General features: G+C 50.5%; 205 protein-coding genes, 3 tRNA genes, 2 pseudogenes and 1 riboswitch (1 of these 211 cut by a window edge). Of the genes and pseudogenes, 137 read left to right on the forward strand and 73 right to left on the reverse strand.

Features of this window, described 5'->3' with window-relative positions; genetic code table 11:
* Positions 1–439: 439 nt before the first annotated feature.
* The gene (locus ACEN2G_RS00005) at positions 440–1,819 is read left to right on the forward strand and encodes a PhoH family protein (RefSeq protein ID WP_442019408.1); all 1,380 of its coding nucleotides are present in this window, start codon (positions 440–442) and stop codon (positions 1,817–1,819) included.
* 32 nt (positions 1,820–1,851) lie between these two features.
* On the opposite strand, the gene thiQ is transcribed toward ACEN2G_RS00005, so the two are convergent.
* From thiQ to thiB, 3 genes are read right to left on the reverse strand one after another with little or no spacing between them, the layout of a single operon-like run.
* Entirely contained in the window at positions 1,852–2,562 is a 711-nt protein-coding gene (thiQ, locus tag ACEN2G_RS00010; RefSeq protein ID WP_442019409.1) for a thiamine ABC transporter ATP-binding protein, read from the reverse strand.
* A complete protein-coding gene (gene thiP / locus ACEN2G_RS00015) occupies positions 2,546–4,147 on the reverse strand; it encodes a thiamine/thiamine pyrophosphate ABC transporter permease (protein ID WP_442019410.1) in 1,602 nt (533 codons plus the stop codon). Before thiP ends, thiQ begins: the two co-directional genes overlap by 17 nt.
* The gene (gene thiB / locus ACEN2G_RS00020; protein WP_442019411.1) at positions 4,147–5,130 is read right to left on the reverse strand and encodes a thiamine ABC transporter substrate binding subunit; all 984 of its coding nucleotides are present in this window, start codon (positions 5,128–5,130) and stop codon (positions 4,147–4,149) included. The genes thiP and thiB overlap by 1 nt, the downstream gene beginning before the upstream one ends.
* 180 nt (positions 5,131–5,310) lie before the next feature.
* Here thiB and ACEN2G_RS00025 point away from each other — a divergent pair, with 180 nt between their 5' ends.
* From ACEN2G_RS00025 to ACEN2G_RS00035, 3 genes and pseudogenes are all read left to right on the forward strand, one after another.
* Entirely contained in the window at positions 5,311–5,601 is a 291-nt protein-coding gene (locus tag ACEN2G_RS00025) for a PilZ domain-containing protein (protein WP_442019412.1), read from the forward strand.
* 74 nt (positions 5,602–5,675) lie between these two features.
* A complete protein-coding gene (locus ACEN2G_RS00030) occupies positions 5,676–5,891 on the forward strand; it encodes an acyl-CoA thioesterase (RefSeq protein ID WP_442019413.1) in 216 nt (71 codons plus the stop codon).
* Between the two features lie 258 nt (positions 5,892–6,149).
* A pseudogene (locus tag ACEN2G_RS00035) lies at positions 6,150–6,425 on the forward strand (acyl-CoA thioesterase); the annotation flags it as partial.
* Between the two features lie 51 nt (positions 6,426–6,476).
* Here ACEN2G_RS00035 and leuD read toward each other — a convergent pair.
* The 4 genes from leuD to leuA are packed head-to-tail and all read right to left on the reverse strand — an operon-like array spanning position 6,477 to position 11,157.
* Positions 6,477–7,076, reverse strand: coding sequence for a 3-isopropylmalate dehydratase small subunit (gene leuD / locus ACEN2G_RS00040; RefSeq protein WP_442019414.1), 600 nt, complete (start codon positions 7,074–7,076; stop codon positions 6,477–6,479).
* A 12-nt stretch (positions 7,077–7,088) separates the two neighbouring features.
* The gene (gene leuC / locus ACEN2G_RS00045) at positions 7,089–8,486 is read right to left on the reverse strand and encodes a 3-isopropylmalate dehydratase large subunit (RefSeq protein WP_442019415.1); all 1,398 of its coding nucleotides are present in this window, start codon (positions 8,484–8,486) and stop codon (positions 7,089–7,091) included.
* Positions 8,486–9,586 (reverse strand): 3-isopropylmalate dehydrogenase, encoded by a 1,101-nt coding sequence (leuB, locus tag ACEN2G_RS00050; RefSeq protein WP_442019416.1) that lies wholly within the window; start codon positions 9,584–9,586, stop codon positions 8,486–8,488. Before leuB ends, leuC begins: the two co-directional genes overlap by 1 nt.
* Positions 9,587–9,588: 2 nt before the next feature.
* Positions 9,589–11,157, reverse strand: coding sequence for a 2-isopropylmalate synthase (leuA, locus tag ACEN2G_RS00055; protein WP_442019417.1), 1,569 nt, complete (start codon positions 11,155–11,157; stop codon positions 9,589–9,591).
* Positions 11,158–12,075: 918 nt separating this feature from the next.
* On the opposite strand from leuA, the gene ACEN2G_RS00060 reads away from it, so the two are divergent.
* From ACEN2G_RS00060 to ACEN2G_RS00125, 14 genes are all read left to right on the forward strand, one after another.
* Entirely contained in the window at positions 12,076–13,794 is a 1,719-nt protein-coding gene (locus tag ACEN2G_RS00060) for an acetolactate synthase 3 large subunit (protein WP_442019418.1), read from the forward strand.
* Positions 13,794–14,288, forward strand: coding sequence for an acetolactate synthase small subunit (gene ilvN / locus ACEN2G_RS00065; RefSeq protein ID WP_442019419.1), 495 nt, complete (start codon positions 13,794–13,796; stop codon positions 14,286–14,288). Before ACEN2G_RS00060 ends, ilvN begins: the two co-directional genes overlap by 1 nt.
* Before the next feature lie 213 nt (positions 14,289–14,501).
* A complete protein-coding gene (locus ACEN2G_RS00070; RefSeq protein ID WP_442019420.1) occupies positions 14,502–15,248 on the forward strand; it encodes a helix-turn-helix transcriptional regulator in 747 nt (248 codons plus the stop codon).
* Entirely contained in the window at positions 15,245–15,628 is a 384-nt protein-coding gene (locus tag ACEN2G_RS00075) for a RidA family protein (protein ID WP_442019421.1), read from the forward strand. Before ACEN2G_RS00070 ends, ACEN2G_RS00075 begins: the two co-directional genes overlap by 4 nt.
* Positions 15,629–15,695: 67 nt before the next feature.
* Complete coding sequence (gene tusD / locus ACEN2G_RS00080; protein ID WP_442019657.1) at positions 15,696–16,082, forward strand: sulfurtransferase complex subunit TusD; 387 nt, start codon at positions 15,696–15,698, stop codon at positions 16,080–16,082.
* Positions 16,083–16,119: 37 nt separating this feature from the next.
* On the forward strand, positions 16,120–16,476 hold the full coding sequence (gene tusC, locus ACEN2G_RS00085; protein WP_442019658.1) for a sulfurtransferase complex subunit TusC: 357 nt from the start codon (positions 16,120–16,122) through the stop codon (positions 16,474–16,476).
* Between the two features lie 42 nt (positions 16,477–16,518).
* On the forward strand, positions 16,519–16,833 hold the full coding sequence (tusB, locus tag ACEN2G_RS00090; protein WP_442019422.1) for a sulfurtransferase complex subunit TusB: 315 nt from the start codon (positions 16,519–16,521) through the stop codon (positions 16,831–16,833).
* A 150-nt stretch (positions 16,834–16,983) separates the two neighbouring features.
* Positions 16,984–17,358: a 30S ribosomal protein S12 gene (rpsL, locus tag ACEN2G_RS00095; protein WP_319783172.1), complete on the forward strand. Its 375-nt coding sequence runs from the start codon at positions 16,984–16,986 to the stop codon at positions 17,356–17,358.
* 85 nt (positions 17,359–17,443) lie between these two features.
* On the forward strand, positions 17,444–17,914 hold the full coding sequence (gene rpsG / locus ACEN2G_RS00100) for a 30S ribosomal protein S7 (protein ID WP_319783173.1): 471 nt from the start codon (positions 17,444–17,446) through the stop codon (positions 17,912–17,914).
* 74 nt (positions 17,915–17,988) lie between these two features.
* Entirely contained in the window at positions 17,989–20,091 is a 2,103-nt protein-coding gene (gene fusA / locus ACEN2G_RS00105) for an elongation factor G (RefSeq protein WP_442019423.1), read from the forward strand.
* A gap of 63 nt (positions 20,092–20,154) precedes the next feature.
* On the forward strand, positions 20,155–21,339 hold the full coding sequence (gene tuf, locus ACEN2G_RS00110; RefSeq protein ID WP_442019424.1) for an elongation factor Tu: 1,185 nt from the start codon (positions 20,155–20,157) through the stop codon (positions 21,337–21,339).
* Positions 21,340–21,619: 280 nt separating this feature from the next.
* Positions 21,620–22,054: a TIGR01244 family sulfur transferase gene (locus ACEN2G_RS00115; protein ID WP_442019425.1), complete on the forward strand. Its 435-nt coding sequence runs from the start codon at positions 21,620–21,622 to the stop codon at positions 22,052–22,054.
* 200 nt (positions 22,055–22,254) lie between these two features.
* Complete coding sequence (locus ACEN2G_RS00120; protein ID WP_442019426.1) at positions 22,255–22,446, forward strand: bacterioferritin-associated ferredoxin; 192 nt, start codon at positions 22,255–22,257, stop codon at positions 22,444–22,446.
* A gap of 258 nt (positions 22,447–22,704) precedes the next feature.
* Positions 22,705–23,166: a methylglyoxal synthase gene (locus tag ACEN2G_RS00125; protein ID WP_442019427.1), complete on the forward strand. Its 462-nt coding sequence runs from the start codon at positions 22,705–22,707 to the stop codon at positions 23,164–23,166.
* A gap of 209 nt (positions 23,167–23,375) precedes the next feature.
* Here ACEN2G_RS00125 and ACEN2G_RS00130 read toward each other — a convergent pair whose 3' ends face one another.
* On the reverse strand, positions 23,376–23,948 hold the full coding sequence (locus ACEN2G_RS00130) for a superinfection exclusion B family protein (protein ID WP_442019428.1): 573 nt from the start codon (positions 23,946–23,948) through the stop codon (positions 23,376–23,378).
* Between the two features lie 298 nt (positions 23,949–24,246).
* Between ACEN2G_RS00130 and ACEN2G_RS00135 the strand changes: the two genes are divergently transcribed.
* The 7 genes from ACEN2G_RS00135 (at position 24,247) to ACEN2G_RS00165 (ending at position 33,297) form a co-directional block, all read left to right on the forward strand.
* On the forward strand, positions 24,247–24,678 hold the full coding sequence (locus ACEN2G_RS00135; RefSeq protein ID WP_442019429.1) for a GlcG/HbpS family heme-binding protein: 432 nt from the start codon (positions 24,247–24,249) through the stop codon (positions 24,676–24,678).
* A gap of 228 nt (positions 24,679–24,906) precedes the next feature.
* Entirely contained in the window at positions 24,907–25,530 is a 624-nt protein-coding gene (locus ACEN2G_RS00140) for a TetR/AcrR family transcriptional regulator (protein WP_442019430.1), read from the forward strand.
* Positions 25,531–25,926: 396 nt separating this feature from the next.
* On the forward strand, positions 25,927–27,378 hold the full coding sequence (xdhA, locus tag ACEN2G_RS00145) for a xanthine dehydrogenase small subunit (protein WP_442019659.1): 1,452 nt from the start codon (positions 25,927–25,929) through the stop codon (positions 27,376–27,378).
* On the forward strand, positions 27,371–29,755 hold the full coding sequence (gene xdhB / locus ACEN2G_RS00150) for a xanthine dehydrogenase molybdopterin binding subunit (RefSeq protein ID WP_442019431.1): 2,385 nt from the start codon (positions 27,371–27,373) through the stop codon (positions 29,753–29,755). Before xdhA ends, xdhB begins: the two co-directional genes overlap by 8 nt.
* A gap of 169 nt (positions 29,756–29,924) precedes the next feature.
* Positions 29,925–30,764, forward strand: a complete 840-nt coding sequence (gene xdhC, locus ACEN2G_RS00155; RefSeq protein WP_442019432.1) for a xanthine dehydrogenase accessory protein XdhC — start codon at positions 29,925–29,927, stop codon at positions 30,762–30,764.
* Positions 30,765–31,036: 272 nt separating this feature from the next.
* Positions 31,037–32,338, forward strand: a complete 1,302-nt coding sequence (gene guaD, locus ACEN2G_RS00160) for a guanine deaminase (RefSeq protein WP_442019433.1) — start codon at positions 31,037–31,039, stop codon at positions 32,336–32,338.
* A 215-nt stretch (positions 32,339–32,553) separates the two neighbouring features.
* Positions 32,554–33,297, forward strand: a complete 744-nt coding sequence (locus ACEN2G_RS00165; RefSeq protein ID WP_442019434.1) for a GntR family transcriptional regulator — start codon at positions 32,554–32,556, stop codon at positions 33,295–33,297.
* An 84-nt stretch (positions 33,298–33,381) separates the two neighbouring features.
* Here ACEN2G_RS00165 and ACEN2G_RS00170 read toward each other — a convergent pair whose 3' ends face one another.
* The 4 genes from ACEN2G_RS00170 to uraH (ACEN2G_RS00185) form a co-directional block, all read right to left on the reverse strand.
* Entirely contained in the window at positions 33,382–33,873 is a 492-nt protein-coding gene (locus ACEN2G_RS00170; protein ID WP_442019435.1) for a universal stress protein, read from the reverse strand.
* 118 nt (positions 33,874–33,991) lie between these two features.
* Complete coding sequence (locus ACEN2G_RS00175; RefSeq protein WP_442019436.1) at positions 33,992–35,866, reverse strand: SulP family inorganic anion transporter; 1,875 nt, start codon at positions 35,864–35,866, stop codon at positions 33,992–33,994.
* 591 nt (positions 35,867–36,457) lie between these two features.
* Complete coding sequence (locus tag ACEN2G_RS00180; RefSeq protein ID WP_442019437.1) at positions 36,458–37,813, reverse strand: NCS2 family permease; 1,356 nt, start codon at positions 37,811–37,813, stop codon at positions 36,458–36,460.
* 93 nt (positions 37,814–37,906) lie between these two features.
* Positions 37,907–38,263, reverse strand: a complete 357-nt coding sequence (gene uraH, locus ACEN2G_RS00185; protein ID WP_442019438.1) for a hydroxyisourate hydrolase — start codon at positions 38,261–38,263, stop codon at positions 37,907–37,909.
* 360 nt (positions 38,264–38,623) lie between these two features.
* Here uraH (ACEN2G_RS00185) and puuE point away from each other — a divergent pair, with 360 nt between their 5' ends.
* From puuE to ACEN2G_RS00200, 3 genes are all read left to right on the forward strand, one after another.
* The gene (puuE, locus tag ACEN2G_RS00190) at positions 38,624–39,544 is read left to right on the forward strand and encodes an allantoinase PuuE (RefSeq protein WP_442019439.1); all 921 of its coding nucleotides are present in this window, start codon (positions 38,624–38,626) and stop codon (positions 39,542–39,544) included.
* Positions 39,544–40,059 (forward strand): 2-oxo-4-hydroxy-4-carboxy-5-ureidoimidazoline decarboxylase, encoded by a 516-nt coding sequence (uraD, locus tag ACEN2G_RS00195; RefSeq protein ID WP_442019440.1) that lies wholly within the window; start codon positions 39,544–39,546, stop codon positions 40,057–40,059. The genes puuE and uraD overlap by 1 nt, the downstream gene beginning before the upstream one ends.
* Positions 40,060–40,133: 74 nt before the next feature.
* Entirely contained in the window at positions 40,134–40,643 is a 510-nt protein-coding gene (locus ACEN2G_RS00200) for an ureidoglycolate lyase (RefSeq protein WP_442019441.1), read from the forward strand.
* Between the two features lie 153 nt (positions 40,644–40,796).
* Here ACEN2G_RS00200 and ACEN2G_RS00205 read toward each other — a convergent pair whose 3' ends face one another.
* Together ACEN2G_RS00205 and ACEN2G_RS00210 are read right to left on the reverse strand one after the other, a co-directional pair.
* Positions 40,797–41,927, reverse strand: a complete 1,131-nt coding sequence (locus ACEN2G_RS00205; protein ID WP_442019442.1) for an AI-2E family transporter — start codon at positions 41,925–41,927, stop codon at positions 40,797–40,799.
* A 320-nt stretch (positions 41,928–42,247) separates the two neighbouring features.
* The gene (locus ACEN2G_RS00210; protein WP_442019443.1) at positions 42,248–43,918 is read right to left on the reverse strand and encodes a methyl-accepting chemotaxis protein; all 1,671 of its coding nucleotides are present in this window, start codon (positions 43,916–43,918) and stop codon (positions 42,248–42,250) included.
* Positions 43,919–44,153: 235 nt separating this feature from the next.
* Between ACEN2G_RS00210 and ACEN2G_RS00215 the strand changes: the two genes are divergently transcribed.
* Together ACEN2G_RS00215 and ACEN2G_RS00220 are read left to right on the forward strand one after the other, a co-directional pair.
* Positions 44,154–46,040 (forward strand): alkaline phosphatase D family protein, encoded by a 1,887-nt coding sequence (locus ACEN2G_RS00215; RefSeq protein ID WP_442019444.1) that lies wholly within the window; start codon positions 44,154–44,156, stop codon positions 46,038–46,040.
* Positions 46,041–46,143: 103 nt separating this feature from the next.
* The gene (locus ACEN2G_RS00220) at positions 46,144–46,977 is read left to right on the forward strand and encodes a DUF2797 domain-containing protein (protein WP_442019445.1); all 834 of its coding nucleotides are present in this window, start codon (positions 46,144–46,146) and stop codon (positions 46,975–46,977) included.
* A gap of 42 nt (positions 46,978–47,019) precedes the next feature.
* Here ACEN2G_RS00220 and ACEN2G_RS00225 read toward each other — a convergent pair whose 3' ends face one another.
* Positions 47,020–48,342 carry an ABC1 kinase family protein gene (locus ACEN2G_RS00225; protein ID WP_442019446.1) on the reverse strand — a complete coding sequence of 441 codons (1,323 nt, stop codon included), beginning with the start codon at positions 48,340–48,342 and terminating at the stop codon, positions 47,020–47,022.
* Between the two features lie 238 nt (positions 48,343–48,580).
* Between ACEN2G_RS00225 and ACEN2G_RS00230 the strand changes: the two genes are divergently transcribed.
* From ACEN2G_RS00230 to ACEN2G_RS00240, 3 genes are all read left to right on the forward strand, one after another.
* Complete coding sequence (locus tag ACEN2G_RS00230) at positions 48,581–49,201, forward strand: CDP-alcohol phosphatidyltransferase family protein (RefSeq protein ID WP_442019447.1); 621 nt, start codon at positions 48,581–48,583, stop codon at positions 49,199–49,201.
* A gap of 98 nt (positions 49,202–49,299) precedes the next feature.
* Positions 49,300–50,232 carry a phosphatidate cytidylyltransferase gene (locus ACEN2G_RS00235; protein WP_442019448.1) on the forward strand — a complete coding sequence of 311 codons (933 nt, stop codon included), beginning with the start codon at positions 49,300–49,302 and terminating at the stop codon, positions 50,230–50,232.
* Between the two features lie 8 nt (positions 50,233–50,240).
* Positions 50,241–50,951 (forward strand): lysophospholipid acyltransferase family protein, encoded by a 711-nt coding sequence (locus ACEN2G_RS00240; protein ID WP_442019449.1) that lies wholly within the window; start codon positions 50,241–50,243, stop codon positions 50,949–50,951.
* On the opposite strand, the gene ACEN2G_RS00245 is transcribed toward ACEN2G_RS00240, so the two are convergent.
* Positions 50,948–51,625 carry an NADPH-dependent FMN reductase gene (locus tag ACEN2G_RS00245; RefSeq protein WP_442019450.1) on the reverse strand — a complete coding sequence of 226 codons (678 nt, stop codon included), beginning with the start codon at positions 51,623–51,625 and terminating at the stop codon, positions 50,948–50,950. The two genes, ACEN2G_RS00240 and ACEN2G_RS00245, sit on opposite strands and share 4 nt — an antisense overlap.
* Before the next feature lie 163 nt (positions 51,626–51,788).
* Between ACEN2G_RS00245 and ACEN2G_RS00250 the strand changes: the two genes are divergently transcribed.
* Entirely contained in the window at positions 51,789–52,175 is a 387-nt protein-coding gene (locus ACEN2G_RS00250; protein ID WP_442019451.1) for a hypothetical protein, read from the forward strand.
* Positions 52,176–52,862: 687 nt separating this feature from the next.
* Here ACEN2G_RS00250 and ACEN2G_RS00255 read toward each other — a convergent pair.
* The gene (locus ACEN2G_RS00255) at positions 52,863–54,257 is read right to left on the reverse strand and encodes a DEAD/DEAH box helicase (RefSeq protein ID WP_442019452.1); all 1,395 of its coding nucleotides are present in this window, start codon (positions 54,255–54,257) and stop codon (positions 52,863–52,865) included.
* A 235-nt stretch (positions 54,258–54,492) separates the two neighbouring features.
* On the opposite strand from ACEN2G_RS00255, the gene rlmA reads away from it, so the two are divergent.
* The 7 genes from rlmA (at position 54,493) to phnE (ACEN2G_RS00290) (ending at position 63,684) form a co-directional block, all read left to right on the forward strand.
* Entirely contained in the window at positions 54,493–55,323 is an 831-nt protein-coding gene (gene rlmA / locus ACEN2G_RS00260; RefSeq protein ID WP_442019453.1) for a 23S rRNA (guanine(745)-N(1))-methyltransferase, read from the forward strand.
* A gap of 159 nt (positions 55,324–55,482) precedes the next feature.
* Positions 55,483–58,050, forward strand: coding sequence for an EAL domain-containing protein (locus ACEN2G_RS00265; protein WP_442019454.1), 2,568 nt, complete (start codon positions 55,483–55,485; stop codon positions 58,048–58,050).
* Positions 58,051–58,505: 455 nt separating this feature from the next.
* Positions 58,506–59,966 (forward strand): helicase HerA-like domain-containing protein, encoded by a 1,461-nt coding sequence (locus ACEN2G_RS00270; protein WP_442019455.1) that lies wholly within the window; start codon positions 58,506–58,508, stop codon positions 59,964–59,966.
* Between the two features lie 212 nt (positions 59,967–60,178).
* Positions 60,179–61,144 (forward strand): phosphate/phosphite/phosphonate ABC transporter substrate-binding protein, encoded by a 966-nt coding sequence (gene phnD, locus ACEN2G_RS00275; protein WP_442019456.1) that lies wholly within the window; start codon positions 60,179–60,181, stop codon positions 61,142–61,144.
* A 71-nt stretch (positions 61,145–61,215) separates the two neighbouring features.
* A complete protein-coding gene (phnC, locus tag ACEN2G_RS00280) occupies positions 61,216–62,049 on the forward strand; it encodes a phosphonate ABC transporter ATP-binding protein (protein ID WP_442019457.1) in 834 nt (277 codons plus the stop codon).
* Positions 62,046–62,855 carry a phosphonate ABC transporter, permease protein PhnE gene (gene phnE / locus ACEN2G_RS00285; RefSeq protein ID WP_442019458.1) on the forward strand — a complete coding sequence of 270 codons (810 nt, stop codon included), beginning with the start codon at positions 62,046–62,048 and terminating at the stop codon, positions 62,853–62,855. The genes phnC and phnE (ACEN2G_RS00285) overlap by 4 nt, the downstream gene beginning before the upstream one ends.
* 13 nt (positions 62,856–62,868) lie before the next feature.
* Entirely contained in the window at positions 62,869–63,684 is an 816-nt protein-coding gene (gene phnE / locus ACEN2G_RS00290) for a phosphonate ABC transporter, permease protein PhnE (RefSeq protein ID WP_442019459.1), read from the forward strand.
* A gap of 443 nt (positions 63,685–64,127) precedes the next feature.
* Here phnE (ACEN2G_RS00290) and ACEN2G_RS00295 read toward each other — a convergent pair.
* The 5 genes from ACEN2G_RS00295 to rpsU form a co-directional block, all read right to left on the reverse strand.
* Positions 64,128–64,204: transfer RNA gene (locus tag ACEN2G_RS00295), tRNA-Ile, on the reverse strand.
* A 184-nt stretch (positions 64,205–64,388) separates the two neighbouring features.
* Positions 64,389–66,230 (reverse strand): RNA polymerase sigma factor RpoD, encoded by a 1,842-nt coding sequence (gene rpoD / locus ACEN2G_RS00300; RefSeq protein ID WP_442019460.1) that lies wholly within the window; start codon positions 66,228–66,230, stop codon positions 64,389–64,391.
* Positions 66,231–66,504: 274 nt separating this feature from the next.
* On the reverse strand, positions 66,505–68,289 hold the full coding sequence (gene dnaG, locus ACEN2G_RS00305) for a DNA primase (RefSeq protein ID WP_442019461.1): 1,785 nt from the start codon (positions 68,287–68,289) through the stop codon (positions 66,505–66,507).
* 79 nt (positions 68,290–68,368) lie between these two features.
* Positions 68,369–68,812 (reverse strand): GatB/YqeY domain-containing protein, encoded by a 444-nt coding sequence (locus ACEN2G_RS00310; protein WP_442019462.1) that lies wholly within the window; start codon positions 68,810–68,812, stop codon positions 68,369–68,371.
* A 14-nt stretch (positions 68,813–68,826) separates the two neighbouring features.
* A complete protein-coding gene (gene rpsU, locus ACEN2G_RS00315) occupies positions 68,827–69,042 on the reverse strand; it encodes a 30S ribosomal protein S21 (RefSeq protein ID WP_087035180.1) in 216 nt (71 codons plus the stop codon).
* A gap of 174 nt (positions 69,043–69,216) precedes the next feature.
* Between rpsU and tsaD the strand changes: the two genes are divergently transcribed.
* Positions 69,217–70,245: a tRNA (adenosine(37)-N6)-threonylcarbamoyltransferase complex transferase subunit TsaD gene (gene tsaD, locus ACEN2G_RS00320; RefSeq protein ID WP_442019463.1), complete on the forward strand. Its 1,029-nt coding sequence runs from the start codon at positions 69,217–69,219 to the stop codon at positions 70,243–70,245.
* Between the two features lie 82 nt (positions 70,246–70,327).
* Here the strand turns inward: tsaD and plsY are convergent, their stop codons facing one another.
* Entirely contained in the window at positions 70,328–70,945 is a 618-nt protein-coding gene (gene plsY / locus ACEN2G_RS00325; RefSeq protein ID WP_442019464.1) for a glycerol-3-phosphate 1-O-acyltransferase PlsY, read from the reverse strand.
* Positions 70,946–71,081: 136 nt separating this feature from the next.
* On the opposite strand from plsY, the gene folB reads away from it, so the two are divergent.
* A complete protein-coding gene (gene folB, locus ACEN2G_RS00330; RefSeq protein WP_442019465.1) occupies positions 71,082–71,438 on the forward strand; it encodes a dihydroneopterin aldolase in 357 nt (118 codons plus the stop codon).
* A gap of 87 nt (positions 71,439–71,525) precedes the next feature.
* Positions 71,526–72,326, forward strand: a complete 801-nt coding sequence (locus ACEN2G_RS00335; RefSeq protein WP_442019466.1) for an undecaprenyl-diphosphate phosphatase — start codon at positions 71,526–71,528, stop codon at positions 72,324–72,326.
* A gap of 267 nt (positions 72,327–72,593) precedes the next feature.
* Here ACEN2G_RS00335 and cca read toward each other — a convergent pair whose 3' ends face one another.
* The 10 genes from cca to putA all read right to left on the reverse strand — a co-directional run bounded on the left by cca (position 72,594) and on the right by putA (position 87,331).
* Positions 72,594–73,757, reverse strand: a complete 1,164-nt coding sequence (gene cca / locus ACEN2G_RS00340; RefSeq protein ID WP_442019660.1) for a multifunctional CCA addition/repair protein — start codon at positions 73,755–73,757, stop codon at positions 72,594–72,596.
* A 42-nt stretch (positions 73,758–73,799) separates the two neighbouring features.
* On the reverse strand, positions 73,800–74,600 hold the full coding sequence (gene fdhD / locus ACEN2G_RS00345) for a formate dehydrogenase accessory sulfurtransferase FdhD (protein WP_442019467.1): 801 nt from the start codon (positions 74,598–74,600) through the stop codon (positions 73,800–73,802).
* A gap of 35 nt (positions 74,601–74,635) precedes the next feature.
* Positions 74,636–74,731, reverse strand: a tRNA-Sec gene (locus ACEN2G_RS00350).
* Between the two features lie 70 nt (positions 74,732–74,801).
* Positions 74,802–76,715 (reverse strand): selenocysteine-specific translation elongation factor, encoded by a 1,914-nt coding sequence (gene selB / locus ACEN2G_RS00355; protein ID WP_442019468.1) that lies wholly within the window; start codon positions 76,713–76,715, stop codon positions 74,802–74,804.
* Positions 76,712–78,169: an L-seryl-tRNA(Sec) selenium transferase gene (gene selA / locus ACEN2G_RS00360; RefSeq protein WP_442019469.1), complete on the reverse strand. Its 1,458-nt coding sequence runs from the start codon at positions 78,167–78,169 to the stop codon at positions 76,712–76,714. Before selA ends, selB begins: the two co-directional genes overlap by 4 nt.
* A 2-nt stretch (positions 78,170–78,171) precedes the next feature.
* On the reverse strand, positions 78,172–79,098 hold the full coding sequence (gene fdhE / locus ACEN2G_RS00365; RefSeq protein ID WP_442019470.1) for a formate dehydrogenase accessory protein FdhE: 927 nt from the start codon (positions 79,096–79,098) through the stop codon (positions 78,172–78,174).
* Between the two features lie 113 nt (positions 79,099–79,211).
* Positions 79,212–79,844: a formate dehydrogenase subunit gamma gene (locus tag ACEN2G_RS00370; RefSeq protein ID WP_442019471.1), complete on the reverse strand. Its 633-nt coding sequence runs from the start codon at positions 79,842–79,844 to the stop codon at positions 79,212–79,214.
* Positions 79,837–80,787 (reverse strand): formate dehydrogenase subunit beta, encoded by a 951-nt coding sequence (fdxH, locus tag ACEN2G_RS00375; RefSeq protein WP_442019472.1) that lies wholly within the window; start codon positions 80,785–80,787, stop codon positions 79,837–79,839. Before fdxH ends, ACEN2G_RS00370 begins: the two co-directional genes overlap by 8 nt.
* 9 nt (positions 80,788–80,796) lie before the next feature.
* Entirely contained in the window at positions 80,797–83,859 is a 3,063-nt protein-coding gene (gene fdnG / locus ACEN2G_RS00380) for a formate dehydrogenase-N subunit alpha (RefSeq protein ID WP_442019473.1), read from the reverse strand.
* Positions 83,860–84,124: 265 nt separating this feature from the next.
* Positions 84,125–87,331 (reverse strand): bifunctional proline dehydrogenase/L-glutamate gamma-semialdehyde dehydrogenase PutA, encoded by a 3,207-nt coding sequence (putA, locus tag ACEN2G_RS00385; protein ID WP_442019474.1) that lies wholly within the window; start codon positions 87,329–87,331, stop codon positions 84,125–84,127.
* Between the two features lie 370 nt (positions 87,332–87,701).
* On the opposite strand from putA, the gene ACEN2G_RS00390 reads away from it, so the two are divergent.
* A complete protein-coding gene (locus ACEN2G_RS00390) occupies positions 87,702–88,655 on the forward strand; it encodes a hypothetical protein (protein ID WP_442019475.1) in 954 nt (317 codons plus the stop codon).
* 363 nt (positions 88,656–89,018) lie between these two features.
* On the opposite strand, the gene ACEN2G_RS00395 is transcribed toward ACEN2G_RS00390, so the two are convergent.
* The 3 genes from ACEN2G_RS00395 to ACEN2G_RS00405 all read right to left on the reverse strand — a co-directional run bounded on the left by ACEN2G_RS00395 (position 89,019) and on the right by ACEN2G_RS00405 (position 91,710).
* Positions 89,019–89,636, reverse strand: coding sequence for a TIGR04211 family SH3 domain-containing protein (locus ACEN2G_RS00395; RefSeq protein WP_442019476.1), 618 nt, complete (start codon positions 89,634–89,636; stop codon positions 89,019–89,021).
* A 106-nt stretch (positions 89,637–89,742) separates the two neighbouring features.
* Positions 89,743–91,008: an inorganic phosphate transporter gene (locus ACEN2G_RS00400; RefSeq protein ID WP_442019477.1), complete on the reverse strand. Its 1,266-nt coding sequence runs from the start codon at positions 91,006–91,008 to the stop codon at positions 89,743–89,745.
* A gap of 21 nt (positions 91,009–91,029) precedes the next feature.
* The gene (locus tag ACEN2G_RS00405; protein ID WP_442019478.1) at positions 91,030–91,710 is read right to left on the reverse strand and encodes a TIGR00153 family protein; all 681 of its coding nucleotides are present in this window, start codon (positions 91,708–91,710) and stop codon (positions 91,030–91,032) included.
* 167 nt (positions 91,711–91,877) lie between these two features.
* Here ACEN2G_RS00405 and ACEN2G_RS00410 point away from each other — a divergent pair, with 167 nt between their 5' ends.
* Together ACEN2G_RS00410 and glnE are read left to right on the forward strand one after the other, a co-directional pair.
* Positions 91,878–92,870 carry a CYTH domain-containing protein gene (locus ACEN2G_RS00410; protein ID WP_442019479.1) on the forward strand — a complete coding sequence of 331 codons (993 nt, stop codon included), beginning with the start codon at positions 91,878–91,880 and terminating at the stop codon, positions 92,868–92,870.
* A gap of 101 nt (positions 92,871–92,971) precedes the next feature.
* Positions 92,972–95,848 (forward strand): bifunctional [glutamate--ammonia ligase]-adenylyl-L-tyrosine phosphorylase/[glutamate--ammonia-ligase] adenylyltransferase, encoded by a 2,877-nt coding sequence (gene glnE / locus ACEN2G_RS00415; protein ID WP_442019480.1) that lies wholly within the window; start codon positions 92,972–92,974, stop codon positions 95,846–95,848.
* A gap of 64 nt (positions 95,849–95,912) precedes the next feature.
* Here the strand turns inward: glnE and lpxL are convergent, their stop codons facing one another.
* The gene (lpxL, locus tag ACEN2G_RS00420) at positions 95,913–96,848 is read right to left on the reverse strand and encodes an LpxL/LpxP family Kdo(2)-lipid IV(A) lauroyl/palmitoleoyl acyltransferase (RefSeq protein WP_442019481.1); all 936 of its coding nucleotides are present in this window, start codon (positions 96,846–96,848) and stop codon (positions 95,913–95,915) included.
* 318 nt (positions 96,849–97,166) lie between these two features.
* On the opposite strand from lpxL, the gene hldE reads away from it, so the two are divergent.
* Positions 97,167–98,594, forward strand: a complete 1,428-nt coding sequence (hldE, locus tag ACEN2G_RS00425) for a bifunctional D-glycero-beta-D-manno-heptose-7-phosphate kinase/D-glycero-beta-D-manno-heptose 1-phosphate adenylyltransferase HldE (RefSeq protein WP_442019482.1) — start codon at positions 97,167–97,169, stop codon at positions 98,592–98,594.
* Positions 98,595–98,737: 143 nt separating this feature from the next.
* Here hldE and tolC read toward each other — a convergent pair whose 3' ends face one another.
* Positions 98,738–100,042 (reverse strand): outer membrane channel protein TolC, encoded by a 1,305-nt coding sequence (gene tolC / locus ACEN2G_RS00430; protein WP_442019483.1) that lies wholly within the window; start codon positions 100,040–100,042, stop codon positions 98,738–98,740.
* Positions 100,043–100,313: 271 nt separating this feature from the next.
* On the opposite strand from tolC, the gene nudF reads away from it, so the two are divergent.
* The 6 genes from nudF (at position 100,314) to parC (ending at position 107,478) form a co-directional block, all read left to right on the forward strand.
* Positions 100,314–100,955 carry an ADP-ribose diphosphatase gene (gene nudF, locus ACEN2G_RS00435; protein ID WP_442019484.1) on the forward strand — a complete coding sequence of 214 codons (642 nt, stop codon included), beginning with the start codon at positions 100,314–100,316 and terminating at the stop codon, positions 100,953–100,955.
* Between the two features lie 273 nt (positions 100,956–101,228).
* Positions 101,229–101,597, forward strand: coding sequence for a DUF1249 domain-containing protein (locus ACEN2G_RS00440; protein WP_442019661.1), 369 nt, complete (start codon positions 101,229–101,231; stop codon positions 101,595–101,597).
* A 26-nt stretch (positions 101,598–101,623) separates the two neighbouring features.
* The gene (gene cpdA / locus ACEN2G_RS00445) at positions 101,624–102,454 is read left to right on the forward strand and encodes a 3',5'-cyclic-AMP phosphodiesterase (RefSeq protein ID WP_442019662.1); all 831 of its coding nucleotides are present in this window, start codon (positions 101,624–101,626) and stop codon (positions 102,452–102,454) included.
* A 1-nt stretch (position 102,455) separates the two neighbouring features.
* A complete protein-coding gene (locus ACEN2G_RS00450) occupies positions 102,456–103,037 on the forward strand; it encodes a YqiA/YcfP family alpha/beta fold hydrolase (protein WP_442019485.1) in 582 nt (193 codons plus the stop codon).
* Between the two features lie 240 nt (positions 103,038–103,277).
* A complete protein-coding gene (gene parE / locus ACEN2G_RS00455; protein ID WP_442019486.1) occupies positions 103,278–105,173 on the forward strand; it encodes a DNA topoisomerase IV subunit B in 1,896 nt (631 codons plus the stop codon).
* 13 nt (positions 105,174–105,186) lie between these two features.
* Positions 105,187–107,478, forward strand: a complete 2,292-nt coding sequence (gene parC, locus ACEN2G_RS00460; RefSeq protein ID WP_442019487.1) for a DNA topoisomerase IV subunit A — start codon at positions 105,187–105,189, stop codon at positions 107,476–107,478.
* Between the two features lie 285 nt (positions 107,479–107,763).
* Here parC and mutT read toward each other — a convergent pair whose 3' ends face one another.
* The 10 genes and pseudogenes from mutT to ACEN2G_RS00510 all read right to left on the reverse strand — a co-directional run bounded on the left by mutT (position 107,764) and on the right by ACEN2G_RS00510 (position 114,026).
* Positions 107,764–108,174, reverse strand: coding sequence for an 8-oxo-dGTP diphosphatase MutT (mutT, locus tag ACEN2G_RS00465; RefSeq protein ID WP_442019488.1), 411 nt, complete (start codon positions 108,172–108,174; stop codon positions 107,764–107,766).
* Positions 108,164–108,355, reverse strand: coding sequence for a DNA gyrase inhibitor YacG (gene yacG, locus ACEN2G_RS00470; protein WP_442019489.1), 192 nt, complete (start codon positions 108,353–108,355; stop codon positions 108,164–108,166). Before yacG ends, mutT begins: the two co-directional genes overlap by 11 nt.
* Complete coding sequence (zapD, locus tag ACEN2G_RS00475; protein ID WP_442019490.1) at positions 108,352–109,086, reverse strand: cell division protein ZapD; 735 nt, start codon at positions 109,084–109,086, stop codon at positions 108,352–108,354. Before zapD ends, yacG begins: the two co-directional genes overlap by 4 nt.
* A 51-nt stretch (positions 109,087–109,137) precedes the next feature.
* Complete coding sequence (hemW, locus tag ACEN2G_RS00480; protein ID WP_442019491.1) at positions 109,138–110,283, reverse strand: radical SAM family heme chaperone HemW; 1,146 nt, start codon at positions 110,281–110,283, stop codon at positions 109,138–109,140.
* 107 nt (positions 110,284–110,390) lie between these two features.
* Positions 110,391–110,975, reverse strand: a pseudogene (gene rdgB, locus ACEN2G_RS00485) (RdgB/HAM1 family non-canonical purine NTP pyrophosphatase); the annotation flags it as partial.
* A 175-nt stretch (positions 110,976–111,150) separates the two neighbouring features.
* A complete protein-coding gene (locus ACEN2G_RS00490) occupies positions 111,151–111,576 on the reverse strand; it encodes a DUF4426 domain-containing protein (RefSeq protein ID WP_442019492.1) in 426 nt (141 codons plus the stop codon).
* Between the two features lie 41 nt (positions 111,577–111,617).
* Positions 111,618–111,926 (reverse strand): DUF167 family protein, encoded by a 309-nt coding sequence (locus tag ACEN2G_RS00495; protein ID WP_442019663.1) that lies wholly within the window; start codon positions 111,924–111,926, stop codon positions 111,618–111,620.
* Positions 111,927–111,928: 2 nt separating this feature from the next.
* A complete protein-coding gene (locus ACEN2G_RS00500; RefSeq protein WP_442019493.1) occupies positions 111,929–112,480 on the reverse strand; it encodes a YggT family protein in 552 nt (183 codons plus the stop codon).
* 9 nt (positions 112,481–112,489) lie between these two features.
* Complete coding sequence (gene proC / locus ACEN2G_RS00505) at positions 112,490–113,305, reverse strand: pyrroline-5-carboxylate reductase (RefSeq protein ID WP_442019664.1); 816 nt, start codon at positions 113,303–113,305, stop codon at positions 112,490–112,492.
* Between the two features lie 28 nt (positions 113,306–113,333).
* Positions 113,334–114,026: a YggS family pyridoxal phosphate-dependent enzyme gene (locus ACEN2G_RS00510; protein ID WP_442019494.1), complete on the reverse strand. Its 693-nt coding sequence runs from the start codon at positions 114,024–114,026 to the stop codon at positions 113,334–113,336.
* Positions 114,027–114,061: 35 nt separating this feature from the next.
* On the opposite strand from ACEN2G_RS00510, the gene ACEN2G_RS00515 reads away from it, so the two are divergent.
* The 3 genes from ACEN2G_RS00515 (at position 114,062) to yaaA (ending at position 117,097) form a co-directional block, all read left to right on the forward strand.
* Entirely contained in the window at positions 114,062–115,099 is a 1,038-nt protein-coding gene (locus ACEN2G_RS00515) for a type IV pilus twitching motility protein PilT (protein WP_442019495.1), read from the forward strand.
* 12 nt (positions 115,100–115,111) lie between these two features.
* Entirely contained in the window at positions 115,112–116,224 is a 1,113-nt protein-coding gene (locus ACEN2G_RS00520) for a PilT/PilU family type 4a pilus ATPase (protein WP_442019496.1), read from the forward strand.
* Positions 116,225–116,323: 99 nt separating this feature from the next.
* Positions 116,324–117,097, forward strand: a complete 774-nt coding sequence (gene yaaA, locus ACEN2G_RS00525) for a peroxide stress protein YaaA (RefSeq protein ID WP_442019497.1) — start codon at positions 116,324–116,326, stop codon at positions 117,095–117,097.
* A 450-nt stretch (positions 117,098–117,547) separates the two neighbouring features.
* On the opposite strand, the gene ACEN2G_RS00530 is transcribed toward yaaA, so the two are convergent.
* On the reverse strand, positions 117,548–117,685 hold the full coding sequence (locus ACEN2G_RS00530; protein WP_442019498.1) for a hypothetical protein: 138 nt from the start codon (positions 117,683–117,685) through the stop codon (positions 117,548–117,550).
* A 186-nt stretch (positions 117,686–117,871) separates the two neighbouring features.
* On the reverse strand, positions 117,872–119,233 hold the full coding sequence (gene srmB, locus ACEN2G_RS00535) for an ATP-dependent RNA helicase SrmB (RefSeq protein ID WP_442019499.1): 1,362 nt from the start codon (positions 119,231–119,233) through the stop codon (positions 117,872–117,874).
* A 72-nt stretch (positions 119,234–119,305) separates the two neighbouring features.
* Between srmB and ACEN2G_RS00540 the strand changes: the two genes are divergently transcribed.
* Positions 119,306–120,028: a tRNA1(Val) (adenine(37)-N6)-methyltransferase gene (locus ACEN2G_RS00540; RefSeq protein WP_442019500.1), complete on the forward strand. Its 723-nt coding sequence runs from the start codon at positions 119,306–119,308 to the stop codon at positions 120,026–120,028.
* 178 nt (positions 120,029–120,206) lie between these two features.
* The gene (brnQ, locus tag ACEN2G_RS00545) at positions 120,207–121,517 is read left to right on the forward strand and encodes a branched-chain amino acid transport system II carrier protein (protein ID WP_442019501.1); all 1,311 of its coding nucleotides are present in this window, start codon (positions 120,207–120,209) and stop codon (positions 121,515–121,517) included.
* Positions 121,518–121,634: 117 nt separating this feature from the next.
* Here brnQ and fldB read toward each other — a convergent pair whose 3' ends face one another.
* Positions 121,635–122,150, reverse strand: a complete 516-nt coding sequence (fldB, locus tag ACEN2G_RS00550; protein WP_442019502.1) for a flavodoxin FldB — start codon at positions 122,148–122,150, stop codon at positions 121,635–121,637.
* A gap of 65 nt (positions 122,151–122,215) precedes the next feature.
* On the opposite strand from fldB, the gene xerD reads away from it, so the two are divergent.
* Both xerD and recJ read left to right on the forward strand, forming a co-directional pair.
* Positions 122,216–123,103 carry a site-specific tyrosine recombinase XerD gene (gene xerD, locus ACEN2G_RS00555; RefSeq protein ID WP_442019503.1) on the forward strand — a complete coding sequence of 296 codons (888 nt, stop codon included), beginning with the start codon at positions 122,216–122,218 and terminating at the stop codon, positions 123,101–123,103.
* A 655-nt stretch (positions 123,104–123,758) separates the two neighbouring features.
* The gene (gene recJ / locus ACEN2G_RS00560) at positions 123,759–125,492 is read left to right on the forward strand and encodes a single-stranded-DNA-specific exonuclease RecJ (RefSeq protein ID WP_442019504.1); all 1,734 of its coding nucleotides are present in this window, start codon (positions 123,759–123,761) and stop codon (positions 125,490–125,492) included.
* Positions 125,493–125,719: 227 nt separating this feature from the next.
* Here the strand turns inward: recJ and ACEN2G_RS00565 are convergent, their stop codons facing one another.
* Positions 125,720–126,046, reverse strand: coding sequence for a c-type cytochrome (locus ACEN2G_RS00565; protein WP_442019505.1), 327 nt, complete (start codon positions 126,044–126,046; stop codon positions 125,720–125,722).
* Positions 126,047–126,317: 271 nt separating this feature from the next.
* Between ACEN2G_RS00565 and ACEN2G_RS00570 the strand changes: the two genes are divergently transcribed.
* On the forward strand, positions 126,318–126,506 hold the full coding sequence (locus ACEN2G_RS00570) for a YgaP family membrane protein (RefSeq protein WP_442019506.1): 189 nt from the start codon (positions 126,318–126,320) through the stop codon (positions 126,504–126,506).
* A 120-nt stretch (positions 126,507–126,626) separates the two neighbouring features.
* On the opposite strand, the gene ACEN2G_RS00575 is transcribed toward ACEN2G_RS00570, so the two are convergent.
* Positions 126,627–128,510, reverse strand: coding sequence for a methyl-accepting chemotaxis protein (locus tag ACEN2G_RS00575; protein WP_442019507.1), 1,884 nt, complete (start codon positions 128,508–128,510; stop codon positions 126,627–126,629).
* A gap of 233 nt (positions 128,511–128,743) precedes the next feature.
* On the opposite strand from ACEN2G_RS00575, the gene prfB reads away from it, so the two are divergent.
* The 3 genes from prfB (at position 128,744) to ACEN2G_RS00590 (ending at position 133,320) form a co-directional block, all read left to right on the forward strand.
* Positions 128,744–129,842, forward strand: a protein-coding gene (prfB, locus tag ACEN2G_RS00580; RefSeq protein WP_442019508.1) for a peptide chain release factor 2 whose coding sequence is annotated in 2 segments (ribosomal slippage) — positions 128,744–128,818 and positions 128,820–129,842 — 1,098 coding nt in all. Because the reading frame shifts where the segments join, the coding sequence is not laid out codon by codon here.
* A gap of 22 nt (positions 129,843–129,864) precedes the next feature.
* Complete coding sequence (gene lysS, locus ACEN2G_RS00585) at positions 129,865–131,352, forward strand: lysine--tRNA ligase (protein WP_442019509.1); 1,488 nt, start codon at positions 129,865–129,867, stop codon at positions 131,350–131,352.
* A 441-nt stretch (positions 131,353–131,793) separates the two neighbouring features.
* On the forward strand, positions 131,794–133,320 hold the full coding sequence (locus tag ACEN2G_RS00590) for an FMN-binding glutamate synthase family protein (RefSeq protein ID WP_442019510.1): 1,527 nt from the start codon (positions 131,794–131,796) through the stop codon (positions 133,318–133,320).
* Between the two features lie 150 nt (positions 133,321–133,470).
* On the opposite strand, the gene ACEN2G_RS00595 is transcribed toward ACEN2G_RS00590, so the two are convergent.
* Complete coding sequence (locus ACEN2G_RS00595) at positions 133,471–133,881, reverse strand: DUF3597 domain-containing protein (protein WP_442019511.1); 411 nt, start codon at positions 133,879–133,881, stop codon at positions 133,471–133,473.
* 251 nt (positions 133,882–134,132) lie between these two features.
* On the opposite strand from ACEN2G_RS00595, the gene ACEN2G_RS00600 reads away from it, so the two are divergent.
* The gene (locus ACEN2G_RS00600; protein WP_442019665.1) at positions 134,133–134,402 is read left to right on the forward strand and encodes a YkgJ family cysteine cluster protein; all 270 of its coding nucleotides are present in this window, start codon (positions 134,133–134,135) and stop codon (positions 134,400–134,402) included.
* A 158-nt stretch (positions 134,403–134,560) separates the two neighbouring features.
* Here ACEN2G_RS00600 and ACEN2G_RS00605 read toward each other — a convergent pair whose 3' ends face one another.
* From ACEN2G_RS00605 to ACEN2G_RS00615, 3 genes are read right to left on the reverse strand one after another with little or no spacing between them, the layout of a single operon-like run.
* Positions 134,561–135,409 carry an ABC transporter ATP-binding protein gene (locus ACEN2G_RS00605; protein WP_442019512.1) on the reverse strand — a complete coding sequence of 283 codons (849 nt, stop codon included), beginning with the start codon at positions 135,407–135,409 and terminating at the stop codon, positions 134,561–134,563.
* Positions 135,402–136,655, reverse strand: coding sequence for an ABC transporter permease (locus tag ACEN2G_RS00610; RefSeq protein WP_442019513.1), 1,254 nt, complete (start codon positions 136,653–136,655; stop codon positions 135,402–135,404). Before ACEN2G_RS00610 ends, ACEN2G_RS00605 begins: the two co-directional genes overlap by 8 nt.
* Positions 136,642–137,892, reverse strand: coding sequence for an efflux RND transporter periplasmic adaptor subunit (locus ACEN2G_RS00615; protein ID WP_442019514.1), 1,251 nt, complete (start codon positions 137,890–137,892; stop codon positions 136,642–136,644). The genes ACEN2G_RS00610 and ACEN2G_RS00615 overlap by 14 nt, the downstream gene beginning before the upstream one ends.
* A gap of 598 nt (positions 137,893–138,490) precedes the next feature.
* Between ACEN2G_RS00615 and ACEN2G_RS00620 the strand changes: the two genes are divergently transcribed.
* Both ACEN2G_RS00620 and ACEN2G_RS00625 read left to right on the forward strand, forming a co-directional pair.
* A complete protein-coding gene (locus ACEN2G_RS00620; protein ID WP_442019515.1) occupies positions 138,491–139,132 on the forward strand; it encodes a hypothetical protein in 642 nt (213 codons plus the stop codon).
* Positions 139,133–139,643: 511 nt separating this feature from the next.
* Complete coding sequence (locus ACEN2G_RS00625; RefSeq protein WP_442019516.1) at positions 139,644–140,930, forward strand: dicarboxylate/amino acid:cation symporter; 1,287 nt, start codon at positions 139,644–139,646, stop codon at positions 140,928–140,930.
* Between the two features lie 168 nt (positions 140,931–141,098).
* On the opposite strand, the gene ACEN2G_RS00630 is transcribed toward ACEN2G_RS00625, so the two are convergent.
* The gene (locus tag ACEN2G_RS00630; protein WP_442019517.1) at positions 141,099–141,536 is read right to left on the reverse strand and encodes a PACE efflux transporter; all 438 of its coding nucleotides are present in this window, start codon (positions 141,534–141,536) and stop codon (positions 141,099–141,101) included.
* 90 nt (positions 141,537–141,626) lie between these two features.
* Between ACEN2G_RS00630 and ACEN2G_RS00635 the strand changes: the two genes are divergently transcribed.
* Positions 141,627–142,517 carry a LysR family transcriptional regulator gene (locus ACEN2G_RS00635; protein ID WP_442019518.1) on the forward strand — a complete coding sequence of 297 codons (891 nt, stop codon included), beginning with the start codon at positions 141,627–141,629 and terminating at the stop codon, positions 142,515–142,517.
* Here the strand turns inward: ACEN2G_RS00635 and ygfZ are convergent.
* On the reverse strand, positions 142,499–143,404 hold the full coding sequence (gene ygfZ, locus ACEN2G_RS00640; RefSeq protein ID WP_442019519.1) for a tRNA-modifying protein YgfZ: 906 nt from the start codon (positions 143,402–143,404) through the stop codon (positions 142,499–142,501). The genes ACEN2G_RS00635 and ygfZ overlap by 19 nt on opposite strands.
* Positions 143,405–143,528: 124 nt before the next feature.
* On the opposite strand from ygfZ, the gene ACEN2G_RS00645 reads away from it, so the two are divergent.
* Positions 143,529–143,804, forward strand: a complete 276-nt coding sequence (locus ACEN2G_RS00645) for an FAD assembly factor SdhE (RefSeq protein WP_442019520.1) — start codon at positions 143,529–143,531, stop codon at positions 143,802–143,804.
* Complete coding sequence (locus ACEN2G_RS00650; protein ID WP_442019521.1) at positions 143,773–144,186, forward strand: protein YgfX; 414 nt, start codon at positions 143,773–143,775, stop codon at positions 144,184–144,186. Before ACEN2G_RS00645 ends, ACEN2G_RS00650 begins: the two co-directional genes overlap by 32 nt.
* A 59-nt stretch (positions 144,187–144,245) precedes the next feature.
* Here ACEN2G_RS00650 and nadB read toward each other — a convergent pair whose 3' ends face one another.
* Complete coding sequence (gene nadB / locus ACEN2G_RS00655) at positions 144,246–145,844, reverse strand: L-aspartate oxidase (protein WP_442019522.1); 1,599 nt, start codon at positions 145,842–145,844, stop codon at positions 144,246–144,248.
* Between the two features lie 182 nt (positions 145,845–146,026).
* Between nadB and rpoE the strand changes: the two genes are divergently transcribed.
* The 10 genes from rpoE (at position 146,027) to pdxJ (ending at position 154,759) form a co-directional block, all read left to right on the forward strand.
* Positions 146,027–146,605 carry an RNA polymerase sigma factor RpoE gene (gene rpoE / locus ACEN2G_RS00660; protein WP_442019523.1) on the forward strand — a complete coding sequence of 193 codons (579 nt, stop codon included), beginning with the start codon at positions 146,027–146,029 and terminating at the stop codon, positions 146,603–146,605.
* Between the two features lie 16 nt (positions 146,606–146,621).
* On the forward strand, positions 146,622–147,278 hold the full coding sequence (locus ACEN2G_RS00665; RefSeq protein WP_442019524.1) for a sigma-E factor negative regulatory protein: 657 nt from the start codon (positions 146,622–146,624) through the stop codon (positions 147,276–147,278).
* 84 nt (positions 147,279–147,362) lie between these two features.
* A complete protein-coding gene (locus ACEN2G_RS00670) occupies positions 147,363–148,376 on the forward strand; it encodes a MucB/RseB C-terminal domain-containing protein (protein WP_442019525.1) in 1,014 nt (337 codons plus the stop codon).
* A gap of 64 nt (positions 148,377–148,440) precedes the next feature.
* The gene (locus ACEN2G_RS00675) at positions 148,441–148,908 is read left to right on the forward strand and encodes a SoxR reducing system RseC family protein (protein ID WP_442019526.1); all 468 of its coding nucleotides are present in this window, start codon (positions 148,441–148,443) and stop codon (positions 148,906–148,908) included.
* A gap of 126 nt (positions 148,909–149,034) precedes the next feature.
* The gene (lepA, locus tag ACEN2G_RS00680) at positions 149,035–150,831 is read left to right on the forward strand and encodes a translation elongation factor 4 (protein WP_442019527.1); all 1,797 of its coding nucleotides are present in this window, start codon (positions 149,035–149,037) and stop codon (positions 150,829–150,831) included.
* A 3-nt stretch (positions 150,832–150,834) separates the two neighbouring features.
* The gene (gene lepB / locus ACEN2G_RS00685; protein WP_442019528.1) at positions 150,835–151,749 is read left to right on the forward strand and encodes a signal peptidase I; all 915 of its coding nucleotides are present in this window, start codon (positions 150,835–150,837) and stop codon (positions 151,747–151,749) included.
* Complete coding sequence (rnc, locus tag ACEN2G_RS00690; protein ID WP_442019529.1) at positions 151,749–152,417, forward strand: ribonuclease III; 669 nt, start codon at positions 151,749–151,751, stop codon at positions 152,415–152,417. Before lepB ends, rnc begins: the two co-directional genes overlap by 1 nt.
* Complete coding sequence (gene era / locus ACEN2G_RS00695) at positions 152,414–153,319, forward strand: GTPase Era (RefSeq protein ID WP_442019530.1); 906 nt, start codon at positions 152,414–152,416, stop codon at positions 153,317–153,319. The genes rnc and era overlap by 4 nt, the downstream gene beginning before the upstream one ends.
* The gene (gene recO / locus ACEN2G_RS00700) at positions 153,319–154,029 is read left to right on the forward strand and encodes a DNA repair protein RecO (protein ID WP_442019531.1); all 711 of its coding nucleotides are present in this window, start codon (positions 153,319–153,321) and stop codon (positions 154,027–154,029) included. Before era ends, recO begins: the two co-directional genes overlap by 1 nt.
* On the forward strand, positions 154,022–154,759 hold the full coding sequence (gene pdxJ, locus ACEN2G_RS00705; RefSeq protein WP_442019532.1) for a pyridoxine 5'-phosphate synthase: 738 nt from the start codon (positions 154,022–154,024) through the stop codon (positions 154,757–154,759). The genes recO and pdxJ overlap by 8 nt, the downstream gene beginning before the upstream one ends.
* A gap of 147 nt (positions 154,760–154,906) precedes the next feature.
* On the opposite strand, the gene barA is transcribed toward pdxJ, so the two are convergent.
* Positions 154,907–157,645 carry a two-component sensor histidine kinase BarA gene (barA, locus tag ACEN2G_RS00710; protein WP_442019533.1) on the reverse strand — a complete coding sequence of 913 codons (2,739 nt, stop codon included), beginning with the start codon at positions 157,643–157,645 and terminating at the stop codon, positions 154,907–154,909.
* Between the two features lie 80 nt (positions 157,646–157,725).
* Here barA and rlmD point away from each other — a divergent pair, with 80 nt between their 5' ends.
* The 5 genes from rlmD (at position 157,726) to ACEN2G_RS00735 (ending at position 164,186) form a co-directional block, all read left to right on the forward strand.
* Positions 157,726–159,042 (forward strand): 23S rRNA (uracil(1939)-C(5))-methyltransferase RlmD, encoded by a 1,317-nt coding sequence (gene rlmD, locus ACEN2G_RS00715; RefSeq protein WP_442019534.1) that lies wholly within the window; start codon positions 157,726–157,728, stop codon positions 159,040–159,042.
* A 14-nt stretch (positions 159,043–159,056) separates the two neighbouring features.
* The gene (relA, locus tag ACEN2G_RS00720; RefSeq protein WP_442019535.1) at positions 159,057–161,270 is read left to right on the forward strand and encodes a GTP diphosphokinase; all 2,214 of its coding nucleotides are present in this window, start codon (positions 159,057–159,059) and stop codon (positions 161,268–161,270) included.
* 314 nt (positions 161,271–161,584) lie between these two features.
* A complete protein-coding gene (gene mazG, locus ACEN2G_RS00725) occupies positions 161,585–162,409 on the forward strand; it encodes a nucleoside triphosphate pyrophosphohydrolase (RefSeq protein ID WP_442019536.1) in 825 nt (274 codons plus the stop codon).
* A 136-nt stretch (positions 162,410–162,545) separates the two neighbouring features.
* Positions 162,546–163,430 carry a tetratricopeptide repeat protein gene (locus tag ACEN2G_RS00730; protein WP_442019537.1) on the forward strand — a complete coding sequence of 295 codons (885 nt, stop codon included), beginning with the start codon at positions 162,546–162,548 and terminating at the stop codon, positions 163,428–163,430.
* Positions 163,431–163,715: 285 nt separating this feature from the next.
* Positions 163,716–164,186, forward strand: a complete 471-nt coding sequence (locus tag ACEN2G_RS00735; RefSeq protein ID WP_442019538.1) for an Rrf2 family transcriptional regulator — start codon at positions 163,716–163,718, stop codon at positions 164,184–164,186.
* Positions 164,187–164,611: 425 nt separating this feature from the next.
* Here the strand turns inward: ACEN2G_RS00735 and ACEN2G_RS00740 are convergent, their stop codons facing one another.
* Together ACEN2G_RS00740 and ACEN2G_RS00745 are read right to left on the reverse strand one after the other, a co-directional pair.
* Complete coding sequence (locus ACEN2G_RS00740) at positions 164,612–165,877, reverse strand: HlyC/CorC family transporter (RefSeq protein WP_442019539.1); 1,266 nt, start codon at positions 165,875–165,877, stop codon at positions 164,612–164,614.
* Between the two features lie 82 nt (positions 165,878–165,959).
* Positions 165,960–166,748 (reverse strand): cytochrome C assembly family protein, encoded by a 789-nt coding sequence (locus tag ACEN2G_RS00745; RefSeq protein ID WP_442019540.1) that lies wholly within the window; start codon positions 166,746–166,748, stop codon positions 165,960–165,962.
* Between the two features lie 143 nt (positions 166,749–166,891).
* Here ACEN2G_RS00745 and ffh point away from each other — a divergent pair, with 143 nt between their 5' ends.
* From ffh to ACEN2G_RS00775, 6 genes are all read left to right on the forward strand, one after another.
* Positions 166,892–168,280 (forward strand): signal recognition particle protein, encoded by a 1,389-nt coding sequence (gene ffh, locus ACEN2G_RS00750; RefSeq protein ID WP_442019541.1) that lies wholly within the window; start codon positions 166,892–166,894, stop codon positions 168,278–168,280.
* Between the two features lie 184 nt (positions 168,281–168,464).
* On the forward strand, positions 168,465–168,716 hold the full coding sequence (rpsP, locus tag ACEN2G_RS00755; RefSeq protein ID WP_442019542.1) for a 30S ribosomal protein S16: 252 nt from the start codon (positions 168,465–168,467) through the stop codon (positions 168,714–168,716).
* Positions 168,717–168,741: 25 nt separating this feature from the next.
* Positions 168,742–169,263: a ribosome maturation factor RimM gene (gene rimM / locus ACEN2G_RS00760; RefSeq protein ID WP_442019543.1), complete on the forward strand. Its 522-nt coding sequence runs from the start codon at positions 168,742–168,744 to the stop codon at positions 169,261–169,263.
* Between the two features lie 30 nt (positions 169,264–169,293).
* Entirely contained in the window at positions 169,294–170,043 is a 750-nt protein-coding gene (gene trmD / locus ACEN2G_RS00765; RefSeq protein ID WP_442019544.1) for a tRNA (guanosine(37)-N1)-methyltransferase TrmD, read from the forward strand.
* 33 nt (positions 170,044–170,076) lie between these two features.
* Complete coding sequence (rplS, locus tag ACEN2G_RS00770; RefSeq protein ID WP_442019545.1) at positions 170,077–170,454, forward strand: 50S ribosomal protein L19; 378 nt, start codon at positions 170,077–170,079, stop codon at positions 170,452–170,454.
* A 140-nt stretch (positions 170,455–170,594) separates the two neighbouring features.
* The gene (locus tag ACEN2G_RS00775) at positions 170,595–171,770 is read left to right on the forward strand and encodes an MFS transporter (RefSeq protein WP_442019546.1); all 1,176 of its coding nucleotides are present in this window, start codon (positions 170,595–170,597) and stop codon (positions 171,768–171,770) included.
* 163 nt (positions 171,771–171,933) lie between these two features.
* Here the strand turns inward: ACEN2G_RS00775 and mutH are convergent, their stop codons facing one another.
* Positions 171,934–172,611, reverse strand: a complete 678-nt coding sequence (mutH, locus tag ACEN2G_RS00780; RefSeq protein WP_442019547.1) for a DNA mismatch repair endonuclease MutH — start codon at positions 172,609–172,611, stop codon at positions 171,934–171,936.
* Between the two features lie 674 nt (positions 172,612–173,285).
* Between mutH and rppH the strand changes: the two genes are divergently transcribed.
* From rppH to ACEN2G_RS00815, 7 genes are all read left to right on the forward strand, one after another.
* On the forward strand, positions 173,286–173,804 hold the full coding sequence (gene rppH, locus ACEN2G_RS00785; RefSeq protein WP_442019548.1) for an RNA pyrophosphohydrolase: 519 nt from the start codon (positions 173,286–173,288) through the stop codon (positions 173,802–173,804).
* A gap of 262 nt (positions 173,805–174,066) precedes the next feature.
* Positions 174,067–176,343: a phosphoenolpyruvate--protein phosphotransferase gene (gene ptsP / locus ACEN2G_RS00790; RefSeq protein ID WP_442019549.1), complete on the forward strand. Its 2,277-nt coding sequence runs from the start codon at positions 174,067–174,069 to the stop codon at positions 176,341–176,343.
* A gap of 218 nt (positions 176,344–176,561) precedes the next feature.
* A complete protein-coding gene (lgt, locus tag ACEN2G_RS00795; protein ID WP_442019550.1) occupies positions 176,562–177,389 on the forward strand; it encodes a prolipoprotein diacylglyceryl transferase in 828 nt (275 codons plus the stop codon).
* Between the two features lies 1 nt (position 177,390).
* On the forward strand, positions 177,391–178,185 hold the full coding sequence (gene thyA / locus ACEN2G_RS00800) for a thymidylate synthase (protein WP_442019551.1): 795 nt from the start codon (positions 177,391–177,393) through the stop codon (positions 178,183–178,185).
* 177 nt (positions 178,186–178,362) lie between these two features.
* Positions 178,363–179,577, forward strand: coding sequence for a Na+/H+ antiporter NhaA (gene nhaA, locus ACEN2G_RS00805; protein ID WP_442019552.1), 1,215 nt, complete (start codon positions 178,363–178,365; stop codon positions 179,575–179,577).
* A 142-nt stretch (positions 179,578–179,719) separates the two neighbouring features.
* On the forward strand, positions 179,720–180,664 hold the full coding sequence (gene nhaR, locus ACEN2G_RS00810; RefSeq protein WP_442019553.1) for a transcriptional activator NhaR: 945 nt from the start codon (positions 179,720–179,722) through the stop codon (positions 180,662–180,664).
* 35 nt (positions 180,665–180,699) lie between these two features.
* The gene (locus tag ACEN2G_RS00815) at positions 180,700–180,999 is read left to right on the forward strand and encodes an ArsR/SmtB family transcription factor (protein ID WP_442019554.1); all 300 of its coding nucleotides are present in this window, start codon (positions 180,700–180,702) and stop codon (positions 180,997–180,999) included.
* A gap of 138 nt (positions 181,000–181,137) precedes the next feature.
* On the opposite strand, the gene rpsT is transcribed toward ACEN2G_RS00815, so the two are convergent.
* Positions 181,138–181,398 (reverse strand): 30S ribosomal protein S20, encoded by a 261-nt coding sequence (gene rpsT / locus ACEN2G_RS00820; protein WP_087037002.1) that lies wholly within the window; start codon positions 181,396–181,398, stop codon positions 181,138–181,140.
* Between the two features lie 197 nt (positions 181,399–181,595).
* Here rpsT and murJ point away from each other — a divergent pair, with 197 nt between their 5' ends.
* The 6 genes from murJ to ispH all read left to right on the forward strand — a co-directional run bounded on the left by murJ (position 181,596) and on the right by ispH (position 188,900).
* Positions 181,596–183,152: a murein biosynthesis integral membrane protein MurJ gene (gene murJ, locus ACEN2G_RS00825; protein WP_442019555.1), complete on the forward strand. Its 1,557-nt coding sequence runs from the start codon at positions 181,596–181,598 to the stop codon at positions 183,150–183,152.
* 67 nt (positions 183,153–183,219) lie between these two features.
* Positions 183,220–184,167 (forward strand): bifunctional riboflavin kinase/FAD synthetase, encoded by a 948-nt coding sequence (gene ribF, locus ACEN2G_RS00830; protein ID WP_442019556.1) that lies wholly within the window; start codon positions 183,220–183,222, stop codon positions 184,165–184,167.
* 5 nt (positions 184,168–184,172) lie between these two features.
* A complete protein-coding gene (gene ileS / locus ACEN2G_RS00835) occupies positions 184,173–186,992 on the forward strand; it encodes an isoleucine--tRNA ligase (protein WP_442019557.1) in 2,820 nt (939 codons plus the stop codon).
* Positions 186,992–187,498: a signal peptidase II gene (gene lspA, locus ACEN2G_RS00840; protein WP_442019558.1), complete on the forward strand. Its 507-nt coding sequence runs from the start codon at positions 186,992–186,994 to the stop codon at positions 187,496–187,498. The genes ileS and lspA overlap by 1 nt, the downstream gene beginning before the upstream one ends.
* A complete protein-coding gene (fkpB, locus tag ACEN2G_RS00845; protein ID WP_442019559.1) occupies positions 187,491–187,925 on the forward strand; it encodes an FKBP-type peptidyl-prolyl cis-trans isomerase in 435 nt (144 codons plus the stop codon). The genes lspA and fkpB overlap by 8 nt, the downstream gene beginning before the upstream one ends.
* A gap of 30 nt (positions 187,926–187,955) precedes the next feature.
* Positions 187,956–188,900, forward strand: coding sequence for a 4-hydroxy-3-methylbut-2-enyl diphosphate reductase (ispH, locus tag ACEN2G_RS00850; RefSeq protein WP_442019560.1), 945 nt, complete (start codon positions 187,956–187,958; stop codon positions 188,898–188,900).
* Positions 188,901–189,021: 121 nt separating this feature from the next.
* On the opposite strand, the gene ACEN2G_RS00855 is transcribed toward ispH, so the two are convergent.
* A complete protein-coding gene (locus ACEN2G_RS00855; RefSeq protein ID WP_442019561.1) occupies positions 189,022–189,456 on the reverse strand; it encodes a type IV pilin protein in 435 nt (144 codons plus the stop codon).
* A 124-nt stretch (positions 189,457–189,580) separates the two neighbouring features.
* Between ACEN2G_RS00855 and ACEN2G_RS00860 the strand changes: the two genes are divergently transcribed.
* The 14 genes from ACEN2G_RS00860 to ACEN2G_RS00925 all read left to right on the forward strand — a co-directional run bounded on the left by ACEN2G_RS00860 (position 189,581) and on the right by ACEN2G_RS00925 (position 201,916).
* On the forward strand, positions 189,581–190,084 hold the full coding sequence (locus ACEN2G_RS00860) for a GspH/FimT family pseudopilin (protein ID WP_442019562.1): 504 nt from the start codon (positions 189,581–189,583) through the stop codon (positions 190,082–190,084).
* Positions 190,078–190,752: a prepilin-type N-terminal cleavage/methylation domain-containing protein gene (locus tag ACEN2G_RS00865; RefSeq protein ID WP_442019563.1), complete on the forward strand. Its 675-nt coding sequence runs from the start codon at positions 190,078–190,080 to the stop codon at positions 190,750–190,752. The genes ACEN2G_RS00860 and ACEN2G_RS00865 overlap by 7 nt, the downstream gene beginning before the upstream one ends.
* A complete protein-coding gene (locus ACEN2G_RS00870) occupies positions 190,752–191,855 on the forward strand; it encodes a hypothetical protein (RefSeq protein WP_442019564.1) in 1,104 nt (367 codons plus the stop codon). The genes ACEN2G_RS00865 and ACEN2G_RS00870 overlap by 1 nt, the downstream gene beginning before the upstream one ends.
* A gap of 29 nt (positions 191,856–191,884) precedes the next feature.
* On the forward strand, positions 191,885–192,361 hold the full coding sequence (locus ACEN2G_RS00875; protein WP_442019565.1) for a type IV pilus modification PilV family protein: 477 nt from the start codon (positions 191,885–191,887) through the stop codon (positions 192,359–192,361).
* Positions 192,362–192,780: 419 nt separating this feature from the next.
* Entirely contained in the window at positions 192,781–194,409 is a 1,629-nt protein-coding gene (locus tag ACEN2G_RS00880; RefSeq protein ID WP_442019566.1) for an NAD+ synthase, read from the forward strand.
* Between the two features lie 100 nt (positions 194,410–194,509).
* The gene (gene glnB, locus ACEN2G_RS00885) at positions 194,510–194,848 is read left to right on the forward strand and encodes a nitrogen regulatory protein P-II (RefSeq protein ID WP_442019567.1); all 339 of its coding nucleotides are present in this window, start codon (positions 194,510–194,512) and stop codon (positions 194,846–194,848) included.
* A gap of 122 nt (positions 194,849–194,970) precedes the next feature.
* Positions 194,971–195,480, forward strand: coding sequence for an S-ribosylhomocysteine lyase (luxS, locus tag ACEN2G_RS00890; protein WP_442019568.1), 510 nt, complete (start codon positions 194,971–194,973; stop codon positions 195,478–195,480).
* Between the two features lie 126 nt (positions 195,481–195,606).
* Positions 195,607–197,943, forward strand: coding sequence for a ribonuclease R (gene rnr / locus ACEN2G_RS00895; RefSeq protein ID WP_442019569.1), 2,337 nt, complete (start codon positions 195,607–195,609; stop codon positions 197,941–197,943).
* Positions 197,944–198,031: 88 nt separating this feature from the next.
* Positions 198,032–198,766 carry a 23S rRNA (guanosine(2251)-2'-O)-methyltransferase RlmB gene (gene rlmB, locus ACEN2G_RS00900; protein ID WP_442019570.1) on the forward strand — a complete coding sequence of 245 codons (735 nt, stop codon included), beginning with the start codon at positions 198,032–198,034 and terminating at the stop codon, positions 198,764–198,766.
* A 126-nt stretch (positions 198,767–198,892) separates the two neighbouring features.
* Complete coding sequence (locus tag ACEN2G_RS00905; RefSeq protein WP_442019571.1) at positions 198,893–199,756, forward strand: DMT family transporter; 864 nt, start codon at positions 198,893–198,895, stop codon at positions 199,754–199,756.
* Positions 199,757–199,971: 215 nt separating this feature from the next.
* On the forward strand, positions 199,972–200,340 hold the full coding sequence (gene rpsF / locus ACEN2G_RS00910) for a 30S ribosomal protein S6 (protein ID WP_442019572.1): 369 nt from the start codon (positions 199,972–199,974) through the stop codon (positions 200,338–200,340).
* Between the two features lie 28 nt (positions 200,341–200,368).
* Positions 200,369–200,596 (forward strand): 30S ribosomal protein S18, encoded by a 228-nt coding sequence (gene rpsR / locus ACEN2G_RS00915; RefSeq protein WP_442019573.1) that lies wholly within the window; start codon positions 200,369–200,371, stop codon positions 200,594–200,596.
* 38 nt (positions 200,597–200,634) lie between these two features.
* The gene (gene rplI / locus ACEN2G_RS00920; protein WP_442019574.1) at positions 200,635–201,084 is read left to right on the forward strand and encodes a 50S ribosomal protein L9; all 450 of its coding nucleotides are present in this window, start codon (positions 200,635–200,637) and stop codon (positions 201,082–201,084) included.
* A gap of 94 nt (positions 201,085–201,178) precedes the next feature.
* Positions 201,179–201,916, forward strand: a complete 738-nt coding sequence (locus tag ACEN2G_RS00925; protein WP_442019575.1) for a ferredoxin--NADP reductase — start codon at positions 201,179–201,181, stop codon at positions 201,914–201,916.
* Between the two features lie 87 nt (positions 201,917–202,003).
* Here the strand turns inward: ACEN2G_RS00925 and ACEN2G_RS00930 are convergent, their stop codons facing one another.
* Positions 202,004–202,171, reverse strand: coding sequence for a hypothetical protein (locus ACEN2G_RS00930; RefSeq protein ID WP_442019576.1), 168 nt, complete (start codon positions 202,169–202,171; stop codon positions 202,004–202,006).
* A 263-nt stretch (positions 202,172–202,434) separates the two neighbouring features.
* Here ACEN2G_RS00930 and ACEN2G_RS00935 point away from each other — a divergent pair, with 263 nt between their 5' ends.
* The 5 genes from ACEN2G_RS00935 to ACEN2G_RS00955 all read left to right on the forward strand — a co-directional run bounded on the left by ACEN2G_RS00935 (position 202,435) and on the right by ACEN2G_RS00955 (position 209,590).
* Positions 202,435–203,367, forward strand: a complete 933-nt coding sequence (locus ACEN2G_RS00935) for an NADP-dependent oxidoreductase (protein ID WP_442019577.1) — start codon at positions 202,435–202,437, stop codon at positions 203,365–203,367.
* A 79-nt stretch (positions 203,368–203,446) separates the two neighbouring features.
* Complete coding sequence (locus ACEN2G_RS00940; protein ID WP_442019578.1) at positions 203,447–206,302, forward strand: M16 family metallopeptidase; 2,856 nt, start codon at positions 203,447–203,449, stop codon at positions 206,300–206,302.
* Between the two features lie 70 nt (positions 206,303–206,372).
* Positions 206,373–207,974 (forward strand): glutamate--cysteine ligase, encoded by a 1,602-nt coding sequence (gene gshA / locus ACEN2G_RS00945; protein WP_442019579.1) that lies wholly within the window; start codon positions 206,373–206,375, stop codon positions 207,972–207,974.
* Between the two features lie 536 nt (positions 207,975–208,510).
* Positions 208,511–208,690: a DUF5522 domain-containing protein gene (locus ACEN2G_RS00950; protein ID WP_442019580.1), complete on the forward strand. Its 180-nt coding sequence runs from the start codon at positions 208,511–208,513 to the stop codon at positions 208,688–208,690.
* Between the two features lie 153 nt (positions 208,691–208,843).
* Positions 208,844–209,590: a helical backbone metal receptor gene (locus ACEN2G_RS00955; RefSeq protein ID WP_442019581.1), complete on the forward strand. Its 747-nt coding sequence runs from the start codon at positions 208,844–208,846 to the stop codon at positions 209,588–209,590.
* 77 nt (positions 209,591–209,667) lie between these two features.
* Here ACEN2G_RS00955 and ACEN2G_RS00960 read toward each other — a convergent pair whose 3' ends face one another.
* Positions 209,668–210,417 (reverse strand): outer membrane protein assembly factor BamD, encoded by a 750-nt coding sequence (locus tag ACEN2G_RS00960; RefSeq protein ID WP_442019582.1) that lies wholly within the window; start codon positions 210,415–210,417, stop codon positions 209,668–209,670.
* A gap of 112 nt (positions 210,418–210,529) precedes the next feature.
* Between ACEN2G_RS00960 and rluD the strand changes: the two genes are divergently transcribed.
* The 3 genes from rluD to clpB all read left to right on the forward strand — a co-directional run bounded on the left by rluD (position 210,530) and on the right by clpB (position 215,369).
* Positions 210,530–211,510 (forward strand): 23S rRNA pseudouridine(1911/1915/1917) synthase RluD, encoded by a 981-nt coding sequence (gene rluD, locus ACEN2G_RS00965; protein WP_442019583.1) that lies wholly within the window; start codon positions 210,530–210,532, stop codon positions 211,508–211,510.
* A 182-nt stretch (positions 211,511–211,692) separates the two neighbouring features.
* Positions 211,693–212,439 (forward strand): peptidoglycan editing factor PgeF, encoded by a 747-nt coding sequence (pgeF, locus tag ACEN2G_RS00970; RefSeq protein ID WP_442019584.1) that lies wholly within the window; start codon positions 211,693–211,695, stop codon positions 212,437–212,439.
* Between the two features lie 356 nt (positions 212,440–212,795).
* The gene (clpB, locus tag ACEN2G_RS00975; protein WP_442019585.1) at positions 212,796–215,369 is read left to right on the forward strand and encodes an ATP-dependent chaperone ClpB; all 2,574 of its coding nucleotides are present in this window, start codon (positions 212,796–212,798) and stop codon (positions 215,367–215,369) included.
* Between the two features lie 150 nt (positions 215,370–215,519).
* Here the strand turns inward: clpB and ACEN2G_RS00980 are convergent, their stop codons facing one another.
* The 4 genes from ACEN2G_RS00980 to pyrB form a co-directional block, all read right to left on the reverse strand.
* On the reverse strand, positions 215,520–216,008 hold the full coding sequence (locus ACEN2G_RS00980) for a 6,7-dimethyl-8-ribityllumazine synthase (RefSeq protein ID WP_442019586.1): 489 nt from the start codon (positions 216,006–216,008) through the stop codon (positions 215,520–215,522).
* 147 nt (positions 216,009–216,155) lie between these two features.
* A riboswitch (FMN riboswitch) is annotated at positions 216,156–216,326 on the reverse strand.
* Between the two features lie 228 nt (positions 216,327–216,554).
* Complete coding sequence (locus tag ACEN2G_RS00985; RefSeq protein WP_442019587.1) at positions 216,555–218,477, reverse strand: RecQ family ATP-dependent DNA helicase; 1,923 nt, start codon at positions 218,475–218,477, stop codon at positions 216,555–216,557.
* 277 nt (positions 218,478–218,754) lie between these two features.
* On the reverse strand, positions 218,755–219,213 hold the full coding sequence (gene pyrI / locus ACEN2G_RS00990; RefSeq protein WP_442019588.1) for an aspartate carbamoyltransferase regulatory subunit: 459 nt from the start codon (positions 219,211–219,213) through the stop codon (positions 218,755–218,757).
* Between the two features lie 5 nt (positions 219,214–219,218).
* Positions 219,219–220,142 (reverse strand): aspartate carbamoyltransferase, encoded by a 924-nt coding sequence (pyrB, locus tag ACEN2G_RS00995; protein ID WP_442019589.1) that lies wholly within the window; start codon positions 220,140–220,142, stop codon positions 219,219–219,221.
* Positions 220,143–220,456: 314 nt separating this feature from the next.
* On the opposite strand from pyrB, the gene ACEN2G_RS01000 reads away from it, so the two are divergent.
* From ACEN2G_RS01000 to htpX, 9 genes are all read left to right on the forward strand, one after another.
* Positions 220,457–220,533 (forward strand) — tRNA-Trp (locus tag ACEN2G_RS01000).
* Positions 220,534–220,594: 61 nt separating this feature from the next.
* Complete coding sequence (locus tag ACEN2G_RS01005; protein ID WP_442019590.1) at positions 220,595–220,972, forward strand: DNA polymerase III subunit psi; 378 nt, start codon at positions 220,595–220,597, stop codon at positions 220,970–220,972.
* The gene (gene rimI, locus ACEN2G_RS01010; RefSeq protein WP_442019591.1) at positions 220,948–221,466 is read left to right on the forward strand and encodes a ribosomal protein S18-alanine N-acetyltransferase; all 519 of its coding nucleotides are present in this window, start codon (positions 220,948–220,950) and stop codon (positions 221,464–221,466) included. The genes ACEN2G_RS01005 and rimI overlap by 25 nt, the downstream gene beginning before the upstream one ends.
* Positions 221,467–221,513: 47 nt before the next feature.
* On the forward strand, positions 221,514–222,668 hold the full coding sequence (locus tag ACEN2G_RS01015) for a peptidoglycan DD-metalloendopeptidase family protein (RefSeq protein ID WP_442019592.1): 1,155 nt from the start codon (positions 221,514–221,516) through the stop codon (positions 222,666–222,668).
* Between the two features lie 199 nt (positions 222,669–222,867).
* Positions 222,868–224,160 carry an Nramp family divalent metal transporter gene (locus tag ACEN2G_RS01020; protein ID WP_442019593.1) on the forward strand — a complete coding sequence of 431 codons (1,293 nt, stop codon included), beginning with the start codon at positions 222,868–222,870 and terminating at the stop codon, positions 224,158–224,160.
* A gap of 403 nt (positions 224,161–224,563) precedes the next feature.
* Positions 224,564–226,090, forward strand: a complete 1,527-nt coding sequence (locus tag ACEN2G_RS01025) for a Re/Si-specific NAD(P)(+) transhydrogenase subunit alpha (RefSeq protein WP_442019594.1) — start codon at positions 224,564–224,566, stop codon at positions 226,088–226,090.
* A 4-nt stretch (positions 226,091–226,094) separates the two neighbouring features.
* Positions 226,095–227,471 carry a Re/Si-specific NAD(P)(+) transhydrogenase subunit beta gene (pntB, locus tag ACEN2G_RS01030; RefSeq protein WP_442019595.1) on the forward strand — a complete coding sequence of 459 codons (1,377 nt, stop codon included), beginning with the start codon at positions 226,095–226,097 and terminating at the stop codon, positions 227,469–227,471.
* Between the two features lie 253 nt (positions 227,472–227,724).
* Positions 227,725–228,294 carry a LemA family protein gene (locus ACEN2G_RS01035; RefSeq protein ID WP_442019596.1) on the forward strand — a complete coding sequence of 190 codons (570 nt, stop codon included), beginning with the start codon at positions 227,725–227,727 and terminating at the stop codon, positions 228,292–228,294.
* 107 nt (positions 228,295–228,401) lie between these two features.
* Complete coding sequence (gene htpX / locus ACEN2G_RS01040; RefSeq protein WP_442019597.1) at positions 228,402–229,352, forward strand: zinc metalloprotease HtpX; 951 nt, start codon at positions 228,402–228,404, stop codon at positions 229,350–229,352.
* A gap of 203 nt (positions 229,353–229,555) precedes the next feature.
* Here htpX and uraH (ACEN2G_RS01045) read toward each other — a convergent pair whose 3' ends face one another.
* Positions 229,556–229,966: a hydroxyisourate hydrolase gene (gene uraH, locus ACEN2G_RS01045; RefSeq protein WP_442019598.1), complete on the reverse strand. Its 411-nt coding sequence runs from the start codon at positions 229,964–229,966 to the stop codon at positions 229,556–229,558.
* Between the two features lie 247 nt (positions 229,967–230,213).
* On the opposite strand from uraH (ACEN2G_RS01045), the gene ACEN2G_RS01050 reads away from it, so the two are divergent.
* Positions 230,214–230,686: the 5' portion of a heavy metal response regulator transcription factor gene (locus ACEN2G_RS01050; protein ID WP_442019599.1), read on the forward strand. It continues 199 nt past the right edge of the window; only the first 473 of its 672 coding nucleotides appear in the window; the start codon lies at positions 230,214–230,216; its stop codon lies beyond the right edge, outside the window.

A 230,686-nucleotide genomic window follows, 5' to 3' on the forward strand; every position in this document is an offset into this window, starting at 1 on the left:
GTGCTTAAGGAGAGGCAACAGAGTTCGGCTCCCACGACCGTGAAATGCCAAGGAAGGCATTTCCCGAGCCCCCATGGGTTTATGGCGTGTCGCGGTAGGTGATTCTGTTGCCTTTCGTTCCGAGCTTTAAAATCGATCATATTTTTACTTAGATTGGTATAACGATTGAGATTGAAAGTGAAGACGGCATTCTAGATACCTATTCGGTCACTCGCTTGAAGGCTGGTTGCTCGCTGCTTGTTTTTACTAGGTTCAATAACTCCAGCGACTGTGAGTATTTCAGTTTAGTGAAGTTGTACTCATTCATAGCTATCAATTAGCGGCAACCCTTGCCGAAAACTCAGAAACGTCATAGCGTTAAGTTGTCATTAGATAATTACATTGAGATGCTAAATTAGGTGATGACTAAGATAGGGCTTAAGCCAAAGGGAGCAGATCTATGGATGATAACGGCCGTAAGCGTTTTATTTTGGATACCAACGTGCTATTGCACGAGCCGCTTTCTATTTATTCATTTAATGAACATAACGTATTGATCCCCATGACGGTACTTGAAGAGCTGGATCGCATTAAAGACCGGCAAAAGGATGTGAGTCGAGATGCTAGGGTGGTTATTCGCACCTTAGAAGGTATTTTCCATGATGCGACGCCAGAGCAAATTACCGCCGGCGTACCCTTAGGTACACAAGGTGATGAGGCTTCTGGCACCCTTGCCATTATTACCGATAAGCATTTGCCGGAAGGCTATGCCATGTTTACCGACGATGAAGCGGATAACCGCATCATTAATACTGCGCTTTATTTGCAGCATCAATTTCCTGATAGCAAAACGGTATTGGTGACTAAAGACATTAATATGCGCTTGAAGGCTAAAGGGGCTGGGCTGCAGCACGTAGAAGATTATAGATCCGATCAATTAGTGGACGATATTCGTTTATTGGCTAAAGGTTTTTACCATCAGCAAAACAGTTTTTGGGAGCGAGTAGGCGAGTGTGATAGTGAAACTCATGGTCGAGAAGTCATTCATACGGTGGCAGATGAGCTGCTGCCAGGTGCCCATATTAATCAATACTTGATTGATGATACCGATGACTTTGCGGGCCGCGTAATAGAGAAGCAGGGGCACAAAATTCGCTTCGTAGATCTAGGCCGCGAGCGCATGATGGGCCGCAAGGCGTGGGGCATACAGCCGAAGAATATCTATCAAGCCATGGCATTGGATGCCTTACTGGATCCCAATATTGAATTAGTGATTTTAACCGGCCCTGCTGGCAGTGGTAAGACGTTATTGGCCATGGCGGCGGCACTGGAGATGACCATTGAAAAAGGCATTTACGAGAAGGTGATAGTCACGCGTAATACACCAGAAATAGCCGAGAGTATTGGCTTTTTACCCGGTACCGAAGAAGAGAAAATGGCGCCTTGGCTGGCGGCAGTTACCGATACTTTGGAAGTGCTACATAAGCAAGACGAGTGTATGGACGGCTCGCTAAAATACATTATGGACAAAGCCAATCTGCAGTTTAAGTCGGTTAACTTTATGCGCGGCCGCAGTATTCAAAATACTTTTGTATTGCTGGATGAGTGCCAAAATTTAACCGCTTCACAATTAAAAACGATTATTACGCGCTGCGGTGAGGGCACTAAATTAGTGTGCTCCGGTAACTTGGCGCAAATTGACTCCAGTTATCTCACCCCTGTCACGTCAGGTTTAACCTATATAGTGGAACGCTTTAAAGACTTTGAAGGCAGTGCCAACGTTTATCTTAATGGCGTAATGCGCAGTCGCTTGGCCGCCTTTGCAGAAGAAAATCTCTGACGGGTAAGAGCGAGATTTATACGAGCTCACTCTTATTCTTGTATCGCACCTTGCCCTAGGTAAGCCGCTAACTCTGCAGTTTGGGGGGCTGATAACAGCTCCCTACCTCCGCGCTCTAAGATGCAGCCATTATGAATAAAGACTAATTTATCGGCGACTCTCGCCGCTTCTTCCGGATGGTGTGTCACCAATAAAGTGGTGAGCTGTAATTGATCAGTTTGGCGGCGCAGTAATGCCAGCAGCTCATAGCGTAATGCGGGATCGAGCGCAGAAAAGGGTTCATCTAATAGTAAGATAGGGCGACGACGCACTAAGCAGCGTGCTAAGCCAACTCTTTGTTGTTGGCCACCAGATAAGCTGGCCGGCTTTCGCGTTAATAAGTCTGCAATACCCACTTGCTGAGCTACTTCTTTGATGCTGTGTTGCTGCTGGGCATCGAGCTTGAGTGAGGGCGCTAAGCCGATAGCGATATTTTGATAAACGCTCAAATGCCAAAACAAATTATGGTCTTGAAATAAGGTGGTGATGGGCCTTGCTGCCGGTGGCAGGGAATTTAAGCTTTGATCATTAAATAATAACTGGCCTGAGTCTATGGCGGCAAAGCCACCTATCATGGCTAATAGCGTGGATTTACCCGCACCGCTGGGGCCAATGAGTGCCGTTATCTCGCCAGCCTTGGCCGTTAAGCTGAAGTTGAGCTCAAGCTCAGGGTAACGAGCGCTTAGTTTATCCAGTTGTAGCATCTTTGCCCCCCAGCACACCTTCAATCAAGGTAAATAATCCCAAACTTAGGCCTAACAAGATCAGCGCCGTGGCACTGGCTTCTGTCATCTGATAATTGCCCAGTTGTTGATAGAGCAACCAAGGCAGAGTTTGTAACGATTGGCTACCGAATAGGGCGATGGCACTGAGATCGCCCAGCGACAGCATGATGGCTAAGGCAAAGGTGAGCGCCAAGGGCTTGCGCAGTAATGGCCATTCTATGTGCCTGACTCGTGGCCAACCCTTAATGTCTAAACTGATACACAGCTTATGGTACTGCTGACTCACCTGCTCCATCGGAGGCTGCAAGGTGCGCAGGCCATAAGGTAAGGCCATCAATGAGTTAACTAGCAGCACCAATAAGGGGCCGAGCGTAAACACATCCGCCACGTCGCGCAGTAAAATAAATAACCCGGTAGAGAGCACCACTGCGGGTAACACTAAGATCACCGAGCCGAGGGCTTCCATTAGGTTGGCGCTACGACGGTACCTTAGTTGTAAGCGCAGATGGCGGCTCGTGATCAGCAAGCTGACGGTAAAGAGCACAGACAAGAGTGCTGCACCGGTAGCAATGAGCAAAGAGGTGAGTGTGGCATGCCAGAGCTGCGTCGAACCCAATACGCCGAGCAGTTTAGGATTTAACCCGCTGCTGATAATGGCCAGTAATGGCGGTAAAAATAGTGCTAAGCATAGGGTTAACACCAGCGCATCCCACAGCCGTATACTTAAAACGTGCCGGTCCGGACGAGCACTGTATTCAAGACCTGCGTGTTGAGCGCTGGCGTGGGGAGTGAAGCGATATTGCAGCAATAAAAAACTGGCGCAAAACAGCAACTGTAATAAGGCCAGCATGCCGGCATAGGGCAAGTCGAAATCAAAGCGGATCGCTTGGTAGATAGCCACTTCTAAGGTAGTGGACTTAGGCCCACCGCCGAGCGCCATGACGGTGGCGAAGCTGGTGAAGCAGAGCATGAAAATCATACTGGCTAAGGAGGGCAGTGCATTTTTCATGACCGGCCATTCTAAGCGCAGAAACAACTGCCAACCGTTAAAGTTAAGTTGGCTCGCTATTCGCCACTGACTGGCGGGAATCGACTCTATGGCGTGCAGTAAAATCCGCGCCGCCAGCGGCATATTAAAGAATACATGGGCCAATAAGATGCCGGTTAAACCGTAAAGATAACTGGTCGTTTCTAAACCCAGCGCTTGCAGTAGTTGATTCACCCAGCCTTGACGGCCATGTACCGTTACTAAGCCAAATACTACCAAGATCACCGGTAATACCAGTGATAAGCCAAATAGCCTGAGCAGCAGAGTGCGGCCGATAAAGCGCCGCCGCGATAGCGCTTGGGCGAGTGGTATGGCTAATAACAAGCTCAGTAGCGTGGAGAGCAGCGCCTGATAAAAGCTAAACCAAATAATGTGCCGTAGATAACTGTCGCTAAATAAGCTGCTTAAGTCTTGGCCTTGGCTTTGCACTAACAGCGCCGTGATCGGCGCTAAGGTGAGCAATAAGATCCCTAACAGACTTACCCCGCCGGGCAGCCACCAAGTTCGCCGGCTCATTAACGGATCACGGCGTTGCGCCACTCTCTAAGCCACTGAGCTCTGTGCTTGGCGATTTGCTCTGGGCTAAAACTGAGACTTTTTGTAGGCACAGTGAGCTCAGCAAAGCTCTCGGGCAAGGGGGTGTCTATCACCGGATACATCCAGTTGCCGCTGGCCACATGCTGTTGAAAAGCAGGCGTTAGCATAAAAGCCATAAACTGGCGGGCCAACTCAGGCTGGCTGCTGGTCTTTAACATGGCGGCCACTTCCACTTGCAGGTAATGGCCTTCGCTAAAGTGTGCCGCTTGGTAGTTATGCTGTTGCTCGGCGCTAATGTGATAGGCGGGCGAGCTGGTATAGGAAAGCACTAAGTCGGCTTCGCCTTTAAGAAACATACCGTAAGACTCGCTCCAGCCCTTAGTGACAGCTACCGTACGCTTGGCTAGATTTTGCCACACGCTGGGCGCCTGCTTGCCGTAAAGCTTTTCTACCCACAGCATTAAGCCCTGGCCGGGGGTACTGGTGCGAGGGTCTTGATACAAAATGGTCAGCTCGGGGCGTTTGAGCAATTCGGCAAAGCTCAGTGGCGGATTGTTAAGTAATTCGGCGTTATAGATAAAAGCGAAGTAGCCATAGTCGTAGGGCAAGAAAGTATTGTCGCTCCAACCGTTAGGCAACGTGAGTTCGGGTAGGCTTTGCTGATGTTCAATCAGTAACCCGGTGGCTTTGGCCGCGTCTAATAAGCTGTCGTCTAGTCCTAAAATGATATCAGCTTTGCTGTGTTTACCTTCGAGTCGCAAGCGGTTCAAAATTGAGACACCGTCATCTAAGGCTACAAACTCAAGTTGGCAATCACATTCGGCTTCAAAAGCCTGCTTAATTGCCGGGCCCGGCCCCCAATCAGATGCAAATGAGCTATATGTATAAATGGTCAGCGTTGAAGGTTGCGCAAGTGCAGAGCCAGCCACAAACAAAATAAGCAAGGTTAGGAATTTATGCACAGGGCACTCCATATCAAGGGAAGAGGCCAGCCCGTTAAGGCTTACGGGCGCTGGCTAAAATACCGTAAACAGCAGTTGATGATGATTTTTTACTTAATCTATATTAGCTAACTATTGTAGGGCTATTTTTCTAGCTAAACCAGAGCCTTAGGGATGACAGACTGACAAGGAAGACAAATCATGTTACTAGCCAATGAAGAACAGCGGGTATTTAATCGGATGCAGTTAAATACCAAGATAATTTTAGCGACCACACAAGCGCGAATTGAAGGTGTGTGCCGTAATTTAAGCGCTCAAGGGGTGCTGATGGAAACTGCCAATGGCCAATGTCAGGTCGGTGAGGAATGGCAGTTGGTGGTGCCCTCCGCTGACAGCCAAGTGCAGCCATTAAAAGCCATGGCGACTGTGCTGCGCGTTGATACTGGAGAAAGGACCGACTTGGTGGCATTAACGCTGCTGGATGTACGGTAAAGGCGGGCTAAAGTGTAGGAAGAGGGGCGGTAACGTTATGAGCGAGCAGATTTACTATCCAGTAAGCTTAAGAGGTGCCGGTTGTTTGGGGAGATATGGACGCGCTGCAACACGTGAATAACACGGTATACTTTCGCTACTTTGAAACTGTGCGTATCGAATACCTGCAACGTATTGGCATCATGGCATCATGGCATCATGGCATCATGGCATCATGGCATCATGGCATCATGGCATCATGGCATCATGGCATCATGGCGTTATTAGGGTTTGCTGACTTTTCGAGATGATTTTTACAGCAGTTTGTGGGAGTTTTATACAAGGCAGAGCCTATGACATGTAGTCACTCTCCACTCTTTCCATAAATACGAGCGATAACAACCTAGAAAGGCGCCACAAATGCTGCCCTTCGGGTTCGGCTAAACGCGTTTTTCTCTTTGTTGAGAGGGTTTTGCTTAGAATGCTAGGCTACACCCCTCTCGTCGCGATAAAAACGCGTTTAACTCGAACGAAATTTAACCGCTAAAGGTCAACAGACCCTAGCCAGTGGGAAAATGATGCCGGTGTTGGCCGAGACCCGCGTCCGCTATCGGCGACCTGTGATGTTTCCTGATACCTTACTGGTTGAGGCAAAAGTGAGTGATATTGGTGAGTACGGGGTTAGCATGCGGTATCAAGTCACCAGTCGACAACAGGGTGTGGTAATCACCTTGGGTGAAGCACGCATAGCGCTACTAGATAAAACGACCGGTAAAAAGATGCTAATCACTGCTGCGCTAAAACAGCAGATTTTACAGCTAGCGCATTCATCGTTAGAAAAATAAAAACGCCGACTAAAGTCGGCGTTTTTACTGATCATGCTTACTTTAACAAACTTACAGCCAGCTAGGTTGCTTAGCTTCAAAGTCGTCGATTTGTGCTTGATGCTGCAAGGTCAGGCCTATGCTATCCAGACCGTTTAGCAGGCAGTAACGACGGAACTCATCAATTTCAAAGATGAAATTAAGCTCGCCGGCACGCACTTGCTGCGCTTCCAGATCCACAGTCACTTCTGCATTAGGATTGGCTTTTACGTAAGCAAACAGCGCGTCCATCTCAATGTCGGTTAATTTAACCGGTACCATGCCGTTGTTGATAGCGTTGCCATAAAAAATATCGGCAAAGCTAGGTGCGATGACAGCTTGCAGGCCAAAATCAGCCAGCGCCCAAGGCGCATGCTCACGGCTAGAGCCACAACCAAAGTTTTCCCGCGCCAACAAGATCACCGCCTTATCGAACGGTGCTTGGTTCAGCACAAACTCCGGATTAGGCTTAAGACCTGCTTCATCTAAAAAGCGAGAGTCATGAAACAAATGCTTGCCAAAGCCTGAGCGCGTTACTTTTTGTAAAAACTGCTTAGGAATAATTTGGTCGGTATCGACGTTCGCCTCATCTAAAGGGGCGGCAATACCGGTTAATTGCTTAAATCCGCTCATCTCAAAAATCCCTTATAAATCACGAATGTCGACGAAGTGTCCAAACACGGCGGCGGCGGCAGCCATGGCTGGGCTTACTAAATGCGTACGACCACCGCGGCCTTGGCGGCCTTCGAAGTTACGGTTACTGGTGGCGGCACAACGCTCGCCGGGCAGTAAGCGGTCGTTGTTCATGGCAAGACACATAGAACAACCTGGCAAGCGCCACTCAAAGCCTGCTTCGATAAAGATCTTATCTAAGCCCTCGGCTTCGGCTTGGGCTTTCACCTGCTGTGAACCTGGCACTACTAATGCCTGCACACCCGCTGCCACTTTACGGCCTTTGGCAATCTCGGCGGCAGCACGCAAGTCTTCGATACGGCTGTTGGTACAAGAGCCGATGAACACCTTGTCGATGCTAACGTCGGTCAGCTTGGTGCCGCCTTCTAAAGCCATGTACTTCAGTGATCGCTCGGCGGTATGACGTTCGATGGCATCAGCCATCTCTGCGGGTACCGGAATAGTGGCGTTAATGGCCATGACCTGACCGGGATTTGTGCCCCAAGTAACTTGCGGTGCGATATCGCTACCGTCCAGCTCAACCACTGCATCAAACTGAGCGTCCGCATCTGATTTCAGCGTCTGCCAGTAAGCCACGCCTTTATCCCAGTCTTCGCCCTTAGGTGCAAATGGCTTGCCCTTAAGGTAATCGAAGGTGGTTTGGTCGGGCGCGATTAAGCCGGCTTTGGCGCCCAGCTCAATGGCCATGTTACAAATGGTCATGCGCGCTTCCATGGACAGCGCTTCAATCACGCTACCGCAGAATTCCACCACATAACCGGTGCCGCCGGCGTGAGTCACCTTGCCAATAATGGCCAGCACCACGTCTTTGGCGCTAATGCCGGGCTTAAGCGCACCATTCACTTGGATTTTCATGGTTTTAGCGCGACCCTGTTTCAGGGTCTGCGTGGCCATGACGTGCTCTACTTCTGAGGTGCCGATACCAAAGGCCAAGGCGCCAAAGGCACCGTGAGTGGCGGTATGAGAGTCGCCACACACAATAGTGGTGCCGGGCAGGGTTAAGCCTAATTCTGGGCCAATCACATGCACTATGCCTTGATACTTGTGGTGCAAGTCATACAAGGGTACGCCAAATTCGGCACAGTTAGTGGCCAGCGTTTCCATTTGGATGCGGGCCATTTCACCGGAGGCGGCGATGTCGTTGGTCTCGGTGGAGACGTTGTGATCCATGGTCGCCCAAGTGCGGTCTGGACGGCGCAGCTTGCGGCCTTTCTCGCGCAAACCATCGAAGGCTTGGGGAGAGGTCACTTCATGCACTAAATGGCGGTCGATATAGAGCAAAGGCGTTTCGCCCGCTTCGTTACGCACCAAATGGGCATCAAATACTTTTTGATACAGAGTCTTAGACATTAGCTTGCTCTCCGAATGCGATTTGCAATGTGCTCGCCCATTTGTACTGTGGTCTGTACTGGATGCTTGGCATCCGCACTGAACAGGTCGCCACTGAAGAAACCTTCGGCTAAGGTTTCGCTCACCGCGCGCTCAATGGCCTGTGCGGCTTCTTCCAACTTAAAGCTGTAACGCAGCATTAAGGCGGCGGATAAAATTTGCGCAATTGGGTTGGCAATACCTTTACCCGCTATATCCGGCGCCGAGCCGCCAGCGGGCTCATACAAACCAAAGCCTTGGTCGTTTAAGCTTACTGAAGGCAGCAATCCCATGGAGCCGGTCAGCATGGCCATTTCATCGGAGATAATGTCACCAAATAAGTTAGAGCACAGCATAACGTCGAACTGCGACGGATCCTTGATCAGCTGCATAGTCGCGTTATCGATGTAGATATGGTTCAAGGTGACGTCTGGGTAGTCTTTTGCTACTTCGATCACCACTTCACGCCACAAGATAGAGGCTTGCAACACATTGGCTTTATCGACAGATGTGACGATTCCACGACGGCCTTGCGCCGCTTCGAAGGCTAAGCGTGCGATACGCTCAATTTCAAAACGGTGGTAGACCTCGGTATCAAAGGCTTTTTCTTGCTCGCCTGAACCTTCGCGGCCTTTGGGTTGACCGAAGTAAATACCGCCGGTCAGCTCACGCATGCAGACGATATCAAAGCCACGAGCACTGATATCGGCACGCAACGGAGAAAAGCCTTCTAAGCCTTTATAAATACGCGCCGGGCGCATATTACAGAACAGCTTAAAATGACCACGCAAGGGCAGCAGGGCGCCGCGCTCAGGTTGATCGTTCGGGGCTAAATGTTCCCACTTAGGGCCGCCTACCGAACCGAACAACACTGCATCTGCCTCTTCACAGCCAGCCAAGGTCGAGGCCGGCAGCGGAGTGCCGTGATTGTCGATGGCGATACCGCCCACATCATGGTGACTGTATTGCAGACTGAAACCGAATTCTGCCTGTACCTTGTCTAATACCTTTAGGGCTTCTGCCATCACTTCTGGGCCTATGCCGTCTCCGGGCAATACCGCGACCTGGTAATTTGCACTCATGCTTACACCGTCTCCATGCGAATTTTCTTTTGAATAGCTTCTTTTTTCTTCTCTGCGACCTGTTCGGCACGCCAAATGCTGTTAATCACATGCACCAAAGCTTGGGCCGATGATTCTACTATATCCGTCGCCAAGCCCATACCGTGGAACTTACGCTCTTGGTATTCGGCGACTATGTCTACTTGACCCAAGGCGTCTTTGCCTTCGCCCTTGCTCTTTAATTCATACTTATCGACGCGTATGTCATAACCGGTGACGCGGTTAATGCACTGATAAACCGCATCGACTGGGCCATTCCCCACGGCGGCTTCGTTCACCACTTCGCCACCAACTATCATGCGCACGCTGGCGGTAGACATCACATTGCTGCCGGACTGTACGCTCAAATACTTGAGCTTAAACTGCTCTGGCTCTTCATGAATTTGGCTAAAGAATACTAAGGCTTCTAAGTCGTAATCAAACACTTGGCCTTTACGGTCGGCTAATTCGACGAAGCTTGCGTACAAGGCATCCAGTTCATAGTCTTGCTCGCCGTAGCCCATCTCGCTCATGCGATGCTTGATCACGTGGCGGCCGGAGCGAGAGGTTAAGTTCAACTCGTTTTTCTGCAAACCTATGCTTTCTGGGGTAATAATTTCGTAGGTATTTTTGCTCTTCAACACGCCATCTTGATGAATACCCGAAGAATGCGAGAAGGCGTTAGCGCCGACTATGGCCTTGTTCGGCTGCACCGGCATATTACACAGATTGCGTACTAACTGACTGGTACGATAGATTTCTTGATGCTTGATATGGGTATGCAAGCCTAAAAACTCGGCGCGCGTCTTCAAGATCATGGCAATTTCTTCTAACGAACAGTTGCCTGCTCGCTCGCCAATGCCATTGACGGTGCATTCAATCTGGCGGGCACCATTTTGTACGGCAGCAATGGAGTTGGCTACCGACATCCCCAAGTCATCATGGCAATGCACAGAAATTACCGCTTTATCGATATTAGGGACGCGGTTAAACAAGGTCTGGATAATGCCACCAAACTCGCTCGGCACAGTGTAACCCACGGTATCAGGAATATTCACCGTAGTAGCACCGGCGTTAATCGCGGCTTCTACCATGCGGCACAAATTATCGATTGGCGTGCGGCCCGCATCTTCACAAGAAAATTCTACGTCATCGGTATAACGGCGCGCGTGCTTTACCGCATGCACACCCATCTCTAATACAGAATCGAAGTCTTTGCGTAACTTGCTCTGTACGTGAATGTCGGAAGTAGAGATAAAGGTGTGAATGCGAAACTGCTCGGCAGGCTTTAATGCTGCTGCCGCTGCATCTATGTCGGCTTCCAAGGCGCGGGCCAGTGCACAAACGCGGCTGTTCTTGATGTGGCGCGCTATGGTTTGTACTGATTCAAAGTCGCCTGGGGATGAAATAGGAAAGCCCACTTCCATTACGTCTACGCCTAAACGCTCTAATGCGTAAGCGATTTGTAATTTTTCTTTAACTGTTAGGCTGGCGGAAAGCGCCTGTTCGCCGTCTCGCAAAGTGGTATCGAATATAATGACTTGGTCCGACATGTCGCTTTCCTCTTATTTATGTACCGAGAGTTGTGTACCGAGTGTGCTGTACTGTGCTGCCGCGACAGACATAAAAAACCCGTGCGGATGGCACGGGTTTTTGTTGGTATATATGTGGATGATGAATTCCAGCTACGACCGACCCATGCGCATAAGCACCTGTGAGGTTAGTAGTAATAGTAGTAACTGAATGTGTTTGAACATAGCGCTCATCCATCATCGAAGAATTAGGAAGAATATTTTCGTGAACAACAGTATAGCAATAACTTTAAACGCTGACTATGTCAACATTCTTATTGCTTTTAAGGTGCCAGTGGCTGGCGATATAAACTGCTGTTTTGTGTTAACTTAAGTCGTTATTCTGCTTTTTGGTATGTTTTTGAATTCTTATACTGCCAGCTCTTCACGGGTAGCGAAAATGACTGCTTGGTAGATTGCTCTGTTTGCTCGCTTAATCGTCAATTTTTGCCTCCGGCATTGCTAAGACTCATATCCGCATAAATTCAAGTTGCCGGTGCAGTCTGCTGCTAAAGTGCGCACTGCTATGCAAAGGCCACTATTAGCATGTGACGCTAGGGCCATGAGCTGCTAGCCTTGTGGCAGATTGAAGATGTTCAGGTTCAAACTAGGCTCTGTTTTTTGAGATATAAAAGGCGGGACTGCGGCGCTAGAGCCTGCAATAAGGCTTTTAATAAAGCGCGTAGACAAGCGATTTAAAGCAGGTTAAGGTGATTTTTCTTCCTTTTTCTGCCTAACTTTATCTCATCAGGCAGAAGTGTTTGTTTTTATAAAGATAAAAGCTATTTGCTTTGCACTATCGTTATGCCTAAAAAGTGTTATGCCATAAAAAATGGCTCGCATCTAAAGGCATAAACGTAGCGCCGCACAGCAAATAGAGTAAAGCCTGGAGGGCTTATCATGGAGATGTTATCAGGCGCACAAATGGTAGTAAGAGCGCTGGAAGATCAGGGAGTCGAGCATTTATTCGGCTACCCCGGCGGTTCAGTGCTTGATATCTATGACGCCTTATTTGAAAACAGTAAAATACAGCATGTGTTAGTGCGCCACGAACAAGCGGCCGTGCACATGGCCGATGGCTATACCCGTGCTACCGGCAAGGTCGGTACTGTGCTGGTAACCTCGGGTCCGGGCGCGACTAACTGTATTACCGGTATCGCCACCGCCTATATGGACTCGATCCCCATGGTGGTGTTGTCCGGTCAGGTGCCAACCTATTACATTGGTGATGACGCCTTCCAAGAAACCGATATGCTGGGTATTTCCCGACCTATCGTGAAACACAGCTTTATTTGCAAGAAAGCCTCGGATATTCCGTTGGCCATTAAAAAAGCTTTCTATATCGCCGCCAGTGGTCGCCCGGGTCCTGTGGTTATCGATCTGCCGAAAGACGTGCAAAACCCGCTGGAAAAGCATCCCTATGTGTATCCAGACTCTGTCTCCATGCGCTCGTATAGCCCCACCAGCACAGGTCATAAAGGCCAAATCAAGAAGGCGATGCAAGGCTTGGCCGCGGCTAAACGCCCGGTGATGTATGTGGGTGGTGGTGCGGTAACGGCTGAAGCCAGTGCTTTGGTGATTCAACTGGCCGAGAAGTTTAACTTGCCGGTGACCAATACCCTGATGGGCCTTGGCGTTATGCCCGGCACCCATAAGCAGTTTGTGGGTATGCTCGGCATGCACGGGACTTATGAAGCCAATAAGACCATGCATAACTCAGACTTTATTCTCGCTATTGGTGCGCGTTTCGATGACCGTGTCACCAACAACGTGGCTAAGTTCTGCCCCGATGCCACCATAGCGCACGTGGATATTGACCCGACTTCGGTCTCAAAAAACATCAAGGCACACATTCCGATTGTGGGTTCTGCGGATGCGGTGTTAGAGCAGATGCTGGAAGCTATTCGTGAGCTGGGTTTGAAAACCGATCCTGCAGCCATGAAAGCCTGGTGGACACAAATCGACGAGTGGCGTGCAACAAACTGCTTAGATTATGCCAAGAGCGAACAATACATTAAGCCGCAACAAGTTATTGAGTCTGTGTATCGCATCACCGAAGGCAAGGCCATCGTCAGCTCAGACGTGGGTCAGCATCAGATGTTTGCCGCACTCTATTATCCGTTCGACAAGCCACGCCAATGGATTAACTCCGGCGGCTTGGGCACCATGGGCTTTGGCTTGCCTGCTGCCATGGGCGCTAAAATGGCCTGTCCTGATGCGGTGTCGATCTGCGTGACCGGTGATGGATCTATTCAAATGAATATTCAAGAGCTGTCTACCTGTATGCAATACAACATACCGGTGAAGATTATCTCTTTGAACAACCATTCTTTAGGCATGGTGAAGCAGTGGCAGAAGATGTTCTACGAAGGTCGCGAAAGCCATTCTTACATGGACTCACTGCCGGACTTCGTGAAACTGGCGGAAGCTTATGGCCATGTGGGTATTCGGGTCTCGGATCCGAAAGAACTGGATGCGGCATTAGAGAAATGCTTCGCCATGACCGACAAGCTGGTGTTTATGGACATCATTATCGATCCGGACGAGCACGTTTATCCGATGCAGATCAAAACCGGCGCCATGGATGACATGTATTTAAGTAAAACGGAGAGAACCTAATGCGACGTATTATATCCCTGTTACTGGAAAACGAATCCGGTGCCTTGAGTCGTGTGGTGGGTTTGTTTTCGCAGCGCGCTTATAACATCGAAACGCTGACCGTAGCACCAACCGAAGATCCTACGCTGTCGCGCATGACCATAGTGACCTCGGGTAATGAGCGCCAAATTGAGCAGATCATCAAGCAGCTGAATAAGCTGGTGGATGTGCTTAAGGTGACCGATCTCAGTGACGGCGACCACATAGAGCGTGAAATAGTGCTGGTAAAAGTACGCGCCGATGGTGTGAATCGCGATGAAGTAAAACGCACTGCCGATATCTTTCGCGGTCAAATCGTCGATGTGTCACCGCACCTGTACACGGTACAGTTGGTCGGTACCAGCGATAAGCTTGATGCCTTTATTCGTAATATGAGTGAAAGCACCGAAGTGGTGGAAGTGGTACGCAGCGGCGTGTGCGGAATTTCGCGCGGTGAGAAATCCCTGCGTCCGTGATCACGTTTTGTGTTTGCTAATTCAAAACCGCCTTCGGGCGGTTTTTTATTGGCCAATGGCGAAGTAACAACTAGATACTGATCACTCTTGGCTGCGTCTGGCCACACAAACGGGCAAAAATAGTTGACATCTCACCTCAGCAGTTGAAAATCAGCAGCAGATGTTTGGGCTAGAGAGCCAGCAATGCCGACGGAAAGAATGCCAGCGGAAAGAATGAAAACGCAAAATGGTGCCTCAGAGTCTGTTATTTATCTAACAGCCCCATATGATGCGACTCAGCTTGAGTTGCTCCGTCGCTATGGCGCAGTAATAGACGGACTGGCGGACATGTATGGCCAGCATTGCGAGCTGGCATTGTATTCGTTGGCTGAGCCTCAGCGGCCGTTACTGAAAAGACTCAATGGTGAGCAGGGTGCCCCGCTCGTGGGTGCCTCTTTGCCTGAAGCGCTGGCGCTGCAGGCTTTTGAGCTGCTAGCGGGCTCTGCGCGTCATATTACCTATTTTACGCACAGCCGTTTGGGCAGCCCTATTAAGTCGAGTGTGCAGCTGCTAATGGACGACCAGAACCAAGCCGTGGGCTTACTCTGTATCCATCTGCACTTGGGCGCGCCGTTTCATGAACTGCTGGGTGAGCTGCTACCCAAGCCGCAGACTCCCAGTCCAGAGCCTAATCCCGTCGAAGTGTCACCGGAAAACTTCAATAATAACGTCGAACAACTGGTGACCTTGACCGTAGAGCGCACCATAGAAGGCATTAATGCCAATGGGTTAGTGGCTAATCATCTTAAAAATAAACACATAGTTACGACCTTGTACGAGAAGGGCATTTTCGATATCAAGGATGCCATTGCCATGGTATCGAACAAGCTCAATATCTCTAAACACACGGTTTATCTTTATATTCGACAAAAAAAACGCGATGACGAAGAGCTGTCGCCCCAAAACCCGGAGATCTCATGACTAAAAGCATCATAGCCACAGAACACGCCCCTGCCGCCATCGGCCCTTATGTGCAAGCGACGCGCGTAGGCAACATGCTCTTTACCTCTGGCCAAATTCCGCTTGATCCTGTGTCTATGGACATAGTCGCCGGCGGTATTACCGAGCAAACTCAGCAAGTCATGGATAATTTGCTGGCAGTATTAAAGGCCGCCGGTGGCGATGCGTCTCATATCGTTAAAACCACCTGCTACTTAAAAGACATGAATGATTTCGTGGCCTTTAACGCCGTGTACGCCAGCTACTTCACCCAAGGCGCGCCTTCGCGTTCTTGCGTAGAAGTGGCGCGTCTGCCAAAAGACGTATTAGTTGAAGTAGAAGTCATTGCCTACCTCGATTAAGCCAGTAGATAAGTCAGCGTCGACGGTGGTCGCGAACGTAGCGCCTGCGGCTCTATCAAACCAAAAGCTGCGCTTTGCCTTGTTGGTGACCGGCCCTTGTTACGGCACTCAAGCCGCTAGTGATGCTTATCGCTTCGCTTGTGCCGTGTTGGCGCAGGGGCATATCTTAAGCCATGTTTTTTTCTACCAAGAAGGCGTGCATAACGCTAATCACTTGGTGACACCGGCCTCTGATGAAACCAACTTACAACAAGCTTGGACTGAGCTTGCGCTGGCGCAGGGCTTGCGCTTAGACGTTTGTGTGGCGGCGGCACTGCGCCGCGGTGTGTGCGATGAAGCGAGTGCCGAGCAAGCAGGCTTAAGCCAGTGGAACTTAGCCGAGCCCTTTTACTTGAGTGGCTTAGGCCAGCTTGCCGAAGCGGCACTGACCGCCGATCGCATGGTGCAGTTTTAATGGCGCTCTTATGGAAGCATCAAGCATGAGCGGTATTATGAACAAGGTCGCTTTTATGTTTCGGACCGCGCCTCATGGCTCGGCGTCTGGCCGCGAAGGGCTAGATGCTGTGTTGGCCACCTCGGCCTTAAGCGAAGATCTAGGCGTGTTCTTTGAGGGCGATGGTGTGTATCAGTTATTGGCTGAACAAGATCCCAGCGCCATCTTAGGCCGCCACTATGCACCTACTTTTGGTTTGCTCGACTTATACGATGTAGAGCAGGTGTATGTGTGCCAGCAATCTTTGAGCGAGCGAGGTCTAGTATCTGAGCAACTCAGCATTGCGGTACAAGTGCTGGCGCAAGAGGAGTGGCAACAAACACTGGCTTGCTTTAACGTGCGGCTGAGTTTTTAAACTGCCTTTAAGCCGCCATATAAGAGGCGTTAAGGAAATAGCATGCTGCATACGGTAAAACACTCACCCTTTAGCCATCAAGCCTTAGCGCAAGCACTGGCGGCCTTGCAGCCTGACGACCAGCTATTATTATGGCAAGATGGCGTGATTGCGGCTACGGTAGCCCAGTCGCAAGTATCCTTGGGGCAAGCTTCCTTGTGGCAAGTACCCTTACAGGCGTTGGCCAATGGTCAGCGTTTGTATGTGATGGCAGAAGACTTACAAGCACGCGGTTTAACTCACACCATAGGGCAGGCAATTAGCATGCGCGATTGGGTGGATTTAGTGGCAAGATGGGGTAGCCCCCACGCTTGGTAGTTTGACGTGCGTAGTACTATGCACATAATTTGTACCGCTAAAACTGTATACATCTTGACTCAGGGCGGTAGCAAGCATAGAATTTTGCGTCCTCGCTTTTTGAGGACCGTTTTTCACAACTGTAGAACGATACATTTTCAGGAGCTGTTAATGACTACTATTAACCAGCTGGTTCGTAAACCGCGTAAGGTTGCTGCTGCAAAGAGCAACGTACCTGCGCTGGAATCGTGCCCGCAAAAACGCGGCGTATGTACTCGCGTATATACCACTACCCCTAAGAAGCCTAACTCTGCATTACGTAAAGTATGTCGTGTACGCTTGACCAATGGCTTTGAGGTTAACTCATACATTGGTGGTGAAGGCCATAACCTGCAAGAGCACTCCGTTGTGCTGATCCGCGGCGGTCGTGTTAAAGATTTACCAGGTGTGCGTTATCACACCATTCGTGGCGCGCTGGATACTTCTGGTGTTACTGCACGTCGCCAGGGCCGTTCTAAGTACGGTGCCAAGAAGCCAAAGTCTTAATAGTTCTCTGTTAAGTAAGGCCAAACATTTTATTCAATAACACTATTGTGTTTTGGGTTATCCCTGAAGTTACGGAGAATTTTCAATGCCAAGACGTCGCGTTATCGGCCAGCGTAAAATATTACCAGATCCAAAATTCGGATCCGATTTGCTGGCAAAATTTGTAAACATCCTGATGGTAGACGGCAAGAAGTCTACTGCTGAGACTATCGTTTACACAGCCCTTGAAGCTGCTGCTGCAAAAAGCGGCAAAGAGCATTTAGCGCTGTTTGAAGAAGCCTTAGAAAACATTCGTCCTACAGTTGAAGTTAAATCACGCCGCGTAGGTGGTTCTACCTACCAGGTGCCAGTTGAAGTACGTCCAGTACGTCGTAATGCCTTAGGCATGCGCTGGTTAGTAGACTCTGCACGTAAGCGTGGCGAGAAGTCTATGGCTCAGCGTTTGGCTGGCGAGTTGCTTGATGCAGCTGACAACAAAGGTTCTGCGGTTAAGAAGCGTGAAGACGTGCACCGTATGGCTGAAGCAAACAAAGCGTTTGCACATTACCGCTGGTAATTGGATGGGTGCGCTTTGGCGCGCCCCTTTTAATTACTTACTAAGGGCATTGACCTTAGAAAGAGGATCTTATTGTGGCTCGTACAACTCCAATTGAGTACTATCGCAACATCGGCATTAGTGCTCACATTGACGCCGGCAAAACCACCACCACAGAGCGGGTGCTGTTTTATACCGGTGTAAATCATAAAATTGGTGAGACTCACGAAGGTTCCGCTACCATGGACTGGATGGAGCAGGAACAAGAGCGTGGTATTACTATCACCTCTGCTGCGACCACCTGTTTTTGGGATGGCATGGCTCACCAATATCCACGGCATCGCATCAACATCATAGATACCCCAGGGCACGTTGACTTCACCATTGAAGTTGAACGTTCCATGCGCATACTCGATGGTGCTGTTATGGTGTACTGTGCGGTAGGTGGCGTTCAGCCGCAGTCTGAGACCGTATGGCGTCAGGCGAACAAATATAAAGTTCCGCGTATCGCGTTCGTTAATAAAATGGACCGTACCGGTGCTGACTTCTTACGTGTAGTTGGCCAGATCAAGACTCGCCTTAGAGGCGAAGCTGTTCCGGTACAATTACCGATCGGCTCCGAAGAGAACTTCAAAGGGGTGATCGACCTAGTTACAATGCAAGCCATTGACTGGGACGAAGAAAACCATGGCACGACTTTTGTTACTCATGCCATTCCAGCTGAGATGCAAGAGTTAGCCGAAAAATGGCGTCAGAACATGGTGGAAGCAGCTGCTGAAGCCAGTGAAGAACTGATGGACAAATACTTGGAAGGCGAAGAGCTAAGCGAAGCCGAAATTAAGGCCGCTTTGCGTCAACGCGTGTTAAATAGCGAAATCATTATCGTGACCTGTGGTACTGCCTTTAAAAACAAGGGTGTACAGGCCATGTTGGACGCGGTGATCGACTATTTACCTTCTCCAGTAGAAGTTCATGCCATTACCGGTCTTAAAATCGACGGTGAGACGCCAGATTCGCGTCCTGCTGACGATAAGGCCCCTTTTTCCGCCTTGGCGTTTAAAGTGGCAACCGACCCGTTTGTGGGTAACCTGACTTTTTTCCGCGTGTATTCTGGAATAATAAATTCTGGTGATGCGGTGCTGAACTCAGTCAAGGGTAAACGTGAACGTCTGGGTCGTATCGTGCAGATGCACGCCAACAAACGCGAAGAAATTAAATCCGTTTGTGCGGGCGACATCGCCGCGGCTATCGGTTTAAAAGACGTGACTACCGGTGATACCCTGTGTGATCCAAGTGCGCCTATTATTTTAGAGCGCATGGATTTCCCAGAGCCGGTTATTTCTGTGGCTGTAGAGCCCAGAACCCAAGCCGACCAAGACAAAATGGGCACGGCTTTGGCACGTTTGGCGCAGGAAGATCCGTCTTTCCGCGTTTATACCGATGAAGAATCTGGTCAGACAATTATCGCCGGTATGGGTGAGCTGCACCTTGATATCCTTGTCGAGCGCATGAAGCGTGAGTTTGGTGTGGAAGCTAACGTGGGTAAACCCATGGTGGCTTACCGCGAAACTATCCGCACCAGCGTGGAGCAAGAAGGTAAGTTCATCCGTCAATCGGGTGGTCGTGGTCAATTTGGTCATGTATGGATCAAAATTGAACCTCGCGAGCCAGGTGCGGGTTATCTGTTTGAGAATGCGATCATCGGTGGCACTGTTCCTAAAGAATATTGCCCAGCGGTAGATAAAGGCATTCAAGAACAGATGAAACAAGGCGTATTGGCCGGATATCCGATTGAAGATATCAAGGTCACATTATACGATGGCTCTTATCACGATGTTGACTCTTCAGAAATGGCCTTTAAAATCGCAGGTTCCATGGCGTTTAAAGAAGGCTTCATGAATTGCGACCCCGTGCTGCTTGAACCTATGATGAAGGTTGAAGTTGAGACGCCAGAAGACTATATGGGTGATGTAATCGGTGACGTAAACCGTCGTCGTGGTATCATCGAAGGCATGGAAGATGGCCCGTCAGGCAAAGTTATCAACGCCGTGATCCCGCTGTCGGAAATGTTTGGCTACGCTACAGATCTGCGTTCACAGTCGCAAGGTCGTGCTTCTTACTCCATGGAGTTTGATAAGTACGGCGAAGTACCTGCAAGCATGGCTGCAGCGTTGGTTGCTGCTCGTAAAGGTTATTAATCTTTTTGTTTAAATTACCCGCTTACAAACGTTAAGTGGGAACAAATTAGGAAGGACTAGTCCGTGTCTAAAGAAAAATTCGAACGCGTAAAAACACACGTAAACGTTGGTACTATCGGCCACGTTGACCACGGTAAAACCACTCTGACTGCTGCTATTACTACTGTATTAGCTAAGAAAATGGGCGGTACCGCTCGCGGTTACGCACAGATCGATAACGCTCCTGAAGAAAAAGCACGTGGTATCACCATCGCCGCTTCTCACGTTGAGTACGACACTGCTGCACGTCACTACGCACACGTAGACTGCCCAGGTCACGCTGACTATGTTAAAAACATGATCACCGGTGCTGCTCAAATGGACGGCGCTATCTTGGTTGTTGCTTCTACTGATGGCCCTATGCCACAGACTCGTGAGCACATCCTGTTGGCTCGTCAGGTTGGCGTTCCTTACATCATCGTGTTCATGAACAAGTGTGACATGGTTGATGACGAAGAATTGCTTGAACTGGTTGAGATGGAAATCCGTGAGTTGTTGTCTGAGTACGACTTCCCAGGCGATGACACTCCAGTAATCCAAGGTTCTGCACTGAAAGGTCTGGAAGGCGAGCCTGAGTGGGAAGCTAAGATCATTGAACTGGCTGACGCACTTGACTCTTACATCCCTGATCCAGAGCGCGCGGTTGACGGTGCATTCTTGCTGCCAATCGAAGACGTTTTCTCAATCCAAGGCCGTGGTACTGTTGTAACTGGTCGTATTGAGCGCGGTATCGTTAAAGTTGGTGAAGAAATCGAAATCATCGGCCTGAAAGACACCGTTAAGAGCACCTGTACTGGTGTTGAAATGTTCCGTAAATTGCTTGACGAAGGTCGTGCTGGTGAGAACGTTGGTGTTCTGCTGCGCGGTACTAAGCGTGAAGACGTTGAACGTGGTCAGGTTCTTGCTAAGCCAGGTTCAATCAAGCCACACACTACTTTTGAATCAGAAATCTACGTTCTGTCAAAAGAAGAAGGCGGTCGTCACACTCCGTTCTTCAAAGGCTACCGTCCACAGTTCTACTTCCGTACAACTGACGTGACCGGTACTATCGAATTGCCAGAAGGCGTTGAGATGGTTATGCCTGGTGATAACGTAAACATGGTTGTTACTTTGATCGCGCCTATCGCGATGGAAGACGGCCTACGTTTCGCTATCCGTGAAGGTGGTCGTACTGTTGGTGCTGGTGTTGTTGCCAAAATCATTGCTTAATAACACTTAAGTGTTATCAAAAAGGAGGCCTAGGCCTCCTTTTTTTATGCTTGAAATTCAGTAAAGAGCGATGGATGAGGCGTAAAGGGTGAAGAGGAGGGGCTAAAATGGCGCTGAGCGCTGTTAATACTTGTCGTCTGTGCTCCCCGTTTCACGTCTTATCCTTATAGCTCTTGCAATTATTGTATACGGGAATACGCTTTAGACCTTAGGGTGGTATTTTCTCTGTTCACGTTTCACGCCTTCCCCCTCACTATTAACTTAACAATCGAGGTGCTTGATGGACATTAAAGTCGTAACTGATTCAATATCTGTGGCGGACCAAGTTACCAGTGATGACTTATTAACGCTTAAAAACGCAGGCTACGGCACTATTATCTGTAATCGCCCTGATGCAGAAGGCGTTGAACAGCCAACGGCTGAGAGCCTAGCAGAGCGCGCTACAGAGCTGGGTTTACACTGGCATTGGTTGCCGATCACCCCAGGTCAGTTTACTGATGCAGAAGTTGCGAAGTTTGCTGGGCTACTAGAGCTGGCGGAGCGCCAGCAAGAGTCAGTATTGGCTTTCTGTCGTACTGGCACTCGCTCCATTACGCTGTGGGCCTTATCTCAGGCTGCCAAGGTACCCAGTGCACGACTGGTGCAACAAGCCAGCGCTGCCGGCTACGATCTCTCCGGTCTTGCCCCTCGCTTAGACGGCCTCTTTCAGGGCTAATGTCGGTTTCTCTACCTTGGACTTTCAATCTGAGACAAAAATGCTTATACCGGTCGCTAACGCGCTTTAACAGCTGCGTTAGCGATCGATTTTAATTCGCGTGATGTAAATTTGCGGGCTGTGTCTATATTCGGCAATAATGACTTGCATTGATAATTAATATCATTTAGATTCATTGCATTGATGCGGAGGATCAAACTATGTATGTATGTTTATGCAAGGGCATTACCGATAGTCAACTGCGTGAAGCGATTGCCAACGGTGGCAGTGAATTTAAACGACTAAAGCAGGAGCTGGCCGTCGGCACTCAGTGTGGTAAATGTGTGCCGGTCGCTATGGCGATTTTAGCGGAAGAGACGGCTAAGACTGCGCTGTATTACGAAGTGGCTTAACTACTCCATCAAGCCTGCTGCCCATAAACATGATTGCCTGTAAACCACATACCTAGCATTGCTTCCCACTCAGCCCCGTCACGGGGCTGAGTTGTTTCAACCTTGCTGTCTTTTCTTTTGCACGCCAAGCAGTGCGTCTGCCACTAGACTCCTATCATTCCTCTATTCTGTTCATCACTATATTTCTGTAGATGCCTATTCTTTGTCACAGATTGTTCGCTAGTATGGGGCTCGCTCTTTATTGGGACTCAATTACAGATGAACGAAACGTTTCGCATTCTGCCAGCGCATAAAAATGTCGCCTTAGTGGCCCACGACCATAAAAAAGTCCAATTACTTGAATGGGTAGGGCGCCGCGCCGAAGCGCTCAAATTGCATCACCTTTACGCGACCGGCACTACGGGGAGCATGCTGAGCCGACAAATTGGCTTGCCGGTGCGTTGCCTGATGTCGGGGCCCATGGGCGGCGACCAACAGCTGGGCGCACTGATTGCCGAGGGTAAGATTGATGTATTAATTTTCTTCTGGGATCCGCTGAATGCGGTGCCCCACGATCCCGATGTGAAGGCCTTGCTGCGCTTAGCCACGGTATGGAATATTCCGGTGGCTACCAATGTGTCGACCGCCGACATGCTGATGGATAGCATGCAAATGAGCACGGATTTCAGCATTAGCGTACCGGATTACGAAGGTTACTTGGCAGAAAGAACCAAGGAATAGTAGCCGTAAGGCGTGAGGTGTAAAGAGTGAAGGGGACGAGATTAGCACCAAGACACTCCCCTTCGTTTACCGCGACTGGCTGCTAAAAAATCCGGAAGAATACGAAAGAAAGCTAAAAGACGGCGCAGTGTGTTCTTCCAGCAAAAATCCTTAACCTTTAATGTTAGTGGTTAACCCCTTCACGCTTCACATCTTACACTTCACGTGCCCTAGTGCCTATCTAACTGCTTATAGGCATATTTTGGTCTGTTGTTCATGATTAAGCTTTTTTGCTCTTCGGTCATATTGGCCGGATTTAGGCCTAATACCTTAAAGGTGAGCAAGGGGCGGGCGGCGATGGCGATCATCAAGGGTTTAATGGCATTTAACCCCGCTTCGCCTGGTTCGCCGAAGGCATAAGTGAGTATGCCTTGTTCTAACAGATTTTTGACGGCAGGCTCAGTTACTGGCAACTTAATGACGCTTTTGCGTTGGATCACAAACTCTCGCAGCACGGCTCTTTCATTGGCGTCTAAATAATCCAGTAACTCTTTTAATAGTCGCTCCTGCATTAATCGCTGCTTACGATAGAACACATATTGAAAACCCATTACCGCCACATGAGACAAAAAGTAAGAACCCGCGCCCACCATGCCTAAAATAAACACTAATCGATAATCGTGTAGCCAGAGGCCAAAAGCACCGGAAAACAAGGTGCGCGGTAGCAAACTGACTAAGGTGCTGCTCAATAACAGCCAGCACATAAAGCGATTAAAAGACGAAATTTGTCGTAAATCCCACATGGTTTTCTCCGTAATAGGGCGGGCATGAGCGGCAACGTAAAATTTAAGCCGACGGCCGAGCCCCACAGCATAAAGCAATATATGTGCCATTAGCGCGATGTTAGCGTCTTTTACCGTATAAACAAGGAAGCGCCGAAAGCCGTGAAGTCGAAAACAGGGCGACCAAATGAGCGAAGCTTATACTTACCTTAACGTAAAGGGCGAACAAAAGTTCTTAACATTGTACGTGTTTTATGTTTTATTAGTGCTCGTTAAATTTCTACCACTACATTCGACTATTCGACAGGGAGTCCCAGAAATGAGTACAGTTACACTAGAACAAGCTTTGACTATCACTCGTGGTGCCTTACAGCGCGCAGCAGAAATCTCTGCCGCACCCTTGACCGTTGCCGTATTAGACAGCGCCGGTTACTTGATTTCTTTGCAGCGCCAAGACGGTGCAAGCTTATTGCGCCCAGATATTGCCAAAGGCAAAGCTTGGGGTGCAGTGGCTTTAGGCCGTAGCTCTCGTGGTTTGGCTGAAGTGGCCGACGCTAGACCTGCTTTTGTGGCCGCGGTTAATGTGATGGCTCAAGGTCATATCATTCCGGCTCCAGGTGGTGTTTTGATCCGTGATGCACAGAATAAGATTATTGGTGCCGTGGGCATCAGTGGCGATACGCCCGACGTGGATGAAATATGTGCTGTAGCCGGTGTTGAACTGGCTGAACTGATTGCCGATTGCAAGTAAGGCTACATGAAATTTTCGACGATAAGCATGGTGGCAAGGTAGCTTAAATGTTTGTCTTCGTAGTCAGTTAATTTGATGTATTGGTCGAAAGTAATTTAAGATAAAGAGTAACCAAGGTTACTCTTAATGAGCGCCCATTTTGAGGGCGCTTTTTTTTGACCAAATCAGCCCGCACTGGGTAGGATTAGCTAAGATAGCGTCGAATAATGATAGGGAGTTCAAAAGTACATGTCTCGGATCAGAGCGAAGAACGAAGAAGTGATTATACGGGCTGCGAGCCGCGTATTTGCTGAGCACGGTTATGCCGCCACTAAAACTGCCGACATTGCACAATTGGCAGACTTGCCCAAGCCTAATATTTATTATTACTTTGGCAGTAAAGAGAAGCTCTATCGCGCCGTGCTAGAAAGCGTGGTGGAACCCTTATTAGCCGCTTCCGCTCCCTTTATCGAATATCAAGATCCCGTAGAGGCGCTCACCGCCTACATTAAATATAAGCTAATGATTTCTAAGAATTATCCTTATGCATCTAAGGTGTTCGCCAATGAAATCATGCACGGCGCTCCGCATTTACCCGCAGATATCGTCGAGCAACTGGCAGAACAAACTCGCACCTTGAGCGCCAAGCTCAATGACTGGATCGCCAATGATTTAATGGCGGCTATTGATGCCCATCATTTGTTGTTTGCTATTTGGTCATCCACCCAAACCTATGCGGATTTTAATTGGCAAATCACCATGGCGCTGGGTAAAGAAGAATTGGACGACCAAGACTTCGAGCGAGCTGCCGAGCTTATCACCCGCATGGTGATTGACGGTTGTGCCGTTAAGTCGCTGCCAGCCGCTCCCTAATACTGGCCGTCAGTCTGCCTTTACTGTCAGCTAAGCAAGATACTAGTGTCTTACTTAGCTGACTAAAAACCTGCCTTTTTCTGACTCTGCTCGTCTTTCCCCTCTGGCTATCCCGTTTTGCTCCTCGTTCATTTGTTGCTCACACTATTTGGTTGATGCGGACTAAAATGAAGTTAGTTATTTCTGTTACATAAAATACACATTTGTCTTGGTGTAACACATGGCACTTAAGATATTGATAATAAAAAACTAATTATTATTCCCTCCACATAATTTTTATTTAGGTTACTAAAAAGTAAAAATTTTATTGACTAAATGGTCAAGTTTCATTTTAATTACACGTGAAGATATTATTGCTTTGCGATCTGCAAGGTGGCCAGTGTTTAGATGAAGGAGGTGAGCTTGATTAAGTTCCTACTTAACCAAGAGTTGCGAGAGGAAAGTGACCTGTCGCCCAATATGACGGTGCTTAACTACCTGCGCACCCGCGTCGGTAAAACCGGCACCAAGGAAGGCTGTGGCTCTGGCGACTGCGGTGCATGCACTGTGGTGCTGGGCGAGCGAGAAGGGGACACACTTCGCTATCAAACCGTAAACTCTTGCCTCACCTTCATTTCAACCTTGCACGGCAAACAATTGCTGACCGTAGAGGACTTAAAAGCTCAAGACGGCAGTCTGCATCCGGTACAGCAAGCGCTGGTCGATTTTCATGGCTCTCAGTGTGGCTTTTGTACGCCAGGCTTTATTATGTCGATGTTTTCCTTAAGCAAAAACAAGCCGAAAGCCAAGCAGCATGACATCTTAGAAGCCTTGGCTGGCAACCTCTGCCGTTGCACCGGTTATCGCCCTATTGTGGATGCGGCCAAACATATCGCCGAGCAACCGGCGCTTGTTGATCAATTTTCCCGCTATCAAACCGAGACTCTGGCGAGGCTAGATCTGATTGAAGCCGACACTCTAGTTACCCTTAACGGAAACGATAAGGTGTGCTTCTCGCCGACCTCCAGCGACCAGCTGGCGGCGCTGTTAGTTGAGCATCCCGATGCCCAGTTACTCGCCGGTGGCACCGACTTGGCGCTGCAAGTGACGCAGTTTTACCGCGAATTACCGAAGATGATTTATGTGGGCAACGTAGCCGAGCTCAAGCAATTGAGCGAGGACGACGAGCAACTGGTGATAGGTGCGGCGCGCAGCTTAACCGACAGCTTCGAGGCCTTGAGTCGGGTATTCCCCGACATGGGCGAATTATTAGAACGCTTTGCGTCTTTGCAAATACGTAACCAAGGCACGCTGGGCGGTAACATAGGTAACGCCTCGCCGATTGGTGATGCGCCGCCTGTGCTGATGGCGCTGGATGCTCGGTTAGTGTTGCGCAAAGGCGATACTCGTCGCGAGCTCGCTATCGAAGACTACTTCTTGGATTACAAGAAAACCGCCCAACAGGCCAGCGAGTTTATCGAGCACATCATAGTGCCCAAGCCTAAAGCCGGTCAGTATTTCAAAGTTTATAAACTCTCTAAACGACTGGACGATGATATCTCTGCGGTGTGTGGTGCCTTTAATCTCACCATTACCGATGGAAAAGTAACGGATGCGCGCATCGCCTTCGGCGGCATGGCCGGCGTGCCTAAGCGGGCTGCTACCTGTGAGCAAGCCTTGCTTAATCAGCCGTGGAATCTAGCCACGGTTAAAACCGCTATGCTCGCCTTAACCGGTGATTTTGAACCGCTGTCTGACTTTAGAGCCAGCAAAGAATACCGCAGCAAAACCGCCACTAACTTGCTCTATAAGTACTTTTTGGAGCAACAAAGTCTGCAACTGGAAACTAGGGTGACGTCTTATGTCTAAAACACCACAACCGACACTGACCATTGATGAAATGATGGCGCAGGTTAAACAAAACCTGCAAACCGGCGTAGGTAAAGCCATACCCCATGACAGTGCCGCTATGCATGTGGCGGGTGAAGCCCAATATATAGACGACCGCTTGGAGTTTCCTAATCAGTTGCATCTGTATGCCCGCATGTCTGAGCGGGCACACGCCCGAATTACTAAATTAGACATCAGCCCTTGTTATGCAGTGGACGGCGTGACGCTTGTGGTAACAGCCCAAGACGTGCCCGGCCAACTCGATATTGGGGCGATTTTGCCCGGTGATCCGCTGTTCGCCGATGGCGTGGTGGAGTATGTCGGCCAGCCGATGTTTGCGGTGGCGGCGAAAGACTTAACCACGGCGCGCAAGGCGGCCATGTTAGCCGTGGTGGAATACGAAGACTTGCCTGCCGTATTATGTGTGGAAGACGCCTTGTCGAAAAAGCACTTTGTGACCGAAAGCCATAAGCAGCAAAGAGGCGACTCGGCGGCTGGCCTCGCCAAGGCGCAACACGTGATTGAGGGCAGCCTGCACATTGGCGGCCAAGAGCACTTCTACCTAGAAACGCAAGTGAGCTCGGTAGTGCCTACCGAAGATGGCGGCATGTTAGTGTTTACTTCCAGCCAGCATCCGACCGAAATCCAAAAGCTGGTGGCCAGCGTGCTAGGCATCAATATGCATAAAGTGGTGGTCGACATGCGGCGCATGGGCGGTGGCTTTGGTGGTAAAGAAACCCAAGCTGCGGGCCCTGCCTGCATGGCGGCTGTGGTGGCGCACCTGACCGGTAGGCCGACTAAGATACGCTTGCCGCGCATGGAAGACATGAATATGACCGGCAAGCGGCATCCGTTTTATAACCAATATAAAATTGGCTTCGATGATACCGGGCGCATTCAAGCTTCCGATATTGTCGTAACCGGTAACTGTGGTTATTCGCCCGATCTGTCGTCCTCGATCGTGGACCGCGCCATGTTCCACTCCGACAACGCCTACTATCTTGGCGATGCCACCGTAGTCGGCCACAGATGTAAAACCAACACTGCCTCTAACACCGCTTATCGTGGTTTTGGTGGGCCGCAAGGCATGATGACGATCGAGCATGTGATGGACGAGATCGCCTCTTACTTGGGCAAGGATCCGTTAGAGATCCGAAAAATTAATTTCTACGGTGTTGATGATCGTAACGTCACTCACTACCACCAACCGGTGGAGCACAACATCATTCACGAGATGGTGGCGAGTCTCGAAGTCTCCAGTGAATATGCTAAGCGCCGCGCGGAGATCCGTGCCTTTAATGGCCAAAGCCCCATCTTAAAGAAAGGCTTGGCGCTGACGCCGGTGAAGTTTGGCATCTCCTTTACTGCCAGCTTCTTAAACCAAGGCGGCGCTCTGGTGCACGTGTACACGGATGGCAGTATTCATCTTAACCACGGCGGCACTGAGATGGGCCAAGGACTGAATATTAAGGTGGCGCAAATCGTCGCCGAAGAGTTTCAAGTGGATATTGATAAGATCCAGATCACCGCCACCAATACCGATAAGGTGCCCAACACTTCACCGACCGCGGCTTCGAGTGGCACGGATCTCAACGGTAAGGCGGCGCAAAATGCCGCGCAAACCATTAAGCAGCGGCTGATCGATTGGGCGGCTGGGCATTTTCAGGTGACGCCAGAAGAAGTGGTGTTCAAGAATAATATGGTGAAGATCCGCGACCAGATCTTGCGCTTCCCTGAATTTATTGAGCTGGCTTATTTCAACCAGATCTCGCTGTCGAGCACCGGCTTTTATCGCACGCCTAAGATCTTTTACGATCATGTCACCGGCTCCGGCTCGCCTTTCTATTACTTCGCCTATGGCGCCGCCTGCTCGGAAGTGATCATAGATACGCTGACCGGCGAATATAAGATCCTGCGCGCCGACATTCTGCATGACGTGGGCGACTCGTTGAATCCGGCCATCGATATTGGCCAAGTGGAAGGCGCCTTCGTGCAAGGCGTGGGTTGGCTTACCACCGAAGAGTTGGTGTGGAACGATAAAGGCAAGCTGATGACCCAAGGGCCAGCGGGCTACAAAATCCCTGCTGTCAGCGATATGCCAATCGACTTTCGCACTACCTTGGTCGAGAACCGCAAGAACCCAGAAGATACGGTATTTCACTCCAAAGCCGTGGGCGAGCCGCCCTTTATGTTGAGCATTTCTGTGTGGTGCGCGCTAAAAGATGCGGTGGCCAGTGTGTCCAACTATCAAAAATACCCGCACATAGATGCGCCCGCCACGCCCGAGCGAGTGCTGTGGGCGGTGGAGCAAATGCAGACTTGGCTGGAGCAAAATGAAGCTGGGCAGGGCGCTTAGTGCTTGGGCGTCACCGAGGGAGCAGGATTGCCTACGCCAACGCGCTAAACTGCATCCATGCGACGCTCGTCAAATACCCTCCCTGGTATTTGACGGTTGGCTCCGACAATTTCCTGCTCCCTCTTTCGATAGTCTGAAGCCGTCTGTTGGTGATAGTTGAGGTAAGGGTATGTTTAAAGATAACTGGATCCAAATACTGGCGGAGCTAGAGCGTAAAGGTGAACCTTGCGTGCTGGTGACGGTTGTTGAGCACAAGGGCTCAACGCCTCGTGACAGCGGTACCAAGATGCTGGTCACCGAGCAGGGCTGTTACGCCACCATAGGTGGCGGTCATCTGGAATACAAAGCGCTGAAGCTGGCGCGTGACATGCTGCTAAATGGTGAACAACAAATGAAGGTAGAGCGCTTTAATTTAGGTGCAAGCCTTGGTCAGTGTTGCGGCGGCATGGCCAGCATTATGCTGGAGCCTGTGGTGCGCGCTCGCCATCATCTGGTGTTGTTTGGCGCGGGGCACGTAGCCAAAGCCTTGGTGCATATTCTGGCCACACTGCCGTTTCGTATTACTTGGATTGATGAGCGCGCGGCGGAGTTTCCGCTTGAGCAGCTTAGTGGCGTGACTCAGGTGATCAGTGACGATCCAGTGGGTGAGATTAACCACCAACCGCCGGGCAGTTTTTATTTGGTCATGACCCATAACCATCAGTTAGATCTTGAGCTGTGTGCAAAAATACTTAAACGCCAAGATGCCCGCTACTTTGGCGTGATTGGCTCGCAAACTAAGCGCAAGCGCTTCGATTACAAGCTCAAAGAACGCGGCTTTAGCGAGGCGGATTTAGCACAGATGATTTGTCCCATCGGCTTGAGCCAAGTGGTCGGTAAACATCCTGCTGAGATTGCGGTGTCGGTGGCCGGTGAGCTGATCAGCGTTTATCAGCAAACGTTGGTACTAAGAACTGGGGCTAGCGAAGCCACAGAGCGAGAGAAACTAACAGTAACTAGTTCGGCATAACCGATATTAAAACCTAAAATATTTTTTGCCACGGAATCCACAGAACCCACGGAAAAATAGAGATAAGCGCGAAAAATGATTTTTAAGTATTAAGACCAAGCCTTCGCAAGCTATCAACGTAAAGCCGTTAGCGGTCAACTTAAAAATATCCTTATCTAATCCTCGCCCTTACCAGTTAAAGCTTTGCTTACTGGTCGCTTGTGAACTCTTCTGTGGATTCCGTGTTCTTCCGTGGCAAAAGGGCTGTATTACTGAATTTTGGAGAGTTTTTTATGACGCAAATCACCGCGTATCGCGCCGCCATTTTGCACAGTCTGGGTGATCCCGACCAAGTAGGGCTGGAAAACAGTTACGACTATTACCAAGATGGCATGTTAGTGGTCACTGATGGCTTAATTACCGATATCGGGCCTGCCGACCAAGTGCTGGGGCTTTTGCCTGCTGGGACGCCCATAGTTGTTTTTGAAAATAAATTAATTAGCGCCGGCTTCGTGGATACCCATATTCATTTTCCGCAAACCGAGATGATTGCCTCCTACGGCGAGCAATTATTGGATTGGTTAAATAACTATACCTTTCCCGAAGAGGGGAAGTTTGCCGATCCCGCACACGCTCAGCGCGTGGCTAGCTTCTTCTTAGATGAGCTGCTGCGTAACGGCACCACCACTGCCATGGTGTTTGGTACCGTGCACAAGGCCTCAGTAGAAGCCTTCTTTAGCGAGTCGGAGAAGCGCAATACGCGCATGATTGCCGGCAAGGTGATGATGGATCGCAACGGGCCCGACTATTTGCTCGATACACCCGAGTCGAGTTACACGGACAGTAAGGCATTGATCGAGCGCTGGCATAAGCGCGGCCGCCAGTTATATGCGGTAACGCCACGCTTTGCGCCGACCAGTACCGCAGCGCAACTGACCATGGCGGGGCGCCTGTTGGCCGAATATGACGATATCTATTTGCAGACCCATTTGTCGGAAAATAAACAAGAAATCGAATGGGTGAAATCGTTATTCCCCGAGCGCGCCGGTTATCTTGATGTGTATGACCATTTTAATTTGCTCGGTGAGCGCTCGGTATTTGCCCATGCGGTGCACTTAGAGCAAGCAGAGTGTGAGCGTATGGGCGAGACCGATTCGGTGATTTCTTTCTGCCCGACTTCCAATCTATTCTTAGGCTCAGGCTTACTGGATTTGCCCAAAGTAGAAAGCCACGGCATTCGTGTCGGCTTGGGCACGGACGTGGGTGGTGGCACCAGCTTCTCTATGCTACGCACTATTGCTGAGGCCTATAAAATTCAACAACTGCAAGCGCACAAATTACACCCCATGAAAGCCTTGTATCTGGCCACCTTAGGCGGGGCTCGTTCCTTAAGTTTGGACGATAAGATAGGTAACTTAAGCGTAGGTAAAGAGGCAGATTTCTTGGTGTTGGACTTACATGCCACGCCCTTGATGGATGCGCGCATTAACAACAGCCTGCACCTGTTTGAGCGCTTGTTTGTGTTAATGATGCTGGGTGACGACAGGGCGATAAGCGAGACCTATATCTTTGGCAAGCGACAATATCAAAAATAATTCTGTACCATACGAGTCCTCTACTATCAGCGAGATCACATAAAAACGCCCAATAATGGGCGTTTTTTGTCTTCAGTCACAGTCTGAACAGTTGGGCCTACAGAAAAATACAAAAAACAGTAATATTGTATACGTAGTTACAAAAATTTAACTAACCGGCAAACATTCAGATAGGCTTATCAGCCATCAGGCCGGTCTAACTGGAAACCTAGATTATGAGTTTACTCAGTCATCCGGAGCCAAGAGCCGTCAAGTCGGGCTCAAAAACTCAAGACGATATCGTCTATGAGTATATCTTCGATGCCATTCTCGAGCAGCGCTTAGCGCCCGGCACCAAACTCAGTGAAGAAGCGCTGGGCGACATCTTTGGCGTCAGTCGTACTATCATCCGGCGTGCCTTGTTGCGCTTATCCCACGAGCAGGTGGTCAGTATTCGCCCTAACCGAGGAGCTGTGGTCGCCGCCCCCAGCGTGGAAGAAGCTAAACAAATCTTCGCTGCTCGCCGAGTGGTGGAGTTGGCTGTGATAGAGTTGGCGGTTAAACATGCGACAGCTCAAAGTATGACGCGCATTCGTGCCATGGTGCATGCGGAGCAAGAAGCCTTTGACCGCGGTGATATCGGCAGTGCTATTCGCTTATCCGGTGAGTTTCACTTGGAGTTAGCGAAAATGGCTCATAACACGCCGCTGCTCAATTTTCAGCGCAGCGTGGTCTCGCAAACGTCTTTGATCATAGCGCAATACGAAGTGGCGCATCAGGCCCAGTGTTCTGTCAATGAGCACGAGGGTTTGTTGCTGGCCATTGAATCTGGCGATCCTGCCCGCGCCGTGGCCATGATGAAAGACCACCTGGCTCATATCGAAGGTAAGTTGAATTTAGAGGCTGAGTCCGCGTCTACTGACTTGCACGTGGTATTTTCTGATGTAATAAAAAAGCAGCCACCCGCGCGATCTAGTTAATAGTGGCGCACATAGAACAAAAAGTACCGACCCAAAAAAGCGGAGCCACTTAGACTCCGTTTTTTCATTCTTCTCGCTTTCAGCTTATTCCTTCGGTTGAGGCACGATCAGCGTCGGAACACGTGAGTCTTTCAATACTTCCCGCGCCACGCTGCCTAACAGCGCTTGTAACCAGCCTTTTTCATGGCCGCCCATCACGATTAAGTCACAGCTGAGCGTATCTGCTTGCTCGAGGATAGCTTGCGTAGGATTGCCTTCTAGTACATTACAGCTGATGATTTTTTGCGCCAAGCTTTGTTCCTCAACGGGTAGGCTTAGCCAAAAGTCTGCTAAGCGTTGCTGCAAATCGGCTTGGGCTTGGCTCAAGCGTTGCTGTAAAAATTCAGCGCTGCCGCTTTGGTTATAAATATAGGATTGTAAAGTAAGGCGATCGTCGCTGGGCAGTTGCTCAAGCACACTTAAAATATGAATGCTGGCGCCAGTTTGCTGTGCGAGATACACCGCATAGCGAAAGGCAAATGCCGCATTTTTTGAGAGATCGGTACAATATAAAATATTATTAATTTTCGGCAACATAGACGTATCCTTAATGAAGAGACCACACATTACACTGATTACATCGGTTTGATTCACTATACCAAAAGCCCTCGTACGCGAAACGATAAGAAACGCGGTTATACCTATTTATGTGTACTTAAACAGATTTAGTGGGTATTTGGTTGATGACCTTGATATCTGCGGTGCTGGGCGCATTCTCTAATACCTTGACCACATCTTCGTTTAACACTGCTGGTGACGCTGTATCCATGGTAGACGCTCCGGGAGGCGCCACATGGCATTCTTGGAATATTTTAGCGGTACAGGTTTGGCAAACATTCGGATCTAATTGGTCATAAATACGATGAATAGCTTGGCCTTTATTGTGAAAAATATGATCACGACCCAACTGTTTTAGGATGTTATTGCGATTAATAATACGCAGTACGCCTCCTTTTACATTGCACAGATACAGATCTCCGCCCTCGGCGCGTCTGCGCTTGGCTTCTTGCAGCAGCATTTCTGCGCCCACCATATCCACAAAGTTCATACCGTTACCCACTATCAGCACCCGCGGTTCGCGCACACTTTGTAGGTATTCTTGCACATGGTTCACAGCACCAAAAAACAGCGAGCCTTCGATACGAATAATGCGCAGCTGCGGGCAATAGGGCAGGCGTTTTTTTTCTGCATTAGTAAATTGTGGATGTTTAGACTCAGGAACCGGCAAAATAGTGACAATGCGTGGATGTGAGGTGCGTTTCAGGTAAAACACCAATGACAGTATGACGCCTGCATAAATGGCGAATTCTAACGCCACTAATAAGGTGGCGGCAAAGGTGACAATTAAAACCGTCGTTTCCGATTTGGCGGCGCGCATGATTAATTTTATATGATGAAGGTCGATTAAATTCCAAGCCACCACTAACAGTAAACCGGCCATGGCGGGGATCGGCAGCCAAGCTGTGAGGCCAGAGAATAATTGCAGTATTACTAATAAAAATAATGATGCAAAAATCGCGGCCAGTGGCGTGCGAGCCCCTGAGGTGAAGTTGACGCCGGTGCGGGTAAAAGATCCAGAAGAGGCGTAACAAGAGAAGAAGGCGCCCACCACATTCGATAAGCCTTGGCCAATAAACTCTTGATTATCATCGAGGCGTTGATGGGAGCGAGTGGCAATGGCCCGTGAAATAGAGGAGGCCTCAACTAAACCCAATAAACTAATAGCCAGAGCTCCCGATGATAAGGCGCTGATATTACTGAAGCTTAAATCTGGCATGCTAAAGGGGGGCAAGCTGGCAGGAATGGCGCCCACCATGGCGATGTGTTCTTGTTTTGGGTCCAAGATAAACGCCAAGCCACTGGCGATGGTCAGTCCTAACAGCATATTGGGCCAGCGCGGCAGCAGTTTCTTTATTAGCACGCAGACCACAATAGTGGTCAGGCCCACCGCCAAGCTATATAGATTGGCGTCCTCTACATGGCGCAGCACCTGCCAGCCGTTATCGGTAAAGGTGCCTTCGGTGTGTAGTGATAAGCCCAACAGATTTTGCAGCTGGCTGACCGCTATCACCACAGCCGCACCGGCGGTAAAACCTATCACTACCGAATGAGAGACGAAGTTCACCAGCACGCCTAGTCTGGCCGAGGCCAGCACCAACTGAAACACCCCTTTCATTAAAGTAAGCGTTAAGGCCAAGGCGATAAATTCCGCCGTGCCGGGCGTGGCCAGCGGGCTCACCGAGGTAAACACCACAATCGACATGGCGGCCGTGGGACCCGAGATCAGATGCCAAGATGAGCCAAAGAGTGCGGCAATAATGGCGGGCACTATGGCTGCATACAGGCCGTATTCTGGTGGTAAGCCGGCAATCAGTGCGTAGGCTACCCCTTGCGGCAATACGATAATGGCATTGGTGAGACCTGCCTGAGCATCGGCACGCAGGCTTACGCCATTGACCATGGGAGCCCACTTTAAAAAGGGCAGTAAGCGAGTCCAGTTAGCTGCTTTAGGCGGCGCTTGGTGTGACATAAAGGCTGCTCCTTGGCCATGGCGAGTGTCTGCTGAGTCTTAGGCTTAAGTATACATTATTGCTCTAGGGTTAAGAGCAAAGGGTGAACTGATTACCAACAAAGCTCAGCCATGTTTCAGTAAACTAATCACCAATAAATTCAAAAAGTTACATGGAACGACTCGTATTTTCGGTAAGAATATGGGACTCAGTTTGGTGTTTTGACCTTGTAGGGGCCAATTTATTCGGCTCAGTTTAGTGTTTTGGTCTAAATCTAAACCTCAATAACAGCCAGCAAAGCTGGCCAGCCGAAGTCCTCTTTATTAAAGAGACGGGCTGCTACAAAAGACAAATCAAGACAACGCGCATCATGGCTGAAGTTCATACGTAATCAGGAAGGGTGAAGAGTACACGGAGAAGGTAAAAGCGGGCGCGCTAATATTATTGAGAGAAAACGCTTCGTCATTCGTTTTGCAGCTTAGGGTTGCTGTTGGTCGCTCTTTTCATCCTTATACACTTAAGCCTTCATCGCTCACTCACCAATCACCACTCTCCACTAACAAAAAACCACCGCGCGAGCGGTGGCTTTTTAAGTTCGGCTTAGTTGCGGGTTAAGGCATAAAGAAAAATTTTAGGATGAAAATAATCGCCAGTGCATATACGCCAACCGATACCTGACGCGCTTGGCCAGTCGCCAGTTTGAGTACCGCATAGCTGACGAAGCCCATGCCGATGCCGTTGGCGATGGAGAAGGTCAGCGGCATCATAAGTGCGGTGATCATGGCGGGCGCCATTTCCGTGTAATCTTCCCAGTTGATCTTAGCCAAGCTGCTGGTCATGGCGAAAGCCACATACAATAGGGCACCTGCGGTGGCGTAGCTGGGGATCATGGCGGCCAGTGGCTCTAAGAACATGGCCAGCATAAACAGTACGGCGATAGTCACGGCGGTTAAACCGGTGCGGCCCCCGGCGGCTACACCGGCGGAGCTTTCTACGTAACTGGTGACCGGTGGGCAACCGACGAAGGTACCGATTACCGACGAGGCACTGTCAGCTTTTAAAGATTTCTTTAGCCCTTGGATAGTGCCATCTTCGTTACGCAGATTAGCGCGTTCGGCTACGCCCATTAGGGTGCCGGCGGTATCAAACATGTTCACAAACAAGAAGGCCAATATGACTGTGATCATGCCCACGTTGAGCGCGCCCATGATGTCGAGCTTCATAAAGGTCGGCGCTAAGCTGGGTGGCATGGCGAAAATGCCGCCGTAAGTGATAGTGCCCATGAAAAAACCAATCAAGGTCACGGTCAACATGCCGATTAACACGGCGCCAAATACGCGCAAGTGGGCCAGAATCGCAATGCCTAAGAAGCAGACGATAGATAAGAAAGCATTTTGCGTGGTTAAGTCACCCATGGTTAGGATGGTGGCGGGGTTGGCCACCACTATACCGGCGCTTTGCAGGCCCACTATGCCTAAAAACAGACCCACACCTGCGGTCATGGCGTAGCGTAAGGACTCAGGAATGGCATCTAATACCCATTCGCGAATTTTCCAAAAGCTCATGGCGGTAAAGATAACACCAGACCAGAACACAGCCCCCAGCGCTACTTCCCAGCTGTAGCCCATTTGGCCGACCACTGTGTAGGCAAACAAGGCGTTCAAACCCATGCCGGGTGCTAGGCCCACGGGCCAGTTGGCGTATAAACCCATTAATAGGGTTGCGATGGCGGCACCGATACAGGTGGCGACGAAGGCGGCACCCGGATCCATGCCGGTGGAAGACATAATTTGTGGATTCACAAAAATAATGTAAGCCATGGTCAGGAAGGTGGTTAAGCCGGCCACCAATTCGGTTTTGACTGAAGTGCCATGGGCTTTTAATTTGAAGAGCTTTTCTAACAGACCAGTTGGAGGGGAGTGAACTGTCGATGTTTGCTGGGTGCTTTGCTTGTTGGCGTTTTCCATAACTGGACATCCTCAATAGGGTAGAAGCAAACTGTCAATGCCAACCCCCATATTTGAAGGTCGGCATTGACAGATGCGACTGCTGATTAGCCCTTAGCTGCCTCGGTAAGTAGAGTAGCTATAAGGTGAAATCAACAAAGGTACGTGGTAGTGCTCTTGGCCTGCAGCCAAACCAAAACGGATCACAACGTCATCCAAGAAGGCAGGCTCTAGCAGTTCAACACCTTGTTTGCGCAGGTAAGTACCAGTATGGAATACCAACTGATATTTGCCTGGTACATAGGCGTCGCCTTCCAATACTGGGGCATCGGTACGGCCATCGGCATTGGTGTATACGGTGTTGATTAAAGTGGTTTTTTCACCTTCTTCAACGCGGTACAGTTCGATTTTAATATCTGAACCTGGCTGACCTTTAGAAGCGTCAAGGATATGTGTCGTCAATCTTCCCATTTTCAGTTACCTTTCGCGATTTACGCGTCTCCAAGAATTCAAGGCACTGTCGTCAGCGATGACGACAGAACTAATTTTACATCAAGATAATATTAAATGTCTACATCCCGTTAACAAAAACATGACTTTGCGGTCACATTTTAAGTGCATTAACTAAGAATGCTTTATCTTGATGAGTTAGGATTGTCTTTGCTTTAGGGCACCAAAGCAAGATAAGCTGCAAGATCTGATACAAAAATCAAACCTGTTATTTACATATATCGATTTTATTGTATACAATAAAATCGATATTCTACCGACCAGCCTCCTACAAATTCTTGTCTCGGCTGGTTTCTAACCCGCGTTTCAAGGAGTTTCCTGATGAGCCAACAAAACGACTATCCCCGCGACCTCGCTGGGTACGGCGCTAATCCGCCTCATCCCGAGTGGCCAAATAAGGCACGCATCGCGATTAACTTTGTACTGAACTACGAAGAAGGTGGTGAACGCAACGTTTTGCACGGTGATGGTGAGTCTGAGGCCTTCTTGTCGGAGATGCCGACTGCCGTGGCATTTCCTAATGCTCGTCATATGAGCATGGAATCTATCTACGAATACGGCAGCCGCGCCGGTGTGTGGCGTTTGATGCGTTTGTTCAAACGCTACAACATTCCCATGACTATCTTTGCCGTGGCGACTGCTCTTGAGCGTTATCCTGATCTGGCCAAGGCCTTTCAGGCTGAAGGTCATGAAATTTGCTCCCACGCCTATAAGTGGATCTCATATCAGTTTATGAGCGAAGAAGAAGAGCGCGAGCATTATCACAAAGCGATGGAAATTTTTGAGCGCGTGTGTGGTCAGCGTCCACAAGGCTGGTATACCGGCCGCGACAGCCCTAATACCCGTAAAATAGTAATGGAAGATGAAGGTATCCTTTACGATTCTGATTCTTACGCCGATGACCTGCCTTACTGGGTAGACAATAAAGGCAAAGGCCACTTGGTTATTCCATACGTGATGGACACCAACGACATGCGCTTTGGTCTGAATGGTTATAACAACGGCGAAGAGTTCTATCAGTATCTGAAAGACTCCTTTGATGTGTTATACGAAGAGGGTGCAGAAGCACCCAAGATGCTTTCCATTGGTATGCACTGTCGTATTCTGGGTCGCCCGGGTCGTATGGCCGGTCTTGAGCGCTTTATTAAATATGCGCGCAGCCACGACCACGTGTGGTTTACCCGTCGTATCGACATTGCTAACCATTGGCACGAGAATCACCCTTATAAAGGAAGCAAGTAATGAGCCGTTTTACTACCTGTACGCCTAGCACCATGAGCCGTGATGAGTTTGTGGCTGCATTCGCCGATATCTACGAGCACTCCCCTTGGGTTGCTGAGCAGACGTTCGACCAAGGTCTGAGCAGCGAAGATGACACCATTGCTAAGCTGCATGCCCGTATGGCAGCCGTGATGAGTAATGCAGATAAGCAAGCTCAGCTTGATCTTATCAATGCTCACCCGGACTTAGCCGGTAAAGCTGCCCAGCGTGGCGAGCTGACTGAAGCTTCTACCAATGAGCAAGCCGGTGCTGGTATCAGCGAGTGCAACGCGGAAGAATTTGCCCGTTTCACCTACCTGAACAACGCCTATAAGGAAAAATTCCAATTTCCTTTTATCATGGCAGTTAGAGGTTCAGACCGTCACCAGATCCTGGCCGCATTTGAAGAGCGTATTCACAACGACTACGACACTGAATTTGCGCGTGCGGTAAAAGAGATCAATAGAATTGCTGAGTTCCGTTTAAGCGCCATGTAATCTTGATGGTAAAACAACTTAGCTAAAATACGGGGGACCAGTTCCCCCGTTTTAATGAATTATCGGAGGCAGTAATGATCAAGACTCTTAAAATAGAGCCGTTGACCAAAGAAGCATTCGCCGATTTTGGCGACGTTATCGAGTCTGTTGGCCGTGAGCACTTCATGATCAACAGCGGTTCTACTGAGCGCTACCACAAAGTGGGTGAAGTGCAGTTAGACGAAGAAGGTCAAGGCATCATCAGCATCTTCCGCGCTAAAATGCTGGAATATCCGCTGCAAGTGAAAATGCTGGAACGTCATCCGTTTGGCTCTCAGTCTTTCATCCCTTTGTTTGGTCATGAGTTCTTGTTGGTGGTTGCCCCTGTAGGCGACGGCACCATGAATATTGACCCAGCTACCGTGCGTTGCTTCCGTGCTAACGCTCGTCAAGGTGTGAACTACCACAGAAATGTGTGGCATCACCCTATCATGGCGCTGCGCGATGACGACGAGTTCTTGGTGGTTGACCGCACAGGTCCCGGCAACAACTGTGATGAGTTCTTCTTCGACGAATCCATCAAGATGACAGTTGAACTGGACTAAAAGCCACTCGACTAACATCGGCTTACTTGAGCGGTGAATTAAAAAACCTCTTGCCCTGCGGCAAGAGGTTTTTTTTACTTTCAGGCTTCCCGGTTTGGCTCGGCGCTGTATTTTCGCCTCACGCCTCACGCCTCACGCCTCACGCCTCACGCCTCACGCTTTATCGATACGGTCTGCGCGAGACGCTACTTTTTCGTACTTGTGTTTTGACTCTGTGCTGCGTTCGGCAATGACATGAGGATTTTCGCCGTTAAATTCGCGCATAAAAATATCCCATACCACTAAGAACAATGCCGCCACTAAAGGTCCGATCACGAAGCCATTAATGCCCATTAAACTAATGCCGCCGAGCGTTGAAAATAGTACTAAATAGTCAGGTAACTTAGTGTCGCGGCCCACCAATAACGGGCGCAATACGTTGTCTGACATGCCGATCACTACGGCACCAAAGGCCGCTAAAATCGAGGCTTTACCCCAATCCCCAGTGGCATATAAGTAGATGGCCACTGGCAACCAGACTAAGCCCGCGCCTATGGCCGGAATAAGTGACAAGAAGGCCATCACCACGCCCCATAACAGCGGGCTTGGTAGTGAGAGCGCCCAAAAAATCAAGCCGCCTAAGGTGCCTTGTACTATGGCCACCACTATGTTGCCTTTTAGGGTGGCGCGCGTCACTTCGGCAAATTTAGTAAACAGCTTACGCTCGCGAGCGTCACCTAGCGGTAGCGCTTTTATCATCAGCGCCGTCAATTTACGGCCATCGCGTAATAAGAAGAAGGTGAGATACAGCATTAAAGCGGTATTAATAATAAAGCTAAAGGTAATTTGGCCCGCCCCCAGTGCTTTTTCTGCCATCACTTTACCGGCGGATGCAGCACCTTTAGCCACACTTTCGCGCACGCTACCTAAGTCAATCCCGAGCCTATCAAACCATTGCGGTAGGGCAGGGAAAGCGTTGCGCATTTGCTCCAGCCACTCGGAGGGGTTTATTTCCCCTTTATCAATGCGTTGATACAGGGCCAAGCCTTCTTGAACGAAGGTGGTGGCAATCAGAAAAATAGGCAGCACCACTATCACCACACAAATAAACAAGGTCAGCAGTGCCACTCGGTTCGGCTTATCGCCTAGGTGCTTGCGCAGTCGCTCTTGCAGCGGATTAAAAATGATACTGATGGCGCAGGCCCAAAAAATGGCGCCCCAAAAAGATTTAAGCAACAGCACGAATAGCAGACTGACTAAGAGTAAAAGAAAAAGAAAAGAACGCCGTTCCAGTGCATCGTGCATAAAAGCTTCCCTAACTGTATGTTTCAGATGAAGTGAGTATCAAAAAATAGCCATGAGCACTAATAACATATGTGGCTAAAAACCTGACTTAGGCCGATAGAAGCCAGTGCATCAAGCGAGTATAAATGGCCGTAAGCGAGTCATCTAACGATACTTTGGTTTTTATAGCAAAGGCTTACGTAATGGAGGCGAAGAAGAAAGGGCGAAGCGTAAAGCGTGGGAGCAGAGAGTGACAGCAAAGAGTGAAAACAAAGAGTGAAAACAAAGAGTGAGGAGTAAAAATATTTTTCACAGCTCACTCTCTCTGGGTGGATTAAAAATTACTGAGTACGGTAGCGGCTGACCAACAATTGCAGTTGCGCGGCCAATTCGCCGACCTGTTGGCTTACCTCATTAGCCGCTTCTGAGCCGGCATTGGTTTGCTCGGCTATGTTCACAATTTGATGCACGTTGACGTTAATGCTTTCCGACACTTGAGTTTGCTCTTCGGCGGCGCTGGCAATTTGCTCGTTCATGCTGTTAATGGTGTTAACCGCACCGTCTATATCTTGTAAGGCTCCATCAATGCGCCGCGCTTCACTCACCGTTTGGCTGCTGCCATCACGGATCTGTTCTATGGCGAGCACTGCCTGCTGTGCACCTTGTTGTAAGCGGTTGATCATAGTGTGGATTTCTTCGGTGCTGGCTTGGGTACGCCCAGCCAAGGTACGCACTTCGTCCGCCACCACCGCGAAGCCTCGACCTTGTTCACCGGCGCGAGCCGCTTCAATGGCGGCATTCAGTGCTAACAAGTTAGTTTGCTCGGCAATGCCACGGATCACATCTAATACAGAGCCAATTTGCTGTGAGTCTTGGCCGAGGCGTTGAATAATATCCACACCATTTACAATTTGTGTTTCTAACCCGTCAATGACGGCTATGGTGGCTTGTACCAGCTGTTGCGCCGCGACAACTTGCTGTTGTGCCACCTGAGCGGCTTGAGCCGCTTGTGCGGCACTGGCGGCCACATCTTGGGCGGTGGCCGACATTTGATTCATGGCGGTGGCGAGCTGATCGCTTTCATGGTGTTGCTGAGTGATGCCGGTTTTAGTGTCGGTCATAAAATGCTGCAGCTGATCGCTGGCTGTTTGCAACGACTCGGCTGAGTGGCGAGTGTTTTGCACCAAAGAACTGATTTGGTTAGCAAATAAGTTAAAGGCGCTGGCCAAGGTGCCCAGCTCATGACCTTGATGGCTATTTAAGCGTTGGGTTAGATCACCATCGCCCTGAGCTATGTCTTGCATGGTGGACACGGCTTGGCGCAGCGGTGCGTGAATACTGCGCACTAATACCAGCGCCATGGCGGCGATAAAGGCTAACAATAAGCTGGCGGACAGCGCCGAGTTAATCAGTCCTTGGCGTACGGAGGCAGACAGCTCTTGTTTTAATTTAGCGACCGTGACTTGTAAGTCATCGATATAAAAGCCGGCGCCTAGCATCCAATCGGTACCGGGTATGGGCGTAATATTAGCTAACTTAGGGGCATTGACTTGCGTGTCCGGTTTAGGCCAGTTGTATTCGATATAGCCGCCGCCCTTGGCCGCTAAGGCCACATACTCTTGGACCAAATGGCGACCTTCTGGGCTGGTGGAGTCGAGATAGTTATGATTTTCTCGGGCCGGATTATCGGCGCTAACAATTTGCTCGCCTTGGCTGTTATAGACGAAGAAATAGCCGGTGCCACCGTCAAAACGTAGGCTGCGTAATTGGGCCTTAGTGGCCACCACTTCATTACGCTGCAATAACGGGCTTATGCCGGTGATGGCGAGCTCAGCATAGTTGGCCAATTGCTGCTTGCGTGCATCAAATAAGGATTGATAGAGGCTATCGCTGCTTAGCTTATTGAGGCGAATGGATTGATTGACGTTGATCCAAGTGCTAACCGCGGCCAGTAACAACAAAGGCAGTAGCGCCAGTAGCAGTATTTTTTGCTTGATCGAAAATATATTCATCCCTGAACTCACTAAGTTAACGACTGTTCACAATCTTTTATCATCTTGTAACCTATAAGTCATTGATTCAGATCTACGAATAGGGCATTAATCCGGAAATAGATAGCTTCCGCACATCAAAACTGATGAAACGACCAGCATAGACGCAGCTTCGAGTGAACCTTGGTGATAGCTCTTTTCAAGTCCGTCGCTCGACCGTTATGATGGCCTTATTATTTTGTTTATTTGGCATCGTATGAGTTCGACCATTTTAGCCGGCCCCATCTTGCGTCGCGCGAGCGCAGAGCGTCTGGTTTTTTGGCTGGCTAGCCGAACCTCGCTGCAGTTTCGCTTACGCTTTCCTCTGCATGGCCCGCTGGCGGCTGATAACCAAATGCATCAAGAGCAACTGCAAGTGGGGGATCATTGTTTTATTCAGCTGCTTGATATTCAGCTGGCAGAGGCTTTGCCCAACGACACCTTAATTGACTACGACTTACAGTGGCGCCAAACGGATCAAGATCCTTGGTGCAGCATAGCCGACTGGGCGCCTGAGCTGTGTTACGGCGAAGCCGTCTTCCCCCAATTGGTGATCCGCAGCCGCATCGATGCCATCTTGCACGGCTCTTGTCGTAAACCTCATCATGGTGCCAGTGATGGCTTAGTGGTGGCGGATGCTTGGCTGGCGCAGCGGCACACAGATCCCCTAGAGCGGCCTGCATTATTGATGCTCAGCGGTGACCAAATTTATGCCGATGATGTAGCCGGGCCCATGTTAACGGCCATTCATCAGCTGATTACCGATTTAGGCCTGTATCCAGAAACGTTGGAAGGAGCGCTGGTGGCGAACAGCGAAGAGCTGTTCGCCAGTCCGTTAAACTACTATCGCCGCAGTGAGCTATTGCCTCGTTTTGAAGGCAACCGGACGCTGAGAAAGCGCTTCTTTGAGGGCGCTCGCAAACCCATTTTTACCACCAGTAGCGCCGATAACCATTTAATTACCTTGGCCGAAGTGCTGGCCATGTATTTGCTGGTGTGGTCGCCCATACCTTGGCAGCCGCTCACCGAAGAACAGCCCAGGCTGAGCCCTGAACGCCAAGAACAATATCAGCTAGAGCGCGAGCGGCTAGTGGCCTTTGTCGGGGGATTGTCAGCGGTACGACGCCTGTTGGCTCAGGTGCCTACCTTAATGATATTTGACGATCATGATGTGACCGATGATTGGAATCTAACGGCGGCATGGGAGGCCAGTGCTTACGGCCATCCTTTTTCGCGGCGTATTATCGGCAATGCGCTGGCAGGATATTTCATTTGCCAAGGCTGGGGTAATAATCCCGATGCCTTCACTGACCCCATGGCGCTGTTACAGGCTTGGAGTCAGCAGCCGACAGCGGCGCAGCAAGACGCATTGATCGAGCATCTATTTAACTTTACGCAGTGGCATTACAGCCTGCCCACTAGCCCTAAATTGTTGGTGCTGGATACCCGTACGCGGCGCTGGCGAGCCGACACCAATCTTGAGCAACCCTCGGGCTTGATGAATTGGGAAGCCTTGACCGAACTACAAAGTGAGCTGCTCAACCACGATTCGGTGATTATAGTGTCGCCAACGCCGGTATTTGGCGTAAAGCTGATTGAGGTGATCCAAAAGGTCTTTACTTGGTGTGGCAAACCCTTGCTGGTGGATGCAGAAAACTGGATGACCCATAAAGGCACGGCCAATGTAATTTTGAATATCTTTCGCCATACCCGTACGCCAGGTAACTATGTGCTGCTCTCAGGAGACGTGCATTACTCCTTTATGTACGACATTAAATTGCGCTACCGAGACGCAGAGCCACATATTTGGCAGATCACCAGCAGCGGTATTAAAAACGAATTCCCTACACGCTTATTAGATATATTGGACCGACTCAATCGCTGGCTGTATGCCCCACGCTCGCCCTTAAACTGGTTTACGCGCCGTCGTCGCTTGGAAATTACCCCGCATCCGCCGAGCTCGGCCGCTAAGGGCGAGCGCTTGCTCAATGGCGCAGGCGTAGGCTATGTAAAATTTAACGAGCAAGGGGAGCCGGTACTGGTACAACAGATCACCGCCGACGGCGCGATCGCCTTTGCTTCAAAGGACTCCCCAAGGGCTTAATAGCGCTAACTCTAGGTCGTAAACAAGCGCTTACGGCAGCAAAGATGCGTTATCTCGCCGTGACTGTTACAGTTGCGGCTAAATTCCTTATCACAACTACAGCATGACACCTCACAGCACCCAAGCAGTCACTGGCACCTTAGTGAAGATGCCCGCCCGCCTCGATAACACCATTCATTATCAACTGGCCTTAGGCGAGCATAGCGTTAGCCTTAATGAACATCTTGGTCAACCGATTACCCTGACTTACACGGGCCGTATTTTTTGTACCGCCTGCGGGCGAAAAAGCAGCAAGAGCTATGCTCAGGGCCACTGTTTTCCGTGCATGAAGAAACTGGCCAGCTGCGATATGTGCATTATGAAGCCCGAAACCTGCCACTACTTTGCCGGCACCTGCCGCGAGCCAGAGTGGGGCGAACAGCACTGCATGGTGGGGCACATCGTTTATTTAGCTAACACTTCAGGCTTAAAAGTGGGCATTACTCGCCAAACCCAAGTGCCAACCCGCTGGATTGACCAAGGCGCCACCCAAGCGCTGCCGATTTTGCGCGTTGCGACGCGCCAACTATCCGGCTTAGTAGAAGTGGCCTTAGCCGCATTGGTGGCCGACAAAACCAACTGGCGTACCATGCTCAAGGGCTGCGCAGCAGATATCGACCTTAAAGCCGAAGCCGCGCGCTTATTGCCTGCCATTCAGCAAAAAATCGACGAGCTGCAGCTTAATTACGGCGAGCAAGCGGTGACGGTATTGGATGAGCCGATAGTGAACTTGAGCTATCCGGTGCTGGAATACCCGACCAAGATTGCCAGCCATAACTTCGATAAAAACCCCGAGGTATCCGGCACCTTGCTCGGCATCAAAGGCCAGTATTTAATCTTGGACAGCGGGGTGATTAACCTGCGTAAATTCACCGGTTATGAAGTGAGTTTTGGCTGAGCGTGCGGCCGTGCTGAGGCTATTACGCCAGACTCGTCTTACTTACAGCCGTACATACGGCAGTAACAACTGCTGCACATTCACTTGAGCCTTGAGCTTGGCCGCCAATAAATACAAGCCGCCTATTTTACGGTGCAAAAATAGCGCATCTGCCGGCGGGCTATGCCAATAGCCTTGCTCAAGACTGAGTTGGGTGCCGGCGTCCCTTAATTGGCTGGCCAGTGGGCTATTGGCAAAATCATAAGCAAGATTTTCACGCACCGGCTCGCAGGCTAACTGCACCATGTCGACTACCGCTTGGCGCTGGCTGGGCACTATATCTTGGCTAAAAAAGCCAATCTGACTCAGTGCTTGCTCAATGGCGGGGGTGTCTTCACGCAGGCCGGCGCTAAATAATTGCCGGTAGCCTTCGCTAATCGTCTCGGGATAAGCCCGCGTGGCGCCAAAGTCTAACAGCACTAAGCGTTGAGATTCAGGCTGATATAAGTAGTTGGCAAAGTTGGGATCCGTTTGTACTAAACGAAATTCAAATAACTCTCTAAACAATAAACTAAACAACTGGCTGACCGCTTGATTACGAATTTCTTGCGGCTGCTCTTGTAATGCGGTGAGCGCCAAGCCCTCCATGTAATTCATGGTCAGCAAACGCGAGGTGGTTAATTGGCTATCAACTAGGGGTAAGGCAAACTGCGGCGCATCTGCCAGCAAATCGGCAAAGGTGGTGAGTTGTTTTGCCTCTAATAAATAGTCGGCTTCCGCATGTAATTGGCGTTTAGCCTCGGTTAATAGCTGTTGATAGTCCACTTTGTCTGGCAGCAAACGGCTCAGCCTTAGTAAGGTCATTACATTATCTACATCGCTGTCTATGCTGGCGCTCACGCCCGGATACTGCACCTTAATCGCGAGCTTACGGCCATCGTCGGCGTGGGCTAGATGTACTTGACCAATAGAGGCGGCGGCCATGGGTTTAAAACTAAACTGAGCAAAATGTTGCTGCCAGTCTTCACCTAACTCTTGCACTAATACTTGGCCAAGCTGCTTGGCGGGCATGGGCGTGCCATTAGACTGCAGCCGCGATAAAATCAGCGTGAGCTCAGGGGGCAGTAAGTCGCCGGCATCCATAGATAACAGCTGACCCACCTTCATGGCGGCACCGCGCAATTGCGCTAATTGGTCGGCGATACGACTGGCGTTAGCCGGCGTTAATAATAAATCTTTGGCACTAGGGCGCTTGCCTTGGGCTAATTGACGTGCGCCTTCACCTAGCATACCACCGGCCACGCGAGAGGCTAAAGACGCCAAGCTGGCCATGCGCGTGATGCGCCCTTGGGGAATGCGCGAGCCTTTATTGTCTGCTGAACTCATGAAGACTCCTTTATTATTTTTTAACTCTTTTTTACGCCAAGGCGGTGTGGCAAGCTAAAAGAGCAAGATTAAGTAACGATTTCAATCGCTGCCAAGTAGACCCCACAAGCCGCTTTTTGTATTCAAATCAAATTCAGCCATGGTTACCGCAAGTCTTAACTAGACTCTTATGTATCTGTGGTATTGAATAACCCTTGGTTACCTCTGTGCTTAGCGACTTAACAGACTAAGGAAGGTCATGATTTCTATCTATTCACTTAAACCACGCTTTCAGAATTTACTGCGCCCCTCTGTGGTGCGTCTAGCGGAGCGCGGAGTGACCGCCAATCAGGTGACGCTGGTCGCTGCGGGCATCTCGTTATTAGTGGCCTTGTTGGTGGCTTGGCAAGCAGATCATAAATGGATGTTTATCTTGATCCCGATTTGGATGTTGCTGCGCATGGCGCTGAACGCCATAGATGGCATGTTGGCGCGTGAATTTGGTCAGCAGTCTAAACTGGGCGCGTATCTCAATGAGTTATGTGACGTGGCGGCCGACAGCGCCTTATATCTGCCGTTTGCTTTGATCGCCGGCGTGCCACCGTTATTGGTGATTGGCGTGGTGTTAATGGCGGCGCTGGTGGAATACGCGGGTGTGTTGGGTTTGATGGTGGGAGCATCAAGGCGTTACGACGGGCCCATGGGTAAGAGTGATCGCGCTTTTGTATTTGGTTTGCTCGGTATTTTAGTCGCCATTAATGTCTTCGACATCCGTTGGATAGCGGTCGCACTGTGGCTGGTGCTGGTCTTATTGATCTACACCCTTTATAACCGCGTGCGCCGTGGCTTGATGGAGGCCGCTGAGCTAAATCAATCTTAAGCTCAGCTACACAGCCAGAAAAGCCGACTGTGTGACAAATGGTAGTCGCCATAACGGCTTATGTGACTAAGGATAAAACTAACAATGCGAGACCAAGGATGCAGCATTCTACTTACATGACGCTATTTTTAATTTTGGCTCTATCCATCGCTACTGGGATTGCCTTATTCAAAAAACAAAAATATCCAGACCGAGACTATGAAGAGCTCATACTGCGTACTAAATCCTGGTGGTGGATCATAGGGCTGGTGCTGGCAGCGCTCTATATGGGGCAAATGGCTACCACTGTCTTCTTCGCCTTTATCAGTTTTTTAGCCTTAAAAGAGTTTTACTCAATTGCACCCTTGCGCGCCGTGGACCGGCGGTTGGTGTTTTGGGCATATCTGGCCATTCCGGTGCAGTACTACTTTGCCTATATCCAATGGTATGGCATGTTTATCATTTTTATTCCCGTGTATATGTTCTTGTTTTTGCCGATGCGTGCCACCTTGATTGGCGAAACTAAGGGTTATATCAAGGCCAACGCCACTATTCAGTGGAGCCTAATGCTGGCGGTATTTACTTTGAGTCACATTGCTTACTTGGTGAACTTAGGCCGCTTTCATGAACAGTCAGGCTTTATTGGCCTAGTATTGTTTTTACTCTTTATTACCCAGAGTAACGACGTCAGCCAATATGTATTTGGTAAACAGTTTGGCAAGCATAAGATAATTCCTAAAGTCAGCCCCAATAAGACGTGGGAAGGTTTTATTGGCGGCGTGGTAACCACTACCTTACTCGCGACTGTGCTGGCGCCTTGGCTCACCATTTTAAGTTGGCAACAAGGCTTAGTAGCGGGTTTCTTAATTGCCTGTGTGGGCTTTATTGGCGATGTGGTGTTGTCTTCTATCAAGCGTGATATTGGCATTAAAGACACAGGTACCTTGATCCCGGGTCATGGCGGTTTGCTCGATAGAATGGACAGCTTGATGTACAGCACGCCAATATTCTTCCATTACTTTTATTACATCACCAAAGACTTCGTCGGCTAAGAGTGACCATGATGAGCCAGATATTTATAAACAAGACGTCGATAAAGAAAGTGCAACAGAAAATAGCCGAGCTGAAATGGCTAAAAATGGCGTTTTTTTTACTGGTCGTTAAGCCGGTGGTGCTGATTGCGCTGGGCCTGAATGTGATGAATCGACAAGCGCTGCCAAAAACTGGCCCGGCAATCTTGGCCGCCAATCACACCAGTCATCTCGATACGCTGGTGTTAATGAGCCTGTATCCGCTTTCTCAGTTGCATCGCATACGACCGGTGGCGGCGGCGGATTACTTTATGAAAAACAAATGGATTGCTTGGTTCTCCATGCATTGCCTCGATATTATTCCTATCGAGCGCGACGGCAGCATTCCCCGCGAGCAATTGCTGGCAGGCTGTTATCAAGCCTTGGCCGATCAGCAAATTATTGTGTTCTTCCCTGAGGGCACCCGATCCTTGACTGAAGAGCGCGAGTTTAAATTAAAGCGCGGTATTCACTATCTCACTCAGCAATATCCCGACACCCAAGTGATCCCCATTATTTTGCATGGTTTAGGTAAGGCACTACCAAAGGGTGAAGCATTATTGGTGCCGTTTAACTGCGATGTGATTGTGGGCGAGGCGCTGGCTTTTGATGATGACGTGAATGACTACCTTGCCAAACTGACCGCTCGCTATGAAGCCATGCTTAGTCAATGCATTACTGCTAAGGGTGATAAATTTTAATTTTTTGAGCGAGAGTCTGGTGCATTACGTTGAGCTGGGCTAAGTGTAAAAGCACTCGGCCTTAGCTGGTGGCCTGCGCCTTGGGCATATTGCTTGGCGGCATTGGCCCACCAAATTAACTGACTAAATGTACGCTCAAAATAGCCGTGCCACTCACCGGCATTGACGTCCGCTAAGTACTCTCCTTTGTCGTCTAAAACGGCTTGCGCCTTCGGCAAGTGGATCATGGCCGATACCGGCAAACACCCTAATTCCGATAAGAAGCTGCGCATATTCACCGCTGCGCGTATGCCACCCCATTGCCCCGCCGAATAGGTGACGATGGCCGAGGGCTTATAGGAAAACAGCGAGCTGCCAAAGTGATTTAAAAGATTAGCTAAAGCTGGGCTCATGCTGTGATTATATTCCGGACTCACCATCACATAAGCGTCTGCCGTTTTGATCAGCTCACTTAACTGCTGCAACCGCTCAGGGGCACTGCCTGCTTTATAAGAGAAGTAGGGTTTAAAGCTAGCGCCTAAGTTGTAATCCAGCGGGTCTATAACGGTGACATTGTGTTCAGCAGCCGTTAACTGCTGGGCGCAACATAAGGCGACGCGCTCACCGAGCCGCGCTGGAGCGGGTGGGCCGCTAATGCGTGTTGAGCCCAAGAAAACTAAGATGTTTAATGCCATTGCTGCCTCTCTTTATCAATCTAGCCAGACGATGATTATTTACTCGCATGACAGCCATTTACCCTGATGACAAGAATGTCATTTAGCCGTCAGCTTCTCGTCAGTGTGACCAAGGTATGCTGTGTCTATCAACCGGATAGGCCGGTCATACAGGACACGCATCATGTTAAAAACTACCTCACTGCTTATTCTTGCCGCCACCAGCTTACTGTCTACTCAAGCCGCATTTGCCAGCACAGAACAGGCTAGCGCCAAGATTTGTTTTAGCGCGACCAGCAATGGTACCGATGGCGTAGACCGTTTTCAGGCAAAAATGGCCAAGCTGCAAGCTGAGCGCACCGGTATTACCACGACTGATTGTACTCCTGCCGAAATCTACCTGAACGTGGGCAGCAATGGCACAGATGGCGTAGACCGTTTTCAAGAAAATTTTGTAGCAGAGACTGCGGCGAAAAGAGCGGCCGCCACTGTGAGCTTAAATATGGCTAGCAATGGCACCGATGGTGTAGACCACTTCGACAGCCGCATGCGCCAGTTGGCCACTCAGTAATCAGCCACAAGCTTAAAGATACCTGATTACGTATGAACTTCAGCCATGATGCGCGTTGTTTTGGTTTGTCTTTTGTAGCAGCCAATTTATTCGGCTGGCCAGCTTTGCTGGCTGTTATTGAGGTTTAGATTTAGACCAAAACACTAAACCGGGCCGAATAAATTGGCCCCTACAAGGTCAAAACACCAAACTGAGTCCCATATTCTTACCGAAAATACGAGTCGTTCCATGTAACTTTTTGAATTTATTGGTGATTAGTTTACTGAAACATGGCTGAGCTTTGTTGGTAATCAGTTAAAGATATTTTTGCAGCGAAATTTACAAAATCCGCAGAATAATAGAGATCAGAAAGGAGTTAGTTAATAGAGCCTACCTCTTCTGGGAGCATAAGCTGTAAGTTAAAACCATGGGCTAGCTCAATCCATCAGAGACACGGCCCTTGAACTTACCATGAAAGCTCTTTGGCTCTTTGGCTCTTTGGCTCTTTGGCTCTTGTCACTTGCTGCTCTTATCTCATATTAATTTTTTCGTGGATTCTGTGGATTTCGTTGCAGATAAGCCCTAGCTCTAAAAATGTAAGTGCCTATTAAAATGCCGCCAGTGAATCACTTCACCGGCGGCATTTTTGTGTGTCGTTAATACTAATTAAAGCAATAACAGCTTAACGCTATTTTATTCTTACTGAACTTAGCGAGAGTGCTGTTGAGCACGCTTACCGCGCAACTTCTTCTTCTTGGGGCCGGTTTCTTGCGGTTTTTGATTCTTTTTATAATGCACCGGCTTAGCTGCCACTTTGTGCTCAGACTCACCACTGGCGCGCGCGCGGCGTGGCTTGCCTTTCGGCTGGCTATCGCCGGTATTCACTAATTCTATTACCGTTTCACTGGCGCGATTAGAGCGACCAGAGATCACCTTGCGCGACAGGCTCTTTAACAAAGAGGCGCGGCTGGTCACTTCAAAACCAGGCTTGATGATGCGCTTGATTTCATAACCAATCAGCTTTTGAATGCGCTCTAACGATTGCTCTTCTTCACGGCTGATAAAGGAAATGGCGGTGCCAGTAGCGCCGGCACGACCGGTACGACCAATGCGGTGTACGTAGTCTTCGGCTAAATAAGGCAGGTTAAAGTTCACCACATAATCCAAGCCTTGAATATCCAAGCCGCGGGCGGCGACTTCGGTGGCAATCAGCACTTGAATTTTGGCGGCTTTAAAGTCGGCGATGGCACGACGGCGTGAACCTTGGCTCTTGTCGCCATGACACACGGCGGCTTCTACTTTGCTCTTTTTCAGGCCATCTAATAAGCGATCCGCTTGTTCTTTGGTGCTGGTAAACACTAATACCTGAAACCAGTTGTGCTCGGCCAACAGCTCTTCAAACAGCTCAATCTTGCGGCTTTCTTCTACCGGATACAAAGTGTGCGTCACAGTTTCCGCTGTGCTGTTGATTCTGGTCACGCGAATTTGCTGATGATCATGCAAAATCTTATGGGACAGCTCATTTACCGCAGGTGACGTGGTGGCCGAAAATAACAAAGTTTGGCGATTCTTAGCCGTCAGTTGCATCAATTTCAGCACGTCATTGATAAAGCCCATATCCAACATACGGTCGGCTTCATCCAGCACCACAAATTCCACATCACTTAAGGCCAAGTTGCCGAGCGTCATATGCTCTAACAAACGCCCTGGAGTGCTGATGACGATATCGACGCCGGCTTTTAATTTATTGGCCTGGCCACCCATTTTTACGCCACCGTAGAGTGCGGTAACGCTAATTGGCAAAAATTGGGCATAAGCGCTAATGGAGTCGCCAAGCTGCTCGGCCAATTCACGAGTCGGCGTTAAAATCAGCGTGCGCGGGCGGTAGGCTACCGTTTCTTTGGGCTTATCTAGCATGCGTTGCAGCACAGGAATCGCAAAGGCGGCGGTTTTACCGGTACCGGTTTGTGCCGTTACTTGTAAGTCTTTACCGCGGCGCGCCGGCACTATGGCCTGCTCTTGTACGGGTGTCATAGCACTGTAGCCACAGGCAACCAGAGCGCGTTGCAGATCGGGGGCTAAATCTAAAGATGAAAATTGCATAAAGAGATCCTCTGTAGAGTAGCTACAGTCAAAAAACGAGGCCAGAATATACAGTATTTTGCCGTGATATGAGAGGTTTGATTACACTTTTGGCTGAATTTTGTGCAGTTTAACCGCTAAGTGATCCAAAACCGCGTATTTAATTACTCATCACCGTTCTAATCGCATGTCTTCATAAAAACAATTACACTGCGCTACGCCTGTTTTTCGTTTTTTTCTTCAGTTGTAGGTCCACATGTCTTATCAATGCCCGCTTTGTCACCATGCCCTCGCTCCTAGCGCGGGTGGTCTTGCATGTGAAAATAACCATCAATTTGACCGCGCTAAAGAAGGCTACGTTAATCTGATGCCTGTGCAGCATAAGCGCTCCAAGGAGCCGGGTGATAATGTCGACATGATGCAAGCGCGACGCCGCTTTTTAGCGACCGATCACTACCATAAATTGCGTGAGGCAGTAACCGAACTGTGTGTGAAGTACACGCTTGATACACCGCGACAAATTTTAGATATTGGCTGTGGTGAAGGCTATTACACCTCCTATCTGGCAGATAAACTGGCCGCGCTTTCCAGCTGCAGCACTTGCTACGGGTTAGACATTTCCAAGGTGGCCATTCGCTACGCAGCCAAGCGTTATACCTCCCAACACATGCAGTTTTGTGTGGCCTCTAGCCAACGCTTGCCTTTTGCCGATAGCAGCCTAGACGCGGTCGTGCGTATTTATGCTCCCTGCGAAGCCACTGAATTAGCGCGGGTATTAAGCAGCCAAGGCATCATTATTACCGTCACCCCCGCCGCTCGTCACCTCTATCAACTTAAAGAGCTGATTTACGATAATGTGCATTTGCATGATGAGGCAGCAGAAAGCGTAGAGGGTTTTGAATTGATAGAAGAAACCACCCTCAACTACGATATGGTGTTAACGGGTGAGCAAGCCGACGACTTGCTGCAAATGACCCCGCTCGCCTGGAAAGCCAATGCTGAGCTGCGCACCAGACTTCAAGCCACCTCGCAGCTGGTTTTTGAGGCTGACTTTATGATGCGTGTATATAGAAGAATCATCATTTAAAAAATACGTTATTATTTTTTGCTAAAATTTAACTCTCGTCTCAATAATTTTTATTATTAACATTATAATCACACCGAGCAGGCGTTAATTCTCTTCATTTTTTAAAACTGACGCTATCTTTATCTAGGTATTTATTTTTTATAATGGAGTTATCCAGTCATGGATCTGGAACGTCATGCGCTCGCGGCTCAACAGGATATTCAAAATCAAATAGCCCAACATGCTCCCTTTGATGAGATCTTGTCAGCCATCATTGATATGGTGGCTCGAGAATTGCCCGATGCACTCGTGTCGCTCATGCTGCTGGACTCCGAAGATAATACCCTCAGTTTAGTGGCCTGCAATGGCTTGTCTGAAACCTACTGCCAGGCCGCACAAAAAATTCCCGTAGGGCAGAACATTGGAGCCTGCGGCGCAAGTGCCTTTTGCAGAGAGATAGTGATCACAGGTGACATAGAGCAAGACGCTAATTGGCAGCACTTTCTTGAACATACCCGCCGTGAAGGCCTAGCGTCATGCTGGTCTGCTCCTGTGCTGACCCGAGATGAAGAACTACTCGGCACCTTTGCCACTTATTACAGTTACCCTAGGGTGCCGCAGCAAGCTGAACAAATCAGGCTGATTCAAGCCGCCGATTTATTAGCGTTAGCCATAGCTCGCCAGCGCGATCGACGAGCACTGGCCACTCAGGAACAACGTTTTCGTTCACTGTTTACCCACCATCCCCATGCGGTGTACGAGATGGATCTGGCGGGACGCTTCCTCAATAGCAATCAGGCTGTGACCGATATCACCGGCCTGTCGGCGGAGCAGCTCTGCGGTATGCATTATGAAGCCTTCGTGGCCAAAGCTGAGCGGGCGCGCACTCGATTGGCTTTCCAACAAGCCTGCCAAGGTATCACGCAACACTACGAGCTTAGCGGCCATAACGTGCGCGAAGAAACTTTCCAACTTGAAATTACCAATCTGCCAATTATGGTAGACGGTGAAATAGTGGGCGTTTATGGCATTGCCCGAGATGTGAGCGTCGAGCGTCGCCAGCAAGCCGAGTTGCGCTTATTACAATTAGGCATAGATGCCACACGTAACGGGGTCGTGATGGCCGATGCTTCACACCCAGGCTTGCCGCTGGTGTACGCCAATGCCATGTTTCAAGAGATCACCGGTTATCAAAAAGACGAAGTAATGGGGCGTAATTGTCGCTTTCTGCAGGGAAAAGATACAGATCTTAATGCCATCGCGCAGATCCGCAGCGCCATCCTTGAGCATCGCGAGCAGCAGGTGACCTTGCTCAATTACCGCAAAGACGGCACTCCTTTTTGGAATTTATTTAGCATAGCGCCTGTGTTTGGGCTCGATGGCAGTTGCACCCATTATGTGGGTATTCAGCAAGACGTGACCCGACAGCGCGAAAATGAAGAAAAGCTGCGCTTTCAACGCACCCATGACCTACTAACCGGACTGTTAAATCGCACCGCCTTTGAAGGTCAGTTGCAATACCATTACCAACATCGTCAGCCGTCGCGACCTATGGCATTGCTGGTGATTAACCTAGACGGATTTAAGAGTATCAATGAGGGCCTCAGTCATCTGATAGGCGATCACTTGTTGCATGCTGTCGGGCAACGATTACGTGATTGGCTGAATATGGGGGATGTGCTTGCGCGTTTAGGTGGCGATGATTTTGGCCTACTGTTGTTAGACCGTGATCAAGAAATGATTATCCAAGCGGCGGAGAGCTTACTCACCTTGCTCTCTCGGCCCTTTGTCATCGATGAGCACCCGCTACATATCAGCGTCAGTATTGGTATTTCGAGCATAGATGGCGCAGTCCATGACAGTGGTGATTTTATCCAGCACGCCAACCTAGCGCTGCGTGAAGCCAAGCTCCAAGGGCGCAATACTTGGCAGTGGTATAGCGGTGATATTTGCTCTCAAGTTGGTGGTCATATTGCGCTGCGCCGAGAGATTCTGGACGCCATAGAAGAGCAACAGTTTGTGGTTTATTACCAGCCTTTGGTTGATGCACGCACCGGCGAGGTGCGTAGCCTAGAAGCACTGGTGCGCTGGCAGCACCCACAACGGGGCTTGGTGTCGCCTAATGATTTTATTCCTCTCGCGGAGCAAACAGGGCAAATAGTCAACATCGATCAGTGGGTATTAGGCCAAGCTTGTGTTGATGCAGTCACTATCAACAATCATAGGTCGGCGTCTCAGGCGGTAGCCGTAGCGGTAAATATCTCGCCGGTGCACTTTCGCCGTGGTGGTTTTTTCTTGGAAGTACAGCGGGCGCTAGAAGAAAGCGGTTTAGCACCGCACCTATTGGAGTTGGAAGTAACAGAAGGGGTACTGATGTCTGGTGCCCACAAGGCCATCGAGCAATTAACCGCGTTACGCCATCTTGGCGTTCAAGTGGCGATTGATGATTTTGGGACGGGTTTTTCTAGCCTCAGTTACCTTCGTCAACTACCGATCAGCAAGGTAAAGCTGGATCGCTGCTTTATCCAAAACATTGATCACAATCGAGAGAATGCAGCTATCGTAGAGGGCGTGATCACCATGGGGCATCATTTGGGCTTGCAAGTGGTTGCGGAAGGGGTGGAAACGCGCGCCGAACAGGAATACTTAATCGGGCGCGGCTGTGATTTGCTACAAGGTTTTCGTTTCTCAAGGCCAGTGCCGTTAGCCCAATTTATGACTCTCCCTGCCATATTGCCCGCTGGCTAGTCTTCACCATTATATTTGGTGCCCAGCCATGACGCCTTCATCCCTAATAAACATTCAACCGAGGATGAAGAGCAAGGTTCAATGCTATCGAGTTTCTCTATAGCATTTTTAACCAAGAATCCAATGTTAATTAATAATATAAAAAATAAATTAAGTGAATTTTAAATGGCGACTGATTTATACGTCGTACACTAAGTTAATTTGATGCTATTTTTTAGTGTTCTTCTCTGTTGTTCCTCTTTAATTAGACATGAAGCCAATCCTGATCCTAAATCAGGCAATGAGTCGTCTTCTAGTATTCAATCGTTCGGTAAAAGTTGCTCTATAATAAAAAAGTGAAAAAGTTACTCATCATGTGTGCATATCTGCTTTAGCAGATTAAATATTTTAGAACAGCGTGTTGGGTCGCACTTTAATCTCATTATTGAGTTGTTTTATTCATATTGGAGTTCTAGATGAGTGATACGCCTAGTTTGTTAATCGGTGGTAATGCTGCGGGGCATTTTTTGATGGATGCGAGCATGGCTAATCGCCATGGCTTGATCGCCGGCGCAACCGGAACGGGTAAAACCGTGACCTTACAAAATCTCACCGAGAGCTTCTCTCGTCTAGGGGTGCCGGTTTTTATTGCGGATGTAAAAGGTGATCTTTCCGGTTTAGCGGCGCTCGGCAGTCACCACCCTAAAATTGACGCGCGCGTGAAACAACTGAACATTGAAAATTATCAGTTTCGCTCAGTGCCAACGGTATTCTGGGATGTGTTTGGTACTAACGGCCATCATATCCGCGCTACCATATCTGCTATGGGGCCTTTACTGCTCGGTAGTTTGTTAGAGCTAAATGATACACAGAGTGGCGTTTTGTATGCGTGTTTTAAGGTAGCCGATGATAATGGCTGGCTACTGCTCGACCTGAAAGATCTGCGCGCTATGTTAACTTGGCTATCGGATAACGCCAATGAATTGAAAGGTGAATACGGCAATATATCGTCATCCAGCATAGGCGCGATTCAACGTAAATTATTAGTATTAGACGAGCAGGGAGCAGAGCATTTTTTTAATGAACCCGCCATTGAATTAGATGATTTAATAAAAACTGATTTTTCGGGTAATGGTGTGGTGAACGTGCTTGATGCCACGAAACTGATACATGACTCACCTAAATTATATGCCTGCTTTTTGATCTGGTTATTGGCTGAGCTGTTTGAAAAACTACCCGAGGTGGGTGATGCGGATAGACCAAAATTTGTATTGTTTTTCGATGAGGCGCATCTGATTTTTGATGGTGCTGCCAATGTCTTAGTCAACAAAATCGAACAAGTAGTGAGGCTCATCCGCTCAAAAGGGGTGGGTGTGTATTTCGTCAGCCAGAGTCCGGCCGATATACCGGAAGATATTCTCGGCCAATTGGGAATGAAAATTCAACATGCACTGCGCGCCTTTACCCCGAAAGATAAAAAAGCAGTGCAGGCAGCGGCAGCCACCTTCAGGCAAAATCCTAACATTAATACGGAGCAGCTTATTACCGAGTTAGGAGTAGGAGAGGCATTGGTCTCGGTATTAGATGCCGACGGCAAGCCGACACCGGTTGAACTCGTTTACATTAAACCCCCTGAGTCGCGTCTTGGGCCGTTAACCGAGGCGGAGCGCGCCGAGCACATCGCTCGTTCACCTTATAAAGGTCGCTACGATAAGGTGATTGACCGTGAGTCTGCCTACGAATTATTAAAACAAAAAACCGAAAAGTTAGCCGAATCAAATGCGCAGGCGGCAGCCCAAAAACCAGCAGCAAAAGCACAGAGTACCAGGCAAACTCCCATAGAAGCTATGGTAAAAAGTGCCGCCAGAAGCATAGGCAGTCAGCTTGGCCGGCAGATAATGCGCGGCGTGTTAGGTTCATTATTCGGTAAACGATAACCGGGGAGATTGGGGTAGAAAACTGGGAATAATAAGCTTGGTGAGCCGCTGCTGAATCCGTTTGCTATAAAAAAGGAAGGAAAGAAGGAAGGAAGTTTAGGGCTGGTCAATGATGACCTTAACAGACCTGTCACTCTACAGACTCTGTATCGTCATAAGTAAGCATCATGGTTGCTGCAGTTGTGTACTTGTTATCAAACTTCGGAGCTATCATGATTAATTCCCCCTTATCTCGTCGCTTGCTGGCTATCACCATCACAGGCATTCTTGCCACTACCAGTATGATGGCCAGCGCCAATCTATCTTCGCGTTTCACTGATGCCAATGGCGATTTGGTGGCGGATGTACCCACGGATGAGTCGCAGTGGATCAACCCTAGCACCTTGGTCTTTTCCTATACCCCAGTAGAAGACCCTGCCGTATATGGCGAGGTATGGTCTGACTTCCTCAAGCATATGGAGGCGGTCACCGGTAAGAAAGTGCAGTTTTTCCCTGTGCAGTCTAATGCCGCCCAGCTGGAGGCAATGCGTGCTGGGCGTCTCCATGTGGCCGGCTTCAACACCGGCTCTAACCCTATTGCAGTGAACTGCGCCGGTTTTGTTCCGTTCACTATGATGGCAGCTGAAGACGGTAGTTTTGGCTACGAGATGGAAATAATAACTTACCCAGACAGTGGCATTAAGACGATGCCTGACTTAGCAGGCCGTAGCATGGCTTTCACGTCGCCAACGTCTAACTCTGGTTTTAAAGCTCCCTCCGCCCTGCTAAATAGTGAGTTTGGTTTGGTAGCAGAACAGGACTTTGAAACTGCTTTTTCAGGCTCCCATGACAACTCTATTTTGGGCGTTATCAATAAAGACTATGAAACGGCTGCTATCGCCAACTCAGTATCCAATCGCATGCTCGCACGCAACGTGATCGATACCGATGACTACGACATCCTCTATACCTCCCAAACATTTCCCACAACCGGCTACGGGCACGTCTACAACCTGCACCCTGATCTTGCTCAAAAAGTTCAAGAGGCCTTTTTTAGCTATAACTGGGAAGGCAGCGCCTTAAAAGAGGAATTCGCTAACTCTGGTGAATCTCAATTTATCCCCATTACTTTTAAGGATCACTGGGCGGTGATCCGCACCATAGATGAGGCGAACGACGTGACTTACCAATGTGGCTAAGCCTGATCACGCTGATGAGACTCTTTGATCGAGTCCCACACGTCTCACATTTAAATAAAGGAAGTAACGCTGTGCTGACTCTATCTCAGGTTAATAAGCGCTATTCCACGGGTGATCATGCCTTGGTAGGAATAGATCTCAATTTACCTCGGGGCCAAGTGATGGCGCTGATTGGTCCTTCTGGAGCGGGTAAGAGTACTTTGATCCGCTGCGTTAATCGTTTGGTAGAAGCCTCCAGTGGCAGCATTCGTCTAGAGGGGACCGAACTAACCCAGCTTTCGGGTGGACAGCTGCGTAAAGCACGTCGCGCCATGGGCATGATTTTTCAGGAATATGCTTTAGTAGAGCGTCTAACGGTAATGGAAAATGTACTCTCGGGGCGGCTTGGTTATGTGGGTTTTTGGCGCAGTTTTTTACGCCGTTATACTCAAAAGGACATCGCCGAAGCCTTTCGGTTGTTGGAGCGAGTTGGTTTATCCCATGCCTTAGACAAACGTGCCGACGCCCTTTCTGGTGGTCAGCGCCAACGAGTCGGTATTGCTCGGGCACTGATCCAGCAACCTAACTTATTACTGGTAGATGAACCGACCGCAAGTCTTGATCCTAAAACATCACGGCTGATTATGCGCCTGATCCGTGAGCTCTGTAACGAGCGTCAGCTGGCGGCCATTATTAATATCCACGACGTCGCTTTAGCTCAGCAATTTGCGGATCGAATTGTTGGGCTGCGCGCCGGTAAAATTGTGTTCGATGGCACGCCTCAAGAGCTCGATGCACAGGCGCTCACCACTATTTATGGAGAGGAGGAATGGGATAGTCGATTAAATGCAGAGGCAGGGGAGAAGCCACCTACAGATTTGCAGGTCTTGCGGCCATTATATTTAACGACAGGCGAAGCTTTATGAATCGTCAGCAGCTGGCAGCGAGGGGGCACTGGCGGCGGTTGCCGATAATCCAAAGTGCTAAATTACGCTGGGGATTAACCTTAGGCCTAGCGGCTTATTTGGTACTTGCCCTGTCAACGGTCGATGTAAATTGGGCCCGGGTTATTGAAGGTGCGAGTCGCGGCCTTCACTTTTTGGCGGCATTTACTCAACCGGACTTCGTCAGCCGCTCCAGCGACATTTACGAAGGTATTCTCGAGAGCTTGTCCATGACCTTCACCGCCACTGTGATTGGCGTGGCACTGGCCGTGCCCATTGGGCTGGGCGCTGCGCGTAATATCTCACCTTGGCCGATTTACTATCTCTGCCGCAGTATTATTACGGTGTCACGCACCTTTCAAGAGATCATTATCGCGATTCTATTTGTGGTGATGTTCGGCTTTGGCCCTTTGGCGGGGATGTTAACGCTCGCCTTTGCCACCATTGGCTTTATAGCAAAACTGCTGGCTGAGGATATTGAAGATCTCGATTGGCACCAAGTGGAAGCGATACGCGCCACTGGGGCCAGCTGGTGGCAAACCATCAATCACGCAGTGCAGCCGCAAGTGATGCCGCGCTTAATTGGGCTCTCTATGTATCGCTTGGATATTAACTTTCGCGAATCTGCCATCATCGGCATTGTGGGGGCGGGGGGCATTGGCGCTACCCTCAATACCTCCATCAGTCGTTATGAATACGATACCTCGGCCGCTATCTTACTGATCATCATTGCGTTTGTGCTGCTGTCTGAGTACGGCTCTAGCTATGTGCGTCGCTGGACCCAATGAATAGGATATCGTTATGTTTGTAGATAACTCAAAGCAAAGTATACCGATTTGGCGCCTGCGCACTACTCGTGCTCAATGGCTGAATTATTTAGCTTGGCTGGCAGGAGCCTGTCTTTTTTTGCTGTGCTGGAAACAAATTTCTGACAACACCATGTGGGTGTTTGTAGAGGATGCGGGTAAGCAAGGTGTTGATCTAGTTGGCCGTATGCTGCCACTCGAGTGGAGCTATGCACAGCATCTCTGGCAGCCTATGTGGGACACGCTTAATATCGCCACTCTAGGGACTGCGCTGGGGGTGGCGATGGCTTTTCCTGTGGCGTTTTTAGCCGCCCGCAATACCAGCCCCCATCCTTTAATTCGCAGTGTCGCCTTGGTTATTATTGTGGCCTCACGTTCTATCAACTCATTAATTTGGGCTATGCTGCTGGTGACCATTCTTGGGCCGGGTGTGTTGGCGGGCATTATTGCCATCGCCCTGCGCTCTATTGGTTTTGTTGGCAAACTGCTTTATGAAGCCATCGAAGAAATAAACCCAGCCCAGGTAGAGGCGATTAGTGCCACCGGAGCCAGCCGCGCGCAGGTCATGAGCTATGGTGTATTACCCCAAGTGATGCCAGCCTTTGCTGGGATCAGTGTTTATCGTTGGGACATCAACATCCGTGAATCTACCGTGCTGGGATTAGTGGGCGCTGGTGGCATTGGCCTACAACTTAATTCAGCTATCAATAGCCTAGCGTGGAATCAGGTTAGTGTGATTTTTGTGATAATACTGGCAACAGTACTGCTTTCAGAATGGCTCTCTGCTCGAATACGCCACGCCACTATTTAAGCTTCAAAGTAGCAATCAACTAAATAATACCCCATGGCGACTATGGACTGATGGCAACTTTATCCTAAGGTTAAAGACTTCTTGGCCACTACAGGTTTGCGGGCACTATGGGGCGCACTAAGTGCGAGTTTTTTGAAGTGCCAGACGTGCCGGCGTTTGAATGCTGATTCTTTCTGTTAGCCAGCTACAAACCCTAGTGAGACTAGGAACTAAGCCCACAGTATCTATTAAATAAGAGTAAAAATACTGCCGCCTAAACGTCAATTCACTGCAATTAGAGCGAGTTAGATAAGTTCTGCGGAGGAGGGTGATCTGTTCGATAGAGCGGCATTATGCTTAGAGGTGTCTGTTGGGGAAGGGCAGAGTACCCAGCAAAAGTATCCCCTAGGTATCCCCAACAAAAAAGGGTTAGCAGATATTAACCTGCTAACCCTTGCTATATATGGTGGCCCCTCCCAGACTTGAACTGGGGACCTAACGATTATGAGTCGTGTGCTCTAACCAACTGAGCTAAGGGGCCAAAAGTGGTGAGATTATAGGTAAAGCGGCTCTTGCTGTCTAGTCGGGCGGGGTGATATCAGTTTGATTTTTAAGCAATTGGTACAATATTTTACAAAGAGATTGGGCGAACGAAAATCAGGTAAAGAAAAAGGGCGCCGTTGCGCCCTTTTGGGTGTGCTATGCACGTCTTTATACTGAGTTGCTTACTCGTCGAGGAAGCTGCGCAGTACTTCTGAACGGCTAGGGTGGCGCAATTTGCGCAGTGCCTTAGCTTCAATTTGGCGAATACGCTCACGCGTTACGTCGAACTGCTTGCCCACTTCTTCCAGCGTGTGATCGGTATTCATATCGATACCAAAACGCATACGTAACACCTTAGCTTCACGGGCGGTAAGGCCAGAGAGCACGTCTTTAGTGGCATTACGCAGGCTTTCGCTGGTGGCTTGGTCTGCAGGCAACGACAGCGTGGTGTCTTCGATAAAATCACCCAAGTGGGAGTCTTCATCATCACCAATCGGTGTTTCCATGGAGATAGGCTCTTTGGCGATTTTCAGCACCTTGAGCACCTTGTCCTCAGGCATCATCATGCGGTGCGCCAGTTCTTCAGGCGTTGCTTCACGGCCCATCTCTTGCAGCATTTGACGCGATACACGGTTGAGCTTGTTGATGGTCTCAATCATGTGCACCGGAATACGAATGGTGCGCGCTTGGTCAGCAATAGAGCGGGTGATGGCTTGGCGGATCCACCAAGTGGCGTAAGTTGAGAACTTATAACCACGACGATATTCAAACTTATCTACCGCCTTCATCAAGCCGATATTGCCTTCCTGGATCAAGTCGAGGAACTGTAAGCCACGGTTGGTGTATTTTTTGGCAATAGAAATAACCAGACGCAAGTTGGCTTCAACCATCTCTTTTTTGGCTCGGCGCGCCTTGGCTTCACCTATGCTCATGCGACGGTTGATATCTTTAATCTGCGATATGGTTAAGTCTGCTTCTTCTTCTACGATTCTGAGCTTACCAATTGAGCGCAGCACATCTTCGGCTACCTCTGCGAGGCGTACTGCCCAAGCAGTTTTGCCGGTGGCCAGCTGAGTGTTGAACCACTCTGCATCGGTTTCGTTTTTAGAGAACGCCTGTACAAAGGTTTTCTTCGGCATCTTGCACTGTTCAACACACAGCTTGAGGATCAAGCGCTCTTGAACGCGTACCCGCACCATAGTGTCGCGCATGGCGTTCACTAAGCGGTCAAACTGCTTAGGGATCAGGCGAAACTCGCGGAAGATGTAGGCCAGTTCGACAATTTCTTTCGCGGCTTCCGGTGAAGTACGGCCTTTGCTGGCGATCACGGCGTGCATAATGTCGTACTGTTCACGCAGCACAGCAAATTTTTCGCGAGCTAATTCAGGATCGGGACCGGTATCAACTTCTTCCTCGTCCTCGTCATCTTCTTTGTCTTCGTCGTCGTCTTCGTCTTTCTCTTTATCGCTTAACTCAGAGCCGATGTGCGTCGCCATCGGGGCTGCAGTCTCGACAGCATCTGGATCGAGAAAGCCAGTGATGATGTCGGTAAGCTTGATCTCACCGGCTTCAAAACGGTCGAATTGGTCTAACAAGGTAGTAATAGTGGCTGGGTATTCTGATACCGAGCTTTGTACCTGGTTAATGCCTTCTTCGATGCGCTTGGCGATTTCAATTTCGCCTTCACGGGTTAACAGCTCTACCGTACCCATTTCACGCATATACATACGCACCGGATCGGTAGTACGACCAATTTCAGACTCTACAGAAGCCAGCGCTTGGGCTGCGGCTTCGGCTGCGTCTTCATCGGCCGAGGTTTCAGACATCATTAAGTCATCGGCATCGGGGGCGGTTTCTACCACCTGAATGCCCATGTCATTGATCATTTGAATAATATCTTCAATTTGATCTGAGTCGACAATGTCTTGAGGAAGATGATCGTTAACATCGGCATAAGTCAGGTAACCCTGTTCTTTACCTTTGGCAACGAGAAGTTTAAGCTGCGACTGAGGGGTTGGCTCCATAGAACTCGTCCGATTTAGATAGTGCAAGAGGGTGTAAGCAATGAGGCACACCAGTACTTAAAAAGTATTCATAGTGGCGCACAAATAGCCGATTATAACAAAACTTGACCAATGCATTCTGCGTTGGTGTGCTTGCTAACACGCCAGCCTTGATGTCGGTGAGTGTGTTGCAGCGTTAATTGGGTCTAATTACCCATAAAAGGCCGTGTTTCAGGCTTAGGTTTTTATATTGGGGCGCAAATGCCCGTTTTCAATGTTCAGTTTTTTCTGTTTTTTAGTTCCTACTGGCTTTGCTTTCGCTGAGCAGTAGCATCAATTCTTGTTTTTCTGCCGTAGTTAGACCGCCTTGGCTGCTTTTTTGTTGCAGCGCTTCGATGCGTGTCGCAAAGTAGTCCTCGATAAGTACCGCAAAGGTATCTTTCAATTCTTGCTCTATGCGATCCCCTGCAAACAACTGATCCGCCATGGCTAAGCGCGCTAATGCGGGCGCTGAGCTGTGGCCACGCCAATGTTCGAGTAATTGCGCCGTGGTCATCAAAGGTTGGCTCTGTACTTGGGCCAACAGCGTTTGCAACAAATCTATACCCGGTAAAGGTAGCATAGCGACGCCTTCGGTGTCAGCGGTTGATAAACTGGCAGCGGCAGCCGGATATTGTAGCACAAGGGCAATGGCGCGGCGAATAGGGGTCAGCTTAATCTTTTTGCTCTTAGTGTGTGCCTGTGCGCTGGCGGGCTTTGCGTCTTGTTGCAAGCGACTGAATAGCTCGCGCACGCGGCGCTCATTTTCCCCCCAATTCAGTTGGCGAGAGAGTTGGGTGATCAAGCCTTCGCGAGTAAAGCCTTCGGGCACCTTGATGATGGCCTCGGCGGCTTGATTGGCTAACTCATGCTGGCCCGCATCGCCACTCATGGCGTCTTGAGCTAAGCGTTCAAATAAGAAGTCGCCAAAATTTTGCGCATTATCTAATAGCTTGCCAAAGTCTTCGGCGCCTAATTGGCGCACTAGGCTGTCGGGGTCTTCGCCATCCGGTAAAAATACAAATTTTAAACTGCGGCCATCTTGTAACAGCGGCAGGGCATTTTCCAGTGCGCGCCAAGCGGCTTCTCGGCCGGCGCGGTCGCCGTCGTAGCAACAAATCACTTCGCGGGTAGTGCGAAATAATAGCTGTAAGTGCTCGGGCGTGGTGGCGGTGCCAAGGCTTGCCACCGCGTAGTCGATGCCAAATTGTGCCAGCGCCACTACGTCCATGTAGCCTTCCACAATCAAGACGCGCTCTGGATTGCGATGGGCTTGGCGCACTTCATAGAGGCCATATAGCTCGCGGCCTTTATGGAACACGGGTGTTTCTGGTGAGTTTAAATATTTGGGCGTGCCATCACCCAATACTCGACCACCAAAGCCGATCACCCGACCACGACGGTCGTGGATGGGGAACATGATACGGTCGCGAAAACGGTCGTAAACCCGACCATTTTCGCTTTTGATCAGCATGCCGCCTTCAATTAGTTGTGTTTCTGCCTCATTATTTTTAGCAAATTGGCGCTTTACCGCGTCCCACTGTTCGGGCACGTAACCAATATTAAAGCGTTTTACCACTTCGCCATTCAGGCCGCGATTTTTTAGATATTGAATGGCGGTTTGTGATTGGCGCAGCTGAGTTTGGTAAAAGCGACTGATGTCGTTCAGTTGCTCATATAAGTCTTGGCGGATCGCCTTGGCGGCGGCTTGCTGTTGCGGCGATTGGGATGAATGAGCGTTTTCGCGTGGTACCGTAAGGCCATGCATACCGGCCAGTTCGTCTATGGCATCCAGAAATTCTAGGCCATCGTATTCCATGATAAAACCCAGCACAGTGCCGTGGGCGCCACAGCCAAAGCAGTGATAAAACTGTTTTTCGTGACTCACGGTAAAGGAGGGGGATTTTTCATTATGGAAAGGGCAACAGGCTTGATAGTTTTTGCCTGCTTTTTTCAGCTTAACCCGCTGATCGATAAGATCGACTATGTCGGTTCTGGCCAACAAGTCGTCGATAAAAGATTGGGGGATTCTGCCTGACATTATTCACCGGGGTAGCGAAAAAAACAAAGCCGTGCATCAAAAAGAGGCACGGCCCGTTGGTAAGATAAAACGTAAACCCTTAAGCCAGTTTAGCTTTAATGCTCGCGCTTACCTTGCCCATATCTGCACGCCCCTGGATTTGCGGTTTTAGCACCGCCATTACCTTGCCCATATCTTGCATGCCAGTAGCGCCGCTAGCGGCGATGGCATTGGTGAGCAAAGTTTCCAGTTCGTCTGCGCTGAGAGGTTGCGGCAGGAATTCCTGCAGCACCACGATTTCTTGAAGTTCACCATCAGCTAACTCTTGACGACCGGCCTGCTCATAGAGAGCTGCGGCGTCTTTGCGCTGTTTTACCATTTTGGTAACTATGGTGATGACATCGTCATCATTCAAGGTTTCGCGGCTGTCTATCTCTTTTAGATTGATCTCTGCCAGCAGCATTCTTAACGTACTAAGGCGCGCCTTGTTTTTGGCACGCATAGCGATTTTCTGCTGTTCAGACAGTTGGTCTTTTAAGGACATGAGATCAATAACTGTTAGTACAGACGAATGCGACGTGCGTTTTCACGAGACAGCTTCTTAGCGTGACGCTTAACAGCGGCAGCTTTAGCGCGCTTGCGCACTGTAGTTGGCTTCTCGTACTGCTCACGACGACGCACTTCAGACAGGATACCTGCCTTTTCGCAAGAGCGTTTGAAGCGTCGCAGGGCTACGTCGAAGGGCTCGTTTTCACGTACTTTAATTACTGGCATGTGCCTCACCTCGGTTTACTGGCTTTTTATTAAACCAGTCTGACTATAAAATGGTGCGAAATTCTACTCCGAAGCCTTACCTAAAGTAAAGTCCGAAGGCGCTCCGCTGGTTAAAAAACCGCTAGAAGTGTAACATAAGCTCCTCTCATTCAATAGTCCAGTGATAAGACCGACATGCGTGTATTGGGTATAGAAACCTCCTGTGATGAAACCGGCATTGCCATTTATGACGACCAGCTCGGCATTATGGCCCATCAACTCTACAGTCAGGTGGCGTTGCATGCGGACTATGGCGGCGTGGTGCCTGAGCTGGCCAGCCGCGACCACATTCGTAAAACCATTCCTTTGATTGAAGCAGCCCTTGCAGACGCAGGCTGCACCAAAGATGACATAGACGGCGTGGCCTTTACCGCAGGCCCTGGCTTAATGGGCGCCTTATTAGTGGGTGCCACCATAGGCCGCAGTTTAGCCTTTGCTTGGGGCAAGCCTGCGGTGGCCGTGCATCATATGGAAGGTCACTTGTTGGCCCCTATGCTAGAAGAGCGCGCGCCTGAGTTTCCGTTTGTGGCCTTATTAGTGTCCGGCGGCCACACCTTATTGGTGCGCGTAGACGGCATTGGCCGTTACGAGATATTAGGCGAGTCGGTGGACGATGCGGCCGGTGAAGCCTTCGATAAAACGGCCAAGCTGATGGATTTAGATTATCCGGGCGGACCGCGTTTAGCTAAGTTGGCAGAGCAGGGCGCGCCGAATCGCTTTGTCTTTCCGCGCCCCATGACCGCTAGGCCTGGGTTAGATTTTAGCTTTTCAGGCCTAAAAACTGCCACTGCGACCACTATTGCCGCCGAAATTGCCGCAGATAATTACGATCAGCAAACCCGAGCCGACATCGCTCATGCGTTTCAGCAGGCGGTGGTGGATACGCTGGCGATTAAGTGTAAACGTGCACTGTTGCAGACGGGGCTGAATCGTTTAGTAGTGGCCGGAGGCGTGAGTGCTAATGTGTCCTTGCGTGAGCAGCTCAGCGAGCTGATGGCAAGCCTAAAGGGCGAAGCCTTTTATCCGCGTAATGAATATTGCACCGATAATGGCGCCATGATCGCCTTTGCGGGGCTACAGCGCTTAAAAGCCGGTGACATTGAGCCGTTAGCAGTGCGTGCCAGACCCCGTTGGCCGCTGGATGAGTTAACGGCTGTTGATTAATCGTGAGGAGTGAGGTGTAAGGAGGGAGGCGAATAAGAAATCGAGTCTGCAAGTTCGGTGTTTACGCCTCACCCTTCACCATTTACTCCTCACTGGTTTTATCTTCTCGTTTAAATCTATCTAGCATCGGCTTTTCTTGGCGGTGATAGAGGCGGCTGATGTTGCCGTGATGGCGCAAGATGATCAGACAGGACAGTAACGACACCGAGAGCGTGTATTCGGGCTTAATGAAATAGACGTAGAGCGGCGCCACTAAGGCGGTGAGCAAAGACGCCAGCGACGAATAACCGAACAGGCCTAAGCAGATCAGCCAAGTCAGCATCATCAGGCCGGCCATGTCCATGCCAAGCGGCAATAGCGTGCCTAAGGCCGTGGCCACCGCTTTACCGCCCCGAAAATGAAAGAACAGCGGAAACATATGGCCCAAGCAGGCGGCCATGCCAATAAAGGCCAAGTACAGCGGTCCTATCTCTAAATACCAACCTAAATAAACGGGCAGCGTGCCCTTCATAATATCAATCAACAGCACCCACACGGCGGCGCTGCGATTACCGGTGCGCAACACATTGGTCGCACCCGGATTGCCGGAGCCATGCTGACGAGGGTCGGGGAGGCGGTAGAGGCGCGAGATCAGCACGGCGCTGGAGATGGATCCCCCCAGGTAGGCGAGCACTATCATAAAGAAGATGAGGGCCGTCATGGCGGTTTATACCTCGGGACCAATCCGTTACTATGATCCCTTACTATGCGAGCCTAAACCGAGTTAAGGGCAGGCAGAAAGTGTGCTGCGCTTGGCTCGATTCCGAATTAGTTCAGCTTAACAGAAGATAGAGACGATGGATAAAGTGTTTGTAGAAGGCTTAGAAGTACTCACCACCATAGGCGTTTATGAGTGGGAAAAGAGCATTAAACAGAAGCTGCGCTTCGACTTGGAAATGGGCTTTAATAATGCGCCAGCCGCCAAAGACGATGACATTAATAAGGCACTCGACTACGCGACTTTATCAGCCGCTGTCACTGAGTTTGCCGAGCTTAATCAGTTTGAATTAATCGAAACTATGGCCGAGCGGGTAGCCGAGCTGATATTCCGTCGCTTTGACGTGCAGTTTGTAAAGGTACGCCTGACTAAGCTGAATGCGGTAGTCAATGCGGCAGGCGTTGGTGTGGAAATTCTCAGAACCCGTAAAGTGTAAACTGAGGCAAACACAGTAATAAACGGTCATCCAATTGTCATCTGCGCTCATTAATATGCAGCCGTTAACGGTGAAAAGGATGCTCAGATGGAAGTGCACGTAATATTACTGGCGTTAATCCAAGGCTTTACCGAATTTTTACCTATCTCAAGCTCGGCACATTTGATTTTGCCCTCTGTGCTATTGGGCTGGCCTGATCAAGGCATAGCCTTTGACGTGGCTGTGCACTTGGGCAGCTTGTTGGCGGTGTTATATTATTTTCGCCAAGAAGTGGTCAGCCTCACTCATGCTTGGGCTGGTTCCTTGCAAGGGCGTGATGCCACAAGTGAATCGCGCTTGGCTTGGTGCATTATTTTGGCCACCATTCCGGCTTGTATTATCGGGGCCTTGTTTGGCAGTTTTATTAAAGATTTTTTACGCTCAGGCTGGGTGATTGCCATCGCCACCATCGTATTTGGTTTGTTGTTATGGTGGGCAGATAAGCGCGCCCAACACCTTAAAAGTGAATATCAAACCGGTTGGCGCGGCGCATTGTTATTAGGCTGTGCGCAAGCCGTGGCGCTGATCCCCGGCACCTCGCGTAGCGGCATTACCTTAACCGCCGGCTTGATGCTCGGGCTAACGCGCAGCGCCGCCGCCCGTTTTTCCTTTTTGATGTCGATCCCGATTATCTTGTTAGCCGGTAGCCATCAGGCGGTGGGCTTACTAAGCAACCCCGTCGCTATCTCTTGGTCGGCGATGAGCCTTGGTATACTGGTTTCGTTTCTCAGTGCACTGGCCTGTATTCATCTGTTCTTGGCGTTGCTGGAGCGCATCGGTGTGTTGCCGTTTGTGTTGTATCGATTAGGCTTAGGCGCGGTGCTGATTTGGATGATGGCAGGCCAATAACTTAAGCCAATCTGATTACCCACAAAGTTCAGCTATGTTTCAGTGACTTCAGCGTCAATATATTCGATGGGTTACAACGTAGGTGGCCGTCTCTTCGGCGAAGAGGACTTCGCCACGGCTTTATGTTTTTATTTAAAATTGCCAGCAAAGCTGGCGTGCCGAAACTTTCTGTTTATAAACAAGTGGCAGCTACCAAAACCTAAATAAGGCAGCATAATGGCTGAGGTTCATAAGTAATCAGGTAAGCCGAAAATCTAACCGCACAGCTTAAGCAAGCCATGCTTGCAACTGCGCTAACCGCGCCTGTTTAATGGCCTCGCCAATGGCGGGGCCTTTTAGCCCTTGGGCCACAAAGGGGCCGGCGGTAATGGATTGTAGCGCTTGAAACCAATGCCATAATTGCGGGCGCTGGGGGTAGGGTTCGGCACTTGCATCTAAAGCTGTACTGGCTTGCCAATCAGCTTGAGCGCAGATCAATAACTGTGCGAAACGCTCGGGCCTGCGCCAGCTATCGGTTTCTTGAAATAACGCCAATATATCTTCTGCATTATCTCGGTTTGGCTCTCGCAGAGCATGAATGCGCTGATGCCAACGGCTGGCCAATAGCGCCAGTTCTTTATGCTCGGTAGGCACCTTGCTGCGTTCGCACAAGTCGGTGAGTGCTGCCACATCTAACTGCAAGGTGAGCGCAGCAAAACGACAAACCAAATCGGCTGTTAGCTGTGTGCAATGCCATAAGGCTTGCAGCGCATGAGGCTTTTGATTAGCGGTTGGCTGTAGCTGTCTACTAAACAGCTTATCGAGTTCTGGATATAAGGCTTTAAGCGCACCACAGCTCTGCAATACCTCAAAAAACACCTGCGGTTGCTCGCAGGCCAAGGCCTTTTCGGTTTCTTTCCACACTCGCTCCGGCGTAAGCGCACTCAGCTCGCCACTAGCCGCAATTTGCTGCATTAGTGCCTGCGTTTCATCGGCCACGGTAAAACCTAAATCATGAAAACGGGCGGCAAAGCGCGCCACGCGCAATACGCGTAACGGATCTTCATTAAAAGCATCAGACACATGGCGCAAGCTGCGGGCTGCTATGTCGGCTTGGCCGCCGTAGGGATCATAAAGAGCGCCATTTTCATCTTGAGCGATGGCATTAATGGTCAGATCGCGGCGGCTTAAGTCTTCTTCCAACGTGATGTCTGGGCCAAAGTCGCAGATAAAGCCGGTGTAGCCGGAGCCGGCCTTGCGCTCGGTGCGCGCTAGCGCGTATTCGTTTTTACTTTTGGGATGCAAAAATACCGGAAAGTCTTTGCCGACCTGCTGATAGCCGAGTGTGAGCAGCTGTTCTGGCAAGGCGCCCACCACCACATAATCGCGGTCAACAACGGGTAAGCCTAATAAGGCATCACGCACAGCGCCGCCGACTAAATAAATTTCCATTTTCTGTTCTGCACACAGGTTATCCTTCAAACAAGTTTTCCTTTATTCGACGTAATGAGAATGGGCGGACGCCGCATACACTCTAGGCTCTTGCTGATAGGGCAAGTGTATCAAGTTGAGCTTATGCAGGCGCGCCTGCTCGACCGCCAGCACGGTCGGCGCGCTTAAGGTGATAAGGGTCGGATTGTGGGTGCGCACCATTTTTAGAATAAGCTCTATGCTGCAGCGGCTGGTCACTAAGATCATGCCCGCAGGAGTATTGGGCTGACGGTGGTGCCAACCCAACAGCTTATCGAGCGCATTATGGCGGCCTACGTCTTCACTGGCATGCTGTATTTGGCCCTGCATATCGGCAAAAAAAGCGGCATGCAGGGCGCCACAGTCTCGATTTAACTTTTGCCAGTTTGGCAACTGATCGCGCAATCCCATCAGCGCTGATATGCTGGGTAATTCGCTAACTGGCAGCGGCGCTAACTTAGGCAAGGCCGCTTCTAGAGATTCAATCCCACATAAACCACAACCGGTGCGACCCGCTAGGCTGCGCCTTTGCTCCTGCCATGGCTGATGGCAGCGATTGGCTAAGGTTACGTTGGCAATAATGGCGTTTTGCTGGGTAATAAACTCGAGATCGTGAATGTCTCTGTGGTGCTGGATTATGCCTTCGGTCAGTAGAAAGCCGATGATAAAGGCGTCTAACTGGTAGGGGCTGACCATCATCACCGCATGATTGACGCCATTGAGCGTAATAGCGAGCGGGACTTCATTGGCGAGAATATGCGCCGAGTCTGCTAGGGTGCAGACGGCTTGGCTGGGGGCCAAATTATCTAGGGTCGCATCGTCCATATAGCGTCCTGTGCGAAAAGATAAGAGCAGATAAATGGCGGAAAGTAGTAGGAGTCGAACCTACCCGGGAACGTCTAACGCCCCCAACTGGGTTTGAAGCCCAGCCGCACCACCGGATACGATTACTTTCCATTTTTCATGTACATACACATACACATTTACATACACACCAGAACAGGCTATCACAATGGCCACATCAAGCTAGCTTGTAAATAGCAGATTGTCGGGCCGGATCACATGTCTGTCTTGCAGCCGCCGACTATAGCCAATTCGTTGAAAAAATTCGAGTATTTGTAACGTTCGCTTACGCCCTAATGCCAATTGATCCCGCAGCTCGGCGGCCTTTATGCCCTGATTTTGCGGTTGCTGGCGCATCAGTTGTGCCAGCTGTTCGATATGCTGATGATGATAAAGCAAGTCGGGTTGCACCTGATACAGTTTGCCCTGTTGCACTAACTTACGGCCCAGCTGGCGGATCTCTGGTTCTGGTATCTCCAAGAAGCTTGCTATGTCGCGCACCCAAGGTGGATCGTATTGGCCTTGATGGGCTAAGTGCAGAATTTGCTCCGCCAATTGCTGTTCTTGTTCACTCAAGCTGACCGTATGCTCCGGCAGATGATACCAAGCGCCTTGCCGCTTAAGTCGCTGAGTTTGTACTAAGGCCTGCAAAGCACTCTGCCATAAGGATAGGGGTAAGGCGTGGTTGGTCATGCGCCTTAGTCGATCGGCACCCATGCCGGGTTCATCCGGATAGCGTTGATGGGCTTGCTCCAGCGTACTTTCAATCTGAATTAGTAGGTTTTCCCACCGGACTTTATCCATCAGTACGGCCACTTGCTTATTAGTGGCAGGCTTTATCCAAATAGCCGTATCGGGAATAACCAGCTGCTCGACTTCTCCATCAATCAGGCGGCGCAAGTCGGGCTCGCTAATGCCGTGCGGCGCTTGGGCCAGTAAAGGCGAGAGCTGTTGATCTTTCAAATAACTGGCGACTGTCGAAAGCCACGCCAAACGTGCCGGCGTACGGCGTTTTCGATCAGGCCCGTTGGCATCCAGCACGTGACCGCCGCCTAAGGTCTGCTTGGCCTGAGCGTTGCGAATAATAAAGCGGTCGCCGGGCATGGCACACTGGGGGCCATCGAACACCAGCTGCGCAAAACCCTGCTCGCCTGATGGCAATGACTCAGCGCTGAGCGGCACCACATGGGCCATCAGGTGTGCCGCACCAAGATGCACATGTACCGGCATCCAAGTGGTGAGCGGCTGCGCTAAATTACTCAGCAGTTGCAGCTGCACATCGATGCGGGTGGAAGGCGTAAAGCAGCGCTCATCGGCCAGCCAATCGCCGTTGTTGATGGCGTCTTTGGCGATGTTGGCAATATTTAGGGCGCAGCGCTGGCCGGCATGGGCGCTGAGGCTTGGCTGGTTTTGCGCATGAATGCTACGCACGCGGATAGGCGTGTTGGCGGGCATTAGACGCAGCTTACTGTTCGGATTTTTTAACTCAAAGGCGCCGCCGTGCACTGTGCCTGTGACTACCGTGCCTTGGCCGCTTAAGGTAAAGGCGCGGTCGATAGCCAAGCGAAACAGGCCGCTGCGACTGATGGCTTCTTGCTGCTGGGCCTGAAGTTGTAAAAAATCACTTAACGCCGCTATGCCAGAGCCAGATAAGCTATCGACGATAAATTGCGGCGAGTCGGCCAAAAAGGTATGAGCCAGCGTTTGGCTAAGCTGCGCCAACGTTTGCGCCAATTGCTCGGGTTGCGCCTTATCTTGCTTAGTAATCACTACACAACCTTGAGTGAGGCCGAGTAGCGATAAAATAGCAATATGCTCAAGAGTTTGCGGCATTACACCGTCGTCGGCCGCCACCACCAACATGGCAAAATCGATGCCGGTAGCACCCGCCACCATGGTATGGATTAAGCCTTCGTGGCCGGGCACATCGACGAAGCCCAGCGTGATATCTTGGGCCAAATGCCGATAGGCATACCCCAAGCTAATGGTGATACCTCGTGTTTGCTCGTCTTTTAAGCGGTCGGTATTGATGCCGGTGAGTGCGCGCACCAAGGCCGTTTTACCATGATCGATGTGACCCGCAGTGCCGATAATCATAACTGAGTACTGCTCCATGTGGTTTGTAACAGTTGTGCTTGTTGCTCGCTCAGGCAACGACAATCCAGATAGAGGGCATTTTTATGGATGCGGCCAATAATCGGCTGCTCTTGGGTGCGCAGCCAACGCTCAAGCCTCATGATCTGGCGATTAGCTTTGTCTGAGCCTTGATAATTAACCACCAAGCCGAAGCTCGGTAGAGAGTCAATCGGCATGGCACCGCTGCCAATTTGGCTGAGCATGGGCTCGCAGCTCACCGCATAATCTTGACCTACAGCCTGCTGCAAGCTGGGTTGCAGTCGCTCGCTTTGCTGTTGTATGTCTGCTTGATCACGAGTTAGCAGCCGCAAGGTAGTGAGTCGTTCGGGTAAATGTTCTGGGCTGCGATACAAAGACAATACAGATTCCAGTGCCGCCATGGTTAGTTTGCCGACTCTAAGGGCCCGTTTTAAAGGATGTTTTTTAATCACATCGATCAATGCTTTGCGGCCCACAATAAAGCCCGCTTGCGGTCCGCCCAGTAGTTTATCGCCGCTAAAGGTCACCAGATCCGCACCTGCTTGTATGGTTTCTTTTACGGTGGGCTCGTGAGGCAAGCCCCACTGTGACAGATCCACCAAAGTACCGCTGCCTAAGTCTACCGTCACTGGGATCTGGTGCTGTTGACCGAGTTTTACTAGCTCACTGAGAGCGGTTTCTTTGGTAAACCCCACCACCGCATAATTGCTGCAATGTACCTTCATCAGCATGGCTGTGTGCTCACCTATGGCGCGCTCATAGTCCGCATAATGGGTGCGGTTAGTGGTGCCAACTTCTACCAGCGTGCTGCCGGCGCTGCTCATAATATCGGGGATGCGAAACGAGCCGCCAATTTCCACCAGCTCGCCGCGCGAGACGATTACTTCTGCTTTTGATGCCACGGCGTTTTGTGAAGCCAAGGCGTTAAGCATTAACAGCACGGCGGCGGCGTTGTTATTGACTACGGTCGCGGCTTCGGCACCGGTTAGCTCGCAGATCAAGTCTTCAATTAAGCTGTCTCGGTCGCCACGCTTGCCCGTTTCTAAATCAAATTCCAGATTAGTAGGCTGAGTGAGCACCTGAGTCACCGCCGCTATGGCGCAGTCCGGCAATAAGGCGCGGCCCAAGTTGGTGTGCAGCACTGTGCCGGTGAGGTTAATCACGGTTTTTAGCTTAGAGGCGGTTAAGACGCCTAGCCTTTCTATTAGCTGCGCGATTAGATTTGCGGGCTCCACTTCACTCTTAGCCAGCTGCTGCTCAAGAGCTTGAGTGCGCCGGTCACTCAGCAGCAAACGCAGCTGTTGGGTGACCAGCGCCAATCCATGCTGCGTGATAGCCGACGTTAACTCAGATTTGTGCAACACCTTATCCAGTGCCGGCAAATCAGCGGGCTGGGCAAGGGCATGCGATGTTATAAGAGGAGTGGGTAGGTTCATTATTATTCAGCCAGTTGCCAGAGATAAGGATTGTTATTGGCGCGGTAAAACTGCGCTTCGCCCATTAAAATATCCAGCGGCAGGCTGGCCAGATCATCGGCAAAGGCTTCGGCGAACTGCTCTTTATCGAGATAAAAAATCTTGCGATATTGCTGACAAGCATCGCAAGACTCGGCCTTAATGCCGACTTTGCCTGCCTCTAGCGTGTGATAGGCCACTTGTTTGGTGTCTTCACAATGGGTGCAAACCACGCGCACTATATGCCATTGGCTCGAGCATAACGAACAAGTGGCATAGCGGATCTGCTCTTTCGGCCCACCGAGCAGTACTGTGCAGGACACCGGTTGGCTGCCACAGCAAGGGCAAAGGCCAAAGGGCGTGTGCGCAGGGATTTTTTTACTATCTAGCCCTGCCACTAATTGGCTCCAGTAAACCTGCAAGGCGGCCATGATAAAGGGCGCTCGGGCCGCATCGATTTTTTCGAGGTCTTGATTGAGTAAGGCATCGGCTGCTTGCTCTAGCAGCTCAGGGCTATTTTTGGTGTCATCCAGCAGCTTACTTAAGTTCTTGCGCACGGCATCGGGCAGGCTGGCGTTGAACAGTCGCTCGAGAATGGCACTGAGCATGGCTCGCCAAGCGGCATCTCGTTTAACGCCGCTGGCGCTAAAAGGCGGCATGCCGTGGGCTTGCGCTTGGGCAAGCTGAGTGTCATCGAGCGCGGGCAGGAACCAATCTTGCTCGAATACTTGTTGCTGGGCGTCTGCAAGTTCGCCAATCAATAACAGGTAATCCTCAATCGGATTATCTGTACTTAAGTCGCGCAGCCGTTGGGCGCGAACGCTAAAGGTATTGGGGGCGGCAAGTATCAGGCGCACTATGCTGGTGCGATCCAGGGTTTCTATTTCGCCACGGGTAAGAATTCGCTGCATGGGCACTCCTTGAGTGAAATCGGCGCTTATCTGTATAAAAACTAAATAAAAGCCGTCAAACGAAGGGTATCATTTGACGGCGTGTTAGGCGCCCCAATTAAGGACTCATATGTTTACTTTAGTGACGAGTCACGCAGTTTTTTGCGATACCACTTACGGTGATGCTTCCACGCCCAGCCTGGCGTAACCGTACCGCGAGTCATGGCACGCACCGAGCCTTTCACCCAAAAACCCGCATAAGCGTGCACTATAATGGCGCACACCAGTATTAAGGCAAACAGCGCATGCAGCATGGACGCCCAGCGGATGGCTTCCACCGGAAATCCGAAATAGGCCCGCCACATCACAACGCCAGATACCAGCAAGCCCAGCATCAGCACTATTAATACCCAATACAACACTTTTTGGCCGCCGTTATAATGACCGGCTTCCGGTACGCCTTCCTCTTGATGGGAGATAACCTTAGGCACGGCTTTTAACCACTTCACATCATCTGCCGTTATGCAGTTTTCTCGCCACAGTCGCAGCGAAAAACTGAAGAAGCTGACCAACATCACTACGCCAATAAAGGGGTGCAATATTCGCGTCCAAGTGCCACCCCCTAATAGGTTGCTCAGCCAAAACAGGCTGGGGTGAAATAATGCCAAGCCAGAAATAGCCAACAGTATGAAGCTCAGCGCAATCAGCCAGTGATTAAGTCGCTGATTAGCCGTGTAGCGTACAATCTCCTGCTCTTCGTTAGTCATGTTTTTCCTCCTTGGCCGCCTGTTCTTGTGTCTGCAGCGCCACTAATTCCGCCGCATGCTTGGCCGCCAGCTCGTCGGCTTTGCTCACCTCTGACGGGCGGTTGCGGATATAGTGCGCCGCACCCACCAGCGCGGTAAGTACCATGGCCGCCACGCCAATCGGTTTGGCCGGCCCCTTCCACAGCGAGACAATGGCGCTGATCTTGGGCGCCTTTGGCAAGCCGCTGTAGAGTTGGGGTTTGTCCGCATGATGCAGTACATACATCACATGGGTGCCGCCCACGCCTTCGGGATCGTACAAGCCCGCGTTGTCATAACCGCGAGATTTTAGATCGCTAATGCGCTCAGCGGCGTGCTGGTGCATTTCATCTTTGGAGCCAAAAGAGATGGCGCCGGTGGGGCAGGTTTTCACGCAGGCCGGTTCTTGGCCCACGGAAACACGGTCCACACATAAGTTGCACTTGTAGGCTTTTTTGTCGGTTTTAGAAATACGTGGCACATCAAACGGGCAGCCGGTGACGCAATAACCACAGCCGATACAATTTTCTTGATTGAAGTCCACTATGCCGTTGGCGTGCTGCACTATGGCGCCGGGAGACGGGCAGGCTTTTAAGCAGCCCGGATCCTCACAGTGCATGCAGCCGTCTTTGCGGATCAACCATTCCAGATCGCCGTCGTCTTTTTCGTATTCGGAAAAGCGCATCACGGTCCAGCTGTTTTCGGTCATGTCGGCTGGGTTGTCGTAAACGCCCACGTTATTGCCAACTTCGTCTCGCAGGTCGTTCCACTCCATGCAGGCCACTTGGCAAGCCTTGCAGCCTATGCATTGCGACACATCAATCAGCTTAGCCACGCCCCCGCCTTGCACGGGGGATTGACGCACGCTGGGTGAAGGTGTGGTGGTCGCCGAGCGACGTTTAATATCCATTCCTTGTGAAGCCATGACTTCCTCCTACACCTTTTCCACGTTGACTAAGAAGGACTTAAACTCAGGTGTTTGTGAGTTAGCGTCCCCCACCGAAGGCGTGAGCGTGTTGGCCAAAAAGCCGGGTTTGGTTAAGCCCACAAAGCCCCAGTGAATGGGAATGCCAATGTGATGCACCCGCTTGCCGTCTATGTCTAGCCCGCGGATCCGCTTGGTAACTACCGCCTTGGCTTTAATGTAGCCTCGGTTAGACGACACCTTAACTACGTCGCCTTCGTTAATGCCTAACTCACCGGCTAACTCGGCACCGATTTCCACAAACTGTTGCGGCTGAATAATGGCGTTCAGCTGCACGTTCTTACTCCAGTAGTGGAAGTGCTCGGTTAAGCGATACGTAGTGCCCACGTAGGGGAACTGCTCTGCTTTACCCATCTCAGCTCGGTCGGCCTCAAACACGCGGGCGGCCGGGTTATTGGTCGCTTTCGCATTGTCCTTAAACAAGGGGTTATAACCGAGCGGCGTTTCAAAGGGCTCGTAATGGGTTGGAAACGGACCTTCTGCCATCTTATCGCGCGCAAAGAAACGTGCCACGCCCTCTGGGTTCATGATGAAGGGTCCCATGCCATTTTCTGGCGGCTCATTGCCTTTAAAGTCCGGCACGTCCGCCCCCGTCCATTTGCCGCCATCCCAGTGCACCAGTGATCGACTGGGATCAAACGGCTTGCCTTGTAGATCACAAGAAGCACGGTTATAGAGCACGCGGCGGTTAGCCGGCCATGCCCACGCCCAGTTAAGGGTTTGACCAATGCCGGTAGGATCGCTGCTGTCACGGCGCGCCATCATGTTGCCTGCTTCGGTCCAAGAGCCCGCATAAATCCAACAACCACCTAAGGTGGAACCGTCATCACGCATTTCGCCAAAGCTGGCTAATTGCTCGCCGGCCTTGCGAATCACCTTGCCTTCACCGTCGAGCAGATCACTCAAGGCGCGGCCATTCAGCTCTTTTGCCAACTCTTCAGACGTAGGCTGGTAAGGGTTAGCATAAGGCCAAGACAACTGAGTAATCGGCTCGGCAAATACGCCGCCTTCTTGCTCGTAAAGACCACGAATATGCTGATAAAGCGTGGCCATGATCTCGATGTCGGTCTTGGCTTCTCCTGGTGGCTCTGCGGCTTTCCAGTGCCATTGCAGCCAGCGCCCCGAGTTAACTAGGGTGCCGTCTTCTTCGGCAAAGCAGGAGGTCGGCAGGCGGAATACTTCGGTTTGAATGTCTGCCGAGTTCACATCGTTCGACTCACCCATGTTGCGCCAAAACTCTGAAGTTTCGGTGGCCAGTGGATCCATGATCACCATAAACTTCAGCTGCGAGAGCGATTTGATCATCTTAGTTTTGTTTGGTGCCGCCGCCAGCGGGTTAAAGCCCTGACAGATGTAACCGTTCATCTTGCCTTGGTTCATCAACTCATAAACCTGCAGCATGTCGTAGGGTTTATCGAGCTTGGGAAAGAAGTCGTAGGCAAAGTTGTTTTCGGCCCGAGCCTTATCTCCCCACCATGCCTTGGCGAGGCTAACGTGGAACTTTTTATAGTTTTGCCAATAGCTCAGCTGGTTTTCGCGCAGCGGTTTTTGGGTGCGCTTATTGATGTAGCCATCAAAATCCTGCTCCGCTTCATTGGGTAGCGTCATGTAGCCCGGTAGCAGATTGGTCATCAAGCCTAAATCCGTTAAACCTTGGATATTAGAGTGACCGCGCAGGGCGTTCATGCCGCCACCGGCGATGCCGATGTTACCCAGCAGCAGTTGCATCATGGCGCCGGTGCGAATGATCTGCGAGCCGATGGAGTGCTGAGTCCAACCCAAGGCATAGAGAATGGTGCCCGCTCTATCTGGGGTATGGGTGGAAGCCAGCAGTTCACAGATCTGGTTAAATTTAGCGATAGGTGTGCCGCACACCCGATTCACCATCTCGGGCGTATAACGCTGGTAATGTTGCTTTAACAGCTGATACACGCAACGCGGATGCTGCAAGCTAGCATCGGCCACCACTTCGCCTTGCTCGTCCAGTTGGTAATCCCAAGAGGACTTGTCGTATTTGCTGCTGTCTTCGTCGTAGCCGGAAAAAATTCCGTTTTCGAAGTCGAAGTCTTCATCCACTAAAAACGACATATCTGTGTAGTTTTTAACGTATTCATGCTGGATCTGGTTGGTATCGAGCAGGTACTTGATCACCCCGCCTAAAAACACGATATCGGTACCGGTACGGATCGGCGCATATACGTCCGCCACCGAAGCGGAACGGTTAAAGCGCGGATCTACTACGATCAGCGTGGCATTGTTATGTGCCTTAGCTTCGGTTACCCATTTAAAGCCACAAGGATGGGCTTCGGCGGCATTGCCGCCCATGATCAGAATAACGTCGGCATTTTTAATATCGACCCAATGATTCGTCATAGCGCCACGGCCAAATGTTGGGGCAAGACCTGCCACCGTAGGACCGTGTCAAACGCGTGCTTGGTTGTCGAATGCCAATATGCCCATAGGGCGTATTACTTTATGGGTGATGTAACCCACTTCGTTACTACTGGCAGAGGCGGCCAGCATGCCGGTGGTCACCCAGCGGTTAACGGTTTTGCCATCATCAGTTTGTTGAATGATGTTCGCATCGCGATCGTCTTTCATTAATTTTGAGATACGACTAAATGCCTGATCCCAAGAAATGCGCTGCCAAGTATCGGAGCCGGGAGCGCGATATTCAGGAAAGGTCAGACGGTTAGGGCTGTGAATAAAGTCCACCAGACCGGCGCCTTTCGGGCACAAGGTGCCGCGATTCACCGGGTGGTCGTGGTCGCCTTCGATGTGCATCACGCTTGGCTTGGCGTTTTTGGCGCCATCGCCCATGCTGTACACCAAAATGCCGCAGGCCACGGAGCAATAGGGGCAGGTGCTGCGAGTTTCGGTGGCGCGCAGCAATTTATATTGCCGCGCCGCCGCCAAGGCGGGGGTGGGTGTCATGCCTAGCAACGCCATACTGGACGTGGCTAGGGTGGCACCTGTTATCTTAAAAAAGTCGCGTCTACTGACATTGCTCATGACGCTCTCCTTGTGACACAGAGTTTAGGGGGGTGTTTTTTGGTGCTGTGCTGTTCGCACTTTATTAAAGTCACCAGTGGATTACATGAAGGGCTACATGGAACCCGTGGCTAACTGTCAGCCTAGTTGAGTCCACTCCACTTATCTATTAGACCATAGTAATGGTGTGGTAATAGTCACACTCACAGCCACATTCATGCTCTCAGCATAGAAATGCTTAACCCATCTTATGACCATGCTCCTTATGGTTGCTCTTACCTTCTCCTCATCTTTCTCTTAGCGAGAGCAAGCTGGCATTGCCGCCGATGGCGGTGGTGTTGTTGGTAATGGTTTTCTCGGTAATAAAGCGCGTTAAATAATGGGGCCCACCCGCCTTGGGACCTGTGCCAGACAAGCCTTGCCCACCGAAGGGTTGCACGCCGACCATGGCGCCAATTTGGTCACGATTGATGTAGATATTGCCCACGTTGGCGCGGCTAACAATATGCTGGGCAAAGGTCTCATTGCGACTGTGAATACCGAGCGTAAGGCCATAACCGCTATGGTTGATATCAGCAATGACGTGTTCAATTTGCTCAGCGTTAAAACGCACCACATGCAGAATGGGGCCAAAGTGCTCTTGGCTGAGTTCACTGATGGCTTCGATAGCGATTAACGTGGGCGCGATATAATGGCCATGATCACAGGCGGTGCCGAGCGGCGTTTGGGCGATCAGGGTTTTGCCTGCGGCCTGCATTTGCGCGAGGTGTGCGACGAGCTTGGCTTGTGCCAGCTCGTCTATTAGCGGCCCCACGTCTGAGCTCCAAAATGCGGGGTCGCCGACGCTAAGCTCAGCCATGGCGCCATTTAGTAAGGTAAGCACCTGGTCATAGATATCGCTTTGTAAGTAGAGCACCCGCAGTGCGGAGCAGCGCTGGCCGGCACTTTGAAAGGCGGCACGTATCACGTCCATCACTACTTGCTCGGGCAGGGCGCTGGAGTCCACTATCATGGCGTTTTGGCCGCCGGTTTCGGCGATAAACGGAATAATCGCGCCGTGGCGATCGGCCAAGGTGCGATTAATTTGCTGCGCGGTGGCGGTAGATCCGGTAAAGCAAACACCACTGATACGCGGGTCGGCAATCAAGGCTTGGCCAATGGTGGCGCCGTCTCCCGTCACTAGCTGCAGCACATCCTGTGGAATGCCGGCCAGGTGCGCCAGTTGTGTGGCCAGATGAGCAATTAAACAGGTTTGCGCAGCAGGTTTGGCAATAACCGTATTGCCGGTGACTAAGGCGGCCGTGACTTGACCGATGAAGATGGCCAGCGGAAAGTTCCAAGGGCTAATACAGACGAACACACCTCGACCTTGAGCAAGCAGCGTATTGCGCTCGCCTGTGTAGCCGGGCAGCAAGGTCGGCTGCATTAAACTGCGGGCAAGGTTTGCGTAATAACGGCAAAAATCCACCGCCTCGCGCACTTCATCTATGCCATCTTGCAATAACTTGCCCGCCTCTCGGGTGCACAATGAAATAAACTCAGCTTGATGCTCCTCAAGTAAATCCGCCAAGCGTTCTAACAGCTGCGCACGCTCGCTTACTGGCCTATCGCGCCAGGCAATAAAAGCCGTTTGGGCATAAGTGACGGCTTGTGTTGCCTGATTCGGAGTGGCCATGACTACCTTGCCCACCACTTGGCGATTATCTTGTGGGCTGAATACCGGCAGCACGGTTAATGATTCAAAATTTGCTTCTGCCAGCAAAGGCGCGGCTTGCCATTGCTTATTGGCGAGGCGTTCTAGCTCTTGAAACAAAGGTGCGCGCTGGCTGGCGATATTAAGATTAATGCCACTGGAGTTGATGCGGTCGGTAAAAATGGCCGAGGGTAGTGGGATCTGCTCGTTGGCCAAGCGTTCGCATGCAGCCAAACTAGCGAGCGGGTGCTCGATCAGTGAGTCGACGGGCGTTTTAGGATCCAACAGCTGATGCACAAAGGAAGAGTTGGCGCCGTTTTCTAATAAGCGGCGCACCAGATAGGGCAAGAGATCTTGATGGGCACCCACAGGCGCGTAAATGCGGCAGTGAAGTTCGGGCTGCTCTGTGAGTAAGACGTTATATAAGTCTTCACCCATGCCATGCAAACGCTGGAATTCAAAGTGATGGCCGGTTTGGTTATCTGGAACGGCTGCAGCCATCGTCTGAATAGCGGCTACCGTATGCGCGTTATGGGTAGCAAACTGGGGGTAAAGCGCACCTTGGCAGGCCTCACTCAGCAAGTAGCGAGCGCACACTAAATAACTTACATCTGTGCTCGCCTTGCGAGTAAAGACCGGATAATCGGCGAGTCCCGCTTGTTGGCTGTGTTTAATCTCGCTGTCCCAATAGGCACCTTTTACTAAGCGCAGCGCAATTTCATCCCCTTGCTCACGGGCTAGCGCCGCCAGCCACACGAGTACGGGCAAGGCTCGCTTAGAGTACGCCTGCACCACGAGTCCTAACCCGCCCCAGCCTTGGTTAACGGGGTGGCGATAAAGCAGCTCGAACAAGTCCAGTGACAATTCTAAGCGATCCATTTCTTCCGCATCTAGGGTCACGAATACGTTTAAGGCGCGCGCCTGCTCTAACAGTCGGATCACAGTTGCAAAAAGCTCGCTGAGTACCCGTGCCCGTTGCGCCTCTTCGTAACGCGGGTGCAGCGCCGATAATTTGATGGAGATAGACGGGCGAGGCACTTGTTTATTATTTAATGCGCCGTTATTCAGCTTGGTCTCACCCAAGGCGCTAATGGCGTTGGCGTAAGCTTGATAATATTGCTCGGCATCGAGCGCCGTAATGGCGGCCTCGCCCAGCATGTCGTAAGAATGAGAGTAGCCGAGCGTACGGGCCTTGCGGCTGGCCTTAAGTGCCTCTTTGATATCGCGGCCTAACACAAATTGCTTACCCATGATCTTCATGGCCGCCAGTATTGCCCTGCGTACCACAGGCTCGCCTAAGCGGTTAATCAGGCGGCTTATTACACTGGCCGGATGTGCGGCTAGCTCCGAGTCTAGGCCTGTTTGGTCTAGCGATAGCACCTTGCCGGTTAACATTAGGCTCCACGTGGCTGCATTTACCCATGTCGAATCGCTGTGCCGAACATGTTGTGCCCAATCGCCTGCCGTGAGTTTGTCTTTAATTAAGGCATCTTGGGTCGCGCGGTCGGGAATGCGCAGCAGGGCTTCTGCCAAGCACATTAAGATAATGCCCTCTTGGGTGCTTAAGCTGTATTGCTGCAAAAAGGCGGTAATGCCCTCTGAGCGACTGGCGTTACGTACTTGGCTGACCAGTCGCTCTGCCTTGGCCTGCAGCTGGGCACTATCAAGGGGGGCTTGTTCGATAAGCGCGGCTACGTAAGCATCTTCAGCCACGTCATATTGCTGACTAATCTGCTGGCGCAAATGGCTCAGCTCTTGAGACTGAGTGATGGGGGAAAAGACAGCGGCAACCGAAAACATAAGGCACTCCTAACAACGTTATGGCTGTTAATAACCTATCTGATTTAAAAACCAATCACAGCAAAGCTCATGAGCTTTGCGATCTCGCTAGCGTAATTTACTTACTGCATTCACTTAGGCCTTGGCGTTAGGGGCGTGTGTTGCTAAAGAGAAGTTTCGCCATGTCCCATTGAGCGCTAGTTCTAAGACGGGGCCGTAGAGCTTCTAATGAATAGGGTTTCCAATGAATAGAGCTTCTAATGAATATCAGTTTCGACAATCGCGCCGCTATGGGTGAAATAAGCCAGAAAGTACGGCGAGCGTGCATTGTTTGCCGGCTTTACAGCTCTTATAATGCGCGCTCTTTTATTTGAGTAAGTGAGCACTGACTGTGCACTATCAACGCCTTCCTAAAGGGTATTTAGCCCTCACAGTGGTTTATTTAGTTACCGGCGCCTCCATTGCTGCCTCCATGGTGTTTTCTTTGTTGCTGTTTTTGTCTCTTGAGCAAGGCCTGCTGATGAAGCTGATGTTTGGCGGCTTGGCCTTGGTGTTTGAGGTGGGCAAGTTTTATATCTGGTATGAGATTGGCGAGCGTATTAGCCGCCGTGATGCGACGGGAGCGTTCAAGGCACTGTGCTTTTACGTGGTGTTGGCGGCGCTCTCGATTGCGGGCAGCGTAGGTGGTATTAATGCCGCGACCAACACCTTGCTCGAAGGCGATGCGGCCAAGGTGAGTGAAGTGCAAAGCTACAACGACAAGATTGCCGGTTTAGAGCGAGAGATAGAAATTAACGAACAGGCGGCGCAGGCCTATATCGATATGAAACGCATCGCCAATGGCATGAAAGATATGCTGGATCGTAATATCGAGCTGCGCCAGCGCCAAGATGCATTGCGTCATGAACGCGACCAAGTGGCCATGACCAGCCAAAGCTCCTTAATGGGATTGATGTCGAGCCTAGCCGAGGGCTTGGGTTGGCCGCTGTCTAGGGTGCAATTTGGCATAGTGGCTATGCTGTCCATGTTGTTGGATTTTTTTGCGGCCTTTTTTATTGCCTTATTAGGCGAAGAGCTGCGTTTTCGGCGTAACCTTAAACAAGCACCGCCATCGGCGACACCCATCAATGCCAGTGCAGAAGACGCGCCTGTGGTGCCGACTCGGCCCGATTATTATCATGACGTGGTGAGCAAGCTGCGCACTGGCGATGTGCGCTGTGCCAAAGGCGCGGTGGCCCGGCTGCTAGCAAAGCCGATGGCTGAAGTGGAAGATGTGTTTCACTGGCTGCAACAAGATGACATTGTGTATCGCAAACCCAACCAACACTTTGCGCTAAAGGGGTAAGCCCTTTCGGGGAGCTGTAAGCTTTAAGCCGTAAGTTAGAGAAAGAACAAGGGTAGCGCCGAGCGCCAAGCTAAACAAAAGACATCGGCATAAATATCAGTATGGTGCAGCAAAGCGGTTGCTTTGCGGTGTCTGCTGTAATTGTGATGCGTAGTTCTGATGCACAAGCTCTATCCAGAGCGGTGTTTATCTTTAACGTAAAGCGTATGGCGTACCGCGTAAGGCGTTTTCTTCTGCGCCATAAATAAAAACACCGTCAATAGACGGTGTTTTTTTGTTTGCGTTAGCTAAGCGTTGTCTTTGGATAATCTCACGCCTCACGCCTCACGCCTCACGCCTCACGCCTCACGCCTCACGCCAAAATCAATTCATCCAACGGCCTTGGTTACGCCTTCTACGGCGCAGCGGAATCAAAGGCAGCAAGAAACCCACCAGTGCACCAATGCCGGCCACTATGCCGCCATTGATTAACCAGTCGAGGCGTATGCGATGCTCTTTATCGTCCATTAAGCTGGTGAGGCGTAGATTCTCGCTCTCCAACTTATCGTGCTGGGCGCGCAGCTGGTCGAGCTCAATTTGTTGTTCGGCCAGTGCCTGATCTTGCAGTTGCAGACGATTAGTTTTATCCACTATGTCTTGTTCGTGGCGTTCATCCACCGAGCTTAATTGTTCTTTGGTGGTTTTTAGCGAGTCTGCTAGCTTAGCCGCCTTGGAGCGAAAGCTTTCTGTGTTTTGCACAAACTCGCCCTCTACCCAGCCGGTGCGACCCTCTGCGTCACGAATGTGCACGTATTTGGTTTGTGGGTCGCGAGCCAGTTCGGTGACAGTTTCACCGGCCTTAATCGAGCCTAAAATGCGGAATTTATTGCTGGGGCCCGCATGCAGGTATGCGTACACGTCATCAGATATATAGCGGGCGGCGTGCGCCGTATTCAGCCAAGTGAGGCTGCACAGCAAGGCCATAAGAAGTTTCAATTTCACTTAATGTTCCTTCACTCTCTTTAATACATCATGGTAATGGCTGCGAGGGGGCAGGACAAGAAGAAGGGGGCACTCAGGCCCCCTCAAAACATCCGTTAATGTGCGTTTAGTTAAAGCACCATTGGATAATATAGAAGAAAACAATGGCCAAGATAGCACCGGCAGGTAGGGTGACCACCCAAGAAATCACTATATTACGCAGTACATTAAGGTTTAGTGCCGCTATGCCACGCGCCAAACCCACACCCATTACCGCACCCACTAACGTCTGGGTCGTAGAAATGGGTAAGCCAGTACCGGATGCGATCACCACTGTCGCAGCCGTGGCTAATTGGGCTGCAAAACCGCGACTCGGTGTTAAGTGGGTGATGCCAGTACCCACGGTCGCCATCACTTTATGACCCATGGATGCCAGACCGATAACTATACCCACGCCACCCAAAGGCAAAATCCACCAAGCAATACTGGATTTAGCGGCAATTTCACCAGAGCTTTGCACTATGCTCACCACGGCAGACAGTGGGCCTATGGCGTTGGCTACGTCGTTTGAACCGTGAGCAAAGGCCATGGCGCAGGCGGTGACTATCATCAAGATGCCAAACACCTTTTCCACGTTGGTGTATTGCATGGATTTGTCGTCTTCGCTGTCGTATTGCTTGCGCTTGATATAAAAGCCGCACAATAGCGCCGAAGCCAAAGATAACCCGGTAGACAGCACTAAGCTTTCTGTGTTGCTCATATCCAAGCCGACGTGCTTAAGTCCCTTCTGTAAGGTGACTAAACAAATCACCATCACCGTCATGAAGATATAAGCGGGGACGTATCTCTTAGCGGCCGCCAGCGGTTTGTCGGCGTTAAAAATAAGCCGTTGCACACTGATAAAGATAAAGTAAGCCAATAGCCCAGAAAGAGCCGGTGTGACCACCCAAGAGCCCACTATGCCACCCACCTTGCTCCAGTGCACCGCACTCGAACCCAAAGACACCAGTGCAAAGCCGATAATGGCGCCAATGATGGTGTGGGTAGTGGAAACAGGCCAGCCAAAGTAAGAGGCCACTAATAGCCAAGTGCCTGAGGCTAATAGCGAGGCTATCATGCCGAACACTAACAGATCTGGATGGCCCGCATAGGCCGCAGAATCTATGATGCCGTCTTTGATGGTGGCGGTGACTTCACCACCGGCCAAGTAAGCCCCGGCGAATTCAAAAACCATGGCGATAATAATCGCCTGCTTGATAGTCAGCGAGCGGGTGCCCACTGATGTGCCCATGGCGTTTGCCACATCGTTAGCACCTATACCCCAAGCCATAAAAAAGCCAAAGGCCGCAGCTATCAAAATCAGCAGGGTGCCGTAGTTAGCAATGATATCCATTTTTGTACCTTGTTATGTCGCTCAGGAACGAGTCAGCATTAGCTCTAAACGGGCACCCACCCGTTCGGCTTGATCTGCAAGCTCACCGACCCACTCAATGATTTTATATAAAAACATGATATCGATAGGGTTATAACCATCCTCAATGAGATGCAGCTGTTTGCGCAGCTTAGCTTGCATCACATCGGTATCATCTTCTATGCGATCAAGTTGGTTGATCATATCGGAGACCAAGTCCATTTCGCGGCCCTTAAAGCCGGTTTCTAACAGCTCGTCGAGTTCGTCAATGGCTTTAGCTGCCTGTGCGGTCGCATCAATACACCGGCTGAGGTAAAGCATAAAGGCAGATTGGAGTGGCAGCGGAATGGCCATCTGGCGACCAATAATACGGCCTGAGATGTCTTTCGCTTTATTAGCAATCTTATCTTGTTGGGTAAGCAGCTCTAACATGTCGGTACGTGCGACCGGCATGAACAGACCGCGAGGCAGTTTGAGACGGATTTCCCGTTTCAAGGCATCGGCTTCCCGTTCGAGCTGAGAAATATGACGCTGAATAAGCTCCGCCTGTTCCCAGTCTCGAACCCACATGGCATCGAAGAAAGGAATTAATTGCTGTGCAGCTTCATGGACTTTCGCCACATGCTTTTGCAGCGGCTTAATAGGAGACTTAGCAAAAAGCCCTAAAATAGTATTTACTGACATGGTTAGCCCTGTGTCGGTGAAAAAACACTCGATACATCAATGTGGCGCGAATGGTAACTTAACTATAAAGGCAAGAAAACAGCATTTTTTGTAATACTCTTACTTCTGTCTCTTGTTATTTATTTTTCACATTAAAAATCAACTAGTTGAGAATTTAGAACGCGCCTATGAATACTGAAATAGAGCTAAAATTTCTGGTTTCACCTGAGTTTGTTAGCAATTTACCGACGTTGTTAACTGGCTATGAAATCCGCCAATATGACCAAAAAAACCTAAAAAACACCTACTTTGATACGCCAGATTTAGCGCTGGGTAAGTTAAAAGCTGGGCTGCGCGTGCGCGATAAAAACGGCAAATTAGAGCAAACGGTAAAGCTGGCAGGCAGCCAAGTGGCAGGCTTGCATCAGCGGCCAGAATACAATCTTGACCTCACCGTCCCTGAGCCCGATCTAAGCCAGTTTCCATCAGATATTTGGCCTGCCGACTTTTCGGTCAGCCAAGTGCAAGCCGACTTACGGCCGTTATTCAGTACCGACTTTGTGCGTGAGCGCTGGTTAGTAGTTGTTAACCATACGGAGATTGAGCTGGCGCTAGATCGAGGTCAGGTAAGAGCAGGGCTACAGCAAGCCGCCATTCAAGAGTTAGAGTTGGAGCTAGTGAGCGGTGAGGTAGCCGGATTATTTGCTCTAGCCGAGCAACTGCTGAGCCAAGGCGGTTTGCGTCTATCCGATGTGTCAAAGGCGCAGCGCGGTTATCAACTGGCTGGCTTGGCGGCGGGGCCACAGCTGCAACAGCTTAGTTTTTCAGGCCATAGGCCCGCCCAAGATAAGCGGGCCTTGCTGGCATTGTTAGAACAAGGCGTTGAGCACTGGCAACACCATGAACAAGGCGTGCTGATGCAGAGTGTAGCAAGCAACGAAGGCGAGAAAGCGCTTTGGCTCGCCCAAGTGCGTGCCGGTGTTGAGCTTGTGACACAGACACTGGTGTCGTTAAAAGCCACGAGTCGTATCCCTCAGCTTAACCTTTGGCTTGACGATTTAGCTTGGTTACAAGCGCAATTACTAACGGATACTGGGGTTGAGGCGTTATTCTACAGCGCCCGCTATGGCCGTTTATTGTTGCAGCTAGCTCACTATCTATATACCCAAAGCGGTCATTAAGTGCGGCATAAACCAGTAGTCTGAACTAACAATCAGTACCAATAACGTGATTTATGTAAGTACTTGCTTACCTTAATCAGGACATATATTAAGGATACTCCATGGTTGCCATGCCAGCCTTACTGCAAATTCAGGCTGATAAATACTGGTCGCGCTTCAAAGAGCGCGCGCCTGAGGTGGTTGAGCAATTATCAATTGGGCGAGCCGCTCAGCTGAAAATGTTGTTTGCTTGCAGTGACTTTGCCGCCCAGAGCCTGTGCCAGCAACCCGAACTGGCGTTGGAGTTTGATGATGCCACCGAGCTTTATCACGCGGATCGCGCCGCGACTTATGGCCCTTTACTTGCCGCCAAGCTCAATGACGTGACCGATGAAGCCAGAGTGCTGCGCACCTTGCGCCAGTTTCGCCGTAAGCAATTATTGCTCATTGCTTGGCGAGAAATGCTGCTCGGTGGTGAGGTGGAAGAAAGCTTTGTGCATATCTCTGCCTTGGCGGATACCTTGATCTTGGCGGCCTATCGTTGGTTTTACCAAAGGCTATGTAGTGAGCTGGGCACGCCAACCGATGCTAATGGCAAAGCGGTGCCGCTGTTGATTATTGGCATGGGCAAGTTGGGCGGACGGGAGCTGAACTTTTCCTCAGATATCGACCTGATCTTTACCTTTCCTCATAACGGCGTGACTCAAGGTGGCCGGCGGGAGCTGGCTAATCAGCAATTTTTTATCCGCCTCGGCCAAAAGCTGGTGAATGCGCTGCATCAAACTACGGCGGATGGTCAGGTATACAGAGTCGATATGCGATTGCGGCCCTTTGGTGAGTCGGGCCCGCTGGCGGTGAGCTTTAACGCCATGGAAGAATATTACCAAAACCATGGTCGCACTTGGGAGCGCTATGCCATGGTGAAGGCGCGGATTATTAACGGCGAAGGCCGATACAGCGACCAACTGCGCGCCATGCTCAGGCCTTTTGTTTTTCGCCGCTACATCGATTTTGGTGTGATTGACTCATTGCGCCAGATGAAAGCCATGATCGCCGCCGAAGTCCGCCGTAAAGGCCTACACGACAACATCAAGCTGGGTGCGGGTGGCATTCGGGAAATCGAATTTATTACTCAAGTGTTTCAGCTGATCCGCGGCGGGCGCGAACCCTCATTGCAAGTGCGCCACTTGCCCGTCGCTTTGGCGGCCATTGCCGCGCTGGGCGATTTAACGAGCGAAGATGCCGAACAATTGCACCACAGCTATCGCTTACTGCGCCGCGTTGAGAATTTCTTGCAGGCTTTTGACGATCAGCAAACCCAAACGCTACCTTTTGATGAATTGAACCAAGCGCGTTTGGCTTGGCTGACCGGTCATGACGATTGGTCTGCCTGCTATCAAGCGATACAAGCCACCATGAGCCGCGTGCATCGCCAGTTCGAGGGCTTAATTGGTGATAATACTGAAGCTGAAGAAGAAGGTGCGCCGCAAATTTGGTTTGATATTTGGCAAACCGAGCTGAATGAAGCCGAGCTGTTGCCCTTGCTGCAAGAGCAAGGTTTAAACGAGCTTAACGCTCGTGGGCTGGCGACCGGGCTGCTGAGCTTTAAAAGCGAATATTCTCGTCGCGCCATGGGACCGCAAGGGCGCCAAGCGCTCGATAAACTAATGCCGGTGTTGCTTGATAAAATTCACGGCACAGAAACCCCCAATCGGCTATTTGCCCGTGTACAGCATATCTTGCTGCATATCGTCACACGAACCGCCTATTTGCAGCTGTTGGTCGAAAATACCAATGCGCTAAAGCAACTACTGCGCTTGTGTGAGGCGAGCTCTTTGGTGGCCGAGCAATTGGCGCGCTTTCCGATTTTGCTCGACGAGCTGTTACTGCCGCAAACTCTGTATAAGCCGATCCCACTCGAATGCTATCGCGATGAATTGCGCCAATTCTTGCTGCGCGTGCCCGAAGAAGACGTAGAGCAACAAATGGAAGCACTGCGCCAATTTAAGCAAATTCAATTGCTGCGCATCGCCGCCGCCGATATTGCGGGTACCTTGCCGTTAATGAAAGTGAGTGACCACTTAACTTGGCTGGCCGAAGCCATTGTTGATGAAGTGGTGAATCAGGCGTGGGTGCAAATGACCGAGCGCCACGGCGTGCCAGCAGAACTCGCTCATAGCACTGAGCGCGGTTTTGGCGTGGTGGCTTATGGAAAGTTAGGCGGCATAGAGCTAGCTTATAGCTCGGATCTGGATCTGGTGTTTGTGCAGCAATCGGGTTTGAGTGGCCACACTAATGGCCCACGGCCGTTAGATGTACGCCAATTTTACCTGCGCTTAGCCCAGCGCATTATTCATTTGTTCAGCTCTCGAACCGCCAGCGGCGTGCTGTATGAGCTAGACATGCGGCTGCGGCCCAGTGGCGATTCCGGGCTGATGGTGATCCCGCATGATGCCTATCAGCAGTATCTGTTGCATCAAGCTTGGGTATGGGAGCTACAAGCCTTAGTGCGCAGCCGCTTTATTGTGGGTGATGCACGACTAGCGCAGGCTTTTATTGGTATTCGCCAACAGGCATTGAGCCAAATTCGGGATCGCACTGCGCTGGCGGCTGAAGTGATCAAGATGCGGGAAAAAATGCGCGAGCATTTAATCAAGGGTAACCAAGACGAGTTTGACTTAAAGCAATCGCCAGGTGGCTTGGTGGATATCGAATTTTTAACTCAGTATTTGGTGCTGGCCTTTGGTCACGATCATGCCAAGGCACTCACCCGCTGGTCGGACAATATCCGTATTTTGGACGCCACAGTGGCGGTGGGCTTACTGGAAGAACAAGAAGTCGAACGCCTGAAAACCGCTTACTGCGCCATTCGTAACCGCGGGCACCGCCTAAGTTTGCTCGACGAGCCGGGCCGCGTGCCGGATACGGAGCTGCGCACAGAGCGGGAGTGGGTGGTGGCAAGTTGGCAGAAGTGGCTGAAAAACAAGCCGGAAGCTTGAAGCTGAGAGCTGGAAGATTACACCGATTTTGTCTTTAAGTTTTTCTTCCCGCTTCCAGCTGCCATTAATACCTATACGGCACCCCTTCCGGCGTGGTTTTAAAGCGTCTGTGTAGCCACATGTATTGTTCGGGTGCCAAGCGAATGGCCGCTTCGATGACCTGATTACTGGCGATGGCATCCGCAATGTCGTCGCCAACGGGGAAGTTGGTCATGGGGGCTTGAATTAATAACCGATAGCCATTTTTTTCACGAATGGTAAAGCAGGGCAGGGTCACTGTGTTCTTCACGCGAGCCAAGGTGGCGGTGCCCGTGATAGTGGCCGCTTGCTCCACCGCAAAAAACGGCACAAACACACTGGCGTGACTGCCGTAGTCATGATCCGGCGCGTACCAAAGGGCATCGCCTTGGCGCAGCGCTTTGAGCATACCTTTAATATTTAAACGATCCACTAAGTACTTGTTTGACCGGCAACGGCCCTCGACCTGTGCGTATTCCAATACCGCATTGGTATTAGGTCGGTACACGCCCACACCCGGGCGGTACAGCCCAAATTGGCGAGCATTCAGTTCTAGCGTTAGAAAGTGTGCCGACAGCAGCAACATGCCCTTATGATTGGCCACGGCGGCATCCACATGCTCAGTGCCTTCCATACGGGTGATGGCACGCATCCGCCAATCTGGCCAAAACCAGGCCATGCCGGTTTCAAATACCGCACAGCCCACGCTCTCGAAATTAGCGGTGAGTATGCGCTCACGTTCAGCTTCATCCAGCTCAGGCAAAGCCAGCTCTAGATTGCGGCGGGCAATTTTTACTCTAGATTTTAATACGCGCATGGATAAGCGGCCCAAAGCGCGGCCGAATAGCATTTGCGCTCGCCACGGCAGCAAAGTCACTAACAGCCATAACAGGCTTAAGCCCAGCCAATTAACGGCGTAGCGAGGGTGTAATAGCGCTAAAGAAAAAGAAGAGGGTCGGGAGTCTTGCCCAGCTATTGCCATAAACCATGGTCGCCATAAAAAGTAATGTTGGAATTCTAATTAACTTAAAGGCCAAAGACCACCAATACACAAGTTAAGCGCCCAGCACCTAGCTCTCGGCGCCCAGCTAAAAAGATCAGCTTCTGCTAATTAGATGCTTTGTCTTTAACTATTTTTATGTACTTGGTCTGTGTATCTAGCAATGAAAGAGTCATGGGAAAATGGTCTTGTTCTCGGTGTTTAGCTTTAGTTAGGCGCTCGGTGCAGGGCGCTGGGCGCTATGTTTTAAAGTCGTTTGTGATAAGATTTCGACTTTCCCTTGTGCAAAAGAGTGACACCATGAAAATCAAGTTACCGGAATTCGATAGCGCTAACGTGCTAGTGGTAGGCGATGTGATGTTAGACCGTTATTGGTCTGGCCCCACTAAACGCATTTCACCTGAGGCGCCGGTACCTGTGGTTAAGGTGGAACACAATGAGGAGCGGCCTGGCGGCGCTGCCAACGTGGCGCTCAATATTGCGGCACTGGGTGCCAAGGCTCGCTTGCTAGGCTTAACCGGCGAAGATGAAGCGGCGGTCGCCTTACAAGATAAGATGCAAGGCGTAGGCGTAGAATGCGACTTTGTGCGCTTAAGCAGTCATCCAACTATTACTAAGCTGCGGATCATGAGCCGTAACCAGCAATTGCTGCGTTTAGATTTTGAAGACAGCTTTGGCCCAGATGATGCGGCGCCGTTAACCGAAAAAACCCGCCGCGCCTTAAGTCAAGCTGGGGTGCTGGTACTGTCTGATTACGCTAAAGGTGCACTCACTCAAGTACAGGCTTTGATCCAAGAAGCCAATGCCGTTGGCGTGCCGGTATTGGTGGATCCTAAAGGTTGTGACTTTGAAAAATATCGTGGCGCTACCTTGCTTACGCCCAATATGTCCGAATTTGAAGCCGTAGTCGGTCAGGTTAAAGATGAGCAGGACTTAGTTGCTCGCGGTCGTGAATTAATTAAAAAATTCGATTTCAAAGCGTTATTGGTTACGCGCTCTGAGCACGGCATGACCTTAATTCACGCCGACGATCATGAATTGCACTTACCCGCTCAGGCGCACGAAGTGTTTGATGTAACCGGTGCCGGCGATACGGTAATTGCCACACTGGCCACCGCGCTTGCGGCAGGCCTGCACTTGGATGAAGCCTGTGCGCTGGCCAACGTGGCCGCCAGCATAGTAGTGGGCAAGCTTGGCACCTCAACTGTGTCCGCCATCGAGCTGGCCAACGTGTTATACGGTACGCCTGAGTCTGGCATGGGCGTGGTCACCGAGCAGCAGCTTAAGCAAGTAATGGACGCCGCGCGCCGCCGTGGTGAGAAGATCGTCATGACCAACGGCTGCTTCGATATCTTGCACGCGGGGCATGTGTCGTATCTGAATCATGCGCGCAAGCTAGGCGACCGCTTAATAGTGGCGGTCAATACCGACGCCTCGGTACGCGCCCTCAAAGGCGATGGCCGCCCAGTGAATACCGTGGATCGCCGCATGGCGGTATTGGCAGGCTTAGGTGCCGTGGATTGGGTAGTGCCCTTTGCCGAAGATACGCCGCAGCGCCTTATCGCTGAAACCCTGCCAGACGTGCTGGTAAAAGGCGGCGATTATAAGCCCGAAGAGATCGCCGGCTTTGAAGAGGTAACCGCCAACGGCGGCGAAGTAAAAGTGCTGAACTTTGAAGAAGGCTGCTCCACCACCGCCATTATTCAAGCGATACGTACCCGGAGCTAAGACCTAGCCGCAAGCGGTAAGAAAAAAAAACCAGCTAACCAAAAAACCGAGCCCAGTGGCTCGGTTTTTTTATGGGTGAATCTTGGCTGTACTATGTCGTTAGATGCGGTGCTTATATTTTTCTAGGAGCTTGAGGCTATTAGTTACTTCTTCATCAAACCATTATTGAGTTCGACTAAGTCTTGCTCGGTTAAGCTGCCGGCAGCTTGTTTGAGCTGTAGCTGTTTGAGAACATAGTTATAACGCGCGGCAGCCAAGTTTTGTTTGGCATCATAAAGCAGACTAATGGCGTTTAGCACATCCACTACGGTGCGGGTCCCCACTTCATAACCGGCTTCGGTGGCATCTAACGCGCTTTGTGACGAAAGCACAGACTGCTCTAAGGCGCTTACCGAGCTGGCAGAAGAGCTTACGTCATTAAAAGAGGAGTACACCTGACTTTTAACCGCGCGAAAGCTGCGCTCTAGCTCTTCGCTGGCGGCCACATAATCAAACTGCGCTTGCTTCACTTGAGACGTGGTAGCGCCACCGCTGTAGATGGGTAGGTTAAAGGATAATCCGACCACAGCTTGATTATTGTTGCCGCTTTGAGCTCCTACCGAGCTATCGGCGTAATCATTGTATTGGCTGCCAACACCGGCATTAAGATCCAGTGTGGGAGCATGGCCTGCTTGGGCAAAACTAATTTGCTCGTTGGCGATGTCTTTAGCGATACGCTGTTCATGTAAGAGCAGATTTTTTTCCAGCGCAATTTCTAGCCAAGCATCGGCGTTAATAACAGATTGTTGCGGGCTAAACAGTTCGGTATTGAGTTTATCCAAGTTGGCGTAACCCATGTTGGTTAGCTCACGTAGGATTTCTTTGGCATTATTAACCGCATTCTCGGCGCTAATTTCTTCGGCTCGGGCCTGATCAAATTGAGCTTGTGCTTCGTATACGTCTGTCATGGCGCTTAGCCCCACTTCAAACTGCAGCTTGGTTTGCTCAAGCTGGCGCGCAACGGCTTCTTTATTGGCTTGCACAAAGCTCAGAGTATCTTCGGCGCTAAGCACTGAAAAATAGGCCTGTGTGGCGCGCAGTATTAGATTTTGCTGTACCTGTTTGTAAACGACTTCAGCTCGAGTGGCCTGCTTTTCGGTGATATCCAGATTGGCCCAAGCAGATTTACGGTACAAAGCTTGGCCTAGGTTTAAGCTGGCGCCCACCGTACTTACGTCACTGATGGCGCTATTTTTTACATAGTTGGCATCGGCGCCTAAATTTACCTGTGGCAATAAGGGGGCGCGGGACTCGTTGATTTTCTCGAAGGCGGAGTCGCGCACCGCTTTGGCTTGGCGTACTTGTGGGTCATTTAGCGTTGCTTGCTGATAAATATCGAGTAAGTCTTCGGCTTGAGTCGGACCTGTGACGCAAAGCAAGATCAGAGTCGACAGTAGCGTTTTTTTCATTATTTTTGCCTTATGTAACAAGTAAGCCAGAGCGCCGAGCGAGGCAGGCTGGGTGTTTTGAGTGGATAAGTATAAGAGTAACATCAGTATTCTGGGTTAGGCAGTTTATTAACCAGCGGTTAGCGCAGTGCTAACATTGAGTCTGAGCACTCAGTGTTAACTATCAGTTTTTAATCCAGTAACTAAAAATTAAATTATTTATGAATGAACGTTCATTCACTTTTGACGCTAGTCTAAAATCTGGTGTTAAAAAGTCAAGAAAGGAGTGGCCATGAACCGCAAACAAAGGCCCCATTTTGGGCCAGAGGACTGTGAACTAATCGAGGAAATTCCCGGCTATCAAGGCTTTTTTAAGCTCTTGCGGCTGCGCTTACGTCATAAATTATTTGCCGGCGGCTGGAGCCAAGAGATCACCCGCGAGCTGTTTGTGCGTGGCCATGCGGCGGCGGTTTTACCTTATGATGCGGTGCGCGATGAAATTATCTTAGTGGAACAATTTCGCGTTGGCGCAGTCTTTGAACAAGGCACTCCTTGGCTATTAGAAATAGTGGCCGGCATAGTCGATGAAGGCGAAACGCCAGAAGAAGTGGTGCGCCGCGAGGCCGCAGAAGAAGCCGGCTTAATGCTGGGCAGCTTAACCTTGATTAGCAGTTATTACCCAAGTCCAGGCGGTTGCAGCGAGCGCATCAGTTTGTTTTTAGGTGAGGTGGATGCCAGCCTAGCGCCGACACATGGTGGTTTGAGTGATGAGAGCGAAGACATACGAGTGCATCGCGTGCCGAGAATGTTAGCCATGCAATGGCTGGCCGAAGGTAAGTTGGACAATGCCAGCACCATAATCGCGTTGCAGTGGTTGGCCTTACGACTTGCCGGAGTGAGTGAAACCTCAGTCGGTGCAGCGGATGAGCGCTAAGAGGCAATCCTTGCTCTAGTTGAGTGCTGTTCGTAATAGACTTCGGCAAAAATTTTAAGCTCTCATGTTATCTTATCTACTTATCTGTTTACCTTTAATGCTGCACCTTAGTTGTTCAGTAAGAGAAAATTTTAAATCATTAGAGTAAGCCTCTAGATAAGTAAGTAACGTCAGCTTTGATAGCTGGCAAGGAGCAATATTTTGAATAGCGTGATCCCACGTCGGTATGTACCGGATTTAAAAACGCTACAGCGTACCTGTGATGTGAATTACATGGCGCTGATGAAATTACTGCCCCATGGCAGCCAAGTAGGCGACAGTGTGTCGGTAGGTATTAGCGAGCAGGTATTGTTTGTGCTTAAGGTGTTAGACATAGCGCCCTACACTTGGCACGTGTCGATTGAGCAATGCACGCCACATTTACCTTCTTTTATGCGTATGAAGCTAAAAGTACGACTTTATCATGACGTTAGAATGGCCGAAGTGTGTGCCAGCCAGCAGATATTGAACCTGCGTTCGAGTTATCATTACCCCAATGACAAGATGCATCAGCGTAATGAAAAAGAGCAGGTAAACTTTTTTTTGGCTGAATGGCTGAAATGTTGCCTACAACATGGCTTTAGCACGGTTAAACAAATTTGAATCAGACGCCTAATTTTCTTGAGACCATAGAGCTAACACCACACCGCGCAGACGGCGTGGTGGATTTGCTGCAGATCACGGACACGCATCTGTTTGCCGATAAAAACGCCGATTTTTTGGGCATAGCGCCGTGGCACAGTGCCCGCGCCGTGGTGGATGCCATCTTAGAAAATGCCCGCGATCTCGATACTAGGCCCCAAGACTTTATTTTAGCGACCGGTGATTTATCACAAGACCAAACTGCTGAGTCTTATCATCACTTTGGTAAGCTGATGAGTGATCTTGCGCCCCCGATTTTTTGGTTGCCCGGCAATCATGACGATGAGCTCCTGATGCAGGCCGAGCTGGATGCGGCGGGCATTAGCAATGCTAAACACCTATTGTGCGGCCAGTGGCAGATTTTGCTGCTCGATACTCATCTCGATCATGAAACCTTTGGCGAGCTGTCTTTGGCGCAACTCTCTTTGCTCGAACAGGCCATCACTCAATACCCTAAGCACCACTTATTACTGGCGGTGCATCATCAGGCGATCCCCGTGGGTTGTGCTTGGTTAGATCAGCATAATTTGCGCAACAGCGCAGCCATGAAGGCCATCTTAAGCAAACATCAGGCTTCAAAAGTCGTGATGTGTGGCCACGTGCACCAAGGTTTCGATCAGCAAGAAAATGGCATTCGTTATTTGGCCAGCCCCGCTACTTGCATTCAATTCAAACCTTTGTCCGATGACTTTGCCCTCGACAGCATGGCTCCGGGCTGGCGCGCGCTGTCTTTGTATCCCGATGGGCGCCTAAGCACCCAAGTGTGGCGCCTGCCCCACCATGCCTTTGCCCCCGATTTTAGTGCTACCGGATATTAAGATGTCGACGCTGCTTTATTTGCATGGCTTTAACTCTTCGCCGCAGTCTGTAAAGGCTCGCGAAATGCAGCAATATCTTCTGCAAAAGCGCCCCGATATCCACTTTATTTGCCCGCAATTGTCCGCCACGCCGGCGGCCGCCTGGGCGCAAATTGCCGAGATTTGCGAGCAAATTCGGACCGAGAGCCAAGGCCCATTTGGCGTGGCAGGTAGCTCCTTAGGGGGCTTTTTAGCGACCCAAGTGGCCGAACAATTTGGTGTGCGCGCCGTGGTCATTAATCCGGCCGTTAACCCGCATCTGTTGCTAAAAGATTACATAGGTGAGCAAGTTAATCCCTATACCTTTGATCGTTACTTGCTGACCGAGCAACATATGCGGGAGCTGAGTGAGCTGCGCTTAATGGAGCCTACTTGCATGGATCGTATTTGGTTGCTGCAACAGCAGGGCGATGAGGTGTTAGATTACCGCGAAGCGCTCGATTTTTATCGCTTCGCCCGGGTGTGCATTCAAAAAGGCGGCGACCATTCGTTTATCGGTTTTCATCACTACTGCGCGCAAATCATCCGTTTTTTGGAGCTGTGAGCGAAACGCCGTGAGGGTAAATGGTGAGGTGTGAGGCGCAAAACACCGAAATCTGCAGATTAAGGATTAACCCTATCGCTCTCCCCCTCACGTTTTTTTAGTATCATTCAAGATTAAAAATTCAGCACTCAACATTGCCCCTCACGCTTCACACCTTACGCCTCACCGCTCTTAAAGCTGACATCCCCTAGCCCTAAGTAGTAAGATGGCGCCTACGAATTCTGATTATTTAGGGTCAACATGTCATCCAGTCAATATACTGCTGATGCTATTGAGGTACTCAATGGCCTAGAGCCGGTGCGTCGTCGCCCTGGTATGTATACCGACACTACGCGGCCCAATCATCTCGGCCAAGAAGTCATCGACAACAGTGTTGATGAGGCCCTCGCCGGCCACGCCACCAAGATAGAAGTGATATTGCATGCGGATCAATCGCTGGAAGTGATTGATAACGGTCGTGGCATGCCGGTGGATATTCACCCAGAAGAAGGTATCTCGGGCGTAGAGCTGATTTTTACCAAGCTGCATGCAGGCGGTAAGTTTTCGAATAAAAACTATCAATTCTCCGGCGGCCTACACGGCGTGGGCATTTCCGTGGTCAGTGCCTTGAGCTCGCGTTTAGACGTGGCCATACGTCGTGGCGGTCAAGTGTATGAGATGGCCTTTGAGCACGGCAACAAGGTCAGTGAACTGACGGTAACCGGCACCTGTGGCCAACGTAATACTGGCACCCGCGTGCACTTTTGGCCCGATGCCAGCTACTTCGACTCCGCTCGATTTTCGGTTTCTCGGCTTAAGCACTTATTAAAAGCCAAGGCGGTGTTGTGCCCCGGCCTGACCATTCGCTTTGAAGATAAGGTGAATGACGAAACCCTAGAGTGGTTTTATGAAGATGGTCTGCAAGACTACTTAGTCGAGTCGGTCAAGGATTACACCTGCCTGCCCGAAGTGCCCTTTGTTGGTAACTTTAGTACCGAGCTATCGGCGGCAGAATGGGCGCTGACGTGGCTGCCCGAAGGCGGCGAGGGCATAGGCGAGAGCTACGTAAACCTGATCCCCACCACCCAAGGCGGCACGCACGTTAACGGCCTGCGCCAAGGCCTGTTGGATGCCATGCGCGAGTTTTGTGAGTTTAGAAACCTGCTGCCGCGCGGCGTGAAATTAACACCCGACGATATTTGGGAGCGCTGCTCTTATATTTTGTCGGTGAAGATGCAAGACCCGCAGTTTGCCGGCCAAACCAAAGAGCGCTTGTCGTCTCGCCAAAGCTCGGCCTTCGTGTCTGGCGTGGTGAAAGATGCTTTTAGTTTATGGCTAAACCAGCACACCGAATTGGCGGAGCAAATTGCCGAGCTCTGTATCAACAGCGCTCAGCGCCGCTTACGTCAAGCTAAAAAAGTAGTGCGCAAAAAGGTCACTCAAGGCCCGGCTTTGCCCGGCAAGCTGACCGACTGCGCCTGCTCGGATCCGATGCGTGGCGAGTTATTTCTAGTAGAAGGTGACTCGGCGGGTGGCAGTGCCAAACAAGCACGAGACCGAGAATTTCAGGCGATCATGCCGCTGCGCGGTAAGATCTTAAACACTTGGGAAGTGGACTCGGGTCAGGTATTGGCCTCCCAAGAAGTGCACGATATTTCGGTGGCGATCGGCCTAGATCCTGACTCTACGGACTTAAGTGACCTGCGCTACGGCAAGATCTGCATCTTGGCGGATGCAGACTCGGATGGTTTGCATATCGCCACGCTATTGTGTGCGCTCTTTATGCGCCATTTCCGCCATCTGGTCGAACAGGGCCACGTATATGTGGCCATGCCGCCTTTGTACCGTATCGATATTGGTAAAGAGGTGCATTACGCGCTGGACGAAAGCGAGCGCGACGGCGTGCTAGAGCGTCTTAAAGCCGAGAAAAAACGCGGCAAAATACAGGTCACGCGCTTTAAAGGCCTGGGTGAAATGAACCCCAAGCAGCTGCGCGAAACCACGCTGGATCCTAATACCCGTCGTTTAGTACAGCTGACGGTGGAAGACATGGCAGCCACCGAAACCTTGATGGACATGCTGCTGGCCAAGAAACGATCCAGTGATCGTCGTGAATGGTTAGAAACCAAGGGTAACTTGGTTGATCCGCTGGTCTGAGGAAAGGAATTAAATGAGTACGAACGATTTTACGATGGAAGGCGTCGAACGCCTGCCCATGCACACCTTTACCGAGCAGGCCTACCTTAATTATTCCATGTACGTGATCATGGACCGTGCCTTGCCCCACATTGGCGATGGCCTAAAACCGGTACAGAGGCGCATTATTTATGCCATGAGCGAATTAGGCTTATCCGCCAGCTCTAAGCATAAAAAATCTGCCCGTACCGTGGGCGATGTGCTGGGTAAATATCACCCCCACGGCGACTCGGCCTGTTATGAAGCCATGGTCTTGATGGCGCAGCCGTTTTCCTACCGCTATCCGCTAGTAGACGGCCAAGGGAACTGGGGCGCACCGGACGATCCTAAGTCTTTCGCCGCCATGCGTTATACGGAAGCGCGCCTGTCGCGCTACGCCGAATTACTGCTCTCGGAATTAGGCCAAGGCACGGTTGATTGGATCCCCAACTTCGATGGCACCATGGACGAGCCGCGGGTTTTGCCGGCGCGTTTGCCGCACATCTTAATGAACGGCATTACCGGCATTGCTGTGGGCATGGCGACGGATATTCCGCCGCATAATATTCGCGAACTCGCCGGCGCTTGTGTGCATCTGCTGGATAATCCTAAGGCAAGCGTGGCCGAGCTGATGCAGTTTGTGCAGGGCCCGGATTACCCCACCGATGCGGAGATCATTACCCCGCGGGCCGATATTCAAAAGATCTACGAGACTGGGCGCGGCAGCATCAAGATGCGTGCCGTCTATGAGATGGAGCACGGCGATATAGTGGTGACAGCTCTGCCGCATCAGGCCAGTAGCGGCAAGATATTGGAACAGATCGCCGCACAAATGCAGGCCAAGAAGCTGCCTATGGTGGCGGATTTGCGCGATGAAGCGGATCATGAAAACCCCACCCGTTTGGTGATCATTCCGCGCTCTAATCGCGTCGACGTTGAACAGCTCATGCAGCACTTGTTTGCTAGCACGGATCTAGAAAAGAGCTATCGCGTTAACCTGAATATGCTGGGCTTAAACAATAAGCCGCAAGTGAAAACCCTGGACATGATCCTCGACGAATGGCTGAGCTTTCGTCGCCAAACCGTGCGTAATCGCCTGCAATATCGACTCGATCGAGTAGAAGCGCGACTGCATATTTTGATCGGTTTGTTGGCGGCGTTTTTAAATATCGATGAAGTGATCGAGATCATTCGGGCCGAAGACGAGCCCAAGCCGGTGTTGATGAGCCGCTTCGATCTGAGCAACATTCAAGCCGAAGCCATCTTAGAGCTGAAATTGCGTCATTTAGCCAAGTTGGAAGAATTCAAAATTCGTGGTGAACAAGACGAACTGGCCGCCGAGCGCGATAAGTTACAGGCCTTGTTAGGTTCGGAACGTCGTTTAAGTACTTTGATCAGAAAAGAGATCCAAGCCGACGCCGAGAAATTTGGCGACGACAGGCGCTCACCGTTAATGGAGCGCGCCGAGGCCAAAGCCTTAAGTGAAAAAGAGCTGATCCCAAGCGAAGCCGTGACTGTGGTGTTGTCAGAAAAAGGTTGGATCCGCTCCGCCAAAGGCCACGATGTGGATGGCGCTAGCCTAAGCTATCGCGCCGGTGACAGCTTCTTATCGGCGGCCAATGGCCGCAGTAATCAGCTGGTGGTGTTCTTATCCAGCATAGGCCGTGCCTACGCCCAAGAGGCTCATGGGCTGCCTTCGGCTCGTGGTCAAGGCGAACCGCTGACGGGGCGTTGCAGCTTAAGCCCGGGCGAGCAGCCGAGCTTCGTATTAATGGGTGAAGACGAACGGCTGTTCTTATTAGCGTCGGATGCGGGCTATGGCTTCGTGTGTCGCTACGCCGATATGCTAAGCCGCAATAAAAACGGCAAGGCGTTGCTGACCGTGCCCAAAGGCGGCGTGGTATTGCAGCCGGTGGCGATTGAGCAGCTTGCCAGCAGCCAGTGTTTAGCGGTGACCAACGAAGGCCGCATGTTGTTGTTTCCACTGACGGATTTGCCGTTACTGGGCAAGGGCAAGGGCAATAAGATCATAGGTATAACGGGAGCCAAGGTGCAGGCGCGGGAAGACTTCATCAAGCAGCTCGTAGTCGTGCCAGAAGGGGCTAGTGTGACCTTGCATGCGGGTAAGCGCAAGCTGACCTTGAAGCCGACCGATTTGGCTCACTACCATGGTGAGCGCGGTCGTCGCGGCGCCCTGTTGCCACGTGGTTTGCAGCGGGTGGACAGCTTACAGATTGAGCTCGGCACGGCTGCCAGCACCGAGGACTCAGCAACTAGCGAAGCATAAACAGCCAAGCGCCTTGCTTTGTTCGTGAGGCGTGAGGTGTAAAAGATAAACACCGAGCTTCTTTCACACAAAAAAGGCATCCCGATGAAGGTCGGGGTGCCTTTTTCTTTGTGGGCGCTTGGTGGGATTTAAAAACCATCTACAAACGATTTTGAACTTGTAGCCGTCAATTTATTCGACGGGCCAGCTGAGCTGGCGTTTTTAAGAACTAAAATACTCAACCGTGCCGAATAAATTGGCACCTACAAAACCGGTGTTTTCGCCTCACATCTCACGCCTCACGCATCACCCCTCACGGAGCTTAGCCACTATAGGCCCATTGGCCTCAGGGAAGTCGTATTGCTCAAGCTCACTCACAGCTACCCAGCGGCTGGGTTGGCCTTCGAGTCCGTGAGGTTCACCGCTAAACGCCGTTACCTTACGAATAGCAAGCGTGACATGCTTATCACCGTAGTCATGCTCTATTTGCATAAAGGGCTCACAGGCTAGCACACTGATGCCGACTTCTTCGGCTAACTCGCGCGCCAGCGCTTGAGCCACGGTTTCGCCGGCTTCAACCTTGCCGCCGGGAAACTCCCACTTATTAGCCTGATGCTGATTGGCATTGCGCCGGCAGATAAAGATCTCGCCTTGGGCATTTTCAATCACGCCCACCGCCACCAAAATCGACTTCTTAACTGCTGGCTCAGTACTCATTTTCATTGTCTTGCTCGGGTAGCCAAACCGGATCGCCGGCGATGCGCTTTTCTTCATCTGCCCATTCGCCTAAATCAATGAGCTGGCAGCGCTTGCTGCAAAACGGGCGAAAGGGGCTGTGTTCGCCCCAAACAACGGTTTTATGACAAGTGGGGCAGGAAACGGTTAACGGGGTGCTCATTTTATATTCGCCAATTCAAAGTCAACATTGCCGATATCATGATTATCGACCGGCATAAAACGTATGGTGTAGCGGTATTTATTGCCGCTGACTACCGGATAAATCGCCTGTTCGGCGGGCACCCGTACCCGAATAATATGGGTATTGGCCGCGTCATCTTGAAAAAAACCGTTATGGGCGGTGAAGGGTTGAAATTGGCCCACATCGCGCCATAAGGTCAGCAGTAATTCTAACCCTTGCTGCAAGGGTTGTACTTGTGCCAACCAGCCGTCTATGTCGGCTTGCTGCTGCTCAGTGGCTTGGTGCAGCCAATAATGAAATTGGGGTACATCGAAGGCACACAAACCGCCGGGAATCGAAAAGCGACTGCGCACCGCAGACAATAACTTGTCTTCACGCAATAGTTGCCCAAAGCGCGGCGCTCTGGGCAATTGCTGACTTAGCTCGCTCAGCTGCTCTTCTAGTTCATTGAGTGCTGCGGCATCTATGCCGGGCACCTCGGCCCAAGCAGCCAGCTTTTCTTTTTCAATACTTAAATCTTTGGCCAAGTCGGTACGAAGATCGCAGCGCTCCAACAGCTCGATAATATCGAGTAGCGCCTTAAACAGGGCTATGGTTTGGCCGCTGGCGCTTAAGCTGCGACATTGTTTAATTTGCTGCAGTAAATCACTTAAGCGTAAGTAATTTCGGCATTTTTCGTTGAGAGGATATTCGTAAATCAGTGCTGACATAAGGCTCCGGCCTGCGGTATGAAGGCTGTAATGAGGGTAATGTTACCTGCATTAGTCGGTAATAAACAAATCGAGCAAACGGTTAAGAAAGCGTCGACCGAGCGGAGTCACTTGCCAATGGGTATCAGCCTCGCTAAGCAGTTCTAGGCGCAAAGCCTCTGCGAATGGGGCCTGTAGCTGCGCTGGGCTTTGTCCGGTCAGCTGAAAAAATTCTGTTTTAGGGATGGGCTCAAATAAGCGCAGCCGATTCATAAAGTATTCCAGCGACAGATCTTGGGCTGCTATCGAACTGTATTGGTCCATATAGGGCCGGTTTGACTCTAAATAACCCTTAGGGTGTTTCACTTTAACGGTGCGCACTAACTTATTCTCTAACGGCAGGGTAATTTTGCCGTGGGCGCCACAGCCGATGCCGAGATAATCACCAAAGCGCCAGTAATTCAAATTGTGCTGAGCTTCAAACCCGGGTTTGGCGTAGGCAGACACTTCATATTGCTGATAACCGTGAGCCAAGAGCAACTCATGGCCTTGCTCGTAAATGTCCGCCAAGGTGTCGTCTTCGGGCAGCACAGGCGGGCGCGAGGCGAAGGGCGTGTTTGGCTCTATGGTCAGCTGATACCAAGACAAATGTGGTGGCGCCAGTGCTATGGCTTGCTCTAAATCAGACAAGGCATCCGCTACGCTTTGCTCGGGCAGACCGTGCATAAGGTCAATATTAAAGCTGTTTAAGCCCACAGTGGCCGCCTCTTGTGCGGCGAAACGTGCTTGTTCTGGATCGTGAATCCGGCCCAAGCGTGCCAGTTTTTCGGGTTGAAAGCTCTGAATACCAATCGAGATACGATTGACCCCAGCCGCCTTAAAACCGGCGAAACGACCGGCTTCTACCGTGCCGGGGTTGGCTTCCAGGGTAATTTCCATCTTGGGTTTAAACGGGATTAACGCTTGTACGCCGTCGAGCAGTTCTTTGATGGCTGCTGGGCTCATTAGGCTGGGCGTGCCGCCGCCAATAAAAATGCTGTGCAGTGAGCGCCCTTGGGCAAAGTGCAAGTCTTGGCGTAAGTCCTCTAATAGCGCGGCTATATAGGCCTGCTCTGGGATCGCCTCTTTCATGGCGTGAGAGTTAAAGTCGCAATAAGGGCACTTTTGTACGCACCAAGGAATATGGATATACAGGCTGAGCGGCGGTAAGTGCAGCATTAATTGGACTCTCGCGATGGCGGAGTTGAGAGCGCTGGTGCTGGCCGCTTTAGGTCTTTCTGTTTTAGGTTTTCCAGCTTTAGGTCTTCCAACTTTAGGTCTTCCAACAAGAGCACTTGCAACTGGCGTAGCGCCTTGCCTCTGTGACTTAAGCTATTTTTTTCCGTCGCCGTCAGCTCAGCTGCGGTTTTGCCCGCCTCTGGCACCCAAAAAATCGGATCGTAGCCAAAACCTTGGGCGCCTTGTGCCGAGGTGGTGATTTCACCTGTCCAAGCGCCGCTGCAAATCAGTGGCGTGGGGTCATTGGCGTGGCGCATATACACCAGCACGCACCAAAAGGTGGCTTGGCGTTGGCTGCTTGGTACGCCTTGCAGCTCGCTCAGCAGTAACTCTAGATTTTGTTGGTCTGTGGCATGCTCACCGGCAAAGCGTGCCGAATACACGCCGGGGCGGCCATTGAGGGCGGCTACGCTAATGCCTGAATCGTCGGCAATGGCGGGTAAGCCGGTAATGGCAGCCGCATGACGAGCCTTAGTAATGGCGTTTTCGACGAAGGTGGTGCCCACTTCTGCGGCGTCACTCACCCCGAGCTCGGTTTGCGGGATCACTGTGTAATTAACGTCGCTGAACAGGCTTTGCAGCTCGGCGACTTTCTTGGCATTACCGGAGGCTAATACTATTTTCTGGCTCATCAATTTTTCTCGTTGTCGGTGTGCACTAACTTTAGCGCCGTTTTGCAGGCGCGCTTATTTAGATAAAGAATATTCGCACAAAAATCGGTCCAATGAATTGGACCCTACAGACCCCGTGTTTACTGGCATAGCACTTGTTTAACCTTCCCCCTCACATTTCACACCTCACACGTGATTAATCCGCATAAAAGGTATGGCGAAAGCTCAGCTCGCCGCCTTGCTCTGGGCTTTTAATATCTATGGTGAACAGTACGTTTTCTTCATTGCGAAAAGGGTATTGTGCTAGGTAGTAAACAGCGTCACCCTCACGAATAGTTTGAAACTCCAACTTGCGTATAGTGCCAATTAAAGACTTACCTTCGCCGCTCATGTTCACCTGCAGCGTTCTGCCGCTTGGGTCGAGTACGGCTATGTTAAGCAGGCCATTATAGCGGCTGCGCTCAATGCGATTGGCTCGAGCCACTTCTGGGGTTAAAAAGGTAGAGGGCAGGGCGTTGTAATGTACTGTCCAATCGCCAATTTTCTGCTCGGCGGCGTGCAGTTGGGCCGAGAGCAAGAGCCCAACGCTCAGCAGTAAACTCGTCAGTATGCCTTTAAACATAATGCGTCCTTTTTATGTAATTAAACGTGTGTACATTGAGTTTAGGTGGCGGCGTTTAATAACTCCGCTAATACGTGAGGTATTTCTTTGGGTGACTCAATCACGACTCGTTTGTGGCGGCTGGTGTCACCACTGACTAATTGCACCTGAGACTTGGCCACTTTGCACTGCTTAGCCAGCCACTTCAGCAAGTGAGCATTGGCTTTGCCATCTACGGGAGGGGCTGTAATGGCGACCTTAAGTTCGTCGCCATTTAGGCCTGCATATACGCCAACAAACTGATCGAGGCTGGATTTAGGTTGCAGATAAATACGCAAATACAGTACCTGATCCTTAAATTGTACCGCCAGCGTTACAGCCCCAACCAGAGCGCACCAAAGATATCGCTCATTAAGAAATTCAGCACCTGCAGCAAAATAAAGAATACCAGCATAGATAAATCGAGCCCGCCTATCGCCGGAACAATGCGGCGAATGGGCTTTAAAACCGGCTCTGTAAGCTGAAACATCAGATATTCAACGGGGTTATTACCCTGACTGACCCAGCTTAATAAAGCCCGAGTAATCAGTATCCAAAATAACAGCGTACCGGCTTTTTTTACTACCGTCAGCAGTATGAGTAACAACCAATAAAAGCCTAAGCTGGTCTCGGAGAGCAAGGCATTCAACAGCGTTAACTTAAGCGCCACTATCAAGAAGGCCAAGAGCAAAGCGGCGATATCAATACCAAAGAAGCCCGGAATAAAACGGCGCAGGGGAGTTAATACCGGATTGGTTATTTTTAGCACAAATTGGCTCACCGGATTATAAAAGTCGGCGCGGACTAGCTGCAGCCAAATGCGCAGCAGCACGATCATCAAATACAGATCGCACAGGGTATTAATCAGATAATAAGCGGTGTTCATTTATTGTCCTTAGAGCTGAGTTTCGAGTTCTCGTGCCCGAGTGAGGGCCGCTGTCATGGCATCGGCAACTAACTGTTCTAGTCCCTGTTCTTGAAAATGAGCAATGGCTTGGGCCGTGGTGCCTCCTTTAGAGGTGACCTGTGCCCTGAGCTCGCCCAAGCTGACCTCTGGATTGGCGACTACCATATTAGCGGCACCGAGGGCAGTTTGCTGAACTAAAAGTCGCGCTTGTGCTTCACTAAAACCCGATCGCACTGCATGTGCCGCTATGGCTTCCATAAATAAGAAGAAATAAGCAGGCGCACTGCCGGCGGCGGCAATCACTTGATTGATGCCGTCTTCTTTTTCTACCCACAAGGTTTTGCCCACGGCTTGCATCAACAGCTCGGCATAATCTCGGTCGGTTTGCGCCACCTCAGCACCCGCATACAGGCCTGTCATGCCAAGACCCAGTAATGACGGCGTGTTGGGCATAGTGCGAATAATGCGTGCCTGTCCACTCAACTCGGTTAATCGCGTCATCGACATGCCGGCGGCAATCGAGATCAGTAGCTTGCCTGTCAGTGCTCTTTTGGGGATAGCGCTCAGCATGCCCTCCATCATTTGCGGCTTAACCGCCAGCACTATCACCTCGGCCCAATCTGCGGCTTGGGTGTTGTCTTGGCTGGTGCGAATACCAAAATCACGAGCTAACTGCTCCAGCTTTTCCGGGGAGGGATTGGTCGCCATTATGGCCGCGGCCGGATAACCGGATTGAATGAGGCCAGAAATCAGGCTGCGCGACATATTGCCTGCGCCAATAAAGGCCAGTGTTCTGTGTTCTATTACCGAGCTTGCATTCATTAACTATTACTCACGCGTTTCGAGAGCCAAAGATAGCCGTGCCCACCCTGACTTGGGTGCTGCCACAGGCTACCGCGATTTCTAAATCATTGCTCATGCCCACGGACAGCGTATCCATGGTCGAGTATATTGGCGCCATTCTATCAAACAGTTGCTGCAACTCTAGTAATTGTGCCGTTAGTTTTTCTTGGTCATCCGTGGCCTCGGGTATGGCCATTAAACCACGCAGACTTAAGTGCGGTAATTCGGCCACGGCAGCAGCCAGCGCAGGTAGATCTTCGGGCAAGACGCCGGATTTATTTGGCTCGCGGCTGATATTCACTTGTAAGCAAATATTTAATACCGGCATGGACGCGGGGCGTTGAGCGCTAAGACGCTCGGCAATCTTTAACCGATCTACGCTTTGCACCCAATCGAAGTGCTCGGCCACAATTTTGGTTTTATTGGACTGCAGTGGGCCAATTAAGTACCAATGAATGTCGGGGCAAATCGTAGCTAACGCCTGTATTTTATCAATGGCTTCTTGGACGTAGTTTTCACCAAACTGGCGTTGACCTGCATCATAGGCGGCTTTAATGTCGGCGCTCGGCTTCGTTTTACTGACCGCCAGCAAGTGCACGCTGTTGGCGTCGCGCGTGCATGCCGCCGTGGCGGCGGCAATTCTATCGTGAACCTGCTGCAGCTGTTGTAGGATAGTATTCATATGGATAATAAAACCAAAGGCAAGAGGGACAGATAATGGATATTACGGAACTATTGGCGTTTAGTGTAAAGCATAATGCCTCGGATCTGCACCTGTCTGCGGGCGTACCGCCACAAATCCGTGTGGACGGTGAGGTGCGTAAGATTAACTTGCCCGTTTTAGAGCACACCGAAGTACACCGTTTAGTGTACGAAATCATGAATGACCGCCAGCGCAAAGAGTTTGAAGACGACTTAGAAGTGGACTTCTCCTTTGAACTGCCCGGCTTGGCGCGCTTTCGTGTTAACGCCTACCACCAAGCGCGCGGGGCCGCCGCCGTATTTCGGGTGATCCCCAGTGACGTGCTGAGCTTAGAGCAATTGGGTGGCCCGGAGATTTTTCGCCGCATCGCGGAATATCAGCGCGGCTTAGTGTTAGTGACAGGCCCCACGGGCTCGGGCAAGTCCACCACCTTGGCGGCCATGGTCGATCATATTAATGAAAATTATAATAAGCACATTTTGACCATCGAAGATCCGATTGAATTTGTGCACAGTAATAAGAAATGCCTGATCAACCAGCGTGAAGTGCACAGAGACACCCACTCTTTTAGTAATGCGCTGCGCTCCTCATTACGTGAAGACCCCGATATTATCTTGGTGGGCGAGCTGCGCGACTTAGAAACTATTCGTTTGGCACTGACTGCCGCCGAGACCGGCCACTTAGTGTTTGCCACCTTGCATACCTCGTCTGCTGCTAAAACCATAGACCGTATCGTGGACGTGTTTCCGGGCGCCGAAAAAGCCATGGTGCGCTCCATGTTATCTGAGTCATTGCGTGCCGTGATCTCCCAAACCCTATTGAAAAAGCCCAATGGCGGACGCGTAGCGGCCCATGAGATAATGCTGGGCACGCCAGCCATTCGTAACTTGATCCGCGAAGATAAGGTGGCGCAAATGTATTCGGTTATCCAAACCGGCATGGCGCACGGTATGCAAACCATGGATCAATGTTTGAAGCAGTTGGTTAACAGTGGTCTGGTGTCCGCCGTGGATGCGCGCACTAAAGCCGCCGATCCCCAAAGTTTTCAGTAAGTGGAGCAGTTGATGCAGTTAACTCCTTTTTTGCAGGCCATGGTGGAGCAACAAGCGTCGGACTTGTATATCTCGGTAGGCGTGCCAGCCACTATCAAGAGTCATGGCAATTTAGTACCTATTGGTGACACTAAGCTCAGTGCTGCGGATGCCTTGGCATTGGTTGAGTCTTGTATGACGCCTGAGTTACATAGCCGTTTTCATCAGACTAAAGAGGCTAACTTTGCCATAACTGATGAGCAGCACGGTCGTTTTCGGGTCAGTGCTTTTTGGCAGCAAGAAAAAGCCGGCATGGTGATCCGACGCATCGAAAGCAAGATCCCCACCTTTGAGGAGCTTTACTTACCCGATAGCCTGCGCGAAGTGGCCATGGCCAAACGCGGTTTAGTGCTGTTTGTGGGCGGCACAGGTACGGGTAAGTCGACCACGCAAGCGGCCATGATAGGCCACCGTAATCGTCATGCAGACGATCATATTTTAACCATCGAAGATCCGGTGGAATTTGTGCATCAGCATGAACGCTCTATTATTACTCAGCGCGAAGTGGGCATAGACACAGAATCCTTTGCCGCCGCCCTAAAAAGCTCACTGCGCCAAGCGCCGAACGTGATCTTAATCGGTGAGATTCGCGATGAAGAGACCATGGGTTATGCCTTGGCCTTCGCCGAAACCGGGCATTTATGTATGGCCACCTTGCATGCTAATAATGCCAACCAAGCGCTGGATCGCATCATGCACCTAGTGCCCGAAAGTAAGCATCGCCAGTTACAGTTTGATTTATCCTTTAACCTGCGCGCCATAGTGGCTCAACAGTTGATCCCTACCCGTGACGGTGGCAAGCGCCGTGCCGCCTTTGAAGTGCTGTTTAATACGCCTTTGATGGCGGACTTAATCCGCAAGGGTGAGCTGCACCGTTTGAAAGAAGTGATGAGCAAGTCTCGTGAGCAGGGGATGCAGACTTTCGATCAGGCGCTATTTGATCTTTATAATCAAAATCAAATTGGTTACACCGAAGCCTTGGCCTATGCAGATTCGGCCAACGATCTGCGTTTGATGATCAAGCTGCAAGGCGGTAACACTGGGCTGGACGCGGGATTATTCGATAACGTGACCATAGAGTCGTGATCCTCAAGTAATGCGAGGGATGAAAACCGTCTGTACTTTATTGCTCAGGTTGCATGCTTCACGTAATAACATTTTTATAATAATCATTTAGAGGTAGTCATGCTGATCGTCGTTTCCCCTGCTAAAACCTTGGATTTTGATACGCCACCCGTAATTTCTACCTTCACTCAGCCGCAGTTATTGGCAGAGTCGACATTGCTGATTGAGCGAGCTCGGCAACTCACACCTGCGGACATTGGCCAGCTGATGAAGATCAGCGACAAGCTGGCAGGCTTAAATGCGGCGCGCTTTGCCGACTGGCAACCCGACTTTACACCCGACAACGCCAAACAAGCGCTATTGGCTTTTAAAGGCGATGTGTATACGGGGCTAGATGCAGAAAGCTTAAGCGCGAAAGACTTTGAATTTGCACAGCAGCACCTGCGCATGCTCTCCGGTTTATACGGTTTGCTGCGGCCGCTAGATTTAATGCAGGCTTATCGGCTAGAGATGGGCACTAAGCTCGTAAACGCGCGCGGCAAAGACTTGTATCAGTTTTGGGGAAATATCATTACCGATAAGCTCAATGAGGCATTGGCAGAGCAGGGCGATAACGTGCTGATTAATTTAGCTTCTAACGAATATTTTAAGGCGGTGCAGCCTAAGCGTTTGGCGGGGCAGATCATTACGCCTGTCTTTAAAGACTGCAAAAATGGCCAGTACAAAATCATTAGCTTCTACGCCAAGAAGGCGCGCGGCTTAATGACGCGCTACATCATTCAAAACCAGTTAACACAAGTGAGCCAACTGACGGCCTTTGATACGGACGGTTACTACTTTGTGGAAGCCGAATCCACGGCCACCGAGCTGGTGTTTAAGCGCGAAGAACAGTAGCCCGCAGGGCGTTAGAGCATTCGGTAAGAAAAAAGTAAAAAAATGTGAACCTTCTAGCCAGCTGCCGCTCTGATATTACGTGCTTACTGAATTTGAAACTCTCTCTTCATTTTCATTTTTGACCGGCTCTCGTGGGCCGGTTTTTTTATGCAATTTTTATGGTTAAGCACTTTTATTGATCAGTAGGAGCGAGTGATGGCTGACTGTCATTGAGTACTTATTTGCCGCTTTTTATAAAAATAATTTAAAAATCTGGAACCTTTAGTAAAGAGGGCGCTCTGATATTACGTGCTTACTGATTTTTGAATACTCTCTTCTTCATTTGCATTTTTTGACCGGCTCTATGAGCCGGTTTTTTTATGCTTATTTTATAGAAGAAAGCAGGTGAAGCGAGAAGGGGTAAATATAGCCTTTCTCGCTTTCGGTGGTTTCAACCCGGGGCTTTTCGGCTTACGTATCTCTGTGACGACGGCCCTCAAGCAGGCGACGTTGTTCGCTCTCAGGTTGCGAACGTAGCAAGTCGCGGCGATCCAGCGTCTGTCTGCGATAACCCTGGCGTCGTTCTGGTCCGGTATAAAATCGCAACATACGGCTCATTCCTTAAGCGTTAAGGTATCTTGCTGTTAAGCATAGTCAATATGGCTAAATGCATTTAGTTACTTACTCGTTATGCCACGCAAAACAAAGCAGTACCTAACCACAGTCGTATAAAGCAAAACAGGCACCCTAGGGTGCCTGTTTTGGTCAGTCAAGCTTGGCTAAAGCGCCAACTTGCTATTCGTCGTCGTCCTCATCATCCCAGTCGAGCACGGGTGCGGCTTTCTTCTTGGGCTTAGGGATCACGGCTTCACCGGGTTTGGGGCCTGCCCACTTTGGTTTACCCTTGGCCTTAGTATCACGCAAGCGCACTTTTTCTTTCTTCACCGGCTCTGCGATTTTTTTGCCTTTGGTGTCTTTGCGTTTGCGAGAATTGACCTTGGCTTCTTTATGCTGCGGTCTGAGTTCATCGATAACGCGGCGTTTCAGCTGCTCTTCAATGTACTTTTCAACGCGCAGCAGCAGCGGCATATCGTGCGCTTCAATTAGGCTGATGGCGGTGCCTTTTTGCCCAGCACGGCCGGTACGGCCAATGCGGTGCACGTACACGTCTGCGGTGCGTGGCATATCGTAGTTAATCACGTGGCTCACTTCCGGTAAGTCGATGCCGCGCGAAGCCACGTCGGTGGCCACTAAGATATTGACCCGACCGATACGAAAACGGGACAGCGCTTCAATGCGCTTTTCTTGCTCCATTTCACCGCGCAGCCACGCATTGTGTAAGCCTTCTTGCTGTAGGCGGCTGGCCAGCTCCATTAAGCGGTCGCGGGTTTTAACAAATATGATGCTGCGTGTGACATCCTCTTGGCGCAACAGGTGCAACAGGATGGCAAATTTATGCTCGGGGTTATCGGCTAAATGCACCCATTGGTTGATCTTTTTGCGCTCGCTGCGCGGTGGCTCTGCGGTCAGTTGTACCGGATCCTTTAATAGGTCCGCAGCAAAGCTCATTAAGCCTCTGCCTTCTAACGTCGCAGAAAACAGCATGGTCTGGCGGCGCCAGCGCGCCTCGGCGGCAATGCGGTCTACATCTTTGATAAAGCCCATGTCCAGCATGCGGTCGGCTTCATCTAAGATCAGCATTTCGATATCGCGACAATCAAAAGACTCATTGTCTATGTACTGCAGCAAACGGCCAGTGGTGGCCACTACAATATCTGTAGTCTTGGTCAGGGCGGGCAGGTGCTGACTTTCATGCACGCCACCGGTAATCACTTCCACTCGTAGGGCGGTGTGCTTCACGATTCTTTTCGCGTCTTCGCCAATCTGTATCGCCAGCTCACGGGTGGGCGTTAAAATCAGGATCCGAGCTGGGCCGGCATTGCGGCGTGGAAAGTCCAGCAGGTGTTGGCAAATCGGCAATAAAAATGCCGCCGTCTTGCCGGTGCCGGTCGGGGCAGATGCCATTATGTCCCGTCCGCTCATGGCTTCGGGGATGACTTGGCTCTGAATAGTGGTCGGTTTTGCATAGCCCATGTCAGCCAGTGCGCGGACCAGGACGGAGTCCAGTTCCAGTTGCTCGAAGGTCATACTGCTCATGATCGGTCTCGTCAGCCTACTAAAAGGCGGTATTATAAGTGAATTGGAACAAAAATACCTGACAGGATCAGCATGAGTAGTCGAGGTTTTACCTTTAAGCAGTTTCACATCAATCATGACCGCTGTGGGATGAAGGTGGGCACAGATGGCATCTTGCTCGGCGCTTGGGCGCCATTAGGCAAAGCACGGCGTATTTTAGACCTAGGCACCGGCTCTGGTCTGGTGGCACTTATGTTGGCGCAAAGAGTGCAGGCAGAGCGCATTGTGGCTGACGTTGAAATCGTTGGTTTAGAGTTAGATGCGGCGGCGGTACGCCAAGCAGCAGAAAACGTGGCAGCCTCGCCTTGGCCCAGTAAGGTGTTGATTGAACAAGGCGCAATACAAGACTATCAAGCCGCAGGCTTTGATTTAATCGTATCGAATCCGCCTTACTTCGAGGCGGGTCAAGTATTTGACTGCGCCGCCCGCGGCCAAGCTCGTCACACGGCAAGCTTAAGCGTGGCGGAATTGTTTATGCATGCTAAGCGTTTATTAGAGCCAGAGGGGCGGGTGGCGTTAGTTTTGCCACTGCAGGCCTTGGCCATGGCCTTGAAGGAGGCCGAGTTAAATGACTTGCATTTAGTAGAGCGACAAGACGTTTATACTAAAGAGGGGAAAGAGGCTCAGCGTTTTTTACTGTTGTTTTCTAGCGTTAAATGCTGCGAAATTAATGAAAAACTAATAATTAACACTGTAAATCTCGGGCTTAGCGACACATATGTGGATTTGGTGCGGCCATTCTATCTAAAGATGTAAGTTTTGCTTTGCATCTTTATTACGCACCATTATGCTAATAAGCAGCTCGGCGGCTGTCAGATACTCGCACTTTGTAGCAATACGCTCATAGTTAGTTCTGGTGGCAAGTCGTACCATCATACTCGTTTGACTACAAACGAAGCTCGCATTATGCCAGCTGCCGCAAGAGGTTTTTTTTGTGAATAAGTCATTATCCACCTTCGATATCATGGGCTTAGGTTTTATGACCTTTGCCTTCTTCTTAGGCGCCGGAAACATTATTTTTCCGCCGCTGGCCGGCTTTTTAGCCGGTGAACATTTGCCCAGTGCTATGGGTGGTTTTTTGATAACCGCCGTAGGCTTGCCGCTGGTTACCTTAGTGGCTGCAGCCATGGCAGGCGGTGGTTTACCGACTATGGGGCGCTATTTGCCGCCCGTGGTGGTGACGATTATGGCCACGGCGATCTTTATTATTATCGGCCCCGCGTTTGCCGCCCCCCGAACCGGTTTAGTCGCCTATGAAATGGGTCTAAAGCCATTTTTAGTGAACCCCACGCAAACCACGCTCACCTTGTATACCATTTGTTTCTTTGGCTTAGTGCTCTTGTTATCACTCAACCAAGGTCGTTTGCTGGATGCGGTTGGTAAGATACTGACACCTATTTTATTGTTATTGCTGATTGGCTTGGCGATTGCAGTGTTTGTTAATCCGCAAGGCACACAGCCATCCGTAGATGAGATCTATTTGGCTCAGCCGTTCGTGAAAGGTTTTCTCGAAGGCTATAACACCATGGACACCTTTGCCGCGCTGATGTTTGGTATGCTGATTTTGGATGTGTTACGCCAAAAAGGCGTGACCGACAAGCGTGCTCAGTCTCGCTACTTGGTGATAGCGGCCCTAATTGCCGCCGCAGGCTTAGGCTTTGTTTATGTATCGCTGTTTATTTTAGGCGGCACCAGCTTAGGCGTGGTGGAGTCGGCCGATAATGGCGGCGAAATCATCAGCGCCTATGTGTTATCGCTGTTCGGTGCTCCGGGTCTGTGGATTTTAGCCGCCATCGTCACCTTGGCTTGTCTGACCACGGCGGTGGGCTTGGTCTCGGCCTGTGCGGATTATTTCTTGCGTTTAACCGGCAAACTTGGCTATCGCCGCTGGGTCGTGATCATGGCGGCGCTGTGCACCTTGGTGGCAAACGTGGGGCTAACTACGCTTATCTCTTTGTCGGTGCCGGTATTAGTGGCCTTTTATCCGGTGGCCATCGCCTTGGTGTTAGCCACTTATTTACAGCCTTTTATGCGCTCACCCGTGTTGGCTTATCGCCTTATTTTGGCGGTGGCGTTAGTATTTGGTTTAGTCGATGGCTTGACCGCGGCTGGGCTAGATATGAGTGCGTTTAACTTCCTGCCTATGTTTGATATTGGCATGGCGTGGGTATTGCCGACCATAGTGGCGTCCATTATTGGTTTGGCGTTATCGACACCTAAGCGTAATTTGCCCGCACACGGTTAAGCTACGGATGCGAAAAAAGGCCTGCAGAGATTGCTCTACAGGCCTTTTTTATGGCTGGCGCCGGGTAAAGTGACGTTCACTTTCTTAGCTTCTAGCTTCTAGCTTCTAGCTAGAAGCCTAGATCGCCGAAATTTCTTCTAAAATCTGCGCCACCCAAGTTTCAATGCGCGCATCTGTATCGTCATATTGATTAGCTTCATCTAACGATAAGCCGACGAAGTAATCACCGTCTGCGGTTAGCGCCTTAGAGGCTTCAAACTCATAGCCAATATTCGGCCAATAGCCCACCAGCGTCGCGCCACAGGCTACCACTTTGTCGTGCAATAAACCGAGGGCGTCTTGAAACCATTCGCCGTAACCCAGCTGATCGCCCATGCCAAACAGTGCCACCACATGGCCGGTTAAGTCCAGACTATCTATGTCGTCCCAGCAAGACACCCAATCTTCTTGTAGCTCGCCAAAATCCCAGGTAGAGATACCAAAGATCAGAATAGGGTAGTCTTGGGCGCGCGAGAGCGGCACATCCTTGATATTATGCAAATCGACTAGGTCTGCGCCGAGTTGCTCGCCAATTTTTTCGGCGGCCATTTCTGTGTAGCAGGTGGTTGAACCGTAAAATAAACCTATGTTCATGGGATACCGTGAGTGCAGTTGCCAATGGCGTTATCATAACAGAAGCAGGAAGCGGTGGAGTCATAATGAGTTATCCATTAATCGAACAATTTATTGATGCACTCTGGCTAGAAAAAGGCCTGTCAGATAACACGCTGGCGTCCTATCGCAGCGACTTAAGCCATTTTGCGCGCTGGTTAGACAATGAGGGCGACAGTCTGGTCGCGGTTGAAGGCTTAACTCTGCAACAGTATCTAGCGCACCGATTAGATTTAGGTTTTAAAGCCAGCAGCACGGCGCGCATGCTCAGCGTGTTACGCCGCTTTTTTCAGTATCTGCATCGCGAGCAATTACGCGTCGACGACCCCAGCATCTTAATTGCCGGCCCTAAGTTGCCCAAACGCCTACCCAAAGACTTAAGCGAGCAACAGGTGTTAAATCTGCTCGATGCGCCAGAAGTCGCCGATCCATTAGAGCTGCGCGATAAAGCCATGTTGGAGCTGCTCTATGCCACGGGGTTGCGGGTGACAGAGCTAGTGAGCTTATCCATGGAAAGTATCAGCTTGCGCCAAGGGCTAGTGCGCGTCACCGGCAAGGGTAATAAAGAGCGCCTTGTGCCCATGGGTGAAGAAGCGCTGCATTGGTTGGAGCGCTACTTAAAAGAAGCCCGTGCATTTTTGTTGGGCGAGCAGCCATCGGACGTGGTGTTTCCGTCGCGCCGCGCGCGGCAAATGACTCGCCAAACCTTTTGGCATCGCATCAAAATCTATGCGCAGCGCGCCGGCATTAACAATGACTTATCGCCCCATACGCTGCGCCATGCCTTTGCCACGCATTTATTGAATCACGGGGCCGACTTGCGCGTGGTGCAAATGCTGCTCGGTCACTCCGATTTATCCACCACGCAAACTTACACCCACGTGGCTACCCACAGACTCAATGCCCTGCATCAAGAGCATCATCCGCGGGGATAAGCATCGATCACCTAGCTAAAGACAAAAGACTACCTGATTACGTATGAACCTCAGCCATAATGCACCCTGTTGCGGTTTGTTCTTTGTAGCAGCCAATTTATTCGGCTGGCCAGCTTTGCTGGCTGTTACTGAGGTTTAGATTTAGACCAAAACACCAAACCGGGCCGAATAAATTGGCCCCTACAAGGTCAAAACACCAAACTGAGCCTCATATTCTTTACCGAAGAGGCGGCACCTCCCTGTAACCTATTGAATTAATTGGTGCTGAACTCACTGAAACATGGCTGATCTTTGTGGGTAATCAGGAAAGACTAAAGATTTTTTTTGCAACGAAATCCACGAAAAATAGAGATTAAATCTGAAAGATTTTAATGATAAGAACTTAGCTAAAGTAATGCAGTGCTCTGATATCGTTATTTTTTTTCTCTTAACAAATAAGGTCGTTTAGCAATTTTCGAACTTATCTCATCTTAATTTTTTCATGTTCTTTCGCGGGTTTCGTTGCAGATATGTTTTGATCTGTCTCGTCCTCTTTACTCCTCAGCATTCACTCATCACTGCGGCAAGCTTAATTGCAAAATTGCGGTGCTGGGGGTAGTGTTGCCTTCCTGTTTAAATAACCAGTACTCATGTGATAGCCCCTATGCCAGCCTCTATGACCACACCTTCTCGGCTCAACATTCGCCGTCGTCCAAACGTTGATCACCAATTGCCTAGTGACTTGCCCGCTATTATTCAGCGGCTTTATGCCAGCCGTGGTGTGGTAAGACCTGAGCAACTTAATTTAGGTGCCAGCACCTTACTCAAGCCCGAATTTAAGGGCATGAGTGAGGCAGTCAAAGTCTTAGTACAAGGTATGAGCGATCAGCTGCGCATAGTGATAGTGGGCGATTTTGACTGCGATGGTGCCACTAGCTCGGCGCTGATGGTGCATGGTTTACGCGCCATGGGCGCGCAACATGTGCAGTATTTGGTGCCTAATCGTTTCGATTATGGCTATGGCTTAAGCCCACAAGTGGTGGACGAAGTGGCCGCTATGGGCGGCGAGCTTTTAATCACAGTCGATAACGGTATTTCTAGCATCAGCGGCGTGGCGGCGGCTAATGCGTTGGGCATGACGGTAATAGTGACCGACCACCACTTGCCCGGCAATGACGTGCCGGATGCGGCGGCTATCGTTAATCCTAATCAGCATGGCTGTGATTTTCCGTCGAAAAACTTAGCCGGCGTGGGCGTGGCCTTTTATTTATTGCTGGCGCTGCGTGCCGCACTCACAGAGCTTGGCTGGTTTACACGCCTTGGCATTAGTGCCCCTAATATGGGTGAATATTTGGACTTAGTGGCGCTGGGTACTGTGGCCGATGTGGTGGCGTTTGATGCCAATAACCGCGTGCTTGTGCATCAAGGTTTGCAGCGCATGCGCGCGGGGCGAGTGCGACCGGGCATTCAAGCGTTAATCGATATCTCGCAGCGCAATCAGTCGCGTTTAGTGGCCAGTGATTTGGGCTTCGCGCTTGGGCCCAGGCTTAATGCGGTGGGGCGGCTCGATGATATGTCGATGGGCGTGGCCTGTTTGCTGAGCGAAAACTTAGATGAAGCGCGCAAGCTGGCCGCCATGATGGACGACCTTAACCGCGAGCGAAAAGCCATAGAAGCCAGCATGCAAGATGAAGCACTGGCCACCCTCACCAAAATTCATATCAGCGATGGCGAGCTGCCGAGCGGCTTGGTGTTGCATCAAGACGATTGGCATCAAGGCGTGGTGGGTTTAGTGGCCTCGCGTATTAAAGAGCGTTATTACAGGCCGGTGATTGCCTTTGCCGAAGCCGGTGATGATGAGCTAAAAGGCTCGGGCCGCTCTATTCCCGGCGTGCATTTGCGCGACTTATTAGAAGAAGTCGACCGCCAATATCCGGGGGTGATCGATAAGTTTGGCGGCCACGCCATGGCGGCGGGTTTATCGTTGCGTAAATCTGCACTGGCGCCGTTTAAGGCGGCCTTTGAAGGCATTGTTGCCGATTGGGTGAGCCCTGAATTATTGGCCGGAGAAATTGTCACAGACGGCGAGTTAGAAAGTACTGAGCTGACTTTACCCTTGGCGGAGCAATTACGCGGCGCCGGCCCTTGGGGGCAGTCTTTTCCTGAGCCATTATTCGACGGCGATTTTCGCATTATTAAGCAGCGCTTGGTGGGCGAGAAGCACCTTAAATTAGTACTGAGCTTGGGCGAGGGCCGCACCCTGCTTGATGCGATTGCCTTTAACGTAGACCTTAAAGTTTGGCCAAACGCCGGCATTAATCAGGTGCAGTTGGTGTATAAGCTGGATATTAATGAATGGCAGGGCAAGCAATCGCTGCAGCTGCTGGTGGATAAGATAGTGCCGCTGTAATTAATTGTGAAGGGTGAAGCGTAAGGTGTGAGACGAAAACCCACACGCGAATATCTGTTTCAGCATAAGTACGTAAAAAGCACCGAGCCTTTAGGTTCGGTGCTTTTTTATTCTCTCTAAACGTCGCGCCATTGGCCAATTTTCTCATGACCTCTGTCATTAATGTGGCTGGCGGTGTTTTTTTGCTGCTAAAGCATGGTAGCGCCTCACACCTCACACCTCACACGCTACAGTGCGCTGTAATGCGCCGCTATGTCGGCAATATCTTGATCGCTTAAGTTTGCCGCTTGCGGTGTCATCATAGCTGCCATGCCTTCGGTGCGCTCACCGGCGCGAAAGGCTTTGAGCGCGCTTTCAATAACGGCGGCATCTTGACCAGCCAGCTTGGGATAGATAGCGACGCTTGGCACACCTTCAGCACCATGGCAGGCGGCACAGGCGGCCACTTTACCGGCACCCGCCGTGGCATCACCTGCTGCATTGACCACACCCGAGTGTGCCATTACGCCGAAGAATAGGCTGAGCGCTAAACTTGAAGTCCATTTTTTAAACATAATATATTCCTTAATCCGTGAGCCAATGCTTTCTTAAATGATTGATAGTTATGCACTAGTTATGCGACTACTCGGAGCCATGGCTACAAGTACCAAATAAATCTATTAGCCGAACAGTAATGCATGGTGTCGAGGTAGATATTGATCTCAATCAAGTCCCATCGTGATGACTCGTTTTCGTTTATTGGGCTTTGTTACTGTGGCTCATTACACCAAGGCCTAAACTCAGAGATGAACATATGCTGACTCATATACATAAGGGAGAGCAGAGATGAAAGTGAATGTAGGAACGCTAGACAGAGTCATACGCGCGATCCTGGGTTTGGTGTTGATCGCTTTAGTGTTTGTCGGGCCACAAACGGCTTGGGGCTGGTTGGGCTTGATCCCGCTGGCCACGGCATTTATGGGTAACTGCCCCGCCTATTCTATTTTTGGTATTAAGACTTGTAAGACTAAATAGCGCCAAACGTAAAATGCCGAGCGCCAAGATCGAAATAGGGAGCAAATCTGCTCCCTATTTTTATGGTGTAGCGCCTTACGCCTTACGCCTTACGTATAGCGTACTGCGTTCTCTAGCCGTTTATTTAAGAATAAAGGCGCTCACTAAGCCGTTCAGTTTATCGGCTTGGTCATGCAAGTCTTTGGACTGAGTCAGCGCTTTACTCGCGTCTTCTGCCAACTCATCGGCCACATCTTTAATGGCGGTGGTGTTTTGGGTGATTTCACCCGTTACCTGACTTTGTTCTTCGGCGGCGGTGGCAATTTGGCTGGCCATGTCTGAAATCAGACTCACGGCTGTGGTGATCTCGGTTAATACCACGGCGGCGGTTTCTGCATCTTCCACGCTCAACTCGGCTAAATTACGGCTGGTGTCCATCAGCTGTACCGCTTCTTTGGTGGCTTGCTGCAAGTTAGTAATGGTGGCTTGGATTTCTTCGGTAGAGGCATGAGTACGTTGTGATAACACTCGCACCTCGTCCGCTACCACCGCAAAGCCACGACCTTGCTCGCCGGCGCGGGCCGCTTCTATGGCTGCGTTCAATGCCAACAAGTTGGTTTGATCGGCAATGCCTTGAATGGTCGATAACACGCTAGAGATGTTTTTAGCATGCAAGTCGAGGCGCTGGATCACCTCCGCCGCCTGTACCATTTCTTGAGATAATAACTGAATAGAGTCGCGGGTTTTATTCACCTGCTGTTTACCCTGAGCGGTACTGTTGCTTGATTGCTGAGCTGCGGCCGCCGTTTGCTCGGCGCTATGGGCGATTTCTTGGGTGGCCGAGGCCATTTCGGTGACGGCGGTGGCGACCATGGTCACTTCTTGTTGCTGACGCCCTAGCTCGGTCACGGTTTGATTAGCGCGCACCGAGGCTTGTTCTGCGTTGCTGCCTAAATACTCGGCTTGGCTACGGATCTGGCCGATTAGTTCGGCTTGGCTAGCCACAAAGCGGTTAAAGTTGGTGGCCAACATGCCCACTTCATCTTGGCTTTGGATCTCGATACGACGGGTTAAATCACCCCGGCCACCGGCAATTTGCTCCAAAGCTTGAGACACGCGTAATAAAGGCACTAATAGCCATTGCACCAACAGGCTAATTAGCACGGCTGCGGCAATCACCACTAAGCTAGCAATGCCTAATTGTTGCAATAACATGGGCGTGAGTGGCGCTTCTAAGGCGGCCTTGTCGAGCACCATCAGCAGCTGCCAATCGGTACCGGGTACGGCTTGGCTGTACACCAACTTATGCTGCTCTTTTAGCTGTACCTGAAATAAATGCCCGCTCTTTTCCCACAAATTTTGATTGGCAACGGTAATTTCGTCATCAATGCGCTTGGCAGGTTGTAAAATAAGCGAGGCATCGTGATAGGCGATAACAGTGCCATCGCGGCTCAGCAACATGGCATAACCTTCAGCCGGCAGCTGAATAGCATTAATGTCACTGATTAAGCTCTGGATCCCTACATCGGCCCCCATTACGCCGGTAAGCTGGCCGTTAACCATCACGGGCGCCGCCAGCGACACTACGGTGCCAAGACCAGAAGCATCTTCATAAGGCGCGGTAACAATAGCGCCGTTTTTTTGTATGGCTTGCTGGTACCAAGGGCGAGTTCTGGGGTCGTAACCGGTGCGATCTATGGTTGGATCGCTGTCATACATGACGCCGTCTTTACTGCCAAAGTAGCTAATAGCAAAATCGCCTGCTTCGTGTGCTTGTTGCAGTGCGGGTAAGGGCGCTTTGTTAAACTGTTGACCCGCTGCGGCCAACATACGTTGGCGTATATCAAACCAGCTTTGTATTTTTTCACCTTCGCGCTCGCTCAAGCTGGCAACCAAAATTGTGCTGTCTGCGTAGAGTCGCGTTTTGAGATTATGAAAACTGATGGTGCTCAGTGCGGCCACGGTAATGGTAATGGCCACGATGAAGCTGAGTAGAATCTTATGCTTTAATTTTAGGTTATTCATTTTGTATGTCTGGCATCAAGGGGTAATGTTGATATCGACCGCTAGAAATAAAACTTTAATTGAATTTTAATCTGGTGGGTGTGGCGAAATGTCGCCATTGACTACTGCGTTTGTGGTCAGCTTTCGGTAGAATTAGCCATCTTGATGATGGCCTTGCCATACAGAACCCGTTCAATCATTCAGTACACTTAACTCACTACTATCACTCAGTTCAACAGAGAGCCATTAGACCCATGCTAGAAGTTAACCCTGTGAATAATAAACTTAAGGAGCTGTCCGAACGGACTCAGCTTCTTAGGGGGTACCTTTGACTATGACGCCAAGAAAGAGCGTCTAGAAGAAGTAAACGCCGAGCTAGAGCAGCCAGGTGTATGGAATCAGCCCGAGCGTGCCCAAGCACTGGGTAAAGAGAGATCTGCACTAGAAACTGTGGTCGAGACCTTAGATGAGTTGGAGCGCGGCATCCTCGACATTGCCGAACTGGTTGAACTGGCGAAAGAAGAAGACGACGAAGAAACCTTCGAAGAAGCCAAAGCCGACGTAGAAGTGCTGGATAAAAAGCTGGTCGATCTGGAGTTTCACCGCATGTTTTCCGGTGAGCACGACAGCAATGACTGTTATCTGGACTTACAATCCGGCTCCGGCGGTACCGAAGCCCAAGATTGGTGCAACATGGTGCTGCGCATGTATTTGCGTTGGGGTGAGGCACGCGGCTTTAAAACCGAAATTATCGAACTCTCCGATGGCGACGTGGCTGGCGTAAAATCGGCCACCGTGAAGTTTAGCGGTGAGTATGCCTTTGGTTGGTTACGTACTGAGTCGGGTGTGCACCGTTTAGTGCGCAAGTCGCCGTTTGACTCGGGCGGCCGCCGCCATACCTCATTCTGCTCGGCGTTCGTGTATCCAGAAATCGACGACGATATTCAAATTGAGATTAACCCGTCTGAGATCCGCGTTGATACCTATCGCGCCTCGGGTGCCGGTGGTCAGCACGTTAACCGTACCGACTCCGCAGTGCGTTTAACCCACGAGCCCACCGGTATCGTAGTGCAATGTCAAAACGACAGATCCCAGCATAAAAACCGCGATCAGGCGATGAAACAGCTAAAAGCCAAGCTCTATGAGTTTGAGCTGCAAAAACAGAACGTAGAAAAACAGGCGATGGAAGACAGCAAGTCCGACATCGGCTGGGGCAGTCAGATCCGCTCTTATGTATTGGACGACTCGCGCATTAAAGACTTACGCACTGGTGTAGAAACCAGTAACACTCAGGCAGTACTCGACGGTGGTTTGGACAAATTTATTGAGGCCAGCCTCAAGTCCGGACTCTAAACAGTTTATATAAAGGCAAATCATGACAGAGCAAGTACAAGACGAAAATAAGCTGATCGCCGAGCGCCGTGCCAAGCTTGATCACATTCGTAAAGATTGTCCGGCCAATGGCCACCCTAATAGCTTTGTGCGCGAGCATTTGGCCGCCGACTTAGAAAACGAGTTTGGTCAGCTTGATAAAGACGCCTTGGTTGAGCTGAATAAAACCGTGTCTGTGGGTGGCCGTATTATGGCTAAACGCGGTCCGTTTTTAGTGCTGCAAGACATGAGCGGTCGCATTCAGGCTTACACCACTAAAGATGCGCAAACCATCATCAAAGACCAATATATTGGCCTTGATATCGGTGACATCGTCGGTGTGACTGGCGTGTTGCATAAATCAGGCAAAGGCGACTTATATGTGAGCATGGATAACTTCCAACTGCTGACTAAAGCACTGCGCCCATTGCCAGAAAAATTCCACGGTTTATCAGATCAAGAAACTCGCTATCGCCAGCGTTATTTAGATTTGATCACCAACGAAGACTCGCGCCACACCTTTCAGGTGCGATCCAATGTGGTAGCCGCTATTCGCCAGTTTATGAATGGCCACGGCTTCATGGAAGTGGAAACGCCCATGATGCAAGTGATACCAGGCGGCGCTTCGGCTCGCCCCTTTATCACCCATCACAATGCGCTGGATATGGACATGTATCTGCGTATCGCGCCTGAGCTGTATTTGAAGCGCTTGGTAGTGGGCGGTTTCGAGAAAGTATTCGAAATTAACCGTAACTTCCGAAATGAGGGCCTGTCGCCGCGCCATAACCCAGAATTCACCATGATGGAATTTTACTGGGCTTATGCCAACTATCAGGATCTGATGGACTTCACCGAAGAAATGCTGCGCACCGTGACCACTCAGGTGCTGGGTAGTTCAACCGTCCAATACGGTGAAGAAACCTTCGAATTTGGTCAGCCGTTTGCGCGCCTCAGCATGAAAAACTCCATTCTGGAATTTAACCCAGAAGTGACGTTGGAGCAGTTGGCTACCTTAGAAAATGCCCTTGAAGTCGCCAAAGACTTGAAGATCAAAACGGAGAAAAGCTGGGGCTTGGGCCGCGTGATCACCGAGATCTTCGAAGAAACCGTTGAGCATCGTTTGATCCAGCCAACCTTCATTACCGAATATCCAGCCGAAGTTTCCCCGCTGGCACGCCGTAATGACCAAGATCCGAGCATCACCGAGCGCTTCGAGTTCTTTATCGGCGGTCGGGAAATTGCCAACGGTTTTGCCGAGCTAAACGACGCCGAAGATCAGGCGCAGCGCTTCTTGGATCAAGTAAACCAAAAAGAAGCCGGCGACGACGAAGCCATGTTCTACGACGAAGACTACGTTGTGGCCCTTGAGCACGGCTTGCCGCCGACTGCCGGCCAAGGCATAGGCATCGACCGTTTAGTGATGTTGTTAACCAACTCCCACACTATTCGTGACGTTATCTTGTTCCCGACCTTGCGCCCCAGCGCTAAGTAAGGCTGTGCTCGTAAAACCCGTGAGGGGTGAAGAGTAAGGTGTGAAGAGTCAGACACAAAGAGTAGGCGTGAGGGGGAAACCCTTCACGCCTTTTTTGATGCTGCGATTTGGCGCCGTACGCTATACGTTCAAACATCGTCTTTTCTTATTCCCTCTTCCAGACGCACGTCAGGATCTCTGTTGGTCTTTTGTAGGTGAACTTGCTCTCGCATTTCGCCGAAGGCGGAAATCTTTAATACCTTTCTGCTCCACATGCTCAATAGCTCACGCGTTGGACTACAAAAGACGGAATTTATTTCTATCTGACGGCTGACGACTTATAGCTGTCTATTAACCGTCATCCTACGTATATCAATTCCCACGTGCTTAATATCTGAGTGGCCTTAGCGTTGACTTCGGGCTAGCATGAGCGGATTTATTATTAACCGGATATAAAGCACCATGAATGAAAGTTGGACTCAAGCTGCCGTTATTTTTATTGTGGTGGTTGGCACCGTATTACTGTTGACCATAGTGGGCTTATCCATTGTAGGGGTACGCATGTACCGCGCGGATAAGCGCCAAACTAGCCATAGCATTCGTCGAAATTATCCTATTATTGGTCGTTTTCGTTATGTGTTTGAGCACTTGGGTGAGTTTTTTCGCCAGTATTTCTTTGCCATGGACCGAGAAGAAATGCCCTTTAACCGTGCCCAGCGCTCTTGGGTATACAGAGCGGCGAAAAACGTCGATAACACGGTGGCGTTTGGTTCTACTCGAGATCTCGCCAAACCCGGCACCTACTACTTTTTAAACTGCCCGTTTCCCACCTTGGAAGAAGATGCCGTACAAACACAATCCATGCGTATCGGTATTCACTGCCGCGTGCCTTACGACGCTCCTTCTTTTTTCAATATCTCCGGTATGAGCTTTGGCGCCTTGTCTAAACCGGCCGTGCAAGCGTTGAGCCGCGGTGCTGCTAAAGCCGGTTGCTGGATGAACACAGGCGAGGGCGGCTTATCGCCTTACCACCTAGAAGGTGGCTGCGATATTGTTTTTCAAATTGGTACCGCTAAATACGGCGTACGTGATGAGCATGGCAAACTGGACGATACGCGCTTAAAGGCCTTGGCCGACATTGAACAAGTAAAAATGTTTGAAATTAAGCTCTCCCAAGGCGCCAAACCAGGCAAGGGTGGCATACTGCCCGGCGAAAAAGTCACCGCAGAAATTGCTGCAATTCGGGGTATTGCTGTGGGTGAACCCTCTATTAGCCCTAACCGCCACCCAGAAATTAACAGCATAGATAGCTTGCTCGATTTTGTTAGCCATGTACGGGAAGTTACCGGCAAACCGGTGGGCTTTAAATTGGTACTGGGTACCACCCATTGGCTAAAAGACTTTTGTGAACGCATTAATGCCAGAGGGGCAAACTCAGCTCCCGACTTTATCACCTTAGACAGCTCAGACGGCGGCACGGGTGCCGCCCCTATGCCCTTGATGGACAGTGTGGGTTTGCCACTACGAGACAGCCTACCGCTGTTGGTTAATGAGCTTATTCGCCACGACTTAAAAGGGCGCATTCGCGTGATTGCGTCTGGCAAACTCATCAATCCAACCGACGTAGCCGCCGCTATTTGCATGGGCGCCGACTTCGTGGTGTCAGCCCGTGGCTTTATGTTTGGCTTGGGCTGCATTCAAGCGCTGCAATGTAATAAAAATACCTGCCCTACCGGCATCACCACCCATGTTCCGCGCTTACAGCAGGGGCTAGTACCCGATGAAAAAGCCATTCGCATCGCTCACTATCATAAAAATTTAGTGCATGAAGTAGAAACCATTGCTCACTCTTGTGGCGTGGCTGAGCCAAGGTTACTCACGCGCCAGCATGCCGCCGTGGTGATTGATGGCGGAGCGGTCGCACTAAATCTGCTTTATCCAGAAACATCGAATAGCTTAAAGCCAGAGATCATGGAAAAGGGTAATTGATATCACGCTCTGTAATTTCTAAAGCAGACTAAGCGTGAATAAAAAGGCGTGAGGATTAAATAACCCCCACGCCTTTTTTGTGCTGTTAGCGATTAACTATCTGCTGTTAATTACCCCTCAGCCAGATGCTAACGCAATAGATCTGCTGGATCAGTCCAATAACTCTTTAGGTATATTGCCGCCGTTGGCGGAAATGCGCACCAGTACGGATTTATGTAACCAGATGTTCATCTTAGCGGAGTCTGCCATTAAATCGGTAGGGCAGCCGAGTTCGGTGGCCAGCTCTTTGCGTGCTGCTAAACTGCTATCGAGGTCGAGTAACTTTAATAGGTCGACGATGGAAGTACGCCAGTGCAAATCTTGCGAATTGTCCGCCGCGCGCTGTTCTAACAGCACCAGTACATCGACCTTTTGGACGGGGGCGGTAGTGGCAGTGGCTGCTTCGTGAGTGGGCGCGGGTGTTGGGCTGTTGGGCGTTGCGGCGGCTTGATCGGAGGCGGTGGTTGCCGTTTTATCTTTGCCCATGCCGAGCTTATCGAGAATGTTATTAAAAAATCCCATGCTGATCTCCTTAAATGAGGGGTTTTAGCAACAGCCAGCCTTAAGTAAAGGCTCGGCTTATTTGCGACTCTCAAGTGTAGGCTAAATAAACACAGCCTCGCTTATGAGCGCTAAGCCTACGGTATTATTGAGCGGTAAAAGGGTGTTAGCATAGCCACATTAATAAGTGATAACGGCGCACAATGCGGCGCCGTTAGGGCAAAGGGCCCAAAAACTAGATTGGAAGCTAAGTGGTTATTGACGTTAAAAATATTGCGGTAGAAGAGGTGACTTGCTCGACCTGTCAGGCGTGCTGTTGCCGCTTAGAAGTGATGTTAATTACCGATACCGACGTGCCTAAAAAGTACATCGCCCAAGATAGATGGGGCGGCGAGACTATGCTGCGCTTAGATGACGGCTGGTGCGCGGCACTCGATCGCGAAACCATGCTGTGCACCATTTATGAACTGCGGCCGTGGATTTGCCGCGAGTTCGAAATGGGCTCCGATGAATGCCGAGATGAAAGAGCAGAGTGTTTGTAAAGCGTGTAAGCACAGCGCTAAGCCTTACGCCATCCGTTAAAGACTCGCGCAGTTAGCTTTTGCCTTTACCAATAAGCATCTATTTTTGCTCTTATCGCTATTTTTCCGTGGGGTCTGTGGATTCCGTGGCGAAGAAATCTTTAGTCTGTAAGAACTGTTTACAGTCCGGCAGTAAATAAGCTCGGCAAGTCTGCCGAGGCGCCGTCATAAATCACGCGGCCATCACTTAAGCGAATGGTGCGTGGGCAGCGGGCGCTGAGCCGTGGGTCGTGGGTGACAATCACAATCGCGCATTTATGCTCCACGTTAAACCGCTCGAACAAATTAAACACCTCATCCGCAGTTTGGGTATCTAGGTTGCCGGTAGGCTCATCGGCTAACACCAGTGCGGGGCGCGTAACGAGTGCGCGGGCTATGGCCACACGCTGTTGCTGGCCGCCAGACAAACGATTAGTGGATTGGCGGATAAAGTTACCCAATCCCACTTCATTTAATAAATATTCCCCGTAAGCGGTTTGCTCCGCAGTCGGTTTACCGTAGCGAAGCATTAGCGGCATCAGCACATTATCTAACACGCTAAAGGCGCTGATTAGGTGATGAAACTGAAACACGAAGCCGATGGACTCACTGCGCAGTTGGGTGCGTTGCTGCTCGGCTAAAGCAGGAGTTAAGTGGCCTTGAATTAACTGCCCTTGAATGCGCAGCTCGCCCGCTGATGCCACATCCAACAAGCCCATCACATTGAGCAGCGTACTCTTGCCGGAGCCAGAAGTGCCAACCAAGGCCACTAATTCGCCGCGGCTGACCTGCAGCGAGATATCATGTAGCACATGGTTGGCCAGCGGCGTGTCTGGGTTAAAAATCTTATTCAGCTTATCCAGCTGCAGCACTATTTGTTGATGCTCTTGCTGGTTGTCTTGTTGAGGCTCTTGATGAGAGCCATCGCGCGTTAAGCGCCCAGAGTTAAACATAGAGTTAAACATAGAGTTAGACATAGAATTAGACATAACGGATCGCCACCGCCGGATCGTATTTTGCCGCGCGGCGTGCCGGCACCGCGGCCGCAATCACGCCAGCCACGGTGGCAATCGAGATTGCCGATAGCATCATGGACGGCTCTAGCCGAATAATAAACAAACTCGCCGCTAGGCTGTTAAACAGCTGCACTAATAGAAAACCCACCAGTACGCCGAGCAGTGAACCTGCTAGCCCCAACAAGCCGCCTTGCAGTAAGAACACCCGTAAAATTTGCTGCTGCGAACCGCCCATGGCGCGCAAGATGCCAATCTCGCGGGTGCGCTGCACCACGCTGACCGCCAACACACTGGCGATACCAAAGATCACCGATAACGCCACAAACACGCGGATCATTTGCGTGGTCATGCTTTGGGAGCTGAGCGCGTTTAGCAGCTGGCCATTACTTTCCATCCAGCTTTCTACATATAAACCGGTGAGCTGAGTGAGGCGTTGGGCCCAATATTCAGCGGCAAACACATCATTAATTTTGAGCTCTAAGATGGTTACGCCACCGGGTAAGTCGAGCAGCGTTTGGGCCTGCTTTAGGCTCATATATACATAGCGGCCGTCTAGCTCGCGCACCCCAAGTTCAAAGATGCCCGCCACGTTCAGCACGCTTTGCTGATTGTTGCCCGCATCTAGGCGCAATTTATCGCCGGCGCCCAGGCCTAAGTCTTTCGCCAGTTGGCTGCCAATGAGCACGTCGCCGGCGCCTACGCTAAAGTGGCCGCTTTGCAGATAATGGTTGAGATTTATGATCCCAGAGTAACGAGTCGGATCTATGCCCATTAAGGCCACGGAGGCGCGTGCCGCGCCTTTTTGGGCAAAGGCGGGGCCCGAGATCAGCGGCGATACCGTATTTAATACGCCGTGCAATGCGCCATAACTGTCCAGCGCATCGCGTACTTCTTGCCAGTTATTAATGGTTTGTAAGCGCTGAGCGCGCGGGCTTTCTAATACCCACAGGTATTTATCGTGAGTCATGGCCGACACATTATTATGCTGGCGTGTGGCCTCAATTTGAATATGGGCCTGAGTGCCTAAGGTTTTATTAATCACATTACTCTGCAAGCCCATGATAAGCGCAGTAATAAACACGATTACCGCCGCACCCACCGAAATGGCCACGCTGATCAGCAAGGTTTGCAGCGGGTTATCGGCGAGAAAGCGCAAGGCGATGCGCCACTCTATCCACAACGAATCGCGCAACCGCGCCAAATGTTTAACGAATAACATGGGCGACTTGTTCAAAGTTCACGCGCGCGTGCTGGCCGGGCGTGAGCTTATTTGCTTGCAACATGTCTGCTTGCAACAGGCTGGTTTGCACCACTACTTCGCCCTCTTTCAGGCCAGAGACGATTTCACTGTGGGTCATGTTGCGCAGCCCCAGCGCTACCGGCACCGGATTAACGGCGCCGTCTTGCCAGCGCCACACCTGCGCTTGGCCATTGGTAGTAAAGGTTAAATAATCATTGGGCAGCACTAAGGTGGAATCTCGCTGGTTGGCAATAATATTGGCGGACACCGTCATGCCTTGTAAAAAAGCCGGTGGCGTTTGTTGGGCGCCCGTTACCGTATCTGCCAACACACTAATATGCACATCTATGGTGCCGCGACTGCTGTCTACTGCGGGGGCGATAAAGCTCACCACGCCTTTTACGGTTTGCTCAGGCCAGGCATCGGCGATCAGCTGTACCGGTTGGCTTAAGTGCAATGGTGCAAAGTTTTTTTCATCCAGTGCCACTACGACTTCTAAGCCGTCATTTGCTATGCCTTCAACATTTGAGCCATCGCTGCGTGCAATCTCGAGCAGCACCTTACTCGGCTGCACTAAGTCGCCGGGCTCTACATTACGGGTTTGCACGCGGCCGGCAAAGGGGGCGTAAATCTGTGTCTTGGCCAATTCCGCCTCGGCACTCACAATCCGTTGTTGTAATAACTGCTCTTCGGGGCCGTTTACGCCTAAGGAGTGGGCGGTTAATTGAGCTTGAGTGAGAGTGGTATTGGCATTTAACGCTAACTGGCGGGCTTGTTCTGCTTGCTCGAGCGAGAGCGTGCCTTTATTGGCCAAGGCCTCGCGGCGGCGAGCCTCGCGGCTGGCTTGGCGAGCATTGTCTTGCGCTTCTGTCAGTGCGGCTTGTGCCTGTGGGCGACTAATTTTTTGTAATTGCAGCAACAAGGTTTGGGCTTGAGCCAATTTGGCTTGAGCTTCATCGCTATTGAGCACTACCAGCAAATCGCCTTTACTCACCCAATCGCCTTCACGCACATGGCGAGCGATAACGGTACCGGTAATTTCACTGCCGATGCGCGCCAGTGACTGATAACGCACCTCGCCACTGGCCACTATGCGCAGCTCTAATGGTTTGAGCTCAACTTTTAACGCCGGCAGCACAGGCCCACGCCACTTTTGCACCGCCACCAGCAAAGCGACGCATAGCGCGGCAATAATCATTCCATAAATAATGCGCATTTAAGCCTCGTTACTGCTTATAAATCCTATTCGCCTACGAATTAAATCGCCGAGCACTCATCCGCTAATATTGTCACACAGTCATGAGCGAATAGCAGCTGGTCTCTTTTCTGATGCCAGTGAGTGACCATTGTAATGAGTCGATTCCCTTCTCGTTAGTCGTTGGCCAATCATAAATTTGGCTGCAACCCAAGAGGCGAGAAATTGGCTTAGAGCACCTCTTTTAACCATGCTGAGCATGGTGAGGTCACAAACTTTTTTAATAAAATGACGCACAAAATATAATTGACCTTTGATTGATATTTATCTATTACTTAGCCTTTTTAAACTCGGATCGATTAATAAACTAACGTGGTATTGAAAAAACATACACTCATGCTCTCGCCCTGTTCCTACGGGCGTGCTAATGAGGGCGAATCCATTACTCACAGTGACCATGACAGGTTTTATTTCCGAGCCCTGATGGATGATGTTATGGAGTATAATGAGGGGCGACTGGGCAGCGTTGAGCGTAGATAATTTTTGATGGTGAATTAGAAGTGAAATCTCCTAATACGGTAAGCTTTCAATGATTAAACTTCTGAATGTGAGGGTATGTATGCATAAAATAGTCCTGATTATTAATAGCTTATTATTGCTTGCCGCTTGTACCTCAAATAAAGACTTAAGCGGCTTATCTACGGCGTCAGCTGTGTTGTTGGCCGTACCGTTAGCGCCGCTTGCGGGTATGCATTCGGTGGTGACTAATGAAAGTGGTAAATTAGATAAGCAGCGCGAATATTGGAAGGGTCAATTAGATCCTGTTTATCTAAAAAAAGATGCGCAAATAGTGAGTCGAAATCCCCAACGGGATGCGGAGCAAGTTTTTGCGCAAGGCCAAGTGATTTTTATTCCCTCACGCTATGGCGTGAGTGTTTATCCGGGATTGAAATTTGCTTTGGATAACGAATTTGCAGAGCAAAACCAAGCAAAGATTAATAACAATCCGTTTTTGGTAGAGACACAAAACCTGCTAGCGAAAGCGCCTGCGCATCAAGCTGATCTGAGTATTCCTTATAGAACCAATGCTTATTGGTGCTTTCAAGAGCATGCGAATCGCTATAAAAGAATATTTAATACCCGCATGTTTGAGCTAAGCGCGAGTAGCAGCTTTAACCCTCCGGGGTTTGCTATAAAGTCATTTAAGGCCAAGCATCAATGCATTTCTGCCCATTTCCCGCCAAAAGCCAAGGCTGTTTGAATAGCGCTTAAAGGCGAGTAAGACTCAACAACCCATCCGCAAACAGCCAGCGCCCGCCGGCTGTTTTATGCTCCTGCAGCACCGCTAACACAGATCCAAGATCGCACATTTTGCTCTGCCTAAGCGGCTATTGATGGCCAGCAGATTCAAACCGCTAATCCTGCTTAACCGTTGGTGGCGGCCTATCTTGTTCTGCCAACTCACTCTCATCTTCTCTGGCTGCATAAACAGCCAAATACTCTGCATATATCTAGTGTTTAGGTTTTAGCGCTAAAAATATGCATGTGATCTGTATTTAAATGTACTCAATCCGACCTAGTGTGGAATAAAATAACGTTCAAATGGCGATTATTTGTGATTGGCGTCACGAACTCACCACGACTGGTGTAATTTTGGTTGCTGAATTGTTTTGTAAATGTAAAATCCTGTCACTAGCAAAAAGACCAGCTTACTTCACTATTATGTGCAGTGGTGGTAGACGATTTGCTTAAGGCTTATTAAGGAAGACAAAATGAAAGGTTCACTCTCTACCCGTATCTTCACTGGCCTGATTGTGGGCTTAGTGCTTGGCAGCATGATCCAATATCTGTTTGCCGATGTGTCGTTATTAACTAAGGGCTTAGTGGGCTTAGCCGAAGGGTTGGGCGGTATGTTTGTATCGCTTATCAAGCTCATGGTGGTGCCTTTGGTATATATCTCCATAGTGACCGGCATTTGTGAGCTGCGCGATATCGCAAGCTTAGGTCGTTTAGGCGGCAAAACCTTTGGCCTGTATATGGTCAATACCGTGTTATCTATTGCCGCCGCCATAGTGGTGGGCCTGATTTTTCAGCCCGGTATGGGTGCAACTTTACCGAACGGGGCTTCTACTACCGTTGAGCTAGCCACCACAGAAACGCCAGACATAGGTGCCATGTTAATTGGTATAGTGCCCAGTAATCCGGTGCAAGCTTTTGCCTCGGGCGACATGTTACAAATCATCTTTATGGCCATTATTACTGGCTTAGCCATTCAGGCTATGGGTGCTGCAGCAGCGCCGGCCATGCGTACCTTTAGGGTCGCTAATGAAGTGATGATGAAGCTGGTAGGACTGGTGATGACGCTGGCGCCTTTTGGCGTATTCGCGCTTATGATAAGCCTAGGTGCCACGCTTGAAGCTAACACGCTAATGTCGGTGGCCGGTTATGTGGGCTTAGTGGTGCTGGTATTAACCTTCTGGATTTTGGTGGCTTATCCGTTAGCAGTGTGGATGTTTACCGGTATTAAGCCTAAGGTATTTCGCCAAGCTACCCGCGAGCAAGTGTTGTTTGCATTGTCTACCGCCAGCTCTAACGCGACTATTCCTGTGACCATGCGTACCTTAACGGACAAATTGGGCGTGTCTAAAGCCATCGCCGGTTTTGGTGTGCCGCTGGGTGCCACTATTAATATGTCGGGTTCGGCTATTTACATCACGCTAGCCGCTATGTTTGCTGCCAATATTTCTGGCACACCCATCCCTGCCGGTGATCTGCTTACCGTAGGTATTACCGTGTTGTTGATGTCAGTTGGCGTTGGCGGCGTGCCGGGTGGCGCCGTGGTCATGGCCGGTGTGCTGTTATTGCAAATGGGCCTGCCGATTGAAGCCATGGCCATTATTATGGCGGTGGACCGCATCAATGATATGTTCTGTACCGCGTCTAACGTGGTGGGCGATACCGCAGTTAACACCATAGTGGCCAAGCTGGAAGGCAATCCAGAACCCGTGTCTGAAGATGAGCGCCTCCTAGACTTGCCCGTTGATGAGCGAGGCTCTTAAGCCGCATAAGGTTACAATATAAAAACGGCCCAACGGGCCGTTTTTTAATTGCAGTTAAGGGCGAGGCGAAATGGGGGGAGGCGTTAAACAATCTTAACCCTTAACCCTTAACCCTTAACCCTTAACCCTTAACCCTTAACCCTTAACCCTTAACCCTCAACGATCCCTTTAAGCTTGCTGTGTATTGGGCAAGTTGTCGGGGATGGGAAACACCTTGTCGTAAACCAGATTGTAGACAAAGGCATACACCAGATAAAAAGTGGCCATGGCGATATCCATCATGAAGGCTTCCCACAGGCTGATACTGAGATACCAGGCAATCATTGGCATGAAGAGTAACAGCAGCCCCCCTTCGAACAACACAGCGTGAAACACCCGTAATAGCAGGGTTTTACGCACGTCCCCGCGCAGTTTCAGCATGCTGTGGTCAAACAGCAGGTTGTAAATATAGTTCCACACAGTGGCGATAATGGAGCCGACGACGGCCATGGCCCCCATCAGGTGGAGTTCGAAGCCGAATACCAGGCTGGCAAGCGGGGCAAAAATAAGCAGGCCTATTATTTCAAAGCCCAGAGTATGGCGAATACGATCTTTGGTGGTGCGCATTAGGATTCCTTACTGATTCTATCGTCTGATGGCTGATTCTATCTGCTAATATCCCATATCAAAGTTAGAACGTATCGGATTTTAAGATAGATGAGCTTCTCGCTGGAACAATTACAAGCCTTTGTGGCTACCGTGGATACCGGGTCTTTCTCTGCCGCGGCTCGGCGGCTAGGCAAGGCTCAGTCGGTCATCAGTACTGCGGTATCAAACCTGGAAATCGATCTGGGCAACAGTCTGTTTCTACGCAGTGGCCGCTATCCTCGCCTGACCCCGGCGGGTGAGCGGCTGCTGGCAGAAGCTAGGATCATACTGGAGCGTTGCGAGTATTTTCGTGGCGTGGCCAAAAGCCTGGGTGAAGGGGTGGAAAGCCGGCTGGTATTGGCGGTTGACGAATTGTATCCCTCAGAGCGGCTGGGGGCCCTGATGGATGAATTTTCCCGCTGTTTCCCCAGTGTCGAGCTGGAACTGTTGTTTCCACTGATGGAGGATGTCAGCCGCCTGGTGCTGGAAGATAGGGCCGATTTGGGCATTATGTGGCGTCAGGAAATTTTGCCCTCGGCACTCAACTTTCATGCGCTGGGCTGGGTGCCATTGAAAGTCGTCTGTGCACCGGATCATGCACTGGCGGGGCAGCGGGTGGGGTGGGAAGAGCTGAAACGGTATCGCCAGCTGATGGTGGCCACGCGTAATGACAGTGAAGAAAAGGTGCGGTTACGCGTGGCGGCCGATGTCTGGTGGGTAGAAAGTCAGTGGGTGATCGTCGAATTGGTTCAGCGCAACCTGGGCTGGGCCTTTGTGCCCGAACACGTGGTGGCCAGCGCTCTGGATAATGGGTATCTGGTCTCGCCCACCTTGGCGTTTGACGATCAGGACTGGCCGGTGGCACTGGAGCTGATCTGGCACAAGCAGCGACCTTTGGGCAAGGCCGCCGCCTGGCTAAAAGAAGCGGCGATTGAAGCGGCTCAGTCTACCAGAGTGTAGGGCAGGGCTTGCAGGCTAAGGCGACTGTCGCCTTGGCCTTTAATGCGCAATACCGCATCGCTATCAAGGTCGTTATTAAGCACAGAGGTCAGCAAGCACTGCTCGCCGTCTTGATAAACACTGAGCACGGTACCGGCGCGGCGCCAGTTTTCACCCAGCTGTAATTCCAAATCTTGATTGGCACTAATGGGAGCGCTGGCGTGGCCTGATAATATAAACATGGCTTTTTTATTGGCACCGCGATATTTAGCACGGGCTACGGTTTCTTGGCCTAAATAACAACCTTTGGTAAAGCTGATGCCGCCTAAGGCCTGCAAGTTAAGCATCTGCGGAATGTATTCTCCTTGATGCTCGGCCTGCATATCCGGCAAACCGGCTTGGATCATCAAACCGCGCCAATCTGATTCATTACCGATGGGTAATGCGGGTGGCGTTGCGTTTGCAGGCAGTACTAATAACGCATGCTCTGCGGCCACGGGGATCACCACACCGCCTTGCCACAGGTTATCTGAGCCTTCTAAGTGCTGGGTCAACCAATGAGAAAGGCCTTCGCCGGCCAAGCCAAACACTTGCCACTGCTCAGTGACGGCTGCCACATCTGTTTTGGCGAACACGGCAAATTTTTTCAGCTCGGATAACTGGCGTTCTAAAAGGGAGGCATTGAGCACTAACAATAATTGCTCGCCAAGATTGGCCAACCAAAACGTGGCCCATAAACGACCCTTGTTATCACAGTGGCCGCCCAAGGTGGCGTCACCGGCCTGCAGTAAGTCCACATCGCAGGTGACTTGGCCTTGCAAATATTTGGTTCTGTCGGCACCGGTTAAGCTGATCACGGCTCGGTCGGTCAGCGGATACAGGATGGGAGAAGAAGAAAGAGTCAACATGGGCGCTCCTCTAAAAGGCGTTCAATGAGGTAAGTGTGACCGCCATGGTAAAGATGGCCAACACATTTGTCAGTAGTCATAGGAGCTTATACTATGAGTTTTGTTTTATCTTATGGATGCCATCATGCTTAATACCTTGCGCAATACCTCAAATAAGCCCCGTTTAAGATGGGCGTGTCGCCGTGGCATGCTGGAGTTGGATGTGATTTTAGGTCCCTTCGTGGAACATGAATACGACGCTTTGGGTGAGCACGAGCAACAGGTGTTTGAACGGTTATTAGAAAGTGATGATCCAGACTTGTTTGCCTGGTTTATGGGGCATCAAACGTCTGCGCTGCCTGAGTTTCAAGCCATGGTGGACTTTATTCTTGAGCGTAACCAGATTCGCAATCAGCGCTAAGCCCTCGCTTTACCATCTTTATTATCTGTTAGCGGCAGCCAGTCTTTGGTGGCTGCCCGCCCGTTTTCTGTTAAGTGTCGATCTACTGCCTTGGTTTACGCCTATCTGGTTGTTGGTGTGCGGGCTACTTTATTATCGCGGCCGCCGCTATAAGCTAATAGGCGAATATAACCAAGGAATGATTAGCCTTAATGGCCGGCGTGGACGCTTATCTCACCACAGCCGCATAGGCCCCGGTTTTTTAGTACTGATGCTGGATGAACAAAGATTGCCGACTTTTTGGTTGTTTCAAGATGCCGTGCCTGAGGATGTGTATAGACGACTGTCGCAGTTAATCTTGCAAGCAGAGCCGGAAAAGCCAGTTGGAAGCCGTAAGCCATAAGCTGGAAGATTAGACCTACAGACTTGGGTCTTCCTTCCAGCTTCCAGCTTCCGGCTTTATTACGGTTCTAAAATCGTCGGCTTAGGGTTGGGCAATTGCTCTGGGTAATCCAAGGTGTAATGCAGTCCGCGGGACTCTTTGCGAGCCATGGCAGAGCGCACGATAAGCTCGGCCACTTGTGCCAAGTTGCGTAGCTCCAGCAGGTTATTACTGACCCTAAAGTTGGCGTAGTACTCTTGAATTTCTTGCTGCAATAACTCAATACGCCGCTTGGCGCGCTCTAGGCGTTTGTCGGAGCGCACTATGCCCACGTAATCCCACATAAATAACCGCAGCTCATGCCAGTTATGATGGATGACTACTTCTTCGTCTGAATCAGCCACTTTACTTTCATCCCACAAGGGTAAGATAGGTGGCTCGGGCGTAGCGTCCAACTTGGCTAACATATCGAGGCCGGCGGCGCGAGCAAAGACGATGCACTCTAATAGCGAGTTGGAAGCCATGCGATTGGCGCCGTGCAACCCCGTATAAGACACTTCCCCTATGGCATAGAGACCTTCAATATCGGTTTGGCTGTGCTCATCCACCATAACGCCGCCACAGGTATAATGAGCGGCGGGCACTACCGGCATGGATTGGCGAGTAATGTCGATGCCCACCTTTAAGCAGCGTTCATAAATAGTGGGGAAGTGCTTGAGGATAAAGTCCGCCGGCTGGTGGCTAATATCCAGATACATGCACTCGGCGCCGAGGCGTTTCATTTCATGATCGATGGCGCGCGCCACTATGTCGCGGGGCGCGAGTTCGCCTCGTGAGTCATAATCTGGCATAAAGCGGCTGCCATCGGGGCGTTTTAGCAGCGCCCCTTCACCGCGCAGTGCTTCGGTGAGTAAAAAGTTGTTATCATCAGGATGAAACAGGCTAGTAGGATGGAATTGATTAAACTCCATGTTGGCTACTCGGCAGCCCGCCCGCCACGCCATGGCAATGCCATCACCTGAGCTAACATCCGGATTTGAAGTATATTGATAAACCTTAGAGGCGCCGCCGGTGGCCATGGCCACGAAACGAGCCCGCACGGTTTCAACGCGCTCTTTGTTGCGGTTCCAAACATAGGCACCCAACACGCGGTTGCCGGGCAGGCCTAATTTTTGGGTGGTAATTAAATCGAGCGCGTTAACCCGTTCGAGAATATGAATGTTAGGATGTTGTCGAACGCGCTCATTTAGGGTTAGCTGTACCGCTTTACCGGTGGCGTCCGCCGCATGAAAAATACGCCTGTGGCTGTGGCCACCTTCGCGGGTAAGATGGTAGGCGGCCGTTCCCTGTGCTGAGGTCTCGGTATCGAAGGGCACACCTTGGTTGATCAGCCATTGAATAGCATCGGGGGCTTGGCGGGCCGTATATTCGACCACAGCCTCATCGCATAAGCCGGCACCGGCGATTAAGGTATCGGCTACATGGGACTCGATGCTGTCGGTTTCGTCGAACACGGCGGCAATGCCGCCTTGTGCGTAAAAGGTCGAGCCTTCTGCGAGCGGGCCTTTACTGAGTAAGTGCACTTGGGCGTGATCCGCCAGTTTTAAAGCCAGCGATAAGCCGGCGGCACCGCTGCCAATAATGAGTACGTCGCAGAGGTATTCAACAGGATCCTTCATAAGTATCATTGACCCACTATGGATAGTTTTTCTATGTTATCGCAAGCTGGGTGTGTGTGCAGCCAGAATCAGCTTTCTCAAATGAGTTCAGAACTTTTTCTCGCATCTGTAGTCCATATAGATGCGCTTATTACGAGCCGATGGGAGTATGCATCGGATTATTCGGAGGTTACGCGGCTCCCATGAGCGATCAAATTACAGATCAGCAGCTGGTTGAACGGGTGCAGCGTGGTGATAAAAACGCTTACGGCTTACTGGTAAAAAAATATCAGCATAAAGTGGCGAACCTAGTATCGCGATACGTGTCCAATTCAAGTGACGTGCCAGATGTGACGCAAGAAGCATTTATTAAAGCCTATCGGGCCTTGCCCGGATTTAGAGGTGACAGTGCCTTTTATACTTGGTTGTATCGGATTGCAGTTAACACGGCAAAAAATTACTTGGTGGCACAAAAACGACGCCCACCCGGTAGCGATGTTGAAGTAGAAGACGCTGAGTATTATGACGGTGGCGATGGTTTAAGAGATCAAGCGTCACCGGAACGACTCATGTTATCGGAAGAGATCAAGCGGGCGGTATTTGACACCATAGATACGCTACCCGAAGATCTTAAAACGGCGATAACCTTGCGAGAGCTGGAAGGGATGAGCTACGAAGACATAGCCAACGTGATGGACTGCCCTGTGGGCACAGTTCGCTCTCGGATCTTTCGAGCGCGAGAAGCTATCGACAAGCGAGTCCAGCCGTTACTTCAGGGTTGAACGGAGAACAACTGTTATGGCAAACCTTATGGAAAATATTGCGGCGAATAAAGAACAGATCTCGGCCTTGGTCGACGGCGAGCTGCAAGATAAAGTGTTGCTGGAACAATTAGGCAATGAGCCTGAATTGGCGGGTACCTTTGCTCGTTATCATCTTTACGGCGATGCCTTGCGTAACGACTTGCCCACGCATTTAGATCTGGATTTAAGTGAGAGCATAATGGCGGCCTTAGCCGATGAAGCACCGCATTCGGTGAACCATATTGGCCAAACCGCCATCATTAATGCCATTGACCACAGTGCGAATCACAGTGCGAATGACCAGTCTCATGTGCCGGTCGCAGACACGCAGAGTAATGACGCAAAGAGCAATGTGCTACGGCCTATGTTTGGCCGTCGGCTGGCACCCATGGTGCGTTATGTGGGGCAGTTTGCGATTGCCGCTTCTGTTTCTGCCGCGTTAATCGTGGGCGTGCAGCAATACAGCCAGCAAGACATTCAATCGCCGGTGCTCAATACCATACCCCTGAGTGGCAGTGCGACGCCGGTGAGCTTGAATTATAAGACTCAGACATTGCAGCCCACGCAAGAGCAAGCCTTGTTGGAGCAACAACGCCGTATTCATGAGTTATTGATGGATCATGAATTACAGCAACGTCTGCGCCAAAATTAAAAATGAGCGGCCGCGCTAAATTTAGCAACCGCGTTAAAACGAGCGCCAGCATTCGCGATAGCGTTAACAAGAAAGGTAAACAGTTTGAAAAAACAGGGGCTGAGTGCCGTCATCCTGATCTTTACATGTTTTTTTCCAAGTTTGGTGTTGGCCGAAGATAGTTTGGCTACTAACCTGCTGCAACGCATGCAGCAGGCTTATCAACAGCTTAACTTTGAACTGACGCTAATCGAAGTTAGCCAAGGCGAACTCGAGCCCAAACGGCTAACGCGCGGCCATCTCGATGGTCAGGTGTTTACCCATCTCACACACCTCAATGGCCGACCACGAGAATTTGTGCAACGCGACGATGAAACCAGTTTCTTCGATGCCAGCCACAGTGGTTACACCCTAAAAAACTCCAACTTACCCGGCCTTTTTTATCGGCTACAAAATATGTCGCTCGACGCCTTGCATGCCAAATACGATGCGGTGTCGGCTGGGCGCAGTCGGGTCTTGGGTAGGGTGGCGCAAGTGGTGCGCTTGGTGCCTAAGTCCAATGACTATTACGGTTATGTGTTGTGGCTAGATCAAGAGACAGGTTTGCTGGTTAAGCTGGATACCATTAGTACTGATGCTAATGCCAACGCCAACGCTAATACCAATGATGTCGATGCTTATGTCATCGAACAAAGCATGGGTGTGGCTTTAAAGGTGAGTGAGCAGCCTAGTCCGCTCATTAAAGAATTAAAAGCCGCTAACTTACCCGCGGCAATCTCGGTCTCAGATGTGTATCCGGCTCCTCAGCAACAGCTGCCGTGGCGTTTTGGCTGGCTGCCCGCCGGTTTTGAGCTGCGCTCACAAGATAAGCATAAATTGCCACTCACTGAACAGCCGGTCGATTATGTCATGTTGTCTAATAGTTTGGTGGATGTCTCTGTGTATTTGACACAAGTCAAGCCACCCGCAGAAGTGAAGCAACAATTGGTACGCCAAGGTGGCACCCATTTGCTGAGTGTAACTTCTCTTGCTGGCGCAGACATTACGGTAGTGGGTGCCATACCGGTAGAAACTGCGCGCCAAATTGCCGAGTCTATCACTCACATAGAGGCGCCTTAATGGTTACCTATAATTATCTGCGGTTTGCTAACGCTCATACCGGCATTACTTATGGAGCCCCATCATGCTTGAAGAAATAGCCACCGTCTCTGCCGTGTACGACGGCAAGGTTGAGGTGGTGTGCTTTAGCAAGTCGGCTTGTGGCCAGTGCAAACAAAACAGTCAATGTGGCACAGGTATCGTCTCTCAAGCCTTACCCGGGCGCGACCACAGATTCGTAATTGCCACCGATTTGGTGCTTACCGTTAATCAACAAGTGCGTATAGGTATTCCGGAACAGGGGCTGCTGAGCAGTGTGTTTTTGGTGTATTTATTCCCGTTATTGTTGGTATTGGCGGGCGCCTTGCTGGCCAGTGAAGTTTTTAGCTTAGGTGACGGTGGTACCATTTTGGGCGCGGCGCTAGGTGGTGTGATTGGTTTTGTGCTGGCCGCTCGCTGGGCAAAAGGTGGCGGGCGACTAACCACAGAGCCGGTGATCATAAACGCCTTATTACCGATGGCGAGCGTCGCATATGAGGCCGATGCACCTTAGCCACAATGACTATTGCTCTCATCGTACGTAGACCTATATTGACTAAGGATTGGCCTCGGTAATGCTAATCCAGTAGAATCCTGCCTTTCACTCTTGCTTTTCAGACTACGGACTCCTTATCGCATCATGAAGCACATTCGTAACTTTTCCGTCATCGCTCATATTGACCACGGCAAGTCCACCCTGTCCGATCGTTTGATCCAGGTATGTGGCGGTCTGTCGGACCGAGAAATGCAGCAGCAAGTGCTCGACTCCATGGACTTAGAGCGCGAACGCGGCATCACCATTAAAGCGCAAAGTGTGACCCTCAACTACCAGGCCGACGACGGCGAAACCTACCAGCTTAACTTTATCGATACCCCAGGGCACGTTGACTTCTCTTATGAAGTTTCTCGTTCTTTGGCCGCCTGTGAAGGAGCTTTGTTGGTGGTGGACGCAGGCCAGGGTGTTGAGGCACAGACTTTGGCCAACTGTTACACGGCACTCGACATGGAACTGGAAGTGGTGCCTGTGTTGAACAAGATTGACTTGCCTCAGGCTGAGCCTGAGCGCGTAGCGGCCGAAATTGAAGATATAGTGGGCATAATGGCCATGGACGCGGTGCGCTGCTCCGCGAAAACCGGCGTGGGCATGCATGACGTGCTGGAACGCATAGTCGGCCAAATTCCACCGCCAGAAGGCGACCCAGAAGGAGCGTTGCAAGCACTGATCATCGACTCTTGGTTTGACTCTTATTTGGGCGTAGTGTCTTTGGTGCGCGTGAAACAAGGCCGCCTAAAGAAAAACGATAAGATCAAAGTGATGAGCACAGGCCAAGTGTGGGGCGTGGATCGCATCGGTATTTTTACGCCTAAGCAAACCGACACCGACGGCTTAGGTTGTGGCGAAGTGGGTTGGGTAGTGTGCGGTATTAAAGAAATTCACGGCGCACCCGTGGGCGATACGCTGACGCACGCCAAGCACGGCGCCGAGTTTGCATTAGCGGGCTTTCAAAAAGTAAAGCCTCAGGTATATGCGGGCTTGTTCCCGATTTCTGCCGATGATTACGAAGCTTTCCGTGATGCGCTCGATAAACTCTCGCTTAACGATGCGTCTTTGTTCTACGAGCCAGAAACCTCGAACGCCTTGGGCTTTGGTTTCCGTTGTGGTTTCCTTGGTTTGTTGCACATGGAAATTATCCAAGAGCGGTTAGAGCGCGAATACGACTTGGACTTGATCACCACGGCACCTACCGTAGTGTATGAAATCGTTAAAACTGACGGCGAATTGATCCACATTTCTAGCCCGTCAAGCATGCCGCCGCTGAATAACATTGAAGAGCTGCGTGAACCGATTGCCGAGTGTAATATTCTGGTACCACAAGAATATTTGGGCAATGTGATCACGCTGTGTATCGAAAAGCGTGGCGTGCAAAAGAACATGGTCTATCACGGTAAGCAGGTAGCCCTGACTTACGATATTCCGATGGCCGAAGTGGTATTGGACTTTTTCGACCGCTTAAAGTCCTGCAGCCGTGGTTATGCCTCATTGGATTACGGTTTTAGCCGCTTTGAAGCGGCGGACATGGTGCGCTTAGATATTATGATCAACGGCGATCGCGTCGATGCACTGGCGGTGATCACGCATAAAGCGAATGCCATCTATCGAGGACGCATGCTGGTCGACAAGATGCGTGATCTTATTCCGCGCCAGATGTTTGATATTGCCATTCAAGCGTCGATTGGTAGCCAGATAATCTCGCGCAGCACGGTAAAAGCCTTGCGCAAAGACGTAACCGCTAAGTGTTACGGCGGCGACGTGAGCCGTAAGAAAAAGCTGCTTTCTAAACAGAAAGAAGGTAAAAAACGCATGAAGTCATTGGGTCGGGTTGATATCCCACAAGATGCCTTCTTAGCGATTCTTCATGTCGGTAAGGACAAGTAATTTATGGCGAGTAACTTTGCCTTGATTTTAGTGCTGGTCACGCTAGTGACCGGTATTATTTGGGCGCTAGACAAGTGGCGATGGGCTCCGCAACGAGCTCGTAAGATAGCAGAGGCGCAAGTTGCCCACGGCAATAAGGTGGATGAAGCCGCCTTGGTGCGCGCCGCCCGCGTGCCCGGTTGGATTGAGCAAGCGCGCTCTATCTTTCCGGTGATCGCGGCCGTGCTTATACTGCGCTCTTTTATTTACGAACCGTTTCAGATCCCGTCAGGCTCTATGATGCCGACCTTATTGGTGGGTGACTTTATTTTGGTGGAAAAGTTTGCCTACGGCTTAAAAGAGCCGGTTGGCAATACCACCCTGATCGCGACCGGCCAACCGAAACGCGGCGATGTGGTGGTATTTAAATATCCAGAAGACCCCCGCATTGACTACATCAAGCGCGTGGTAGGTTTGCCCGGCGATCGCATTGTCTATCAAGACAAGCAGCTGTATATCAAGCCTGCTTGTGTCAGTGGCGAGTGTCCAGACTTTGCACCAGTGGCGCTAACGGCTGGCAATGTCGGTGAGTTTTCGCAAAACGGCGTGTCGCTGGAGCGTTTTAGTGAAGGTCTCACCGAGCGTGGGCACGATATATTGAAGAATCCACAACGCCCAGATCTGATGCATCTTTACTATGGCCAGCCTAATACAGCACAGAATGAGTGGCTAGTACCGGCAGGTCAGTATTTTACTATGGGTGATAACAGAGACAACAGCACCGACAGTCGTTTTTGGGGCTTCGTGCCTGCAGAAAACTTAGTCGGCAAAGCGGTGGCCATCTGGATTAGCTTTGAATTTGAACGCAATGCCGACAGCTGGTTACCTGCTTGGGTGCCCAGTGATGTCCGCTTTAGCCGCATAGGCGCTATTCATTAATGAAAAATTTGCAAATATTAGAAAAGAAAATAGGTTACACCTTTAAGGATCCCGCCATGTTGGTGCGGGCATTAACGCACCGCAGTGCCGGATCGCGCCATAATGAACGCTTAGAGTTTTTGGGTGATTCGCTGTTAAGCATGGTGATTGCCGATGCGCTCTTCCACCGTTTTCCTAAGGTGAACGAAGGCGATATGTCACGCATGCGCGCTACTCTGGTGCGAGAAAAAACCTTAGCCGAGCTGGCGCGGGAATTTGAGTTGGGTGAGTATTTGATATTAGGCCCAGGCGAGCTTAAAAGTGGCGGCTTTCGTCGTGAATCGATTTTGGCCGATGCCGTAGAAGCGATTATTGGTGCCGTGTATCTGGATGCTAATATCGAACAGATGCAAGCCATGATGTTGGGTTGGTACGAAGACCGCTTAGATGCGATACAGCCCGGCATAGACCAAAAAGATCCTAAGACGCGGCTGCAAGAGTTGTTGCAGGGTAAGCGCAAACCCTTGCCTACCTATACGGTAGAGCAGGTGATTGGCGAAGCGCACAATCAAAAATTTACCGTGCATTGCCAGATTGAAGGCATGGCACAACCCGTGATTGGCATTGGTACCAGTCGTCGCAAGGCCGAGCAATCTGCGGCCGAACATGCTTTGGAAGTCTTGCTATGACCACTCCTGAACAAACCTATTGCGGCTTTATCGCCATCGTCGGCCGCCCTAACGTCGGTAAATCGACCCTGCTCAATCAGCTATTAGGGCAGAAGATCAGCATTACTTCGCGTAAGCCGCAAACTACCCGCCATCGCATCATGGGTATCGACACCGAGGGCGCCTATCAGACTATCTATGTGGATACTCCAGGACTGCACATCGAAGAAAAGCGCACCATTAACCGCTTAATGAACCGCGCCGCTTCTAGCTCTTTGGGCGATGTGGAGATGGCGGTATTTATGGTGGAAGGCACCAAATGGACGCCGGACGATGAGATGGTGCTGAATAAGTTGCGTCGCTTAGAGTGCCCAGTAGTGTTGGCGGTGAATAAGATTGATAACGTCGAGACCCGCGAAGAGCTATTGCCGCATCTGCAATGGTTGGCCGCTAAGATGAACTTCGCCGATATAGTGCCCATGTCCGCAGAGAAGGGCACTAATGTTGACGTGATTGCTAAATTGGCGCGTGGCCGTTTAAAGCCGTCACCGCACCACTTTCCAGAAGATTACATCACAGATAGATCCTCGCGCTTTATGGCGGCGGAAATTATCCGTGAGAAAATCATGCGCTTTATGGGTGAAGAATTACCTTACTCGGTGACCGTAGAAATCGAAACCTACGAGGTGAACGACAAGGGCGTGGTCTGCATCAACGGCTTGATCTTGGTGGAACGCAGCGGTCAAAAACGCATGGTGATCGGCAACAAGGGCGCCAAGCTAAAAGTGATTGGCACCGAAGCCCGCTTAGATCTAGAACGCTTGCTGGAGCAAAAAGTGTTTCTCGAGCTGTGGGTGAAGGTTAAATCTGGCTGGGCCGATGATGAAAGAGCCTTGCGTAGCTTGGGGTATGGTGACGATTGATGAAGGCACAGGCCGCCTTTGTTATTCACAGTCGGCCCTACCGAGAAACCAGCCAACTGGTTGAGATCTTTACCCAAGAGCAAGGTCGGCAAAGTGTCATTGCCAAAGGCAGTCGCCAGCCTCGCTCGCCATTAAAAGGGCTGTTACAGCCCTTTGTGCCCTTAAGCCTCACTTTTGGCGGCAAGGGCGAGCTTAAAACCCTGTTTAAAGTTGAGGCTACGGCACCGGCCATTCGTCTGGTCGGTACCGCCTTATACAGTGGCTTGTATCTGAATGAACTCGTTTATTATCTGTTAGAAGCTCATACCCCTTTCGATGAGGTGTTTGAGGCCTATCAGGGTACCTTACAGAAATTAGCGGCAGGCGAGAGCCTAGAACCCTGCCTGCGCCACTTTGAGTTTTATATGCTCAGTGTCTTAGGCTATGGCGTTGATTTTACGGTGGATGCGGTCAGTGGCGAGCATGTACAGGCCAATGCTTGGTATCAATACCAGCCGGAGGCGGGTTTTAGTCGCCTACCCAAGTGCGAACCAGGTGCTTATGCGGGCGCCCATCTTTATGCCTTGGCGGAGCTGGATTTTAGCTCCGCCGAAGTGCTGCAAGCTGCTAAACATTTTAGTCGCCAAGCGCTGGCCCCTTATTTAGGAGGCAGGCCCTTGCGCAGTCGTGCGCTGTTTATCAAAGGAAAGAGAGGAAGTCGCAGTGAGTGAATTATATTTAGGCGTTAATATCGATCACATTGCCACCTTGCGTAATGCGCGGGGCACTAACTATCCGGATCCTGTGTATGCGGCAACGCTGGCCGAGCTGGCCGGTGCCGATGGCATTACGGTGCATTTGCGTGAAGACAGACGCCACATTATTGATAGAGATGTGGAAATCTTGAGTGACACCATTCAAACCCGCATGAATCTTGAGATGGCGGTGACCGAGGAAATGCTCGATATCGCCTGTCGCATCAAGCCTGCCTTCGTCTGCCTAGTGCCAGAAAAACGTGAAGAAGTGACCACCGAAGGCGGCTTAGACGTGGCCGGTCAACTCGATAAGATGACCGCTGCCGTGAAACGCTTGAGCGGAGCCGGTATTAAGGTGTCGTTATTTATTGATGCCGAGCGCAATCAAATAGATGCCGCCGTCGCCACCGGCGCGCCCTTTATTGAAATTCACACCGGCCATTATGCCAATGCGGCCAGTGAAGCAGAGCGAGGTGCCGAGCTCAAGCGCATTGCTGCGAGCGCGGCTTATGCCAGTGATATGGGTTTAAAGGTAAATGCCGGTCATGGTCTGCATTACCATAACGTTAAGCCGATAGCCGCCATTCCTGAGATGTATGAGCTCAACATTGGCCACGCCATTATTGCTCGCGCCGCCTTCGAGGGCCTAGACAAAGCCATCCGCGACATGAAGCGGCTAATGCAAGAAGCACGGCAGGGGATTTAATGGTGAAGGGTGAAGGGTAAAGGGTGAAGAGAGAGGTGTAACCTCCACTGCCCATAAGCCAAACTGTACGACAGGCCTTGAACGAAGAGAAAACGCCGAGCGGATTGCTCGGCGTTTTTATTGCATTATCTCTTCACGCTTCACGCCTTACAAATAAGCTTTAGCTTCGTCTCTGACTTGAGTGAGTCGTTCTTCTAGCTCTAGTAATTCTGGCTCTAATTCATCTAGGCTTTGCTTAGCTAATAAAGCACCTTCTAGCTCGGCGACCAAGGCTTGTAATTGGGGTACGCCGCAGTAAGCAGTGCCGCCGTGTAGCTTGTGTAGATAGGGGTAAAATTGCTCTTCATCTAACTCGCCAGAGAGTGCGGCATTGAGCAGAGGTTCAAATTCATCGAAGGTTTGCAGTAATAAGCTGAGCATTTCTTGGGCGAGCTTAGGTTTATTGCCTACCTGTTTTAGTGCCAACGGCCAATCAATATGGTGTAAGGTCGCAGGCTTGGCAAAGCGCTGGATTAACTCGGCGAGCATATTTTCATCGAGCGGCTTCGCCAAATAGTCGTCTATGCCTTGCAATATTAAGCGCTCGCGCTCACCGGCGATGGCGTGGGCGGTGACCGCCACTATTGGCGTTATGGTGTTCGGGCCTTGACCGTCACGGATTTTTTGGGTCGCTTGTATGCCATCGAGCAAGGGCATTTGAATGTCCATGAATATCACATCATAGTGATTAACGGTGGCTAAATTGAGCGCTTCTTGGCCATTAGAGCAGGTATCGACTTGGCTTACTTGCTCGCGCAGCAAGGCGCTAATCAACTTAAGATTGGCGGGGTTATCGTCTACGGCTAACACCCGCATCTGCTGTTTTTGACTGGCAGGCAGTAGGGGGATTTGCAATAAATCTGCTGAGGCATGCGAGTGTTCGGTACTGAGTTCTTGCTCGACCAGGGCTATCTTACAAACATGCGGACTCGTTAAAGCCTGAGCTAATTTTTGGTAATGCACCGGCTTGGTAAGGCACAGCTGTGCACCGCTGCGCACTAAGCTTTCTGCCAAAATAGGGTCTGTGGATCCCAACAACACCACCACTTGGTGCCCTTGAGCTTGGTGCTGCTCAATGCTGTGCTCCATCTGGCTAGGCAGGGCGTTGGGGCCAAAACCGAGCAGCACGTAATCCACTGTCTCATTGAGACTGGATTCCTGTATCAGCTGTACACCCCATTCTTGCAATAAGGCGGTGGTGGCGCGCCGACTAAAATTATCTTCTTCGATATAAAGTACGGTTTTCTGGCTCAGCTCGTGTAATGGCAAAGGCTCGGCCAGTGGCAGCGGGGCACGATTGAGTTCTAGGGTAAAACTAAATGCCGAGCCTACGCCCAATTCGGAGTGCAGTTCAATATACCCCGCCATTTGCTGAACCAGCTTTTGGGTGATCACTAAGCCTAAGCCGGTGCCGCCATAGCGGCGTGAAATGCTGGAGTCCGCTTGATTAAAGGCTTGAAATAGCTGGCGGCGCTGAATATCAGAGATACCAATACCGCTGTCTTGTACGTGAATACGCAGCGCCGTGCGCTCGGGTAGGCTTGCCGGGCAAGCGTCAACCCGTACATCTACGTTGCCTTGCTCGGTAAACTTAATGGCGTTGCCGACCAGGTTTATCAGCACTTGCTGCATGCGCAGCGGATCACCCACTAAGCTGTCTTCCACCGCCGTGTCTACCCGCAACGACAGCTCCAGACCCTTATCGTGGGCGCTGGGCGCGAGCAGTGTCATCACTTCTTGCAAGGTATCGCGCAGCGAGAAGGGAATTTGTTCCATTTTGAGTTTGCCGGCCTCGAGCTTAGAGAAGTCGAGAATATCGTTGATAATACTGAGCAGATTTTGCGCCGACTTTTCGATAGTGGTGAGATAGTCGAATTGATTAGCGGTGAGACGGGTTTTTTGTAATTGCCGCGCAAAACCGATCACGCCATTGAGCGGGGTACGCAGCTCGTGAGACATATTCGCCAAAAATTCGGTTTTCACCCGTGCCGCTTCTTGAGCGCGCTTTTTTGCCATATCTAATTCAATATTTTGAATTTCAATTTGCTCTAACGTTTCGCGCAAGTCAGAGGTAGCCTGATCGACGTTTTGCTGCATTTCTTCGTGATATTCGGCCAAAGACTTCGCCATGGCATTGATGCCATTTCTTAGCATGTCCATCTCACCGGTAAATTCGCCGTGCACTCGGGTGTCGAGTCGGCCTTCGCGAATTTTATAGATAGCCGTGATCATGTCGGTAATGGGCTGTGACACGCCACGAATTAACCGTATGCCAAAAAAGACGCTCAGGCTAACGCCTAACAGCACTATCAACCCGGCAAAAAACGTATCTTTATACTGTACCAGCAGGGTCGAGTCGTTGGTCAGCTGCATGGCAATATAACCAATGGGCACGGTTGATACGTCTTCCCAGGCTGAGTCGGTTTTAATATTGTCGGTGAGCACGGGAGTGCGCAAAATAATGCCCTGATCGCGATTATCGACTCGAGTCGCCAAGGGAATAGACTCGCCTTCGGCCAAGCGCAGCTGATTGAAATCTTTATGGTAATTCGAGGTCACCAATAAACGGCCTTGATCGTCAAATAAGGCGATGGCTTTGATGAGCGGACTATTATTACGATGAATATTACTAAGCAGGCGATTTAAGGCCTCACGATTGCGACTGGTAAGTGCTAATTCACTGGCCAGTGACATGGGTTCAATTACGTTAACTCCTTGGCTAATAAGGGATTTTTCTAGTTGTTGATAACGGCTCACCGAAAAGTAACCGGCCAGAAATATGCCAATAAGCAGCGTAGGAATTATGGTGTAGGCGAGTATTCTGGCTCGCAGGCCGTATTTGGTCATAGTGGGCTAATGTGGGACAATACCGATATTAAATCAACAGACGTTGATGATGACATAGTCGGTTCGAGGCCTCCACGTTTATGGTTCAGTTCTTCAAGCAAAGCAAACCCAAGTTGGCTCCACAAGCGCCGCTAGATGTGACCATAGCCGAGGTGAACAGCCACGGTATCGGCGTGACGCGTCATCAAGGTAAACCCTTGTTTGTGCCGGCGGCACTTAAAGGTGAGCGGGTGCGGGTGCGCATCGAGCAACAAAATGCCAAGTACCAAACGGCGCGCTTGTTAAAAGTGCTGACCCCGGCTGCTAGCCGAGCACAGCCCTTCTGCCCCTATATCAATGACTGCGGTGGCTGCTCCTTGCAGCACATGGCCGTGCATGAACAGCGCGCACTCAAGGCGCGCACGATGACCCAGTTGTTCTCTCGCCAAGGCATGAATGACTTACCCGAGCCAGAATGGCTGACGCATTCTTTGAATCAGGGCTATCGACGCGTGGCGCGCTTGGCTATACGCCTGCAAGGCAAAGGCGTGGCGTTGGGCTTTCGCCGCAGTCAATCGCACCAATTAGTCGAAATCGAACACTGCGGCGTGTTGCGTCCCGCACTATCGTCGCTGATAGCGCCGCTGCGCACTTTATTGAATCAACTCAAGGCGACCAAACAATTAGGCCATATTGAGTTGTATGAAGCCGTTGAGGGCGTGGCTATCTTGTTGCGGCACACCGCCAGTTTGGCTGCGACAGATATGGAATTATTGCTGTCTTTTGCCCAGACTCGTGATTTGGCGTTATTTTTACAAGACGATCATAGCCGTCGGCCTTTACATGTACCTTTTTCACTTTATTATCAGATAGATAATATAAAGCTGTCTTTTACGCCCGGCGATTTTATTCAAATTAATGGCCCGCTAAATGGCCAATTAGTGGCGAAAGCCCAAGCCTGGTTAGCCCCCGCACCTGATGATGCGATACTGGATTTGTTTTGCGGTGTGGGCAATTTCTCTTTGCCTTTAGCCGCGGCGGGTCACACCGTGATTGGGGTGGAGGGCGTCACGGAAATGGTCGAACAGGCGCGCGGTAATGCGGAAGATAATGAGCTGAGCCAAGCGCGTTATTATCGAGCCGACTTGGCTGCGGATTTCACCCAAGAACCTTGGGCTCAACAAGGGTTTGAGCGGGTGTTATTAGATCCCGGCCGCGCCGGTGCCGAGCACGTTATGCCTTATTTATGTAAGTTAGCACCTGAACGTTTGCTTTATGTTTCTTGTAATCCGGTCACCTTGGCCCGTGACAGCCAGCCATTATTGGCGGCAGGTTATAAGCTAACGCGTTTATGTTTAATCGACATGTTTCCCCATACGGTGCATTGTGAAGCAATGGCCTTGTTCGAATTGAATTAAGTTAAGGGGTAGTTATGGTTGCAGTACGCAATACTCATCTTACGGTCACTTTTGATTTAGCAGAGTGGGCTGCGAGTCTGCCATTCACGGCGGACGAACAAGGGCAGCTAAAGGCGCTGTATGAGTATTGTTTGAGCCTGAAGGCGCCGATGCCAGCCTTACTGCAACTACAGGCTCAAGGCGTAGAAATGGTGGGTATCTTGCTGACCTTGAGCATGGACACAGACACCATCAAGGCCGCTATCCTCTATCCTTTCGTGGAAGCAGGTCACTTAACCCTAGAGCAAATAGCACAAAAATTTGGGCTTGTTATACGTCGCTTATTACAAGGCGTAGTGGACATGGAAGCTATTCGTTCCTTGCAAAATGTGCACAGCAATAAAAGCTCAGAGGTCCAAGTAGACAGAGTCAGGCGCATGCTACTGGCTATGGTGGAAGACGTGCGCGCCGTGGTGATTAAACTTGCCGAGCGCATAACTTGCCTGCGCGAAGTAAAAAATTCCGATGAAGAAACCCGCGTCTTAGTCGCCAAAGAAATCGCCAATATTTATGCCCCACTGGCGAACCGGTTAGGCATAGGCCAGCTGAAGTGGGAGCTGGAAGACTTATCGTTTCGCTACTTGCACCCAGATACCTATAAACGGATCGCCTCTTTATTGCACGAAAAACGGCTGGCGCGCGAAGCCTACATTAACGACTTTGTGGGGGGCTTAAAAACCTCACTGCTTGCGTCTGGCATCAAGGCTGATGTGTATGGCCGACCCAAACACATCTACAGTATTTGGCGCAAGATGCAGAAAAAAAATCTGGATTTTGACGAGCTGTTTGATGTGCGAGCGGTACGCGTGATCACGGATCACTTACAAGACTGCTACGGTGCCTTGGGCGTGGTGCATTCTCAGTTTCGCCATATTCCCCGTGAGTTTGACGACTACGTAGCCAACCCTAAGCCTAATGGTTATCAGTCCATTCATACTGTGGTGCTGGGGCCTGAGGGTAAGACGGTAGAGATCCAAATTCGTACCGACCAAATGCATCAAGATGCAGAGCTGGGCGTGGCGGCACACTGGAAGTATAAAGAAGGTGGCACTAGCCCTAAGCAAAGCGGTTTTGAAGATAAAATTGCCTGGCTAAGAAAGCTGTTGGCTTGGCAAGAAGACATGGCAGAAAGTGGCTCTTTGGTCGATGAACTGCGCAGCCAAGTGTTTGAAGACAGAGTCTATGTGTTTACGCCTAAGGGAGAGGTGGTGGATATGCCGCTTGGTGCCACGCCACTCGATTTTGCCTATTATATTCACAGCCAAATTGGTCACCGCTGCATAGGCGCCAAGATTGATGGCCGCATAGTCCCCTTCACCTATGCCTTGCAAACCGGTGACCAAGTTGAAGTGATCACCCAAAAGCAGCCTAATCCCAGCCGAGATTGGATGAACCCCAATCAAGGCTTCTTACGCACCAGTCGCGCCCGCGCCAAGGTTAGCAACTGGTTTAAGAAGCAAGACCGCGACAAAAACATACTGGCGGGCCGTGAATTGTTAGATAAAGAGCTAGATCGCCTGAATCTGCAGTTCTCTGCCATTAATAAGACGGTATTAGAACGTTTTAACGTCACCCAACTCGATGATTTATTAGCCGGCATCGGCGGCGGCGATTTGCGTATTAATCAGCTGCTTAATTATCTGCAGGGCTTACATAAAAAGCCCACCAGCGCCGAAGAAGATCAGGCTGTATTGCGTCAGTTAGAGCTGAATGCCGCTAAAAAAACACCTGTCGTTAGCGCTAAGGGGCACATAGTGGTGCAAGGGGTGGGCAATTTAATGACCAATATTGCTCGCTGCTGCCAGCCCATTCCTGGCGATGAGATCAGCGGCTTTATCACTCAAGGCCGGGGTATTTCCATTCACCGTAACGATTGCGAGCAGCTAAAAGAATTACAACATCAGCATCCTGAACGTTTGGTGGAAGCTGTGTGGGGTGAAAACAGCGCCGGAGGCTATAAGATCACGCTGCGCGTGGTGGCTAACGACAGATCAGGTCTGTTGCGCGATATCACCACTATCTTGGCCAATGAAAAAATTAATGTGGTGGAGTTCAGTAGCCGTTCTAATCGCAAGCAACAAACCGCGACCATGGACATGGCACTGCGCATCTACAACATTGACACATTGAGCCGCGCCTTAGCCAAAATCAGCCAACTGCCAGATATTATTGAAGCGAAAAGACTGTAGCACTGCGTGCTGTGAGGCGTGAGGTGTAAAGCGTGAAGGGTAAACGATAAGACCAACCCCGTCATTAATAGCGCCTGACCTGCTAACGGGGTTTAGCACCTCACGTTTCAACTCTTACTTTTTCAGCGAAAACCTGCGCAACAGGTTGTGATGCTGCAGTCCACCCAGAACGCTACACCTTTAGGTGGGTTGTCGCGCAGCGAGTTCTAGGCATAACAGGAACGAGTTTATGAGCATAGTTTTCTATGTGATTAAACGAGTGAGTGTTATAACGACGAAATCGCCAGCAGCAACACACCTATTTAAGGAGCGGCATGAAACAATATTCTCTCGACGACTTGCTCGGCATTATGGCGGCGCTGCGCGACCCTGTATCGGGCTGCCCTTGGGATCAAAAACAAGACTTTGTCAGTATGGTGCCCCATACCTTGGAAGAAGCCTATGAGGTGGCGGACACCGTTACCCGTAATGCGCTGGATGAGTTACCCAATGAGCTGGGTGACCTGTTATTTCAAGTGGTTTTTTATGCGCAACTTGGCAAAGAGCAGGCGCTGTTTGATTTCAATGACGTGGTGCAAGCGGTCAGTGAGAAGCTCATTCGTCGCCATCCTCATGTTTTTACGAGCAATGAGCCGAACAGTGAGCTTGGCGAGATCAAGTTGAGTTCTGAGGCCGAGATCAAGGCTAACTGGGAAGTGACTAAGGCCCAAGAGCGCCAGCAGCTGGATGCGTCCGCCACCAGCGCCTTAGATGATATTCCGCGTAATTTACCCGCCTTAACGCGCGCCAATAAAATACAAAAGCGCTGCTCTGCCGTGGGCTTTGATTGGCAAGAATTAGCGCCGGTACTCGATAAAATCTATGAAGAGCTTGATGAAGTCATGGCTGAGCTTAAAGACCCACAACAAGATAGTGCCCGCATCGCCGACGAGCTGGGCGATGTGCTGTTTGCTTGTGTGAATTTAGTGCGCCACCTAAAGCAAGATCCCGAAGCCGTATTGCGCGGCGCCAACGATAAATTTGAGCGCCGCTTTCGCGGTGTCGAGCACGCCTTGCAACAGGATGGCAAGCGCAGTCAAGACTGCAGTCTGCAAGAATTAGATGCCTATTGGCGACAGGTTAAGCAAAAAGAGCGTTAGAAACGCCTGACGCTATACGCCTTACGTTGTAGGGAATAGAGCGTACAGCGTTTAACGTACAGCGTAAGACGGTTAGCGAGTTGAGCTTTACTTTTAGGGCGCCGAGCCGATAGCCAATGCAGGCCAGAGGAAATCCATGATGAAAATAAGATTAGGGCTATTTCTGCTCTACACCACGATTGGCGTGAGCGTGGCTCAAACACAAGTGCAAGCACAAACCCAAGAGCAGACCCAAGCGCAAACCAAGGCCAGCTCGAATACGGCTAGCAGTGCCCCAGGCAGTATACCTATGGCGAAACGTATTTCTACGGCTGCCAGTGGCGCTAAGTTAACCTCAGATGCCGCGGCGTCGGTGAAGAATACGGATACTCAACTCCCAGATGCAGACGATATTCAACGTAGCGATGCCAGCGAAGTGAGAGCGGCGTCGGATGCGGCTGTGGCAGCCTTGGCTGATGGTGAGTTGCGCGCCGTGCCCTTGTATGAAGAATATGAATTGCTTGAGTGGATCAATAGCAATCGTCATCTGCAGCAGGTGCGCGATAAAGATGACTGCCAGTTAGTACAAGACATTGAAGCGAGAGCCGAAGTGTTGCGCCTGCCTGCCTATCAATTTTTATGGGGCGATATGCTGGCCTGGGGTGTATGTGTGCCCCAGCAATCGCGCCGAGGCTTAACCATGTTGTGGAAGGCGGCCGAGCAAGGCTTGCCGGCGGCGCTTGAGCAGTTAGGTCGTTATTATTATGACGGCACTTTGGTGCAAAAAAATCGCGAGCGTGCCGAGCCCTTAATGCAAGAGGCCGCCAGTTTAGGCTTTGAAAAAGCCCAATTTACCTGGGCGAGATGGCTGCTCAGTGGTAGCGGTAGCCCGCTGGATTATCCGCAAGCCTATTTGTGGCTGAAAGAAATGATATTAGACAATCAAAAACAGCATCAAGAAGCCCAGCGTCTCAGCACCGCCTTGGCCGCCAGAATGCCGGCCCACAAAGTCAAAGAGTTAAATCATCGGCTAATGTTTTAGGCCTTAGGGGCAGCTTGAAGCAGTAAGCCATCAGCTAAGACCAACACCACTCCGTGGGCTCGTGAGTGATTTTTATTTGGCTATTGAGCTTAACTTACAGCTGAAAGCTCACCGCTTACGGCTGTATATCTCATACTTATGTCTAATAGTATTTCTTAAGTTAACAGCAAGTTGACCTTAAAATTAGCGGCTATGAATATACTTGCTGCTGATGTGGGTATTTAATATCCCACAGGCGCGCTAATCTGTATTATATATCTACTTTATTACTTAGGAACTGCCTCCATGAAGTTGACCACCTACACGGACTTTGGTCTCAGAACCCTAATGTATCTGGCGACTTTGCCTGAGGGAGAGTTGAGCTCGGTAGGACAGGTGTCAAAGTTGTACGACGTCTCTCGTAACCACTTGGTGAAGGTGGTGAATCAGTTGGCACGCGAAGGATATATTAAGGCTGTTCGCGGTAAGAATGGCGGCATACGTTTGGCCAAACCGGCCAGTGATATCAATATTGGGCAGGTGATACGCGTACTGGAGAACAACCTCAATGGCATTGATTGCGGCAGCCCGGCTTGTTATATAGTACGTATCTGTCTATTAAAGGATGCGCTTCAGGAAGCCATGGAGGCGTTTTTGGGCGTGATGGAAAGCTATACGCTTGCGGACTTAATCAGTAACCGTGATGAATTAATGGCTGTGTTCAGTAGCTTAGATCCCGCCGTTAATATCCCAGCCGTTAACGTAGACGTGGAATAGCTCATAAATAAATAGCCTTAAGCTTGAAGCGGTCAGTTAAACAACAAGAAAAAACCCTATAAATAGAACGGTATAACTGATGTGGAACAGAACTTTTTTTGCCACGGAAAAGAGAACTCTTTGTTTACGAGAGTCACGGACGCAGTTCACGTGCGACAAAAGATAAATGTCTTGATGGTAAGAGCTCGTCTGCTGCTGACCTAGTGGTTGGCTTACACTTGATGGTCACTTTTAGATCTTATCGCTATTTTTCCGTGTTCTTCCGTGACTCTCGTAACTCTCGTAACAAAGAGTCGTGGCAGATAAGGTTCTAGTTTTTAAAGGCAAGTTGACTGAAAATTCCACAGAAGTTATGAGCTATTCCTTAGAATAAATATGGTGTTTATCTTCTAGCTCTTCGCTTCAGGCTTTGAGCTTACGCCCAGCTATTTAAAGTAATGGGGCAACACCCGCACCAATTTAATCATATTGTTTTCTACTTCTAAAATCTCAATCGGATAGCCTGATAATCTCAAGCCAATATTAGCCTCGGGAATTTCTTCTAAGTATTCCAGTATTAAGCCATTGAGTGAGCGGGGGCCATCACAGGGCAGCTGCCAACCGAGCTCTTTATTAATATCGCGAATGCTGGCCGATCCTTCAATTAGGTAGGAGCCATCATCTTGGGGTTTGATCTCATCGCTTAAAGTGGGGCTGATAGTAGTGGTAAAATCACCGACTATTTCTTCTAAAATATCATCCAGTGTCACTAGGCCTTGAATATCGCCGTACTCATCAACAATCAAGCCGATGCGCTCTTTATTGCGCTGAAACTTCACCAGCTGCACGTTAAGCGGCGTGGCTTCGGGAATATAATATAGCTCACGCAGCGCGCGCATTAAGTTGGCTTTGCTAAATTCATCTTTGGCTAATAAGCGCAGCGCATCGCGGGCGTGAATAAAACCTAAGGCATCGTCGATGTTATCGCGATACAACAGCACTTTAGTGTGCGGGCTTTGTAGCAGACGACGACTCATGTTTTTCCAATCTTGAGTAATGTCGATGCCGTAAATTTCATTACGCGGCACCATGATATCGTCTACGGTAACCTTCTCAAGATCTAAGATAGACACCAGCATATCTTGGTGGCGCCGCGGTATGAGCGCCCCCGCTTCATTCACTATGGTACGTAACTCTTCGGAGCTAATGGCGTTATCTTCTTGGTTACGCGGGTTAATACGAAATAACATTAATAAGCCATTTGAGATGGCATTAATCATCCACACCGCAGGATACAGCAGCCACATCAAAGGCTTAAGTATAAAGGATGCCGGAAATGCCACACGCTCAGGGTAAAGGGCGGCGAGGGTTTTCGGTGTTACTTCAGAGAAGATCAGCACCACTATGGTTAAGCCCACGGTGGCGATGGCCACGCCTAAATCGCCGAACAGACGAATCGCAATCAAGGTAGCAATGGCCGATGCCATAATATTGACCAGATTGTTACCGATTAAAATAAGGCCGATTAAGCGGTCAGGGCGCGCCAGTAGTTTCTCAACGCGAATTGCGGATTTGTGATTATTTTGTGCTAAATGACGCAACCGATAACGGTTGAGCGACATCATGCCAGTTTCTGAGCTTGAGAAAAAAGCAGAAAGAATAAGTAAAGCTATCAGGATACCCGTGAGGGTACCCGTGGGGATTGCGTCCAAGCAGGCCGTCCTGTGTCGTAGTCGTAAAAATAAGTCATTAAATTGATGTCATTACTAAGGATTTAGCGCGGGCTGTCAAGTCTCAGCCCAGTAACACCTCGCGTACGAAACGACTGCCAAAGTAAGCCAAGGTCAGTAATAAACTGCCGGCAAGGCTGGTCCAAATGACTTTTTTGCCGCGCCAACCCAAGTGGTGATGGCCCCAAATCAAGCCCACATACACGCACCATGCAAGTATGGTCAGCGCCGCCTTGTGGGCTTTGGTGGGGCTAAACATGTCTTGTAAAAAGAACAAACCGCTGGAAATCGACAACGTCAGTATCACCACACCAATAAAAATCAATCGGAACAGATAGCGCTCCAGCGTCATCAAGGGTGGCAAGGAAGGCAGGTTGGTCAGTTTGTGCGACTTGAGCCGGTGAGTTAAAAAACTCAATAAAATCGCCAACAGCGAGGCAATCGCCAGCAAAGAATACGCCAGCAGGCCCAGCCCTATGTGCAGTAGCACTTCAGGGCGGGTCTCAAGATACATGCTGTAATGGCTGGGTAGCAGCCAGTCTGCCGCTAATAATAAGCCGGCAAAACCATAGACCAAGGGCATGAGTAGCCATACTTTAAAGCGTGCTACTAGCACCGTCATCAGAGCGGCAATAATCAGGCTAATTAATGAGGCAACGTTGAGTATGCTCAGGTTTTGCCCCGGCACCAGTACTATGCCGTTGAACAACCAGAGGCCATGCAGCGCTAAGGCACAGAGTGCTGCCAGCACTGCGGCACGTCCGCGTCTGTGTTGCGGGTTGAGTATATTATGCACACAGGCAAAGGCTGCTAATAAATAAAAAGCCATCGCCAAAATAGCAAGCAATTCCATATGAATTTAAGCCATTAATGGGTGAAATAAGAAGAATTATCAGTATACCCTTAACCCAAAGCATATCGCTACCCAAGGTAGCTTAAGTTCGGCGCATAACTTGGGTATACTAGAGCTAATTTTCGCCAATTGCGGGCTATATCATGTTTGAAAATCTTACCGAAAGGCTATCGCACACCCTGAAAAATATCAGTGGCCGCGGGCGACTGACCGAAGACAATATTAAAGAAACCCTGCGCGAAGTGCGCATGGCGCTGCTTGAAGCAGACGTGGCACTGCCGGTGGTGCGTGACTTTGTTAATCGCGTCAAAGAGCGTGCCGTGGGCACAGAAGTCTCTAAGTCCTTAAGCCCTGGTCAGGCTTTCATTAAGATAGTGAATGCCGAGCTGGTGGCGGTGATGGGTGAGGCTAACGAAGAGCTGAACCTGTCCACCACGCCGCCGGCAGTGATCTTGATGGCGGGCTTGCAAGGGGCGGGTAAAACCACTTCTGTGGGCAAACTGGCTAAATTCTTAAAAGAGCGGCACAAGAAGAAAGTCTTAGTGGTGAGTGCCGACGTCTATCGTCCGGCCGCCATTAAGCAGCTGGAAACCTTAGCCGCCGATTTAGGCGTGGAATGCTTCCCCAGTAATATCGAACAAAAGCCGGTCGAGATTGGCCGTAACGCGCTGGACTATGGTCGTAAGCAATTTTTCGATGTGTTGATAGTCGACACCGCCGGTCGTTTGCACGTCGATGCAGCCATGATGGATGAGATCCAGCAGCTGCATCAGGCCATCAAGCCCATCGAAACCCTGTTTGTGGTGGACGCCATGACAGGCCAAGACGCGGCCAATACCGCCAAGGCTTTCAATGATGCGCTGCCACTGACCGGTGTGATCTTGACCAAGGCTGACGGTGATGCTCGTGGTGGTGCCGCGCTTTCGGTGCGCCACATTACCGGTAAGCCGATTAAATTTATCGGTATGGGCGAAAAAATTGACGCCCTAGAGCCCTTCCATCCGGATCGTATCGCCTCGCGTATTTTGGGCATGGGCGACATGCTGTCGTTAATCGACCAAATGGAACGCTCGGTCGATAAAGACAAAGCCGCGCAAATGGCGCAGAAGCTGAAAAAAGGCAAAGGCTTCGATCTCGAAGACTTTCGTGATCAACTCGTTCAGATGCGTAGCATGGGTGGCATGATGAGCCTGATGGACAAGTTGCCGGGCATGAGCCAGTTGCCGGACAGCGTCAAAGACCAAGTAAATGACAAGATGAGCGTGCGCATGGAGGCCATTATCGGCTCCATGACACCCAAAGAGCGTCGCCATCCAGACTTAATTAAAGGCTCGCGTAAGCGCCGGATTGCTTTAGGCTCGGGCACAGAAGTGCAAGAAGTTAATAAGCTCTTAAAGCAGTTTACCCAGATGCAAAAGATGATGAAAAAGATGTCTGGCAAAGGCGGCATTCGCAAGATGATGGGGCAAATGAAAGGCATGATGGGCCCAGGCGGCATGGGTGGTATGGGCGGCGGTGGCCGTCCATTTTAAGCTAAACCCTTAAAAAATAGTCATTTCGGCTGTTTACACTCTCAGAATTGATAATCTTATCCGCCGCAGCACTGTGCCGATTTGGTTGCAATGCCAGCATATTGGAGTACAATTGCGCGGCTTATTTTAAGCCAAGGTTCGCACTGTTTGCGGCCCTTGTTTGTTCCGTTATATAGAGGACGATATGGTAACCATTCGTTTACAACGTGGTGGCGCGAAAAAGCGTCCGTTTTACCAAGTAGTAGTGGCAGACAGCCGTTACGCACGTGACAGCCGTTTCATCGAGAAAGTAGGCTTCTTCAACCCATTGGCTGCTGGCCAAGCTGAAAAGCTGCGTATCGATCTTGAGCGCATCAATCACTGGGTTGGCCAAGGCGCATCTTTATCTGATCGCGTTGCCAAGTTAGTAAAAGACGCAACTAAAGCTGCGGCTTAAGTCTGAATCAAGGGTGGGAATTAAAGTGAGCGAACCTGTAGTAGTAGGCCAACTAGGCGCCGTTTATGGCATTAAAGGTTGGTTGAAGGTCAACTCCTTTACCGACCAACCAGATGGTATTTTCGATTATCAGCCTTGGCTGATGAGAGTAGGTACTGGCTGGCGTGAAGTTAAGGTTTCGGCCTGGAAGCGCCATAATAACGGTCTTATTTGTAAGCTCGATCATGTTGAGCAGCGCGAAGAAGCCCAACTGTTAACCGGCTCCGATATCGGCGTCAGTGCAGAGTTATTTAAGCCTTTGCCCGCCGACGAATTCTACTGGCGTGACTTGATCGGTTGTCGAGTGCAGAACACCAAGGGCTATGATTTTGGCCTAGTATCGCAGTTGATGGAAACCGGTTCTAACGACGTCTTAGTAGTGAAAGCGAATGCCAAAGACGCCTTTGGTCAACGTGAGCGGCTAATCCCGTTCATCGAAGACCAAGTGATAAAGTCTGTAGATCTTGCAGAACGCATCATAGAAATTGATTGGGAACCGGATTTTTAACTTAAGTTTGCAAGCGCGGAGAAAATCATCATGTGGATAGGGGTGGTTAGCCTCTTCCCGGAGATGTTCCGGGCTGTGTCTGACTTTGGTGTAACCGGGCGGGCCGTTAAAGATGGTCTGTTGACATTTGAATGCTGGAATCCACGAGATTTCGCCCAGGACAAACACCGCACTGTCGATGACAGACCTTATGGGGGCGGACCTGGGATGCTAATGATGGTGCAACCCTTGCGTGATGCGATAGCCGCAGCACGAGAGGCAGCGGGCGAGGGAGCCAAGGTAATTTACCTGTCTCCTCAAGGCCGCAAGTTGGATCAGCAAGGCGTTAGCGAATTGGCCCAACAGCAAAAGCTGATTTTGGTGGCCGGTCGGTACGAAGGAGTGGACGAGCGCATCATCCAAGCCGATGTCGACGAAGAGTGGTCGGTGGGTGATTATGTGCTTAGTGGCGGCGAGTTGCCGGCTATGGTGCTGGTAGACGCGGTGGCCCGTTTGGTGCCGGGTGTATTAGGCGACATGGCCAGTGCGGAGCAAGATTCCTTCAGCGAAGGGCTCTTGGATCACCCGCACTACACGCGCCCTGAACAACTGGCGGGAATGGCCGTTCCTAAAGTGTTGTTGAGTGGCAAACACGCCGAGGTGGCCAGTTGGAGAATGCAGCAGTCGTTAGGTCGTACCTGGTTAAGAAGACCGGAACTATTAAACAACCTAGCTCTGACTGACGCGCAAGAACAACTTCTTGCCCAATTTATCCGTGAACATAACGGATCTAAACAGTAGAGTTTTCAGTTTACCCTAGGTAAAGGAAGTATCATGAGCAAAATTATTAAGCAGCTGGAAGACGAACAATTACGTACCGACATTCCTGAGTTCGGTCCTGGTGACACTGTACGTGTGATGGTACGCGTTGCTGAGGGCGGTAAAGAGCGTCTTCAGGCATACGAAGGTGTTGTTATCGCCATGCGTAATCGTGGTCTGCACTCTTCTTTCACCGTTCGTAAGATCTCTAACGGTGAAGGCGTAGAACGTGCTTTCCAGACTCACAGCCCGTTGATCGGCAGCGTTGAACTGAAGCGCCGTGGCGTAGTACGTCGCGCTAAATTGTACTATCTGCGTGATCGTGCCGGTAAGTCTGCTCGTATTAAAGAGCGTCTTGTTGCACGTGGCACTGCTCCGCGCAGCGCTAAGTAACAGCCGACCGGTTGTGATAAAAGGCCCGCATCTGCGGGCCTTTTTGTTTTCTGATGGTGAGGTGTGAGGGGTAAAGCGTGAGGGGTTACTCCTCACACCTCCCTCTTCACGCCTCACATTTTTACGTTAAGGAAATCTCAATGCCATTTACCGTATGGGGCTTGACGATAGCGCAGGCCTTATTAATGTCGGGCAATATTCTGTTGGTGTCGATCTCGGCCTTAGTGGGGCAAGAATTAGCGGCGCATCCGGCCTTAATGACGCTGCCGATTGCCTGCCAGTTTATCGGTGTAATTTGTGCCACCTTGCCCGCGGCGCACTTGATGCAACGCTTGGGTCGTAAAATTGGCTTTGTGAGCGGCAATTTAATCGGCCTACTCGGGACTTGGGTGGCGCTACAAGGCTTGTTACAGATCAGTTTGGCACTGTTTGCCTTGGGTACCTTCTTGATTGGCATTGCCATAGGTGTGGGCCAGCAATATCGTTTTGCGGCCCTTGAAGCCTGCGCCCAGCCGTTGCACGCTCGGGCTATTAGCATGGTGATGGCCGGCGGCGTGTTAGCGGCCATTATCGGGCCTAATTTGGCGATCCTCTCCCAACACTGGCATCAAGCCAGCCCCTACGCGGGGGCCTTTTACGGTTTGTTTGGTCTGTATGTGCTAGCCATGTTATTGATCATGGCGCTGCCTTTACCTAAGCCCATGCCGATCAATCATGATGCTAAGGTGAGAAGTTATAAGCAGCTGTTTGCTCAGCCTTTATTATTAGCGGCGGTGGCGTCTGGCATGATCGGCTATGGCATTATGGTGCTGATCATGACCGCCACCCCCTTGGCTATGAATCATCACCAGCATGGCTTTGCAGACACGGCCCATGTGATCCAGTGGCATGTGCTCGGCATGTTTGTGCCGTCTTTCGTTACCGGCTCTTTAATTCGGCGCTTCACCACGCGACGCGTGATCTTGTGGGGTTGCGGCGCCTTATTACTCAGCGTGCTGGTGAATCTAACCGGCCAAGGCTTTTGGAATTACTGGTGGGGCTTGCTGTTATTAGGTGTAGGTTGGAACTTCACTTTTATTGGTGCCACGCATTTACTGACTTTTAGCTACTTGCCTGCGGAAAAAGCCAAGGTGCAGGGCATCAACGAATTTATGGTATTTAGCGCCGCCGCCGTGGGCAGCTTATTCGCCGGCCAAGGCTTAGTGCTGCTGGGCTGGGCTTGGTTAAACCTCTTCGCCATCCCGTGGATCTTGCTGGTGGCCTGGTTGATCTGGCGACTCAAAGAGCAGCCCCTAGGTGTGAAGAGTGAGGCGTGAAGAGTAAAGGGGACAAGCCTAGATTAAACCAACAGGAGTAATGCTTTGTGGTCTGTCTGCTTGTTCGGCGGTCATGCGGAGCTGGAGGGCTTAAAATTCCTTTTGTTAGGTTTACCCTTCACTCATTTCCCTTCACTCATTTCCCTTCACACTTTACCGTCACTTACAGCATAAAATGTTTAGCCAACAGGGCCGCAGTAAAACCGGTTTTAAGGTAGAAGCCGCGCGGTAGCGTCATTATGGCTTGGCCTTCTGCGCCAACGGCCTCGGTCAGCGCCTTGCTGTTGGCCGCTTTTGGGCGCAGTTGTAACACTTGTCCATGACGTGCCGTGATGTTTTGAATTTGGCCAAGGCTTATCAGCTCCATGATCTCTTCCCAATCTTGGCGTAATAGCCGTTCTTCTTCTGCACTCGGTTGCCAGCATAATGGCGGGCCTATGATCCGCTCGCCGGGTGGAGTTTGGCGGCTGCCAATGATAGGGATCCACAGCACGCAGGATAATTTGTTGCGCACATTCGAGTCTTGCCAACGCAAACCACTGATCCCCATCAATGGCGCTACACTGACGAAGGTGGTTTCCAGCGGCTTGCCTTGTTCATCTACCGGTATGGTTTTTAGCTCTACGCCCAATTCGGGAAAGTCTTGCTCTGGCTTGGATCCGGCACTGGCGCCTAAGGCCTGCTCTAACAACTGGCCGATCCAGCCTTTATCGCGGCGCAGGTGCTCGGGTACTGTTATGCCTAGCTGCTGGGCAATTTCTGCGAGTGATAGGCCGGTTAACTGCTCTGCATTGTGCAGTAGGGCGGCGCGGTCGTGAGGACGAGTTCCTAAGTGGTACAAAATATAATCAACCCTGATTTTAAAGATGAAAGCTGACTGTAAAGACGGTAATTGATACAAGGTCATGATTTGAAAAGTATTATACCCGAGCTCTGCGGCCGATCATTGAATCACCTATCATATAAGGCTTTTTGCCTATCATAAACAGCCTGTTACACAGGCTTATCCACAGAAATTCTGGATAAGTCGGACCAAGGTCAATTTTATCATTTTAGATTGACAAATTTGCAGCTTATGGCAGTTAAGTTCAGATTGTTAACACTAAGTTCACCTGAATACTGTGGATAACTTGGGTGTGATTGTTTTTTGTACAGTTCAACTTGCTCACAATTGAGAATACTTAAAATACCCTGTGTAAAGATCCAGTTAGATCCTTTTTGTTGAATTTAAAGATATGATTTTATTAACTTAAATTTATCTGACTCTAGGATCATAAAATAAGTTTAACCTATGCTTACTGAGATCATGATCAAGCTATACAGCCTTTATCACAAGCTTATCCACACAATATGGGGGCAAGTGATCCGTCGAGGATCCCTTTTTGTTTATAACTATTGACAGAAACACAAGTTATTCAAAATTAGCTAATTCGGCTATATGCACAGCATCATTTGCCGCGAATAGGGGAATATGGAACAATCCTAGGTATGTTATTTTTTTAGTCTGGTGATTGCGTGATAGATGGCGACGGTTTTCGTCCCAATGTAGGCATAGTGCTCTGCAATCGCAAAGGCCAGGTGCTATGGGCGAGGCGCTACGGCCAGCATTCTTGGCAGTTTCCTCAAGGTGGCGTGGATGACGGTGAAAATCCGGAGCAATCCATGTATCGGGAGCTGTATGAAGAAATCGGGCTTAGGCCTGAGCACGTGACTTTGCTCGCGGTCACGCGCCATTGGCTGAAATACAAGCTGCCTAAGCGTCTGGTGCGATGGGACAGTAATCCGGTGTGCATCGGCCAAAAACAGAAGTGGTTTTTGTTGCGGTTGGAATCAGAGCATGAGTCGCACATTGAGTTTGGCTGTCATGGTCAACCGGAGTTTGATGATTGGCGCTGGGTTAGCTATTGGTACCCGGTGCGTCAAGTGGTGTCCTTTAAGCGTGAAGTGTATCGACGAGTGTTGAAAGAATTTGCGCCTATTGTGATGGCGGAGCAAGGTCGGCGAGACCGAGATCCTCGTAAACGGCCGCGCTAGTCAAAGCAGGTGAGGCGTAAAGGGTAAAGGGGAAAGGGGAAAAAATAGCGCCCAGCGCCGAGCTAAACCGAAACAGGTTTTTTGTCGGCGAACGCTTTTAGTTTTGCGCAGCAAAACTAAAGCTGTAAGTTAAAGAGAAACACGAGAGCGAGATCCTGAAACGAGTTCAGGAACACGGTCAAGGGCAGAAGACCAACAAGCTGTGCTTTACGTATAACGTAAGGCGTTAAACGTATGGCGCAACTTAAAGGAGTAGGCGGCTGTGTTAAAGGAATTGCGGGAAATCGTCCAGCAGGTCACGGCCAGCTCTGATCTTAATGAGGCCATGAATGAGCTGGTGCGCCAAACCCGCTCAGCCATGAACGTCGACTGCTGCTCTATTTATCTGCGCCAACATCCTCAGCAGCACTATATGCTGGCTGCCACCGATGGTTTGGCGGCAAGTGCTGTGGGCCGCGCTAAAATTCCGTTAGGCGAGGGCATAGTTGGCTTGATTGGCGATAAAGAAGAGCTGATAAACCTAGCCGATGCACGCTCGCATCCGCAATTTAAGTATTTACCGGAAGCCCACGAAGACGCCTTTATCTCATTTTTGGGCGCGCCTATCATCCATCAGCGCAAAACCTTGGGTGTGCTGGTGGTGCAGCAAAAATTGGAGCGGTTATTTGAAGAGGGTGAAGAATCCTTCTTGGTCACCTTGGCCTCGCAATTAGCTACCGTTATCGCCCATGCCGAAGCCAAGGGCAACTTACGCTCCCCTAACTGGCATGGCATGCTGCGCGGCTTAGCGGGCTCGCCTGGGTTAGCCATTGGCCGCGCTTGGGTATGGCGGCCGCGTATTGAGCTGGCTCAAGTAACAGAGCGCAAGGCAGACGACCCTGTGTTGCAGCATCAACGACTGGATAAAGTCTTGGTGCAAGTGGAAGATGAGCTGAACGGCATGGCGCTGCGGCTGCAAGAATCTCAAGTCAGTGCATCGGTGGCCGTGCTTGAGGTTTATCAGTACCTGCTCAAAGATCCGCTGTTTATTGCCTTGATCCGCCAACAAATAGATCAAGGCTGGATTGCCGGCAGTGCGGTGAAACGCATCTGTGAACAACAAATTGCCCAGTTTAGCCATATGTCGGATCCTTACTTGCGCGAGCGAGCGTCGGACATTCGCGATCTGGGGCAGCGATTGTTGACGCGCTTGATCCACGAAGACGAAGGCATGCATAGCCTATCGTTAGATGAACCGGTGATCTTGGTGGCCGATGAAATTAGCGCCACCTTAATCGCCGAAATTCCGGCTAATAAACTTAAAGGTATCGTCTCCGCCAAAGGCTCGGTGAACTCTCATGCCGCTATTTTAGCCCGCTCCATGGGCGTGCCCGCTGTGATGGGCATAGATCATAACTTCGAGTTGCTTGAAGACCGTCTCTTGATTGTCGATGGTTATCACGGCGATTTATTGGTGGAGCCGGTGACGTCGGTATTGCGCGAATATAAAAGGTTGATCAAGCAAGAGCGGCAAATGGATCAACTGTTTGCCAGTGTTGGTCATGAGCCTGCGTGCACCTTAGATGAAGTACCGGTCGCCTTGTTGTTGAATGCCGGCTTGAGTGCAAACACCACTATTAGTGCTAACGATACGGTGGAGGGCATAGGCCTATTTCGCACCGAAATTCCTTTTATGCTGCGCGACCGTTTTCCCTCCGAGCAAGAGCAAATCACTACCTATAGACGCGTATTGGCTAATTACGTGGGCAAGCCGGTGTGCATGCGCACCTTAGACGTAGGCGGTGATAAGCAGCTGCCGTATTTTCCCATAGTGGAAGAAAATCCCTTCTTAGGCTGGCGTGGTATTCGCTTGACGCTGGATCATCCCGAAATATTCTTAGTGCAATTAAAAGCCATGTTGCGCGCCAGCCAAGGGCTGGATAACTTATCGATCATGCTGCCCATGGTGACCAATCTCGATGAAGTACGGGCCGCTCGGCGCATGCTAGATAGAGCGTGGCGTGAGGTGTCAGCGGAAACCCCTGAGCATGAGGTGATCCGTTATCCAAGCCTAGGGGTGATGGTAGAAGTGCCGTCGTTATTGTATTTGTTGCCTGACTTAGCGCCGCTGGTGGATTTTTGGTCGGTGGGCACCAATGATCTCACCCAATATTTGTTAGCCGTGGATCGTAATAATGGTCGAGTGGCTAACATTTACGATGCGCTGCATCCGGCGGTACTGCGTGCTTTGCAGCAAATTATTGAGGCGGGTGAGCTATTTGATAAGCCGGTATCGATTTGCGGCGAACTGGCAGGCGATCCGATTGGTGTGCTGATCCTGCTCGCCATGGGGTATCGGCGGTTTAGTATGAACAGCAGCAATATATTGCGCATCAAATACATAGTGCGCCAATCGCGCTGCGACGAGCTAAAAAAGCTGTTAGCCGAAACCCAAGACCAGCAGCGAATGGACTCCATCAAACAGATCTTTGGTCGTTATTTAGAAGAGCGCGGTCTTGGTGGCTTGTTGCGCGGACCTAAGCCCTTCGGGCAGCCGTAAGCTCCTTCAAAGAGCTATCAGCTTTAAGCGGTAACTTAACCCAAGCACAATGTTTTCTGCCGCAGCTTGCTGATGTCGCGCAGCGCTACACATTGGCTTTGATGTTTATCTTTTAGCGCGCTTTCTAACTGATCGCAGCCTTGAGTATTCCTTAAATTCTGGCAATTATCTCGGTGCGATTGCACAATACCCCCTTTTTGTTGTTGCTGGAGAAAGGCATGTCTGAAGGCCACTGGGTGTTCCCCGGTTTCGATCCCATTGCTATCCAAATAGGCCCGCTTGCGGTGCATTGGTATGGCTTGATGTATTTACTTGGCTTTGTGTTTGCTTGGTTAGTCGCCAATTGGCGAGCGGCACAGCCTGGATCCGGATGGACCAAAGACCAAGTGTCTGATGTGCTTTTCTATGGTTTCTTAGGCGTGATCATCGGCGGTCGCCTCGGATATGTGTTCTTCTATCAATTTGATGCCTTCTTGGACGATCCTCTGTATCTGATTAAGATCTGGACCGGCGGTATGTCGTTTCATGGCGGCTTGATTGGCGTGATCACAGCGCTCTGGCTATTTGCCCGTAAGCAGAGAAAAACCTTCTTTGCGGTGTCTGATTTTATTGCACCCTTGATCCCTTTTGGCTTAGGTGCGGGGCGCATCGGTAACTTCATCAATGGCGAATTATGGGGCCGGGTGACCGATGTGTCTTGGGGCATTATTTTCCCTGCCGCCGGTATGCTGCCGCGCCATGCTTCACAGCTGTACCAGTTTGCGCTGGAAGGCGTGGTGCTGCTGATTATCTTGAACGTAGCCTGGTTGTTACGCGCGCCGCGCGGGGCTGTCTCTGGGCTATTTCTCCTCTGTTATGGCCTATTTCGCTTTATGGTGGAATTTGTGCGGGAGCCGGATGCGCAGTTAGGTCTGTATCTGAATATGTTCAGCATGGGGCAGTTGCTATCCATGCCCATGATGTTGGCCGGTGGCATTATGTTGTGGGCCGCTTTTTGCCGCCCTCAGTGGTATACCCGCAATGATTTATTAACGGAGAACAAATAGCGTGAAAGCCTATCTTGATTTAATGCAGCATATTTTAGACAAGGGCGCGGTCAAAGAAGACAGAACCGGTACCGGTACCTTGTCGGTATTTGGTCATCAGATGCGCTTTGATTTGGCCGAGGGTTTTCCGTTAGTGACGACCAAAAAGTGCCATCTCAAGTCGATCATTTATGAATTGCTGTGGTTTTTAAACGGCGACACCAATATCGAGTACCTGAAAGAAAATGGCGTGCGTATCTGGGATGAGTGGGCCGACGACAACGGTGATTTAGGACCGGTTTATGGCCATCAGTGGCGTAGCTGGCAAGGCGCCAATGGCAAAGTGATTGACCAAATTAGTGAAGCGCTACACACCATCAAAACCAACCCAGACAGCCGTCGCATTATTGTCTCGGCGTGGAACGTGGGTGAGCTTGAGCAAATGGCGCTCGCACCTTGTCATGCGCTGTTCCAGTTTTATGTGGTGAATGGCAAGTTGTCTTGTCAGCTTTATCAGCGCAGCTGTGATGTATTTTTAGGCTTGCCCTTTAATATCGCAAGCTACGCGCTGTTAACACACATGATGGCGCAACAGGCGGGGCTGGAAGTCGGGGACTTTGTCTGGACTGGTGGCGATGTGCATCTCTACAGCAATCATCTGGAGCAAACGGCATTGCAGTTAACGCGCCAGCCTTTCGCCTTACCTCGCTTAAAGCTAGCCCGTAAACCCGACTCGTTATTTGATTATGCCTTTGAGGACTTTGTGCTAGAAGACTATCAAGCACACCCGCATATTAAGGCCGCAGTAGCCATTTAACTCAAGATCCAATATGTTATGGGGGCGTTACACAGGAGTGGGCGGTTTCTTTAACAAAAATCTATAATTAACGGCAAAGGTTTTGCCGTCTGCACTAGGTAGTGCAAGGGAATGCCCGTTAGGGATGAGCCGAGTATATTCGGTAGCGGATCGTTGATGAGAAGGAGTCTCTATCATATGGCCTATGTACTAAAGCGTTTTCTGGCAATGGAATCTGCCGGCGGTATTTTGTTAATTATCGCCGCTATTATTGCCATGTTGATGGCCAATACGGGTTTGTCTGATGTCTATCAGAACGTACTAAATACGCAAATTCAGCTGCGCATCAGTAGTCTTGATTTGGATAAAACCCTCGCGCATTGGGTAAATGATGGCCTAATGGCGATTTTTTTCTTGGTGATTGGCCTGGAAGTAAAACGTGAGCTGGTGTCTGGCGCGCTATCGAGCCGAGAAAAAGCCCTGTTTCCGGCGGTGGCTGCGATAGGCGGTATGTTGTTCCCTGCCTTGTGGTTTTTGTTGTTTAACCTTGGCGAGGAGGTTAGCCAAAATGGTTGGGCCATTCCGACCGCAACCGATATTGCGTTTGCGCTGGGCGTGATAGCTCTTTTGGGCAAGCGAGTGCCACTGAGTCTTAAAGTGTTTTTACTGGCATTAGCCATTATTGATGACTTGGGCGCTATCATCATCATTGCCTTGTTTTATAACCACGGCATTTCGATACCAGCGCTGTCGGTCGCGGCATTAGGTATTGGTGGCTTGTATTGGATTAACCGCGCGCAGGTGAAGAATCTGGTGCCGTACCTAATCCTCGGCTGGATAGTATGGGTGGCGGTACTGCAGTCGGGAGTGCATGCTACGATAGCTGGCGTTATTTTGGGCTTTTTGATCCCACTGCATGGTATTAAGTTCTCACCCTCTCAAGAGTTAGAGCGCTTTCTTCATCCTTGGTGTGCCTTTTTTATCTTGCCGCTGTTTGCCTTTGTGAATGCGGGAGTTTCACTTCAGGGCTTGTCTTTCTCTGATCTGGCGGCACCCTTACCGTTGGGTATTATGGCCGGCCTACTGCTCGGCAAACCGATGGGCATATTTTTAAGTGCTTGGTTGGCGGTGCGCTTAGGCTGGGCACAGTTGCCTGCTGGAGTCTGTATGAAGCAGATATTTGGCGTGTCCGTGCTCTGTGGTATCGGCTTTACTATGTCTATTTTCATCGCTTCATTGGCCTTTGCACAAACCCCTGAACTGGCTAATCTATCGCGCTTAGGTATTTTATTAGGCTCTACCTTGGCGGCCAGCTTGGGCTATACGCTCTTGTATCTCATTTTGCCGCAGCAGCAGTTAACGTCGGTGGGGGAAGAGAAAGCTCAATGCGACTCGCAGGTAAAGCCTACCTAGTTTTGCTTTATTAGCGTTAACTTACGTACTTTTTGCTTAAGACACCTTCGCTTAATCGGCTATCGCGCCTGTGACTAGAGCGGCTGGGTATTCAAACCCAGCCGCTTTTATTATGATGGGGCATATGCCGTGGAGATTTCCTTTGTCACACCTTAATTACAATCATCTATATTACTTTTGGATGACGCAAAAAAAGGGCTCGGTGACCAAAGCTGCCGAGGCCTTATTCTTAACGCCACAAACCGTGACTGGACAAATCCGCCAGCTTGAACAACGCCTCGGCGGTAAGCTCTTTAAGCGCAAGGGGCGCCAACTGGAAGCCAGTGAGCTGGGTCAATTAGTCTTTAAGTATGCGGATCGCATGTTCAGCTTGTCCTATGAAATGCTGGATATAGTGCATTATCGCAAAGAAGATCATCTGATTTTTGATGTTGGCGTAGCCGATGCCTTGTCTAAGCGCTTGGCGAGTCGAGTATTAATGTCGGTGATCCCCAACGATGGCTCGATTCATCTGCGCTGTTATGAGTCGACCCACGAAATGCTGTTAGAGCAGCTCAGTGAACATAAACTGGACATGATCTTATCGGACTGCCCCGTGGACTCAGCGCAGCATGCAGGTTTGTTATCGAAGAAACTGGGTGAGTGTGAGATGGGCTTTTATTGCCGCGAGCCGCTGCCGAGTAAACCCTTCCCTGAATGCCTTGAAGAGCGGCGCCTGCTTATTCCTGGGCGACGCACCGCCATGGGCCGACAATTGCGCCACTGGTTAGAAGTACAAGGCCTAAAGCCACAAATTCTTGGTGAGTTTGATGATGCGGCGCTGATGAAGGCCTTTGGCTTTTTTAATCAGGGTATTTTCGTGGCGCCGGCTATTTATCGCGATGCCATTTTACAATATCAGCCGGTGGTCGAAATTGGCCGCGTCGAAGAGCTAAAAGAAGAATATTACGTTATTTTCGCCGAACGTATGATACAACACCCTGCGGTGAAGCGATTATGCGAAAGTGATTTTAGTATGTTATTTTCGGGACTAGACGATTTTTCTACGGGTATAGCGCCCGTCAGCTTTGACGGCGAATTCAGTTAACCACTCATAAGTGGGCATCATAAGTGGGCATAATAATGGACATGCAAGCAATGCAAGCAGGTGCGGCCCATGCCGTTAAGCTGCTGAAGGCACTGGCGAATGAGCGCAGACTCTTTATTTTGTGTCATTTGCTGGACAAGGAATTGTCGGTGGGTGAAATGAATCAACACTTAGGTTTGAGCCAATCGGCGCTTTCTCAACACTTGGCGCTGCTGCGTAACGACGGTTTCGTGCGCACTCGAAAAGACGCGCAAACCGTGTATTACTCGTTAAAGAGTGAAGAAGTCCGAGAGATGATAGGCCTACTGCATAAGCTATATTGCAGCGGAGGCTAAGTGTGAGGAGTGAGACGTGAAGAGTGAGGTGTGAGTGAGCGAGCTTTCCACCTCTCGCCTTACGCCTCTCATCTCACTTTTTACCAAATAAAAAACCGGCCTAGGCCGGTTTTTTTACACGCTAATAAAGTCTGTAACTTACAGAGCTTTAATTTTTGCGTTCAAGCGGCTCTTATGACGAGCAGCTTTATTCTTATGGATCAGACCTTTAGTGGCCATGCGATCCAACAGAGGCTGTGCAGTGTCAAATGCTTGTTGAGCGTTTGCTTTGTCGCCAGTCGCGATAGCTGCAAGTACTTTTTTCATGTAAGTGCGAACCATAGAACGACGGCTGGCATTGTGCTTACGGCGTTTCTCAGATTGAAGCGCGCGTTTCTTAGCAGACTTGATATTAGCCAAGGTAAAACTCCTAAAACTGTATTAGCGAGTGAGAATAAAAGGCTGAGGAATATGCCTTTTTCACTGCGGATTGTCAATTGGTTTGTGCAAATAAACATCGCCCTGTGGTCAGATACAGAGCCGAAGGTTAAACTGTCGGCCGAATTCTACCAGCATTACCCCACCTTCAGCAATTTTCTTACTACGAGGTTTTCATTTTGAGTAAGGTGCTTTTACGATCAGGCTTAATTGTCTCCGCCATGACCCTAGTTTCTCGGGTGCTGGGTTTAGTACGAGACGTAGTGATTGCTAACTTGCTAGGCGCTGGTGCGTCTGCAGATGTGTTCTTTTTCGCTAACCGTATACCTAACTTTTTACGACGTCTATTCGCCGAAGGTGCCTTCAATCAGGCCTTTATTCCGGTGATGACAGAATATAAACAAACTCGCAGTTTTAAGGATAACCAGGACTTAATCGCCGCCGTTTCCGGCACCCTTGGCATGATAGTGACTGTGGTGACCTTAATTGGCATGGTCGGTTCTGGCATTGTGACCGCCATATTTGGCATTGGCTGGTTTTTAGAATGGTATAACGATGGGCCTGAAGCCTACAAATTTGAGCTGGCCTCTTTACTGCTAAAAGTAACCTTTCCCTACCTGTGGTTTATCTGTTTTACCGCCATGTCGGGGGCGATTTTAAATACCTTTGGCAAGTTTGCGGTGTCGTCTTTTACGCCTGTGTTTCTGAATCTGGCCATGATAGGGGCCGCGCTCTGGTTATCCCCTAATATGGAGCAGCCGGAAATGGGCTTGGCCATAGGGGTGTTTCTCGGTGGCTTGATACAGTTTTTGTTTCAGTTTCCGTTTTTGCGCCGTTTGCACATGTTGGTGCGCCCGCGCTGGGCTTGGCATCACCCGGGAGTGGTAAGAATACGTACCCTGATGATCCCCGCCTTGTTTGGCGTCTCGGTCAGCCAAGTGAACTTATTGTTTGATACTATGTTGGCGTCATTTTTAGCCACCGGCTCTATCAGCTATCTGTATTACGCAGATCGCTTATTGGAATTTCCGTTAGGTCTATTTGGCATCGCCATTGCCACCGTGATTTTGCCGGCCTTATCGAGCCGTCATGTAGAGCAATCCAAAGAGGGCTTTGCCGCTACCATGGATTGGGGGGTACGCATGGTGTTGCTGATGGGCTTTCCGGCCATGCTGGGCTTGATTGTGTTAAGTGAGCCCATGCTGCGGGTGCTGTTTATGCGCGGTGAGTTCGGGGTAACGGAGGTCACGGCGGCCAGTAAGAGCCTGATTGCCTATGGTGTGGGCCTGCAAGCTTTTATGCTGATCAAGGTGTTGGCACCGGGTTATTACGCTCGCCAAGACACAAAAACGCCGGTGCGCTTTGGTATTATCGCCATGGTGGCCAATATGGTGATGAACGCTATCCTGATTTTTCCTCTGGGATACGTAGGCTTAGCCTTGGCTACTGCGCTGTCTGGTATCTTGAATGCGGGCTTGCTGGCGTGGGGTTTAAGTAAGCGCGGTATTTATCATCCGAGTCGTAAAACTTTGTGGTTTACCGGTAAGGTTGCGCTAGCCAGTTTCGCCATGGCAGCGCTATTGGTCTGGTTATCGCCACCGCTCAGCACCTGGGCGGCGTGGGGGGCCTTGAGCAGTGCTGGGCATCTGCTGGCCTATATTGGAGCGGGTGCTGTGTGTTACGGTGCCTTACTGTTAATGACAGGTGTGCGTTTGTCGCATTTTAAAAGCCTATAGAGCTGATCCTAGCGGCGGCCTGAGGTATAATCCGTCGCTTTACAATTTAAGGCCAGTCTTGGAGTCTATGGAGCTTATACGCGGCATTCCCAATATCAAACCCTGGCACGGCGGCTGTGTGCTCACCATAGGTAACTTTGATGGGGTGCATTTAGGGCACCAAGCCGTGCTACTGGGCTTGATAGAGCAGGCACGGCGCTTACAAGTGCCGGCCTGCGTGATGGTGTTTGAGCCTCAACCCCGAGAGCTGTTTAGTGGCGGTGAAGCACCGCCTCGGCTGACACGACTGCGCGAAAAATATCGCCAGCTGGCGCGGCTCGGTATCGACCGTTTATTGTGCGTGCGCTTTAACAAGGCATTTGCCGCCCAAAGCCCGGATCATTTTATTCGTGATTTATTGGTGGATAAACTGGGGGTGCGGTTTTTAGTGGTGGGTGATGATTTTCGCTTTGGTCAACACAGACACGGCGATTTTGAATTATTAACCCGCGCCGGTGCTGCTTTTAATTTTGATGTGGTCAGCACCCAGAGCTTTCGCAGAAACAGCCAGCGGGTGAGCAGTACGCTTATCCGTGACGCCTTGGTTAATGACAGACTCGAAGACGCGGCCGAGATGCTGGGCCGACCTTATAGTTTATGTGGCCGCGTAGCCCATGGCGCCAAGCTGGGGCGCACCATAGGTTTTCCGACCGCTAACGTGGCATTAAAGCGCCAAGTTAGCCCAGTGTCAGGCGTGTATGCGGTTGAGCTGTTGATGGACGGCATGTCTTATCCCGGCGTAGCTAACATTGGCAATAAGCCGACCGTGAACGGCAGCCAAGCCTTATTAGAAGTCCATCTGTTTGATTTTTCCGGTGATATTTACGGTAAACAGGTGGAAGTGGAGCTGCGCAAAAAGTTGCGCAGTGAACAAAAATTCGCTTCCTTTGCACTGTTAAAGGAGCAAATTCAACGCGACGCCGTTGCAGCCCGCCATTGGTTTGGGCTTGCGGTATCAGAACCGAACGGAATGTAGGACTCATGACCGATTATAAAAACACCCTGAATTTGCCCGAAACAGATTTTCCGATGCGCGGTAACTTGGCCCAACGAGAGCCGGAAATGTTAGCCCGCTGGACGAAACAGGATTTATACGGCGCCGTGCGTAAAGCCAAAGCTGGCAAAAAGCCTTTTATTCTGCACGACGGCCCTCCGTACGCCAATGGCAGCATTCATATTGGTCACTCGGTAAACAAGATCCTAAAAGACATTATCGTGAAGTCGAAAGGCTTACAGGGCTTTGACTCACCCTACATTCCCGGTTGGGACTGCCACGGTCTGCCGATCGAACTTAAAGTAGAAGAAAAAATTGGTAAGCCCGGTGTTAAAGTCACGCCTGCCGAGTTTCGTGAAGCCTGCCGTGCTTATGCCAAAACACAAATTGAGGCGCAAAAAGTCGATTTTATTCGCTTAGGCGTGCTGGGCGATTGGGATAATCCGTATCTGACCATGGACTTTGGCACCGAAGCCAACATCATTCGCTCCATGAGCAAAATCATCGATAATGGTCATCTGCACAAAGGCTCAAAGCCGGTGCACTGGTGTACCGATTGCGGCTCGGCACTGGCAGAAGCAGAAGTAGAATACGAAGACCGTCGCTCGCCGGCGATTGACGTGCGCTTTAAAGCCGTGGATCAAGCTGCAGTCGCCGCCTTGTTTGATTGTCCGGTCGATCATTTTGGTCAGGGCCCAGTCTCTGTGGTCATTTGGACCACCACCCCTTGGACGCTGCCGGCTAACCGCGCCGTGGCCTTGAATAACGATCTGAGCTACGCGCTAGTACAAGTAGAAGGCGAGCATCCAGAGCGCTTGATTTTGGCGGCAGATTTAGTGACTGACGTGATGGACCGCGCCGGCATCAGCCATTATCACAACTTAGGTTTTTGCCAAGGCTCGGCGCTTGAGCTCAGCCGTTTCCAGCATCCTTTCTATGACTTTGATGTGCCCGCGATTCTAGGCGAGCACGTGACCCTAGATGCCGGTACCGGTGCCGTGCATACCGCACCCGGACATGGTCAAGAAGACTTCGTGGTCGGTCAGCAGTACGGCTTAGAAATTGCCAACCCAGTGGGCGGCAATGGCGTTTACTTGCCTGATACCGAACTGTTTGCCGGTCAGCACGTGTTTAAAGCCAATGATTCAGTGGTGGAAGTGCTCAAAGAGCGCGGCGCGCTATTACATCATCAAGCCTACATGCACTCCTATCCGCATTGCTGGCGCCATAAGACGCCGATTATTTTCCGTGCCACACCGCAGTGGTTTATCAGCATGGAGCAAGGCGGCTTACGCACCAAAGCCTTAGGCGAAATCAAGAAAGTACAATGGGTGCCAGAATGGGGTCAAAACCGCATTCAGGCCATGGTGGAGAATCGTCCAGACTGGTGTATTTCACGCCAGCGTACGTGGGGCGTGCCAATTGCCTTATTTGTGCACAAAGACACCCAAGCCCTGCACCCGCGTGCCACCGAGCTAATGGAAGACGTGGCCAAGCGCGTAGAGCTGGCCGGTATTCAAGCCTGGTGGGATCTGGACTCGGCCGAGCTGTTAGGCGAAGAAGCGGGCCAATACGAAAAGGTATTGGATACGCTTGATGTGTGGTTTGACTCAGGATCTACCCACGCTACCGTGGTTGATCCGCGTCCCGAGTTTGGCGGCCACAGCGCTGATCTGTATCTGGAAGGCTCGGATCAGCATCGCGGCTGGTTTATGTCATCCTTAATGATCTCCACCGCCATGAAAGGCCATGCGCCGTATCGCCAAGTGCTGACCCACGGTTTCACCGTGGACGGCGACGGTCGCAAGATGTCTAAGTCGGTAGGCAACGTGGTGAGCCCACAGCAAGTGATGAACAAGCTGGGTGCCGATATCTTGCGCTTATGGGTAGCGAGCACGGATTATGCCGGCGAGATGACGGTTTCAGATGAAATTCTAAACCGCAGCGCCGATGCCTATCGTCGTATTCGTAACACGGCGCGCTTCTTGTTAGCTAACTTGAACGGCTTCGATCCGGCGACCGATATGGTGGCACCAGAAGACATGGTGTTGATCGACCGCTGGGCCGTGGGTCGAGCGCAAGCGATCCAGCAAGAGATCATCACCGCCTATGACGAATATAACTTCCACTTAGTGACGCAAAAGCTGATGCAGTTTTGCTCGGTAGAAATGGGATCCTTCTATCTGGACGTGATCAAAGACCGCCAGTACACGGCCAAAGCCGATGGTTTGGCCCGTCGCTCTTGTCAGACGGCGCTTTATCACATAGTGGAAGCCTTAGTGCGCTGGATGGCACCTATCATGAGCTTTACCGCGGATGAAATCTGGAACTTGTTACCGGGCGAGCGCAGTCAGTTTGTGTTTACCGAAGAGTTCTACGAGGGGCTATTTGGTCTGGCCGCCGATGAAACACTGAATGATGACTTCTGGGCGCAATTGCTCACCGTGCGTCAAGCGGTGAACAAGGCCTTAGAAAGCGCCCGTAAAGAGAAAGTAATTGGCGGCGCACTGGAAGCTGAAATCACGCTGTTTGTGGATGAATCTTTGGCCACCATCTTGGGTCGTTTAGGGTCAGAGCTGCGCTTCGTGCTGTTAACCTCAAGCGTGACGGTTAAGCCGTTACCAGAAGCGGTTAACGCCCAAGATACGGAGCTGGAAGGCTTGAAAATATCAGTGGCTAAGAGCGAGGCCGAGAAGTGCGGTCGTTGCTGGCACCATGTGGCGGATGTCAGCGAAGAGCACGACCATATGTGTGGCCGTTGCGTATCTAACGTCTCTGGAGACGGCGAAACTCGCCGGTTTGCTTAATGACGAACGTGCGAGGCTCTTTAGTGCTTAATAGCGGTCTACGTTGGTGGTGGCTGGCCATAGTGGCCATAATGCTCGACCAAGTGAGCAAGTGGCTCACGGTGACGTATCTGGACTTTGGTTATCCTGGGGTGGAAGTCACCCCCTTCTTTAACCTAGTGCACGTCTATAACCCGGGTGCCGCCTTTAGCTTCTTGGCGGATCAAGGGGGCTGGCAACGCTGGTTTTTTGCAGGGCTCGCCACAGCGGTTACTGTGCTATTAAGCGTGTGGATGGCCAAAATGCCCAAAGCCGCTCGCTGGTTGCCGGCAGCCTATGCATTAGTGATTGGTGGTGCCATAGGTAACGTGATTGACCGTATTATGCTCGGTCACGTGGTGGACTTTCTCGACTTTTATGTAAACGCTTGGCATTGGCCTGCCTTTAACTTAGCCGACAGCTTTATCTTTATTGGTGCGGCTATGATCATCATCGACAGCCTGAAGAAGGACAAAGTAGATGAGTAACCAGATAGGAGCCCAGAGTGAAGTCTTGTTTCACTTCACGCTGACCTTGAATGACGGCTCTGTGGCCGACAGCACTAAGTTGCAAGGCCAGCCGGCTAAGCTACGCATGGGGGATGGCAGCCTAACAGCCACCTTTGAGGCCTGCTTGCTGGGTTTAAAAGCCGGCGATGAGCACAGCTTTGAGCTGGGCCCCGATGATGCCTTTGGGCCGATTAATCCTAATAACATCCACCATCTGGAACGCCGTCAGTTTGCCGCCGACATAGACGTGAGTGAGGGCACCATAGTGGCCTTTACCCAACCGAATGGCAGCGAAATACCCGGCATCATTCGCGATGTGGCTGGCGATTCGGTGACAGTGGACTTCAACCATCCGTTGGCGGGTCAGCAAGTGACCTTTGACGTAGAAATACTGACCGTTAGCTAACGGGTTTGTTTAGCATTTAAGGAGTCTGGCATGGATATTCTACTCGCCAACCCGCGCGGCTTTTGTGCCGGTGTGGATCGCGCCATCAGCATAGTGGAAAGTGCACTAGAGAAATTTTCAGCGCCCATTTATGTGCGCCACGAAGTGGTGCATAACCGCTACGTGGTGAATAAGCTGAAAAGTGCGGGTGCGGTATTTGTGGAAGAGTTGGATCAGGTGCCAGACGATAATATCGTGATTTTTTCGGCCCACGGCGTGTCGAAAGCGGTGCGTGAAGAAGCTAAGCGCCGTGGTTTAAAGGTATTTGATGCCACTTGCCCCTTGGTGACTAAGGTGCACATGGAAGTGCACAGAGCCAGTAAAAAAGGCATAGAAACCATACTGATAGGCCACGCCGGCCACCCAGAAGTAGAAGGCACCATGGGCCAGTATGAAAGCGCTGACGGTGGCATTTATCTGGTAGAGAATCCTACCGATGTAGAAACGCTGGCGGTGAAGCACCCAGAAAACCTGACCTTCGTCACCCAAACGACGCTCAGCGTAGATGAAACCTCCGATGTGATTGATGCGCTGCGCGCACGCTTTCCGACCATTGAAGGGCCACGTAAAGATGATATTTGCTATGCAACGCAAAATCGTCAAGATGCGGTGCGCGAATTAGCCGCCAAAGCCGATGTGATGTTAGTCGTGGGTTCAAAAAACTCGTCTAACTCTAACCGCTTACGTGAATTGGCAGAAAAAATCGGCGCGCGCGCCTATTTGATCGATTGCGTAGAAATGATAGATGCCAGCTGGTTGGCGGGTGTTGAGCGAGTAGCTGTCACCGCCGGTGCCTCGGCACCTGAGATCTTGGTACAAGAGGTGATCAATCATTTGCAAACCTTAGGTGGCAAGACGGTGACCGAGCATCCAGGACGCGAAGAAAATATCGTGTTTGAAGTGCCCGCCGAGCTTAAAATCAGGAATGTCAGCTAACAGCGCCGAGCACCAAGCGCCAAACCAAAAAATGAAAAAGCCGAACCTAGCCGTTCGGCTTTTTGTTGCTTTTGATAAGGCTTAAGAGTGGCAAGACAGCTTCTGGCTTCCCGCTTCCCGCTTATTCCCAGCATTCTTGTGGTGTTTTTTCATGAGCGCGATTGAGGGTTAGCGTCTGGCAAGATTGACTGCCTTGGTGATCTTGCATTTGAGGTGAGCCGGGTTTGGCGGTGGCGGTTAATTGATACTGGCTGCTACTGGCTTGAGTAATTCTAAAGCTGTAGTGAGCATGGGCGGCAAGCCTGGAGTCTAAGTCGCTGATCTGTTGCGCATAATGCGGGTAAGTAATACGCCATGCTTCTTGCTGTAACTGCAAATTATAGAGGTCTTGTTGTGCCGCACGCCGCTGGGTTTTTAACATATAACCGGAGAGGCTAGGGTAGGCGAGGGCAGCCAAGGTGGCCAAAACGGCTATGCTAATGAGCAACTCTACTAATGAAAACCCTATCTGCTGTCCTATTTTTTGCCGATAGCGACCACGCTTACTGCTGTTCATGCTGCTGCCTTGTTGAAAAGGGTGTCGTGAGCCAAGCTTAGCCTTGATTGCGAATATGGCTATTCGCATAACGATGCATAGCACAGGGAAAATAATGAACTTGAGTATGCTGCAAGGAGGCAGTATGCAAATGAGTCAGACAGGTTTAACGATTATCGAGCTATTGCTTAGCCTAGTGGTTATGGCTCTATTAGCCATGCTGGCGTTGCCCCATTTTCAGAGTTTGGCTCAGCAAACTCGGGTGCGCGGTGCGGGCAGTCTTGTATATACACACCTACAACTGGCGCGCAGCGAAGCCATTAAACGCAACGCCAGTATTACCATCTGCTTTAGCGGCTCGGGCACGGTTGCTTGGCAATATAAAGTGCTAGAGCTGAGCCAAGCGGGAGACTGTGATAGCCAAGTTATTGATGAAATTGAACAGGTGAACGGCCAGCAGTTTCTTGGCGTGATCCTCACCGCCGCGTATCCAAGCCCCCATCTTATTTTTAAACCCAGAAGAAGTACCTTGCTGTCGGGCAGTTTTACCCTCAGCCAAGACAGTCATAGCCTTAAAGTAATCACGTGGAATAACAGCATTATTCGCACCTGCTCCGAGAGCCAATTGCTCGGTGTACCGCCATGTTAAAGACGGAGCAGGGTTTTTCATTATTGGAAATCTTAGTGGCCATGGCCGCAGGCGTGATTGTGCTAGCGGCATTATTATCTTTATCAATCAGTCTGTTAGGGAGCGGTAACACCCATTTGCAGTTGTCGCGTTTAAATCAAGAAGTGCAAGGTATTGCGGATCTCATCAGTCGTGATCTGCAACGTGCCGGTTTTCATCCTGCGGCCATGACGGAATTGGCGTTATCGGTACCTGCCCCTAACGCCGTCGCCCAGCACCTAGTGTTTTCTCCGACCCGTGACTTATATCCCGACCCTGCCACGGCCAGCGCGGCGCACTGTCTACGTGTAAAGTTTTGGGACTTAGATGCCCCGAACGGCGATCAACTAATGGTGCGGATTTATCATTTTAAGCAAAACACAGGCGTGCTACGCCTACATGTCCATCATGATGTGCAAAGTACGCAACCGCTCAGTGATTTATGTGGCTCGGGTGTCCACTCAGGTAATCAGCTTATCTCCAGTAAAGAAATCCGCGTCAATCAATTGTCTTTTCGCTTAACGCCAGATAGTGGCCCCCAAGGCGTGCGCAGTGTGGAGCTGGCGATGAGTGCGGCTTATGTGAACCGACCGACATTAGCGCAAACCTTGCACAGGCGCATATTATTGCGCAATCAGGGCGGTCTGTAATGAAACCTCAAGCGGGCTTTACCACCTTAGCGATCAGCTTGTTATTGCTGGCTATCTTAAGCGCATGGTCTTTGTTTATGGTGAAAACCATGGTGTCAGAGCGGCGCTTAACCTTAAATGAAATCGAATATCGATTAACCCATGCCGCGGCGGAGCAAGGCTTGGCGGAGGCTATCGCCATGCTAAAAGTGGATCCCGATATCCAGAATTTGGCGAATAGTGTGGCGCACGACTTAGGTGAGGTGAATTATCAGGTGCGCATAGTGCCTAATGCCACTTTGCCGGGTATTCGGCAACTGCAGGCTACGGCTAGCATGGCCGATGGCGCGCGTAGTCAAATACGCTTAGCCTTGGCCGAGCGCTCAGTCTTGAACCCGCAACACGCAGGGCCTAAGTATCCTCTGTTATTAGCCAGCACCAACACCACCATTAATGGCCAGTTACGAATAGTCGCTCATCAAGATAATGCTAACTCTTTCTCGATTTGGTCTGCGGGTGAGCTTAACGTGACGGGGGCCTTGCACAGCTGTTATTTGGTGAACTATGACGCCGTTACCCAAGATTGCTCAGTTAGCTTGAGCCAAGTTGATGCGCTAGATGAGCGCCTCGAATTAGATATGCAGCTACAAGACGCCGACTTTCCTGCGGATGTTTTACGTTATGTCTTTGGTTATGGGGCTCATCAAGATCGGCACCTTAAAGCCATGGCCACGGCCGTGGTCACAGATTGCAGTGCTATCAAGCGGGCTGGGTTTTATATCGTCAGCGGCGGCGCTAGCTGCCAGTTAGACAAGATAGTGAGCTCGCGCGTCGCCCCCGTGATCCTGTTGGTTAAAGACATGGCGGTGGTGGCCAATATGCCAACCCAGTTTTATGGTCTGCTTGTTTTATATGGCACTGGCGGCCAGCCGCTGCACTTCGCCAATGGCAGTGAGCTGTTTGGCGGCCTTATCTTAGGCCCCCATAGTACAGAGCTGAATGGCGATGTTACCCTGCACTTTGATGCCGAGGTGCTCTGCACCTTAAGCGCCTGCCAGCCCACCTCCACTGCCAGTCCATTTCGACTATTGAGTGTGGTGGCAGGCAGCTGGCATGACGATTAAGCCGTTGGCATTATGAGTAGGGAGAGTGGATGCGATTCAGTGTTGGCAAACGGAGAATGATGCGCGGCTTTGGCTTAATTGAAGTTATGGTGGCGCTGGTGTTAATCGCCGTGATGGCGGCGGCTTTGCTGCCACTGAGTCAGCATGCGTTAAGTATTAGTCGGGATGAACGGCAACGAGAAGTCGCCTTGCGCTTGGCCGAGTCCAAACTGGATGAGCTAAGACATCTGGCTCAGCAAAATCAGCCGCAGTTAATCACCAGTGGTGAGAGCCGCCAGTGGGTGATGGATACTGAATTCAGTCTCGATTGGTCTGTGAGTGCATTTCATTGGAGCGCTGTGCAACAAGCTTGGTTGCCGGCAACGGCTGTTCTGCGCGATAAGATCCAAGTGTTAGTGATTGTGGGCTGGCGCGATAGCCATGATCGGCCTCAGTCTTTTAGTTTGAGTACGGCTATGGTGGCGCTACCGACACTGACAGCTGGCCCTTTTGGCCGTAGGCTGTAACTGTTAGTCATTCCTGATTACGTATGAACCTCAGCCATAATGCACCCTGTTTCGGTTTGTTCTTTGTAGCTGCCCAATTTATTCGGCAGGCCAGCTCTGCTGGCTGTTACTGAGGTTTAGATTTAAACCAAAACACCAAACCGGGCCGAATAAATTGGCCCCTACAAGGTCAAAATACCAAACTGAGCCTCATATTCTTTACCGAAGAGGCGGAACCTACCTGTAACATATTGAATTCATTGGTGCTGAGTTCACTGAAACATGGCTGAGCTTTGTGGGTAATCAGGTAGTCATTTAACTTCTATGAGCTATCTAGTTTCAAGTGGGCTATCGGGTTTAAACTGGCTCTTGGGTTTAAAACTGACAAGTGGGCCTAGTTTTATTACTATGCGTTATTACAGATTTAAGCGGATCCTTTCATGTCTTCACCTCTGACGTTGGCAGTGGCACAGTTAAATTTTACCGTGGGTGCCATTGAAGCTAATACCCAAGCCATGCTTGGCGCCATTATTGATGCCCAAGCTCAGGGCGCGGATCTTGTATTATTTTCTGAGCTGGCCATCACCGGCTATTCACCAGAAGATTTATTGCTGCGTGATGATTTATATCTGCGTGTCGATACTGCATTGGCACAACTGACAGCGGCAAGCCAACAGACTGCAGTATTGGTGGGCCATCCATGGCGCCAAGGTGGGCATTGTTATAATGCCGCCTCCTTTTATTATCAGGGCCAGCTGCAAGCGCGCTATTTTAAGCAAGTCTTGCCCAACGACAGCGTCTTTGATGAACCGCGCTACTTCACTCCGGGCGAGCAGGCCTGCGTAGTGAGCTTTAAAGGCCATCGCCTAGGCTTGCTGATTTGTGAAGATGTGTGGCATACCAAGCCGGTCGCCAGTGCCAAGGCGGCGGGTGCCGAGCTGTTATTAGTGATTAATGCCTCACCTTATGACCAGCAAAAGCCAGCACAGCGCCACGCCATGCTGGCCGAGTGCTGTCGTGCAGCCGGCTTACCCTTAGTTTATATTAATCAAGTGGGCGGCCAAGACGAGCTGGTGTTTGACGGCCACTCGCAAGTGTTTAACGCCCGTGGTGAGCTGGTGCAGCGCCTAGCCGCCTTTAGCCCTGAGCTGGCGCTGGTGCGTGTTGAGCATAAATCCCCGCAACCTGCGGCTATTAGCCCCGCATTAGCGCCCATGGCCGAAATGTATCAGGCGCTGGTATTAGCCACCCGTGACTATGTGAATAAAAATGGTTTCGATGGCGTGGTATTAGGGTTGTCGGGTGGTATCGACTCAGGTCTGACCTTAGCCATAGCGGTAGATGCGTTAGGCAAAGATAAGGTGCAAGCGGTGATGATGCCGTTTCGTTACACGGCGACGATGAGTGTTGATGATGCAGCCGCACAGGCTAAATTGCTGGGTGTAGAATTTCACAGTGTACCCATTGCGCCGATATTTGAGGCCTTTATGGGCCAGTTAGCGCCATTGTTTGAAGGTCAGGAAAAAGTCGCCGGCGATACCACAGAAGAAAACCTGCAAGCGCGCGCCCGTGGCATGCTATTAATGGCGCTGTCGAATAAACGCCGTCGCTTAGTGCTGACTACAGGTAATAAAAGCGAGTTAGCCGTGGGTTATTGTACGCTTTATGGTGATATGGTGGGCGGCTTTGCGCCCTTAAAAGACGTGCCCAAGACGCAAGTGTTTGCCTTATCGCGTTATCGTAATAGCTTGAGCCTAGCCATCCCTGAGCGTGTGATTGAGCGACCACCGTCTGCAGAGCTGGCTCCCGATCAGTTAGATGAAGATAATTTGCCGCCTTATGAGGTGCTGGATGCCTTGCTGGAAGCCTATGTGGAGCAAGATAAATCCTATGATGATTTATTGGCAGCAGGCTTTAGCGAAGCAGACGTGCGCCGCGTGCTTAAGTTGGTAGATATTAATGAATACAAGCGTCGTCAAGGTGCTGTGGGGCCACGAGTAACCCCGCGTAATTTTGGCAAAGACAGACGTTATCCCATTACCTCAGGGTTTGGCCGTATAAATTGGTAAAGAGCAGCGGTAAGCTTTAAGCCGTAAGCGCTAAGCTAATGCCATGACCAAACCATACTGCTTTGCAGGGTAGCTGTTTAACATGATTTAAGGATGTATCGTGAAAAAAATTGAAGCCATCATTAAACCCTTTAAGCTGGACGATGTGCGCGAAGCCTTGGCCGAGCGCGGCATTACCGGCATGACGGTATCAGAGGTTAAAGGCTTTGGTCGCCAAAAAGGCCACACCGAATTGTATCGCGGTGCCGAGTACATGGTGGATTTTTTGCCTAAGGTAAAAATCGAGTTAGTGGTACAAGATGACTTATTAGAGGCCTGCATCGAAGCGATTGAGCTAACGGCGCGCACCGGTAAAATTGGTGACGGCAAAATCTTCGTGTTTGATGTAGTCCAAGTGATCCGTATTCGCACCGGCGAACAAAATGAAGATGCGGTTTAGCAGAAATATGCGGCTAAACGGCCAATAACCCTAAGGGCACAAGGTGTTATCTGCTGAATTACCTTGGCCATTGCCCTTTTCTTTGTCACAATCGCTGTGATATCTAAACAGAGGAATAACCCATGCCATTGCTGGACAGTTTTACCGTGGATCATACCCGTATGGAAGCACCTGCGGTGCGAGTAGCCAAAACCATGGCCACGCCTCACAATGACACCATTACCGTGTTTGATTTACGCTTCTGTCTGCCTAATCAAGAGATCTTGTCCGAGAAGGGCATACATACTCTTGAGCACTTGTTTGCCGGCTTTATGCGCGATCACTTAAACCGTGATCAGGTGGAGATCATTGACCTGTCGCCCATGGGCTGTCGCACCGGCTTTTACATGAGCTTGATAGGCGCGCCTAGCGAGCAGCAAGTGGCCGATGCGTGGCAAGCGGCGATGCAAGATGTACTTAAGGTCGCTAATCAGTCAGAAATTCCTGAGCTTAATGAATACCAGTGTGGCACCTTTGTGATGCACTCACTGGATGAAGCCAAAGCCATAGCGACTAACATCATTGAGCGCGGCATAGGCGTAAACAGCAACGATGCACTGGCATTACCCGAAGAGATGCTGAAGTCTCTGTAATGCCAAGTAGCGGCTGTCAGTAACTAAGCGCCCGATTTAAGCAGCACTGGCTTAATCGGGCGCTTTGTCACTTGTAATTCCCTCTAGATTTACTTTCCTTATTTCAGTGCTCAAATGGACAAATTTATGTCAGAACAACAAGATCCTTTCCTTAAGCGGGAAGCTGAAAAATACGAAAACCCCATTCCTAGCCGCGAATTTATTATCGAGCTTATCAAAGAAAATCAAGGCCCTATCTCGCGTGATGAAATATTTGAAAAGCTAGCCTTAGAAGGCGAAGAGCAGACCGAAGCCTTGCGTCGTCGATTACGCGCCATGGAGCGTGACGGTCAATTAGTGTTTACGCGCACTAAATGCTATGCCTTGCCAGAGAAAATGAACCTGATCAAAGGCCGCGTTATCGGTCACCGTGAAGGCTTTGGTTTCTTGCGTCCGGAAGACGGCGGCGATGATTTATTTTTATCCCAGCGCGAGATGGACGCCTTAATGCATGGCGACCATGTCTTAGTACAACCGCTGCGTTTTGATTCTAAAGGCCGCCGCGAAGCCCGCGTAGTGCGCTTATTAGAATCCCGCGATTTAGAAATAGTCGGCCGCTACTTTATCGAAAACGGCGTCAGCTATGTGGTGCCCGACGACAGCCGGGTGGCTCAAGATATTTTGATCCCACAAGGCGAGACTCAAGGTGCGCGCATGGGCCAAGTAGTGGTGGTTACCATTACCCAGCGCCCGACTAAGCGCATGACGGGTGTGGGTAAGGTGACCGAGGTACTGGGTGAAACCATGGATCCGGGCATGGAAATCGAAATTGCCCTGCGTACCCACGGTATTCCGCACATCTGGCCCGATGCCGTTATTCAAGAAACCTCAACGCTGTCGGAAGACGTGCCAGAAGAGGCCAAAGTGGGACGCCAAGACTTACGTGCCTTGCCATTGCTGACCATAGATGGCGAAGATGCCCGTGACTTCGATGATGCCGTGCACTGTGAGCCCAAAGCCTCAGGCGGCTGGCGCTTATGGGTGGCCATCGCCGACGTATCTTACTACGTGCGCACCGGCACCGCGCTGGATCATGAAGCTTACCTGCGCGGCAACTCGGTTTACTTCCCAGCGCAAGTGATCCCTATGCTGCCTGAAGTGTTGTCTAACGGCTTATGCTCGCTAAACCCGCAAGTGGATCGTTTGTGTATGGTGGCGGAAATGAGCATTTCTGCCAGTGGCAAGTTATCCGACTTCAAATTCTATGAAGCTGTGATGAATTCCCATGCCCGCTTAACCTACAACAAGGTTGCCGCCATCATAGACGGTGACGAAGAGCTGCGCGATCGTTATGCGCCTTTAGTACCGCACCTTGAAGCGCTGAATACCATGTATCACGCCATGAAACATGCTCGCCATCAGCGCGGTGCTGTGGAGTTTGAAAGCGAAGAAACGCAATTCATCTTCAACGCCCAGCGCAAGATTGAAAGCATAGTGCCAGTGGTGCGTAACGATGCGCACAAGATCATTGAAGAATGTATGATAGCGGCCAACGTGGCGGCGGCGCGCTTTATTGAGAAGCAAGACGCCCATGCCCTGTTCCGCGTGCACGAAAAGCCAGGTGATGAAAAGCTGATTAACTTCCGTAGCTTCTTGGCCGAGTTAGGTCTGGAGCTTAAAGGCGGCAATGAGCCAGAGCCGGCGGATTACGCTTTGCTCGCCGAGCAAATCAAAGACAGGCCCGATCATCAGCTGATCCAAACTATGCTGCTGCGCTCCATGAAGCAAGCCGTGTATCAGGCCGAGAACAATGGCCACTTTGGTTTGGCACTCAAGTCTTACTCTCACTTTACTTCGCCGATCCGTCGTTATCCTGATCTGATTTTGCACCGTGCCATTAAGGCACAACTGAGCAAGATGCAGGGTGAAGGTAGCAGCAAAACTGGCGGCGTGCCGTATCAGTATGACGAAGTGGCCCCCATGGGCGAACATTGTTCGGTAACCGAACGCCGTGCGGATGATGCGACTCGCGACGTAGCCGATTGGCTCAAGTGTGAGTTTATGCAGGATCACGTAGGCAGCGAGTTTATGGGGACTATCGCCAACGTCACCGGTTTTGGTTTTTTCGTGCGCTTAGACGAAATTAACATCGATGGCTTAGTGCATATCTCTAGCCTGCAAAACGATTACTACCAGTTTGATGCGGCGCGCCAAATCTTGATCGGCGAGAACTTCCGCCGTAGCTATCGCTTAGGCGACAAGATCAAGGTGAAGGTGATGGCGGTAAACTTAGACGACAGTAAGATCGACTTTGAAACCGTGGAAGAGCCATTGCCAGCCGGTGCTAAGAGCGGCAAGGGCGCGAAGAACTTAAAATCGCGCCAGCGTGCCAAGCCGTATCGCAGCGGCAAGCCAAAAGGTGAGGCCAAAGCGGGCGAGCCTAAAGGCGACGCTAAGCCGAAAGGCAGCAGAAAGCGCCATTAAGTAAAGCAACTAAATTAGGGGGTAATCGGCCAGTGGTAACGCTGCGCGGGTTATCCCCGTTTTTGATTAAAATGCTGAGTAAATGTTTATGAGCAAAGAACTGATTTTTGGCTTTCATGCCCTAGATGCGCTGTTAGATGTCCATCCGGAAACCATATTAGAAGTCTGGATGTTGAAAGGGCGCGACGATGAACGCCTCAATAGCCTGCAAGCGCGCTTATTAGACGTGGGCGTAAAGACACAATTGGCCAGTCGCAGTGCTCTGGATAACAAAGCTAAAGGCGGTCAGCATCAGGGCATAGTGGCTAAGGTGCAAGCGGCACCCACGCTCAATGAAACCGATTTAGAGCAGCTGTTAGCCGGCCAAGACACACCGTTTTTGTTGGTGCTGGACGGCGTGACCGACCCGCATAATTTAGGCGCTTGTTTGCGTACCGCAGATGCGGCCGGCGTACACGGCGTTATCGTGCCTAAAGATAATTCTGCCAGCCTCACGCCGGTAGTACGCAAAGTGGCCTGCGGCGCCGCCGAAGTGGTGCCTTTGTTTCAGGTCACTAACTTGGCGCGTACCTTGCGCATGTTGCAAGAAAAAGGCATTTGGATTGTGGGCACCGCCGGTGAAGCAGATCACAGCGTGTATCAGTCCACCTTTAAGGGCGCGCTGGCCTTGGTGATGGGGGCTGAAGAGAAAGGCATGCGCCGTTTAACTCGCGAGCATTGCGATGAGCTAGTGAGCATCCCTATGGCGGGCTCTGTGTCCAGCTTAAACGTGTCCGTCGCCACCGGCGTCTGCCTGTTTGAAATGGTGCGCCAGCGCGGTTAAATCACGGTGAGGAGTAAGATGTGAGGAGTGAGGTGTAAAATCCAATAGTCTCGCATCTTGCTCTTTGTTCTGCGTGTATCACCTCACCCTTTACTCCTCACCCCTCACTTACTATCGAGAAATACCATGCAACAGCTTATGGCGCGCATGACCGCCGATCGGCAAATACTGGCGATTTTATTGCTGATCTTGGGCAACCTAACCATTTCCTTTGGCGATGTGGTGGTAAAGCTGCTCGGCCAAACCGACGTGACGGCTTACCAATATATAGCGCTGCGTTTCTTGATGACCTCGCTCTTGCTGTTGCCGTTTTGGCTGCGTCTATCGCCGGAGAAAAAAGGCCTAGGCCAATGGAAAATTCACCTGATCCGCGGCCACTTATTATTGTTCGGCTCAATCTGCGTCTATATCAGCTTAATTTACTTACCGCTGGCTACCGCCAATGCGGTGTTTTACGCAGCCCCCCTTATGACCTTGCCGCTGGCGGCCTTGCTCAGTAAAGAAAAAGTAAGACCTGCCGCCTATGGCGTTAGCTTATTGGGCTTTGGCGGTATCTTGTTGGTGCTTAATCCAGGCCAATGGCACTGGGCAGGTTGGCTCGCCTTATTTACCGCCTTCACCATGGCGGCCAGTAATGTGCTGGTGCGCCGCTTGCCCCAAGGCCGCTCGGTATTAGCCACCTTGTTCTTAACTCAAGCACTGGCCATTCCGGTGGGCTTTGTCTTGGCCGTGCCTGTCTGGCAGCCGATGAATGGGGAGATTTGGTTGCTGCTGGTGGGTATCAGCTTAATTGGTATCGTCTATCAAGGTACCTGTATCTTGGCCTACGCCATGGCTGACGCCAGTAAAATTGCCGCCAGCGAATACTCAGGCCTGCTGTTTGTGACCGTGATGGGCATGGTGATGTTTAATGAATTCCCCGCATTGCACGTCTACCTAGGCGCGGCTGTGGTGATCATGGCGATTGGGCTGCAAAGAAAGCTGAAATAGCAAACGGTGAGGAGTGAGGCGTAAAGTGTGAGGTGTAACCCCTCACTGACTCCTCACTATTCACCCCTTACGCCTCACGAAATATATAGGCTTTCTTTTAGCCAATTTATCCTTTACAATCCGCCTCCTTAAAATCAGTCGTTTTAGTAATAAGTTCCTTGCCTCCGATGGCGTGACTGAGCCCGCGAAGAGGCTATACCCGTAAGGAGCAATCCATGCGTCACTACGAAATCGTATTTATGGTTCACCCTGATCAGAGTGAACAAGTTCCAGGCATGATTGAGCGTTATACCGCTGCAATCACCACTTCAGGCGGTCAAGTTCACCGCATGGAAGACTGGGGCCGTCGCCAGTTAGCTTACCCAATCAACAAGCTGCACAAAGCACACTATGTTCTGATGAACGTAGAAGCTGACCAGGCTGTGATTGACGAGCTGGAAACTAACTTCCGCTTCAACGATGCGGTACTGCGTAACATGGTTATGCGTACTAAGAATGCCGTTACTGAGCCTTCTGAAATGGCGAAAGCCAGAGATGAACGCCCACGTCGCGACGACGCTCGTGCAGAAATGTCTGCTGAGTAATTCACGTTTAAGCTGAGGAATTAGAATCATGGCAAGTTTTTTCCGTCGTCGTAAGTTCTGTCGTTTCACCGCTGACGGTGTTGTTGAGATAGATTACAAAGACATCGTAACCCTGAAGAACTATGTTACCGAGTCCGGTAAAATTGTACCTAGCCGTATCACTGGTACCCGCGCTAAATATCAGCGTCAGTTGGCTCGTGCGATTAAACGCGCTCGTTACCTGGCCCTGCTGCCTTACACCGATCTGCACAAGTAAGCAGCGGCCTAACTCTTTTATTTTTTTGAGGAAAGGTAATGCAAGTTATTCTTCTTGATAAAATCGCCAGACTTGGCGGCCTGGGCGACCAGGTAACCGTTAAATCCGGTTATGCTCGTAACTTTTTGCTGCCACAAGGCAAAGCTGTATTGGCCACCAAAGACAACGTAGCGAGCTTCGAAACTCGTCGCGCTGAATTGGAAGCTAAATTGGCTGAGCAATTGGCTGCTGCACAAACCCGTGCCGACCAGTTATCTGGTTTGGAAAACGTGGTAATTGCATCTAAGTCTGGTGACGAAGGCAAATTGTTTGGTTCTATCGGTGCTCGTGATGTGGCTGATGCCATCACGGCTGCTGGTATCGAAGTAAGCAAGAGCCAAGTACGTCTGGCTGAAGGCGTTCTGCGCAACGTTGGCGAATATGAAGTGGGTGTGCAGCTGCACGCCGACGTTCAAGCTATCGTGAAAATTCAGGTAGTTGCTGCCTAAGTTTTGCTGCACGTCAAAAAAACCCGCGCTTGTCGCGGGTTTTTTATTGTCTGCAATAAGGCTACAGTGGAGCAAGCTTTAAGGGAGGCATAACATGGCAGACTGGACTACAGGCATCGTAAAAGCGCGCACCCAATGGACGGACACCTTATTTTCTATCGTGGTTGAGGCCGACGTTGAGCCCTTTCAAGCCGGACAATTTACTAAACTGGCTTGGCACACGTCAGATAATAAAGTCGCTCGTGCCTATTCCTACGTGAATGCACCCGGCCAAGACTGCGAATTTTATATCATTACTATTCCTGACGGTCAGTTAACAACCTATTTGGCGAGCCTTAAGGTAGGCGATCAGTTATTAGTCGAGCGCTCCGCCGCCGGCTTTTTAACGCTGGATGAAGTGCCCGCCGGACGTGATTTATGGCTAATGGCCACCGGCACAGGTGTGGGACCGTTTGTGTCTCTGCTAGCCGAGGGCAGTTGTTGGCAGCAGTTTGAGAATATAGTGCTGGTGCACGGCGTACGCATGGCTGATGAGTTAGGTTATCGTTCGCGCATTCTGGAGCTCACTCAAGATAAAGCGAATTTCCACTATGTGCCTTTTGTCTCGCGTGAATCCGCGGAGCTTGCCGAGGCTGGGCGTATCACCGATGGCATTACTAGTGGTCGCCTAGAACAAAGAGTCGGCTTGGCGTTTAGCGCCGAGCACAGCCGAGTACTGCTCTGCGGTAACCCGCAAATGGTGCGCGACACCCTGACTGAGCTAAAGCAGAAAGGCTTACAAAAGCATTTACGTCGCACACCCGGCCAAGTGCTGATGGAGAATTATTGGTAAGCCAAAGACTGTGAAGGGTGAAGAGTGAAGGGGTAAATGGCGAGGCGTTAGGTCTAAGACAACGCCTCACGCTTTACGCTTCCCACATTAGCGCGTTACATACATCATCAAGCTCATAAAAGCGGCTAAGCCCCAGCCTAAGCCGATAATCCAATAAAAGCCCCGTGCGCCTTGTTTAATTGGGATCTGGTTATAGAGCAAGAATAGCGACCAAAGTAAGGCGGGCAGTAGAGGTAATAAGAACAGTCGAGCCATGGCAGAGTCCTTCTTAGCGGCATAGGATAAGGGGCTGTGATAGCGTTGAGATGTAAGCACTTTAGCAAGAGCCGTTAAGCTCAGCCAGCTATCATAAATTCCAGATGAGCCTAGTATGCGACACAATAGACTCGATAAGGTATAGAGTCTGACATTGAGCTGTTAGGTTGCGAGCCGCGTCTTGCTTAATGTGAATCGATGCTTAGTGTGAGTCGACACTGAGTGTGAATCGGCTCTTAATGTGAATGGACAAGGAGTAGTACATGCAGCAATTAGTGATTAAGGCCTTTGGTGATGCCAGTCAACTTAAACTTGTGGAGCGCGAAAGCATATCGCTGGCGACCAATGAAATTCGCGTGCGCATGCACTTTGCCGGCGTAAACCCAGTAGACGCGAAAACTCGCGCCGGTTTAGGTTGGGGCGCCGAAGCAATTAAAGATAAGCTACCTTGGGCTCCCGGTCTAGAGGTGATGGGCACTGTGCTGGAGCTGGGCGCCGAGGTAAATATTTACCAACCTGGAGACCGGGTATTTGGCTTATTGGCCGGTGGCGGTTATAGCGAGCAATTAGTGTTACCGGCCAATGCTTTGTTGCGGGTGCCAAGTAGCGTGAGCGATGAAACTGCCGCCGGCTTGTCTCTGGCCGGCATTACCGCTTGGCAGGCGCTCACCGAGCACGGCCTACTTAAAGCCGGTGAACGGGTCTTGATCTCGGCTGCTGCAGGCGGCGTGGGGCATTTGGCGGTGCAGTTAGCCAAAGACTTGGGCGCCAATGTCATCGCACTGGCCTCCGCTCATAATCATGAATTTTTACGTAGTTTAGGCGCCGATGAAGTGCTGGATTATAAAGATGCCGCTCAGTTAAGCGCGCTCGCACCCGTGGATCTGTTACTGGATCTGGTCGGCGGCGAGTCGGGGCTTGGCTTGTTGTCTCGGGTTAAAGGCGGTGGCCGCGTGGTCACAGTGCCCACTAATACCGCCGAAAAAGTGATAGCGGCGGCCACGTCTTTGGATCTTAACGCCACTGGCATGCTCAAACATAATGACAATCAACAGCTGGCTATGCTCATGCAAAGGGTGGTCGAGCAAAAACTAAGAGTGGAAATCAGCCATGTTTATCCGCTCGCTGAGGGCGAATTAGCCCATCGTCAGATAGAAACTGGCCATAGTCGCGGTAAAATTTTGCTGCAAGGTTAGCGGTTAAAGAGCATATTCAGGCTCTTGGCTTGCAACATCTTGTCTTGCAACCTCTGGCTCTTCAACATAAGGAAACTCCATGAAGTTTTGGTCTCTGGTATTGCTCTTAAGCCCAATGTGGGTGTTGGCGGCACCTAAATTGGTGCAGCAAGTCGACGCTTCAAAAGACGGCTTAGTGATCCCCTATCAAATGTATCAATTGGATAACGGCTTAAGCGTGCTGCTGAATAGCGACAAGTCCGATCCCTTGGTGCATGTGGAAATGACCTATCACGTGGGGTCGGCACGGGAAGAGCCGGAGCAAACCGGCTTTGCTCACTTCTTTGAGCACATGATGTTTCAAGGCTCTAAGCACGTGGGCGATCAAGAGCATTTTCGTTTGATCAACGAAGCCGGTGGCACCATGAATGGCAGCACTAACCAAGACAGAACCAATTACTATCAAACCGTGCCCGCCAATCATCTGGAAAAGGTGTTGTGGCTGGAAGCGGATCGCATGGGTTTTTTACTGGACGCCGTCAGCCAGCGCAAATTTGAAATTCAGCGTGACACCGTTAAGAACGAGCGCGCACAAAGGGTCGATAACCAGCCTTATGGCTTAGTCAGCGAGCGCATGGGCGAGCTCTTATATCCCCGAGATCATCCTTACAGCTGGCAGCCAATTGGCTATGTGGAAGATCTCGACCGCGTTAATGTGGATCACTTAAAAGCCTTCTTCAGTCGCTGGTATGGCCCCAATAACGCCACCTTGGTGATCAGCGGCGATTTTGACTCGGCACAAACCCTGCAATGGGTCGAAAAATACTTTGGCTCCATTCCCAAAGGCCCAGAAGTGACCTCGGATAAGCCGCAACCGGCCAAGCTGGACGCGGATCGCTACCAAACACTGGTGGATAGCCGCATTCGTATGCCTATGTTATATGCGTCTTATCCCACAGTGTGGCTAGGTCATAAAGACGAAGCCGCATTAGATGTGTTGGCGAATGTGCTGGGTGGTGGCAAAAGCTCGCTCTTGTATCAAGAGTTAGTCGAAACCGGTAAGGCGGTCAGCGCCGGTGCCGGTCATTACTGTAGTGAGCTGGCCTGTACCTTAAGTATTTGGGCATACAGCAATCCGTCGAAAGACGGCTCCTTAGTGCCATTAAAAGCAGACATTGACCGCATCATTGCTGAGCTAGGCGAGCGCGGCATTCAGAAAGCCGATGTGGATAAATCCGTGACCGAATTGCGTGCCGCTCTGATTTTGGGGCTCGACAGCACCCGAGGCAAGGCGCGCCAGTTAGCAGCAGGTCAAGTCTTAAAAGACGATCCTCTGTATGCCATCAATGCTTGGCGCCAGTTGGCAGACACTACGCCTGAGCAAGTAACGGCGGCTTATCAGCAGTATGTGCATAAGCAGGCGAAAGCGACCTTAAGCGTGGTGCCCACCGGTAAGACTGACTGGCAAGCAGCCAAGCCCAACTATGAAACCCCTGAGCGGGTGTTGCCTAACGCCGGCAAACAAGATGCTGACAAGCAAGATGTCGAGAAAAAAAGTGCCGAGCAGCAAAAAGTAGTGCCTATCGTCGCACGTGAAGTTAAAGACGACTTCGAACGCAGTCAAATGCCCGCCGTCGGTGCGCCTGTAACCATTAAGGTGCCCGAATTATGGCAAACTGAGCTTGGCGATAATATTCAGCTGCAAGGCATAGTGAATGACGAGATCCCCGCGGTCTCCATTATCTTGGCCTTTCCGGGTGGCCAACAAGCGGAAAACGCCGATGAAGTAGGCGTGGCCAGCTTAACCGCCGACATGATGAACCAAGGCACAGTAAAACTGAGCTCAGGTGAATTCAGTGAAGCGCTAGAGCGCTTGGGTGCCAGCGTGAGTGTGAGTCACGGTTTTTATACCAACCTCATCAATATCACCACCATGACCGAAACCTTGCCCCAGACTTTGGCTCTGGTCGAAGAGCTATTGTTTACGCCAGGAATGCGCGAGCAAGACTTTGAAAAGGTAAAAGCCCAGACCTTAGAGGGCATGGCACAAAATCGCCATCAGCCTTCTTGGTTAGCGCAACAAGCGTTCCGTCAATTAATGTACGGCAAAACCCGTATGGGGCAGCCTGATGATGGTCAGGCAGAGCAAGTGGCTAACATCACGCTGGAGCAGGTACAGGCCTATTATCAGCGTTACTACAATCCGGCCAACGGCCATGTATTGGTGGCTGGCGACTTGTCAGCAAGCCAAGCTAAGCAAGACTTTGCTTTCTTAACGCAGTGGCAGGGTGAAGTGCCTAACTTGGCGGCGGTTGAGGTTAAGCCGCAGCCTGCCAAACCGGGTATTTATATTGTCGATGTGCCAGGTGCGGTGCAATCTGTACTGAGAGTCGGGCGCCGTGCTTTGCCCACAGATGCCACAGGCCCGTATTTTTACGCCAACCTGATGAACTTTAACTTGGGCGGTAATTTTAATAGCCGCATCAACTTAAACCTGCGTGAAGACAAAGGCTTTACCTACGGTGCCAGCTCTTATTTTACCGGTAACCGAGATGCAGGCGTGTTCTTGGTGGCCAGTGACGTGCGTGGTGACGTGACGACGGACGCCATTAAAAATATCTTGCAAGAGTTTGAGACCTTTCAAGAGAAAGGCCCCAGTGAGAAAGAGCTGGCCTATTTACGCAGCAGCTACTCGCAACAAGACGCGCTGTCTTACGAAACGTTAGGCGACAAAGCCGGCTTCTTATTGCAGCTGGCGATGATGAAACTGTCGCCCGACTATTTGGCCAAGCAACAACAGATAGTGGCTAAGGTGAGTCAAGACAAGCTCACTGAGCTGGCTAAGCAGTGGTTAGATCCTAAAGACATGGTGATAGTGGTGGTTGGCGATAAGGCGAAGCTTGAAAAGTCCTTGCCAAGCCTCCATCTACCCTTACAAGACTTTACCATTGAGTAATGAGGCCAGACCTCTCGCGGCCTCACCCCTTCGCATCTTGGGGTGAGGTTGCGCCAAAGAGTAATTAATAATGACCAAAGCAAACAGCACACTGGCCGCACGCATTAACGCTTGGCACCAGCCACAAAGCCTGCCGACCATAAAGGGCATACGCCGTGGTATAGAGCGTGAAAGCTTGCGCATTACCGCAAGCGGTCATTTAGCTCAAAGCCCGCATCCTGCGTCGTTAGGCTCGGCGTTAACTCATGGCTACATCACCACCGATTTTTCTGAGTCGCAGATGGAGTTTATTACTCCCGCCTCCGACTCTGTAGATGTGCTATTGGCGCAACTGGGCGATATTCACGGCTATGTGCTGCGCCACTTAAGTGGCGATAAGGGCGATGAGCAATTATGGCCGTTGAGCATGCCTTGCCTGTTAAAAGGCGGCGATGAGCATATCCCCTTGGCGCAATACGGCAGCTCCAACATTGGCCGCATGAAAACCCTGTATCGCCAAGGCTTGCATCACAGATACGGCAGCCGTATGCAGGTGATCTCGGGCGTGCACTTTAATTTCTCTATGCCCGACAGTTTTTGGAGTGAATGGCACAATCAAGAGGGTCAAGACGCCTGCTTGCAAGACTTCGTATCCGATAAATACTTAGGGCTGATCCGCAACGTCTATCGCTTTGGTTGGCTGATCCCCTATTTATGCGGCGCCTCACCGGCCTTGTGTGGCTCTTTTTTAAACGGCGTCGAGCATAAGTTACCCTTCGAGCGCTTAGGCAAAGGTACCTTGTATTTGCCTTACGCCACCTCGTTACGCTTATCGGATCTGGGCTACACCAACAATGCCCAAGCGAACTTAAATATCTCGCTGGATAGCCTAGATGAATACGTCACTTCCTTGCGCCAAGCCATTAATACCCATGCGCCCGAGTTTGCCGACATCGGCGTTAAGGTAGACGGCGAATATCGCCAGCTGAACGATAATGTACTGCAAATCGAAAACGAGCTTTATGCACCCATTCGGCCCAAACGCACCGCAGACAGCGGCGAAAAGCCCACAGATGCACTGCATACTCGTGGTATCGAATACATAGAGTTGCGCTCGGTAGACGTGAATCCTTACTCGCCCGTGGGCATAGATGCGGCGCAAGTGCGCTTCCTCGATACTTTTTTGCTGTGGTGTTTGTTGAGCCCATCGGCACCCTTAGGGAGCGAGGAAATCGCCCTAAATCGTCGTAACTTCAATAAAGTCGTACTAGAAGGGCGCAAGCCAGGTCTTACGCTTGAGCAGTGGGGCGGTGAGAGCATTGGCCTGCAAGCCTTAGGTGAGCAACACTTTGCTGAGCTAAAAGACGTGGCCGACCTGCTGGATGCCTGTTGTGGTCGCGGCTGTTATGGCAAAACCCATCAACAGCATTTAGCCATGATCCAAAACCCTGAGTTGACGCTCTCGGCACGGGTATTGAGCGAGCTTAAAGCGAGCAATCAAGATATTTTGCCCTTTGGCTTGGCGCTGTCTAAAGGTTATCACGACCAATTACAGCAAAGCCGGCCACGTTACTGGGAAGACAGCTTCTTCGATCAAGAAGGTACACGCTCGTTAGCGCGCCAACAGAAGATTGAGCAATCAGACTTGGTCGACTTCGATACCTTCTTGAAAGACTATTTTGCTAAGCCTTAAAGTTAGGTGAAGAGTAAAGGGTGAAGGGAAAAGGGGGCGAACTTATGCCCTCCACTCTTTCAAAGACTGATTATTATGCGTGGTCTTTGTTCAATGTCGTCCTCTTCACTCTTTACTCATTACCCTTCACGGCTCTTTTGTAGGCGAACGCTTGTTCTCACATTTCGTCGCAGACAGAACCCATAAGCTACTGTTGAATTTTTAGTTGTGAATGTTGAGTTAAGTAATTTTCACTCAATATTCAACACTAGTCCGTGTATTCCGTGGCCAAGGAGCTTTAGTTTTTAAGGGCTTTTTCGCAACGAAATCCACACCTCTTTATTTATGATAAGCACGAAAAAATAGAGAACTTATCTAAAAATATTTTTAATGGTAAGGGTAAACATAACCTTCTGTATGGTTAGGTCTTACCAATAATTTTTTGCTGTTATCCTGACCTTTTAGCGAGTTTCGTGGGTTTCGTTGCAAAGTCGTTATTAGTCCTTTTTCCGTGGGTTCCGTTGCAAAAAATCTTTAATCTTTGGTCAGAGAAATATATGAATCAAGAAAACCCATCAGTGGCTAAGCCTGCTACAGAGCCCACGCCGTTATGTGAGCATGAAGATTATTACATCGAAAATGGTTATTCGGTCTTCACCGCCGTCTTTCATTTAAAGCGCGGTTATTGCTGCGGCAACGGCTGCCGGCATTGCCCTTATAAAGCTGGTAAAGAGTGAAGGGTAAAGGGTGATGGGAGATACCTAAATACCAACGCTGTATTTGTAGTCCGACGCTTTAGCTGTCGGCCCTGCGAGCTAAGCAGGGATTTTTTGGCTGGGTTTAGTTTGTAACCCTTCACTCTTTACCCATCACAAACATAGGAAATTTAAATGCGCGTAGTTTGTATGGTGCCATCTTGGACCGAAACCCTGCTCGCCTGCGGCGTCAACGTTGTGGGGCGCACCCGTTACTGCATTCATCCGGCAGAAGACGTGGCAGGCATAGCGGTAGTGGGCGGCACCAAAGATGTGCAGTGGGAAAAAGTCGCCGTTTTGGCGCCAGATCTGGTGATATTTGATAAAGAAGAAAATACTCGTGTAATGGCCGACAGCTGCCCCTATCCTTATGTGGCCACGCATGCCGAGTCGGTGCAAGACATGCCCCGCGCATTGCGCTTATTAGCGCAACAACTGAACAACTACGGCTTAATCGTACTGGCGGCTCGTTTTCAAACCGTGCTTAACAATCCGAGTCCCATATTATCGTCTAGTTTGCCGTTACTGGAGCATCAAGACGTCGCACCCAGCTCGGTATTGGCGGATGAACGGCCTTGGTTATATCTGATTTGGCGCAAGCCCTACATGAGCATAGGCCGTCATACTTTTATCTATTCGGTATTCGCACACTTAGGCCTAGCTCATAAGCTGCTGGCCTTTGAGCCAAATTACCCTGAGTTGAGCGCACAAGACATAGCTGCGCTTAATCCCATATTGCTCTGCTCCACCGAGCCTTATCCTTTCGCTAAACAATTAGCCACCACCCAACAAGAGCTGCAACAACCTGCAGTACTTATCGACGGCGAACCCCTGTGTTGGTACGGCATCCGCTGCTTGCGCTTTCTCGAGGGTTTAACCTAGGCTGGCTAATAAAATGCGCACGAATAAAAAAGCCCTAATAAATTAGGGCTTTTTTGGCGCAGATTTGCGAAGAGTAACTATTCTGTTGTTGCGAAGTTCGCGCGCTGCACGGCTTTGGCGTTGTTGGCCATTTCGGTTAAACCTAGAGTGTCGTAAGCCTCACTCATTATGGTTAATGCGGGCTGCAAGGTGTCGGTGTCGGGATATGACTCGACCACTTGCTTGGCGCGATTGGCGGCGGCTAACCAAGCGCCGCGTTTCATGTAAAATTGCGCCACGGCCAAGTCGTATTTCGCTAAGCGATTTTTAAGGCTTATCATGCGTAAACGTGCATCGGCTGCATAGGTGCTGTCTGGGTATTGGCGCAGCAATTGGCGAAAATCGGCGAAGGCTTGGCGTGCATAGGCGGGATCGCGGTCGGTGCGGTCGATATTCATCAGTTCTTGGAAGAAATTGTGATCCGTGGCCATGTTGGTTAAGCCGCGCATATATTGGGCGTAATCCACACTGGGGTGATTCGGATTTAAACGAATAAAGCGATCAATGTTGGCCAAGGCGCGGGCCGAGTCATCTTGCTTATAGTAGGCATAAATTAAATCCAGCTGTACTTGGTTAGAGTAAGCCCCAAACGGATAACGGGAGTCCATGGCTTCCAGTATCTCGGCGGCACGAATGTAATTGGCCGATTGTAAACGAGCTTGTGCGTCTTGATACAGCACTTCTGGTGGCTCATCTGGAACTGAATCTTTTTTAGTGCTCGAGCAGCCAGTGGCCGCTAATGCCAAGGCAAGGGTCAAAGTGAGCCATACGCGTCGTTGTTTAGCCATGTAAAGAGTCCATTTTTGCGATTTAAGCGTCAAGTTTGCGGAAACTGATTAAGCTCAGCGTCAAGAAACGTTAGAATACCCAATTAAACATCATTTGGTAACCAGTGTCGCTATGAGTCAGCAAATCGAATTAAATGGCACCGTCGCCGAACACCAACATGGTCAACGTTTAGATCAGACGTTGGCAGAAATGTTTACCGATTATTCTCGCACTCGGATTAAAACGTGGATCCAGTTGGATCAAGTCACCCTCGATGGTCAAGTAGCCAATACGCCCCGCGCTAAAGTGACCCTAGGTCAGCAAGTGCAGATACATGCCGAGCTTGAAGACGATGTGCGCTTCGATCCCGAAGATATCCCGCTAGACATCGTTTATGAAGACGATGCCATTATGGTCATCAACAAGCCTGCGGGTTTAGTGGTGCATCCGGGTGCCGGTACGCCGGGTGGTACCATGTTGAATGCGCTGTTGCATTACTGCCCAAGCATTGCCGAAGTGCCGCGCGCCGGCATAGTGCACCGCCTCGACAAAGACACCACCGGACTGATGGTAGTGGCTAAAACCATACCCGCACAAACCCATCTGGTGACGGCGCTGCAAGGCCGCGATATTACCCGTGAGTATGAAGCTGTTGCCATTGGTCACATGACCTCGGGCGGTACGGTAGACGCCAATATTGGTCGCCATCCTACGCAACGTATCCTAATGGCGGTGGTGCCATCGGGTAAACCGGCTCGCACTCACTATCGAGTAATGGAAAAGTTTCGTGCTCATACTCGCTTGCGCCTGCGTTTAGAAAGTGGTCGTACTCACCAAATTCGGGTGCACATGGCGCACTTGCAACACCCGCTGGTTGGCGATCCTACATACGGTGGTCGTATGAAACCTCCGCGTAATGCAGAGGCTGAGCTGTTGGCTTTCTTGCGCGAGTTTAAACGCCAAGCCTTGCATGCGGTGTTATTGCGTTTAGAACATCCCATTACCGGCGAAATGATGGAGTGGCAATCGCCGTTACCGGATGATTTTGTAGAACTTATTCGGTTATTAAAAGCCGACACCGCCGCTCATCCGGATGACCTTGTCTGGACATAGAGTCTGGACGTAGAGCCTAACAGCAGCGCCCAGTTAATAAAAAACAGCGTATTTTGTAGCCCCACGCTTCAGCTGTGGGTCCTGCGAAGCAGGAGATTTAGATTTAGGGCTTAGTTTAACTGGGCGCTTGGAGCTGGGCGCTGGGCGCTCGTTTTCAATCTTAATGTTATGGAGCCAATGGGATGGATCTGATACAGCCTAATTGGCCGGCACCGGCCAATGTGCGCAGTGCACAAACTACGCGCAGCGGTGGCGTGAGTGCGCCGCCTTATACCAGCTTAAATTTAGGTGCACACGTCGGTGATGTTTTTGCCGACGTGCAGCTTAATCGCGAGCAGTTAGCTAACCACTTGCACTTAACTAATAAGCCGGTGTGGTTAGAGCAAGTGCACGGCACGGGCGTGGTTACTTTGCCATTGTCTGTGCAGGCCACTAGCACTCCGATTGCCGATGCTGTATTGAGTCGTACGCCTGAGCAGGTCTGCGCCATTATGACCGCCGATTGCTTGCCGGTATTGTTTTGCGACACGGCTGGCACAGTAGTGGCGGCGGCCCATGCCGGCTGGCGTGGACTGGCGAACGGCGTATTAGAAGCCACCTTGCAGGCCATGAAGGTAGACTCCGCTACTGTAATGGCGTGGCTAGGGCCTGCCATTGGCCCCAATGCGTTTGAAGTGGGTGGCGAAGTGCGTGCCGCCTTTGTGGCGCACTTGCCACAGAGCGCAGTTGCTTTTGTGGCGCACGCTGATCCTGGCGCTGATAAGTGGCTGGCGGACATTTACCAGTTGGCGCGCTTAAGGCTAGCCGCCGCTGGTGTTACCCAGTGTTACGGCGGTGACTATTGCACCTATACCGATAGTGAGCGTTTTTTTTCCTATCGGCGCGAGCCAAAAACCGGCCGCCAAGCCAGCTTGATTTGGTTGGAATAAAATCAGCGCCGAGCACCAAGCGCCCGGCGCCCAGCTAAACAGTATTTTGTAGCCCCACGCTTTAGCTGTGGGTTCTGCGCAGCAGAAGGGTGATTTGGGGTAGCTTAGCTCTTCGCTTCACGCCTCACTCTTTTACCGCAAAAAAACAATCCCGCCAAGACGGGACTAGCAGCTAAAGCGCTAGCCTACAAAGGCCAAACCCAAACCAGACGTGCTTTGTAGCTTTCCAGCTTCTAGCTTTCCGCTTCAAGCTTTCTTTCCCCCAAAGCTTGAAATTTCACCATTCCCCCCCATCTTTAATATCAGTAAACATCTATCTTTTCCCGCTGTGTGCGGGTTGTTGGAGGAAGGCTCTGATGCGACTCGATCGTCTTACCAGTAAATTTCAACTTGCCCTGCAAGATGCCCAGTCGATGGCGGTGGGGCGAGATCATGCCTATATAGAACCCGCACACTTGCTGATTGCCATGCTCAATCAAGAAGGCGGCTCTTTGCGTCCGCTACTGAGTCATGCCGGCGTTGACGGCAATACCTTACGCGTAGAGTTAGATAAATCCGTGGATCGCTTACCCAAAGTAAGCGGCTCAGGGGTGGACGTACAAGTGTCACCTGTATTAGCGCGCTTGTTGAATCAGAGCGATAAATTGGCGCAACAGCGCAAAGACACCTACATCTCCTCCGAATTATTCTTGCTGGCGGCCGTGGATGAACAAGGCGAGCTGGGTGAGCTGCTTAAGCGCTCTGGTTTAAGTAAAGAAAATTTAAGTAAAGCCATCGAAGAGGTACGCGGTGGGCAAAAGGTCGACGATCCTAATGCGGAAGAAAATCGCCAAGCATTAGAAAAATACACCATAGACCTCACCGAGCGCGCCGAGCAGGGCAAGTTAGACCCTGTGATTGGTCGTGATGATGAAATTCGCCGCACCATTCAGGTGTTGCAACGTCGCACCAAAAATAACCCGGTATTGATAGGCGCACCGGGTGTAGGTAAAACCGCCATCGCCGAAGGCTTGGCTCAACGCATTATTAATAATGAAGTGCCAGAAGGTTTAAAAGGCAAGCGGGTGTTGTCGCTTGATATGGGGGCCTTGATTGCGGGCGCTAAGTATCGCGGCGAATTTGAAGAGCGTCTTAAAGCACTGCTCAATGAGCTGGCCAAAGAAGAAGGCCAAGTGATCCTGTTTATTGATGAGCTGCATACTATGGTCGGCGCCGGCAAAGGCGAAGGCGCCATGGATGCGGGTAATATGCTCAAACCGGCCTTGGCGCGCGGCGAGTTGCACTGTGTGGGTGCTACTACGCTGGATGAATATCGCCAATATATTGAAAAAGATGCCGCACTGGAGCGTCGCTTTCAAAAAGTACTGATTAATGAGCCCTCGGTAGAAGACACTATTGCCATCTTGCGCGGCTTAAAAGAGCGCTATGAGCTGCATCACCATGTGCAAATTACCGATCCTGCCATAGTGGCGGCGGCCGTGTTATCTCATCGTTATATTGCCGACCGTCAGTTACCCGATAAAGCCATCGATTTGATTGATGAGGCCGCCTCTAGCATTCGCTTACAAATTGATTCTAAGCCTGAGCCGCTCGATAAACTGGACCGGCGTATTATTCAGCTTAAATTAGAAGAGCAGGCGCTGTTAAAAGAAGACGATGAAGGCAGTATCAAACGCTTGCAGTTGATCCGTGATGAGCTAACGATAAAAGAAGCCGAGTACGCAGATCTCGAAGAAATTTGGCTATCAGAAAAAGCCGCCATGGCTGGCACCCAACATATTAAGTCTGAGCTTGAGCAGGTGCGTCGCGAGCTGGAAGTGGCGCGCCGAGCCGGCGATTTAGGCCGTATGTCTGAGCTGCAATATGGCCGAATTCCCGAGCTGGAAAAGCAGCTAGATTTAGCTGGCCAAGCCGAAATGCAAGAGCAGCATCTGCTGAAAAATCGCGTTACCGACGAAGAGATTGCCGATGTATTGTCGCGTTGGACCGGTATTCCGGTGGCTAAGATGCTGGAAGGCGAAAAAGATAAACTGCTGCGTATGGAAGATAGCTTGCACGATCAGGTGATCGGCCAAAACGAAGCCGTGGATGCGGTTTCCAATGCTATTCGACGTAGCCGCGCCGGCTTATCAGATCCTAATCGCCCAGTAGGCTCTTTCTTATTTATGGGGCCGACCGGTGTCGGTAAAACCGAGCTCTGTAAGGCGTTGGCAGATTTTCTGTTCGACAGTCGAGATGCCATGGTGCGCATCGATATGTCGGAGTTTATGGAAAAGCACTCGGTATCTCGCTTAGTGGGTGCGCCTCCGGGCTACGTGGGCTATGAAGAGGGCGGTTATTTAACGGAAGCGGTGCGCCGCAAACCGTATTCGGTGATCTTGCTCGATGAAGTGGAGAAGGCGCATCCGGATGTATTTAATATTTTATTACAGGTATTGGATGATGGCCGCTTAACCGATGGCCAAGGCCGCACCGTGGATTTTCGTAATACTGTGGTGATCATGACCTCGAATATTGGTTCAGATCTGATTCAAGAGCATAGCTACGATAAAGATTATGACGAAATGAAAGAGATGTTGATGGGCGTGCTAAGCCATCAGTTTAGGCCTGAATTTATTAACCGCATTGACGATATAGTGGTGTTTCATCCGCTGGCGGTCGAGCAAATCAAGTCCATCGCTCGCATTCAGCTACAAAGTTTAATGGGGAGATTGGCGGACAAAGGGTTCGAGGTAACCGTTGCCGAACCGCTACTGGAGCAGCTGACCGAAGCCGGTTTCGATCCGCTGTTTGGTGCGCGGCCATTAAAGCGTGCTATTCAGCAAAGAATCGAAAACCCGCTGGCGCAAGCTATCTTGTCTGGCAAGGTCATGCCGGGCAAACCGCTATTACTGGATGCCGATGAGAATGGGCTAATATTGAGTCAATGACAGGTAAGCGGTAAGCGTTCAGCCAGAAGCTAAACACAGACCTTCTAAAATAAAAAAGCACCGAATCTTAGATTCGGTGCTTTTTTATTATCTTATTAGGCTGTGTAATGAATTAATATTCGTCGTTCATACCGGCTTCTAATTCCAGCACTAGCTAGCTTTAGCTTGTGCTGTCATGCGCATGGCGCCATCGGCGGCATTGGCTAACTCTTGGCCCTTGATGACGAAGTGGCGGCTGTAGTACTGCTTATGCTCATCGTGCTCATGAAAATGGTGCGGCGTTAAAATGGCGGTCAGCACCGGTACTTCGGTTTCTAACTGCACTTGCATCAAGCCTGTGCATACCGCTTGCGCCACAAAATCATGACGATAAATGCCGCCATCCACCACTAAGCCACTGCAGGCGATAGCCGCATATTGACCAGATTTTGCCAATAGCTTGGCTTGCAGCGGAATTTCGTAGGCGCCAGGTGCGGCAATGACGTCAATCTTGTCCTCGTCATAACCGAGCTCGGCTATTTGGCTGCGAAAACCGGCTAAGCAATTAAGCACTATGTCGGTATGCCAAGAGGCGTGAATAAAGGCGATGCGTTGGTCGCGGACGTTAAATTCAGTGTGTTTCGTTAAGCTCTGATCCATGGTAAATCCCGTTATAAAAATTACTGAATCAGGGCGAACGTACAGGCAAGCACGGCACCAAGCAAAGTGAGACTTTGCTGTTGGCCATGATCTTTGGTTAGCGTGATCTCAGCGCTAGGCTGAGTCAGCCGTATTAAAGGACATGTCTGACGCTCTCTATCATCCGGACTATTACCGTCGGCTCTGGGTTTACACCAGATCTGCTGACCTTTATTGGCCTATGTTATGGCTAATAAAGCGCTCGCGGGCTGAATATGGGCGATGTAGGTCGCATATTTTACCGCCGGTGGGGAATTACACCCCGCCCCGAGAACGAAGTCGGTTAAACCGACGGGTTAATATAGGATTTTATGACCGGTTAGTAAAGGCCTAGCCTTATAGATGGCTATTAACTCAGCCTGCGGGTAGCCGGAAGCTGTACGCTTCACGTAATCACATATCTTACAGCCATCCAGCTGCGCTGAATATCGCAGCTAAAACAGCGGCTACAAAGGCGGTATTTATTTTCTAGCTTGGTGCTTGGCACTATTTTCCACCCTTCACCCTTCACCCTTCACCCTTCACGTCGAGCGCATTGCGAATGTCGTTAAAGCCGTGCTGCTCTAACTTGGCGAAGCCACTTTGTTGCTTGGCTTTTAAGCGATTCAGTAATGGCGTGCTAATGCCCGATAAAAAGCAGGCGAGCGTGTGCAGGCTTAACGGCTGTGCGCTTAGCGCCTGCAAGGGCTGGCACCAAGCTTGTAATTGCTCGCTATTGGGCAAAGGCGGCGTGCTGGGTTTGGGCAACTTAGCCGCGTTTCCTGCACACACAGAGCAATGGCCGCAGGCTTGAGGTGCATTATGATCGGCAAAATAGCCGGCTAAATGATGGCTCAAGCACGCGGTGCTTTCAAAAAATGCGATCATCTCTTTGAGACGAGCCACTTCGCTGTGCTCTTTTTGCAAAAATAACTGATACAAACGTGCCGTTTCCTCAGTCACATTGCAATTGGGCTGCAGCACCTTATATACCTCGATCATTTGTTTACTTTCGAGGCTGATCAGCCCTTGCTGGTGCAAGTAATCCAGTGCGTTAATCACTCGCTTGCGCTCGCCGCCGCTATGTTGCCAAATAACCTCAAAGTCCACTTGGCACCAAGTGCGGGCCATGGGTGAGGCCTGAAACACGGCGCTTAAAAACGCCTGTCGTTCGGGGTTAAAGCGGCTAAGAATATCGTCTTGAGAGGCTAAAAACTTAAAACGATAATCCCCGTAGTAGCTGTATTGCGATTCAATAATCTGATTAAGCTCCAGATACACCAATAGCGTGCGCAGCGGCAATAAACGAATATTGCAGTCGTTAGCCAAGCGGATCGGCATAATTTCCCAGGGCTCGCCGTGAGTGGGAAGCTGTTCGAGTAAGGCTTTGATGGCTTCTGGCTCTGGGGTATCGCCGTACACGAAGTTTTCTAGCACGTTTAAGCCAGCTTGATTGCCTAATAGGGTGCACCGTGAGGCTTGGCCATCGCGGCCGGCGCGGCCAATTTCTTGGCTGTAGTTTTCAATGGACTTGGGCAAGTCAAAGTGAAACACGCGGCGAATATCTGCCTTATCCACGCCCATACCAAAGGCGATGGTGGCGACGATGCAAGGAATTTGACCGCCCATAAACGCCTGTTGCAGTGCTTGGCGCTTATCTTGATCCATGCCTGCGTGATAGGCGTGAGCATTAATACCAGCCGCGCTTAACTGTTTGGCGACCCATTCGGCTGTGTGTTGCAAGGTCACATAGACGATAGTGGGTGCCACAGGATCTTGTGACACTTGTGCTATTAAGGCGGCGGTTTTATCTGCCTCCGCCACCGGCAGCACTTCAAGGTATAAGTTAGGGCGATAAAAACCGGTGATCACCACGTTTTCTCTGGCCAAACCGAATTTTTGCTGCATGTCGTTAATCACCGCCGGTGTGGCGGTGGCGGTCAGTAATAGTACTTGTGGAATGTTAAGGTTGTGGCAATAACTGGGCAGCTTTAAATAATCCGGGCGAAAGTTATGGCCCCATTCAGAAATACAGTGCGCCTCGTCCACCACCAATAGTGAAATCGGCACTTGGCCGATAAATTGGCGAAAACGCTCATTTTTCAATCGTTCTACCGAGATCATTAATACCTTAATGTTGCCCTCACGCACGCCTTGCATCACGGCACGGCTTTCATCAAAACTTTGCGTAGAGTCGATACTGGCCGCGGGAATATTCATACGCGCTAAGAAAGCCAATTGGTCTTGCATCAAGGCCAATAACGGGGAAATAACTAAGGTAAGGTGCGGTAATAATACCGCCGGCAGCTGATAACATAAGGATTTGCCAGAGCCGGTAGGGAAAATCGCCGCAGCCGACTGACCGGCCATAATGGTATTGATCACCGCTTCTTGGCCGGGCCGCAAGGTCGAAAAGCCAAAATACTGCTGTAAAGTCTGATGTAAATTCATGTACCGCCAACCCCTTGCCAAGAATGCCACTAGCTTGGCTGGCGCTTAAGCCTTTGGCAACTTTATTAGCGAGAGGTGTAAGGCGTGAGGCGTAAGGAGAAAAACAGTGTAGGTGCCCCAAGGGTAAACTAAAAAAGCCAAGCTCCTAACTCAAATCAGGAACTCGGCTTTGGTATTTGTTTAGCTGGCCACTTATTGCTAAGAGGCGTGAGACGTAAAGGGTAGGAGTAAAGCCTCACTCCCCCTCACACCTCCCGCTTCACTCCTCACGGACACATTAAAACGTCATAAAGTCTTGGTGAAAGGACTTTTCGCAGTAGCTGCAGCGAAAACGTACTTGGCCCTTAATGGCGCGCACCTTGAACTTGCTGCTGACCGGCTCGTTATGGCTGATGCAGTTAGTGTTAGGGCAAGAAAAAATACCCTCTATGCGCTCAGGTAATTGCAGCTGCAGCTTTTCTACCACGCCAAAGTCTTCGATTAAGTTAACGGTGGCATCCGGGGCAAATAACGCCAATTGGTTGGCTTGGGCCGGTGATAAACGCACGTTTTCGACTTTAATAATGTCTTTGCTGCCCAATGCCACCGAGGGCAGGTTCAAACCGACAGTAATTTTGGCTTTGGTTTTGAGCAAACCAAACAGCTGCAAAATTTTGATACCTTGGCCGGCCGGAATATGATCGATGACGGTGCCATTATGAATGGCTTCCACTTGCAGTTGACTTTTATGCATCATGTCTCTCATATGTTCTCGTTCAACACCAGCGCCAGCAAAGCTTGACGCGCATAGACACCGTTTTCTGCCTGCTCAAAATAATAGGCATACGGGGTGTCATCTACCTCTATGGCAATCTCGTCGATGCGCGGCAGTGGGTGTAATATTTTTAGGCTGTCTTTGGCGCCTTCCAGTACTTCAGGCGTGAGCACATACTTAGAGGCCACATGCACATATTCTGTTTCATCGAAGCGCTCTTTTTGCACACGCGTCATGTAGATGATATCCAGCTCATCCATGACTTCTTCCATGCTGTCGCAAATTTCGAAGTTAATGCCTTTTTCCGTCAGCTCATCGCATAAGTAATCAGGCATAGACAGCGCTTGCGGCGCAATAAAGTAGAACTTGCAGCCGAACAAGCTCAGCGCTTGGGCCAAAGAATGCACGGTACGACCGTATTTAAGGTCGCCGACAAAAGCCACAGTTAGCCCTTGCAAGGTGCCTTGGGTTTCATAGATGGTAAACAAGTCGAGCAGGGTTTGGGTGGGATGCTGATTAGAGCCATCGCCGGCGTTAATGACCGGCACCGAAGAAAACTCCGACGCTAAGCGCGCGGCACCTTCTTGGGGGTGGCGCATCACAAAGGCATCGCCGTAGGAGCTGATCACCTTGACCGAGTCGGCCAAAGTTTCGCCTTTCTTCGCTAGCGAGGTGCTGGTGCTATCGGAAAAACCGATCACTGAGCCGCCTAAGCGCTGAATCGCGGTTTCAAACGACAAGCGGGTGCGCGTAGAGGCTTCAAAGAAACAACTGGCCACCACTTGGCCTTTTAATAGGTCTGGGTGGGGCTGAGTTTTTAGTTTTACGGCGGTATCTATGATCAACTCAAGCTCAGAGCGAGAGAAGTCAGAAATCGAGATAATATGCTTTTGATATAGGGGATTTGCCATCAGCAACGCTCTTGCAGGTGTAAAGTGAAGGCCACAAAAAACCCCCAATAGGGGGCCATGAGAGCTAATTGATTACCAAAGCGGCCGCGCTCGCGCTCACATTGTGAGACGAGTCCGAAGACGGATAACGGGGTAGACATTGCCATAAGCATTTATTCACCACTCAGCGCTTGCTAATCGGTCAGATTATAGAGAAATGTCAGGCAGAAGCAAAAGATCTGATGAATTCGGCGAAAGATTAAGCGAACAAACCGCTTTATGCTAAATAGCCCTTTACCTTTGACCTAGGTTCTCTATAATTCGCTTCGTATTGCAGGGGTGTAGTTCCAATTGGTAGAACGGCGGTCTCCAAAACCGACGGCTGGGGGTTCGAGTCCCTCCACCCCTGCCAAATTTAGTAAAAAGCCAGCCTAACAGCTGGCTTTTTGCATTCTAGAGTATTGGGAGTACTGATGACGCCGACCCAATCACAACTGTGGCAGTTTTTAGGCTTGCCACACTGGCAGTGCGCCCACCCAGAGCGACTGCCCTTGGCTCCCGTGCCAGTCGCGCCTCCCATTGAGGTGCTGCTGGTGTTGGGTAACGGTGCTACGCCGTCTGCGCGCTTTATCGCCGACTTATTAACGGCGCTGTCTTTAACTTCCAGTCAATTATACACCTTGAGCCAAGCGGACTGGCTTAGCACAGATAAGCCTAGTGCCCGTGTGCTGCTCGGTCTCAATGTGGATGGCGAGCTCGATGCCTTTCATTGGCAGGCCAGCTTTCCCTTATCTGCCCCACAAAAACGCGCCTTATGGAGCTGCTTATGTCGCTGTTATTTAGAGCATTAACCCCAGCTGACTTGGATGCTATGCAGGCGCTGGAGCAGGCGGCGCACAGCCACCCATGGACGCGAGAAACCTTGGCCAGCAGCTTTGGTCAGCGCTACTTTACTGGCTCGCTTTGGTCAGACGTGTCGGCCACAGAGCCAGCGCCTAAACCAGCGCCTAAACCAGCACTTAAGCCAGCACTTAAATCAGAGCCTACCTTAGTGGGCTACTTTATTGCCGATGGCGTGCTAGATGAAAGCACCTTGATGAATATTTGTGTGGCGCCTGTCGCCCAAGGCAAAGGTCTTGGCCGGCAACTGCTGGAATATTATTTGGCGGCGTGCGCCGAACGCGGTATTACTCAGCATTGGCTTGAAGTGCGCGCTTCAAATCTCAAGGCGCAAGCCTTGTACCTGTCGGCAGATTATCAAGAATACAGCCAGCGCCATGACTATTACCCCACGGCCACCGGCTGGGAAGATGCGGTATTAATGGCATTTAAGGTGTACGACTAGCCGCTTGTTTCTATACTTAGTATTCACTCTCTTTCAAGGATGAAAGTATGGGCGCTTTATTGATGACGCGGCTGCGCAGCAGCCTAGGTACCCTTCAATATTTATTTCAGTTAGTGATTGGTCGCTTAAGTCTACCTAAGGCCGCCTTTATAGGTAGCCTGATCTGGCTTCTGCTTTGGGTCTTTCTTTGGCCCGCGCTGGCACAGGCAGAAAGCTATCGTTATCGCGATGCCAATGGCATGACTCACTACATGGATAATCAGCGTTTTAGTGTTAAGCCTTTGCCTGCCAGCGGCCAAGAGCAAGCACTTAATCGCGATGGTGTATTAGTGCGCGTGTTAGAGCAGGCCGATGGGCACTTCTTAATCGCACTCAATCGACTCGATACGCCCGTCACCTTAAACCTACAATTTTCTCGCACCCATAATCTAGCGATTGCTCCGCACCTACAGCAGCCTGTATTGCTGCCGGCGAAAACCGAAACCTTAATGGGTAAGCTTACGCCTAACCAAGCCGGCGATTGGCGTTATCAATATAACTTCGGCTATCAATATGGTGCAGAGTTGGGGCCGTTAGCTAAAAACCATGTTGCAGAAATAGAGGTGAACACGCCTCACAAGTCCACATACTTTCCTCCATCAACGACGCCCAGCCGGCAAAATTCCGCATCAAATCTGACCTACAGAGGCACCACTCAAGCCCACAGTTACCAAGGGCGCGTGCACGATCTCGCCTCGCCAGTGATAGGTCCTTATCGCATCGCCCAAGGCTTTAATGGTGCCTTTAGCCACAATAAAACGGCTAACCGCTATGCCCTTGATATTGCCTTGCCCGTGGGTACGCCTTTATATGCTAGCCGAACTGGTGTGGTGGTGGCCGCGGTGGATTCGCATGTGGGCGGCGGATTAGAGTCGCAATATAGAGGCAAAGCCAATCACCTTAGGGTGCGCCATAGCGATGGCAGCATGACCTTATATGTGCATTTACAAACCGGATCTTTGCGCGTCGCTAAAGGTGATCAGGTGCGAATGGGCCAACCGATAGCCGCCTCTGGCAATACCGGTTATAGCTCTGGGCCGCATCTACATTTGGCGTTGCAAGTGAATAACTCAGGAATAAACGAGTCCATTCCTTTTACCTTGCAAGGTAACCAGCCGCTGGCCGGCATCTGGATCACAGGCACGTCTTGGGGCGATGAATAAGTGGGCCATAGGCCGCTATAAGCTTAAAGCTATAAGCGGTAAGTTAAAGATTAAGATCGCCATCCATCAGCAGTGCCCACAAAGCTGGCAGAGATGCACAACGCAGATCCGCGTCGCCTAAAAAAGTTGCATTATGAGGCCGTCTGTCGCCTGATACTGTTTTTTTTAACGTAACAGTAAGCAGTGACAGGATATAAAGATGGCAGAGGTAATGAGTGAGGTAAGATCCAATTCGCGCAGCATAAGCCACTATATGCAGGTGTTGGGTCCGGGAATTTTGGGGGCGGCGGCGGCCATCGGCGGCTCGCATTTGGTGGCGTCCACGCAAGCCGGCGCCATTTACGGCTGGCAGCTAGTGGGCCTGATCTTATTAGTGAACCTGCTGAAATACCCATTTTTTCAAATAGGTGCCCGCTACACTATGGCGGCCGATGAAACCTTAATTCAAGGTTACGATCGCATTGGTCGCGGCTACCTGTATCTCTTTACTGCACTTAATCTGATTGCGGCCGTGATCAGTGCCGCCGGCGTGGCCATGCTTTGTGGCAGTATCTTAGGTTTATTTATCGGCGACAGCTTAAGCGTGACTCAACTGAGCATGATAGTGCTGGCCGGCTCCTTGGTGTTTTTGCTCACCGGCCATTACAAGACGCTGGATCGGGTAACAAAATGGATTATTGTTGGCCTCGCGATAGCGACCGTAACCGCCGTCTGTATTGCGCTCAATAAAGGCGCCGTGGCGCCGCCGGATTTTGTGGCTCCCAGCCCATGGAATTTAGCCTCGGTCGGCTTTTTAGTGGCCCTGATGGGCTGGATGCCAGCACCGATTGAGTTGTCGAGCTGGAACAGCGTTTGGTTGCGCCAGAAAAAAGCGCTGAATAAAAACTTGGATTATAAAGACGCCTTGGTCGATTTTAACGTCGGCTATTTCACCTCCACTTTACTGGCGTTGGCATTTGTCGCCTTGGGCGCCTTAGTGCTGCACGGCAGCGGTGTTACCTTGGCCACCTCGGGTATTGGCTTTGCGCATCAATTAGTGGATGTATATGCCAGTGTGATGGGCGAGTGGAGCCGTTGGTTGATCGCCATCATCGCCTTTCTGTGTATGTTTTCTACTACAGTCACAGTACTAGACGGCTACAGCCGTGCCCTCAGTGAGTGTTTCGTGCAGTTTGGCCAACCCCAAGGCAGTGGCCCTACGGGCACCGGCAGTCGTCATACCTATCCTTTGATGATTGGCATGGCCATTATTAGCGCGCTGATAATTATGTTTTTTAAAGGCGCACTGCTGGCCATGCTGGAATTCGCCATGATCTCGGCTTTTATCAGTGCGCTGGTGTTCGCTTGGTTAAATTACCGCTTGATGCACTTGCCTACTGTGCCAGAGCGTTATCGGTTAGGCATCGGCATGCGGGTGCTCAGCTGGCTGGGAATCTTATTTTTTGCCGGCTTTAATCTGCTGTTTGCTTATTGGTACCTGTTTGTAAAATAAGGCGAGCTTAACGTTATTTCGTTGATATTAAGCACAGGGCAAGTACAGAGTTTGCCCTGTGCTTTTTTATTGGCCGATCTTTATTGGTCACTGATGAACGCGGCCTTTACTAACAGACGCTTCTTTTGTGATCCCGCACGCTAAAACATCAGCCTATTGCCAAGCAATCAATGCTAACTTAGCGGGGTAGTCCGTTAATGAGTCCAATATAGAGCGCCTTGTGGTAGGTAATAAGGTGGTGAGTAATAAGTTGTCGAGTTAAGCGTGAGCTAAAGGCGGCGTGCGGCTCATTAACCGCAATGATGAAGATCGTTAAGTGGCAGTGACGGCAGCAGTAATAGCTGCGCTTGGGAAAGTGGGCAAGGAGCCAAGCTGTGGTAACAACATTAATTAGGGATTTAATATGTTAATCGCAATTCCAAAGGAAACCCTTAGTGGTGAGATGCGCGTCGCGGCCTCGCCTAAATCCGTTGACCAGCTCTGCAAGCTGGGCTTTGAGGTCAGCGTAGAGCAGGGTGCGGGTCATACCGCCAGTTTTGAAGACGCGGCTTATCAAGCGGCGGGCGCCACCTTAGTGACCGCCGCTCAAGCGTGGCAGGCGGACATTATTTACAAGGTGAATGCGCCAAACGCAGCCGAAATTGCCCAGCTGCAAGCGGGCACTACTTTAGTCAGCTTTATTTGGCCGGCGCAAAATCCTGAGCTGGTAGAACAGCTAAAAGAGAAAGGCATCACCGTACTGGCCATGGACATGGTGCCGCGTATTTCGCGCGCTCAGTCTTTGGACGCACTGTCGTCCATGGCTAATATCGCCGGCTATCGCGCCGTGATAGAAGCCGCCCATGAATTTGGCCGTTTCTTTACCGGTCAAATTACTGCAGCCGGCAAGGTGCCGCCCGCTAAAGTGTTGGTGATAGGCGCCGGTGTGGCCGGTCTTGCCGCCATAGGCGCGGCGGGATCACTGGGTGCTGTGGTGCGCGCCTTTGATACGCGCCCCGAAGTGAAAGAGCAAATTAATTCCATGGGGGGCGAGTTTTTAGAGTTGGAATATGAAGAAGACGCCAATTCTAGCGACGGCTATGCCAAGGAAATGAGCCAAGCCTTTATTGACGCCGAAATGGCGCTCTTTATGGCACAGGCCAAAGAAGTCGACATCATTATTACCACGGCGCTTATCCCGGGGCGTCCGGCACCTAAGTTGATTACCGCCGATATGGTGGCGGCCATGCAGCCAGGCTCGGTGATCGTGGATCTGGCGGCGCAAAATGGCGGCAACTGCGAGCTAACCCAACCCGGCGAGCTGTTTGTGAGTGATAATGGCGTCAAGATCATCGGCTATACGGATCTCAATGGCCGCCTGCCTACTCAGTCTTCCACCTTGTACGCCACCAACCTAGTGAACTTGGCCAAGTTGCTCAGCAAAGAAAAAGACGGCCAGATCAAGGTCGACTTCGATGATGTGGTGCTGCGTAACATGACGGTGGTAAAAGACGGCGAAGTGACCTTTCCGCCGCCGGCCATTAGTGTATCTGCGGCCCCGCAAGCCAAAGCTAAGGTGATTAGCCCAGCCGAGCGCGCGCCGAAAAAGCCAAGCAACATGAAATATTATGCACTTGGTGTGGGTGCCTTGTTATTTGCTTGGCTGGCGGCGGTGGCACCGGAAGAATTTCTCTCCCATTTCACGGTATTTATCTTGGCCTGTATCGTAGGTTACTACGTGGTGTGGAACGTATCTCACTCCTTGCATACGCCGTTAATGTCGGTCACTAACGCTATTTCCGGCATTATCGTGGTGGGTGCCTTATCGCAAATGGGCGGCGGCGGCTTGGTCAGTTTTCTGGCTTTCGTGGCCATATTAATCGCATCCGTTAACGTGTTTGGCGGTTTTACCGTTACCCACCGTATGCTGAAGATGTTTAGGAAGGGCTAATCAAATGTCACATGGATTTGTAACTGCATCATATATAGTGGCCGCCGTGCTCTTTATTATGAGCTTGGGTGGTTTATCGAAACAGGAATCGGCCAAGGCCGGTAACTGGTATGGCGTGGCCGGCATGGCGATTGCCTTGTTAGCTACCATCTTTAACCCAGACGTCACCGCTATTGGCTGGATTATTGTGGCCATGGCCATAGGCGCGGCCATTGGTATTCGCTTAGCGCTTAAGGTCGAGATGACCCAAATGCCGGAGCTGATAGCCATCTTGCACAGCTTCGTGGGTCTTGCGGCCATGTTAGTTGCCTTTAATACCTATATGGAGCATGAGCCCTTGTTTGGCGCCATGCTCAATATCCATAATATTGAGATTTTTCTGGGTGTCTTTATTGGTGCCGTGACCTTTACCGGCTCCATTGTGGCCTTTGGTAAGTTGCGCGGCTCCATTTCTTCTAAGGCGTTACAGCTGCCCCATCGTCATAAACTCAATCTCTTAGCGGTGGTGGTGTCAGCACTGCTGTTGATTTGGTTTGTACAGGCAGAAGGCTCTACCTTTTCCTTGTTGGTGATGACGCTGATTGCCTTGGCATTTGGCTGGCATTTGGTGGCCAGTATTGGTGGTGCCGATATGCCGGTGGTGATCTCCATGCTCAACTCCTATTCGGGTTGGGCGGCGGCGGCAGCAGGCTTTATGCTGTCTAACGACTTGCTGATTGTCACCGGTGCCTTGGTAGGCTCGAGTGGTGCCATTCTGTCTTACATCATGTGTCAGGCCATGAATCGCTCGTTTATTTCAGTGATTGCCGGCGGCTTTGGTGCAGATACAGTGGCAAGCCAAGGTGAAGAAGAAGAGGGCGAGTACACAGAAGTAAACGCAGAAGATGTGGCCGATATCTTGAAAAACTCTACCTCTGTGGTGATCACCCCAGGTTACGGCATGGCGGTGGCGCAGGCGCAATATCCGGTGGCTGAATTAGTCTCTAAGCTACAAGCGGCGGGTATCAAGGTACGCTTTGGTATTCATCCGGTGGCGGGGCGCTTGCCTGGTCACATGAACGTGCTATTGGCTGAAGCTAGAGTGTCTTACGATATTGTGCTGGAAATGGACGAAATTAATGCGGATTTCAGCGACACCGATACCGTGTTGGTAATAGGCGCCAACGATACCGTTAACCCCTCGGCGGCAGAAGATCCCACCAGCCCCATTGCGGGTATGCCGGTGCTAGAAGTGTGGAAAGCCCAGCAGGTGGTGGTGTTTAAACGCTCCATGAGTACCGGCTATGCGGGCGTGCAAAACCCACTGTTCTTTAAAGACAACAGCGTTATGTTGTTTGGTGATGCCAAAGACAGCGTGGATAAGATACTGAAAGCTTGGTAACAGATAACTTAAGCTTTAAAACAAAGAGCAGCTTGGCTGCTCTTTTTATTTTACTTCTTGATTCTTCGTTAGATAGAGTAAAAGTTAGATAGGGCAAGATTGGGGCGTATGTTGGTGTTCTTAGCGGTGCTGGGTATAATCCGTTTAACATTTTCTAACAATTAATTTAATCGCTATTTATTGGGTAGCTACCCATTGAATTTACTCATTTAATAGTTACTTATTGAATAGCTCACTAGCTAGCAGAGGATTTATGGAATATATATTTTTAGGCATAGCGCTGGTCATCTTATTTTGGGCGGTCACCGTCTATAACAAATTGGTGCAACAGATTGAAGCCGTGCATAACTCAGAAAAAGAGATTTCGGTGCAGTTAGACAGACGTGGCAAGGTGTTTGACAGCTTGATTGCCGCCGTTAATCGTTACCTAACCCATGAAAGTGAGGTATTTACCAAGGTGACGGCCTTACGCGCCCAAACGCTGGACCCTAATGCTTCCCCCGAAGCGGTGAAGCAGGCGCAAGATGAATTGTCTAAAGTGGTGAGCAGTGGCTCCATTAACATAGCGGTAGAAAGCTACCCTGAGCTTAAATCTGATCAAAATATGATGCAGCTGCAAGAAGAGATAGTGTCTACCGAGAACAAGTTATCGTTTGCCAAGAAAGCCTATAACAATGCTATCGAGCGCTATAACGTCACCAGAAACAGCTTTCCAAACTTGGTGGTCGCTAATATTTTTGCGGATTTACACCAAGATTTTGAATACTGGTCTTTAGATGAAGCCACCATTAAGACAGAAGAAGCTCGGCGCGTAGAGTTTTAATGACGTCATATTGTAAGTATAAGTTTAAGCGTAAGTTTAAATTTAATTTTAAGTAATAGCCCCGCAAGGGGCTTTTTAACGCTATTTTTTATTGACGGTGATCGACTATGGATTTTAGAGAGTCAATCAAGATTAATAACCGAAAAACTAAGCTGGTGGTGCTCAGCTATATCGCCATTATGCTAGTGGTGGGCTTGTTAGCGGACGTGGCTTTTCGGCCTGATGATAATGTCGGCTTGCTCTATAATCTGCAGTTGTATATCACCTTTACTGACATTCCTTATATTACCTTGGGTATTATGGTGTGCACCTTAGTCGGTATTTTTATTATCAGTAAGTTTGGCCATAAGATGATGTTGTCTGGCTCTCATTATCGAGAATTAGATCCCCAAGGCGTGCTGTCTGGCGAAGACAAGCAAGTGGTAAACATGGTCGAAGAAATGGCCATTAGCGCCAACCTAGGTTACATACCTCGAGTGTACATCATGGAAAGTGCGCAAATGAACGCCTTTGCCGCCGGCTGGAATGGTCATAACGCCTTAGTGGCCGTGACGTCGGGCTTGCTCGCTAAGCTAACGCGCAGTGAAGTGCAGGCCGTTATTGCGCATGAGGTGGGGCATATATTGCACGGTGATTCTAAGCTGACCTTATATGTGGGTATTTTAGCGAACGTTATCTTAACGCTGACTAATATCTTGGGGCGGCTATTTTTATTTTCCCGCAGCAAAAATAATAATGCTAACAAGGCCAAGCTGATCTTGATGGTATTAAACTTTGTACTGCCGATTATTACCCAAGTATTGTATTTTTATTTATCGCGCAGCCGAGAATACATGGCAGATGCGGCAGCGGTGCAGCTTACCGGTGACAATCAAGCCATGATTTCGGCGTTACAGAAAATTTCTGGCGATTATGATCAGCCTAAAGAGGAGCAAGAAGAGTATGAGTCGTTTACCGAGAAGTATCGCGCGGCGGCTTATATTTTCAGTAAAGGCGACTCTATTTTTTCTACCCATCCGTCGATTGAGAATAGGCTGAAAAAATTGCGCGGAGAATAGAGGCGTTCAGTCTTTTCAGTCTTGAGAGCAAAAAAAGTGACACTCGAAGGCGAGTGTCACTGGCTGTGCAATCAATTAGCTTGGCCAAATACAGGGAAAAACTTAGTGCAACTTAGGCTATAAAATGAATAGCTATAAAGTGAATAGTTATAGATTTAATAACTAGAAAGTTAAGCGCTATAAAAATGACAGACTTATTAAGCTTAGTTACCGCGATAGGTAGAGAAGCCGTACGGGCTCAGCAACAGCGGAATGTGGTAATGCTCTACGCTGGCATCTGCCGAGAAGATAACCGGTACTTCAGGGAAGAAGGTGGCAGTGTCATGCTTTTTAAACCAATCACCCGTTTCAAAGGTCACACGATACACGCCTTGCTCTAACTTCTTACCTTCTGGATACAAAGCAGGAATACGACCTTGTTCGTTGGTCATGCCCGTATTGAGCTTGGTCCAGTTATCACCATTTTGTTGCTCTAACACCACTTCCACACCTGGCGAAGGCAAGCCATTTTCTAAATTAAGTACGTGTACGCTTAACGGATTATCTGCCGCCATGGCGAAGTTTGCTGTGGTTGCTAACAAGGTGCCAGCCATCAAATATGCTAATTTTTTCATTTTATATCCTCATTAGGGTGTAAGTGCGAAAGGGCAACTGTTAAGCGCATCTTTCGGCATTGGTTTTCGGTATTGGTATGTATGTTCGCTGTTTGTCTGTAGCCATAATGCCTGTGACTTGCTATCAAATCCATTACCCTTAGATTACAAAGTTGTCATCTGGTCTCGCTGTGTTACTAGGCCATCAATAACAGTGTTAAAGTGCAGTCATTAGCTTACACAAGCAGGCAAAAGTTAAGGGTAACCCATGAAAATTCTGATCGTCGAAGACGAAGCTAAAATTGCAGATTATCTAAAGAAAGGTTTTAGCGAGTCTGGTTATTCGGTGGAGGTGGCCAGCGACGGCCGTGAAGGCGAATATCTGATTAATGAGGGCCAGTTTGATTTGATTATTCTCGACATCATGCTGCCCGGCCTTAATGGCTGGCAATTATTGGAAATTATTCGTCGCACCTCTAGCACGCCGGTGATTTTTTTGACTGCGCGAGATGCGGTAGAAGACAAGGTGCGCGGGCTAGAGCAGGGCGCCGATGATTATCTGGCCAAGCCCTTTTCCTTTGCCGAGCTGCTGGCGCGCTCACGCAAATTATTACAAAGAGCGCCGCTGCGGGAAATCACCCTCTATCAGTTGGCAGACTTGCAGTTAGAGCCGTTAAGCCGTCGCGTAACGCGTGCCGGTCAGCGCATCGAGCTGACCAATAAAGAGTTTACCTTGCTGCA

Origin of the sequence: Oceanisphaera sp. W20_SRM_FM3 (assembly GCF_052119705.1) — a bacterium.
Classification (GTDB): Bacteria; Pseudomonadota; Gammaproteobacteria; order Enterobacterales; family Aeromonadaceae; genus Oceanimonas.

Bases quoted from the DNA above. Each gene is read 5' to 3' on its own strand.
- ACEN2G_RS00005 (WP_442019408.1), top strand. From the start codon at position 440: ATGGATGATAACGGCCGTAAGCGTTTTATTTTGGATACCAACGTGCTA.
- thiQ (WP_442019409.1), bottom strand. From the start codon at position 2,562: ATGCTACAACTGGATAAACTAAGCGCTCGTTACCCTGAGCTTGAGCTC.
- thiP (WP_442019410.1), bottom strand. From the start codon at position 4,147: ATGAGCCGGCGAACTTGGTGGCTGCCCGGCGGGGTAAGTCTGTTAGGG.
- ACEN2G_RS00025 (WP_442019412.1), top strand. From the start codon at position 5,311: ATGTTACTAGCCAATGAAGAACAGCGGGTATTTAATCGGATGCAGTTA.
- leuD (WP_442019414.1), bottom strand. From the start codon at position 7,076: ATGAGCGGATTTAAGCAATTAACCGGTATTGCCGCCCCTTTAGATGAG.
- leuC (WP_442019415.1), bottom strand. From the start codon at position 8,486: ATGTCTAAGACTCTGTATCAAAAAGTATTTGATGCCCATTTGGTGCGT.
- leuB (WP_442019416.1), bottom strand. From the start codon at position 9,586: ATGAGTGCAAATTACCAGGTCGCGGTATTGCCCGGAGACGGCATAGGC.
- leuA (WP_442019417.1), bottom strand. From the start codon at position 11,157: ATGTCGGACCAAGTCATTATATTCGATACCACTTTGCGAGACGGCGAA.
- ACEN2G_RS00060 (WP_442019418.1), top strand. From the start codon at position 12,076: ATGGAGATGTTATCAGGCGCACAAATGGTAGTAAGAGCGCTGGAAGAT.
- ilvN (WP_442019419.1), top strand. From the start codon at position 13,794: ATGCGACGTATTATATCCCTGTTACTGGAAAACGAATCCGGTGCCTTG.
- ACEN2G_RS00070 (WP_442019420.1), top strand. From the start codon at position 14,502: ATGAAAACGCAAAATGGTGCCTCAGAGTCTGTTATTTATCTAACAGCC.
- ACEN2G_RS00075 (WP_442019421.1), top strand. From the start codon at position 15,245: ATGACTAAAAGCATCATAGCCACAGAACACGCCCCTGCCGCCATCGGC.
- tusC (WP_442019658.1), top strand. From the start codon at position 16,120: ATGAACAAGGTCGCTTTTATGTTTCGGACCGCGCCTCATGGCTCGGCG.
- tusB (WP_442019422.1), top strand. From the start codon at position 16,519: ATGCTGCATACGGTAAAACACTCACCCTTTAGCCATCAAGCCTTAGCG.
- rpsL (WP_319783172.1), top strand. From the start codon at position 16,984: ATGACTACTATTAACCAGCTGGTTCGTAAACCGCGTAAGGTTGCTGCT.
- rpsG (WP_319783173.1), top strand. From the start codon at position 17,444: ATGCCAAGACGTCGCGTTATCGGCCAGCGTAAAATATTACCAGATCCA.
- ACEN2G_RS00115 (WP_442019425.1), top strand. From the start codon at position 21,620: ATGGACATTAAAGTCGTAACTGATTCAATATCTGTGGCGGACCAAGTT.
- ACEN2G_RS00120 (WP_442019426.1), top strand. From the start codon at position 22,255: ATGTATGTATGTTTATGCAAGGGCATTACCGATAGTCAACTGCGTGAA.
- ACEN2G_RS00125 (WP_442019427.1), top strand. From the start codon at position 22,705: ATGAACGAAACGTTTCGCATTCTGCCAGCGCATAAAAATGTCGCCTTA.
- ACEN2G_RS00130 (WP_442019428.1), bottom strand. From the start codon at position 23,948: ATGTGGGATTTACGACAAATTTCGTCTTTTAATCGCTTTATGTGCTGG.
- ACEN2G_RS00135 (WP_442019429.1), top strand. From the start codon at position 24,247: ATGAGTACAGTTACACTAGAACAAGCTTTGACTATCACTCGTGGTGCC.
- ACEN2G_RS00140 (WP_442019430.1), top strand. From the start codon at position 24,907: ATGTCTCGGATCAGAGCGAAGAACGAAGAAGTGATTATACGGGCTGCG.
- xdhB (WP_442019431.1), top strand. From the start codon at position 27,371: ATGTCTAAAACACCACAACCGACACTGACCATTGATGAAATGATGGCG.
- xdhC (WP_442019432.1), top strand. From the start codon at position 29,925: ATGTTTAAAGATAACTGGATCCAAATACTGGCGGAGCTAGAGCGTAAA.
- guaD (WP_442019433.1), top strand. From the start codon at position 31,037: ATGACGCAAATCACCGCGTATCGCGCCGCCATTTTGCACAGTCTGGGT.
- ACEN2G_RS00165 (WP_442019434.1), top strand. From the start codon at position 32,554: ATGAGTTTACTCAGTCATCCGGAGCCAAGAGCCGTCAAGTCGGGCTCA.
- ACEN2G_RS00170 (WP_442019435.1), bottom strand. From the start codon at position 33,873: ATGTTGCCGAAAATTAATAATATTTTATATTGTACCGATCTCTCAAAA.
- ACEN2G_RS00175 (WP_442019436.1), bottom strand. From the start codon at position 35,866: ATGTCACACCAAGCGCCGCCTAAAGCAGCTAACTGGACTCGCTTACTG.
- ACEN2G_RS00180 (WP_442019437.1), bottom strand. From the start codon at position 37,813: ATGGAAAACGCCAACAAGCAAAGCACCCAGCAAACATCGACAGTTCAC.
- uraH (WP_442019438.1), bottom strand. From the start codon at position 38,263: ATGGGAAGATTGACGACACATATCCTTGACGCTTCTAAAGGTCAGCCA.
- puuE (WP_442019439.1), top strand. From the start codon at position 38,624: ATGAGCCAACAAAACGACTATCCCCGCGACCTCGCTGGGTACGGCGCT.
- uraD (WP_442019440.1), top strand. From the start codon at position 39,544: ATGAGCCGTTTTACTACCTGTACGCCTAGCACCATGAGCCGTGATGAG.
- ACEN2G_RS00200 (WP_442019441.1), top strand. From the start codon at position 40,134: ATGATCAAGACTCTTAAAATAGAGCCGTTGACCAAAGAAGCATTCGCC.
- ACEN2G_RS00205 (WP_442019442.1), bottom strand. From the start codon at position 41,927: ATGCACGATGCACTGGAACGGCGTTCTTTTCTTTTTCTTTTACTCTTA.
- ACEN2G_RS00210 (WP_442019443.1), bottom strand. From the start codon at position 43,918: ATGAATATATTTTCGATCAAGCAAAAAATACTGCTACTGGCGCTACTG.
- ACEN2G_RS00215 (WP_442019444.1), top strand. From the start codon at position 44,154: ATGAGTTCGACCATTTTAGCCGGCCCCATCTTGCGTCGCGCGAGCGCA.
- ACEN2G_RS00220 (WP_442019445.1), top strand. From the start codon at position 46,144: ATGACACCTCACAGCACCCAAGCAGTCACTGGCACCTTAGTGAAGATG.
- ACEN2G_RS00225 (WP_442019446.1), bottom strand. From the start codon at position 48,342: ATGAGTTCAGCAGACAATAAAGGCTCGCGCATTCCCCAAGGGCGCATC.
- ACEN2G_RS00230 (WP_442019447.1), top strand. From the start codon at position 48,581: ATGATTTCTATCTATTCACTTAAACCACGCTTTCAGAATTTACTGCGC.
- ACEN2G_RS00235 (WP_442019448.1), top strand. From the start codon at position 49,300: ATGCAGCATTCTACTTACATGACGCTATTTTTAATTTTGGCTCTATCC.
- ACEN2G_RS00240 (WP_442019449.1), top strand. From the start codon at position 50,241: ATGATGAGCCAGATATTTATAAACAAGACGTCGATAAAGAAAGTGCAA.
- ACEN2G_RS00245 (WP_442019450.1), bottom strand. From the start codon at position 51,625: ATGGCATTAAACATCTTAGTTTTCTTGGGCTCAACACGCATTAGCGGC.
- ACEN2G_RS00250 (WP_442019451.1), top strand. From the start codon at position 51,789: ATGTTAAAAACTACCTCACTGCTTATTCTTGCCGCCACCAGCTTACTG.
- ACEN2G_RS00255 (WP_442019452.1), bottom strand. From the start codon at position 54,257: ATGCAATTTTCATCTTTAGATTTAGCCCCCGATCTGCAACGCGCTCTG.
- rlmA (WP_442019453.1), top strand. From the start codon at position 54,493: ATGTCTTATCAATGCCCGCTTTGTCACCATGCCCTCGCTCCTAGCGCG.
- ACEN2G_RS00265 (WP_442019454.1), top strand. From the start codon at position 55,483: ATGGATCTGGAACGTCATGCGCTCGCGGCTCAACAGGATATTCAAAAT.
- ACEN2G_RS00270 (WP_442019455.1), top strand. From the start codon at position 58,506: ATGAGTGATACGCCTAGTTTGTTAATCGGTGGTAATGCTGCGGGGCAT.
- phnD (WP_442019456.1), top strand. From the start codon at position 60,179: ATGATTAATTCCCCCTTATCTCGTCGCTTGCTGGCTATCACCATCACA.
- phnE (WP_442019458.1), top strand. From the start codon at position 62,046: ATGAATCGTCAGCAGCTGGCAGCGAGGGGGCACTGGCGGCGGTTGCCG.
- phnE (WP_442019459.1), top strand. From the start codon at position 62,869: ATGTTTGTAGATAACTCAAAGCAAAGTATACCGATTTGGCGCCTGCGC.
- rpoD (WP_442019460.1), bottom strand. From the start codon at position 66,230: ATGGAGCCAACCCCTCAGTCGCAGCTTAAACTTCTCGTTGCCAAAGGT.
- dnaG (WP_442019461.1), bottom strand. From the start codon at position 68,289: ATGTCAGGCAGAATCCCCCAATCTTTTATCGACGACTTGTTGGCCAGA.
- ACEN2G_RS00310 (WP_442019462.1), bottom strand. From the start codon at position 68,812: ATGTCCTTAAAAGACCAACTGTCTGAACAGCAGAAAATCGCTATGCGT.
- rpsU (WP_087035180.1), bottom strand. From the start codon at position 69,042: ATGCCAGTAATTAAAGTACGTGAAAACGAGCCCTTCGACGTAGCCCTG.
- tsaD (WP_442019463.1), top strand. From the start codon at position 69,217: ATGCGTGTATTGGGTATAGAAACCTCCTGTGATGAAACCGGCATTGCC.
- plsY (WP_442019464.1), bottom strand. From the start codon at position 70,945: ATGACGGCCCTCATCTTCTTTATGATAGTGCTCGCCTACCTGGGGGGA.
- folB (WP_442019465.1), top strand. From the start codon at position 71,082: ATGGATAAAGTGTTTGTAGAAGGCTTAGAAGTACTCACCACCATAGGC.
- ACEN2G_RS00335 (WP_442019466.1), top strand. From the start codon at position 71,526: ATGGAAGTGCACGTAATATTACTGGCGTTAATCCAAGGCTTTACCGAA.
- cca (WP_442019660.1), bottom strand. From the start codon at position 73,757: ATGGAAATTTATTTAGTCGGCGGCGCTGTGCGTGATGCCTTATTAGGC.
- fdhD (WP_442019467.1), bottom strand. From the start codon at position 74,600: ATGGACGATGCGACCCTAGATAATTTGGCCCCCAGCCAAGCCGTCTGC.
- selB (WP_442019468.1), bottom strand. From the start codon at position 76,715: ATGATTATCGGCACTGCGGGTCACATCGATCATGGTAAAACGGCCTTG.
- selA (WP_442019469.1), bottom strand. From the start codon at position 78,169: ATGAACCTACCCACTCCTCTTATAACATCGCATGCCCTTGCCCAGCCC.
- fdhE (WP_442019470.1), bottom strand. From the start codon at position 79,098: ATGCAGCGAATTCTTACCCGTGGCGAAATAGAAACCCTGGATCGCACC.
- ACEN2G_RS00370 (WP_442019471.1), bottom strand. From the start codon at position 79,844: ATGACTAACGAAGAGCAGGAGATTGTACGCTACACGGCTAATCAGCGA.
- fdxH (WP_442019472.1), bottom strand. From the start codon at position 80,787: ATGGCTTCACAAGGAATGGATATTAAACGTCGCTCGGCGACCACCACA.
- putA (WP_442019474.1), bottom strand. From the start codon at position 87,331: ATGTTTTCGGTTGCCGCTGTCTTTTCCCCCATCACTCAGTCTCAAGAG.
- ACEN2G_RS00400 (WP_442019477.1), bottom strand. From the start codon at position 91,008: ATGGATATCATTGCTAACTACGGCACCCTGCTGATTTTGATAGCTGCG.
- ACEN2G_RS00405 (WP_442019478.1), bottom strand. From the start codon at position 91,710: ATGTCAGTAAATACTATTTTAGGGCTTTTTGCTAAGTCTCCTATTAAG.
- ACEN2G_RS00410 (WP_442019479.1), top strand. From the start codon at position 91,878: ATGAATACTGAAATAGAGCTAAAATTTCTGGTTTCACCTGAGTTTGTT.
- glnE (WP_442019480.1), top strand. From the start codon at position 92,972: ATGGTTGCCATGCCAGCCTTACTGCAAATTCAGGCTGATAAATACTGG.
- lpxL (WP_442019481.1), bottom strand. From the start codon at position 96,848: ATGGCAATAGCTGGGCAAGACTCCCGACCCTCTTCTTTTTCTTTAGCG.
- hldE (WP_442019482.1), top strand. From the start codon at position 97,167: ATGAAAATCAAGTTACCGGAATTCGATAGCGCTAACGTGCTAGTGGTA.
- tolC (WP_442019483.1), bottom strand. From the start codon at position 100,042: ATGAAAAAAACGCTACTGTCGACTCTGATCTTGCTTTGCGTCACAGGT.
- nudF (WP_442019484.1), top strand. From the start codon at position 100,314: ATGAACCGCAAACAAAGGCCCCATTTTGGGCCAGAGGACTGTGAACTA.
- ACEN2G_RS00440 (WP_442019661.1), top strand. From the start codon at position 101,229: ATGGCGCTGATGAAATTACTGCCCCATGGCAGCCAAGTAGGCGACAGT.
- ACEN2G_RS00450 (WP_442019485.1), top strand. From the start codon at position 102,456: ATGTCGACGCTGCTTTATTTGCATGGCTTTAACTCTTCGCCGCAGTCT.
- parE (WP_442019486.1), top strand. From the start codon at position 103,278: ATGTCATCCAGTCAATATACTGCTGATGCTATTGAGGTACTCAATGGC.
- parC (WP_442019487.1), top strand. From the start codon at position 105,187: ATGAGTACGAACGATTTTACGATGGAAGGCGTCGAACGCCTGCCCATG.
- mutT (WP_442019488.1), bottom strand. From the start codon at position 108,174: ATGAGTACTGAGCCAGCAGTTAAGAAGTCGATTTTGGTGGCGGTGGGC.
- yacG (WP_442019489.1), bottom strand. From the start codon at position 108,355: ATGAGCACCCCGTTAACCGTTTCCTGCCCCACTTGTCATAAAACCGTT.
- zapD (WP_442019490.1), bottom strand. From the start codon at position 109,086: ATGTCAGCACTGATTTACGAATATCCTCTCAACGAAAAATGCCGAAAT.
- hemW (WP_442019491.1), bottom strand. From the start codon at position 110,283: ATGCTGCACTTACCGCCGCTCAGCCTGTATATCCATATTCCTTGGTGC.
- ACEN2G_RS00490 (WP_442019492.1), bottom strand. From the start codon at position 111,576: ATGTTTAAAGGCATACTGACGAGTTTACTGCTGAGCGTTGGGCTCTTG.
- ACEN2G_RS00500 (WP_442019493.1), bottom strand. From the start codon at position 112,480: ATGAACACCGCTTATTATCTGATTAATACCCTGTGCGATCTGTATTTG.
- ACEN2G_RS00510 (WP_442019494.1), bottom strand. From the start codon at position 114,026: ATGAATACTATCCTACAACAGCTGCAGCAGGTTCACGATAGAATTGCC.
- ACEN2G_RS00515 (WP_442019495.1), top strand. From the start codon at position 114,062: ATGGATATTACGGAACTATTGGCGTTTAGTGTAAAGCATAATGCCTCG.
- ACEN2G_RS00520 (WP_442019496.1), top strand. From the start codon at position 115,112: ATGCAGTTAACTCCTTTTTTGCAGGCCATGGTGGAGCAACAAGCGTCG.
- yaaA (WP_442019497.1), top strand. From the start codon at position 116,324: ATGCTGATCGTCGTTTCCCCTGCTAAAACCTTGGATTTTGATACGCCA.
- ACEN2G_RS00530 (WP_442019498.1), bottom strand. From the start codon at position 117,685: ATGTTGCGATTTTATACCGGACCAGAACGACGCCAGGGTTATCGCAGA.
- srmB (WP_442019499.1), bottom strand. From the start codon at position 119,233: ATGAGCAGTATGACCTTCGAGCAACTGGAACTGGACTCCGTCCTGGTC.
- ACEN2G_RS00540 (WP_442019500.1), top strand. From the start codon at position 119,306: ATGAGTAGTCGAGGTTTTACCTTTAAGCAGTTTCACATCAATCATGAC.
- fldB (WP_442019502.1), bottom strand. From the start codon at position 122,150: ATGAACATAGGTTTATTTTACGGTTCAACCACCTGCTACACAGAAATG.
- xerD (WP_442019503.1), top strand. From the start codon at position 122,216: ATGAGTTATCCATTAATCGAACAATTTATTGATGCACTCTGGCTAGAA.
- recJ (WP_442019504.1), top strand. From the start codon at position 123,759: ATGACCACACCTTCTCGGCTCAACATTCGCCGTCGTCCAAACGTTGAT.
- ACEN2G_RS00565 (WP_442019505.1), bottom strand. From the start codon at position 126,046: ATGTTTAAAAAATGGACTTCAAGTTTAGCGCTCAGCCTATTCTTCGGC.
- ACEN2G_RS00570 (WP_442019506.1), top strand. From the start codon at position 126,318: ATGAAAGTGAATGTAGGAACGCTAGACAGAGTCATACGCGCGATCCTG.
- ACEN2G_RS00575 (WP_442019507.1), bottom strand. From the start codon at position 128,510: ATGAATAACCTAAAATTAAAGCATAAGATTCTACTCAGCTTCATCGTG.
- lysS (WP_442019509.1), top strand. From the start codon at position 129,865: ATGACAGAGCAAGTACAAGACGAAAATAAGCTGATCGCCGAGCGCCGT.
- ACEN2G_RS00590 (WP_442019510.1), top strand. From the start codon at position 131,794: ATGAATGAAAGTTGGACTCAAGCTGCCGTTATTTTTATTGTGGTGGTT.
- ACEN2G_RS00595 (WP_442019511.1), bottom strand. From the start codon at position 133,881: ATGGGATTTTTTAATAACATTCTCGATAAGCTCGGCATGGGCAAAGAT.
- ACEN2G_RS00605 (WP_442019512.1), bottom strand. From the start codon at position 135,409: ATGTCTAATTCTATGTCTAACTCTATGTTTAACTCTATGTTTAACTCT.
- ACEN2G_RS00610 (WP_442019513.1), bottom strand. From the start codon at position 136,655: ATGTTATTCGTTAAACATTTGGCGCGGTTGCGCGATTCGTTGTGGATA.
- ACEN2G_RS00615 (WP_442019514.1), bottom strand. From the start codon at position 137,892: ATGCGCATTATTTATGGAATGATTATTGCCGCGCTATGCGTCGCTTTG.
- ACEN2G_RS00620 (WP_442019515.1), top strand. From the start codon at position 138,491: ATGCATAAAATAGTCCTGATTATTAATAGCTTATTATTGCTTGCCGCT.
- ACEN2G_RS00625 (WP_442019516.1), top strand. From the start codon at position 139,644: ATGAAAGGTTCACTCTCTACCCGTATCTTCACTGGCCTGATTGTGGGC.
- ACEN2G_RS00630 (WP_442019517.1), bottom strand. From the start codon at position 141,536: ATGCGCACCACCAAAGATCGTATTCGCCATACTCTGGGCTTTGAAATA.
- ACEN2G_RS00635 (WP_442019518.1), top strand. From the start codon at position 141,627: ATGAGCTTCTCGCTGGAACAATTACAAGCCTTTGTGGCTACCGTGGAT.
- ygfZ (WP_442019519.1), bottom strand. From the start codon at position 143,404: ATGTTGACTCTTTCTTCTTCTCCCATCCTGTATCCGCTGACCGACCGA.
- ACEN2G_RS00645 (WP_442019520.1), top strand. From the start codon at position 143,529: ATGCTTAATACCTTGCGCAATACCTCAAATAAGCCCCGTTTAAGATGG.
- nadB (WP_442019522.1), bottom strand. From the start codon at position 145,844: ATGAAGGATCCTGTTGAATACCTCTGCGACGTACTCATTATTGGCAGC.
- rpoE (WP_442019523.1), top strand. From the start codon at position 146,027: ATGAGCGATCAAATTACAGATCAGCAGCTGGTTGAACGGGTGCAGCGT.
- ACEN2G_RS00665 (WP_442019524.1), top strand. From the start codon at position 146,622: ATGGCAAACCTTATGGAAAATATTGCGGCGAATAAAGAACAGATCTCG.
- ACEN2G_RS00675 (WP_442019526.1), top strand. From the start codon at position 148,441: ATGCTTGAAGAAATAGCCACCGTCTCTGCCGTGTACGACGGCAAGGTT.
- lepA (WP_442019527.1), top strand. From the start codon at position 149,035: ATGAAGCACATTCGTAACTTTTCCGTCATCGCTCATATTGACCACGGC.
- lepB (WP_442019528.1), top strand. From the start codon at position 150,835: ATGGCGAGTAACTTTGCCTTGATTTTAGTGCTGGTCACGCTAGTGACC.
- rnc (WP_442019529.1), top strand. From the start codon at position 151,749: ATGAAAAATTTGCAAATATTAGAAAAGAAAATAGGTTACACCTTTAAG.
- era (WP_442019530.1), top strand. From the start codon at position 152,414: ATGACCACTCCTGAACAAACCTATTGCGGCTTTATCGCCATCGTCGGC.
- recO (WP_442019531.1), top strand. From the start codon at position 153,319: ATGAAGGCACAGGCCGCCTTTGTTATTCACAGTCGGCCCTACCGAGAA.
- barA (WP_442019533.1), bottom strand. From the start codon at position 157,645: ATGACCAAATACGGCCTGCGAGCCAGAATACTCGCCTACACCATAATT.
- rlmD (WP_442019534.1), top strand. From the start codon at position 157,726: ATGGTTCAGTTCTTCAAGCAAAGCAAACCCAAGTTGGCTCCACAAGCG.
- relA (WP_442019535.1), top strand. From the start codon at position 159,057: ATGGTTGCAGTACGCAATACTCATCTTACGGTCACTTTTGATTTAGCA.
- mazG (WP_442019536.1), top strand. From the start codon at position 161,585: ATGAAACAATATTCTCTCGACGACTTGCTCGGCATTATGGCGGCGCTG.
- ACEN2G_RS00730 (WP_442019537.1), top strand. From the start codon at position 162,546: ATGATGAAAATAAGATTAGGGCTATTTCTGCTCTACACCACGATTGGC.
- ACEN2G_RS00735 (WP_442019538.1), top strand. From the start codon at position 163,716: ATGAAGTTGACCACCTACACGGACTTTGGTCTCAGAACCCTAATGTAT.
- ACEN2G_RS00745 (WP_442019540.1), bottom strand. From the start codon at position 166,748: ATGGAATTGCTTGCTATTTTGGCGATGGCTTTTTATTTATTAGCAGCC.
- ffh (WP_442019541.1), top strand. From the start codon at position 166,892: ATGTTTGAAAATCTTACCGAAAGGCTATCGCACACCCTGAAAAATATC.
- rpsP (WP_442019542.1), top strand. From the start codon at position 168,465: ATGGTAACCATTCGTTTACAACGTGGTGGCGCGAAAAAGCGTCCGTTT.
- trmD (WP_442019544.1), top strand. From the start codon at position 169,294: ATGTGGATAGGGGTGGTTAGCCTCTTCCCGGAGATGTTCCGGGCTGTG.
- rplS (WP_442019545.1), top strand. From the start codon at position 170,077: ATGAGCAAAATTATTAAGCAGCTGGAAGACGAACAATTACGTACCGAC.
- ACEN2G_RS00775 (WP_442019546.1), top strand. From the start codon at position 170,595: ATGCCATTTACCGTATGGGGCTTGACGATAGCGCAGGCCTTATTAATG.
- lgt (WP_442019550.1), top strand. From the start codon at position 176,562: ATGTCTGAAGGCCACTGGGTGTTCCCCGGTTTCGATCCCATTGCTATC.
- nhaA (WP_442019552.1), top strand. From the start codon at position 178,363: ATGGCCTATGTACTAAAGCGTTTTCTGGCAATGGAATCTGCCGGCGGT.
- ACEN2G_RS00815 (WP_442019554.1), top strand. From the start codon at position 180,700: ATGGACATGCAAGCAATGCAAGCAGGTGCGGCCCATGCCGTTAAGCTG.
- ribF (WP_442019556.1), top strand. From the start codon at position 183,220: ATGGAGCTTATACGCGGCATTCCCAATATCAAACCCTGGCACGGCGGC.
- ileS (WP_442019557.1), top strand. From the start codon at position 184,173: ATGACCGATTATAAAAACACCCTGAATTTGCCCGAAACAGATTTTCCG.
- lspA (WP_442019558.1), top strand. From the start codon at position 186,992: ATGACGAACGTGCGAGGCTCTTTAGTGCTTAATAGCGGTCTACGTTGG.
- fkpB (WP_442019559.1), top strand. From the start codon at position 187,491: ATGAGTAACCAGATAGGAGCCCAGAGTGAAGTCTTGTTTCACTTCACG.
- ispH (WP_442019560.1), top strand. From the start codon at position 187,956: ATGGATATTCTACTCGCCAACCCGCGCGGCTTTTGTGCCGGTGTGGAT.
- ACEN2G_RS00855 (WP_442019561.1), bottom strand. From the start codon at position 189,456: ATGAACAGCAGTAAGCGTGGTCGCTATCGGCAAAAAATAGGACAGCAG.
- ACEN2G_RS00860 (WP_442019562.1), top strand. From the start codon at position 189,581: ATGCAAATGAGTCAGACAGGTTTAACGATTATCGAGCTATTGCTTAGC.
- ACEN2G_RS00865 (WP_442019563.1), top strand. From the start codon at position 190,078: ATGTTAAAGACGGAGCAGGGTTTTTCATTATTGGAAATCTTAGTGGCC.
- ACEN2G_RS00870 (WP_442019564.1), top strand. From the start codon at position 190,752: ATGAAACCTCAAGCGGGCTTTACCACCTTAGCGATCAGCTTGTTATTG.
- ACEN2G_RS00875 (WP_442019565.1), top strand. From the start codon at position 191,885: ATGCGATTCAGTGTTGGCAAACGGAGAATGATGCGCGGCTTTGGCTTA.
- ACEN2G_RS00880 (WP_442019566.1), top strand. From the start codon at position 192,781: ATGTCTTCACCTCTGACGTTGGCAGTGGCACAGTTAAATTTTACCGTG.
- luxS (WP_442019568.1), top strand. From the start codon at position 194,971: ATGCCATTGCTGGACAGTTTTACCGTGGATCATACCCGTATGGAAGCA.
- rnr (WP_442019569.1), top strand. From the start codon at position 195,607: ATGTCAGAACAACAAGATCCTTTCCTTAAGCGGGAAGCTGAAAAATAC.
- rlmB (WP_442019570.1), top strand. From the start codon at position 198,032: ATGAGCAAAGAACTGATTTTTGGCTTTCATGCCCTAGATGCGCTGTTA.
- ACEN2G_RS00905 (WP_442019571.1), top strand. From the start codon at position 198,893: ATGCAACAGCTTATGGCGCGCATGACCGCCGATCGGCAAATACTGGCG.
- rpsF (WP_442019572.1), top strand. From the start codon at position 199,972: ATGCGTCACTACGAAATCGTATTTATGGTTCACCCTGATCAGAGTGAA.
- rpsR (WP_442019573.1), top strand. From the start codon at position 200,369: ATGGCAAGTTTTTTCCGTCGTCGTAAGTTCTGTCGTTTCACCGCTGAC.
- rplI (WP_442019574.1), top strand. From the start codon at position 200,635: ATGCAAGTTATTCTTCTTGATAAAATCGCCAGACTTGGCGGCCTGGGC.
- ACEN2G_RS00925 (WP_442019575.1), top strand. From the start codon at position 201,179: ATGGCAGACTGGACTACAGGCATCGTAAAAGCGCGCACCCAATGGACG.
- ACEN2G_RS00930 (WP_442019576.1), bottom strand. From the start codon at position 202,171: ATGGCTCGACTGTTCTTATTACCTCTACTGCCCGCCTTACTTTGGTCG.
- ACEN2G_RS00935 (WP_442019577.1), top strand. From the start codon at position 202,435: ATGCAGCAATTAGTGATTAAGGCCTTTGGTGATGCCAGTCAACTTAAA.
- ACEN2G_RS00940 (WP_442019578.1), top strand. From the start codon at position 203,447: ATGAAGTTTTGGTCTCTGGTATTGCTCTTAAGCCCAATGTGGGTGTTG.
- gshA (WP_442019579.1), top strand. From the start codon at position 206,373: ATGACCAAAGCAAACAGCACACTGGCCGCACGCATTAACGCTTGGCAC.
- ACEN2G_RS00950 (WP_442019580.1), top strand. From the start codon at position 208,511: ATGAATCAAGAAAACCCATCAGTGGCTAAGCCTGCTACAGAGCCCACG.
- ACEN2G_RS00955 (WP_442019581.1), top strand. From the start codon at position 208,844: ATGCGCGTAGTTTGTATGGTGCCATCTTGGACCGAAACCCTGCTCGCC.
- ACEN2G_RS00960 (WP_442019582.1), bottom strand. From the start codon at position 210,417: ATGGCTAAACAACGACGCGTATGGCTCACTTTGACCCTTGCCTTGGCA.
- rluD (WP_442019583.1), top strand. From the start codon at position 210,530: ATGAGTCAGCAAATCGAATTAAATGGCACCGTCGCCGAACACCAACAT.
- pgeF (WP_442019584.1), top strand. From the start codon at position 211,693: ATGGATCTGATACAGCCTAATTGGCCGGCACCGGCCAATGTGCGCAGT.
- clpB (WP_442019585.1), top strand. From the start codon at position 212,796: ATGCGACTCGATCGTCTTACCAGTAAATTTCAACTTGCCCTGCAAGAT.
- ACEN2G_RS00980 (WP_442019586.1), bottom strand. From the start codon at position 216,008: ATGGATCAGAGCTTAACGAAACACACTGAATTTAACGTCCGCGACCAA.
- ACEN2G_RS00985 (WP_442019587.1), bottom strand. From the start codon at position 218,477: ATGAATTTACATCAGACTTTACAGCAGTATTTTGGCTTTTCGACCTTG.
- pyrI (WP_442019588.1), bottom strand. From the start codon at position 219,213: ATGATGCATAAAAGTCAACTGCAAGTGGAAGCCATTCATAATGGCACC.
- pyrB (WP_442019589.1), bottom strand. From the start codon at position 220,142: ATGGCAAATCCCCTATATCAAAAGCATATTATCTCGATTTCTGACTTC.
- ACEN2G_RS01005 (WP_442019590.1), top strand. From the start codon at position 220,595: ATGACGCCGACCCAATCACAACTGTGGCAGTTTTTAGGCTTGCCACAC.
- rimI (WP_442019591.1), top strand. From the start codon at position 220,948: ATGTCGCTGTTATTTAGAGCATTAACCCCAGCTGACTTGGATGCTATG.
- ACEN2G_RS01015 (WP_442019592.1), top strand. From the start codon at position 221,514: ATGGGCGCTTTATTGATGACGCGGCTGCGCAGCAGCCTAGGTACCCTT.
- ACEN2G_RS01020 (WP_442019593.1), top strand. From the start codon at position 222,868: ATGGCAGAGGTAATGAGTGAGGTAAGATCCAATTCGCGCAGCATAAGC.
- ACEN2G_RS01025 (WP_442019594.1), top strand. From the start codon at position 224,564: ATGTTAATCGCAATTCCAAAGGAAACCCTTAGTGGTGAGATGCGCGTC.
- pntB (WP_442019595.1), top strand. From the start codon at position 226,095: ATGTCACATGGATTTGTAACTGCATCATATATAGTGGCCGCCGTGCTC.
- ACEN2G_RS01035 (WP_442019596.1), top strand. From the start codon at position 227,725: ATGGAATATATATTTTTAGGCATAGCGCTGGTCATCTTATTTTGGGCG.
- htpX (WP_442019597.1), top strand. From the start codon at position 228,402: ATGGATTTTAGAGAGTCAATCAAGATTAATAACCGAAAAACTAAGCTG.
- uraH (WP_442019598.1), bottom strand. From the start codon at position 229,966: ATGAAAAAATTAGCATATTTGATGGCTGGCACCTTGTTAGCAACCACA.